The sequence below is a fragment of the uncultured Desulfobulbus sp. genome, assembly GCF_963662935.2.
Taxonomy (GTDB): domain Bacteria; phylum Desulfobacterota; class Desulfobulbia; order Desulfobulbales; family Desulfobulbaceae; genus Desulfobulbus.
The window spans coordinates 1-230,686 of sequence record NZ_CAXXTL010000003.1 but is presented as its reverse complement, the minus strand read 5'-3'; the positions used below and the strand labels follow the sequence as shown (position 1 = coordinate 230,686).

Annotated in this window: 201 protein-coding genes, 4 tRNA genes, 5 pseudogenes and 1 riboswitch (1 of these 211 cut by a window edge); of the genes and pseudogenes, 110 read left to right on the top strand and 100 right to left on the bottom strand. The window is 56.3% G+C overall.

The window, feature by feature from the left end:
- Both ACHZCX_RS19800 and ACHZCX_RS19795 read left to right on the top strand, forming a co-directional pair.
- Positions 1 to 82: the 3' end of a helix-hairpin-helix domain-containing protein gene (locus tag ACHZCX_RS19800; protein ID WP_319588935.1), read on the top strand. It extends 224 nt beyond the left edge of the window; the window shows 82 of its 306 coding nt (coding positions 225-306); the start codon falls outside the window, past its left edge; the stop codon is at positions 80 to 82.
- Positions 83 to 130: 48 nt separating this feature from the next.
- Positions 131 to 333: pseudogene (locus ACHZCX_RS19795) on the top strand (4-oxalocrotonate tautomerase family protein).
- Positions 334 to 357: 24 nt separating this feature from the next.
- Here the strand turns inward: ACHZCX_RS19795 and ACHZCX_RS19790 are convergent.
- Positions 358 to 732, bottom strand: coding sequence for a DUF202 domain-containing protein (locus ACHZCX_RS19790; RefSeq protein WP_319588933.1), 375 nt, complete (start codon positions 730 to 732; stop codon positions 358 to 360).
- Between the two features lie 223 nt (positions 733 to 955).
- Here ACHZCX_RS19790 and ACHZCX_RS19785 point away from each other — a divergent pair, with 223 nt between their 5' ends.
- Positions 956 to 1,240, top strand: coding sequence for a hypothetical protein (locus ACHZCX_RS19785; RefSeq protein WP_319588932.1), 285 nt, complete (start codon positions 956 to 958; stop codon positions 1,238 to 1,240).
- Positions 1,241 to 1,363: 123 nt separating this feature from the next.
- Positions 1,364 to 2,161 (top strand): EI24 domain-containing protein, encoded by a 798-nt coding sequence (locus ACHZCX_RS19780; RefSeq protein WP_319588931.1) that lies wholly within the window; start codon positions 1,364 to 1,366, stop codon positions 2,159 to 2,161.
- A 187-nt stretch (positions 2,162 to 2,348) separates the two neighbouring features.
- Here ACHZCX_RS19780 and ACHZCX_RS19775 read toward each other — a convergent pair whose 3' ends face one another.
- The 4 genes from ACHZCX_RS19775 to ACHZCX_RS19760 all read right to left on the bottom strand — a co-directional run bounded on the left by ACHZCX_RS19775 (position 2,349) and on the right by ACHZCX_RS19760 (position 6,234).
- Positions 2,349 to 2,909 carry a DUF2799 domain-containing protein gene (locus tag ACHZCX_RS19775; protein WP_319588930.1) on the bottom strand — a complete coding sequence of 187 codons (561 nt, stop codon included), beginning with the start codon at positions 2,907 to 2,909 and terminating at the stop codon, positions 2,349 to 2,351.
- 70 nt (positions 2,910 to 2,979) lie between these two features.
- Positions 2,980 to 3,864: an RluA family pseudouridine synthase gene (locus ACHZCX_RS19770; RefSeq protein ID WP_319588929.1), complete on the bottom strand. Its 885-nt coding sequence runs from the start codon at positions 3,862 to 3,864 to the stop codon at positions 2,980 to 2,982.
- 110 nt (positions 3,865 to 3,974) lie between these two features.
- Positions 3,975 to 5,885 carry an ATP-binding protein gene (locus ACHZCX_RS19765; protein ID WP_319588928.1) on the bottom strand — a complete coding sequence of 637 codons (1,911 nt, stop codon included), beginning with the start codon at positions 5,883 to 5,885 and terminating at the stop codon, positions 3,975 to 3,977.
- 187 nt (positions 5,886 to 6,072) lie between these two features.
- On the bottom strand, positions 6,073 to 6,234 hold the full coding sequence (locus ACHZCX_RS19760) for a hypothetical protein (protein WP_319588927.1): 162 nt from the start codon (positions 6,232 to 6,234) through the stop codon (positions 6,073 to 6,075).
- 24 nt (positions 6,235 to 6,258) lie between these two features.
- Here ACHZCX_RS19760 and ACHZCX_RS19755 point away from each other — a divergent pair, with 24 nt between their 5' ends.
- The 5 genes from ACHZCX_RS19755 to ACHZCX_RS19735 all read left to right on the top strand — a co-directional run bounded on the left by ACHZCX_RS19755 (position 6,259) and on the right by ACHZCX_RS19735 (position 11,069).
- Positions 6,259 to 7,503, top strand: a complete 1,245-nt coding sequence (locus ACHZCX_RS19755) for an MFS transporter (RefSeq protein WP_319588926.1) — start codon at positions 6,259 to 6,261, stop codon at positions 7,501 to 7,503.
- Positions 7,504 to 7,720: 217 nt separating this feature from the next.
- Positions 7,721 to 8,881 (top strand): MBL fold metallo-hydrolase, encoded by a 1,161-nt coding sequence (locus tag ACHZCX_RS19750; RefSeq protein WP_319588925.1) that lies wholly within the window; start codon positions 7,721 to 7,723, stop codon positions 8,879 to 8,881.
- Between the two features lie 92 nt (positions 8,882 to 8,973).
- A complete protein-coding gene (locus ACHZCX_RS19745) occupies positions 8,974 to 9,768 on the top strand; it encodes a murein L,D-transpeptidase family protein (RefSeq protein WP_319588924.1) in 795 nt (264 codons plus the stop codon).
- A 2-nt stretch (positions 9,769 to 9,770) separates the two neighbouring features.
- Positions 9,771 to 10,106, top strand: a complete 336-nt coding sequence (locus ACHZCX_RS19740) for a PilZ domain-containing protein (RefSeq protein WP_319588923.1) — start codon at positions 9,771 to 9,773, stop codon at positions 10,104 to 10,106.
- 135 nt (positions 10,107 to 10,241) lie between these two features.
- On the top strand, positions 10,242 to 11,069 hold the full coding sequence (locus ACHZCX_RS19735) for a competence/damage-inducible protein A (protein ID WP_319588922.1): 828 nt from the start codon (positions 10,242 to 10,244) through the stop codon (positions 11,067 to 11,069).
- Between the two features lie 38 nt (positions 11,070 to 11,107).
- Here ACHZCX_RS19735 and ACHZCX_RS19730 read toward each other — a convergent pair whose 3' ends face one another.
- The 12 genes from ACHZCX_RS19730 to cutA all read right to left on the bottom strand — a co-directional run bounded on the left by ACHZCX_RS19730 (position 11,108) and on the right by cutA (position 27,984).
- Positions 11,108 to 12,340, bottom strand: a complete 1,233-nt coding sequence (locus ACHZCX_RS19730) for an MFS transporter (RefSeq protein WP_319588921.1) — start codon at positions 12,338 to 12,340, stop codon at positions 11,108 to 11,110.
- Positions 12,341 to 12,569: 229 nt separating this feature from the next.
- On the bottom strand, positions 12,570 to 14,972 hold the full coding sequence (hdrA2, locus tag ACHZCX_RS19725; protein WP_319588920.1) for a CoB-CoM heterodisulfide reductase HdrA2: 2,403 nt from the start codon (positions 14,970 to 14,972) through the stop codon (positions 12,570 to 12,572).
- A gap of 134 nt (positions 14,973 to 15,106) precedes the next feature.
- Positions 15,107 to 16,714 (bottom strand): hydrogenase iron-sulfur subunit, encoded by a 1,608-nt coding sequence (locus ACHZCX_RS19720; RefSeq protein ID WP_319588919.1) that lies wholly within the window; start codon positions 16,712 to 16,714, stop codon positions 15,107 to 15,109.
- Positions 16,707 to 20,102, bottom strand: coding sequence for an FAD-dependent oxidoreductase (locus tag ACHZCX_RS19715; RefSeq protein WP_319588918.1), 3,396 nt, complete (start codon positions 20,100 to 20,102; stop codon positions 16,707 to 16,709). Before ACHZCX_RS19715 ends, ACHZCX_RS19720 begins: the two co-directional genes overlap by 8 nt.
- Complete coding sequence (locus ACHZCX_RS19710) at positions 20,099 to 20,701, bottom strand: 2-oxoacid:acceptor oxidoreductase family protein (protein WP_319588917.1); 603 nt, start codon at positions 20,699 to 20,701, stop codon at positions 20,099 to 20,101. The genes ACHZCX_RS19715 and ACHZCX_RS19710 overlap by 4 nt, the downstream gene beginning before the upstream one ends.
- Positions 20,702 to 20,740: 39 nt before the next feature.
- Positions 20,741 to 21,589 (bottom strand): 2-oxoacid:ferredoxin oxidoreductase subunit beta, encoded by an 849-nt coding sequence (locus tag ACHZCX_RS19705; RefSeq protein ID WP_319588916.1) that lies wholly within the window; start codon positions 21,587 to 21,589, stop codon positions 20,741 to 20,743.
- A gap of 4 nt (positions 21,590 to 21,593) precedes the next feature.
- On the bottom strand, positions 21,594 to 22,739 hold the full coding sequence (locus tag ACHZCX_RS19700; protein WP_319588915.1) for a 2-oxoacid:acceptor oxidoreductase subunit alpha: 1,146 nt from the start codon (positions 22,737 to 22,739) through the stop codon (positions 21,594 to 21,596).
- A 26-nt stretch (positions 22,740 to 22,765) separates the two neighbouring features.
- Positions 22,766 to 23,041: a ferredoxin family protein gene (locus ACHZCX_RS19695; RefSeq protein WP_319588914.1), complete on the bottom strand. Its 276-nt coding sequence runs from the start codon at positions 23,039 to 23,041 to the stop codon at positions 22,766 to 22,768.
- Between the two features lie 362 nt (positions 23,042 to 23,403).
- Entirely contained in the window at positions 23,404 to 25,410 is a 2,007-nt protein-coding gene (locus tag ACHZCX_RS19690; RefSeq protein WP_319588913.1) for a DNA topoisomerase IV subunit A, read from the bottom strand.
- Entirely contained in the window at positions 25,407 to 27,239 is a 1,833-nt protein-coding gene (locus tag ACHZCX_RS19685; RefSeq protein WP_319588912.1) for a DNA topoisomerase IV subunit B, read from the bottom strand. Before ACHZCX_RS19685 ends, ACHZCX_RS19690 begins: the two co-directional genes overlap by 4 nt.
- A 200-nt stretch (positions 27,240 to 27,439) precedes the next feature.
- Positions 27,440 to 27,649 (bottom strand): hypothetical protein, encoded by a 210-nt coding sequence (locus ACHZCX_RS19680; protein WP_319588911.1) that lies wholly within the window; start codon positions 27,647 to 27,649, stop codon positions 27,440 to 27,442.
- Complete coding sequence (gene cutA, locus ACHZCX_RS19675) at positions 27,649 to 27,984, bottom strand: divalent-cation tolerance protein CutA (protein ID WP_319588910.1); 336 nt, start codon at positions 27,982 to 27,984, stop codon at positions 27,649 to 27,651. The genes ACHZCX_RS19680 and cutA overlap by 1 nt, the downstream gene beginning before the upstream one ends.
- A 143-nt stretch (positions 27,985 to 28,127) precedes the next feature.
- On the opposite strand from cutA, the gene ACHZCX_RS19670 reads away from it, so the two are divergent.
- From ACHZCX_RS19670 to ACHZCX_RS19660, 3 genes are read left to right on the top strand one after another with little or no spacing between them, the layout of a single operon-like run.
- On the top strand, positions 28,128 to 28,928 hold the full coding sequence (locus ACHZCX_RS19670) for a type III pantothenate kinase (protein WP_319588909.1): 801 nt from the start codon (positions 28,128 to 28,130) through the stop codon (positions 28,926 to 28,928).
- The gene (locus ACHZCX_RS19665) at positions 28,921 to 29,856 is read left to right on the top strand and encodes an LD-carboxypeptidase (RefSeq protein WP_319588908.1); all 936 of its coding nucleotides are present in this window, start codon (positions 28,921 to 28,923) and stop codon (positions 29,854 to 29,856) included. The genes ACHZCX_RS19670 and ACHZCX_RS19665 overlap by 8 nt, the downstream gene beginning before the upstream one ends.
- A 4-nt stretch (positions 29,857 to 29,860) precedes the next feature.
- The gene (locus tag ACHZCX_RS19660; RefSeq protein ID WP_319588907.1) at positions 29,861 to 30,514 is read left to right on the top strand and encodes a hypothetical protein; all 654 of its coding nucleotides are present in this window, start codon (positions 29,861 to 29,863) and stop codon (positions 30,512 to 30,514) included.
- 365 nt (positions 30,515 to 30,879) lie between these two features.
- On the opposite strand, the gene ACHZCX_RS19655 is transcribed toward ACHZCX_RS19660, so the two are convergent.
- From ACHZCX_RS19655 to ACHZCX_RS19645, 3 genes are all read right to left on the bottom strand, one after another.
- Complete coding sequence (locus ACHZCX_RS19655; protein WP_319588906.1) at positions 30,880 to 31,461, bottom strand: DJ-1/PfpI family protein; 582 nt, start codon at positions 31,459 to 31,461, stop codon at positions 30,880 to 30,882.
- Positions 31,462 to 31,908: 447 nt separating this feature from the next.
- A complete protein-coding gene (locus tag ACHZCX_RS19650; RefSeq protein WP_319588905.1) occupies positions 31,909 to 32,451 on the bottom strand; it encodes a hypothetical protein in 543 nt (180 codons plus the stop codon).
- A 340-nt stretch (positions 32,452 to 32,791) separates the two neighbouring features.
- Positions 32,792 to 33,457, bottom strand: a complete 666-nt coding sequence (locus ACHZCX_RS19645; protein WP_319588904.1) for a Crp/Fnr family transcriptional regulator — start codon at positions 33,455 to 33,457, stop codon at positions 32,792 to 32,794.
- Between the two features lie 125 nt (positions 33,458 to 33,582).
- Here ACHZCX_RS19645 and hcp point away from each other — a divergent pair, with 125 nt between their 5' ends.
- From hcp to ACHZCX_RS19615, 6 genes are all read left to right on the top strand, one after another.
- Positions 33,583 to 35,214, top strand: a complete 1,632-nt coding sequence (gene hcp / locus ACHZCX_RS19640; RefSeq protein ID WP_319588903.1) for a hydroxylamine reductase — start codon at positions 33,583 to 33,585, stop codon at positions 35,212 to 35,214.
- Positions 35,215 to 35,289: 75 nt separating this feature from the next.
- Positions 35,290 to 35,922 (top strand): nitrite reductase, encoded by a 633-nt coding sequence (locus ACHZCX_RS19635; RefSeq protein ID WP_319588902.1) that lies wholly within the window; start codon positions 35,290 to 35,292, stop codon positions 35,920 to 35,922.
- 33 nt (positions 35,923 to 35,955) lie between these two features.
- On the top strand, positions 35,956 to 36,699 hold the full coding sequence (locus ACHZCX_RS19630; RefSeq protein ID WP_319588901.1) for a 4Fe-4S dicluster domain-containing protein: 744 nt from the start codon (positions 35,956 to 35,958) through the stop codon (positions 36,697 to 36,699).
- 215 nt (positions 36,700 to 36,914) lie between these two features.
- Entirely contained in the window at positions 36,915 to 37,427 is a 513-nt protein-coding gene (locus tag ACHZCX_RS19625) for a shikimate kinase (RefSeq protein WP_319588900.1), read from the top strand.
- A 209-nt stretch (positions 37,428 to 37,636) separates the two neighbouring features.
- Positions 37,637 to 39,634 carry a methyl-accepting chemotaxis protein gene (locus ACHZCX_RS19620; protein WP_319588899.1) on the top strand — a complete coding sequence of 666 codons (1,998 nt, stop codon included), beginning with the start codon at positions 37,637 to 37,639 and terminating at the stop codon, positions 39,632 to 39,634.
- A 143-nt stretch (positions 39,635 to 39,777) separates the two neighbouring features.
- Positions 39,778 to 41,820, top strand: coding sequence for a PAS domain S-box protein (locus ACHZCX_RS19615; RefSeq protein ID WP_319588898.1), 2,043 nt, complete (start codon positions 39,778 to 39,780; stop codon positions 41,818 to 41,820).
- Between the two features lie 144 nt (positions 41,821 to 41,964).
- Here ACHZCX_RS19615 and ACHZCX_RS19610 read toward each other — a convergent pair whose 3' ends face one another.
- Positions 41,965 to 43,971: a methyl-accepting chemotaxis protein gene (locus ACHZCX_RS19610; RefSeq protein ID WP_319588897.1), complete on the bottom strand. Its 2,007-nt coding sequence runs from the start codon at positions 43,969 to 43,971 to the stop codon at positions 41,965 to 41,967.
- A gap of 167 nt (positions 43,972 to 44,138) precedes the next feature.
- Positions 44,139 to 44,708, bottom strand: a complete 570-nt coding sequence (locus ACHZCX_RS19605; protein WP_319588896.1) for a cache domain-containing protein — start codon at positions 44,706 to 44,708, stop codon at positions 44,139 to 44,141.
- 458 nt (positions 44,709 to 45,166) lie between these two features.
- Between ACHZCX_RS19605 and ACHZCX_RS19600 the strand changes: the two genes are divergently transcribed.
- From ACHZCX_RS19600 to ndk, 3 genes and pseudogenes are all read left to right on the top strand, one after another.
- Entirely contained in the window at positions 45,167 to 46,327 is a 1,161-nt protein-coding gene (locus ACHZCX_RS19600; RefSeq protein WP_319588895.1) for an ABC transporter substrate-binding protein, read from the top strand.
- Positions 46,328 to 46,430: 103 nt separating this feature from the next.
- A pseudogene (locus ACHZCX_RS19595) lies at positions 46,431 to 46,496 on the top strand (PilI type IV pilus biogenesis protein); the annotation flags it as partial.
- A 96-nt stretch (positions 46,497 to 46,592) separates the two neighbouring features.
- Complete coding sequence (gene ndk, locus ACHZCX_RS19590) at positions 46,593 to 47,009, top strand: nucleoside-diphosphate kinase (protein ID WP_319588894.1); 417 nt, start codon at positions 46,593 to 46,595, stop codon at positions 47,007 to 47,009.
- 101 nt (positions 47,010 to 47,110) lie between these two features.
- Here ndk and ACHZCX_RS19585 read toward each other — a convergent pair whose 3' ends face one another.
- From ACHZCX_RS19585 to ACHZCX_RS19575, 3 genes are read right to left on the bottom strand one after another with little or no spacing between them, the layout of a single operon-like run.
- On the bottom strand, positions 47,111 to 50,197 hold the full coding sequence (locus tag ACHZCX_RS19585; protein WP_319588893.1) for an efflux RND transporter permease subunit: 3,087 nt from the start codon (positions 50,195 to 50,197) through the stop codon (positions 47,111 to 47,113).
- Positions 50,194 to 51,435, bottom strand: coding sequence for an efflux RND transporter periplasmic adaptor subunit (locus ACHZCX_RS19580; protein WP_319588892.1), 1,242 nt, complete (start codon positions 51,433 to 51,435; stop codon positions 50,194 to 50,196). The genes ACHZCX_RS19585 and ACHZCX_RS19580 overlap by 4 nt, the downstream gene beginning before the upstream one ends.
- The gene (locus tag ACHZCX_RS19575) at positions 51,432 to 52,913 is read right to left on the bottom strand and encodes an efflux transporter outer membrane subunit (protein WP_319588891.1); all 1,482 of its coding nucleotides are present in this window, start codon (positions 52,911 to 52,913) and stop codon (positions 51,432 to 51,434) included. The genes ACHZCX_RS19580 and ACHZCX_RS19575 overlap by 4 nt, the downstream gene beginning before the upstream one ends.
- A 536-nt stretch (positions 52,914 to 53,449) precedes the next feature.
- On the opposite strand from ACHZCX_RS19575, the gene ACHZCX_RS19570 reads away from it, so the two are divergent.
- Positions 53,450 to 54,094 carry a DUF47 family protein gene (locus tag ACHZCX_RS19570; protein WP_319588890.1) on the top strand — a complete coding sequence of 215 codons (645 nt, stop codon included), beginning with the start codon at positions 53,450 to 53,452 and terminating at the stop codon, positions 54,092 to 54,094.
- Positions 54,095 to 54,171: 77 nt separating this feature from the next.
- Positions 54,172 to 55,155, top strand: coding sequence for an inorganic phosphate transporter (locus ACHZCX_RS19565; protein WP_319588889.1), 984 nt, complete (start codon positions 54,172 to 54,174; stop codon positions 55,153 to 55,155).
- Positions 55,156 to 55,233: 78 nt separating this feature from the next.
- Here ACHZCX_RS19565 and ACHZCX_RS19560 read toward each other — a convergent pair whose 3' ends face one another.
- Positions 55,234 to 56,265: an HD domain-containing phosphohydrolase gene (locus ACHZCX_RS19560; protein ID WP_319588888.1), complete on the bottom strand. Its 1,032-nt coding sequence runs from the start codon at positions 56,263 to 56,265 to the stop codon at positions 55,234 to 55,236.
- Positions 56,266 to 56,547: 282 nt separating this feature from the next.
- Between ACHZCX_RS19560 and ACHZCX_RS19555 the strand changes: the two genes are divergently transcribed.
- Positions 56,548 to 57,591 (top strand): IS110 family transposase, encoded by a 1,044-nt coding sequence (locus tag ACHZCX_RS19555; RefSeq protein WP_319585255.1) that lies wholly within the window; start codon positions 56,548 to 56,550, stop codon positions 57,589 to 57,591.
- A 25-nt stretch (positions 57,592 to 57,616) separates the two neighbouring features.
- Here the strand turns inward: ACHZCX_RS19555 and ACHZCX_RS19550 are convergent, their stop codons facing one another.
- From ACHZCX_RS19550 to hrpA, 4 genes are all read right to left on the bottom strand, one after another.
- A complete protein-coding gene (locus tag ACHZCX_RS19550) occupies positions 57,617 to 57,811 on the bottom strand; it encodes a hypothetical protein (RefSeq protein ID WP_319585256.1) in 195 nt (64 codons plus the stop codon).
- A gap of 461 nt (positions 57,812 to 58,272) precedes the next feature.
- Entirely contained in the window at positions 58,273 to 59,214 is a 942-nt protein-coding gene (locus tag ACHZCX_RS19545; protein WP_319588887.1) for a DUF882 domain-containing protein, read from the bottom strand.
- Between the two features lie 55 nt (positions 59,215 to 59,269).
- Positions 59,270 to 59,566 (bottom strand): hypothetical protein, encoded by a 297-nt coding sequence (locus ACHZCX_RS19540; protein WP_319588886.1) that lies wholly within the window; start codon positions 59,564 to 59,566, stop codon positions 59,270 to 59,272.
- Positions 59,567 to 59,733: 167 nt separating this feature from the next.
- On the bottom strand, positions 59,734 to 63,474 hold the full coding sequence (gene hrpA, locus ACHZCX_RS19535; RefSeq protein ID WP_319588885.1) for an ATP-dependent RNA helicase HrpA: 3,741 nt from the start codon (positions 63,472 to 63,474) through the stop codon (positions 59,734 to 59,736).
- A gap of 132 nt (positions 63,475 to 63,606) precedes the next feature.
- Between hrpA and galU the strand changes: the two genes are divergently transcribed.
- Positions 63,607 to 64,488, top strand: a complete 882-nt coding sequence (galU, locus tag ACHZCX_RS19530; RefSeq protein ID WP_319588884.1) for a UTP--glucose-1-phosphate uridylyltransferase GalU — start codon at positions 63,607 to 63,609, stop codon at positions 64,486 to 64,488.
- A gap of 25 nt (positions 64,489 to 64,513) precedes the next feature.
- On the top strand, positions 64,514 to 66,817 hold the full coding sequence (priA, locus tag ACHZCX_RS19525) for a primosomal protein N' (protein ID WP_319588883.1): 2,304 nt from the start codon (positions 64,514 to 64,516) through the stop codon (positions 66,815 to 66,817).
- 112 nt (positions 66,818 to 66,929) lie between these two features.
- Here priA and ACHZCX_RS19520 read toward each other — a convergent pair whose 3' ends face one another.
- Complete coding sequence (locus ACHZCX_RS19520) at positions 66,930 to 67,391, bottom strand: periplasmic heavy metal sensor (protein WP_319588882.1); 462 nt, start codon at positions 67,389 to 67,391, stop codon at positions 66,930 to 66,932.
- A gap of 200 nt (positions 67,392 to 67,591) precedes the next feature.
- On the opposite strand from ACHZCX_RS19520, the gene ACHZCX_RS19515 reads away from it, so the two are divergent.
- A complete protein-coding gene (locus ACHZCX_RS19515; RefSeq protein WP_319588881.1) occupies positions 67,592 to 69,565 on the top strand; it encodes an ATP-binding protein in 1,974 nt (657 codons plus the stop codon).
- Between the two features lie 59 nt (positions 69,566 to 69,624).
- Here ACHZCX_RS19515 and ACHZCX_RS19510 read toward each other — a convergent pair whose 3' ends face one another.
- Positions 69,625 to 69,810, bottom strand: coding sequence for a hypothetical protein (locus ACHZCX_RS19510; RefSeq protein ID WP_319588880.1), 186 nt, complete (start codon positions 69,808 to 69,810; stop codon positions 69,625 to 69,627).
- A gap of 178 nt (positions 69,811 to 69,988) precedes the next feature.
- Here ACHZCX_RS19510 and ACHZCX_RS19505 point away from each other — a divergent pair, with 178 nt between their 5' ends.
- From ACHZCX_RS19505 to ACHZCX_RS19430, 16 genes are all read left to right on the top strand, one after another.
- A complete protein-coding gene (locus tag ACHZCX_RS19505) occupies positions 69,989 to 70,540 on the top strand; it encodes a YqgE/AlgH family protein (RefSeq protein ID WP_319588879.1) in 552 nt (183 codons plus the stop codon).
- Between the two features lie 70 nt (positions 70,541 to 70,610).
- On the top strand, positions 70,611 to 71,045 hold the full coding sequence (locus ACHZCX_RS19500) for a YkgJ family cysteine cluster protein (RefSeq protein ID WP_319588878.1): 435 nt from the start codon (positions 70,611 to 70,613) through the stop codon (positions 71,043 to 71,045).
- Positions 71,042 to 71,509 (top strand): 23S rRNA (pseudouridine(1915)-N(3))-methyltransferase RlmH, encoded by a 468-nt coding sequence (locus ACHZCX_RS19495; protein ID WP_319588877.1) that lies wholly within the window; start codon positions 71,042 to 71,044, stop codon positions 71,507 to 71,509. Before ACHZCX_RS19500 ends, ACHZCX_RS19495 begins: the two co-directional genes overlap by 4 nt.
- A 134-nt stretch (positions 71,510 to 71,643) precedes the next feature.
- Positions 71,644 to 72,189 (top strand): tRNA (adenosine(37)-N6)-threonylcarbamoyltransferase complex ATPase subunit type 1 TsaE, encoded by a 546-nt coding sequence (gene tsaE, locus ACHZCX_RS19490; RefSeq protein ID WP_319588876.1) that lies wholly within the window; start codon positions 71,644 to 71,646, stop codon positions 72,187 to 72,189.
- Entirely contained in the window at positions 72,189 to 72,827 is a 639-nt protein-coding gene (locus ACHZCX_RS19485) for an HNH endonuclease signature motif containing protein (protein ID WP_319588875.1), read from the top strand. Before tsaE ends, ACHZCX_RS19485 begins: the two co-directional genes overlap by 1 nt.
- A gap of 50 nt (positions 72,828 to 72,877) precedes the next feature.
- Positions 72,878 to 74,644 (top strand): YcaO-like family protein, encoded by a 1,767-nt coding sequence (locus ACHZCX_RS19480; protein ID WP_319588874.1) that lies wholly within the window; start codon positions 72,878 to 72,880, stop codon positions 74,642 to 74,644.
- Complete coding sequence (gene waaF / locus ACHZCX_RS19475) at positions 74,641 to 75,702, top strand: lipopolysaccharide heptosyltransferase II (RefSeq protein ID WP_319588873.1); 1,062 nt, start codon at positions 74,641 to 74,643, stop codon at positions 75,700 to 75,702. Before ACHZCX_RS19480 ends, waaF begins: the two co-directional genes overlap by 4 nt.
- Positions 75,702 to 76,355, top strand: a complete 654-nt coding sequence (gmhB, locus tag ACHZCX_RS19470) for a D-glycero-beta-D-manno-heptose 1,7-bisphosphate 7-phosphatase (RefSeq protein WP_319588872.1) — start codon at positions 75,702 to 75,704, stop codon at positions 76,353 to 76,355. The genes waaF and gmhB overlap by 1 nt, the downstream gene beginning before the upstream one ends.
- Positions 76,352 to 77,194: a glycerophosphodiester phosphodiesterase family protein gene (locus ACHZCX_RS19465; RefSeq protein ID WP_319588871.1), complete on the top strand. Its 843-nt coding sequence runs from the start codon at positions 76,352 to 76,354 to the stop codon at positions 77,192 to 77,194. The genes gmhB and ACHZCX_RS19465 overlap by 4 nt, the downstream gene beginning before the upstream one ends.
- Positions 77,195 to 77,625: 431 nt before the next feature.
- A complete protein-coding gene (locus tag ACHZCX_RS19460; protein ID WP_319588870.1) occupies positions 77,626 to 77,847 on the top strand; it encodes a Nif11-like leader peptide family natural product precursor in 222 nt (73 codons plus the stop codon).
- A gap of 258 nt (positions 77,848 to 78,105) precedes the next feature.
- Positions 78,106 to 79,536 (top strand): circularly permuted type 2 ATP-grasp protein, encoded by a 1,431-nt coding sequence (locus tag ACHZCX_RS19455; RefSeq protein ID WP_319588869.1) that lies wholly within the window; start codon positions 78,106 to 78,108, stop codon positions 79,534 to 79,536.
- A 22-nt stretch (positions 79,537 to 79,558) separates the two neighbouring features.
- Positions 79,559 to 80,533: an alpha-E domain-containing protein gene (locus tag ACHZCX_RS19450; RefSeq protein ID WP_319588868.1), complete on the top strand. Its 975-nt coding sequence runs from the start codon at positions 79,559 to 79,561 to the stop codon at positions 80,531 to 80,533.
- Between the two features lie 94 nt (positions 80,534 to 80,627).
- Positions 80,628 to 83,939: a transglutaminase family protein gene (locus tag ACHZCX_RS19445; RefSeq protein WP_319588867.1), complete on the top strand. Its 3,312-nt coding sequence runs from the start codon at positions 80,628 to 80,630 to the stop codon at positions 83,937 to 83,939.
- A gap of 62 nt (positions 83,940 to 84,001) precedes the next feature.
- The gene (locus tag ACHZCX_RS19440) at positions 84,002 to 86,524 is read left to right on the top strand and encodes a circularly permuted type 2 ATP-grasp protein (RefSeq protein WP_319588866.1); all 2,523 of its coding nucleotides are present in this window, start codon (positions 84,002 to 84,004) and stop codon (positions 86,522 to 86,524) included.
- Entirely contained in the window at positions 86,521 to 87,396 is an 876-nt protein-coding gene (locus ACHZCX_RS19435; protein ID WP_319588865.1) for a transglutaminase family protein, read from the top strand. The genes ACHZCX_RS19440 and ACHZCX_RS19435 overlap by 4 nt, the downstream gene beginning before the upstream one ends.
- A 171-nt stretch (positions 87,397 to 87,567) precedes the next feature.
- Entirely contained in the window at positions 87,568 to 89,100 is a 1,533-nt protein-coding gene (locus ACHZCX_RS19430) for a hypothetical protein (protein WP_319588864.1), read from the top strand.
- A 104-nt stretch (positions 89,101 to 89,204) separates the two neighbouring features.
- On the opposite strand, the gene ACHZCX_RS19425 is transcribed toward ACHZCX_RS19430, so the two are convergent.
- Together ACHZCX_RS19425 and ACHZCX_RS19420 are read right to left on the bottom strand one after the other, a co-directional pair.
- The gene (locus ACHZCX_RS19425) at positions 89,205 to 89,858 is read right to left on the bottom strand and encodes a hypothetical protein (RefSeq protein WP_319588863.1); all 654 of its coding nucleotides are present in this window, start codon (positions 89,856 to 89,858) and stop codon (positions 89,205 to 89,207) included.
- 166 nt (positions 89,859 to 90,024) lie between these two features.
- Entirely contained in the window at positions 90,025 to 92,973 is a 2,949-nt protein-coding gene (locus ACHZCX_RS19420) for a CHASE4 domain-containing protein (protein ID WP_319588862.1), read from the bottom strand.
- A gap of 301 nt (positions 92,974 to 93,274) precedes the next feature.
- Here ACHZCX_RS19420 and ACHZCX_RS19415 point away from each other — a divergent pair, with 301 nt between their 5' ends.
- On the top strand, positions 93,275 to 94,603 hold the full coding sequence (locus ACHZCX_RS19415; RefSeq protein ID WP_319588861.1) for an HD domain-containing phosphohydrolase: 1,329 nt from the start codon (positions 93,275 to 93,277) through the stop codon (positions 94,601 to 94,603).
- 37 nt (positions 94,604 to 94,640) lie between these two features.
- On the opposite strand, the pseudogene ACHZCX_RS19410 reads toward ACHZCX_RS19415, so the two are convergent.
- The 14 genes and pseudogenes from ACHZCX_RS19410 to ACHZCX_RS19345 form a co-directional block, all read right to left on the bottom strand.
- A pseudogene (locus ACHZCX_RS19410) lies at positions 94,641 to 95,262 on the bottom strand (DUF4126 domain-containing protein).
- Positions 95,263 to 95,320: 58 nt separating this feature from the next.
- Positions 95,321 to 96,364, bottom strand: coding sequence for a molybdopterin-binding protein (locus ACHZCX_RS19405; RefSeq protein WP_319588859.1), 1,044 nt, complete (start codon positions 96,362 to 96,364; stop codon positions 95,321 to 95,323).
- 20 nt (positions 96,365 to 96,384) lie between these two features.
- Positions 96,385 to 97,026, bottom strand: a complete 642-nt coding sequence (locus ACHZCX_RS19400) for a histidine phosphatase family protein (RefSeq protein ID WP_319588858.1) — start codon at positions 97,024 to 97,026, stop codon at positions 96,385 to 96,387.
- Positions 97,014 to 98,171, bottom strand: coding sequence for a DVU_1551 family NTP transferase (locus tag ACHZCX_RS19395; RefSeq protein ID WP_319588857.1), 1,158 nt, complete (start codon positions 98,169 to 98,171; stop codon positions 97,014 to 97,016). Before ACHZCX_RS19395 ends, ACHZCX_RS19400 begins: the two co-directional genes overlap by 13 nt.
- Positions 98,156 to 99,205: an XdhC family aldehyde oxidoreductase maturation factor gene (locus ACHZCX_RS19390; protein ID WP_319588856.1), complete on the bottom strand. Its 1,050-nt coding sequence runs from the start codon at positions 99,203 to 99,205 to the stop codon at positions 98,156 to 98,158. Before ACHZCX_RS19390 ends, ACHZCX_RS19395 begins: the two co-directional genes overlap by 16 nt.
- On the bottom strand, positions 99,202 to 100,512 hold the full coding sequence (locus ACHZCX_RS19385; protein WP_319588855.1) for a DVU_1553 family AMP-dependent CoA ligase: 1,311 nt from the start codon (positions 100,510 to 100,512) through the stop codon (positions 99,202 to 99,204). Before ACHZCX_RS19385 ends, ACHZCX_RS19390 begins: the two co-directional genes overlap by 4 nt.
- Positions 100,509 to 101,924, bottom strand: a complete 1,416-nt coding sequence (trsS, locus tag ACHZCX_RS19380) for a radical SAM (seleno)protein TrsS (RefSeq protein ID WP_319588854.1) — start codon at positions 101,922 to 101,924, stop codon at positions 100,509 to 100,511. The genes ACHZCX_RS19385 and trsS overlap by 4 nt, the downstream gene beginning before the upstream one ends.
- Positions 101,914 to 102,369, bottom strand: a complete 456-nt coding sequence (locus ACHZCX_RS19375) for a DVU_1555 family C-GCAxxG-C-C protein (protein ID WP_319588853.1) — start codon at positions 102,367 to 102,369, stop codon at positions 101,914 to 101,916. The genes trsS and ACHZCX_RS19375 overlap by 11 nt, the downstream gene beginning before the upstream one ends.
- Complete coding sequence (gene trsM, locus ACHZCX_RS19370) at positions 102,362 to 103,105, bottom strand: DVU_1556 family methyltransferase (RefSeq protein ID WP_319588852.1); 744 nt, start codon at positions 103,103 to 103,105, stop codon at positions 102,362 to 102,364. Before trsM ends, ACHZCX_RS19375 begins: the two co-directional genes overlap by 8 nt.
- A gap of 1 nt (position 103,106) precedes the next feature.
- On the bottom strand, positions 103,107 to 103,316 hold the full coding sequence (locus ACHZCX_RS19365; RefSeq protein ID WP_319588851.1) for a DVU_1557 family redox protein: 210 nt from the start codon (positions 103,314 to 103,316) through the stop codon (positions 103,107 to 103,109).
- Complete coding sequence (locus ACHZCX_RS19360; protein WP_319588850.1) at positions 103,313 to 105,625, bottom strand: pyridine nucleotide-disulfide oxidoreductase/dicluster-binding protein; 2,313 nt, start codon at positions 105,623 to 105,625, stop codon at positions 103,313 to 103,315. The genes ACHZCX_RS19365 and ACHZCX_RS19360 overlap by 4 nt, the downstream gene beginning before the upstream one ends.
- Positions 105,626 to 105,744: 119 nt before the next feature.
- Entirely contained in the window at positions 105,745 to 108,462 is a 2,718-nt protein-coding gene (locus tag ACHZCX_RS19355) for a molybdopterin-dependent aldehyde oxidoreductase (protein ID WP_319588849.1), read from the bottom strand.
- 461 nt (positions 108,463 to 108,923) lie between these two features.
- On the bottom strand, positions 108,924 to 110,105 hold the full coding sequence (locus tag ACHZCX_RS19350; RefSeq protein ID WP_319588848.1) for an iron-containing alcohol dehydrogenase: 1,182 nt from the start codon (positions 110,103 to 110,105) through the stop codon (positions 108,924 to 108,926).
- A 308-nt stretch (positions 110,106 to 110,413) separates the two neighbouring features.
- Positions 110,414 to 110,605: a hypothetical protein gene (locus ACHZCX_RS19345; protein ID WP_319588847.1), complete on the bottom strand. Its 192-nt coding sequence runs from the start codon at positions 110,603 to 110,605 to the stop codon at positions 110,414 to 110,416.
- 95 nt (positions 110,606 to 110,700) lie between these two features.
- On the opposite strand from ACHZCX_RS19345, the gene ACHZCX_RS19340 reads away from it, so the two are divergent.
- From ACHZCX_RS19340 to nikR, 3 genes are all read left to right on the top strand, one after another.
- Positions 110,701 to 111,297 carry a hypothetical protein gene (locus ACHZCX_RS19340; protein ID WP_319588846.1) on the top strand — a complete coding sequence of 199 codons (597 nt, stop codon included), beginning with the start codon at positions 110,701 to 110,703 and terminating at the stop codon, positions 111,295 to 111,297.
- Positions 111,298 to 111,758: 461 nt separating this feature from the next.
- Positions 111,759 to 113,180: a M48 family metalloprotease gene (locus tag ACHZCX_RS19335; RefSeq protein WP_319588845.1), complete on the top strand. Its 1,422-nt coding sequence runs from the start codon at positions 111,759 to 111,761 to the stop codon at positions 113,178 to 113,180.
- Positions 113,180 to 113,596: a nickel-responsive transcriptional regulator NikR gene (gene nikR / locus ACHZCX_RS19330; RefSeq protein WP_394708858.1), complete on the top strand. Its 417-nt coding sequence runs from the start codon at positions 113,180 to 113,182 to the stop codon at positions 113,594 to 113,596. Before ACHZCX_RS19335 ends, nikR begins: the two co-directional genes overlap by 1 nt.
- A gap of 12 nt (positions 113,597 to 113,608) precedes the next feature.
- Here the strand turns inward: nikR and ACHZCX_RS19325 are convergent, their stop codons facing one another.
- Positions 113,609 to 114,988 carry a sigma-54 dependent transcriptional regulator gene (locus ACHZCX_RS19325; protein ID WP_319588843.1) on the bottom strand — a complete coding sequence of 460 codons (1,380 nt, stop codon included), beginning with the start codon at positions 114,986 to 114,988 and terminating at the stop codon, positions 113,609 to 113,611.
- 115 nt (positions 114,989 to 115,103) lie between these two features.
- Between ACHZCX_RS19325 and tadA the strand changes: the two genes are divergently transcribed.
- Both tadA and ACHZCX_RS19315 read left to right on the top strand, forming a co-directional pair.
- On the top strand, positions 115,104 to 115,586 hold the full coding sequence (gene tadA / locus ACHZCX_RS19320) for a tRNA adenosine(34) deaminase TadA (protein WP_319588842.1): 483 nt from the start codon (positions 115,104 to 115,106) through the stop codon (positions 115,584 to 115,586).
- A gap of 92 nt (positions 115,587 to 115,678) precedes the next feature.
- Positions 115,679 to 115,764: transfer RNA gene (locus tag ACHZCX_RS19315), tRNA-Ser, on the top strand.
- A 122-nt stretch (positions 115,765 to 115,886) separates the two neighbouring features.
- Here the strand turns inward: ACHZCX_RS19315 and ACHZCX_RS19310 are convergent.
- The 4 genes from ACHZCX_RS19310 to queD form a co-directional block, all read right to left on the bottom strand.
- Positions 115,887 to 116,606, bottom strand: coding sequence for a thermonuclease family protein (locus ACHZCX_RS19310; RefSeq protein WP_319588841.1), 720 nt, complete (start codon positions 116,604 to 116,606; stop codon positions 115,887 to 115,889).
- 118 nt (positions 116,607 to 116,724) lie between these two features.
- Positions 116,725 to 118,002: a Vi polysaccharide biosynthesis UDP-N-acetylglucosamine C-6 dehydrogenase TviB gene (gene tviB / locus ACHZCX_RS19305; protein WP_319588840.1), complete on the bottom strand. Its 1,278-nt coding sequence runs from the start codon at positions 118,000 to 118,002 to the stop codon at positions 116,725 to 116,727.
- 106 nt (positions 118,003 to 118,108) lie between these two features.
- Positions 118,109 to 118,777: a radical SAM protein gene (locus tag ACHZCX_RS19300; RefSeq protein WP_319588839.1), complete on the bottom strand. Its 669-nt coding sequence runs from the start codon at positions 118,775 to 118,777 to the stop codon at positions 118,109 to 118,111.
- Entirely contained in the window at positions 118,770 to 119,138 is a 369-nt protein-coding gene (queD, locus tag ACHZCX_RS19295) for a 6-carboxytetrahydropterin synthase QueD (RefSeq protein ID WP_319588838.1), read from the bottom strand. Before queD ends, ACHZCX_RS19300 begins: the two co-directional genes overlap by 8 nt.
- A gap of 209 nt (positions 119,139 to 119,347) precedes the next feature.
- Here queD and ACHZCX_RS19290 point away from each other — a divergent pair, with 209 nt between their 5' ends.
- The 4 genes from ACHZCX_RS19290 to ACHZCX_RS19275 all read left to right on the top strand — a co-directional run bounded on the left by ACHZCX_RS19290 (position 119,348) and on the right by ACHZCX_RS19275 (position 125,069).
- Positions 119,348 to 120,115: a methyltransferase gene (locus ACHZCX_RS19290; protein ID WP_319588837.1), complete on the top strand. Its 768-nt coding sequence runs from the start codon at positions 119,348 to 119,350 to the stop codon at positions 120,113 to 120,115.
- Positions 120,100 to 121,629 carry a YifB family Mg chelatase-like AAA ATPase gene (locus tag ACHZCX_RS19285; RefSeq protein ID WP_319588836.1) on the top strand — a complete coding sequence of 510 codons (1,530 nt, stop codon included), beginning with the start codon at positions 120,100 to 120,102 and terminating at the stop codon, positions 121,627 to 121,629. The genes ACHZCX_RS19290 and ACHZCX_RS19285 overlap by 16 nt, the downstream gene beginning before the upstream one ends.
- Before the next feature lie 185 nt (positions 121,630 to 121,814).
- Positions 121,815 to 123,746 (top strand): response regulator, encoded by a 1,932-nt coding sequence (locus ACHZCX_RS19280; RefSeq protein ID WP_324292496.1) that lies wholly within the window; start codon positions 121,815 to 121,817, stop codon positions 123,744 to 123,746.
- Positions 123,747 to 123,965: 219 nt separating this feature from the next.
- Positions 123,966 to 125,069: a hypothetical protein gene (locus ACHZCX_RS19275; protein WP_319588834.1), complete on the top strand. Its 1,104-nt coding sequence runs from the start codon at positions 123,966 to 123,968 to the stop codon at positions 125,067 to 125,069.
- Positions 125,070 to 125,288: 219 nt separating this feature from the next.
- On the opposite strand, the gene ACHZCX_RS19270 is transcribed toward ACHZCX_RS19275, so the two are convergent.
- Positions 125,289 to 128,147, bottom strand: coding sequence for a PAS domain S-box protein (locus tag ACHZCX_RS19270; protein ID WP_319588833.1), 2,859 nt, complete (start codon positions 128,145 to 128,147; stop codon positions 125,289 to 125,291).
- 688 nt (positions 128,148 to 128,835) lie between these two features.
- On the opposite strand from ACHZCX_RS19270, the gene modA reads away from it, so the two are divergent.
- The 3 genes from modA to modC are packed head-to-tail and all read left to right on the top strand — an operon-like array spanning position 128,836 to position 131,366.
- Entirely contained in the window at positions 128,836 to 129,597 is a 762-nt protein-coding gene (gene modA, locus ACHZCX_RS19265; protein ID WP_319588832.1) for a molybdate ABC transporter substrate-binding protein, read from the top strand.
- A 30-nt stretch (positions 129,598 to 129,627) separates the two neighbouring features.
- Positions 129,628 to 130,308: a molybdate ABC transporter permease subunit gene (gene modB, locus ACHZCX_RS19260; protein WP_319588831.1), complete on the top strand. Its 681-nt coding sequence runs from the start codon at positions 129,628 to 129,630 to the stop codon at positions 130,306 to 130,308.
- A gap of 2 nt (positions 130,309 to 130,310) precedes the next feature.
- The gene (gene modC, locus ACHZCX_RS19255; RefSeq protein WP_319588830.1) at positions 130,311 to 131,366 is read left to right on the top strand and encodes a molybdenum ABC transporter ATP-binding protein; all 1,056 of its coding nucleotides are present in this window, start codon (positions 130,311 to 130,313) and stop codon (positions 131,364 to 131,366) included.
- 83 nt (positions 131,367 to 131,449) lie between these two features.
- Here the strand turns inward: modC and ACHZCX_RS19250 are convergent, their stop codons facing one another.
- The 5 genes from ACHZCX_RS19250 to ACHZCX_RS19230 form a co-directional block, all read right to left on the bottom strand.
- A complete protein-coding gene (locus tag ACHZCX_RS19250; protein WP_319588829.1) occupies positions 131,450 to 131,845 on the bottom strand; it encodes a cytochrome c3 family protein in 396 nt (131 codons plus the stop codon).
- Between the two features lie 84 nt (positions 131,846 to 131,929).
- The gene (locus ACHZCX_RS19245; protein WP_319588828.1) at positions 131,930 to 132,949 is read right to left on the bottom strand and encodes a TOBE domain-containing protein; all 1,020 of its coding nucleotides are present in this window, start codon (positions 132,947 to 132,949) and stop codon (positions 131,930 to 131,932) included.
- 227 nt (positions 132,950 to 133,176) lie between these two features.
- Positions 133,177 to 133,557 (bottom strand): LysR family transcriptional regulator, encoded by a 381-nt coding sequence (locus ACHZCX_RS19240; protein WP_319588827.1) that lies wholly within the window; start codon positions 133,555 to 133,557, stop codon positions 133,177 to 133,179.
- A 105-nt stretch (positions 133,558 to 133,662) separates the two neighbouring features.
- Complete coding sequence (locus ACHZCX_RS19235; protein WP_319588826.1) at positions 133,663 to 133,989, bottom strand: hypothetical protein; 327 nt, start codon at positions 133,987 to 133,989, stop codon at positions 133,663 to 133,665.
- Positions 133,979 to 135,067 carry a hypothetical protein gene (locus tag ACHZCX_RS19230; protein ID WP_319588825.1) on the bottom strand — a complete coding sequence of 363 codons (1,089 nt, stop codon included), beginning with the start codon at positions 135,065 to 135,067 and terminating at the stop codon, positions 133,979 to 133,981. The genes ACHZCX_RS19235 and ACHZCX_RS19230 overlap by 11 nt, the downstream gene beginning before the upstream one ends.
- A gap of 300 nt (positions 135,068 to 135,367) precedes the next feature.
- On the opposite strand from ACHZCX_RS19230, the gene ACHZCX_RS19225 reads away from it, so the two are divergent.
- Both ACHZCX_RS19225 and ACHZCX_RS19220 read left to right on the top strand, forming a co-directional pair.
- A complete protein-coding gene (locus ACHZCX_RS19225) occupies positions 135,368 to 137,170 on the top strand; it encodes a chorismate-binding protein (protein WP_319588824.1) in 1,803 nt (600 codons plus the stop codon).
- Between the two features lie 235 nt (positions 137,171 to 137,405).
- A complete protein-coding gene (locus ACHZCX_RS19220) occupies positions 137,406 to 139,037 on the top strand; it encodes an ATP-binding cassette domain-containing protein (RefSeq protein WP_319588823.1) in 1,632 nt (543 codons plus the stop codon).
- 20 nt (positions 139,038 to 139,057) lie between these two features.
- On the opposite strand, the gene ACHZCX_RS19215 is transcribed toward ACHZCX_RS19220, so the two are convergent.
- The 3 genes from ACHZCX_RS19215 to ACHZCX_RS19205 all read right to left on the bottom strand — a co-directional run bounded on the left by ACHZCX_RS19215 (position 139,058) and on the right by ACHZCX_RS19205 (position 140,365).
- Positions 139,058 to 139,300 (bottom strand): hypothetical protein, encoded by a 243-nt coding sequence (locus tag ACHZCX_RS19215; RefSeq protein WP_319588822.1) that lies wholly within the window; start codon positions 139,298 to 139,300, stop codon positions 139,058 to 139,060.
- A 10-nt stretch (positions 139,301 to 139,310) separates the two neighbouring features.
- Positions 139,311 to 139,937, bottom strand: coding sequence for a LysE family translocator (locus ACHZCX_RS19210; protein WP_319588821.1), 627 nt, complete (start codon positions 139,935 to 139,937; stop codon positions 139,311 to 139,313).
- 191 nt (positions 139,938 to 140,128) lie between these two features.
- The gene (locus ACHZCX_RS19205; RefSeq protein ID WP_319588820.1) at positions 140,129 to 140,365 is read right to left on the bottom strand and encodes a hypothetical protein; all 237 of its coding nucleotides are present in this window, start codon (positions 140,363 to 140,365) and stop codon (positions 140,129 to 140,131) included.
- A 467-nt stretch (positions 140,366 to 140,832) separates the two neighbouring features.
- Here ACHZCX_RS19205 and ACHZCX_RS19200 point away from each other — a divergent pair, with 467 nt between their 5' ends.
- The 11 genes and pseudogenes from ACHZCX_RS19200 (at position 140,833) to ACHZCX_RS19150 (ending at position 151,549) form a co-directional block, all read left to right on the top strand.
- Positions 140,833 to 141,546 carry a FadR/GntR family transcriptional regulator gene (locus ACHZCX_RS19200; RefSeq protein ID WP_319588819.1) on the top strand — a complete coding sequence of 238 codons (714 nt, stop codon included), beginning with the start codon at positions 140,833 to 140,835 and terminating at the stop codon, positions 141,544 to 141,546.
- Between the two features lie 69 nt (positions 141,547 to 141,615).
- Entirely contained in the window at positions 141,616 to 142,419 is an 804-nt protein-coding gene (locus tag ACHZCX_RS19195; RefSeq protein WP_319588818.1) for a sulfite exporter TauE/SafE family protein, read from the top strand.
- A 272-nt stretch (positions 142,420 to 142,691) separates the two neighbouring features.
- Positions 142,692 to 143,711, top strand: a complete 1,020-nt coding sequence (locus ACHZCX_RS19190; RefSeq protein ID WP_319588817.1) for an alpha-hydroxy-acid oxidizing protein — start codon at positions 142,692 to 142,694, stop codon at positions 143,709 to 143,711.
- A 288-nt stretch (positions 143,712 to 143,999) separates the two neighbouring features.
- Positions 144,000 to 145,081, top strand: a pseudogene (locus ACHZCX_RS19185) (transposase).
- A gap of 274 nt (positions 145,082 to 145,355) precedes the next feature.
- Positions 145,356 to 145,441 (top strand) — tRNA-Leu (locus ACHZCX_RS19180).
- Between the two features lie 113 nt (positions 145,442 to 145,554).
- Positions 145,555 to 146,880, top strand: a complete 1,326-nt coding sequence (gene tig / locus ACHZCX_RS19175; RefSeq protein ID WP_319588816.1) for a trigger factor — start codon at positions 145,555 to 145,557, stop codon at positions 146,878 to 146,880.
- 73 nt (positions 146,881 to 146,953) lie between these two features.
- On the top strand, positions 146,954 to 147,556 hold the full coding sequence (gene clpP / locus ACHZCX_RS19170; protein WP_319588815.1) for an ATP-dependent Clp endopeptidase proteolytic subunit ClpP: 603 nt from the start codon (positions 146,954 to 146,956) through the stop codon (positions 147,554 to 147,556).
- Positions 147,557 to 147,558: 2 nt separating this feature from the next.
- Positions 147,559 to 148,827 carry an ATP-dependent Clp protease ATP-binding subunit ClpX gene (gene clpX / locus ACHZCX_RS19165; RefSeq protein ID WP_319588814.1) on the top strand — a complete coding sequence of 423 codons (1,269 nt, stop codon included), beginning with the start codon at positions 147,559 to 147,561 and terminating at the stop codon, positions 148,825 to 148,827.
- A 24-nt stretch (positions 148,828 to 148,851) separates the two neighbouring features.
- Positions 148,852 to 151,269: an endopeptidase La gene (lon, locus tag ACHZCX_RS19160; protein WP_319588813.1), complete on the top strand. Its 2,418-nt coding sequence runs from the start codon at positions 148,852 to 148,854 to the stop codon at positions 151,267 to 151,269.
- Between the two features lie 118 nt (positions 151,270 to 151,387).
- Positions 151,388 to 151,463: transfer RNA gene (locus tag ACHZCX_RS19155), tRNA-Val, on the top strand.
- Positions 151,464 to 151,472: 9 nt separating this feature from the next.
- Positions 151,473 to 151,549 (top strand) — tRNA-Asp (locus tag ACHZCX_RS19150).
- A gap of 116 nt (positions 151,550 to 151,665) precedes the next feature.
- Here ACHZCX_RS19150 and ACHZCX_RS19145 read toward each other — a convergent pair.
- Positions 151,666 to 152,040 (bottom strand): annotated as a pseudogene (locus ACHZCX_RS19145) (tyrosine-type recombinase/integrase); the annotation flags it as partial.
- Between the two features lie 81 nt (positions 152,041 to 152,121).
- On the opposite strand from ACHZCX_RS19145, the gene ACHZCX_RS19140 reads away from it, so the two are divergent.
- Both ACHZCX_RS19140 and ACHZCX_RS19135 read left to right on the top strand, forming a co-directional pair.
- Entirely contained in the window at positions 152,122 to 152,448 is a 327-nt protein-coding gene (locus ACHZCX_RS19140; protein WP_319585208.1) for a transposase, read from the top strand.
- A gap of 74 nt (positions 152,449 to 152,522) precedes the next feature.
- Positions 152,523 to 153,464 carry an IS3 family transposase gene (locus tag ACHZCX_RS19135; RefSeq protein ID WP_319585350.1) on the top strand — a complete coding sequence of 314 codons (942 nt, stop codon included), beginning with the start codon at positions 152,523 to 152,525 and terminating at the stop codon, positions 153,462 to 153,464.
- Here the strand turns inward: ACHZCX_RS19135 and ACHZCX_RS19130 are convergent.
- Entirely contained in the window at positions 153,409 to 153,993 is a 585-nt protein-coding gene (locus ACHZCX_RS19130) for a hypothetical protein (protein ID WP_319588812.1), read from the bottom strand. The two genes, ACHZCX_RS19135 and ACHZCX_RS19130, sit on opposite strands and share 56 nt — an antisense overlap.
- Positions 153,994 to 154,599: 606 nt before the next feature.
- Here ACHZCX_RS19130 and ltrA point away from each other — a divergent pair.
- A complete protein-coding gene (ltrA, locus tag ACHZCX_RS19125) occupies positions 154,600 to 155,853 on the top strand; it encodes a group II intron reverse transcriptase/maturase (RefSeq protein WP_319588811.1) in 1,254 nt (417 codons plus the stop codon).
- Between the two features lie 291 nt (positions 155,854 to 156,144).
- Here ltrA and ACHZCX_RS19120 read toward each other — a convergent pair whose 3' ends face one another.
- The 9 genes from ACHZCX_RS19120 to ACHZCX_RS19080 form a co-directional block, all read right to left on the bottom strand.
- Positions 156,145 to 157,089, bottom strand: coding sequence for a transporter (locus ACHZCX_RS19120; RefSeq protein ID WP_319588810.1), 945 nt, complete (start codon positions 157,087 to 157,089; stop codon positions 156,145 to 156,147).
- 161 nt (positions 157,090 to 157,250) lie between these two features.
- Positions 157,251 to 157,976 (bottom strand): SDR family NAD(P)-dependent oxidoreductase, encoded by a 726-nt coding sequence (locus tag ACHZCX_RS19115; RefSeq protein WP_319588809.1) that lies wholly within the window; start codon positions 157,974 to 157,976, stop codon positions 157,251 to 157,253.
- A 56-nt stretch (positions 157,977 to 158,032) separates the two neighbouring features.
- Positions 158,033 to 158,671 carry a response regulator transcription factor gene (locus ACHZCX_RS19110; protein WP_319588808.1) on the bottom strand — a complete coding sequence of 213 codons (639 nt, stop codon included), beginning with the start codon at positions 158,669 to 158,671 and terminating at the stop codon, positions 158,033 to 158,035.
- Positions 158,643 to 160,523, bottom strand: coding sequence for an ATP-binding protein (locus ACHZCX_RS19105; protein ID WP_319588807.1), 1,881 nt, complete (start codon positions 160,521 to 160,523; stop codon positions 158,643 to 158,645). The genes ACHZCX_RS19110 and ACHZCX_RS19105 overlap by 29 nt, the downstream gene beginning before the upstream one ends.
- Positions 160,524 to 160,767: 244 nt before the next feature.
- Positions 160,768 to 162,147 (bottom strand): MFS transporter, encoded by a 1,380-nt coding sequence (locus ACHZCX_RS19100; protein ID WP_319588806.1) that lies wholly within the window; start codon positions 162,145 to 162,147, stop codon positions 160,768 to 160,770.
- A gap of 226 nt (positions 162,148 to 162,373) precedes the next feature.
- Positions 162,374 to 162,883 carry a YgjV family protein gene (locus tag ACHZCX_RS19095; protein ID WP_319588805.1) on the bottom strand — a complete coding sequence of 170 codons (510 nt, stop codon included), beginning with the start codon at positions 162,881 to 162,883 and terminating at the stop codon, positions 162,374 to 162,376.
- Between the two features lie 225 nt (positions 162,884 to 163,108).
- On the bottom strand, positions 163,109 to 164,992 hold the full coding sequence (locus ACHZCX_RS19090; protein WP_319588804.1) for an aryl-sulfate sulfotransferase: 1,884 nt from the start codon (positions 164,990 to 164,992) through the stop codon (positions 163,109 to 163,111).
- 15 nt (positions 164,993 to 165,007) lie between these two features.
- Positions 165,008 to 165,316: a thioredoxin family protein gene (locus ACHZCX_RS19085; protein ID WP_319588803.1), complete on the bottom strand. Its 309-nt coding sequence runs from the start codon at positions 165,314 to 165,316 to the stop codon at positions 165,008 to 165,010.
- Positions 165,317 to 165,332: 16 nt separating this feature from the next.
- Positions 165,333 to 166,259: an FAD-dependent oxidoreductase gene (locus tag ACHZCX_RS19080; protein WP_319588802.1), complete on the bottom strand. Its 927-nt coding sequence runs from the start codon at positions 166,257 to 166,259 to the stop codon at positions 165,333 to 165,335.
- Between the two features lie 316 nt (positions 166,260 to 166,575).
- Between ACHZCX_RS19080 and ACHZCX_RS19075 the strand changes: the two genes are divergently transcribed.
- From ACHZCX_RS19075 to ACHZCX_RS19060, 4 genes are all read left to right on the top strand, one after another.
- Positions 166,576 to 167,723, top strand: a protein-coding gene (locus ACHZCX_RS19075; RefSeq protein ID WP_319585211.1) for an IS3 family transposase whose coding sequence is annotated in 2 segments (ribosomal slippage) — positions 166,576 to 166,834 and positions 166,834 to 167,723 — 1,149 coding nt in all. Because the reading frame shifts where the segments join, the coding sequence is not laid out codon by codon here.
- A 379-nt stretch (positions 167,724 to 168,102) separates the two neighbouring features.
- Positions 168,103 to 168,399, top strand: a complete 297-nt coding sequence (locus tag ACHZCX_RS19070) for a hypothetical protein (protein WP_319588801.1) — start codon at positions 168,103 to 168,105, stop codon at positions 168,397 to 168,399.
- 94 nt (positions 168,400 to 168,493) lie between these two features.
- Positions 168,494 to 169,333, top strand: a complete 840-nt coding sequence (locus tag ACHZCX_RS19065) for a methyltransferase domain-containing protein (RefSeq protein WP_319588800.1) — start codon at positions 168,494 to 168,496, stop codon at positions 169,331 to 169,333.
- A 231-nt stretch (positions 169,334 to 169,564) separates the two neighbouring features.
- Entirely contained in the window at positions 169,565 to 170,164 is a 600-nt protein-coding gene (locus tag ACHZCX_RS19060; protein ID WP_319588799.1) for a nitroreductase family protein, read from the top strand.
- Here ACHZCX_RS19060 and ACHZCX_RS19055 read toward each other — a convergent pair.
- Together ACHZCX_RS19055 and ACHZCX_RS19050 are read right to left on the bottom strand one after the other, a co-directional pair.
- Entirely contained in the window at positions 170,147 to 171,088 is a 942-nt protein-coding gene (locus tag ACHZCX_RS19055) for an IS3 family transposase (RefSeq protein ID WP_319585209.1), read from the bottom strand. The genes ACHZCX_RS19060 and ACHZCX_RS19055 overlap by 18 nt on opposite strands.
- Positions 171,089 to 171,162: 74 nt before the next feature.
- The gene (locus tag ACHZCX_RS19050) at positions 171,163 to 171,489 is read right to left on the bottom strand and encodes a transposase (RefSeq protein ID WP_319585208.1); all 327 of its coding nucleotides are present in this window, start codon (positions 171,487 to 171,489) and stop codon (positions 171,163 to 171,165) included.
- 93 nt (positions 171,490 to 171,582) lie between these two features.
- Between ACHZCX_RS19050 and ACHZCX_RS19045 the strand changes: the two genes are divergently transcribed.
- Positions 171,583 to 173,292 (top strand): thiamine pyrophosphate-binding protein, encoded by a 1,710-nt coding sequence (locus ACHZCX_RS19045; RefSeq protein ID WP_319588798.1) that lies wholly within the window; start codon positions 171,583 to 171,585, stop codon positions 173,290 to 173,292.
- Positions 173,293 to 173,386: 94 nt separating this feature from the next.
- On the top strand, positions 173,387 to 173,641 hold the full coding sequence (locus ACHZCX_RS19040) for an HU family DNA-binding protein (RefSeq protein WP_319588797.1): 255 nt from the start codon (positions 173,387 to 173,389) through the stop codon (positions 173,639 to 173,641).
- 44 nt (positions 173,642 to 173,685) lie between these two features.
- Here ACHZCX_RS19040 and ACHZCX_RS19035 read toward each other — a convergent pair.
- A protein-coding gene (locus tag ACHZCX_RS19035; RefSeq protein ID WP_319585211.1) for an IS3 family transposase occupies positions 173,686 to 174,833 on the bottom strand; the annotation gives its coding sequence in 2 pieces (ribosomal slippage) (positions 173,686 to 174,575 and positions 174,575 to 174,833; 1,149 coding nt in all).
- Between the two features lie 459 nt (positions 174,834 to 175,292).
- Here ACHZCX_RS19035 and ACHZCX_RS19030 point away from each other — a divergent pair.
- Positions 175,293 to 175,952, top strand: coding sequence for an NAD(P)/FAD-dependent oxidoreductase (locus ACHZCX_RS19030; RefSeq protein WP_319588796.1), 660 nt, complete (start codon positions 175,293 to 175,295; stop codon positions 175,950 to 175,952).
- A 236-nt stretch (positions 175,953 to 176,188) separates the two neighbouring features.
- Here the strand turns inward: ACHZCX_RS19030 and ACHZCX_RS19025 are convergent, their stop codons facing one another.
- Positions 176,189 to 176,380, bottom strand: coding sequence for a tyrosine-type recombinase/integrase (locus tag ACHZCX_RS19025; RefSeq protein ID WP_394708857.1), 192 nt, complete (start codon positions 176,378 to 176,380; stop codon positions 176,189 to 176,191).
- 11 nt (positions 176,381 to 176,391) lie between these two features.
- A complete protein-coding gene (locus tag ACHZCX_RS19020) occupies positions 176,392 to 176,631 on the bottom strand; it encodes a tyrosine-type recombinase/integrase (protein ID WP_319588795.1) in 240 nt (79 codons plus the stop codon).
- A gap of 352 nt (positions 176,632 to 176,983) precedes the next feature.
- Between ACHZCX_RS19020 and ACHZCX_RS19015 the strand changes: the two genes are divergently transcribed.
- The 3 genes from ACHZCX_RS19015 to ACHZCX_RS19005 all read left to right on the top strand — a co-directional run bounded on the left by ACHZCX_RS19015 (position 176,984) and on the right by ACHZCX_RS19005 (position 181,327).
- Entirely contained in the window at positions 176,984 to 179,194 is a 2,211-nt protein-coding gene (locus ACHZCX_RS19015) for a hypothetical protein (protein WP_319588794.1), read from the top strand.
- A 204-nt stretch (positions 179,195 to 179,398) separates the two neighbouring features.
- Positions 179,399 to 180,220 (top strand): hypothetical protein, encoded by an 822-nt coding sequence (locus ACHZCX_RS19010; protein ID WP_319588793.1) that lies wholly within the window; start codon positions 179,399 to 179,401, stop codon positions 180,218 to 180,220.
- A 63-nt stretch (positions 180,221 to 180,283) separates the two neighbouring features.
- Positions 180,284 to 181,327, top strand: a complete 1,044-nt coding sequence (locus ACHZCX_RS19005) for an IS110 family transposase (protein WP_319585255.1) — start codon at positions 180,284 to 180,286, stop codon at positions 181,325 to 181,327.
- Between the two features lie 25 nt (positions 181,328 to 181,352).
- On the opposite strand, the gene ACHZCX_RS19000 is transcribed toward ACHZCX_RS19005, so the two are convergent.
- Complete coding sequence (locus tag ACHZCX_RS19000; RefSeq protein WP_319585256.1) at positions 181,353 to 181,547, bottom strand: hypothetical protein; 195 nt, start codon at positions 181,545 to 181,547, stop codon at positions 181,353 to 181,355.
- A gap of 413 nt (positions 181,548 to 181,960) precedes the next feature.
- Here ACHZCX_RS19000 and ACHZCX_RS18995 point away from each other — a divergent pair, with 413 nt between their 5' ends.
- The 4 genes from ACHZCX_RS18995 (at position 181,961) to ACHZCX_RS18980 (ending at position 184,792) form a co-directional block, all read left to right on the top strand.
- A complete protein-coding gene (locus tag ACHZCX_RS18995) occupies positions 181,961 to 182,836 on the top strand; it encodes a hypothetical protein (protein ID WP_319588792.1) in 876 nt (291 codons plus the stop codon).
- Between the two features lie 71 nt (positions 182,837 to 182,907).
- Positions 182,908 to 183,225 (top strand): hypothetical protein, encoded by a 318-nt coding sequence (locus ACHZCX_RS18990; RefSeq protein WP_319588791.1) that lies wholly within the window; start codon positions 182,908 to 182,910, stop codon positions 183,223 to 183,225.
- A 63-nt stretch (positions 183,226 to 183,288) separates the two neighbouring features.
- Entirely contained in the window at positions 183,289 to 183,933 is a 645-nt protein-coding gene (locus ACHZCX_RS18985) for a hypothetical protein (protein ID WP_319588790.1), read from the top strand.
- A gap of 112 nt (positions 183,934 to 184,045) precedes the next feature.
- On the top strand, positions 184,046 to 184,792 hold the full coding sequence (locus tag ACHZCX_RS18980; protein WP_319588789.1) for a hypothetical protein: 747 nt from the start codon (positions 184,046 to 184,048) through the stop codon (positions 184,790 to 184,792).
- A 37-nt stretch (positions 184,793 to 184,829) separates the two neighbouring features.
- Here ACHZCX_RS18980 and ACHZCX_RS18975 read toward each other — a convergent pair whose 3' ends face one another.
- Complete coding sequence (locus ACHZCX_RS18975) at positions 184,830 to 185,870, bottom strand: IS481 family transposase (protein ID WP_319585981.1); 1,041 nt, start codon at positions 185,868 to 185,870, stop codon at positions 184,830 to 184,832.
- A 341-nt stretch (positions 185,871 to 186,211) separates the two neighbouring features.
- A protein-coding gene (locus ACHZCX_RS18970; protein WP_319585211.1) for an IS3 family transposase occupies positions 186,212 to 187,359 on the bottom strand; the annotation gives its coding sequence in 2 pieces (ribosomal slippage) (positions 186,212 to 187,101 and positions 187,101 to 187,359; 1,149 coding nt in all).
- Between the two features lie 702 nt (positions 187,360 to 188,061).
- Between ACHZCX_RS18970 and ACHZCX_RS18965 the strand changes: the two genes are divergently transcribed.
- The 19 genes from ACHZCX_RS18965 (at position 188,062) to glk (ending at position 209,784) form a co-directional block, all read left to right on the top strand.
- Positions 188,062 to 189,984, top strand: a complete 1,923-nt coding sequence (locus ACHZCX_RS18965) for an autotransporter domain-containing protein (RefSeq protein ID WP_319588788.1) — start codon at positions 188,062 to 188,064, stop codon at positions 189,982 to 189,984.
- An 89-nt stretch (positions 189,985 to 190,073) separates the two neighbouring features.
- Entirely contained in the window at positions 190,074 to 190,547 is a 474-nt protein-coding gene (locus ACHZCX_RS18960; protein ID WP_319588787.1) for a TIGR03067 domain-containing protein, read from the top strand.
- Between the two features lie 186 nt (positions 190,548 to 190,733).
- Positions 190,734 to 191,693: a hypothetical protein gene (locus ACHZCX_RS18955; RefSeq protein ID WP_319588786.1), complete on the top strand. Its 960-nt coding sequence runs from the start codon at positions 190,734 to 190,736 to the stop codon at positions 191,691 to 191,693.
- 96 nt (positions 191,694 to 191,789) lie between these two features.
- Positions 191,790 to 192,937 (top strand): IS3 family transposase gene (locus tag ACHZCX_RS18950; protein ID WP_319585211.1). Its coding sequence is split into 2 segments (ribosomal slippage): positions 191,790 to 192,048 and positions 192,048 to 192,937, totalling 1,149 coding nucleotides; the frame shifts between segments, so codons are not numbered across the junction.
- Positions 192,938 to 193,277: 340 nt separating this feature from the next.
- Positions 193,278 to 193,604, top strand: coding sequence for a transposase (locus ACHZCX_RS18945; RefSeq protein WP_319585208.1), 327 nt, complete (start codon positions 193,278 to 193,280; stop codon positions 193,602 to 193,604).
- Positions 193,605 to 193,678: 74 nt separating this feature from the next.
- On the top strand, positions 193,679 to 194,620 hold the full coding sequence (locus tag ACHZCX_RS18940; RefSeq protein WP_319586764.1) for an IS3 family transposase: 942 nt from the start codon (positions 193,679 to 193,681) through the stop codon (positions 194,618 to 194,620).
- Between the two features lie 46 nt (positions 194,621 to 194,666).
- Positions 194,667 to 195,143 carry a tyrosine-protein phosphatase gene (locus ACHZCX_RS18935; protein ID WP_319588785.1) on the top strand — a complete coding sequence of 159 codons (477 nt, stop codon included), beginning with the start codon at positions 194,667 to 194,669 and terminating at the stop codon, positions 195,141 to 195,143.
- Positions 195,144 to 195,302: 159 nt separating this feature from the next.
- The gene (locus tag ACHZCX_RS18930) at positions 195,303 to 195,686 is read left to right on the top strand and encodes a gamma carbonic anhydrase family protein (RefSeq protein WP_319588784.1); all 384 of its coding nucleotides are present in this window, start codon (positions 195,303 to 195,305) and stop codon (positions 195,684 to 195,686) included.
- A 19-nt stretch (positions 195,687 to 195,705) separates the two neighbouring features.
- Positions 195,706 to 196,950, top strand: a complete 1,245-nt coding sequence (gene hisS, locus ACHZCX_RS18925) for a histidine--tRNA ligase (protein WP_319588783.1) — start codon at positions 195,706 to 195,708, stop codon at positions 196,948 to 196,950.
- A gap of 44 nt (positions 196,951 to 196,994) precedes the next feature.
- Positions 196,995 to 197,127, top strand: a riboswitch (cyclic di-AMP (ydaO/yuaA leader).
- 37 nt (positions 197,128 to 197,164) lie between these two features.
- Positions 197,165 to 199,396 (top strand): APC family permease, encoded by a 2,232-nt coding sequence (locus tag ACHZCX_RS18920; protein WP_319588782.1) that lies wholly within the window; start codon positions 197,165 to 197,167, stop codon positions 199,394 to 199,396.
- A gap of 92 nt (positions 199,397 to 199,488) precedes the next feature.
- Entirely contained in the window at positions 199,489 to 200,022 is a 534-nt protein-coding gene (locus ACHZCX_RS18915; RefSeq protein WP_319588781.1) for a type 1 glutamine amidotransferase domain-containing protein, read from the top strand.
- The gene (locus ACHZCX_RS18910; RefSeq protein ID WP_319588780.1) at positions 200,015 to 200,944 is read left to right on the top strand and encodes an ABC transporter ATP-binding protein; all 930 of its coding nucleotides are present in this window, start codon (positions 200,015 to 200,017) and stop codon (positions 200,942 to 200,944) included. The genes ACHZCX_RS18915 and ACHZCX_RS18910 overlap by 8 nt, the downstream gene beginning before the upstream one ends.
- Before the next feature lie 12 nt (positions 200,945 to 200,956).
- On the top strand, positions 200,957 to 202,711 hold the full coding sequence (locus ACHZCX_RS18905; protein ID WP_319588779.1) for an ABC transporter permease: 1,755 nt from the start codon (positions 200,957 to 200,959) through the stop codon (positions 202,709 to 202,711).
- A complete protein-coding gene (locus tag ACHZCX_RS18900; RefSeq protein ID WP_319588778.1) occupies positions 202,708 to 203,841 on the top strand; it encodes a hypothetical protein in 1,134 nt (377 codons plus the stop codon). The genes ACHZCX_RS18905 and ACHZCX_RS18900 overlap by 4 nt, the downstream gene beginning before the upstream one ends.
- Complete coding sequence (locus tag ACHZCX_RS18895) at positions 203,732 to 204,841, top strand: VCBS repeat-containing protein (RefSeq protein WP_319588777.1); 1,110 nt, start codon at positions 203,732 to 203,734, stop codon at positions 204,839 to 204,841. The genes ACHZCX_RS18900 and ACHZCX_RS18895 overlap by 110 nt, the downstream gene beginning before the upstream one ends.
- A gap of 171 nt (positions 204,842 to 205,012) precedes the next feature.
- Positions 205,013 to 205,639, top strand: a complete 627-nt coding sequence (locus ACHZCX_RS18890) for a DUF445 family protein (protein ID WP_319588776.1) — start codon at positions 205,013 to 205,015, stop codon at positions 205,637 to 205,639.
- Positions 205,640 to 205,707: 68 nt separating this feature from the next.
- Positions 205,708 to 206,979: a methyltransferase domain-containing protein gene (locus tag ACHZCX_RS18885; protein ID WP_319588775.1), complete on the top strand. Its 1,272-nt coding sequence runs from the start codon at positions 205,708 to 205,710 to the stop codon at positions 206,977 to 206,979.
- Between the two features lie 31 nt (positions 206,980 to 207,010).
- Entirely contained in the window at positions 207,011 to 208,561 is a 1,551-nt protein-coding gene (gene zwf, locus ACHZCX_RS18880; protein WP_319588774.1) for a glucose-6-phosphate dehydrogenase, read from the top strand.
- A gap of 221 nt (positions 208,562 to 208,782) precedes the next feature.
- Complete coding sequence (glk, locus tag ACHZCX_RS18875; RefSeq protein ID WP_319588773.1) at positions 208,783 to 209,784, top strand: glucokinase; 1,002 nt, start codon at positions 208,783 to 208,785, stop codon at positions 209,782 to 209,784.
- A gap of 77 nt (positions 209,785 to 209,861) precedes the next feature.
- On the opposite strand, the gene ACHZCX_RS18870 is transcribed toward glk, so the two are convergent.
- The 3 genes from ACHZCX_RS18870 to ACHZCX_RS18860 form a co-directional block, all read right to left on the bottom strand.
- On the bottom strand, positions 209,862 to 211,844 hold the full coding sequence (locus ACHZCX_RS18870; RefSeq protein WP_319588772.1) for an efflux RND transporter periplasmic adaptor subunit: 1,983 nt from the start codon (positions 211,842 to 211,844) through the stop codon (positions 209,862 to 209,864).
- A 172-nt stretch (positions 211,845 to 212,016) separates the two neighbouring features.
- Positions 212,017 to 212,973, bottom strand: a complete 957-nt coding sequence (locus ACHZCX_RS18865; protein ID WP_319588771.1) for an efflux RND transporter permease subunit — start codon at positions 212,971 to 212,973, stop codon at positions 212,017 to 212,019.
- Positions 212,966 to 213,646, bottom strand: a complete 681-nt coding sequence (locus tag ACHZCX_RS18860) for an efflux RND transporter permease subunit (RefSeq protein ID WP_319588770.1) — start codon at positions 213,644 to 213,646, stop codon at positions 212,966 to 212,968. Before ACHZCX_RS18860 ends, ACHZCX_RS18865 begins: the two co-directional genes overlap by 8 nt.
- A gap of 129 nt (positions 213,647 to 213,775) precedes the next feature.
- Between ACHZCX_RS18860 and ACHZCX_RS18855 the strand changes: the two genes are divergently transcribed.
- On the top strand, positions 213,776 to 213,982 hold the full coding sequence (locus ACHZCX_RS18855; protein WP_319588769.1) for a hypothetical protein: 207 nt from the start codon (positions 213,776 to 213,778) through the stop codon (positions 213,980 to 213,982).
- Here ACHZCX_RS18855 and ACHZCX_RS18850 read toward each other — a convergent pair.
- Positions 213,939 to 214,385: a hypothetical protein gene (locus ACHZCX_RS18850; RefSeq protein WP_319588768.1), complete on the bottom strand. Its 447-nt coding sequence runs from the start codon at positions 214,383 to 214,385 to the stop codon at positions 213,939 to 213,941. The genes ACHZCX_RS18855 and ACHZCX_RS18850 overlap by 44 nt on opposite strands.
- 202 nt (positions 214,386 to 214,587) lie before the next feature.
- On the opposite strand from ACHZCX_RS18850, the gene ACHZCX_RS18845 reads away from it, so the two are divergent.
- The gene (locus ACHZCX_RS18845; RefSeq protein ID WP_319588767.1) at positions 214,588 to 214,779 is read left to right on the top strand and encodes a hypothetical protein; all 192 of its coding nucleotides are present in this window, start codon (positions 214,588 to 214,590) and stop codon (positions 214,777 to 214,779) included.
- A gap of 5 nt (positions 214,780 to 214,784) precedes the next feature.
- Here the strand turns inward: ACHZCX_RS18845 and ACHZCX_RS18840 are convergent, their stop codons facing one another.
- The 5 genes from ACHZCX_RS18840 to metK form a co-directional block, all read right to left on the bottom strand.
- Positions 214,785 to 215,456 carry an efflux RND transporter permease subunit gene (locus ACHZCX_RS18840; protein WP_319589251.1) on the bottom strand — a complete coding sequence of 224 codons (672 nt, stop codon included), beginning with the start codon at positions 215,454 to 215,456 and terminating at the stop codon, positions 214,785 to 214,787.
- Between the two features lie 27 nt (positions 215,457 to 215,483).
- The gene (locus tag ACHZCX_RS18835; protein WP_319588766.1) at positions 215,484 to 216,002 is read right to left on the bottom strand and encodes an efflux RND transporter permease subunit; all 519 of its coding nucleotides are present in this window, start codon (positions 216,000 to 216,002) and stop codon (positions 215,484 to 215,486) included.
- Between the two features lie 48 nt (positions 216,003 to 216,050).
- A complete protein-coding gene (locus ACHZCX_RS18830; RefSeq protein WP_319588765.1) occupies positions 216,051 to 216,218 on the bottom strand; it encodes a hypothetical protein in 168 nt (55 codons plus the stop codon).
- On the bottom strand, positions 216,211 to 217,356 hold the full coding sequence (locus tag ACHZCX_RS18825; protein ID WP_319588764.1) for a TolC family protein: 1,146 nt from the start codon (positions 217,354 to 217,356) through the stop codon (positions 216,211 to 216,213). The genes ACHZCX_RS18830 and ACHZCX_RS18825 overlap by 8 nt, the downstream gene beginning before the upstream one ends.
- A gap of 431 nt (positions 217,357 to 217,787) precedes the next feature.
- On the bottom strand, positions 217,788 to 219,011 hold the full coding sequence (gene metK / locus ACHZCX_RS18820) for a methionine adenosyltransferase (protein WP_319589250.1): 1,224 nt from the start codon (positions 219,009 to 219,011) through the stop codon (positions 217,788 to 217,790).
- A gap of 433 nt (positions 219,012 to 219,444) precedes the next feature.
- Between metK and ACHZCX_RS18815 the strand changes: the two genes are divergently transcribed.
- The 3 genes from ACHZCX_RS18815 (at position 219,445) to ACHZCX_RS18805 (ending at position 222,112) form a co-directional block, all read left to right on the top strand.
- The gene (locus ACHZCX_RS18815; protein WP_319588763.1) at positions 219,445 to 219,951 is read left to right on the top strand and encodes a type II secretion system protein; all 507 of its coding nucleotides are present in this window, start codon (positions 219,445 to 219,447) and stop codon (positions 219,949 to 219,951) included.
- 20 nt (positions 219,952 to 219,971) lie between these two features.
- A complete protein-coding gene (locus tag ACHZCX_RS18810; RefSeq protein WP_319588762.1) occupies positions 219,972 to 220,559 on the top strand; it encodes a prepilin-type N-terminal cleavage/methylation domain-containing protein in 588 nt (195 codons plus the stop codon).
- Positions 220,560 to 220,669: 110 nt separating this feature from the next.
- Complete coding sequence (locus ACHZCX_RS18805) at positions 220,670 to 222,112, top strand: hypothetical protein (protein WP_319588761.1); 1,443 nt, start codon at positions 220,670 to 220,672, stop codon at positions 222,110 to 222,112.
- Between the two features lie 50 nt (positions 222,113 to 222,162).
- Here ACHZCX_RS18805 and ACHZCX_RS18800 read toward each other — a convergent pair whose 3' ends face one another.
- From ACHZCX_RS18800 to ACHZCX_RS18755, 10 genes are all read right to left on the bottom strand, one after another.
- Positions 222,163 to 222,603 (bottom strand): hypothetical protein, encoded by a 441-nt coding sequence (locus tag ACHZCX_RS18800; protein ID WP_319588760.1) that lies wholly within the window; start codon positions 222,601 to 222,603, stop codon positions 222,163 to 222,165.
- Positions 222,604 to 223,141: 538 nt separating this feature from the next.
- Positions 223,142 to 224,695 (bottom strand): NADH-quinone oxidoreductase subunit N, encoded by a 1,554-nt coding sequence (locus ACHZCX_RS18795; protein ID WP_319588759.1) that lies wholly within the window; start codon positions 224,693 to 224,695, stop codon positions 223,142 to 223,144.
- 11 nt (positions 224,696 to 224,706) lie between these two features.
- A complete protein-coding gene (locus tag ACHZCX_RS18790) occupies positions 224,707 to 226,242 on the bottom strand; it encodes an NADH-quinone oxidoreductase subunit M (RefSeq protein ID WP_319588758.1) in 1,536 nt (511 codons plus the stop codon).
- Positions 226,243 to 226,338: 96 nt separating this feature from the next.
- Entirely contained in the window at positions 226,339 to 228,444 is a 2,106-nt protein-coding gene (gene nuoL / locus ACHZCX_RS18785) for an NADH-quinone oxidoreductase subunit L (RefSeq protein ID WP_319588757.1), read from the bottom strand.
- An 82-nt stretch (positions 228,445 to 228,526) separates the two neighbouring features.
- Positions 228,527 to 228,757: a type II toxin-antitoxin system MqsA family antitoxin gene (locus ACHZCX_RS18780; RefSeq protein WP_319588756.1), complete on the bottom strand. Its 231-nt coding sequence runs from the start codon at positions 228,755 to 228,757 to the stop codon at positions 228,527 to 228,529.
- Positions 228,754 to 228,981, bottom strand: a complete 228-nt coding sequence (locus ACHZCX_RS18775; protein ID WP_319589249.1) for a DUF4258 domain-containing protein — start codon at positions 228,979 to 228,981, stop codon at positions 228,754 to 228,756. Before ACHZCX_RS18775 ends, ACHZCX_RS18780 begins: the two co-directional genes overlap by 4 nt.
- A gap of 66 nt (positions 228,982 to 229,047) precedes the next feature.
- Positions 229,048 to 229,416: an NADH-quinone oxidoreductase subunit NuoK gene (nuoK, locus tag ACHZCX_RS18770; RefSeq protein ID WP_319588755.1), complete on the bottom strand. Its 369-nt coding sequence runs from the start codon at positions 229,414 to 229,416 to the stop codon at positions 229,048 to 229,050.
- Positions 229,413 to 229,919, bottom strand: coding sequence for an NADH-quinone oxidoreductase subunit J (locus ACHZCX_RS18765; RefSeq protein WP_319589248.1), 507 nt, complete (start codon positions 229,917 to 229,919; stop codon positions 229,413 to 229,415). Before ACHZCX_RS18765 ends, nuoK begins: the two co-directional genes overlap by 4 nt.
- 63 nt (positions 229,920 to 229,982) lie before the next feature.
- Positions 229,983 to 230,135: a hypothetical protein gene (locus ACHZCX_RS18760; protein ID WP_319588754.1), complete on the bottom strand. Its 153-nt coding sequence runs from the start codon at positions 230,133 to 230,135 to the stop codon at positions 229,983 to 229,985.
- On the bottom strand, positions 230,107 to 230,686 hold a 580-nt coding region (locus ACHZCX_RS18755; protein WP_319588753.1), incomplete at its 5' end, for a 4Fe-4S binding protein. The genes ACHZCX_RS18760 and ACHZCX_RS18755, both read right to left, overlap by 29 nt.

Below are 230,686 nucleotides of genomic sequence, written 5' to 3'. Positions count from 1 at the left end.
GGAGGCACGTCCCTGGTGGTTGTTCACCGGGGAGCGCAAACGTCGCTACGACTCAGCCTTTTCCCGGCAGGACCCACTGTGAGAAACCAGTTAAAGAAAGACGAACAGAGGGTGCGGAAAGGAGCAGATCATGCCCTATGTCAACATTAAGATCACCAGGAAAGGGCGAGTGCCACGCAAAAGGCGGAGCTGATTAAAGGCGTGACCCGGTTGCTGCAGGATGTTCTTGGCAATAATCCAGCCACTACCGTGGAGGTGATCGATGAGGTCGAGACCGACAACTGGGGCATTGGTGGGGAGACGGTCACAGTCCGCAGAAAAAAGGGGCAATGAGTCTGTTGCCCAGTGGCTGGCCGCTTAAAGCAGGGACCCTCGAAACAGGTAGGCGCTCAGAGCCACGCCAAGGATGGCGACGATCAGATTGGCCCAGGAGCCGAGGTGGGTCAGGTAACTGACGGGGATTTCTTCGGGCCTGAGCGTTCGCAGAACCCTGCGATACTGCACCACCGCCGCTATTGAGGCAAACGCACCGAGGATGATAAACGAGAGACCGATCCAGAACGAGAGTCCCCGCTGCAGCGTTTCACTGTGTTGCGGCAACAGCATTTGGATAAACAGGCCGAACCGTTCGACCACAAAGCCAAAGGCCATAAGGGTCAGCGAAGTGCGGGTCCAGGCGAGTAAGGTCCGTTCCGCTGCGAAAAACACCCTGGGATCATTGAGTGCTGACATGGTGTCACCTCCTGTAAGGTTGTGATCGTCAGGTGCAAAATCAGCCTCGTTAAAAAAGAAGGCTGTCTTTAAAAATAGCATGGGAGAAGAGAGAGGGAAATCTCTATCTCCCTCTGGGTAACGATCTTGTAGACTGTGGCAGCCAACAAAGGCGAGATGGAGATCCCGACCTCTTTCCGTGGGTGGTTTGTCAAGGGAACAACATAACATTGAGGAGAGAATTATGGGGTTGCTGCCGATTATGGAAAAAGGAAAGCCGATTGCTTGCCATCTGGATTGGCCGCTGTTTTATATGAACGATTTTTCTCGTTTGGGACTGGTGGTCACCCGACTGGGAGAGGCCTTGTCTGTGCTGCAATCCCATGGGTATTCGGTCCATGAGGATGAGCGGGGCCCGCTGTTGGAAATCGACAACCGGGAACAATTACCGGCCGTTTTTAGCGTATTAGCAGCACATACGGTTGAATGCGAGATGTCTGATCTGGTCAGCTGCGTCTACCAGGGGTGATAGTCCCCGACAATCCGCCCGGCGGGCGGAAAAACGACTTTTTCTCGTGGGGTTGGTCAGGCGCTGGCGCCAGTTTTAATTGACCGCGCCCTCATTTTTCGTCACCTTTTATCGAAACAAGCCATGCATACACCAGCACGTAGCCCGAACAACTCCTCCGCGCCGCCACCCTGGGTGCCACTCGCTCATTCCTTCGCCTTTCTGTGCCGTTATCCCCGCTTGCTGGGATGGAGCCTTATCCTGGTCATCCTCACGGGGACGCTCACCTGGTTTGGCTATCTCCTCTCGGTTGACCTGATCAACCAGTTCACCGGTTCATTTTTTATCACGCCGCCTTCGGTTGAGCATTTCTGGCACTGGCCGCTCCTCTGGGGCTGGACAGCCTTGAAATGGATTTATCTGGTGCTCTCCCGGGTGGTTGCCTTTTATTTGGCCTTTGTCCTGGCCTACAGTCTGACCACGCCCGGCTATGTTTTTCTCAGCACCTGGGCCGGTAATCGTTACTGCGAACAGGCCGGGCAGGGAGAGGCAACTCTCACCCTGTCTGGGACGTTGGTTGATCTGAGGGAGGGAATCAAGATCGGCGCCATGGGACTGGTGGTCACCGTTGTGGCCCTGTTTGCCAACTTCATTCCGGTCATCGGACAGGCGGCGGTCTTTGTCCTCTATGCTTTTTATTCAGCCCTGATGTTTGTCGACTATCCTGCCTCCCGTTATCGTTGGACTCTGGGAGAGAAACTGCTCTGGCTACGGCAGCACCATCGTCAAGCCTTCCGGCTGGGGATCTTTCCGGCCATGATCAGCATGATCCCGCTGCTCAATGTTTTTTTGATGGCCCTGTTCTTCCCGCTTTTCACCATCCACACCACCCTTAATTTCCTCGTGATTGAAGGCAGGAAGGAGATTGTGTCCGCTTCTTGAAGATAGTCTCCCCGTCGGCGAACATGGTTCGTCGATTTGGCAGTCAATACTCTTGGTTCCGGCACCTTGCGGGAGGAGAAGGCGGCAGCCTGCAAAAAAATGAATTTTACGGCGTCCGTCGGCGAGGAAAGCAGGAGGTCGGAGATCCAACAGTCAGGCAGACGTTGGCTGAAGTCCAGAATCTGAATCAGGGGATGGGGTGCATCCTGACCTCATCCCTCAATTCGTCAAGATACCGCTCGCTGAAGTAGAGATCGCCGCGCAGTCGATCGTATTGCCGGTCCAGTTCGCGGAGGTCGCATCTGAGTTGGTGGCGGTAGTCGTCAGACAGATCCGTGCCGCGCAGCCTGAATTCCTGGCTGTCGATTTGATCCCCCAGGCGATCAAGTTCCCCTTTGATCCGGTAGACCTCGTAGGCGGCTCTGTTGCAGCGTTCGAAGAGGGCGTCGATGGCGGGCGAGCAGACGTGCTGGTACCGCTTGCCTCGTAAACCGCTCTCAAAAGCATTGTCAATCCGGCAGTAATCCTCCAGACCCCGGTCGTATCCGTCAAAATATTGCTGGTCGTTGATCTGGATACCGTATTCCGAGCAGGCGCGAACATGTTGGTCCTTCCGGCTAGCCGCTTCCCCTGCCTGACCGTCGGCCATGCCGATGCCGTACCAGTCGCCCCGCTGGCATTGCTCGCGGCTCAGGCTGGCGCATCCCGGCAGTAGTGCAACCATCAAGAAAACACCGACAATTTTCAAAGCAGGCGTCTCCTCTGGTTTGAGGCAGGGTCTTGGCGGCATGATGTGGCCACAGCGATAATCCCCCTTGTCAGGTTTTAGGCGGCTTTTTCCTGGCTAGCAGCGATTTGAATTTTCCCGGCGGATCGAGGGTGAATTCCATTGGCTCGCCGCTGATCGGGTGCGTGAAGGCAAGGAAATAGGACTGGAGGGCGAGGCGTTTAATGGGATCGGTTTTTGCCCCGTATTTCTTGTCGCCGGCTACTGGATGTCCTATGTCGGCGAGATGAACGCGAATTTGATTTTTGCGGCCGGTGATCAGGGTGATGTCAAGCAGGGCGTAGTCGTCATTGGACTGCACCACCTGATATCGGGTTTCGGCATATTTGCCCTCGCCATTGTCCGTTTTGACCGAATAGACCCGATGGATTTTTGATTCGCACAGGTAGCTGGTGATCGTACCGCTGTCTTTTTGCGGCCGGCCTTCGGTGATAGCCCAGTATCGTTTACGGGCATCCTGCCAGGACCCCTGAAGCGCATGTTTGGCGATTTCGTTCTTGGCAAATACCAGCAGGCCCGAGGTGCCCTGATCCAATCGGTGAATGATAAAAACCCGGGATTTGTCGTCAGATCGTTCGCGGAGGCAGGCGGTCAGTTGGTGGTAGGCGGTCTTCGTTTTTTCGGTTTCCGAGGCAATGGTCAGCAAACCCGGAGGTTTGTCAATGACCAGAATGTCGGCGTCTTCGTAGATGATATTCAGACCGGGACAGGGTGGATAGCCGGAACTGACCTCATTTGCCGAGGTGATGGTGAGCACATCTCCTGGAGCGAGGATCTGATCGAGCCGAGTTGCCGGCAGATCATTCACCATGACTGCCCGGTATTTGAGCAACTGCTTGCCCTTGGTGCGCGAATAGCCGCCCTGGAGGAGAGTGGCCAGCAGCGTGGACTCTTCCGTCACCTTGATTGTTTTCATACACATCCTCGCCGTAGCTGGTTGCAAGTGTCTGGAAGAGAACGTCGTTGCTCATTCTTCTCTTCCATCACATAACCCGAATCCACCGCTTTTGCCAGTGTTTACGGGAATCAGCCGTCGAGGACCGAGCGAACGCAGCGCGCAAGGTCGGACATGACCACCGGCTTATACAAAAACCCTTGGATGCCGATGGACTTCGAGTTGCGGCTGTCCAGTTGCTCGCTGAATCCGGTGCAGATGATGACCTTGATGTCGGGTCTGATTTTCCTGATTTCCCGATACAGCTGCAGACCGGTCATCTGCGGCATGGTCAGGTCGGCGATCAAAAGATCGATCCGGTCGGCCAGATTGCGGAAGGCTTCAAGGGCATCGTAGCTGCTGATGCGCACTGTTACCTTGTAACCGAGCCGTACCAGCATGCCGGTGGTAACGTCGGCAATCGATTTTTCATCGTCAACCAGGAGGATATGTTCCGTTCCCCGCGGCAGGGGATCTAGGTTGCCGTACTCGGTTGGCGTCTGGTCGGCGGCCAGTTCCACCACTGGAAAGTAGAGGGTGAAGAGGGTGCCCTTGCCGATCTCGCTTTGTACTCGGATCTCGCCGCCGTAGCCCCGCAAGATGCCGATAACCACTGCCAGCCCGAGCCCTGTCCCCTTGCCTCGTGGTTTAGTGGTGAAATAGGGGTCGAAAATTTTGGCGATGGTCGCCTGGTCCATGCCGTGGCCGCTGTCCTCAATGTGTAACTTTTGGTAGAGGCCAGGTGCTATGGAGAGGTCGTTGAATTCGCCAACTCCGAGAGTGACGGTCTCTAAGTGGAAACGCAAACAGCCGCCCTTGTCTTCCATGGCGTGAAAGGCGTTGGTCACCAGATTCATGATCACCTGGTGCAGTTGGGTGGAGTCGGCCATCACCCTGGGGCCACGGTCGGGCAGATTGCATTCGACCTCGATGGTGGCGGGCAGGGTGGGACGGATCAGCCCGACAACCTCTCGGACGATGTCAGCCAGCGAGACGGGTTTGATTTCCTGGTCAACCTGCCGGCTGAAGGTCAGAATCTGCTTGACCAGATCGCGGGCGCGCTTGGCGGCGTCGATGATGCCCCGGCAGTGCTCGCGCAGGGGCTCGTTGCCGGTGTTTTCAATGAGCATCAGTTCGGCCCGGCCCATGATTGGCGCCAGGATGTTGTTGAAATCGTGGGCAATACCGCCCGCCAAACTGCCGATGGCCTCGAGTTTCTGCGTCTGCTGCAGTTGTTTTTCAAAGGATTTGTTTTCGTTTCTTAGCCGCACCTGCTCCGTGATGTCGATCACGGTGACAAAGACCTTGCGCCAGGTTTGCTCAAAACCGGCAGCAATCACCGATCGCCGTTCAACTGTTAGGGCGGACCCGCTTAACGTCCTGTTCTCGAGAACAATTTCACTGCCGCCATCCTTAACGAGTCCCAACAGTTCGTTTTTGAAATGGAGATTCTGGTCGTCAGGCAGGACCAAGGTGAGCTGGCTCAAGGCGCCGGGATTTTCGGCCCCGTACATTTTGAGGGCGGCGCGGTTGGCGTCGATGATCCGTACCATGGCTGCGCAACGTGCCAGGCTTTCCGGGTTTTCGGCAAAGTAACGGTTGAGGTCAACAATGCCTTGGGTTTTCAATTGATCGAGGAAGGTTTTGACCGTACTCAGATCCTCTTCCATCAGGGGGACGGGCGAGTGCTCAAAGAGGAGGCGGTAGCGGGCCTCGGTTTCTTCGAGTGCTTTTGATGTATTGGAAATGATAGTTTTTTTCCGCTGGTTGAGAACGATCAGAGCCAGAAGCAGCAGAGCCACGGTCATCAGCCCGGCGGCCGTATAGATATCGGAAAAACTGATGTAAAAAAAGGAGGCGGTTTTGCCCAGGTCGGGGTTGAGGGCAGGTAACGCAACTGCAGCCGGTAGCCGCTGGCACAGTGCTGACCGCAGGTGAGAACCCCAGTGGCGTGGCGGCAAAAAAAGAAAAAATCGGTGGCGAAGAGTCTGAAGAAGGTGCATGAGTAGGGCGGTTGCGCCGTGGATCAAAGGTGGTACACGAAGAGATTTTTTGGCAACATGGTTTATTTTAGGTAGATTGATTCGGCGATGTCAAAGAGAAAACGATTTTTCGTTGTTAACACAAGGTGCGGGGGAGTCGATGCTTTTTGGAGTGTGTAACAGAAAGAGCGCATCCTACGGGGCGTTTTTAGTCAAGATAATCGACATCATTGGCGTAATCGATTGCCAGGATGGCCCGGACTATCACTGCATGAAAGAGCCCCGCAAGTACTGCAACCATTCGATGCCGGAGTAATGGCACATGGATGACTGCGATGATCTGCCGCTGGTTTCGCTCCACTTCGATCAAAAAAATCCGCCGAAGAGGTTACGGATGGCATCATCAATACCCCCAAAACTGCCTTTTCATTACGGCTGGCTGATTGTAGCCGCCGGCTCTTTAGGTATTTTCGCCTGCATCGGTCTGGCCCGTTTTGCCTTGGGTATGTTGCTGCCGGCCATGGGGCAGGACCTGCACCTCACCTACGCCCAGATGGGAACTATCTCCACAGCCAATTTTCTTGGCTATTTAGCGGGCATCCTTGCGACTTCGTCTCTGGTCCGGCTCTTTGGAGCTCGCGTACTGACCACCGCCGCCTTACTGCTCTCCGGTTTCTCCATGGTGGGGATCGGTTGTGCCGGTAATCTTTTGACCATTATCGGCCTCTATATTCTGACCGGGATCGGCAGCGCCATGGCAAACATCCCCATCATGGTCGTGCTTTCCTCCTGGTTTCCCAGCCGGCTGAGGGGCAAGGCCGCTGGTTTTGTGGTCAGCGGCAACGGGGCAGCCATCGTCTTTGCCGGCTTGGCCGTACCCTGGTTAAACGGTCTGACTCTGCATGGCTGGCGGCTCAGTTGGGTGGTGTTGGGGGCACTGGTCATTTTGATTGCTTGTGTCTGTCTACTTGTTCTGCGCAACCGCCCCCAGGACCTGGGGTTGCTGCCCGCCGGGCAGGAAGATCGCATATTCACCGGACAACCGCATCAACTGGCACCCGAGCGTTCCGTTCCTCTGCGTCTCATCCTTCATTGCGGCGCTATCTACTTTATCTTTGGATTCACTTTTGTCGCCTATGCCACTTTCATTGTGACCACTATGGTCCGGCAATACGGTTTCAGTCAGCAGGTTGCCGGTTCCTTCTGGTCCTGGGTTGGCTTTTTTAGCCTCTTTTCCGGCCCCTTGTTCGGTATGCTGGCCGATAGAATCAGCCGCCGTTTCAGCTTGATGGTGGTCTTCAGCGTCCAGACCCTGGCCTATCTGCTGGCTGGCCTCCAACTCTCTGAGCCTTTTCTCTATCTGTCCATCGGCTGCTTCGGCATCGTGGCTTGGTCCATACCTTCGATCATGGCTACCCTTGCCGCCGATTATGCCGGCCCGGACAAGGCCTTTGCCCTGTTCAGCGCTCTCACCTTCATATTCGCCACCGGGCAGGTAGCCGGGCCTTTCCTTGCTGGTCTGATCGCCGAACAGACCGGTGCTTTCTCTGCTAGTTATCTGCTGGCTGCTTGCTTGACGGCCGGAGCTGTACTGTTGGCAATGCTGCTGCCCAATCCGGTTGTCTCGCGTCGAGGTTGAGCCCTTTCTGGCAAGGTTTCCGCGGAAACCTGGAAAGAGAGTGGCGCCAGTGAATGTACTTGCCCCAAAGGAAGGGCACCAATTTCTAATACTGAGAGGCAATTATTAGGATTGTCACAGATAACCTCAGTATAATATTGACAATAATCGACAGGTTCGATAGCGTGATCCGAGCCGGTTTTGAGGGAAAGATTTGTCTCACTCTGAGAGGAGCACCATGGCATTATTCACATATGAGGCAAAGGATCTGTTTCAATGGCTTGTCGACAGTGCGGACATAGTGGTGGTCGACGTCAGAAACGCCAAAGATTTCGGCCGGTTTCACGTTGAAAGCCCCCGGCCGTTTACCCTGGTCAACATCTCCTACTACGATTTTATGGAGAACGAGGAGGAGTCGGTGGCGCGCGTGCCGAAAGGCAGCAGGGTCCGCATCGTCTGCGCCAAGGAAGGATCGGCTCGCTATGTGGCCGAGATATTTGAAAGACACGGTTATGATGTCGGGTATCTCGTCGGCGGCATCAAAACCTGGGGCAACCTGTTGGTTCCCCAATTGGTGGCCAAAGGCAACGATTACGAGCTGTTTCAGTTTATCCGGCCGGGTAAGGCCTCGTGCAGCTACGGCCTGATCAGCGGCAAGGAGATGATGCTCTTTGATCCTTCCCGCAATCTCGAATTTTACTTCGGATTTGCGGCGGAGAAGGGCTGCATCATCACCAAGACCTTTGAGACCCATCTTCAGGCCGACTACATCGCCGGCAGCCGGGACATCGCCAAGCGCGCCGGAGCAGTTTTTTATGCCAACGACGGCGATTTCAAGACCTCCAAAAATCCCTACACCCCATTGCTGGATGGCGAGATTCACAGTTTCAGTCTCGGCGGCCCCAAGGTCCGGGTGCTTTTCACCCCTGGCCACACCCCGGGTTCCACCTCCTATATTATCGATGAGCATTTTATTGTCTCCGGCGACATGATTTTCATCAACTCGGTGGGACGGCCCGATCTGGGGGGCAAAGCCGAGGAATGGGCCGGGATGCTGTTTGATTCCATTCAGATGGTCAAGCAGCTTGATCATGGGCTCCTGGTTTTACCCGGTCATTACATCGACTGGGAGGAGGCCAACAGTGAGCTGATATTTGCCCGCATCCTCGGTGAAGTTCTGGAACGGAACAAGAATATCTACGATATTGATGACCTGGCCGCCTTTGTTGAGTTCATAAAGGAAAATATGCGACCGCAGCCCGAGGAATATGCTGTTATCCGTTTGGTCAATGCCAACCTTCGCGAGGAGGAAATGGAGCGCCAGGAAGAACTGGATCTTGGCAAGAACGAATGCGCTGCCTCGGCTTACGCCAAAGCGCAGGAGGCTCGGGGCGCTTGAGTGTCCCTGCATGGTCCACCATGATTTTGAGGTTGTCGGCCGGCGTTATAAGCGTGGCCGATCTTTTTTGTTCCCCTTTTTATAGGAGGCTTATGAATCCTACACGTGTCTTTTCTCCCCTGTGGAAAGGTCTGCTTGTATTCTCGATGTTGACATTTGCCGGCGATTTGTCCGCTCAATCCGCGACCGGTGTTGCCCTACCCTCGACCCCAAAGTCGGAAAACCTGATGGCGCAAGCCAAGCCGAAAATCCAGCAGGAGCTGCAGGCCAAAGGTTTTGCCGTTGGTCAGCCGATTTTTGTCCGTATTTTTAAGATTCCGGGCACCCTTGAGCTGTGGATGAACAAAGGAAGGGGCTTCGAGCTGTTCAAGTCCTACCGAGTCTGCAACTACTCCGGCTTTCCCGGACCCAAGGTCAACGAGGGCGATTGGCAAGCTCCGGAAGGTTTCTACTCTGTTTCCGCCGAACAGATGAACCCCAAATCTTCCTACCATCTGGCTTTTGACATTGGGTATCCCAACGAACTCGATGTGGCCAAAAACCGCACCGGTGGGCTGATCATGGTGCATGGTGATTGCCAATCCGTTGGCTGTTTCGCCATGACCAACGGCCGCATCGAAGAGATCTACCTGCTGGCGCATGAGGCCTTGAAACAGGGACAGGAGCGTTTTGCCGTTCACGTCTTTCCTTTTGCGCTGACCCCGTTGAATATGAAAAAATACGCTGTCTCACCCTGGATTAAATTTTGGCAGAGTCTGGAGCCGGGCTATGCTGCCTTCGAGCAATCCAAGCAGGTACCCGAAGTAGCGGTGCAAAACGGCGAATACGTAGTCACATCGCGTGCCCCGAGACTGGCGATGAAGCACTCATTTGAGCAGGGCCGTTAAGCATGGATGCCTCCGAACAACGCCGGTCGCAACGGATTTGTTTCACCAGCAAGGCGATTCTCCGTTACGGGCACGACTTGTCCTTGGAGGCGAAAGTCGATACCCGTAACATCAGCCTCCATGGAATTTTTCTGGAGACTGACACCCGCATTGCACTCAACACCTCCTGCGACATCGAAATCCATCTGAGTGGTGCAACCAGTCTCATGGATTTCCATGCCCAGGGCGTGATTCAACGCCACGACCCCGCTGGCATGGCTGTAACCTTTACCCATCTCGACCCGGACAGTTATCTCCATATTCTCAATCTGGTCAAGCTCCACGAAGCAGGCAAGTAAGGACACGGTTTATCCTGTCCCTGCTTGCCTGCAGGTGCTTCGTCTTGAGAGTGAGAGTCTCCGACTTCATTTTCTGGTTTTGTTGTGCTCGTGGCCGCCGCCAGAGCACCTCGGCGTCCCCCATCAGGTAAATCCATGTCCAGTTCGATGACCGTTGAAATACTTGCCGTTGGCAACGAACTTCTCCGAGGTGAAATCCAGGATACCAACACCCACTGGATCTGCCGATTGATCAACAGCCGTGGCGGACGGGTGGCGCGGGCAACCCTGCTGCCGGACATCGAAGAGGAGATCGCCGAGGCTGTCCGTTCAGCGATAGCACGGGGCGTGGAAATGGTGTTTGTCTCCGGCGGCCTTGGGCCGACCGACGATGATCTGACCCTGGCCGCAGTGGCCAAGGGTGCGGGGGTGGAGCTTGCCTTGAATGGAACCGCACGGCAGATGGTCAGGGAACGGTATGACGATTTTCATGCCCGCGGCATACTGACCGAGGGTGGGCTCAATCCATTCCGGGAGAAGATGGCCTGGTTGCCGGTGGGCGCACAACCCCTTCACAATCCGGTGGGCACCGCTCCCGGCGTTCTGCTGTCTGTCGGCAAAACGACCCTCATCTGTCTGCCCGGGGTGCCACTTGAGTTGGAGGGCATCATCAGTCGCTCCCTTGCCGATTGTCTCAACCAGACCTTTGGCGTGGGTGGCTCGTTTGCCCGGACTCTCACCGTGCGCTGCAACGACGAATCGATCATGGTCCCCGCGCTCAGCCAGGTGGTTGCCCTTTATCCGCAGGTGTATATCAAGTCGCTGGCACGGGTTTTGGGAGAAATTCCCGAGTTGGATGTTCTTTTTACCAGCACCGGCAGCGAGGGTGCGGAACGGAAAACCTTGGTCGATAGCGCCTTTGAACAATTGCAGCAGGGTTTGGCAACCCTTGGCATTGCTCACTGGGAAAAGGATCGGGTCTGAGCGGCGCAAAGTCGCATCGATCTTCGAGGTTATCCCGGTCAAAGCTCTTCGGATTCCATCTGATGGCGTAAAAAACTGCGAGCAGCCAACGGCAGCAGCAGGGCAAAGGCGCAGGCGAGTGCAAGGAAAGCGGTCTGCAATCCCCGCGTGTCGCTCACCCAGCCAACCAGGGGACCACTGACCACATATCCCAGCCGGAAAAGCAGATTGTGCAGGCTCAGGATGCTTGCCCGCATGGACCGGGTCGAATGCTGCTGCAGAAAACTGCGCAGAATAGGTCCCTGGAGGCCGCGCATCGCGGTCAGTAGGAAGTAGAACAGAAAACTGCCCACCATTGAAGTCAGTCCCAAACCAGCATATCCCGCGACAATCAATACCAAAAAGAGCAGGCACATTCGCCGCAAGCCAAGAACAGCCAGAACCTTGTGGCTGTGGTAGGCGCAGAGGGCGACCATCAGATTGGCCCCGGCCCAGACCGGCCCGAACCAGGCGACCGGTACCCCGCACTGTTGCATGAACGGCTGCACCAGCCAGACCGGATAAAAGGACGCTAGTCCCAACAACATGCCCAAAAGCATGGTGGCGCGGAGCAGTTTTTTTTCCACCAGCCCGTAGCGGCTGATGCGCAGCGCCTCGCTCAGATGGGAGGTGATCTTCGGCCCTTTTTCCGCCTTGGGCTCATGGAGCGACAGGGACACCGCCAGGGCAATCCCCCAGACACCGATCTGCACCATAAAAGGAAGCAAGGGCGCGGTCACGTACATCAATCCAGCGCAGAGAGCACCACAAGCCTCGCCGATCTGGGCCCAACCGGCCATCCGTCCATCACAGCGGGTGTAGAGTTCGGTCCGTCCACCAGCCCGCAGGGTTTCGTAGAGCAGGGCATTGTCCGAGCCGCTGATAAAGGCGTAGCAGACGCCGAGCAGCAGTTCTGCCCCGATCACATGCCAAAAGGTATGGGCAAAGAGATAGGCCGTCCAGCCGCCGATGCCAAACAGGCAGGCAATGACCAGGGCGAGTCGATAGCCAAGCTGGTCGCTGACATAGCCGGAAGGATATTCCATCAGCAGGTTGGCAGCGGAAAAAAAGACGTTGACCAGAAGGATTTCTGAGAGCGACAGGCCGATCTGGTCCTTCCAGAACACAGTGATAATCGCCATGGGGAAGAGCATCATCTTCAAGGCGGCAAAGATATTGAGTTTGAGGATGTTGCTGGTCATGGGCAGGAAGGAATGGAGAGCGGCGCGGATACGAGAGGGCTGCCGGCTCATTGGTTAGTGGTACTCAGTCATGTCCGATTCAGTCTTTTGTACGAGGCAACGCACGGCATCTTTTACTTTTTGCAGTGGAAAAGATCGGTGAAATCTTCCCGCCACTCAGCATTCCGAATCGTCCCGAAAGAGAGGAATCGGATAGCACCCCCAAGCACAGGATATATTCCCATAAAAAAGCCGGGTCCATAGACCCGGCTTTTTTCATATCGACGATAGTGAGAGACAATCAGAGCTTGCTGAGGATATTCTGGGTGTCGGCAATCTCCTCGGCAGTGACACTCTGGCGGACCCGTTCCATCCGTTTCATGGTTTCGGCGAAGCGGATACCCTCAGCGGCGCTGATCCATTCCAACTGCAGCCGTTCCGGACGGAGGCCGATCTTCTCCATCTTCTTGTGGATGCGGGCTACGCGCTTCTCGGTCCAGTGGTTGGCGTCGATATAGTGGCAGTCGCCAATATGACAGCCGCTGACCAGAACAACCGGCGCACCCTGGCGGAAACCCTCCCAGATGAATTTCTCATCCACCCGTCCCGAACACATCACCCGGATCAGATGGACGTTGGCCGGGTACTGTAAGCGCGACACACCAGCGTAGTCGGCCCCGGCATAGGAGCACCAGTTGCAGGCAAAGGCGAGAATTTTCGCTTCTGGGGCGGTGTCGAGCATGCTGTCCACCTGGCCCATGATCTGGGCGTCGGTGAAGTGGTTCATGGTGATGGCATCGAACCGGCACTCGGCCGAGCAGGTGCCGCACCCTGCACAGGCCGCTGAATTGACCACCGCCGGTTTTTTGTTTTTCACATCCACGGTGATGGCGCCATACGGGCAGACCTCGGCGCACTTGCCGCAGGATTTGCACTTCTCGGCGATGATCACCGAGGTGATCGGCTCGGTGGTGATCTCACCCTTGTGCATTACCCGGATCGCCCGCATGGCCGCGGCCGAGGCCTGGGTGACGCTGTCCTTGATGTCCTTGGGCCCTTCGGCGCAACCTGCAAAGAAGATGCCGCGGGTGGCGGCGTCGACCGGCTGCAGTTTGGGATGAGCTTCCAGGTAGAAACCATCCGAGGTCAACTGCAAGCCCATGATCTCCTGCAGCCGCTGGGTCGAGGGCGCGGGTTTGATGCCCTGGGCCAGGACCAGCATGTCGAGGTCGTGGTACTCGAGCTTGCCGGTGGCCGCGTTCTCCACTGCCACCCGCAGGCTTTTTTGATCCGTCTCCTCCACTGAGCCGGGCAAGCCGCGGATGTACTGGGCGCCCATGCGGCGGCTGCGGGTATAGAGGTCCTCGAACCCTTTGCCAAAGGCGCGGATGTCGATGTAGAACACCTTGACCTCGACGTCGGGATAATGCTCCTTGATGATAAAGGTCGATTTGATGGTGTTCATGCAGCAGACATTGGAGCAGTAGCGGGCGCCTTTTTTCGCCGACCGCGAGCCCACGCACTGAATAAAGCCAACTGATTTCGGGTGCTCCCGATCCGAAGGCCGCACCAGCGAACCCTTAGTCGGACCGCTGGCGTTGACCATCCGTTCGAACTCCAAACTGGTCATCACGTTGTCGAACCGGGTGTAGCCGTACTCGTCCATCTCAGTCGGGTCGTAGGGCGTCAGCCCGGTGGCCACGATGATGGTGCCCACCTCCTCGATGATCTCCTCGTCCGACATGTGGAAATTGATGCACCCCTTGCTGCAGACTTCGACGCACTTCGAGCACACCGCTGGGTTGTGGCCCAGGCACTCCTTAGCATTAATCAGATAAGAAGAGGGTACCGCCTGGGGGAAGGGCGAGTAAATTGCCTTGCGCGAGCCCAGCCCCATGTTGAATTCATCGGGCCGCACCACTGGGCAGACCTTGGAGCATTCGCCGCAGGCGGTGCAACTAGTCTCATCGACATAGCGGGCCTTCTTTAATATTTTAACTTTAAAATTACCGACATACCCTTTTACATCGACAACTTCGCTCAACGTCAACAGCTTTATCCGTGGATGTCGACCGACATCCGTCATCTTAGGACCTAAGATTCAAATAGAGCAGTCCATGGTGGGGAAGGTTTTGTCGATCTGGGCCATGACCCCGCCCACCGAAGGACTTTTCTCCACCAGAGTGACGTCGTAGCCGCTGTCGGCCAGATCAAGCGCCGCCTGGATGCCGGCAATGCCGCCGCCGATGACCAGCGTTTTGGGGGTCAGGGGTAGGGTTTCTTCGGTCAGTGGCTGCAGGTGGCGCACCCGGGAAATCGACATGTTGACCAGAGTTTCCGCCTTGAGAGTGGCGCCGGCGCGGTCGTTCATGTGCACCCAGCTGCACTGCTCGCGCAGGTTGGCCATGTCGAGCATGTAGGGGTTGAGCCCTGCCGAGTCGATCATCTTCTTGAAGGTTGCCTCGTGCAGGCGCGGCGAGCAGGAGGCAATGACCACCCTGTCCAGGCCATTGTCGATAATATCTTGCTTGATCTGCTGCTGTCCAGGCTCGGAGCAGGCGTAGACGATGTCCTTGGAGATGACGACGCCGTCTTCGTTCTCCACGGTCTGGGCGACGCGGTGGCAGTCCACGGACTGGGCGATATTGAGGCCGCAGTGGCAGACGTAGACACCGATGCGGGGATCCTGGGTTGGTTTTGACATAATGGTTCTCCAATAACTCGCTGGTTAGCTTGTTAGTTGTTTAGTCTGTAGCTTTTTAGCTTTGTAGTCTGTAGCTCTTGAGTCTGGAGCGTTTTGCCTAACAGACTCAACCGCTCCAGGCGCTCAGCCTCATCTCATTCCCAGCGGATGGTCTGGGCGATAACGCTGGTCAGGTCCATGGTTTCAATACTGAGTTGTTCGCGGCGGAAGGGGTCTTCCATGGCGCATTTGAGGTGGATCTGGCATTTGGGGCAGGCGGTGACCAGGAGGTCGCTGCCGGTGGCGTGCGCCTGCTCGAGCCGCCTGACCTGCATGGCCTTGCTGTAGGAATCGCAGCCGGTCCAGGCGCAGTTGCCACAGCAGATAGCAGCCCCGCCCGATTCCTTCATTTCCACGAATTGGAGCGGTTTGAGCCGTTTGAGCAGTTTGCGCGGCAGGTCGGTCCGGTTCTCCAGACGGCCAAGGCGGCAGGAATCCTGGAAGGTGATCGAACGTTCCAGCGGTTTGAAGCCGACTGCACCCTTGTCGATCTGTTCTTCTAGAAAATCGTAGAGATGCACCACCTTGAAACGAGGCTCCAACCCCTGTTCGGCATAGGTGGTGTGGAGAGTCATGTAACATTCCGGGCAGGTGGTGATCACGGTTTCGATGCCGAGTTCGTGCAGCCGGTCCACATTGAGCCGGGCAAGCCGGGTGAAATTTTCCTTATCGCCGGACCATAAGAGGTCGTGACCGCAGCAACGCTCATCTGCCTGCAACCGGGGGGCAACATCAAAGAAGTTCAACAGCCGCAGACTGTCGATCAGGATCTTATTGGTCTGCACATCGCTGTGCTTGCCGAAGAAGATGTCATAATAGGGCGCACAGCCTCCGAAAAAGAGGGTGGTGCTCTCCGGATCGATACGGATTTCCTCGGGCAGGCCGGCCCAGCGTTGGGGGGTGATCGCCTTTGACGTCATCGAGCGCATCAACGAATGGAAGAAGCCGCCATGCACCTCCTGGCCGGGGAGTTCGGTCTGGCGGTAGAGGTGACGAAGATCCTTGATGAAAGCCGGAAAATTGACCGCCGAGGGGCAACGGTCGTAGCAGAGGCCACAGGTCAGGCAGGACCAGGCATTTTCCTGAACACCGGGAGCGTGGATGCCGCCGGTGATCACCGCCGAGGCAATGGCCCGGGGAGAGAAGGGTTTGCCGATCAAGGCCAGGGGGCAGGCAGAGGAACACTTGCCGCAATCCTGGCAGGCGTGGATGTCGTAGGTCTCGACCAACTGTTTGAGTTCCTGTTTACGCGCGATCGGATCCGGCACCGGGACCACGGGAGCTGCCTGAATACCGGCTGGCCCGAGGGTGCGGATATCAGCACTGAAGTCTTCGAGAAAAGTGAGCATCTCCTCCGATTGCTCCGGAAGAAAAGCGGCAAAGCGCAGCCGTTCGCTCCCTAATCCCATGATGTCGAGGATCTGCTGCACATCCTGGGTGTTGCGCTGGGAGGTGGCCGTGCCGCTGCCGTAGCGGCAGGTTCCCGGCTCGCAGCCGATCAGGGCGACGCCGTCGGCTCCCTTGGCAAAGGCCTTGAGCAGCATGGCCCGGTCGATGCGGCCGGCGCAGGGCGTCCGCACCATGCGGATCTCATTGGGAATGGGACGCCGCTGGTCCTGCAGGGTCAGGAAGGCGGCATGCGCCCCCCAATTGCAGAGAAAAAGGAGGATATTCACTTTGGTGTCGGTGGTTGGCTTATTCATGGACGCTGTCCCTGGAGAGAAGTTCCTCGAGGGCTTGCTCGAGATAGGCGCGGTTGCGGTAGGGGCTGTCGGCAGCGCCGGTCGGGCAGACCGAGAGGCAGTTGCCGCAGCCTTTGCAGAGGGCCTCGTCGACAAAGGCGTGCCAGCCCCCCACATCGTTAGGCTGCAGGGTGACCGCATGGTAGAGGCAGACATTGGCGCATCGGCCGCAGCCCCGGCAGAGTTTCCCGTCGATGGCCGCAGTAAATCCTTTGGACTGGCGCGGCCCGCGCGGCATGGCAGCAGCCACCATCATCGCCGCCGCCGTCCCTTTTTTGAGTTTGGAGACGTTAATATCCGGCGGTTCGGCCAGGTACAGACCAGGGACCGAGGTGGCGCAGGGGTAGGCGAAAGGGATGCCGTTGACGCCGCGTTCCTGGATCACGGCCTCGACGGTGGCGCTCGGCAAACCTTCCTGATGGGTGTAGGCGATGCGCCGCCGCGCCTTTTCACCGAGGATGACCGTACCGGCCCGGAGAATCTGGCTATGGTCCTCGGATTCGACCAGGATCTGAAAGTCGCCGATGGTGCCTTTGATCCCCTTGACGTGCCAGTTGGGGAAATTGTGGATATTGGCGTGGTCGACCAGGTCGCTGAGCGGCTGTTCGGTGGTGCCGAAGCGGAAGACCTCGTGATCGGAATCGGCAAGGGTCAGGGCGCTGGTGATGGTTGCCGGCGAATTGCCGATAACGGCGGCGGCAAAGTTGTAGTTGCGGTCCACGGCCAGCAGCGGTTTGAGGTGCCGAGTCCGCTGGATCGAGCGTTGCAACAGTCCCTGGAACCGTTCCAGGGCGAGTTCCGGGTTGGATTCGACCAGCCGCAGGATTTCGCCGCGCAGATTGCAGGTTTCGACCATGGACCGGCTGATACCCGTGCCCAGAAAAAGGTTGCTCTTCAGCCGGCTGCGCTGGTCGGTACAAGCACTGCAAACGAAGTTGAGCGGGCAGCAAACGCAGGAAGCGAGCACGAGGCGGGTGATGCCCTTTTCCCGGACCGCCCGGATTATGGCGGAAGTCCCTTCTTTGACGCAGGCCGAGGTTAGCATTTCGGTGTGGATGATGGCCGGATCCGTAGCGGGCAACTGGGCCAGATACTCGTCCATGCCGTCCAGCCAGCCGAGGGAGTCGTTGCAGCGGCAGGCAAAGACGCCGATGCGGATTTCCGGGGAGAGGCCGGCATCGGGTACGGAGACGGAGAGGCCGTGGCCTTTGGTTTTTTTGGAGGCCCCGCCCAGGAGCAGCATAGCCCGGGCAGCGGCGTCAAAGCCGCGGATAATCATGTCGTTGACGTCGGACCGGGCCGCCTTGGGCCCATAGGCGCGGATGATGTCGTCGCCCTTGATGTTGGGGGCGATAGCTGGATCGGCGACAATCACCGCGCCACATTGCTCAACGATCTCTTCCTTTTCCTGAAAGTGGTCGATGGCCTTGAGTGCGCCGCAAGCGGCCACGCACTGCAGGCATTCGGAGCAAACACCGCACTGCAGGCAACGGCTGGCCTCGGCGGCCATCTGCAGGGCATTAAATCCCAGGGCCACCTCGGAGAAATTGCTCTTGCGCTCGGCAGCCTGCCGCTCGGGCATCGATGTGCGCTGCTGTTGGGGCAGGTCTTCGGGGATGCAGCGGAAATCCTTGGATTCCGGCCGGGAAACAGGTCGTTCTTCTTGGATGCCGGTGAGATCGAAGTGGATCGTCCTCGCTGCTTTGCGGCCCGAGGCCATGGCCTTGACCACCGAGGAAGGGCCGGAGACGGTGTCGCCGGCGGCATAAACGTGCGGATGGGAGGTGTGCAGCTCCTGATCGGTCTCGATGAAGCCGCGCTCATTGACCGCAATCCGGCCACCGAACGTTTGCGCATTGAAGCCGCCTATCTGGCCGATGGCGACAAAGGCGCGGTCAAAGGCAAGGCTGAAAGGTTGCTGGCCTTCGGCAAAAACCGGCCAGACAATGCCGCGGGCATCGGGTGGGCCGGGGACGGTGCGCATGCACTCGATGTGGCTGAACCGGTTGTTTTCTCCCCGGAAGGCAACGACTTGAGTGGCATCAACAATAGTAATGCCTTCTTCGATTGCCTCGCGCACCTCGTCCGGGTCGGCCGGAATATGCTCGGCACCAAACCAGGAGATGATGCTCACGGTGGCGCCCATGCGGGCCAGGGTGCGGGCGAGATCAAAGGCGGAATTGCCGTCGCCGATTACCGCCACCCGTTCGGGCAGGCTGGTCAGATTGTCCCACTGCCGGCGGGCAAGGAAAGCAAGGCAACCCTCGACACCTTCCAGATCCTCACCGGCCACTCCCATCCTGCGGTCGTGCCAGGTGCCGGTGGAGAGGACCAACCCGTCATATTCCGTGGTCAGACGGTCGAAATCGCCCGCCAGATCAATGGCATGGCTGGTGACAAAGGTAACGCCCATCCGCTCGATCAGGGTAATCTCCCGATCCAGGATGGAGCGCGGCAGCCGGTGAGCACCGATGCCGTAGCGGAGCAGACCACCGATTTCTTTTTCTTTTTCAAAGACGGTGACTCCGTAGCCTTTGCGGGCCAGATCGGCGGCAGTGGCGATACCGGCCGGACCGGAACCGATCACCGCGATTTTTTCCGGCCGGGTCGGTTCTATTTGCGCAGCCGGTCCTTGAATGGTCGCGTCCTGCTGGGCTGTTTCGGCGCCCTCAAAGTCAGCAAGGAACCGTTTGATCGCGCGAATGGAGACGGGGTCGTCAACCCCGCCCCGCCTGCAGGCATCCTCGCAAGGGTGGGTGCAGATGCGGCCGCAGATACCGGGCAGGACGTTGTCCCGGCGGATCAAGGCCAGAGCCTCGTCATATTTGCCTTGAGCAGCCAAGGCAATATAACCCTGGGCATTAACGCCCAGCGGGCAATTCTCCTGGCAGAGCGGCTGTTTGCGCTTGTCGATGTAGGGGCGGCCGGGCAAACTGGTGCGAGCAGAGTAACGCAAGGCTTTGCCGTTTTCCGGATGCTCCACCGGACAGGCGGCGACGCATTTGCCGCAGAGCGCGCAGCGGTCAGGATCTATAAAGGTCTGCTCTTGATCGATGCGGACGCTGAATCCTTGGGGGGTGTGCTTGATCGAGGTGATCCGCGCCGGCAGCAGGGTGCGGATCGAGCTGTTGCGCATGATCCGGATCAATCCGGGCCGGTGGGCATAATTGAAGCTCAACCCCGAGGGAAACCGGTATTCCTCGGCCGCCAGTTTGCGGTCAAGATCGGGATCGGCGTCAATCAGAGTGACCGGGATGCCCAGTTCGCCCAGCTTGTTGGTGGCGGCGATGCCTTCCGGCGTGGCACCGGCGACAATCACCCGATAGAGGCGTTCTTTTTGTCGTTTCATTGCGCCAAGGCTCCTGTCTGGCCGGCGGCCCGTTTTATCCGGCCCTTGAGGGTGGAAAGACCGTAGTCGAATCCCTTGGTGTAGGCTTCGATGTTCCGTTCCACCGTTCCCTTGGGCACCGATTCGGCGATGGTCGCCTTGGCCGCCTCGCTGGAAACTGCCTCGGTGATCGCGGTGCAGAAACCGATCATGATAATGTTGGCCATCATTTTGTTGCCCAGATTCTCGGCCATCCGAGTTGCGGGGATGGCGAAGTGGTCGCAGGGAACCTGTTCCGGATGCACCAGATCCTGGTCGACCAGAAGAACCGAGTCTTTGACCAGGGTTGGGGCAAATTTATCGTACCCGGCTTGGGACATTGCCAGCAGGATCTGCGGGGTGTTGACGTAGGGATAGTGAATCGGCCGGTCCGAGATGATCACCTGGGCGTTGCAGGCACCGCCGCGCGACTCCGGGCCGTAGGCCTGCACCAGGGTGCTTTCTTTTTTATCGCCGAGCGAGGCCGACATGCCAAGGATGCGTCCGGCCAGGATGATGCCCTGGCCGCCGAAGCCGGTGACAATGATCTCGGTCTGGTTGGTGTGTGCGTGTGTACTCATGGGTGTGGTCGTTACCGAAGCAGGGGGGATGGATGAAAATCAGTCGTCACTGCAGGGACGGTGCATCTCGGTGTAGCGGTCATCGCAGGTGGAACGATCGATATCGATGAACTTGCCGATGATCACGCCTTTTTCAAAATCAATGTCCGCCCGGGCCGGATCAGCGCCGTTCTTGATAATGGTCCGGTCCTGGTAGAGCTTGAGGGTGTCGAGCGGTTTTTCCTTGTTGCGGCGGCCATAGTTGATCGGGCAGGGCGACAACACCTCGATGAACGAAAAACCTTTGCGGACAATGGCCTCATTGATGGCGGTGGTCAGGTCCCTGGTCTGGAGGATGGTCCAGCGGGCCACATATGAGGCTCCGGCGGCATAGGCGAGCAGCGGCAGGTTGAAAGGGGCGTCCGGGTTACCCAGCGGCGTGGTGGTTGATTTTGCCATGTTGGGGGTGGTGGCCGCACATTGCCCGCCGGTCATGCCGTAGGTCAGGTTGTTAACGCAGATCACGGTCAGATCCATGTTGCGGCGGGCTGCATGGATAAAATGGTTGCCGCCAATGGCAAAGAGGTCGCCGTCGCCCGAAAACACAATCACCTTCAACTCCGGATTGGCCATCTTAATGCCGCTGGCAAAGGGGATGGCCCGGCCGTGGGTGGTATGAAAGGAATCGAGCTTGATATAGCCGGCGCCGCGTGCCGAGCAGCCGATGCCCGAGACCATGGTGAATTTGTTATAGGGAATCTCGGTAGCCTTGATGGCGCTGAGGCAGGAGGAGAAGACCGTACCGATGCCGCAGCCCGGACACCAGATGTGGGGAATGCGTTCGGTGCGGATCAGGTCATCGAGTGGATGTTCCGGCTGTTTAGCCAGTTTTTTCGGATTGGTGGTCATAATCTTAAAACTCCTCCTGGATGCGGGCAATCACCTTGTCCGGGTGGATGATCTTGCCGCCGGCACTGCCCACAAGATAGGCTGGGGCTTTGCCGCCGGTGCAACGCTCGACCTCGTAATGGACCTGACCGAGGTTGATCTCGACGGTGATGAAGCCTTTGACGCGGGTGGCGATCTCGCGGATCATCGCCTCCGGAAAGGGCCAAACCGTCACTAGCCGCAAGAGTCCGGCCTTGTAGCCCAGGGCTCTGGCATGATCAACGGCGGCAAGGCCGGTGCGAACCGAAATGCCGTAGCTGACGATCACGATTTCGGCATCCTCCATGCGGTAGCTTTCGGTCTCGATGATGTCGTCGAGGTTGTTGCGGATCTTACCTTTGATCCGGGTCATCATCTGCTCCTGGGCCTCGACGGTCATGGCCGGGTAGCCGCGCTCATCGTGGGTCAGGCCGGTGACATGGATATTGTAGCCGTCACCTATGGCCGGCATGGGAGCCACCCCGTTGGGGCCGGGTTCGTAGAGCTTAAAACGGTCCTTGCGGCCGGTGGGTTTGGGCCGGTCGATCAAGTGGATGGTGCTTGCTTCGGGGATGGTCACCTTTTCGCTCATGTGGCCAACGATCTCATCGGACATGATCAGGACCGGGACCCGGTATTTCTCGCTGAGGTTGAAGGCGCGGATGGTCTGGTAAAAGCAATCCTGCGGCGAGGAGGGGGCCAGGGCGATCAATTCGTAATCGCCGTGCGAGCCCCAGCGGGCCTGCATCATGTCGCCTTGGCCGGTCTGGGTGGGCAGGCCGGTGGAGGGACCGGTCCGCTGGACATTGACAATCACGCAGGGGGTCTCGGTGCAGACGGCAAGGCCCAGGTTTTCCATCATCAGGCTGAATCCGGGGCCGGAAGTGGCGGTCATGGACTTGACGCCGGTCCAGGCGGCGCCGAGGATCGAGGCAATGGCTGCGATCTCGTCTTCCATCTGGATAAAGGTGCCGCCGATGTCGGGCAGCCTCTCGGCCATGTGCTCGGCCACCTCGGTGGCCGGGGTGATCGGATAGGCGCCGAAAAAACGGCAGCCTGCCGCAATCGCTCCCTCAGCGCAGGCCACATCGCCGGTGATATAGTGTTCGCCAGTGAGAACAGCTGGTTTCATAACAGGGGTCTTGCCTCGTTGGGGGATTATTTAGGAACGGCCGCAGAATCCATTTCCACCGAATAGATGGCGAATTCGGGACAGATGATCTCGCAGTAGTGGCAGTTGACGCACTCGTCGGGTTTGGTCACCACGGGGGGATGGTAGCCCTTGCGGTTGTACGTGTCGGAAAACTGGAGGATGTCTTTGGGGCAGAACTCGATGCAGTAGCCGCAGCCTTTGCACCGATCGTCGATGATCGTGACCAGGCCTCTGGTGACCTGTATTTCCTGCGCGTCAAGCGGGACTCGCCAAAATGCCATATTGCCTGCCTGTGATGGGATAAAGGTTGCCGTCGTGCAAACAGGGGAAAGAGAACAGCTGTTTGCACTGAAAAAGCAAAGGCCAGAACTGACCCCTGCCTTGCAAAAATTTGAATAAACTGGAAAAACAGACAGGTGTCAAGGGGCATCCAGGTTTTTGCTAGAAAAAATAAAGACACCGCCACTGTTTTTGTGACGGTGTCTTCAATTTTGTTGTTTGTTGTCTCTTTTGTTGCGGCAAGCTGGTGGCGGGCGGTGATGTGGGAAGCGTTCAGGTGGCTTTCTGTCGTTAGGAGCGGTGGGGCGATGGGTTCTCAAAAATGGGTGTTGGGTTGATCAGAGGCATGGGGTGACCAACCCCCTCACTCTTTTTCTCCACTCTCAAAGCCGGGCAGTTCCAGCGGACTGAGCACCTTTTTTTTGGGCGTGCCGCTGATATCGGTGATCCGGCGAACGGTGCGGTTGGAGATGCGCTTGCCCTTGGCGCTGGCCCCTTTGATAAGAAAATCGTCCAGATCGATTTCCACGGCATTATGCTTGGCCCTGGCTGAGGGTGCCAGGCTGGCCCGGACCCGCAATCCCTCTTTGCCGAGCAGAAGGAGGAGAATGGTGGAACGCTTGTCCGCGTCAAACAGCCGGTATTCCCGGTTGAGGATGAATTTCGGGGTGGCGAAGCGTTTGACATAGGCCAAGTTCTCCGGACCGTGACGGTAGATCAGGTTGAAGACCAGATCGTTTTTTACCACGCCCATCCAGTGGAGGTCCGGGCCGATAAAGAGTTTGTCCGGCACAGGGATCACCTTGTAGAGGCCGTCTTTAAAAATCAGCAGCAACCGGTCGTACTCGGAGCAGCAGAGTTCATGCTCGCCGCCTGCCTCCTCGGCCTTGATCTTGTGACCAATGAAGCCGGTCTCCCGGTGGTAGCCGACCGTGAGGTTGGAGAGGGCCGCGGCCCGCGCATCGATCTCGTCAAAGGCTTTGAGTTCGCTCCGCCGGGGAAACATCGGCCCGTATTTGGCCAAGAGATCCTCGATGTAGCCAATGGTGAAGCCGACCATGTCGGTCAGGTGCTGCTTGATCTGGGCAATGGCCTTTTCGATCTCCCGCAGTTCCTTTTCCTGGCGGTTGATGTCGTAGCGGGAGATGCGGCGAATCTTGATTTCCAGTAGCCGTTCCACATCCTCGGTGGTGATCTTGCGCTGCAGTTCTTCGGCATAGGGGATCAGCGACTGGCGGATGGTGCTGACCACCGCCTTGTAGTTGATCTTTTCCTCGATCTCCTTGTAGAGCCGATCCTCGATGAAGATCTGCTCCAGTTTGCGGGCATGCCATTTTTCCTCCAGCCGCCCCAGTTCAATGGTCAGCTCCGCTTGCAGATTGTGGAGCAGCCGGTCGGTGTTGCGCTTGAGGATCACCTCCACCTCCAACTGGCGGGGCATATTCTCCTCGATGGTCACCAGGCTGGGGGAAACGCTCAGCTCACAGTCGGTGAAGGCGTAGAGGGCGTCGATGGTCTCCTCGGCCAGGACACCGCGCGCTAGCTTGATTTCGACCTCGACCTTCTCGGCGGTATAGTCGTTTATCGAGGCGATTTTGAGTTTACCCGCCTTGGCCGCCTTTTCAATCGACTCGATCAGGGACTGGGTGGTGATGTTGTAGGGCAGTTCGGTGACGACAATAGTCTTGGCATCCGGCTGTTCCAGCTTCACCCGGCAGAGGAGGCGGCCGTTGCCGTGGTTGTAATCTGCGACATCAATGATCCCGCCCCGGAGAAAGTCGGGATAGAGAATAAATTCCTTGCCGCGCAGATAGTCGATCTGGGCCTGGAGCAGTTCGCCAAAATTGTGCGACATGATCTTGGTGGCCATGCCGACCGCAATACCTTCGGCGCCGAGCAGCAGCAAGAGTGGGATCTTGGCCGGCAGCCGTACCGGTTCCTGCATGCGGCCGTCGTAGGAATCGATGAACTCGGTCAGGTCTTTGTTGAACAGGGTCTCGAGCGCCAGCGGCGACAGGCGGCATTCAATGTACCGGGGAGCCGAGGCCTGATCGCCGGTGAAGATGTTGCCGAAGTTACCCTGGCGATCGACCAGGTACCCTTTGTTGGCCAGATTGACCAGGGCATCAAAAATCGACTGGTCGCCGTGCGGGTGCAGCTTCATGGTCTCACCGACCACATTGGCCACCTTGTGGAAGCGGCCGTCATCCATGTTGTGCAAGGTCTGCAAGAGCCGCCGCTGCACCGGCTTGAGGCCGTCGTCGACGTCGGGGATGGCCCGCTCGCGGATGACGTAGGAGGTGTAATCGAGGAAATTGGTGTCGAACAGCTGGTGCAGTTTGCCGCGTTGCGGCTCGGTGGTCTCGCTCATACCGGCCTCACGATCAAATGGTCCATGATGTACTGCTTGCGTTCCGGCGTATTCTTGCCCATGTAGAACCGCAGGACCCGGCTGACCTCACTGAGACTGTCGATCCGCACCTGTTTGATCCGCATGTCCGAGCCGATGAACTGCTTGAACTCGGGCGGCGAGATCTCGCCCAATCCCTTGAAGCGGGTGGTCTCAATGGAGCGGTCGGCCTTGCTCTTGGCCTTGAGGGCAATAATCGCCTCGGCCATATCCTGGTCGGAATAGCAGTAAAAGGTTTTTTCTTTATTGCGGACCCTGAAGATCGGCGTTTCCAAAATATAGACACGCTCATGCTTGACCAGCAGCTCGAAGTAGTGGAGGAAAAAGGTGAGCATGAGATTGCGGATATGGAGGCCGTCGACGTCGGCGTCGGTGGCAAGGATGACCTTGTCGAAACGGAGATCGTTAATCGATTCCTCGATATTGAGGGCCTGCATCAGCGAGTACATCTCCTCGTTTTTGTAGAGTACGTCGAGCCGCTGGCCAAGTACGTTCAACGGCTTGCCCTTGAGCGAGAAGACCGCCTGGGTCATGGGGTCGCGGGCCGTGACGATGGAGCCGGCGGCGGACTGGCCCTCGGTAATGAAGAGCATGTTCTCGCGGCCCGGCTTGGAAGGGTTGCCGCGGGCAGGGTGATATTTGCAGTCCTTGAGCTGGGGGATTTTGAAGGCGATTTTTTTGGCCTTGGCCTTGGCATCGCGGCGGACCGACTGCAACTCGCGTCGCACCCGTTCGTTGCGCTGCACCTTGTCGACTAAAACTTCGGCGGTCTCCGGATATTTATAGAGATGGGTCGCCACCGCATCCTTGACGGTGTTAACGATGCCGGTGCGGATGTCCGTATTGCCGAGCTTGTTTTTGGTCTGCGATTCAAACACCGGATCTTGGACCTTGACCGCCAGGATGCCGACGATACCGTCGCGGACGTCGAGGCCATTGAATTTCTTGCCGGTGAACTCGTTGACCCCCTTGAGAATGCCCTCGCGGAAAGCCGAAAGATGGGTGCCACCCTCGCTGGTATAGGTGCCGTTGACAAAGGAGAAATAGGATTCGCCGTAGTCGTCGGTGTGGGTGAAGGCGAATTCCAGGGCCTTGTCGGCAAAATGGATCGGCGGGAAGATCCGCTCGCTGCTGACCTCGCGATCCAACAGATCCAGGAGGCCGTTTTTGGAAAAAAAGAGGGCGCCGTCGAGATAGAGACTCAAGCCCGCATTGAGGTAGGCATAGCGCCAGAGCCGCTGTTCCACATATTGCGGGTCGTACTGGTAGGCCGGGAAAAGTTCGGGGTCCGGGAGAAACTCCACCAGGGTGCCGTTTTTTTCCTTGGCTTCGCCTTCCTCCTCGTGCTGAAGAATGCCTTGGGCAAAGGTGGCTGTCTTGAAGTGGCCGTCGCGGAAGGCGGTCACCACGAACCGGGTGGAGAGGGCATTGACTGCCTTGGTGCCGACGCCGTTGAGCCCTACGGAAAATTGGAAGACTTCGGTATTGTATTTGGCGCCGGTGTTGATCACCGAGACGCATTCCACCACCTTGCCGAGCGGAATGCCGCGGCCGTAATCGCGCACCCGGCAGCAGCCGTCTTCGGCTACGGCGATGTCGATCCGCTTGCCGCAGCCCATGATAAATTCATCAACCGCGTTATCCAGGATCTCTTTGAGCAGGATATAGATGCCGTCATCGGGATGCGAGCCGTCGCCGAGGCGGCCAATGTACATTCCCGGCCGTTTGCGGATATGCTCCAGCGAACTCAGCGTTTTGATCTTGGATTCGTCGTATTGGTGTTCAGCCATGCGTATCGAGGGAAGTAGATGGTTAGACTGGAGCCAAAAAAAGAGGAAACAATCAGGGCAGCGGGCGGGTTGATCACTCCTCATTGCTCTTAAAAAGGTAACTTTTTCAAGAAAGCAGCAGCGGCAAACGTGCAGCGGGCGCACTGTACTTATCTCGCCTCTGCAAGTCAAAGAAAAGCGTGCATCCGCTCTATTGCGTTTTACTCCATCATGTGGACGCGCTCGCAGTCTGGGCAGATCCAGGTGGGGCCGTTGCTCATGCCCCACTTGTTTTCCTCGAAACAGCTGGGGCAGATCTGGAAGCCGCAGCCGCAGTTCCAACAGAAGGGCTTTTCTTCTTTGCAGCAGTGGCAGCGGAATGCCTTTTTTCCCCGGCGGCCGCGCACCGGTTTTTTTTGCAGTTGATCCATCAGTCCATGTTCTCCTTGGGCGGTCGCAGTTCCTGGTTCAGCCAGTCGAGATAACTCTCGCCCCCGGCAACCACCGGCGAAGCCAGGATTTCCGGCACCTGGTAGGGGTGAAGGGCTCGAAGAGCCCGGCAGAGGTCGGGGAAGAGATCGCGGCGCGATTTGATGGTGCAGACCATCTCTTCGCTCTGTTCAATCGCCCCCTGCCAGCGGTACCAGGAGGTGCAGGGGCTGATCTGGACGCAGGCTGCAAGGCGTTGCTCCAGAAGCTGCGCGGCCAGTTGCTCCGCGCTCGTTTTATCGGCCAGGGTGGTGATCACCTGGATAAAAGGTGTCATAATGTTCTCCATCAAAAAAACAGTGACAAGCACCCGCGCTCCAGCTCGGGCTGGAATATTTTTGTAAAGTGGAATATCTTACCAGCGCTTTTGAAAAATTCAAACCACAGCTTTCTCTCTTTATCCTTCAAACAGGTGCTCTTATGCTCTTTGCCGTGGATGTCGGAAATTCCCATACCGTGAGCGGTATTTTCAAAAAAGGCCAACTGGTGGGCAACTGGCGGCTGCAGTCGCGCCAGGATCGCACCGCCGATGAGCTGGCCATCCGCTACCACGCCCTGTTTCAGATGGCCGGTATCAATCCGGACCAGATCACCGGGTTCATCATTGCCTCGGTGGTGCCGACCCTGGAATCCAGCTGGCTCCATTTTGCCCGCAGCTACCTGACCAAGTTGCGGCAGCCGCCTCTAGCCGTCACCAACACCATCAAGCTGGGAATGAAAGTGGCCACCGAGAACCCGGCCGAGGTAGGGGCCGACCGGATCGTCAACGCTGTGGCGGCCTGGGAGCGGTTCCATACGCCGTTGATCGTTATCGATTTCGGCACAGCCATCACCTTTGACTGCGTCAACGGGGAACCTGCCTATGTCGGCGGCACCATCCATCCAGGCATTGGCATCTCCCTCGACGCCCTGGCCACCCGGACCGCCAAGCTGCCCCGGCTCGACATCGATGTGACCCCCGATCATCCCATCGGCACCACCACGGTCAAGGCCATCCATTCCGGTGCCTTGTACGGCTTCGGCGGCCTGGTCGACCGGATGGTGGAGGTGCTGAGCAAACAACTGACCCCGGATCGGGAACGGGCTCAGACCATTGCCACCGGCGGCATGGCGGAATTGATCAAACCCTATACCAAGAGCATCGACGAGATCGATCCGCAACTGACCCTCAATGGCCTGGAGCTTATCTATCGGCTCAACTGTAAAGGCAAAGATGAGTGACCGGCCGATCCTGCCGCCCCGGCTGAAACGAGGAGACACCATCGGCCTGTTCTGCCCGGCCGGACCGGTCCGCGATGTCCAGCGGCTGCAGGCCGGGATCAAGCTGATCGAGGATGTGGGTTTTGCGGTCAAGGTACGGGGACCGGTCGAACAGGGGGAAGGCTATTTGTCCGACAGCGACGAGCGGCGGGCTGAGCACCTGCACGCCCTCTGGAGTGATGAGGAGGTCAAGGCCATTCTGGCAATCCGGGGCGGCTATGGCTGCCTGCGGATGGTCGAGCAGTTGGATTGGGAACTATTTCGGCGGCAGCCGAAGTTCCTGGTCGGCTTCAGCGATGTGACCGTGCTCTTGAATGGCTTGGTGGATCGTTCCGGACTGGTTGCGCTCCACGGACCCATGGTTTCGACCCTGGCGCGCAGCGGCGAGCAAGGGGTGGCCTCGCTCTTTTCCCTGCTGACCGGCGAGTTCAAGGAGCGGATCAAACCCAAGGGAGTGGAGATTCTGCGTGGCGGCACCGGCCGGGGACGGCTCGTCGGCGGCAACCTGACCACCTTGGTGCATCTGCTCGCCACCCCCTGGGAGCTTGCTTGGGATGATTGCATTCTGGTGTTGGAAGATACCGGCGAGCCTCTGTACCGGATCGACCGGATGCTGACTCAGTTGGCCCTGGGCGGACGCTTGCAGCGGCTGGCCGGCCTGGTGCTCGGCGATTTTGATACCGGCACCGACGAACTGGCAAATCTGCGGCTGCAGGAGGAGGTCTGGTCGCGGGTGCTGGAACTGGCAGCCCCCGGATATCCGATCTGGGCCCGGTTTCCTTTGGGCCACCGGGAGCGCAATCTGACTCTGCCCATCGGCATGGAAGCGGTGATTGACTCCAGCGCCGGCACGCTCCAACTCCACCCCGAATCTGTGACCTTGGCTTGAGGTTATGCTGAAGCGTTTCCTGCTCACTTGGCTGTTCCTTTGCATCCTGCCGCTGGCTGTCCTGCTCAGCGGCCTGCCGCTGTTCCTGCTTCGTTCCGAACTCGATGAATCGACCCTGCTTGTGGCCACCTGCCTGTGGGGATCGCTGGGCCTCCTGGCGCTGATTCCCTTGACCAATGGGGCGCTGCGAAGGGTCTGGCTGTTTCGGGGAAGCGGCGATCCGGTCTCGCTCGATCAGATGCGGCAAAGCCTGCTCACCGTGAACAGTATGGATTGCCCGGTCACGGCGATCGCCAAACGCAAAAAGATCGTCCTCACCTGGCGGTATCGAGAAACCCGTTGGTGCGAGCTGTTCAGCCACTTGGGAATCAACCGGCTGTATGAATTGCATTGCCGCTTCGACGCCGACACCCGGACCGTGTACCTGATGGACCGGCAGCGGACCGCCGATTTCCTCATCTGCCCGGACCGGGTCAAGACCGGCCGGCTGCGTATCCCCTTGCCCCTGCTGCGACTCCGCGCCAAACGGCTTGCCGCCATCGAGCAGTATGCGCTCCTGACCGAGGACGAGTACAACTTCCATCCCCGCGAGATCAAATCGCCCGTTCTGGGCACCATCCTGGCCAGCGGCTGGCATGTCCGCCTCAGCCTGTTCTGATGGAACCTGACCGGGAAAATGTTACCGGCAGGATGGATCACGCTGGATGGAGAGTGCGGGGAAATGTGGACGGGGCAAAAGGTATCATGAAATTGAACGGATGGGGCACAATGACCGGCGGGCTATGGTGGGTTGGCGCACTCTAATCTTGATGAACTCGTAAAAAAGGAAAACACTCGGTTGTGTCATTTCGAGCGTAGCGAGAAATCTCTATAATTATTATGAGATTTCTCCTCGCTGTGCTCGTCGAAATGACAGGAGTCGACTTTTTACGAAACCATCAATCTTGGACCGGCTGCAATAAAAAACCGCCGTCAGCGCAAGGCTGAAGGCGGTCGGGGTCCCCAGAAAATCTTTGGAAAAATTCAGATGCTGATCTTCGCGCCCAACTTGTCGACAAATTTGGCCAACCATGCGGGATGGGCCGGCCAGGCAGGCGCGGTCACCAGGTTGCCCTCGACATGGGCCGCGTCCATGGCCACGTCCACGTACTGGCCGCCAGCCAGGCGAATCTCCGGCGAGCAGGCCGGGTAGGCCGAACATTCCCGCCCCTTGAGCACCCCTGCTGCGCTCAGTAACTGGGCACCGTGGCAGATGGCGGCAATCGGTTTGTTGGCCGCGGCAAATTCCTTGACGATAGCCAGCACTTTTTCATTCAGGCGCAGGTATTCCGGGGCGCGGCCGCCGGGTATCACCAGGCCGATGTAGGCGTCCGTCTTGACTGCGGCGAAGTCGGCATTGAGGGTGAAGTTGTGACCCCGCTTCTCGCTGTAGGTTTGATCGCCCTCGAAATCGTGGATCGAGGTGCGGACAAATTCGCCAGCCTTCTTGTCCGGGCACACCGCATCCACCTGATAGCCAAGCATGGTCAGGGCCTGGAACGGCACCATCACCTCGTAATCCTCGACATAATCACCAACCAGCATCAAAATCTTCTTTACTGTCATCGTATGCCTCCTATCTATGGCTTGTTGTTGCATGGGTTGTGCATTCCGGCATTGAGATCGACCGCATCACATGAAGCGCGCCGGCCGCACGGTTGCCGGAAATTTTAACCACCCGTGCGGAGAAGGCAAGCCCTGTGCCCGGGAAAAGACCGGCCGCTTCTGGTCTCGCTTGCAGGTAAGTTCGGTTTTGATGAAGAACAAAGAGAAATTTGAAAATGGGGGGCTGTCTCCGATTTTATGGCTGTTGGGTCTCGCTCTTGGTAGTGAATACATCGCTGTAAAACGACTTTGTGCTCGCCGATTAACAAGGGGGCCGCAATCAGAGTCAGTTGGTTAGCTACAAGGGGTGGAACGTCTTTTCTTGTCCAAAGAAAAGATTAAACCGTAAATAGAACCGTCCCCTTTTTCCTTGATTTAGGGTTGCACTTTATCAATTCTTGTTGATGTTTATTTTTTTGTTCTACTGGAAATTGATAATAATAGGAATGAATTGCCAATTACTAAAATTACAGGACCTATAAATTGTAACGGTAAAAAGACGTAATTTCGCCAAAAAAGCCATCTTGACCCGTTAGTTCTGTCGGCGTTGAAAGATTTAACTTTGTCGTCAATTATCTTCCTTAATTCTATATTCAATTTTCTGTAATGGTCTTTAAAGAGTTTTACCATTTCTTCTTGGGAAATTTCCCCATCAATATATTTTTTTGCTATTATTTTTGAGTATGAATTCACATTGGGGTCAGGTAGCAATTCTTCAATTATTTCAAGTTTTTTATTCTCGACCAATAATAATGCGTATTTTTCTGAATATTGGCGATACAAAATAGCTTGCTGTTCCAATTCACTCAGTTTTAACCTTTGGTGCATCAAATTGTCTGTGAAATCATCTATTTTGTAATTAGCAATTTGTGAAAAAATTGTTGATAAAGATATGATTATTAATGAAAAAATCTGTATTTGGATCGAATATTTTTCTTCAATTAACCTCATTGAAACTCTCTAACTCTAGATTGAATTTTCAAGTCCTAACAGTGTTGTTAGGCCAATTTTTCGGGCGAATAACAGGCTGGGATGTGGTGTTGACGATACAAGGAAGCGTGATGCCTGGTCAATACAAGAGTCGCCCGTCTTTTCATTCTTTCAAGCTGTTATAGGTTTTTTTTGTGGTGGCGCGATAGGTTGAACAGGTGAAATAGGTCCTGCGTTCTTGTCTTCAAGTTGTATTATGGCAAAGTTAAAAGACAAACTGCGGTCACGAAGAAGCGGGTGGTCGTGATATCCGTGGGTGTTTGGAATTTCTGGCGGAGGAAGGCAAGGTGCCAGCCAACCCTCATCGCTCCTTCAGTCGCTCGCTATCAAGGATAAAGATCGTCTTGCCCTCCACCCGGATCAACCCCTCCTCGGTCATCTTGCTGAAAATGCGCGACAGGGTTTCTGAGCTCGTACCCAGCAGGCTGGCCAACTGGCCCTTGGGAATGTCGAGCACTACCTTGTCCTGGCGTTGTTGCTCCTCCATCAGGTAGTGGAGGTAGGAGGCGAGCCGTCCGGGGACTTCCTTGAGGGTGAGGTTTTCAATTTGGGTGGCGAAGCGGCGCAACCGCATGGCCAGCACGGCCAACATGTTGAGGGCCAGCGAGGGGTTGGCGGTGATCAGGCCCACGAATTCAGTGCGGGGGAAAAAAAGGACTTCAGACTCAGCCAGGGTTTCGGCGTTGGCCGGAAAGGGACTGCCGTGAAAGACCGGAACCTCGCCGAAGGGTTCTCCCGGCCCGAAGATGTGGAGGATCTGTTCCTTGCCGTCAAAGGACATCTTGAAGATCTTCACCTTGCCGCTCGCCACCATGTAAAAACCGATGCCCGGATCGCCTTCGAAAAAAATCGCCTCGCCTTTGGTGTAGCGTTTACTGACGCATATTTGAGCGATTTCCTGAAGTTGTTCTGCCGGAAGTCCGCTGAATAGGAGGCTGTGTGCCAGCAGTTCGTCTTTTTTTTGCATATTGATGAATAAAAGTTGAGTTTTTGATCTAAGTCAAAGAAAGTCGACAAAAAGGAAGTAGAGTGCAGGCATACTACTGAGGAACACTGTCGATCGCGACAAAAAAACAGAGAAGGAGACATGCCATGTTTTGTAACCAGTGTGAACAGACGGCCAAAGGAATCGGATGCAACATCGCTGGAGTGTGCGGCAAGAATGAGGAGGTCGCCGATCTCCAGGATCTGCTGATCCACGCCCTGCAGGGTCTTTCCCTCTTTGCCCAGGAGGGACGGAAGCTGGGTATTGTTGATGAGGCCGTTGATCTATTCACCTATGAGGCCATCTTTTCCACCCTGACCAATGTCGATTTCGATCCGGAGCGCTTTGTGGTTCTGATCAAGCGGACGGTCGAGTTGCGTGAGTCAATGAAGGCCATGGTTGCAGCCGCTGGCGGCAAGACCAATTTCACCGAGGCTCCGGCCACTCTGATTCCGGTTGGATCCGTGGCTGAGCTGGCCGCCCAGGGCAAGGCCCTCAATCTGATCGAAAATCTCGATAGCGATGTCAATATCCGCTCCCTCAAGCAGACCCTGCTGTACGGCCTCAAGGGCATTGCCGCCTATGCCGATCATGCCGCCATCCTTGGCCAGAAGGACCCGGCCATAGCCGCCTTCTGCTATGAGGCTTTGGCTGTGATGCTGGTTCCGGGACTAACCGTGGAGCAATGCGTACCCGTGGCCATGAAGGCCGGCCAGGTCAATCTGCGCGCCATGGAACTGCTCGATGCGGCCAACACCAGTACCTACGGCCATCCGGTGCCGACCTCCGTGCCGCTGGGGCATCGCAAGAACAAATGTGTGTTGATTACCGGCCATGACCTCCATGACCTGGAGCTGCTGCTCAAGCAGACCGAGGGCAAGGGGATCGACATTTATACCCACGGCGAGATGCTGCCCTGTCACGGGTATCCGGAGCTGAAAAAATACCCGCATTTCTATGGGCATTTCGGTACCGCCTGGCAGAATCAGCACAAGGAATTCCCTAATTTTCCGGGACCGATCCTTTTTACCACCAACTGCATCCAGAAGCCGCGGGACGAATATCAAGACCGGATCTTCACCAATGGTCTGGTCGGCTGGCCCGGCGTCAAACATATTGCCGACAAGGACTATTCGGCGGTAGTCGCCATGGCATTGGCCATGCCCGGCTTCACCGACGAGGTCGACAATGGTTCGGTGCTGGTCGGCTTTGCCCGCAACGCCGTGCTTGGCGTGGCCGATAAGGTGATCGAGGCAGTCAAATCCAAGGCGATTCGCCACTTTTTCCTGGTGGGCGGTTGTGACGGCGCCAAACCCGGCCGCGACTACTTCACCAAATTTGTTGAGCAGGTGCCCAATGACTGCATGGTGCTGACCCTGGCCTGCGGCAAGTTCCGTTTCTTTGACAAGAATCTGGGCGACATCGGCGGCATTCCGCGTCTGCTCGATGTCGGTCAGTGCAACGATGCCTACTCGGCCATCCAGATCGCTGTCGCTCTGTCCAAGGCCTTTGACTGCGGCGTCAACGACCTGCCGCTGTCCATGATCCTCTCCTGGTACGAGCAGAAAGCGGTGGCTATTCTCCTGACCCTGTTGTCCTTGGGAATCAAGGACATCCGCCTCGGGCCGTCGCTTCCGGCCTTTATTACTCCGGCGGTGCTTGAATTCCTGGTCAACACCTTCGACATCAAGCCGGTGGCTGAGACCCCCGAGGAAGATCTCAAAGCCATCCTCGGCTAACCCTTTTCTTTCTCTTGACCCCCAGCATCTCGGCCGGATCGACCGGTCCGGCCGAGGTGTGCCCGGAGTCGAACCATGAACGACAACCACAAGACCTATCTCGTGCTGCCCCATTACGATGCTGGCCTGCTCAGTCCCGATGAACTGGAGCAGTTGGCCGGGCTGGCGAGGAAATATGACATCCCGAAAACAAAGATCACCGGTGCACAACGTGTTGCCTTTCTCGGCATGGGCCCCGAGGCTCTGGAAGCCTTGAAGGCTGAGCTGCAGATTCCGGAAACGCCGCCCCATGCCCGCAGCCGGGTGCATTATGTCCAGGCCTGCCCAGGCAGCACCTGGTGCCGGTATGGGCACCAGGATGCCCTGGCGTTGGGCGAGCGAATCAAGGCCATCGAATTGGACGGCCCCTTGCCCGCCAAGGTCAAGGTGGGCATTTCCGGCTGCCGGTTTTGCTGCTGCGAATCCTGGATGCGCGATGTCGGCCTTGCCGGCGAAAGCAAGGGCTGGCGCTTTTCCTTTGGCGGCAATGCGGCCGGGCGGCCGCGCATCGGCGATCTGGTGGCCGAGGGATTGAGCGACGACGAAGCCGTGACCCTGGTGACCAAAACGTTGAACTATTACCTCCACACAGCCAGGTTCAAGTCACGGTCGGCTCGGTTTATGGAGCGTTTCGGCATTGAAGCCCTGAAAGATGCGGTCCTCGGTTGACTGGCGCCACAACACTTACCTAAAGAAACTATTATGAAAGTACTCCGAAAGATTATCAAGATAGATGAGGAACTCTGCAACGGCTGCGGCCAGTGTGTTCCGGACTGCGCCGAAGGTTCCCTGCAGATCATCGACGGCAAGGCCCGTCTGGTGGCCGATAAACTCTGTGACGGGCTCGGGGCCTGCCTCGGTTCCTGTCCAACCGGAGCGCTGCAGGTTATCGAGCGTGAAGCCGACGAATTCGATGAGGAGGCAGTGGAGCATTTTCTTGCCAGCCAGAAAAAAGAGCAGCCGAAGACACCGGTGCAACCCTCCGGCGGCTGCCCTTCGGCCCGGCTGCAAACCCTGCAACCGATGACCCCTTGTCAGATGGCCAATGTGCCTGGTCTCCAGACCGGTTCGGCCCTGGCGCACTGGCCGGTGCAGATCCGGCTCATTCCACCGACCGCGCCCTTTTTGGAAAACTGCGACCTGCTGGTGGCGGCCGACTGCACCGCTGTCGCCTATGCTGGCCTGCAAAAGGATTTTCTCGCCGGCCGGGTGGTGATGATGGGCTGTCCCAAGTTTGACGATCAGCAACTCTATATCGACCGGTTCACCGAAATCTTCCGCACCCGTACTTTGAAGTCGCTGACCATCCTGATCATGGAGGTGCCCTGTTGCCATTCCATGCTGCAGATTCTCAAAAAAGCCGTGGACGCAGCTAAGCCAGCATTCCCCATTCGCCATGTGGTGATTTCCACCCGGGGCGAAATCAAGGAAGAGACCGCCTGGTAAGACAGGCCTGATTCAAATATTTTCCCCCTCGTCCCGGACCGCCGAACTCCTTGCAGCGTCTCCGGGGCGAGTTTTTTTGTTCTTTCCTGCCTCACGGTTTTGTCCGCCTGCGATTCGATCCTTGCCCTCCTTGCTGCCGTGAGCTACGCTTTGCAGTATACATGCCCCTTGATCCTCCTGAGGGCTGCACCTCCTCCTCTCCCTGGAATTCCAGTATGAAAACCAATCTGACCCTGATCGGCATGCCGGGTGCGGGTAAAAGCACCATCGGCATCATTCTCGCCAAAAATTTGTCACTGGGCTTCATCGACACCGATGTCCTCATCCAGATCAACCGGCAGAAATCACTGCAGCAGATCCTGGACGAATCCGATCATCTGCACCTGCGGGCCATAGAGGAAGAAGAAATTCTCAAGCTCAACGTCAGCCGCCATGTCATTGCCACTGGCGGCAGTGCCGCCTACAGCGACAAGGCCATGCTCCACCTGCAGCGAATATCCACCATCATATTTTTAGAGGTCTCGTTTGGTGAGATTGAGCGCCGCATCCGCAACTTTGCAACTCGCGGCATTGCCAAGGCCAAGAATCAAACTTTTCGCGAACTCTTCGACGAACGGCAGGCCCTGTACAATCGATATGCGGAGTTGACCGTCCACTGCGACGGTTTGGACCAGGATGCGATCGCGCTCCACATTGCCCAATCGGTTTCGCATAGTTTGCACAGCTAAAGAGAAAGTTCTTTGATAACGGGCATTTTTTTCTAGGTATATTTACCTATCCTTTGACTTCCCTTTGAAATCTTCTACAATTCTTACAAGGAAGGATTGGGATAGACGATTGGTCGTGCCGCCAGGGGAATGGTGGCCGACCGGTCCATGGGTAGAAGGCTTCGGTGCTGCAGGAACCAAAGAAATTGTGATTATCTGGAGGGGTCTCTATGAAATTTTCATCAATTCGTTTCAAACTTATCGTCGGTGGTATTCTCATCGTCCTTATCCCCCTGGCGGTGAGCGGCTATGTGGCTAAAAACAATTCCGCCACGGCCGTCACTAAATACAGTAAAGCCAATGCGCAGTCGATTGCCGAGGGACTGGCCCTGCAGGTTGCCGCCACCCTGGATGGGGAAATTAAATTTGCTGCTGCCTTTGCCGGCCGGACCCAGGTGAAGATCGCCGCTGAAGCCGTCCAGTCCAAGGGGATTGAAGGCGCTGCCGAGGCCGTTGAAGTCATCCGCAAGGATCTGCGCAAACGTTTCGAGCAGCTTAAAACGAGCTACAACGCCATTGTCCTGACAGACGCCAACGGCAAAGTCTATGCCTCCGAAGCCGTCTCGGAAGAGGAGCTGAAAGCGCTGGACATCGCCGGGCACCCCCTGTTTCAGGAAGTCAAAAATTCCAAAAAGACGATGAGCGGCGAGATGGTTCGCTCTAAAGCAACCAATGAGCCGGTTCTTCTCCTTTGCGGGCCGATTTTAGGAGATAATGGCGCTTTTCTGGGTGTTTTTGGCGCGCTCCTCAAAGGTTCGGTTCTTGCTGATCTGGTCACCGCCAAGAAAATCGGGGAGACCGGATACTGTTTCATGGCCAACAAGGAGGGTATCATCAATGCCCATCCCGACGCCAAAAATGTCCTCCAGCTCGATCTTAAGACCCTGAAAGGGATGGAAGAAATTACCAAGGAGATGATGGCCGGCAAGGTCGGCGCAGAATCCTATGTTTATAAAGAAATCGACAAGGTTGCCGGCTATGCGCCGGTCAAGATTAAGGGCTGGAGTGTCGCCGCCACACAAAATGCCAGTGAATTTCTCGCCAGCGTTATTTCCTTACGAAACACCATTGCCTTGATCACCGCCGTCTCCATTGCCCTGGCCGCAATCATTATCTTTTTTGCCGCTAATTCCATTGTCGGGCCGATCAACAAGGCGGTCGCCGGTCTCAAAGATATCGCCCAGGGCGAGGGTGACCTCACCTTACGGTTAGCCGTTGCTTCCAAAGATGAAGTGGGCGACCTGGCCATGTGGTTCAATACCTTCATTGAAAAATTACAAAAAATGATCGGCAGGATCAGTGACAACACCAAGGAGGTCAATCTGTCGATCAAGGAACTGTCCAATATCGCCGCCGCTCTGTCAAAAAATGCCGAGGAAACCTCCGGCCGGGCCAATAACGTGGCCACCGCCGCTGAGGAGATGAGTGCCAACCTTAATGGTGTGGCCGCCGCCATGGAGCAGTCCACCACCAATACCACGATGGTTGCCAGCGCCGCTGAAGAGATGACGGCAACCATCAGCCAGATTGCCCAGAACGCGGAACAGGCCCATTCGATCTCGGAAAAGGCGGTAACCCAAGCTTTGAGCACTTCGGAAAAAATGGCTGAATTGGGTCAGGCTGCCCAGGCTATCAGCAAGGTCACCGAGGCGATTACGGAAATATCCGAGCAGACCAATTTGCTGGCCCTCAATGCCACCATCGAGGCGGCTCGGGCTGGTGAGGCGGGTAAAGGCTTTGCCGTCGTTGCCAACGAGATCAAGGAACTGGCCAAACAGACAGCCGCTGCGACCATGAACATCAAAAATCAGATTGCCGGCGTGCAGGGGACCACCAAATCGACGGTGGATGAGATTAACCAGATTTCCAAAATCATCAACAGCGTCAACGAGATCGTGGGTACCATTTCCAATGCCGTGTCCGAGCAATCGACCGCCACCGAGGAGATCGCCAATAACATCGCCCAGGCCTCGCAGGGTTTGGGAGAGGTCAATGAAAATGTCAGTCAGAGTTCGGCGGTTGCTGGAACCATTACCCAAGACATCGCTGGAGTGAACACTGCCTCCAACGAGATTTCCAAGAGCAGCCAGCAGGTTACCTCAAGTGCCGGTCGTCTGCAGGATCTGGCCAATGAGCTTCAGGGTATTGTCAACACCTTTAAAATATGAACCAGCAGAAAGGCGGGTGAAAATAAGAACAATGATGTTTTTTCCGGCCCCCACACGTAGGGTCTTTCATGTGCCCTTGATCCGTCCTGTTCCATTGCTGGCGAAGCGGTGGAGTCTTGGAAGACCGTAAGAGGGAGTATATCTTGGCACCATCCAAATCGTCTCAGGAACTTGTGCTCAATACGCTGCTGTTCGCCGAGGAAACCCGACCCAGCAGCCGTTTGAGCGCAACCCTGACTGAATTGATCGATGTCATGGACATCGCCATGTGGGAGTTGGATTGCGAGTACCGGGTGATCGGGTTCAATCGCAAGGCCAAGGAGATCTACGGCGAATCAGCCCTCGGAAAGTTTTGCTATCAGGCTGCGGCCGGCATCGATGGGATCTGTGAAGATTGTCCGGCCCAGCAGGTCTTTGCGGGTCAGCCAAACGGCCGTTCGGAACGCAGTCGCAGACGCGTTGATGGAGAGATCATCTACATCGACCACATCGCTACCCCCGTCAAGGACGCAAACGGCGACATTACCGGGGTGTTGGTGTTGATCATCGATATCACCCGTCATAAACTCCAGGAGCAGGAGCTGATCTTCCACCGCAACGATTTTGAGCGGAAGGTGATCGAGCGGACCCGGGAGTTGGAGGAAAGCCAGGAGCGGTACCGGCAGCTCTATGAGGAGTCGAAGAAAAGCGAGGCCTTGTACCTCAGCCTGCTCAATGCCGCCGCCGATGCCATTGCCATCACCTCCTTTGATGGACTTGTCCGATATGTGAATCCCAGCTTCACCCGGCTTTTCGGCTGGCCGCTCGAAGAGCTGGCGGAACGGCTGTTGCCGTTTAGCATGGGGTTTGAATCCGATCCAAATTCCCGGGAATTTGGACTGCTCATGGTGGAAGGGCAGCCGATCTTGCATCTGCTTACCAAACGCCCAACCCGTGAGGGGGCGCTCCTTGACGTTTCCCTCAGCGTCGCTCGTTATGAGGATCACCTGGGCAAGCCGGCGGGAGTCATCTTCAGTTACCGCGATTTGACCGAGTCCAAGGCCCTGGAGTTGCAGCTCTATCGCGCGCAGAAATTCGAAGCTCTGGGGACGATGGCCGGCGGCATCGCCCACGATTTCAACAACCTCCTCATGGGCATTCAAGGCAGTGCCTCGTTGATGCTCATGGACCTGCAGAAAGGAGGCCCTGCGTTCAACCCGGAGAAGTTGAACAACATCGAAAAATATGTCAAGCAGGGCGGAGATTTAACCCGGCAACTCCTAACCCTGGCTAAGGGCAACCGCAGCGAGGTCAAGGCGGTCGATCTCAACGTGTTGCTGACCCGTTGCGCTGCCCTCTTCGGTCAGAGCAGGAGAGATATTGTCATTGAGAACCGGCTCCAGAAAGCGATCTGGCCAGTTGAGGTGGATGCCGGTCAGATTGAACAGGTTTTGCTCAATCTCTTTGTCAACGCCGCTCATGCCATGCCCGGAGGAGGGGAACTCCTGCTGTGCACGGAGAATGTCCTTCTCGACCGGCAAGTCACCGCCTTGCACAAGCGTTCAGCCGGCCGCTACGTCAAAATGACGGTCACAGACAATGGTTGCGGCATCGACCCGCACATTCTCGAGCAAATTTTCGACCCCTTTTTCACCACCAAGGGGCAGGATCAGGGAACTGGCCTGGGGTTGGCCACTGCCTACAGCATCATCAACAATCATGGCGGGATCATCCAAGCCGGCAATGCTCCGGAGGGCGGGGCACGGTTCACCTTGTTGTTGCCCATCTTTGAAGGGCGGGTAGGCCGGGAGAGGGGAGTGGTAGAGGAGTTCCTCCAGGGAACAGAAACGATTTTGCTTGTTGATGACGATGCAATGATCCTGCATCTCACCCGGGAGATGCTCCAGCGTCTGGGCTATACCATTCTCAGTGCTCCTTCCGGCGAGGAGGCTTTGCATCTCTATGGGGAACATCAAGGTGGGATTGACCTGGTGATTCTCGATATGATTATGCCGAGGATGGGGGGCGCCGAGCTCTTGCGGCGACTGACGGCAATCGATGGCAGCCTCAAGGTGCTTTTGTGCTCCGGTTATAATTTTTCAGATGACGCGGTTGAGGGGCTCGATCAGGTCCGCCGCGATTTTATCCAGAAGCCTTTCACGCTTCAGCTTCTTTCAACGAAAATTCGTCAACTGCTGGACGCCTAGTTCGACCGATTCGGGGAAGTATAAAAATACTTTTCCTCCATTCTCCCTGTGCTCCGCTCCACAATAAAAAAGGAGGCCTTCTTGGTCAAGAAGGCCTCCTTTTCTGTTTCTACAGGGGGGGGATCGATTGCCGGTCAAGGCCGGTCAGACTTTGAAACGATTGACCATGGCATTGAGTTCACTGGCCAATCGGGAGAGGTCAGTCGCACTTTGGTCCACCTGGGTGCTGTTCTGGGACATCTGGCCGGCGGCATCTTTAACCTCGCTGATTTCCTGGGCTATCTGGGAAGAAACCACAGAACCTTGGGAGACATTCTGATTGACCTCATTGATGCCCATCGAGGCCTGGCTGATATTGCTGGCTATCTCTCTGGTGGCTTCCGACTGTTCTTCCACTGCTCCGGCAATGGCGACGACGATCTGATTGACTTCGTTCACCACCTTGGTGATGGCGGTAATTTCATCCACCGTCCCCTTGGTCGAATGCTGGATGCCTTCCACTCGTTGTTTGATCTCATTGGTCGCTGATGCTGTCTGCCGTGCCAGTTCCTTGATTTCATTGGCAACCACGGCAAAGCCCTTGCCCGCCTCGCCGGCCCGGGCCGCTTCGATGGTGGCGTTGAGGGCCAGCAGATTCACCTGCTCAGAGATATCTGTAATGGTCTCAATAACCTTACCGATATCCTTGGCCGATTCGCCCAATTCACTGATCTGTATTGAGGCCTTTTCCGTCTGAGCAACGGCCCCAGAGGTAATCTTACTCGCTTTGTCCGCATTGTCAGCAATCTGGGTAATGGTGGAAGTCATTTCTTCGACCGCTGCGGCCACCATGCTGACATTACCGGAGGCCTCGCCCATGGCGGAGGCCATGGCGCTCATGTTGCCGCTCATTTCATCGCCGGCGGCGGCAACGGTGTTGGCCTTGTTGGATGTTTGATCAGCCCCGGAAGACATCTGTTTGGCAATGTCCAGCAACTGCCGGGAGGAGGTGCGGAGAAGCCCGGCATTTTGGGAGACATCCCGGATCACCACCTGAATTTTTTCGATGAAGACATTGAACCATTTGGCGAGTTCGCCCATCTCATCGTGCGATCTGACATCCAGCCGGTGGGTCAGGTCCCCTTCACCTTCTGCAATATCCTTGAGGCCGGCTACGACCTGATGCAGCGGTTTAGTGATGGCATTGACCAGGAAATAGGAGAGAGCAAGGAAGGCGGCTATGCCGATGGCCACGACGATGGCAATGGTCATAACTGCCGATCTGGTCTGGTTGATGATAATAGCATTGGTCAGGCTGACCGTGGTTTCCACCGGTTCAATAGCCTTTTTGCCGGCGTTATCGAGTTGTTTGGTGGCTTCTCGTTCCTTGAGTCCGAGTGCCTGAGACTGCTCGACCAGCTTGAGGAAGGACTGGGCTGCTCCCTTGATTTCCTTGGTATGGTCGATAGTCTTTGCTTTCTGGAGTGATATGGCGGTTTCCTGCAGGGCTGGGACGCTACTGTTGACAATGTTGTCGGTGATGGTCTTGAAGGTGGCAATTAGGGCTGTGTCACCGGAGAGCAGAAACTGGAATTGCACACTCTGGAGTTGGAGAAATCCTATTTTACAGTCGCGGGTGATATTGAGCATCTCGTTTTCCGTAGCGCTGAGCTCGGCACCCTCCATTTGCAGCTCTGCCTGCCGGCTTTCCAAGTCCGCCTGAATGATCGCTAGAATCTCCAGGGCGCGGTGGAGAGGCTGCATCATGTCCTTCTTCAGTTGTTCCTGTTGTCCGTGAGTTTTGACGACCTCGGCAAACATCTGTTGATATTGACTGACCAGCCCCTTGGCGGATGTGAGCTGTTTGGCGATTTCCTGGTCGCTGCTCTTCAGAGCGACCGCATCAAGGGCTTTGTTGGTGTCAAGGACCAGCTGCTCAAACTGCCCTTTGACCTCCCTGGAAAAGAACTGAAGATAGGTTTTCTCGGCGACCCGAGCGTCTTGAAGGTTGCTGATGAGCCGATTGAAGTCGGATTTGGTGGTATTGGCCTCACTGATATTCCCGTAATAATGAATTCCGGTCGCTACCAGGGCGAGGATGATGACGATCGTAAAGAGAACCAGTCCATAGAGTCTGGTTTTTATACTTGGAGCAAGGAGTGAAAAGGCCATGGTATATCCTGTCCGAATCTGAGGCTGAGTGAAACCCATGGAATCGCTACCCTATGGGTTTACAGGAAAAAAAAGACCGTTTTTACCAGCGCGGCAAACAAGAGACAACAAAGACCCGGTGTCGACCGGACGGCCTGACACCGGGGCTCAACGCATCTTTTGTTGCGTTATTTGACTTCCAGCTTGGCCATGGCGGCCGGATCGCCGTTGTAAATGCCGCAGCCAATAACGACATCGACGTTATCGGGCATGGTACATTTCTTGACGTAGGAAACTTTGCGAACGATGTCTTTGGTACCGGGAACCGGCCAGTAGTATTCAACCCATCCTTGTCCAGTCTCGTTGGCAACATTGTTCATGGCAACAAAGAATCGTTTGCCTTTCTCGTCTTTCAGGCCGATCAGCTCATTCCCTTCCATTTTGAACTTGATCGGATGCACGAGCATTTTGGTTTCTTTCAAGCTATGGATCCAGATATAGGTTCCCTCAAACAGGAAAGGGCTCCCTTTTCCCTTGAACTTGGGAAAGGCTGCCGGACCTTCTTTTTTCAGGAGAGTACAGGCTTCGTCGACCTTGGCGACAATGGTTTCTGGAGCAGTGGGGGTTTCTTTGGCGGTTGTTTTTACATAAGCTTCTGATTCAGCAGCTAGTTGTTCGGGTGATGTTTCGGCAAAACCGGGGGCAGCGAGCAGAGCCAAAATAAATGTACAGACCAGGGTATTGACAATTTTTTTCACAACAACCTCCTTGAAAGATGGACAGGAAGGGGCTTTCCCGTGACTCCACAGGAGAAAAAGCGGTAGCCGTCTTTTTTCTCCCCTTGTCTTCTGCCCGACCCTCGCCAAACAGACGGAAAAGCGTGTTAGAACCACTCTAAAATTTATATCAAAGCGAAGTGCTTAGAGTCAAGGCGACCAGGCATTTTTTGTAACAAATTGAAAAATAATATAATTTTAGAAATATGCGTCCTGGTTGCGGTATTCTTTTGATGTTGCTAGGGGCGGGTTTGAATCGTGCTCAGGGCCAATAAACGAACGGATCTTCACCTCCCAAGAAAATGCGGCTGCCCCCCCGACCGCCACCGGATGAAAAGGGGGGAAATGGGCAGTATTCGTTGACTATCCGAGGACTATTTGTCATAACAACGCAATTATTTTTTAGGCAGAGGTCTTTTTCAATACTAGTGGAGGAGCGAATGAACAAGGGAATGTGTACGCTGCGGATGGTGCGTTCCGCGTGCCTGTGTGTTTTGAGTCTGATGCTGATGACATCCTTTGCCCAGGCAGCCGCGATCAAGGTCGGCGCCATTCTGGCCGAGACCGGTCCGGCGGCCTTTCTCGGCGGCCCAGAGGTTCGGTCCCTCAACATGCTGGTCGATGAAATCAACGCCAAGGGCGGCATAAATGGCAAGACCATCGAGTTGATCGTCAAGGATTCCGGCGGCAGCCCGGAGAAAGCGGTATCCTTTGCCAAGCAACTGATCGAGGAGGATAAGGTCTTTGCCATCATCGGGCCGTCCACCAGCGGTGAGAGCCTCAATATCAAGAAAATTGCCGAGGACGGTAAGACCATTCTGATCTCCTGCTCCGCCGCCGAGGCGATCGTCACTCCGGCGACCCCGTATGTGTTCAAGACCGCACCGAGTGACAGTTATGCGGCTCAGCAGATTTTTATGACCATGCAGAAGAAGGGCATCAAGAAAATTGCGGTGCTGGCGGGTAATGATGGTTTCGGTAAAGCCGGCAAGGAGCAGCTGGCCAAGAATGCCCCCAATTACGGGATCACTATCGTGGCCGAAGAGGTCTATGACAAGAGCGCCACCGATCTTTCAGCTATTGTCGCCAAGTTGAAGGCCAATACGGAGATCGAGGCGGTGGTCAACTGGTCGATTGTTCCGGCCCAATCCATCTTGGCTAAGAACATCCGCCAGGCAGGGTGGGATGTGCCGATCTACCAGAGCCACGGTTTTGCCAATATTAAATACGCCGAGGCTGCCGGTGCTGCCGCCGAGGGCATTATTTTTCCGGCCAGCCGTCTGCTGGTGGCCGATGCCTTGCCCGCCGGGCCGCAGAAGGATTTTTTGCTGAAGTACCAAAAATCCTATGAATCCAAGTTTAACGAGAAGGTTTCGACTTTCGGCGGTCACACCTACGACGCCATGACCATCCTGGCCAAGGCCATCGCGGTAGGCGGAGAGGATCGGGAAAAGGTACGCACTGCCATTGAGAATACCACGGGATTGATCGGCACGGCCGGCACCTTCAACTTCTCGGCCACCGATCATGGTGGTTTGGGTTTGGATGCCTTTGCCATGCTTACCGTCAAGAACGGGCAGTTTGTCCTGCTGGATAAATAATCGCCATAGTTGTCCGCTCGCCGCTCGTCGCTAGCGGCCTCAGTTCTGAGGGATGGATTCGGTCAAGTCGGGTCCATCCCTTTTTATTTTCAGGATCTAGACCCGGTTCGTTTTCCGGCAAAAAAGAACGCCCGGTGGCTCTTGCCGTTGGGCCGGGTTCATGGTATAGCTCCCGCAAATTCGCAATAACCGCTTTCGTATTTAACCCGCAAAGCGCCCCCCCCCCCCATCCGAACAATACGTTGAGTAAGGAGAACGTTGAGCCATGGAACGAACATTTGCCATCATTAAACCCAATGCCTTCATCGCCGGTAATGCCGGGAAAATTATCACCCGTATCTCTGCTGAAGGGTTCAAGATCGTCGGCATGAAAAAACTCTATCTCAGCAAACGGGAAGCTGAAGGGTTCTATTATGTCCATAAGGAACGCCCTTTTTTTGGTGAGTTGACCGATTTTATGTCCAGCGGCCCCTGCATTGTCATGGTCCTCGAAGCTGACGGGGCGATTAAAAAATGGCGAGATCTGATGGGCGCCACCAATCCGGCCAACGCCGCTGAAGGGACTCTTCGCCGCGAGTTCGGCGATTCCCTGGAGGCTAACGCCACCCACGGTTCCGATGCCCCGGAAACCGCTGCCTTTGAGATGGGTTACTTTTTCTCCGGTCTCGAACTGCTGGTCTGATCGTTTCAGCCTGCGCGTTTACTTTCGTTGTTATAAAAAAGGCGATCCCTAGGGATCGCTTTTTTTGTTCCACTTCCTGAATGCATGGGGATGTTGTTTGCCTACCCAACCTCCTCAGCGGTCAAGTTGGCTGTTTTCCTCCCTCTGAGCCATTGCTGTACCTTCTCCATATACAAATAAAACACCGGTGTGACGTATAGGGTCAGCGTCTGGGAAAAGAGCAGGCCGCCGACTACCGTTAAACCCAACGGTTGCCGTGATTCCGCGCCGGCTCCAAGACCGAGGGCAATCGGAATGCCGGCCATCAGGGCGGCCATGGTGGTCATCATGATCGGCCGGAAACGAATGACGCAGGCCTCGTGGATTGCGTCATGGGCAGTCTTGCCCTCAGCCTGGGCGGCGATAGCAAAGTCGATCATCATAATGCCATTTTTCTTCACCAGACCAATCAGCATGATAATACCGACAAAGGCGTAGATCGACAGTTCGACCTTGAACAGCATCAGGGTGATCAGGGCGCCGAAACCGGCAAAGGGCAGGGCGGTGAGGATGGTCAGCGGATGGATAAAACTTTCGTAGAGAATGCCGAGCACAATATAAATAACGATGATCGCTAACCCCAGGAGCCAGCCCATGCTCGCCTGCGAGGCCTGAAACTGCTGGGCGTTGCCCTGAAAGGAGGCGGTGACACCGGAGGTCAGGAGAGTGTCAGCCCGTTGTTGCAGGTCGGTCAGGACCTGACCGAGGGCAAAACCGGGTTTGATATTGAAGGAGAGGGTGACCGAAGGCAATTGGCCCGAATGGTTGATGGAGAGCGGGCCGAGACCTTCGCGTAAGGTTGCCACGGTAGACAGGGGCACCAACCGCCCCTGGTCGGATCGGACATGAAGCAGGTCCAGGGCCGAGGCATCGTTCTGGAAGCGTTTTTGGAATTCGACAATGACGCTGTATTGGTCGTTGGCACCGAAAATGGTGGAAACGTCGCGGTCGCCATAGGCACTGTACAAGGTGTTTTCGATGCGTTCCGGCGAGACACCGAGCAACAACGCCCGATTGCGATCGATTGCCACATTGAGTTCCGGATTGTCCATCTGCAAATCGCTGGAGACATCGACCAGGGCGGGCAGGTCGAGCATCACCCGCTCGAGTTGGCGCGACACTGCATAGAGTTGATCGGTGTCGATACCCTGCAGGGTGAACTGGTAGAGACTGCGGGACCGGCGGCCGCCGATGGTGATCGGCAGCGGGTTAACCAGCATGGCGCGGATGCCCGGGATCTTGTTGAGTTTGGGGCGCAGTTCTTGGATAACCTCATCGGCGCTCAGGTCGCGCTCCGCTCGGGGTTTGAGAATCAACATCATGAACCCTGTGGTGTTGGCGCTGATCATGAACCGGTCGATATTCGGATTCTGCTGGGCTATGCGACCGAGTTGCATCAGGTGCTCCACCAGGTTGGACCAGGAAATGCCCTGGTCGGTCTGGGTGGAAACCATAATAAAGCCACGGTCTTCCGAGGGAATAAAACCCTTGGGGACAGCAACGAAGAGGTAGCCGGTAGCTGCAAGAATGACCAGGGAGACCAGCATGGTTATCCGTTTATAGCGGAGCACGGCAAGCAGGCTGCGATCGTACAGATGCACCACCCACTGGTAGCCGGCCTCGGTCAGTTGGTACAATCGGCCATGCTCAAGGTGCCCTCCCTCGCGGAGAAATCGGCTGCAGAGCATGGGCACCAGGGTCAGGCTGACAACGCCGCTGACCAGGACCGCTACACCGATAGTCACCGAAAATTCGCGAAACAACCGCCCCATCAGCCCGCCGAGGAAGAGCAGCGGAATAAAAATTGCCACCAGGGACAAGGTCATGGAGATGATGGTGAAGCCCACCTCGCGGGCCCCGTCAATGGCGGCTCGCATCCGGTCCTTGCCCATTTCCAGATGCCGGACGATATTTTCAAGGACAACGATCGAATCATCGACCACAAAGCCCACCGCCAGGGTCAGGGCCATGAGTGACATGTTGTTGAGGCTATAGCCCAGCAGATACATGACGGCAAAGGTGCCGATCACTGACATTGGCAGCGACAGGCTGGGAATGACCGTGGCGCTGAGGTTGCGGATGAAGAGAAAAATCACGAGCACCACCAGGGCCAGGGTCAGCAGCAGGGTGAACTGAATGTCCTCAACCGATTCCTTGATGGCCTTGCTGCCGTCGCGCAGCAGGTTCAGATGGATTGAGGCAGGTAGCCCCTCTGCTAGCTTGGGCAGAAGATTCTTGACTGCATCGGCTACCTCAATGGTGTTCATGCCGGGCTGCTTTTCGATGGCGAGAAAGATGGATTGGGCCTTGGTCGTGGGAGTGAAGAACCAGGCGCCCGATTGGTCATTCTCGACGCTGTCGATCACCGAGGCGACTTCTGTCAGCCGAATAGGCCGGTTGTTGCGTACCGCCACGATAATGTTTTTGTACTGTTCCGCCACCTTGAGTTCGCCGTTGGCCTGTAAAGTCAGGTTACGGTAGGGACCGATCAACTGGCCCATCGGCAGGGTGGTATTCTGGGTGCTGATCGCCTTGGAGACCTCGTCGGCATCAAGGTCGAAACCCTTGAGCGCCCGCGGGTCGAGTTGGACGCGGACCGCATATTTTTGGGTGCCACGGAGGGTGACCTGGGCAACGCCGTTGATCATCGACAACCGTTGGCTCATGGTCTGGCCGTACTGATCAAGCAAGGAGAGCGGCAGGGTCGGACTGCTGAGCGAGACGAACAGGATCGGGTCGACAGCGGGATTGGTTTTGCGGAACGAAGGCGGCGAAGGCATGGAATCGGGCAGGTTACGGGCCGCCAGCGAAATTGCTGTTTGTACGTCCTGGGCCGCAGCGTCGATATTGCGCTCCAGGGAAAATTGGAGGGTGATTTGAGTGCCGCCGGTGGTGCTCACCGAACTCATCGAATCAATTCCCGGGATGGTGGCGAACTGTTTTTCCAGGACCGTGGCCACGGTTGAAGCCACGGTATCCGGGCTGGCGCCGGGCAGGTTGGCATTGACCAGGATGGTCGGGTAATCGACGTTGGGCAGGTCGCTGATTGCCAGTTGCCGGTAGGCGATCAGGCCGAACAGCAGAATGCTGACCATCACCAGCACGGTCATGACCGGCCGACGGATAAAGAGATCGGAGGCGCCGGTCATTGTTTTCCTCGCTCCCCGTTGGCACCGGGTTCAGCCTCTTTGTCCCTGCCTTCGGTTTTGCCCTGCGCTGGCTGCCGCTCGGCTATTTTGACGCCCTCAGCCAATTGCAGCTGGCCGTCGGTCACCACGCGCTCTCCTTCCTTCAGCCCTTCCTCAATCAGGGTTTCGCCCTTGAAGAGCATACCGGGGGTCACCGGCCGGTAGGCAACAGTCTGATCTTCCTTGACGACATAAATATAGGCGCCGGTCTGTCCCGCCAGGATCGCTTGGGAGGGCACGACAATGCAGCCGATTCTGTCGGTCAGGTGAAGGCGGATATCAACCAATTGTCCGGGCCAGAGGCGCTTTTGGCTGTCGGAAAAACTGGCCTTGAGCCGGATTACACCGGTGGTCGGGTCCACGGTGTTGTCGATGAAAGCAAGTTTGCCGATGAGCGGCTCCGTGTCGGAAAGGGTGTTGTTTGCCGTTACTTGCAAGGCGCCTGCGGCCATGTAGCGGAAAATATCCTGGAGGTGCTGGCCGGGGACGGTGAAGGCGGCCAGGACCGGTTGGGTCTGGTTGAGGGTGACCATGGGGCCGTCGGCATTGGCCTTGATTAGGTTGCCCTGGTCGCTTTGGATCTCCCCGGTGCGGCCGGCGAACGGCGCCCGGATCGAACAGTATTCCAATTCCAACCGGGCATTGTCAACCGCCGCCTGATCGGATTTTACCGTGGCCGAAAAGGTCACAACTCTGGTGGCTGCCTGATCAGACTGTTCCACTGAGACATAGCCTTTTTGCGCGGCAAGGGCATAGCGGTCCGCCTCGCGACGGGCATTCTCCAGTTCGGCCTTGTCTTTAGCAAGACCGGCTTCGGCCTTGGCCAGGTTGGCGGCAAAAGGACGGGGGTCGATGGTGAACAGCAGTTCGCCGGCCTTGACCTCGTCGCCTTCCATGAAGTGCACAGTCTTAAGGAGACCGGTTACCTGGGACCGGATCTCCACAGTAGCCGAGGCCTCGACATGGCCGGTGGCATTGATCTCAACCGGCAGATTTTTTTTGGTAGCGCTAGCCACGCTTACCGCGACAGCGGGTTTCTTTTTAGGATCGCCTTTTCCCTCTCCTGCTTTGTCGGGTGAACAACCCGCGGAACTCAGGAAAAGAAAGAAGCAAACCAGCAGTCCCAAAGCCTGGGAGGGAAAAAAACGAGAAAAAAGCCGGGAACAGGGCCAGGGGGATGCATGCAACGAGGAGATCATGGAACATTCCTTGCCGGGGTTCTATATTCCGGGCTGTTGGTGCCGGGCATGGCGGCTGGGGTAAGGGGCTGGTTCTGCCAGCCACCACCTAGCGCCTTGTACAGGGCGATCATATTGAGGGCCAGGCGTTGATCGCTTTGTGCGAGTTTATCCTGGGATTGATAGAGGGCATTTTCGCTTTGCAGGATATTGAGAAAGGTAGTGATTCCGGCCTTGTACTGGCCCCGGGCAATGACCACAGCCCGCTCACTAGCACGCACGGCCTCTCCAAGCATTTTTTGGGTTGCCCGTTCCCGGTCAAGGGAAACGAGTCCGTTTTCCGCTTCGGCCAGGGCGGAAAGGACCGTTTTTTCATAGGTCACCTGGGCGCGCTCGCGACGAGCCTCGCTGATTTCGAGAGTGGCCCTGGCCGTGCCGCCATCGAACAACGGCCACCGGACCGCTGGGCCAACTGACCAGAAGCGGCTGCCCTTGGTGATGAGCGTGTCAAGGGAGAGGCTCTGTGCGCCGATCAGGGCGGAAAGGGAAAAGCGGGGAAATAACTCGGCCGTAGCAACGCCCACAGTGGCAGTGGCAGCGGCCAACTGGCGCTCGGCGCTGCGGATGTCGGGCCGCTGCCGGAGGAGTTCCGAGGGCAGGACGGCCGGGAGTTGCGGTGGGACCGGCGGGGTTGGCGTTGGCGTTATCAGTTCCGCTTTCAAGGTGTGCGGTTGCTGGCCAAGGAGAAGGGCCAACTGATGCATCGCCTGGATGGCGCTGCTGTCGAGAGCCGGGATCTGAGCGGTTGTCTGGGCCAACAGGGTTTCGGCCTGGGCAACTTCCAGTTCGCCACCTAGCCCAATCTGGAATTTATTTCGGACCAGCTCCACGGTCTGTTCCTGGGTCCGGCTGTTTTCTCGAGCAATGGCCAACCGATGCTGGCTGGCTCGCAGTTCCAGGTAACTCCGTGCAACTTCGGCGGCAAGCGAGACAAAAACATCTCGCTTGTCTTCCACCGTGGCCGCGAGGTAGGCCTCGGCCGCCTCAACCTGCCGCCGGTTACCGCCAAAGACATCGATCTCCCAGCCGGCGTCAAAATTCGCCTGGAACAGATCCTGGGTTTGGCCACCGGAACTCACATGTTCGCTGCGGCGACTGTTGATGGCGCTGGCGCCGATATCAAGGGAGGGGAGCCCCCCCGCAACCGCAATGCCCCGTTGGGCCCTGGCTTCGCGGATGCGGGTCTCGGCTATCTTGATATCGGGGTTGGCGGTCACGGCTCTGGTGATCAGCGAATCCAAAACCGGGTCTTTGAACTGGGCCCACCATCGGTGGAGAGCCGTCTCGTTCTCTTCCCTGACTTGTTGGGAAGCTTCACTCCACCGGGCAGGCATCTCGGGTTTGGGTTCCTGGTAATCAGGACCGACCGGAGAACAGGCGGTAAGGAGCGTCAGTCCCCATGCCAGCACCATGAATGCCGGGCGGCATCTGTTATTCATAGCGGCTTTCATTGGACGTTCCCCGAATGGCAGGTGAAGGAGGAAGAAGGAGGAGGGCAGGACACGGCTTGGAGTTTGTCATGTGAAGAGAAAAATTCTTAGTGCTGTTGCAATATCTGGCCGCATAAGCCGCAACAATATAAAAAAGGCGATGGTTTCACAACAGAATCCTTGATGATGCTGCCAAGAACGACCGAAGCGTAACCGGTTTCCCCAATCCTTTGTCTCGGGAAAGATGGCAGGGCGTTTCGCTGAAATCGGCAAGGCTGGTTGAGGTCAATCTTTTGAATTTACATCGATAAAGACGGAATGGCAGTCTCCTTGAGAGGCTGTTGGAAAAATGTCAGGAAACTGTTTTTTTAATGTCATAATCGCGTGAGGAAGGTAAAGTCGTACGGCTTGTGACGTACCGCTTTGTGTTGTCTACCGGCAGTCGTCCCCAATCTTTGGCTGGGGAGGGTGCTTATCGATTTTGCTGCTGTCACGCTGCCGGGTCGCTTTCATTGCTTTGAATTCTGAGAGGAGAAAGAACGATTATGAGCCTTGGTTTTCTCGCTAAATTACTCCCTCCGCCGGAGAATAAATTCTATAAACATTTTGAGGATGGTGCTGAGGTTTGCGAATTGTCGTCCCAGCTGTTTTATCAGATCGTCCATTCGGATCTGAGGCAGCGGGAAGAGTATCTCATCCATGCCAAGACCTATAAACGGCGGGCAGTCGAAGCCCTGGAGGGCAGTCTGGCCCTGCTCAACGCCTCCTTCATCACCCCAATTGACCGGGAGGATATCCAGTTGATCTCCTCTAACCTCTACAAAAGCACCAAGGTCATTCTCAAAGCCTGCGTCAACCTGCGCATTTACAAGATCGATTCCTACAACGATATCGTCAAAAAGCAGGCGGAGATTCTGATCAAATCGGCGGAGGAGCTGCGGACGATCATCTCCATGCTGAAAAACAATGCCCCGCTCAAAGACATTACCGCCTGCAATTACCGGATCAAAGACATCGAGAATCGCGGCGACGAGATTCTGTTCACCGCCACGGAAGAGATCTTTTCCGGCAAATACGATGCCCTCTATGTGCTCAAGCTGCGCGATATCTACAAGGGCATCGAAAATGGCTTGGACATCTGTTCAGTCATTTCCGATCTGATTGTCAATATCGCCCTCAAGCACAGTTGATCTGCGGCAATCGTTTTGTCAATAGCGGGGGATACGCCCTGCCCATGATTGCGACCCGGAAAAAAGGAAGAGAATAAATGGTCCTGACCCTGCTTATTTTAGTTGTCGTCACCGCGATAATTTTTGAATACATCAACGGGTTTCACGATTCCGCCAACGCCATCGCCACCGTCGTTTCGACCAAGGTGCTGACCGCCCGCGCGGCCATCCTTTACGCCGGGGTGCTCAATATTGGCGGAGCCTTCATGGGGACCCATGTGGCCAGTACCATCGGCAAGGGCATTGTCGCCACCGACAGCGTCACCCAAGGGGTTATTCTCTGCGCCCTGCTTTCCGCCATTATCTGGAATCTGATCACCTGGTACTACGGCATTCCTTCCAGTTCCTCCCATGCGCTGATTGGCGGCTTACTGGGAGCGGCCATATCCAAAGCCGGGTATCACGTGGTGCAGTTTGAAGGGGTGACGAAAAAGGTATTGATCCCCATGATCACCTCACCACTGATCGGTTTCGTCATCGGGTTTCTCTGCATGGTGACGATTTTATGGGTGTGTGCTAAGGCGAACCCAAACACCGTCAATAAATATTTCAAGAAAATGCAGTTGGTCTCTGCCGGAGTTATGGCGCTGAGCCACGGCAGCAACGACGCCCAGAAGACTATGGGCATCATTACCCTGGCCCTCGTCAGTTATCACACCCTGCCCACCTTTGAGGTGCCTTACTGGGTTATTCTCGGCTGCGCCCTGACCATGGGCATGGGCACCATGGCCGGCGGCTGGCGGATCATCCGCACCATGGGCAGCAAGATGATCAAGCTCAAACCGGTGCATGGCTTTGCCGCTGAAACCTCTGCCGCCGCCGTTATTCTCACCGCCTCCCACTTCGGCATTCCGGTCAGCACTACCCACATTATCTCCACCTCGATCATGGGTGTGGGCAGCACCAGGGGCATTCATGCCCTTAAGTGGGGAATAGTCGGGAATATCGTCATGGCCTGGGTCCTGACCATTCCTGTCTGCATGGTGATCGCCGCCGTTCTCTACCAAATCCTGCCGGTCTGAGTGATTGGTGCAGCGTATCGTGGTGTTCTGGAAGAAAATTGAAGGAACCTGATAAGGCAAACGTATCTCTATCGGTTTTCACCACATTTCCGACTTGTCCCGCAGCTGTTCGTGAATTTCGGCGAAACGATCCTTTACCCTTCTGAAACTCTCCACCAGCATCGGCTCAAAGTGTTTACCGTTCTCGGCTATGATCACCTCCTCGCTATGTTCTGCCGGCATGGGGTCTTTGTATGGCCGGCGTGAGCGCAAGACGTTGTAGGTGTCGGCCAGCGCCATAATCCTTCCCGACAAGGGGATTTCCTCTCCTCGCAATCCCTGCGGATACCCGCTCCCGTCCCATCGCTCGTGGTGGTTTGCAGCCATTTCATGGGCTAAGAGCAGATAAGGCGATCCTGTTTCTTCATAGAGATCTTGTAGAATCTTGCCGCCGGCTGCGGCATGCTCCCGGACAAGTTGCATTTCTTTCACGCTCAACCGGCCGCGTTTGTTTAAGAGGCTGTCGGGAACATTCATAATGCCGATGTCATGGAGCACACTGGCATTGGCAATATCTTCCACTCTCTGTTTATTCAGGCCCAGTTGCGGTTGGTAGTGTTGCAGATCGTCCGCCAGATGAAAACAGTAGCGTTTCACCCGTTGCACATGTGCACTCTCCTCTCCGGCACGAACTGCGGCCAGCTCAGCCAAGGCTCCCACCAGTTTGTAGTGATCCTCAAGACGGAGGAGTCGGTCGGCACTCTGAAGGCGCAAGTTCAGTTCCTCGCGCAGAACGGGCTTGCCAACAAAATCGTCGGCCCCGGCGGCCAGGGCTCGCAACAGACACTCCTTGTCGTCGAGAATAGTCAAGACCATCAGGTAGGTATAGCGTTTTTCCTGGGCACGGACGGCTTTCACTACCTCGACGCCATCCATGTCGGGCATAGCCAGGTCGGTGATCACCATCCTGACGTCGGGTTGTGCCTCCCAGATAGCCAACCCTTGCCTGCCGTTCGCCGCAGAATACACTTGGTATCCCTGTGATTCTAGCTGATTGTGAAGAAGGTGGCGTTGAGTAGCCTCATCTTCAATGATGAGGATGGAAGGTTTGCAAGACACTGCATCGGACATGGGTTGCTCCTCATTACTGGGGATTGGGCTAAGGGGTGTAAAGTGGGTGGGAGAGGGAATCTGTTCGATCAACTTGCCTGAATTGTAGACAAGCTCTGGAGAGGGAGTCAATAGAAAATTCGCTGCTCTAGGCAAAGTGAGGAGGGAGTGAAGCCGGAGCAGATGTGCTCAATCGCCATGGCAATGCTCGATGGTTTGATACTAGAGAAGGCCCCCTGAGCACCCGGCGGACTATTCCGCTATAATGGGGGTATCAGCAACCCTTAGCAAGGAGGCCTTCTCATGCGATTGTACACCAAGCAACACAAGCATTACTGTGGAATCGACCTGCACACCAACAAAATGTACCTGTGCATCCTCAGCCAGGAAGGGGACATCCTGCTCCATCGCAACATCAAGACCGAGCCGGAAACCTTCCTCAAAACCATCGCCCCCTATCGGGATGATCTGGTGGTGTGCGCCGAGTGCATGTTCTCCTGGTACTGGCTGGCCGATCTCTGCGCCACGGAAAACATCCCCTTTATCCTCGGTCATGCGCTCTACATGCGAGCCATCCACGGCGGCAAAAGCAAGAACGACAAGATTGACTCCCAGAAGATCGCTGCCTTGCTCAGGGGCGGCCTCATTCCCATGGCCTACGTGTATCCCCAGCGGATGCGTGCCACTCGGGACCTGATGCGCCGGCGCAACCATCTCATGCGCAAGCGGGCCGAGCTCTTTGCCCACACCCAGAATACCGCCAGCCAGTACAACCTGCAGGTGCCTCTGGGCCGGATCGCCAAACCGCAAAACCGGGAAGGCTTGCTGGATCGGTTCGACGATCCCTCGGTGTGCATGTCCATGGCCGCCAATCTCGACATGATCGACGCCTATGACCGGGTGTTGGCCGTCCTCGAACAGGACATCATTGCCCACGCAAAGGAGCATGACCCGACTGCTTATGCCCTCTTGAAGAGCATCCCCGGCGTGGGCCGGATCAATGCCCTCAATCTGCTCTATGAGATCGAGGACATCAGCCGCTTTCCCAGGGTTCAGGATTTCGCCTCCTATTGCCGCCTGGTCACCTGCTCCAAGGAATCCAACGGCAAGAAATACGGCAGTGGCGGCAAGAAGATCGGCAACGCCCATCTCCGCTGGGCCTTTTCCTTGGCTGCGCAACTGTTCCTCAAAAGCAACGAACCGGGCCGGCAATTCCACGACAAGCTGGTGCGGAAACACGGCAAAGGCAAGGCGCTTTCCATCCTGGCGCACAAGCTCGGCCGAGCGGTCTATTTCATGCTGAAAAACCGGCAGGGGTTCAACATGCATACGTTCCTGGCCGTCTAATCGAGGGGACGGGCGAGCCCGACACCTAACTGGAGCTTTTTTCGAGCATATCCGCATGGCCCTCCGGAGCATATCCTCCGTCTGCCGTCAGCATTATGGGCCATGGTCTGCCGGTTGCACCGCAGCCAGAAGGCTTGATTGGCCGTCCGTCCCGCTCGTTGAACATCTGCTTGTTGATGTGGTTCTGCCCCTCACCCGAGCCCGGCTCTAACTCTGGCATGCCGCCGCATGACCAAGCCGTTTTGAATGGGACGGCACGAGGGTACGCGATTGTTTCTAGGACGCGACAACAAAATCCTTGCCGCAATCACCCGGCCTTCGTTCCCGGCGAGCCCGCGAATGGAACCCGGTCTCCGACGAGCAAGAGAGTGGCCCATTCTCGACCGGGTTCCATTCGCTCGTTGCTCTTGCCAGCATCGTCTTAACTGGCAAAGTGGTTGATCCTCGATAAGTGTTTGGCGCAGAGTCACTCTGTCGTCGAATATGAAACCCAAGTCAGGGCGCGCTTCATCGGGCAATTGGTCGGATTGTACCGACCACAGAGTGATAAGTTCATCGCTCCCGGATACCTTTATCCGTTGACAACCGGGGGCCTTCTAAGTGTTAATGGGATGTCTCCATTTAGGGCAACACCCTTTTCATCGGCCGGTTTGCTCCTCTTCGATGAGCTAAACTTTAAATCTAGGGCGTCATCTCGATAGGATTGGAAAAAGTCTCCGAGGGCATCTGCTCAAACGGTTTTTCACAGAATTCTATTCTGATCGTGTACTTCCCCGGAGGCAAATGTGTCGGCAGCGAGGTGGTCAGCAATCGAGCGTTTTTGCGCTCGCCGATCCGGATACAGTCGGTTTCACCCTTGCTGTCTATGCGGATGCCTGAGACCGGGGTTTGCAGATTGTCGACTCGAAACACCTGTGCCAACGGGTGGACACCAAAATCATAGCTGCTGAGGCTGGAAAAGGCTAACCGCACCCGATCGTTTGGTTTGTAACGGTCGAAGTCGGTAGCGAGGTAGAGGTGGCGGTTGAAATCCGGCTCCTTGGCTCGTGTTCCCGAGGTGGCCGCTTCCCAGAAACGCGGCTTGCCGGCGTCCAAATGCACGATCTTGCCGCCGTAATGGCCGATGCCGCAACAGTTTTTTGCCCGGATCGTCTTCCAGAGTTGTTTCCCGCTCACCCCTTGCAACCAGAAATCCAGGGCTAAGCCGTCTTGATGTGTACTGGTTTGAGCCGCATTGTTGCCTTGCTCTCGGATTTGATTGTTGTATTCCGGGCTGCGGTAAGCAGATTCGATGTTGATTGTCTTGCCAGGTGCCAGGCGGTCGGCAAAATAACTGAGCATGAACAACAGCCGGGGGGAAATATGCTCACCTTTCTCCTCAGCGGGGAAATCGAACACCCAGTCCACCTTGTTGAACGCCTCTTCGTTGAATGATCTATCCGGATTAAGCAGAGTAACCTTGGCGTCACGATTGTTGCGCAGGTTTTTAAGATGCATCGTGCCGCTGCCCATGAGAAAAAAACGGCTTGGCGGTTGTTCGGCAGCACCCGTTTGAAAGGACGAAGTGAGCGACAGGACAACAGAGAAAAAGGAGAGGCTGAGAAATCGAATATAGGATGGCATTGTGTCAATTGGTTGGTGTTGCACCGCTGCCGGTCAGTTGGCAGGGCGGTGTTGATTATTCCGGCAGGTTTTCCACCAGAATGCCTTTGTTTTGGATAGTCTTGACCAGATCGTCGCGGGTGTGCTGCTTGCTTTTGATCTGCAATTGCAGCCAGGAACGCCACTCCTCTCGTGCGTCCGCTTTTGGCGAACCTGGTTCCAGGGGCGGACTGCTCTCCAACTGAATCCTGACCTGCTGGATTTCATGGGTTAACCGATCGTACTGCTCCTGAAAAAAAGCGAGATCCCGGATAGCTTCATAGCCGATGGTGATGGCGGTAGGAAGAGCCGTTGGTTTGGGTGCATTGTCCATGGTTGTCGTTTCGCTATGGTTTGTTGTCCGTAGGACGTTCATCCTGTGCAGAGGAAATGATGGAATGCATACACTTGGCAAACTGTAGGATATGGAAAGAAAAAACGCAACCAAGGATAGAGCTTTCGGGTTAAGCGGGAAGCAGATTGTTCCTCTTTGCCACCGTTTTACTCAACCCGGCGGCAGATGCCTTCGACCTCCTGCCATTTCTGCAGTAACCGTTGTTCTGAGACCGGTTGAGCCGTACCCAGCTCCGGGGCAAAGATCGAAACCCGGAATTCCTCTAGCAGTTCAAGGTATTCTTGCTGGCAGATCAGGCAGGGCTGGGTGGGGGTGTTGAAATGGGTCATCTGCTGCAAGCGGGCCACCGAGGTGCGCAGGCGTTCCGCCTTTTTTTCATCCTTGAGCGGCGAGTGTTCGGCCCGTTCGATCCGCAGGGCAAGCGCCTGGAGAAAGCGGGGTTTGTGCCCCAGTTGCCCGGCATGCAGAGAATGGAGAAAGTTCTCCGGCAGGATTTGCTCAAGGGCCTTGAGATATTCGCGGTGACGCGATTCCTGGTAATTTTTATTCGCCTTTGCCCGGGCGGCCCATTCCGTTATCTTGTTTTTCACCATCCTTCGTTGCCGCAAGGTTTCGATGATTTTCTCGAGTAGCGATGTGGCGGTGCGCAGCACACCCTGTTCTCCTGCCCGGATGGCCGTTTCCCGGAATTGGGCCAGGGAAGGGAGTGCGCCCTCGGTGGTGGCAAAAACTTCGTCCAGGAGAAAGGCTTGGAGGCTGGCTCGCAATTCGGCGGCCGATGCCTTGGCCCCCAGGATGAGCCAGGAGGCGGAGTGGCTGGTGAGCGAGGCCTTGCACAGTTTGCGGATGGCGGTCATCTCCTTGGCAAAGTGCTGACCGTAGAGAAAATGGAGGCCGAGCCTGTTCTGTCGCCGGCTCTGGGCTTCGTCGTCAATGTAGTGCAACTGTAGAGTGTTCTGCGGTTCATCGACTTTGAAGGCCGGAAAAAACAGCCCGATCACTCGGCCGCTGGGATCGGTCAAAGGCAGTCTCTTTTCAATGGCGTCCAAGTCGTCGGCGGTGATTTCCCGAATCGGCGGCAGGGCCATTGGGCCCCCCATAACCTTCCGGCTGCCGACGGTTTGTTCGTATTCGAGGAGTTCGGTAAAGGAGCGGCTGGCGGCAAGGGCTGCTCCCTGTTCGCCCACCAGGAGAAAACGCATCCGCAGGTGGGGCGGGAGGGTGTCAACTTGCCAGTCGCCGCGCTGCACCGTTACCTGGTAGACGCGGAGGATGGCGCGTTCCAGTTCCTGATAGAGGGAGCCCTTGGAGAGGACGAGGCTGTCCATAATACGGTCGACTGCATCGGGCAAGGGGACCATCCGGCGGCGCAAGGGCTTGGGTAGCCGTTTGCAGAGCAGAAGCAGTTTGTCCGGCAGCAGGCCGGGAACCAACCATTCAAAGGTTTGCGGATTGAGATAGGCAAGCAGATTGCGGGGAATGCGGACAGTGACCCCATCGGCCTCGTCGCCGGGAGCAAAGAGGTAGGTGAGTTCCAGCTCGAACTCACCCGCGCGGAGGGTAGCGGGAAAACGGTACAGCTCCTCGGCATCTGGAACGGCGAGGCAGATATCCTCCTCGGTCATGCGAAGAAAGGTGTCATTTTTCTTGCGCCGCAGCTGCCGGTTGAGGGTGAAGCGATCATAAACCTGGCCCAGACGGGCGTCGTAAAATTTGTAGAGCACCTCCTCGTCGACCACGATATTGCGGCGGCGGAAGCGTTCCTCCATCTCCTGAAATCTTGCCACCAGGGCGGTGTTGTATTCAAGGAAAGGATACTGGCCGCCCAGTTGGTTTTCGATTAGGGCCGAGCGGATAAAAATATCGCGGGCCTCTGCCAGGGTTTTTTCGTTAATCCGCCCGTATTCGACCTTGCGGCCGGCGACGATGGTCAGGCCAAAGAGGCTGACCCGCTCCAGGGCCAGAACCTTGCCGCTCTTCTTTTCCCAGTGTGGGCCGGACCAGGAACGCTTGCAGAGATCACCGCCCAACCGTTCCAGCCAGTCAACCTCGATGGTGGCGACAGTGCGGGCGAACATCTGGGTGGTCTCGACAAATTCGGCGGCCACCGCCCACTGTGGTCCCTTGTTGTAGAGACCGGAGCCGGGAAAGAGGACCACCTCTTTGTTGCCGGCGGAAAGGTAGGTGTTTTTTTCTTTTTTCAGGCAGATGTTGCGCAAAAAACCGCTGGTCAGGGCTATGTGGATGGCCTCAAAGCCGGCGGGCGCATCCCCTCCGCCAGTGCCCTTGTGCTCCCGAAGCAGGCGGCTGATCTGCTCGTGCACATCCATCCATTCACGCATCCGCTGCCAGGAGAGAAAATGGGCCTTGCAGAAGCGGGAAAGTCGCGATTTTGACGGAGCCTCCTCGCCGGGAACAAAAAAAGCATTCCAGATGTTGAGCAGGGTCAGAAAATCTGATTTTTTGTCGACAAACTGGCGGTGAACCTCGTCGGCCTTGTATTCTTTATCCGGCGGCCGCACTCGCGGATCCTGGATGGAAAGGGCGGCGGCGAGGATGGTGATCTCGCGGCTCGAACCCAGCGCCATGCTTTCGATGATGATGCGGGAAATGCGCGGATCAAGCGGCAACCGGGCCATCAAGCGGCCGTTGGCGGTGAGGTGGTGGTCGCCGACAATGGCCCCCAGTTCCTTGAGGATGCGGTAGCCTTCGCGGATGGCGGTGGACGGCGGGGCATCGATGAAGGGGAACCGGGCAGGATCGCCCAGTTTGAGGTTGATCATCTGCAAGATGACCTCGGCCAGGTTAGAACGCTGGATTTCCGGCAGGGTAAAGGCTTCGCGGGAGAGAAAATCCTCCTCGCTGTACAGGCGGATGCAGGTGCCGGGTCCGGTCCGGCCGCAACGGCCCCGGCGCTGCTCACAAGAGGCTTGGGAAATGCGGCTCACTTTGAGACTGGTGGTGCCGGTGCGCGGGTTGTACCGGGCAATCCGGGCCAGTCCGGTATCGACCACAAAACGGATGCCAGGCACGGTGAGCGAGGTTTCGGCGACATTGGTGGCCACAATGATCTTGCGGCGGTGCGAGGGCCGGAAGATTTTGCGTTGATCGGCGGCCGGCAGACGGCCGAAGAGCGGCAGCAAGAGGTGGCTGTCGGCGAAACGCTGTAACCCGTCCAGGGTGTCGCTGATGTCGCGCTCGCTTGGCATGAACACGAGGATGTCGCCGCCCTGGGGGAGGGTGGCCAGGTCCTCGATGGCGGCAATGGCCTGGTCAACATAGGAAATCTCGGCTTCATCCTCATCAACCGCCTCACGGTACAAGGTGGTGATCGGGTAGGTGCGGCCGGAAACCGAAATCACCGGGGCACCGTCGAAATGGGTGCTGAATTTCTCGGCGTCGATGGTGGCGGAGGAGATAATCAGATTGAGATCCGGCCGGGCAGGCAGCAGATTCTTCAGGTAGCCAAGCAAGAAGTCGATATTGAGGCTGCGTTCGTGGGCCTCGTCGACAATGAGGGTGTCGTAGTGTCTCAGTTGCTGGTCCTGACGGGTCTCAGCCAAGAGGACGCCGTCGGTCATGAACTTGATCAGGGTATCCTTGGAGGTCTGGTCGTGGAAGCGGATTTTGTAGCCGACCTTTTCTGGAGCCTTCAGTTCCTCGGCCACCCGGTCGGCCACCGAGAGAGCGGCGATCCGCCGCGGCTGAGTACAGCCGATCATGCCCGCAGTTCCCCGTCCCGCCTCAAGGCACATCTTCGGCAGTTGGGTGGTCTTGCCGCTGCCGGTGTCACCAACGATGATCAAGACCTGGTGCTCGCGGATGGCGGTGACGATGGATTCCCGCCGTTCACTGACCGGTAGTTCGGGTGGATAAGAAAGATGCATGAAATTATGGAATTTTTCTTGAGGATGGCGGTCCGTTCGGGGTACAATCAAAACACTTGTCGCTTGTTCAGGCCTCTATACCTGAATTTTTAGGCCATCACATCTGAAATATCATCGCACAGCGAGGGCAGAATGAAAGCTATCAGAAAGGCCGTCATCCCGGTGGCGGGACTGGGGACGCGATTTTTACCGGCAACCAAGGCGATTCCCAAGGAAATGCTCACCATTGTCGATCGCCCCACCATCCAATATATCGTGGAAGAGGCGGTGGCCTCCGGCATCGAGGAGATCATCCTGATTACCAGCGCCGGCAAATCGGCCATCGAGAATCACTTTGATTACGACTTCCAACTGGATACCGTGCTGCGCGACCGGAACAAGATCCAGATGCGGGAGGAACTCAACAATATCTCCAATCTTATCGATATCATTTCGGTCCGCCAGAAGGAGCCGTTGGGGTTGGGGCATGCCATCTGGATGGCGCGGAATGTGGTCGGCGACGAACCGTTTATGGTTTTGCTCGGCGATGACCTGGTGATGAGCAAGGTGCCCTGCTGCAAGCAGATGATTCAACTCTATGAAGAGGTGGGCGAATCGATTGTTGCCATCCAGCATGTGCCCATGGACCAGACCCATCAGTATGGTATTGTTGAGGGAACACCGACCGATCATGAGCGCACCTATAAGGTTGATCGCATGGTGGAAAAACCGGCGCCCGGCACCTGTAATTCCGACATGGCGATCATCGGCCGCTATCTGCTGATGCCTGATATTTTCGAGTATCTGGAGAAAACCACTCCTGGCCACGGCGGCGAGATCCAGTTGACCGACGCCTTGCTCGCCCTGTCCAACAACCGGGGCATGTATGCCTATGAGTTCAACGGCAAGCGGTACGATGCCGGCGATAAGCTCGGCTATCTGAAGGCGATTGTTGATTTTGCCATGAGCCACAACGCACTGGGTAAACCTTTCCGCGAGTATTTACGTAAAGTTTGCGCCGAAATGGGTCAATAGTACGTCTTTTTAATCTGGAGCGCAGGTGGATGTTTTGTACGAAGTTGCCGTTGACGCGCCACTTGCCGCCACCTTGACCTATAGCCAACCCGCCGGGAGACTTGAAGAAATTCCGGCGGGTTGTTGCGTTCGTGTGCCCCTGGGGAACCGCCGGGCCATTGGGTATATCCTGGGACCGGCCCCACCACAGGCTGAAGGTGCGCCGTCTTTTGTCATTAAGCCTATCGCCGAGGTGCTCACTGAGGCGCCGTTTTTCCCGGAAAGTCTCATCCCCTTTTATCGCTGGATCGGCCGCTACTACCACCACCCTCTCGGCGAGGTGTTGCGCACAGCCCTGCCCTTGGCGCCCACTTCAAGGAGCAGTCGTCAGGTCAAGGCCAAGATGCGGGAAACGTTGGCTCCTGGCGTATGCTTGCAGCCCCTGGTCTGGGCGAAAGGCCAGAGGGATGTACCCGCGATCCTGGCCAGTGTTCAGGAAAAAAATAATGGTTCCCTGAAGAAATCCGAACTCAAGGCGTTGACGCTTTTTCTTGAGCTTTTTCATCAGGGCAATGGCCAGCCGGTGCCGCGAACCCTGCTCAGCCAGCGCTATCCCGGCGCGGGACCCCGATTGAACCGTTTGCTCGAGTTGGGGATTCTCGCCACGGCCAATGAACGGGTCTACCGGGATCCTTTCGGTGAGCCACCGGCCTTCCATCCCGTTCCTGAGCAACTCACCACCGAGCAGCATCAGGTGCTGGCCACCCTGATTCCGGCAATTTCAACCGCAAACTTTGCCCCCTTTCTCCTCTTCGGGGTGACCGGTTGCGGCAAGACCGAGGTCTATCTCCAGGCTGTGCAACATGCCATCAATGCCGGCAAAACCGCCTTGGTGCTGGTGCCGGAAATCGCCCTGGCCTCCCAGTTGGAGGCCCATTTTTATTCCCGATTTGGGTCGCAGTTAGCGGTCCTGCACAGCGGCCTGAGTGATGGCGAACGGTTCGACCAGTGGCAGACCGTTCTTTCTTCCACCGCCAAGGTGGTGCTGGGGGCGCGGTCGGCGGTCTTTGCACCGCTGGAGCATCTTGGCATCGTCATTGTCGACGAGGAACACGAACCAGCCTACAAGCAGGAAGACGGCTTGCGCTACAATGGCCGCGACCTGGCGGTGCTGCGAGCGCAGATGGCCGGATGTCCGGTCCTGCTCGGTTCGGCCACGCCTTCGGTGATCAGTTACCAGCACTGCATCCAGGGAAAATACACGCTGCTGACCATGCGCAAGCGGGTGGCGGAACAGCCCCTGCCGACAGTCGAGATTGTCGATTTGGCGACCGTCAAACGCTCCCGGGCCGATCTGGTCTTTTCCGACCAATTGATCAATGCTTTGGGCGAAACCCTGGAGCAGGGCAAACAGAGCTTGCTGTTCGTCAACCGTCGCGGTTTTTCCTCGTTCATGCTTTGCCGGGATTGCGGCGCCGTCCTCCAGTGCAAGCATTGTCAGGTTTCCCTCACCTTACACCGCCACCAGCGGATATTGCTCTGCCACTACTGCGGGTACAGTCAGCATCCCGATACGCTGTGCCCGTCCTGCGGCTCGGCTCGGATGGCCGGGCTCGGAATCGGTTCGGAACGGATCGAGGAGGAGGTGCAACAGCTCTTTCCAGAGGCCAGGGTGGCGCGTCTCGACAGTGACACCACCACCAATCGCAAACACTATCTTGCCGTCCTCAAGGCGGTGCGGTCGCGGCAAGTCGATATTCTGATCGGTACCCAGATGATCGCCAAGGGGTTGCATTTTCCCCATATTACTTTGGTGGGCGTGGTTTGGGCCGATTCCGGGCTGGGCATGCCCGATTACAAGGCTGCAGAACGCACCTTTTCCCTACTCGCCCAGGTAACCGGACGGGCGGGGCGGGGAGATGATCCCGGCCGGGTTATTATCCAGACGTATCAGCCGCATCACTACAGCGTTCACTTGGCCCAGCATCATGATTATACAGCATTTTTCGACCGAGAAATTGCCGTGCGCCAGCCCTTGCGCTATCCACCCTTTTCCCGCCTGGTCAATATCCGTTTCAGCGGATTGAAGGAAGAGCGGGTGGAACAGGCTGCTGGTTTGGTGGCCGATTTTCTCCGGCGTCGGCAATGGACAAATCAGGTGGATATCCTGGGGCCGTCGCCTGCGCCTCTGGTTAAAATCAAAGACCGCACCCGCTGGCAGCTTTTACTCAAGAGCCGTTATCCGGCAGTGCTGCACGAAATATGCGAGACGCTTCTGGCCGAGAAAAGCAGGTTATGCCCGCGTGCCGTTACTATGAATTTTGATGTTGATCCGGAAAATATGATGTGATCGCCGGGTAGCGATCAATGGGGGCAAGGAAAACGCCCCGACGGAAAGGAGGGAGGAACCGCCGGGGCGCAGGAGGGCTTGGGGGTGGGGGTAGGTAGTATTGGAAAATCTCTTACATCATCATGTTATGATGCTTGCCACGCATGCCGTCGCCACGCATGTTGTCGCAGGGCATGCCGTCGGTGCCGCCTTGGCCCATCATCAGCATGGGCATGGGCAGGCCGGTTTCTTTAGCCTTGGCGCGAAGTTTTTCGCGCAGTTCAAAGAGTTCGCCGGCCAGTTGTGAGGCCTTAACCGTATCCGGGGTTCCAGCGTTGAGCAGAGCCCGCAGCGCCGCATTTTTTTCCGCCATCTCTTTTCTAATGGCCACGGTGTCGTTGAGAAATTTGTCATGTACTTTCTGCATTTCCGTGTTCATCTGATACTGGCAAGGGGAACTACCAGGCTTATTTTGGGGAGCCGCTTGCACCGGTTGGTTCGATTCTGCCAAGGCAGCTTGGCTGATAGCCAGGGTTAAACCGCTGGTAAGGATAGCCGCCAACATGATTTTCTTCTTGGGGTTTGTCATTTTCATGGCTTCATGCTCCTAAGATACACGGGGTTAAATGTGAGCTTGTTGTTGTCTGTGTCATAGCGATAACCGTGCCAGAAATTCATTTTGCTGTTAACTATTTGTATTGGTAGTGAAAATTATTTTTTTGAACAGGGATCTGGTTTTTCATTGGGGAAAGAATAAAGGAACTGTTCCTTTCCTACCCAAGCGAGGGGACGCAAATGAGTAAAAAGTATCCAGGCGACAATCCGCAAGATGAATTGCCGCCGGGTGATTCCCGCGATAGTCAGCGCTCATCTGGTTTGTCTCCCCTTGGTTTGATCCTTGCAGACAAAACCGGTATGAAGCCACGATTCCTCAAAGGATTCAATCAACCTGCCTATATGTTTTCCTCCCCCTGGCTGCTGGCTGCTGCTGCGGGACTGCTGATCATGATTGTGGTCACTTTCGCCTTCCACAATCTCAGGCTGGAAGAGCGGTTGATGACCAATGCCATGCTGCAGAAAGCCGCCACCCTGATGCGGGTGCTCCACTCCGGCTCACGGGCCTCCTATCTCAACGACCTGCGCAAGGATTACCGGAATAACGAAGCCTGGAATATCCATGTCCAACGGGTGATTGATCATCTTGGCGAAGATCCGGAGCTCAGTTTTATTTCGTTGGTCGACGCCACCGGCAAGGTGATTGCCCATAGCAACAATGCCAGGATCGGCTCGGTCGAACCTTTGCCGGCAAGCTCTGACCAAAAAAGCGAGGCCGAGGATCAGTCTCAGATTGCATACAGCATTCAGGTGACCAAGGATTTTGGTCGCGTCTTCGAGACGGTTCGGCATTTTTCAGCGGCCTTTCCCACCATTGCACCAATGCCCATGCGGCCAATGCGAGAGGGGCAGAAAGGGCCGTTTTTCCATGAACCGGATGAGCGGCGTCCGATGCCCCATTTTTATCCTGAGGGTACTCCCAAGGGCGAACAGTATTTTGTCATCGTCGCTCTGGATATGAAAGAATTTGACCGGACCCTGGGCCGGCTGCGGATGCAGATTTTTATGCTTTCCCTGGCCATGCTGCTGGTCGGTCTCGGTGGCTGGTTTTCCCTGTCAGCGGTTCAGGGGTATCGCATCTCCCAAAAAACCCTGGATGATATCCAAGCCTATACCTCCCTCCTGATTGCCAAGTTGCCGGTCGGTGTTATTGCTACCGATACAACGGGCAGGATCACTACCTGGAATCGAGCCATCACTCAACTGACCGGTATCGAAAAAAATGCGGCAACCGGCAAAAGACCGGGCGACGTGTTGCCCGGACAACTGGCCGGTTTTTTTCAATTCGAAGACCAAACCAGTCTCGGGAAGACCGTGGCGGCAACTGAAAGAGGAGTGCGCCTCACCTTCGGCTCCCGCCGGTGCGAATTGTTGTGCCATCCCCTGACTATCACCGACAGTGAGCAGCAGTATATGGGCAAGGTCTTGCTGATTTCAGATGTCACCGAAATCAAATCGCTTGAACAGCGAATGCGGGAAAACGAACGGCTGGCGGCAGTGGGCCGGATGGCGGGCGGTGTCGCCCATGAGGTTCGTAACCCCTTGAGTTCGATCAAAGGGTTGGCCTTGCTGTTGAAAAACAAATTTCCGGCGGGCAGTAAGGAACAAGATACAGCAGAGCTGCTGATTCAGGAAACCGAGCGGATGAACCGGACCATCACCGAAATGCTCAGCTTCACTCGGCCCGCCACCCTGCACTTGGGCCGGGTCGATCTTGTCGAGTTGCTGGGACGCGGCCTGGAGTTGATCAAGGCAGAAGCTGCGGAAAATCGTATTGATACAGTGCTGGAGGCGCAAAAAGATCTGTTGCCGGTCCTGGGCGATGTCGATCGGTTAATGCAGGTGATAATGAATATTCTGCTCAACGCCATGCAGGCCATGGAGCAGGGTGGAAAACTGTTGGTCACTCTCGGTAACAGGGATGATCACCAAGGGGTGGAAGTGCGAATCAGCGACACCGGCGACGGCATTGCTGCCGAACTGCTCCCCCAGGTTTTTTACCCTTATTTCACCACTAAGCCGGGGGGGACGGGCATCGGCCTGGCGATCTCACAGAAGATTATCGCTGATCACGGTGGCTCCATCGAGTTGGAAAGCGAGATTGGCAAGGGCACGACCGTCATTCTTCAGCTTCCGGTCTACCATCCACTGTAAACCTGCGATGAAGCGGGTTTGGGGAATTGAAAGCGCGATGTTTCGGATGGTCTCGCGGCTCAGGTGGTGCTGAAATGCTTGTCGAGAAAATCGCACTCCATTGGGGTGAGATCAAAGCGCAACTCTGCCTCCTGCAGGACCACTTGCCGCTTCTTTTCCGGCTGATTCCGCAGGGTTTCCGACATCCAGGTCAGCGCTTTTTTGAGTTTGGTCGATTTGGTGTGCACCGGTGATTGCTCGCTCATACGTTTCCCTGATTTTCCTTGATAGCGGTTGATTGTTCCCGGGGATGCGATTAAAGTCTACCCCAGAGGGGACAAAGCGGCAACCTTGATCAGTGTGTGTTCACCAGGGAAACCATCTTGACCGCTGGCGAATACAGATGATAGGATGCATAGAACGGAGGATATAACAAGATTGGCCATGGAGAGCTTGACAGGACATTTTCTCATTTCAACGCCGCAGATGCCTGATCCACGATTTCAGGAGCAGGTCATATACCTGTGTGCGCACAATGAAGAGGGGGCCATGGGGCTGGTTATCAACAATCCCAACCCCGAAATCACCTTGCTCGATGTCCTTCATGGTTCCAACCTGGCCATTCCGGAAGGGCCGTTGCCGCCGGTGTATATGGGCGGTCCGGTTGAGCTCGACGCCGGTTTCATCCTCCACTCCACCGAAGCACCTGATCGATATTCCCTTGAAGTTAAACCCGGCGTTTATTTAAGCCGCGATTCCCGGTTGCTCGAAGATATCTCCCTGGGTCAAGGCCCAAAGTCTTTTCTTTTCATGCTGGGCTACGCCGGATGGGGTGCCGGCCAGCTGGAGGGCGAACTGGTAGATAACAGTTGGCTGACCGTTCCGGCCGACCTTGAGGTTCTTTTCCATACTCCGGATGAACAGAAATGGAAAAAAGCAGCGCAAAAATTCGGTGTTGATATTTCGATATTCGGTGATATCATCGGCTACGCTTAATAACCTATGGTTGTTGCCTTTCTTTTTCTTTGACAACTCCGGCCCCTGTGGACCGGCGTTTTTTTTTGCCATGAACGATAATACGACACAATCCTGCCAGGTCTCCGACATTTTTGAGTGCGCCCGTTGCGGTTTTTGCTGCCACGGGGAAACCACCGTTTCCCTCGACGAACGGGATCAGGAACGGATGATTAAAGCTCTGGGGTTGAGTCGCGAGCAAACTCAAGAACGATTCTGGCGGGTTACCGGTTCAGTGGTGCAGATGCAGACCCGTGATGGCCACTGTATCTTTTATGATGCGGAAACGGGGTGCACAGTTCATGAGGGGCGGCCTTGGCGGTGTCGGCAATGGCCGCTGCATCCGAGTATGCTCGCCGACGAAAATAACTTTCAGACCATCACTGAGTCCTGCCCAGGGTTAAAGAGAGAGTTGGGGCACGAGCAGTTTTGCCGTATTTTTCAAGCACTGCTCGACCGGGGCAATACCGGAAAATTTTCTGGATGAAATTTCTCATCCCCTTTGTCGGTAAAACCAAGGAATCCTACCTCGATGCCGGTATCCGCGATTATGCTGGTCGGCTGGGCCGGTTTGCTGAGGTGGATTTGCCTGTACTCAGGGAGCGGCACGGCCGCAAGGACGCAGATGAGGTGGTCAAGGCCGCAGAGGCCGCATTGCTGCTGGAGCAGGCCGCCTCTGCCGGTTTCCGTGTTGCCCTTGATCCTGGGGGGAAGTCTTCTGATTCTGAGGAATTGGCAGGCTTGTTGACCCAATGGGAACGTCAGGGGATCGGAACCGTCTGTTTTCTGATCGGCGGTCATCTCGGCCTGCACCGTTCGGTGCTGGATCGCGCTGAACTGGCGCTCTCCCTTTCCCGGCTGACCTTCACCCACGAGATGACCCGGCTGATTCTTCTGGAACAGTTATACCGGGCCTGCACCATCAAGGCCGGGCATAAATATCACAAATAGCCGCAGGCCTTCCAACGCTCCACCGACCCCGCCTTGTAGCTCCATTCCCCCTGCACTTCCGGCTTCATAATTTACACATCCTGTGTTATTGATGGGGTAGCGAGGAAGAGAGGGTGCAACCAACGAGGCAACGGATGACAGCACAAACAAATCGGCTGACTGCTGTGCAGAGGGAGGACGGCGCACTCGTCGTGACTTGCCGCACTCCGGAGGATTTGCCGCCTCTGGCCGATGCCCTTGCCGCAGTGCTTGAGCCCGGCGACACTCTTCTGCTCCAAGGGGAACTGGGGGCGGGCAAAACCACCCTGACCCAACTACTTGCTCATGCCCTGGGTGTCGGCGTGGAGCAGTATGTGGCCAGCCCGTCGTTTGCCCTTTTGCACGAGTATATTGGGCGCCTGCCGGTCTTTCACATGGATCTGTACCGGCTGAGCGATGAAGACGATGTCGAGGCGGCTGGTTTGCTCGAGTATTTCGAGCAACAGGGAGTGTGTGTAGTCGAATGGCCGGACCGGCTCGGTTCGTTGACGCCCGATAGCCGATTGGATATTCATATCGAGCAGGAACAGCTTGAGGCACGGCGGTTTATCCTTACTCCGCGTGGGGACGCCTGGCAGCAAAGGATGGCCCGGATAGCGGAACATTGCTCCAGATCAAGACTTTGTTGGGAGCAGAGATAATGAATTCGAAGGAAACGCTAATTCAATTTGTCGATCTCCTCATGCCTGAGCTCACACCGCATGAAACATCGATGTACATTTTTCTACTAAGGCATTCGCACCTTGAAAACGATAGTGGTGATGTTCGTATAGGTCAGAGAACAATCGCGCAGAAATATGGCCGCGGTCCAAAAATGGCTATTCCAAGCCGCGCGCATATTTTAAGGCAGTTGAAGTCACTTGAGAGGAAAGGATGCATTCATACTGGCGATACAAATCGTGATGGAACTCTTTACCATGTGGTATTGCCTCAAAACGTGCCGTTGGTAGTTGAAAAACTTGTCTCTTCAAGCCAGTCGGCAGAGGAAGATGACTACTTCACAGATTTGGATAAGAGGAAGTTAATTTATGAAAGGGATAAGTGGGTTTGTCAATACTGTGGAGAAATGGTTGATGAGTCAAATGTGACCTTGGACCACTTTGTACCCAGGTGCAAGGATGGCAAAAATAACAAAGAAAACCTTCGAACTGCTTGCCTTCTCTGTAACAGCGTAAAATCAGGTAAGCCTTATGAAGAGGCAGCCATGCTGCTTCTAAAGAGTATTCAAGAGCGAAAACAAAGAGAAAACAGAAATTCCAACAAACCCATTGCACACTGATGGAATTCCGTTCCGTCCCAATATACACCTCACTAACCACCCAAGAGTTCATGAACAAAAAAATCATCAACCTGCAGTCGTGCAGGAAACAGTACACCTACGACCAGGACAAAGCCTGTACACCCGAGGAAACCGTGGCCCGGTTCCAGGAGCGCCTGCGCACCACCAACCTCGATGTGCTTAGGGAGATTCGCCGCATCGACAACGGCCGCCTCGATATTCCCGTCTATTTCAGCGTCTGCGGTGAAGACGCCAGGCGGATCATCGGCAACAAAAAACAGATGGGCAAGGGGTCAACGCCTGCGCAATCGCAGGCCAGTGCCTGCATGGAGTTGGGCGAGCGGTTCAGCTTTTTCAGTTTTCTGCGCGATGCCGACAATTTTCTCACCGGCGATTATGCTGCCATGGAAACCCTGGGGTATCCGGTACTGCCGATCGAGGCCCTGCTGCAGTCGGTGCACGACGCCGAATGCTCCCCCGGGCGGCTGCGCGAGTTGTTAGCTGGCCTGCCCCTGCAATGGACCTGGGCCCTGCGGCTTTCCGATAACACACCGCTGCTCGTGCCCTTTTCCTGGTTTTACGCGATCAACGAGTTCAACGGTCCCTCGGCGGGCAATACCTATGAAGAGGCGGTGCTCCAGGGGATCAGCGAGGTGATCGAGCGCCATGTCTGCGCCCTCATCACCCGAGATCACATCCCCACACCCACGATTGCCCATGAGTCAATCACCGATCCTGTGGCCGTGGAGTTGCTGGCCAAGTTCAACAAGAATGGCATCAAGATTTTTCTCAACGATTTCTCGCTCGATACCGGCATTCCCACCATCGGCGCTCTGGCCTGGGACCCGGCCACCTTCCCCGAGTCAAGTGAGATCGTCTATACCGCCGGCACCACGCCCGACGCCAATAAAGCCTTGATTCGCGCCCTGACCGAGGTGGCCCAGTTGGCCGGCGATTTCAATAGCGGCTCCAACTATGTGGCCAGCGGCCTGCCCAAACCGCTGAGCCTGGCAGAGGTTAGCCACGTCGTCGATAGCGGCCGGGTGATCGGCCTAGATGCAATGGCCGATCTCCAAGATGAGGACATTTTACAAGAGATCAGCAATTGTGTGGCTGCTCTCGAGCGTATCGGTATGGAGGTGCTGGTGGTGGACACCATCCATCCGGAGTTGCGGATTCCAGCGACCTACACCATCATTCCCGGTGCCCATTTCCGGGAGCGGGCCATGGGCGGTAACGCGCCCCTGTTCGCCGCTAAATTGGCGGCGGGCTTGCTGGAAGGCGAACAGCTTGACGCTAAACTCTCGGCAATGCAGGCATTGCTTCCTGAGGCCTACTCGCTCCATTTTTATCGGGGGCGCAATCTTTTTGATCAAGGGGCGACCATCGAAGCCCTTGAATGTTTCGAGCAGGCGCTCCGGTTGCAGCCGCACCGGGAAGATCTGCCCTACCTCTTCTCCTATAAAGGTTCCTGCCTGCGCGATCTTGAACGCTATGATGAGGCGATCGTCGCTCTCAAGCAGGGGTTGCATTATGATGAGGAGCGGCCGGATATCTACAACACGCTGGGTGTCTGCTGCTACAAGACCGGTAGGTACGCCGAGGCGGTTGATCATTTCCGGCGGGCGGTTGCCCTGAATCCGGCCTCGGCCATTGACTACGCCAACCTGGCCCTGAACTTGGAGAGATTGGGCGAGCGGGAGGAGGCTATCGTCAACTACGAGATCGCCTTGTCCCAGGATGCGACCATTGCTTTTGCCGTCGAGCGTCTGGCCGGTTTGCTGGCAGCGGTCGAGACTGGAAGGAAGATGCCGTGAAGCCCTGGCCGCACAACCCGAAAAAGATCCTCGTTCGATCCACCAACTGGATCGGCGATGCGGTGATGACGACTCCGGCAGTTCGCACCATCCGCGAGAATTTTCCAGAGAGTGAGATCACCATGCTGGTGCATCCCTGGGTCAGCGATGTGTTTCGTTACAGTCCCCGGGTGGATCGGCTGTTGATCTATGATAAAAAAGGGCGGCACAAGGGGTTGCAAGGGATGCTGCAGCTGGCGGGCGAACTGCGGCAGGAACAGTTTGACTGCGCCATTTTGCTGCAAAATGCCTTTGAGGCGGCCTTGATCACCCTGGTTGCCGGTATCCCGGTGCGAGGCGGTTATACCACTGACGGTCGCGGACTTCTCTTGACCCATGGTGTGGAGAAGATCAACGAATTAAATAAAAAACATGAGGTGAATTACTACCAACGGATTTTGCTCGGTCTTGGGTTGAAACCCGCTGTCAATGCGTTGGAACTGTTCATCCCCGGCGATCAGATTGATGCGGCCAAACAAAAGGTCAAGGAACTGACTGGAGTGCGGCCCGGGAGTGTGCCTGTGGTCGGATTCAATCCCGGTGCGGCCTTTGGTCCGGCCAAACGCTGGCCGGCGAAAAAATTCGCTGAGCTGGCCGGGATGCTCCTCCGCCGGACCAAAGCCCGCATCCTGCTTTTCGGCAGTGCCGCCGACCGGGAGACCGCTGCCGAGATCAAGGCCCTTGCCGGGCCCGATGCATCCCGGATGATCGATCTCACCGGCGCCACCAGTCTGATCGAGGCCATGGCTCTGATCGGCGAGTGCGACGTCTTTGTCACTAACGATTCCGGCCTGATGCATGTAGCCGCTGCCCTGCGCACGCCTCTGGTGGCGATCTTCGGCTCCACCGACCACATCGCCACCGGCCCCTTCTCCGATAACGCCGTGGTTATCCGCAAACCTCTGCCCTGCAGCCCCTGCAAGAAAACCCATTGCCCGGAAAAACATTTCCGCTGCATGAAACTGATCGAGAGCGATGAGGTCTGCACAGCGGTCATCCGCATCCTCGAGGAGTCCTGATGATTGAACGGCAGATTGGGCTGCAAGAGGGGCGGGCCCTGAAACCGGCGGTCTTTCTCGACCGCGACGGTACCATCAATGAGCAGATGGGTTACATTAACCACCTGACTCGCTTTCATCTGCTGCCGGGTGTGGGGCGGGCAATTCGCAGCCTCAACAAATCCGGCCTGCCGGTGGTGGTGGTCACCAATCAATCCGGCCTGGCGCGCGGCTATTTTCCCGAATCCCTGTTGACGGCGGTGCATGACGAGATGCATCGCCTGCTGGCCTTGGAAGGAGCCCGCATCGACGGTCTCTACATCTGCCCCCATCATCCCGAGGCCAAGGAAGAACGGTTCCGGCTGGTCTGCAACTGCCGCAAACCGAAAACCGGCCTGCTCGAACAGGCAGCGTCCGAATTGGGGCTTGATCTGCAGCACTCCTATGTGGTTGGTGACCGCTGGTCGGACCTGCGCTGCGGGGCGGCGGTCGGCGCGACGACCATTTTGGTGCTGACCGGGTACGGCCGGGGAGATGCCTGTTATATCGGGCCTGGCCAAGCGGTGCAGCCCGATTATGTGGCTGAGGGCCTGGAGGCAGCGGTGGGCTGGATTCTTGCCCATCAGACTGCTTGCGAGGATCATTCTCATGCAACGGGGAAGGCGAAGCCGTGACCGGCGGCGAATCCTGTTCGTTTTTTAACCGATTTGGAGGTCAACCCCTGATCATCGCCCATCGGGGTTACCGGGCCTGCTACCCGGAAAACACCCTGTGCGCCTTTGAACAGAGCCTGGGCCGCTGCCAAATGATCGAGCTTGATGTGCAGCCCTGCGCTGATGGGGTGGCTGTGGTCTTTCATGACGACACTCTGACCCGCACCAGCGATGCCGCTGCTGTGGCAGCTAATTTTGGTCAGGCCAGTCTTGCGCTCCGCGACTGGCCGCTCGCAGCACTCCGCCGCTTGGACATCGGAACCTGGTTTTTGGCAGCCGATCCCTTTGGCACTATCCGCCGCGGAATAGTGGAACCTGCCGAGCTTCGTGCCTGCATGCCGCAACGGGTGTTAACCCTGCGGGAGGTGTTGGTCTGGGCAACAGCGAACCGTCTGCCGCTCAACGTTGAAATCAAGGACAGCGGCCGGCACAGAAAGGACCATCCGATCGTACCCGTGGTAGTTAACGAGATCCGGGAGGCCGGAGCCACCGGCCTGGTTCTCGTTTCCTCCTTTCATCATCAATTCCTCCGTACCTGCCGTCTACTTGCCCCGGAGATTGCCCTGGCCGCCCTGCAGGAAGGCGGGCATCCTCCCGATTTACTCCATTACCTGCATTGCCTCGGTGTCTGTGCCTATCACCCGGAAAATGGCATCACCGATGCAACCCTCGTCAACACCCTGCGTTCTGCAGGTTTGCACGTCAATGTCTTTACCGTCAACGAACCGGCCCGTCAGCAGCAGCTTTTCACCTTCGGGGTCACTGGCATTTTCACCGATTTTCCTCGGGTTGTTTCGTAACTAATCAACTTTTCCTCAAAACATCACGATCCTTCCTGTTGTCTTCATGCGGCCTCAGTGAGCGGGTCCCGTGACAACGGACTGGCGGATTGATCAAGAGGGTCTTTCCCACTGTTCCAGGATATGCTTGGCCCAAGCTGTCGGTTGAATTCCTGAATAACGTGAGCGTCACCGGTTCAGCCTGTGAAGAATATTCGACAAAATTGTTCAGGTTGTGACAGTCGACTGCCATTTTTGTCAACATTTTCCATAAAAAGAAAGGTCGTGCGTTTTAATTAAAAATTAAAATACCGATTTTTCGTTATTTTGTTAACTTCAGCAAGTTGGCCTGCTTGTTGCTTTGAATGGACAGTAACGACTCCTGAAGATCTATCTCCTTACAATCGATTAAAAAAACATATGCATGGCACCATGCATCAACGGAGGGCAATATGTCCAAAAAAAATGTGGAAGAACTTTTGATTGCCGGCGGCGCTGATGAAAAATTACGAAACAAGTATAACGAATTAAAAACAAAGGAAGAATTCGTAACCCTTGCAAAGGCTGACGGGTATGAGTTTTCAATCCAGGATCTCGACAGTGTATTGCGGGAATCGGGGGACGATTTTGACTCTTTCGGCAATCCGCCAAAACGAATGATCTGGTGGCACTGATGGGGAGAACCTTCGGATTTGCTTGATCCTTCGGTAAAGAACTGCAGGCAATCTGTGAACCGTACCGATCTCTGAGGGTTAGGATGTCATCCTCTCGTGTTTCAGGTTCCTTAACGATGGAACCGAAGAGAACGGTAGGAGGGCAATGAAAACGGCAGAAGTGATTGAATCGATCCTTGTTCGTTGCGTCATGACCTGCTTTTCGTGGCTTCTGGTGTCGATTCGTTATACTGTGCATCCTTAGGGAGGGCAGCGCCTATGGAAACTTTTAACACCTATGATCCAGGCGATTTTTTTGATGAGCTGATCAATGCTGATGGGACTCCGCGGCCCGGAGCCCAGATTTTGATCGACAAAATCGAATCGCTTCCACCCGGCGACTTAGCCCTCCGTCAGAAAGCGGCCGAGACCCTGCTGTTGAAGATGGGCATCACCTTCAACGTCTACGGCCGCGATGAGGGCACCGAAAAAATCTTTCCCTTTGATGTCATTCCCCGCATCGTTCCCGCCAGCGATTGGCAACAGATCGAAAACGGTCTCAAACAACGGATCTTTGCCCTCAACGAGTTCCTTCAGGACATTTACAACGACAAAAAGATCCTCAAGGATAAAGTCGTGCCCGAAGATCTGGTCCTCAGCAGCCGTACCTACCGCAAGGAGTGTGAGGGGTTCACTCCGCCGCGACGCATCTGGTGCCACGTCACCGGCACAGATCTGGTGCGTGACCGCGACGGCCGCTTCTATGTGCTTGAGGACAATCTCCGTTGCCCATCCGGCGTTTCCTATGTTCTTGAAAACAGGCAAGTCCTCAAACGGACTTTCCCCCAGGTCTTTGAGGCCTCGCGGGTCCGGCCGGTGGACGATTACCCCAATAAATTATTGGAGATGTTGGAGTATCTTGCTCCGGATCATGCCAAGAAGCCGACCATTGGGGTGCTCACCCCCGGCATTTACAACAGCGCCTATTTCGAGCACTCCTTCCTTTCCCAGCAGATGGGCGTCGAATTGGTCGAGGGGCAGGACCTGGTGGTGGCGGACGGCTTTGTGCATATGCTGACCACCAAAGGGTTGAAGCGGGTGGATGTATTGTACCGCCGTATCGACGATGATTTCATCGATCCTGAGGTTTTCCGCCCCGATTCATTGCTGGGCGTCAAGGGGTTGATCGGCGTTTACAAGAAGGGCCATATCGCCATGGCCAATGCACCGGGTACCGGCATTGCCGATGACAAGGTCATCTACGCCTATGTTTCTAAAATTATAAAATACTATACCGGCGAAGAACCGATTCTGCCCAACGTGCCCACCTATATCTGCAGCGATGCGGCGGACCGGTCCTATGTGCTGGACAACCTTGATCAACTGGTGGTGAAGGCGGCTAACGAGTCCGGCGGGTATGGCATGCTGATCGGACCCCATGCCAGCCAGAGCGAGCGTAACGCCTTTGCCCAAAAGATCAAGGCCGAACCCCGCAACTACATGGCCCAGCCCACCCTGTCGCTCTCCCGTGTGCCCACCATTGCCGGCGACCGGATCGAAGGGCGGCATGTCGATCTGCGGCCCTACGTGCTCTTCGGCAAAGATATTTATGTCCTGCCCGGCGGGCTGACCCGAGTGGCCTTGACCAAGGGGTCGCTGGTGGTCAACTCCTCCCAGGGCGGCGGCAGCAAAGACACCTGGGTTCTGTAAGAGAAACGAGAAGGAGGAAACAATGCTCAGCCGTGTGGCCAATTCTATTTACTGGATGTGCCGATATATCGAACGGGCGGAGAATGTGGCCCGCTTCATCAGTGTCAATCTCAATCTCCTGCTCGACATGCCCTCGGAGCGAGGTAAGCACTGGGAACCGCTGGTCATGATCACCGGTGACCAGGAGCTGTTTGAGGAGCATTATAGCGACCCGACCCAGGAGGCGGTGGTCAATTTTCTCACCTTTGACCGCCAGTACCCCAATTCCATCCTTTCCTGCCTGGCATCTGCCCGGGAGAATGCCCGCTCCATCCGTGAGATCATTTCCTCGGAGATGTGGGAACATCTCAACACCTTTTACCTGGAGATGGCTGACCCCAGGTTTCAACCCATGGCCCTGCAGGATCCGCACAAATTCTTCAAGATCATCCAGATGCGCAGCCACCTGTTCACTGGTTTGATGGACTCGACCATGAGCCACGGCGAGGCCTGGAACTTCGCCCGCATCGGTATGATGATGGAGCGCGCCGACAAGACCTCGCGGATCCTCGACGTCAAGTACTTCATGCTCCTGCCCGAGGCTGATCTGGTCAATACCCCCATCGACAACATCCAGTGGACGGCGGTGCTCAAATCCGCCAGCGCCTTTGAAATGTACCGCAAAGAGCACCACCTGATCACGCCGCGCATGGTGGCCAGTTTCCTCATTTTCGATGAGCAGTTCCCGCGCTCCATCCGTCACTGCATCACCAAGGCCCAGATATGTTTGCACCGCATCTCCGGTTCGCCTAACGGATCGAATAATAATGCGGCGGAAAAATTGCTCGGTCGTCTCAAGGCCGATCTGGAGTATACTGATATCGACGAGGTGGTGAATCAGGGGATGCACGAATACCTGGATAACCTGCAGACCCGGCTCAACCAGGTGGACGCAGCCATCGGCGCTACCTTTTTCAACATCAAACCCATGGTGGAGACGGCGACCAGCGAGCAGTAACCAGCGTCTTCACCCGAACCACTCTCACCAATCAATGGACATGGTTGCCGGATGTCTCTGGGGATCATGTCCATGCTGCTTCCAAGGACCGCCCGTGGGAATCCATGTCGCCCTGAACCACCGAACCTCGTACCGCTACGACCGCCCCATTACCCTGGCGCCGCAGATCGTCCGTCTGCGTCCGGCCCCCCATTGCCGGACGCCGATTTTGAGCTATTCCCTGACCATCACCCCGAAAGACCATTTCATCAACTGGCAGCAGGACGCCTTCAGCAACTACCTCGGGCGACTCGTTTTCCCGGAGAAGACGGCTGAGTTTCAGGTAGAGGTCGATCTGGTGGCGGAAATGATCGTCATCAACCCCTTTGATTTTTTTCTTGAACCCGATGCCGAGACCTTTCCCTTTGTCTATGAACCAGGGCTGAAAATCGATCTTGGCGCGTATCTGGCCCGTGTACCGGCCGGGGAACAGCTGAGCGCCTTTCTGCAGCAGGTCGATCGCAGTCCCAAGCAAACCATCGATTTCCTCGTTGCCCTGAACCTGCAGTTGAGCCGGCACATCCGTTATCTCATTCGCATGGAACCCAATGTTCAGAGTTGCGAGCAGACGCTGCAATTGGGCAGCGGCTCCTGCCGCGACTCGGCCTGGCTGCTGGTCAATATCCTGCGCCATCTGGGACTGGCGGCCCGTTTTGTCTCCGGCTACCTGATCCAGCTCAAAGCCGACGTCCTGTCCCTGGACGGTCCGTCCGGGCCGGAACAGGATTTCACCGACCTGCATGCCTGGACCGAGGTCTATCTCCCCGGTGCCGGCTGGGTGGGCATGGATCCCACCTCCGGCCTCTTTGCCGGCGAGGGCCATATTCCGCTGGCCTGTTCGCCGGAACCGCAGAGCGCGGCGCCCATCACCGGTGTCCTTGAAATGTGCGAGGTGGCCTTTGATCACCAGATGAGTGTGCAGCGGGTCCGGGAAGAACCGCGCTCCACCCGGCCCTATCCGGAATCGGTGTGGGAAGCCATCGTCGATCTGGGCGACCGGGTCGACCGGCAACTGGAAGCCGCCGATGTCCGCCTGACCATGGGAGGCGAGCCCACCTTTGTCGGCATCGATAACATGGATGATCCCCAGTGGAACACCGAAGCCCTTGGGTCGGAAAAGCTGCAACTTTCGACCAGCCTGATCCAGGAGCTTCGCCAGCAATGGGCCCCCGGCGGGCTGCTACATTGCGGCCAGGGCAAATGGTATCCGGGTGAATCTCTGCCCCGCTGGGCACTGGGCTGCTATTGGCGCCGGGACGGGGTGCCGGTGTGGACGGACGACCAGTGGTTGGCCGATCTGGCTAAGGATTACGGTTTTGGGAGTGTCGAGGCCAAGCTGTTCATCGAGACCCTGGCTGGTCATCTGGGGGTCAGCCAGTCCTACATCCGTGAGAGTTTTGAGGATATTTTCTACTACCTCTACAAGGAGCAACGGTTGCCGGTCAATATCGACCCCACCGATCCCCGGCTCGACGATGTTGAGGCCCGGACGCGCATGGCTCAGGCCTTTGAGCGTGGGCTGGGCGCAGTGGTGGGCTATGTTTTGCCCCTGCAGCACGGCTCCTGGAAAAGCGGCCCCTGGCCTCTGCGAAGCGAGCACCTTTTTCTGCTGCCCGGCGATTCCCCGGCCGGATTGCGCCTGCCTCTGGAGTCGCTGCCTTGGGTTTCCCCGGAAGATTTTCCGGTTGCATATCCCCTTGATCCCATGGTCGAACGGGGACCGTTGCCGGATGTGCACAGCAGCCAACACTTCGTGCAGGGGCAACCGGAGGAAGCGCCAGGGGAGGGACTTCGTACCCAGCCCGCACCCTATGCCGATCCGCAACCCGTGGCCGGTGAATCGGCAGCCTGGCTGGTGCGCACCGCGCTTTGTGTGCAAGCCCGTGAAGGTCGGCTCTATATATTCATGCCTCCCATCGTCAAGTTGGAAGGCTATCTCGAACTGGTTGCCGCCATCGAGCAGACCGCCAAGGAGACTCAATTACCAGTGGTGATCGAGGGGTACACTCCACCCTTTGACCCGCGTCTGGAATGTCTGCAGATCACCCCGGACCCCGGCGTTATCGAGGTTAACATCCAGCCCATGCGTAGCTGGCAACAGATGGTGAATTGCACCACCGCGCTCTATGAAACCGCCCGAAAGTCGCGCCTGGCCACCGAGAAATTCATGGTCGACGGCCGGCAGACCGGTACCGGCGGCGGCAACCATATCGTCATTGGCGGCGCTACACCCGCGGACAGCCCTTTTCTCCGGCGGCCCGATCTGCTCCGCAGTTTCCTCACCTTCTGGAACAATCATCCTTCCTTGTCGTTTCTGTTCTCCGGCCTTTTTATCGGCCCCACCAGTCAGCAGCCGCGCATCGACGAGGCCCGGCACGATAGCCTCTACGAACTGGAAATTGCCTTTGCCGAACTGGACCGGCAAACCAGTGCGGACCGTCCCTGCCCGCCGTGGCTGGTCGACCGGCTTTTCCGCCACCTGCTGGTGGATGTCAGCGGTAATACCCACCGGGCGGAATTCTGCATCGACAAGCTCTACTCGCCGGACAGTGCCGCCGGTCGCCTCGGCCTGCTCGAGTTCCGCGCCTTTGAGATGCCGCCGCATGCCCGCATGAGCCTGGCCCAGCAACTGCTCCTACGGATTTTTGTCGCCTGGTTCTGGCAGACACCGTATCGCCAACCCTTGGTTCGTTGGGGTACCCGCCTCCATGATCGCTTCATGCTGCCCCAGCCGGTGCAGGACGATTTTGCCGATGTCCTGGAGATTCTCAACGAGGCCGGTTTCCCGGTCGCCATGGATTTTTTCCACCCCCATTTCGAGTTTCGTTTCCCCATCCATGGGCGGCTCAATTGCCAGGGGATGGAGATCGAACTGCGTCAGGCCCTGGAGCCCTGGCATGTGCTGGGCGAGGAACCCGGTGGCGGCGGTACGGCACGGTATGTCGACAGCTCGGTGGAACGGGTGCAGGTCAAGGTCTCGGGTATGACCGGCGAGCGCTACCTCCTCACCTGCAACGGCCGCCGTGTGCCCCTGCAAGCAACCGCCACGGCCGGTGTCTACATCGGCGGGGTTCGCTACCGGGCCTGGCAACCACCCTCATGCCTGCATCCGACCATCGGCGTCCATGCGCCCCTGACCATCGATCTTTTCGATACCTGGACTGGCAGGGCAGTGGGGGGCTGCATCTACCATGTTGGCCATCCGGGGGGACGCCATCACGAGATCCTGCCGGTCAACGCCAATGAGGCCGAGGGGCGGCGGCATGCGCGCTTCATCCCCCATGGGCACACTCCGGGGGAGCCGCGACCGGTTCCAACCTTGGAAAACAACCCCTGCTTTCCTTACACCCTTGATTTACGTCGGTGAACGCAGTACATCGGTCCAGACGCCACCAAAGCGGCTGCCCTCAATGACGAGACGATGGAAGCATGAGCACATTCACTGACCCCCACAGACCCAGGACCGCACCCGGCACCCTGTTTAATGCCACCGGTTGTCCTGCGGGCGCCTATTGCGAAGCATTTACCGTCTCGGGTCAACCGCGGCAGCAGTGGCAATCCATTATTGCCGCTCTGGAGGCGACATCCCCCCAACTGCTCGGGCAGCGCCAGGAGCGGGTCGAGCGGATGCGTCACGAGGACGGCGCCACCTACAATCCCTTTGATACGCCGGACGGTAAGGGCACCCCCTGGGCCCTGGAGATGATCCCGCTGCCCATCACAGCCGCTGAGTGGGCGGGCTTGGAGGCCGGGCTCATCCAGCGGGCCGGGCTGCTCGAACAGATTCTCGCTGACAGCTACGGCCCCCAGGACCTGTTGAAAAGCGGGCACCTGCCCTCGCAACTCATCTTTGCCAACCCGCATTTTCTCCACACCTGCCACGGCATCCAGCCCTCCGGCAACCGTTTCCTCAATTATTACGCAGCCGACCTCTATCGCGGCCCGGACGGTCGTTTTCGGGTACTGCGGGATTACACCGCTAATCCGGTCGGCCTTGGTTACGCCCTGGAAAATCGGATCATTATCTCCCGCATGTTCCCCGAGTTGTACCACAGCACCCAGATCCGGCGGCTGGCACCCTTCTTCCTGGCCTTCCATAACAGCCTGGTGCAGGGTGCCTCCCTGCGCCGGGAAGACCCCAACATCGTCCTGCTTTCGCCTGGCCCGGACAGCCCGATCTACTTTGAACAAGCCCTGCTCTCCCGCTATCTGGGCTACCCGTTGGTCGAGGGGCAGGATTTGACCGTGCGTAACGGCCGCGTCTTCCTTAAAAAGCTGGCTGGGCTGGAGCCGGTGGATACCATTTTTCGGCACATCCCAGACCAGAGCAGCGATCCCTTTGCCCTGCGGCGGGAGACAGCCTCCGGCGTCGCCGGCCTGATCCAGGTGGCTCGCGAACAGAATATCGACCTCGTTAACCCCATCGGCAGCGGTTTCCTGGAGACGCCGGTGCTGCCGGTTTTCCTGCCCGAACTCTGCCGAAGGCTGCTGGGCCAGGACTTGATTTTGGAGAATCATCCGGCCTGGTGGTGCGGCACCCCGGAAGGGCAAAATCAGGTGCTGGCCAATCTGAACCAGCTGACTGTGCATCATGCCCTTGATCGTTCGGCCATGGTGGGGCATCCCGCTGATTTTGCCAGCATCATCCAGGCCTCCCCCTTCTCCTGTATGGCTAAGGAAGCGGTCCACCCCGCCGCGGTTCCCACTTGGGAGGGGCAGGGGATCAGCTCTCGTTGCACCCTGTTACGGATTTTTGCCTGCGCCACCGCTGAGGGCTTTGCGGTCATGCCCGGTGGTCTGGCTATCACCGCTAAGGAAACCGATACCCTTTTGGGCGAGATTCCGGAGCGGCAGCAGAGCAAGGATATCTGGGTGTTGTCCGACCAGCCGGTGCAACCCTTTAGTCTGATGAGCGGACTGCATGCAATCACCGAGTTTCAGCGCGGCAGCGATCTGCCCAGCCGGGTAGCGGACCACCTGCTGTGGCTGGGGCGCTATCTGGAGCGGACCGAGGGGTTGATCCGGTTGCTGCGGTCGGTCTTTCGTCGCCTCTCCAGCGAAGCGCGGCCGGAAGATATTCCGGAATTGCACTTTCTCCTCAACCTGCTGCTGGCCGGCAACACCATTGCTCCTGTCCCGGAGGGCGAGGGCGATAAATACCTTCCGCAGAACTTGGCGGCCCAGTTGCACGATGCCCTCTACCGGCAGGATCGTCCCGAGAGCGTGGTCGCTCTGCTTAAACGAGTGCAGGAGACGGCTCGTAATGTCCGCGACCGACTTTCCCCAGACTCCTGGCGGGTGATTAACCGATTGGCGGATTTCGGCGACATCCCAGCCGCTGACCCGCTGGAACTGCTCGATAATACCTTGTTTACGCTCAGCGCTTTCAGCGGTCTGGCTATGGAGTCGATGACCCGAGGTCTGGGCTGGCGGTTTATGGATATGGGGCGCCGCGTCGAGCGGGCCCAGCATCAGATTGGTCTGATCCGCCTGGGCATGCCGCAGATCTGTGTGGCCTCGCACCCGGCGCTGGAGGCGCTGCTCGAGGTTTCCGACAGCATCATGACCTATCGCGCCCGCTACCGGACCGCTTTTCAGCTGGCCCCGGTGCTCGATCTCCTGCTCATGGACGAGACCAACCCGAAATCGCTGGCCTTCCAGTTCAGCCAGCTGTCGACCCATGTCGAACAGTTGCCCCGGCCTAACGAGCGCCGATTTACCAGCCTTGAGGAGCGCATAGCCCTGGAAATGCTCACCGCTACCCGCCTGCTCGATCTCACCGGGCTGAGCTGCAGCCAGGGTGATGCCGCAAACGATGCCCTCCTGACCCACTATCTCGAAGCCATGGAGATCCGCCTCCAGGAGTTTGCCCAGCAGATCAGCGCCCACTACCTGAGCCGGGTGACGGCCACGCCTCATTTTACGATGCTGCTTGATGAGCGTGTTCCATGAAGTACCGCATTACCCATACCACCGCCTATCACTACTCAGAGCCTGCTTCCCTCTCCCAGAACGAACTGTTTCTCACGCCGCGCACCACCAACCACCAACAGGTTATAAACAGCCGCCTGACCTTCGAGCCCGAGCCCCAGTACCTGCATCGCCGCATCGATTACTTCGGCAACATCGCCCATGTCTTCATGGTGCAGCAGCCCCATGGTGAACTCGCCCTGACCGCCACCAACACTGTTCAGACCAACCCGTCCTTTATTCAGAATTCGGCGGCAACCCTGCCCTGGGAGAACGTCGTTCAAAGGTTGGTCACCCATAGGCAGCCGGAAGAACTGGAGGCCTCGCAGTTTGTTTTTGCCAGCCCGCTGATCGCCATCAATCCCGCCGTCCTCGCCTATGCCCGGCCTTCTTTTCCCTCCGGAACGCCGGTGCTTGCGGGCGCCGTTGATCTGATGCGGCGTATTTTTACCGAGTTCACCTACGACAAATCGGCGAGCACGGTGGACACCTCGGTTGCGCAGGTGCTGGCCAGCCGTAAGGGGGTGTGCCAAGACTTCTCCCATCTCGCCATTGCCTGCCTGCGCTCCCTGGGACTGGCGGCTCGGTACGTCAGCGGTTACCTTGAAACCCAGCCGCCTCCGGGTACACCCAAGATGGTGGGCGCCGATGCCTCCCATGCCTGGGTGTCAGTGTTCGTGCCCGAGGTTGGTTGGATCGATTTCGATCCGACCAACAATATGTTCGTCGGCGAGTCTCACATAACACTCGCCTGGGGACGGGATTACAGTGATGTTGCTCCAGTCAAGGGCGTGGTCATGGGCGGCGGAGTGCACACCCTCTCGGTGGTGGTGGATGTAGCGAGATTGGGATAGAAAAGGTAGGTTGGCGGAACTATCCGGTTTGGTATGATTGAGCCCGCGGAAGGAGCATTGCGAAAGAGGCTGAGCACCTTTTCGTTTTTTGAGATCGTTCCACCAAAGCGAACACCAGCTGAAATATGCTCAAACCGAATTATCCGGAACCTGAAAGAGAGGAAACAAAGCATGAAAAAGCTGTTCATACTGCTCACACTCTTTATTACCCCAACGGCTTCGGCAGGCATACCGGCCACGCCTGTCATGACCCTGTATCGATTTAACAGTGCACTCGATGTTCCCTATTACGACGTTGCCTCTTTTCGGAAAACAGGCCCCTCTGTCCCGGCCGGCACTCTCGCCCAGGGTACATCGCTTGTCCCCTGTTTAGTCGTCAGCGGCGGGCAGCCGCTCACCGACAGCCAGGGCATTCCGTATGTGGGCTTTCAGGTGGTGGTGGATTCGCGCACCGCCACACCCGCGGCGACGGAACGATTTAAAAATGCCCTCAAGGAACGTCAATCGCTGACGGTTGCCAACCACCATTGCGACGCCAGCGTTCAGTATGTGATTGATGTTCGCAACCTGTACGCCATGGGGAAAGCGCCTTCTTTTGATCCGCCGCTCCCGGCCAAAGTCAGGTCCGCCGTCAATCATCCCAGTGGCGAATTGGATCAGATCGTTCGCGCCTTCCACAATTCAACCCAGTGCGACAGCGCCAACCAGCGCCTGCTGGAGCGTCGCACCGCCTTGCAGGAGGCCTGGAATCGCTTCATTCGGGACCAGCAAAGCCGCTGGTCAAATGACTCGCTGCAGCGCGCCAAACATCTGGATTACACCATGCGCACTGCTATTTTCGAAGGGCATTTGGAGCGCGGTTGTAACGCCTATGGTGCCTGTGAACGCAATATCATTGCGCTCTCGATTCGCAACCGTGGCCGCGAGGCCTGTTCCAAGCGCCAGGGGTGCGGGGCGCCGGGGGATTTTCAGGGTGTATCGAGCGCAGTCTCGCAATACAATATCTGGGATGAATACCTGACCCAGATTTCAGGGCTGACCTCCTGTTTCCTGCGAGACGATCTGGCCGGCGAGGGCAGCGCCAGCTCCCAAAATTACAGCAAGCTGCAAAGTATGTATGCCCAGAATCTGGCGGATGTGCAAAGGATCCTGTTTGGCTCCGATCAAGACCTCATGGCGATTTTCCCCAACAGCTCGTTGCCGGATCTAAAAAAAATGAAACACTATTATCATGCCCCGGCGATGGGTAAGTGCTTTCCCCAGCATGACCGGGTCGAGTTCATCTCGGGGGCGGTAGCCAGCAAGGGCAACGACTTCGCGCTCATTGCCAATACCCGGATTCAGGTGGATCAACAGAAGGGAAGCGGATATTTCTTTCGCAATTTCGTGGTGAAGGAAGATCCGGCCAGGGATGTCATCACCATCGTTGACAATTACCCTGGATTTGTCGTGGATGGGAGACGGATTTCCCTGAAAGAAACGACTTCCAGGTGTGTTCCCTATGGCGTTCCGAGTGGTTGCCGATTCGACCAAATCGGTCGCTATCGCAAAACGCCCTCCTGGATCAATTCCGGCAAACCACTGGAGTTGCTCTGTCGCGTTGCAGACCGGGGAGAACAGTGCCAGGGAGGGGATGTACTGAAAACAACGAAAGTGGGCGGTGTTTGTGATACCGAAATGCGGCCGGTTACAGGTGCTGAGTAAGGGTGTAGGTTGGCCTTTAAATCGCTTGAATTATAGACTGGATTGGGGCGTGCTGCCCCCGCTCAACGAGTGGTTGAATGGGTACGCATCCAACCACGCCGTATTCAAGGTTTTGAGCGGAACGGCTCCCTGAGTAATCTTTCAGCAAGTTTCTTCCCCTGTTCCCTGGCCTCAATCCGCTGGGCCTCGTTGTGGCCGTATCTCGGATAGTGTTGTCGAAACCAGGAAAAGCGGCGTTGCGCGATTTTCCCTAGCAGCTTCAGAAGAAGGCCTAAAGACCGCCACGGTTCTTTGACCGGGTGGTTGAAGACGATCGGATTTTCGACCACAGAGCCGTATTGATTGAGGCGCCTTTTCATCGTCCAAAAATGCAGTCGCCAATAGGCTCGGCAGGAGATAAACGGCACCACCCGTTTGCCGCCACAGACATCTCTGCCATACCGGTCAAGAAAATCGAGCATGGGCCCGCTCGGATTATACGACCACGTCGGCCCAGCGAGAACGATACAGTCCCAGAAGTCGATACAACGTGCAGCAACCGGTGCAATGGTCATGCGCTTTTGAAAGGAGGTCACGACCATTGCGGTGGCCAGGCGGATAAAGGTTTTGAACGGAAACTCATAGGGTACGATCGGGGTAAGCCGTTCCTGCACAACCTCAATACCCGCACCTTCCAAGCCGGCGATGAAGTGCCGCAATTGCACCTTGGTCTGATGAGTGTAGGTGTAATACACGATAAGTACTCGTTTTTTATCCAAATTAAATCCTCAGTTTCGGTTTATTCCGCCTTTTCTGTACTTTTTTGATTATTCCTGGCAAACAGCCTCCACTTCTGATTTCTCCTCCCTGTGCAAAAGGGGCAAACGGCTTCATTGAGACGCCCCTGTTGGTCGCGGGTAGAATCCGGGAAAGGAATCAGAACGATCAGGGCTTTGTCTGCACTTCGTCGAGCACTTCGCGAACCTTGCTGGCGAGGACTTGCGGGGTGATCGGTTTGAGGAGGATTCTGCGGATGTTCAGACGATCGAGATTTTCTCCGGAAAGATCCTCCTTGTATCCGGTGTAGATGATCATCGGCGTCCGGGCTCCGATATCGTGGAGGCTACGGGCCAGGGCAATTCCAGTCAAACCGGGCATGGTCATATCGCTGATCACCAAATCAACCTCGGGGTGATGCGTGTTCAGGAAGGCCAAGGCCTGGAGGCTATCGGTGAATTCCGTTACCCGGTAGCCCAAATCCAGGAGAATTTCTCTGCCGATCTCCACCAGAAAAGGATCATCATCAACATAGACGATGTGCTCTTCGCCCGATGTCGGTGCTTCGACATCAGCAAGCAGCACCTCATCGGCGGCATTTAAGCTCCGGTGCAGGTAGATATCGAACTTGGTCCCCTGGCCTGGAGTCGACTCCAGGGAAATCAGCCCATTCAAGTTCTGGACGATGCCATGCACCACAGAAAGACCAAGGCCAGTGCCCTCATCTTTGCTTTTGGTGGTGAAGAAGGGGTCAAAAATACGGTCGTGGAGAGCCACGGGAATGCCGTGGCCGGTGTCGCTGATCCGAATGCGCACATAGTCGCCCAGGGGCAGCGTTGGATGCAGGGCAACGAACGCCTGGTCCAGGGTAACATCCTCCAGGGCGACCGACAGCGTGCCGCCGCGCTCCCGCATGGCATGGCCAGCATTGGTGCAGAGATTGAGCACTATCTGGTGAATCTGCACCGGGTCAGCCAGCACTGTGGCCTTTGAATTGAGCTGGTCCTCCATGGTGATGGTCGAGGGCAGGGTAGCCCGCAGCAGCTGCATCACTTCTCGGACAACCGGCTCCAATTGTACCGGCTGCAGGGTGGTTTCGGTCTTCCGGCTGAAGGCAAGGATCTGGTAGATAAGTTCCCGCGCCTTTTCGCCGGCAGCAAGGATCTTCCGCAGATATTCCCGCACCCTACTGTCCGCAGATTCTTTGATCAGGATGATTTCTGCATAGCCGATGATCCCCGCGAGGATATTGTTGAAATCATGGGCGATACCACCTGCCAGCGTGCCGATGGCCTCCATTTTCTGGTTTTGGCGGATATCTCGCTCCAGCAGGACCCGCTTGGTGTCGTCGAAGAGGTAGCCGCGGATGCGAACCAGTTCTCCCTGCTCGTCAAATTCACCGATCTCATTGCCGATACAATAGAGCGGCCGGCCATCCCGCCGCCGGAGTTCCGATTCATATCGTACCAGCTTGCCCTCCCGGCGAATCCTGTCGAGAAAGATCTCCCGATCCGCCCCGGAGGCATACTGGGTGACCACATTAGTCCGCTTGATTTCGTCGATGGTCTCGTAGCCAAACATGCGGGCATAGGCGAGGTTGCAGTCAATGATCTCGCCGGCGGCCGAAACGATGAAATCCCCCGTGAGGTCTTCGTCGAAAAACTGCCGGTAACGAGCTTCGCTCAGCCGTAGTTCGGCTTCCGCTTGCTTCAGCGGACTGATGTCAACAAAACTCTCAATTAGATATCTTTTTCCGCCATTTTCGATGCTGGCAACACTCTTTAAGACCGGCAACTCGCTGTGATCAGCGTGTATGAGCAGCCGCTCACTCAGATCAATCCGTTCGTTGTGGTCAAGGACAGGGCAATCATTATGGTCTCTGGGACAAACAAAAGTGTGACAGATTTGGCCGATTATATCATCAGGATGATGGCCGAGGAGAGCCGCTCCCGCCTTGTTGATTGTCACGATTTGACGGTCCTCAGCGTCCACAACCATGACGCCGCAATTGATGGTGTCCAGCACTCTCCGGAGATAGTGTTCTTTTTCTTCCTGGCTTTGACTGAGCCGCTGCAAGGTTTCGAGCATGGAGTTGATTTTTTCGGCAAGATAGGCAATCTCATCTTGCCCTTGCACCGTGACGCTCTGCCCCGGATCACCCTTTTCCTTGATCCGGTCAATCTCCCCGATCATCCTCACGAGTCGCTGGAGAACAATTCTGTTCAAAAGGAGGACGAGGACAACCACAAAGAAAAAACCGAGAAGAGCTGCGGAAACGGCATGCTGCTTCCACATCGCATATCCTTGCCGGAAAATGGTACGTGGCAGAGTGACCTGCACCGATGCATTCGGCTGGCCAAAGATATCGACAAGGACGGTGGACGCAAGCAGGGTGTTGTCATTCACGGTTTCAGTCAAGAAGTGTCCGGTTCCCCGTTGCCCCGTAATGGAGCTAGGGGGAGGCAAGGGGATAACGGCCAGATTCAATTGCGTCAGGGTGCTGATCCGATCTATCTCGTCTCTATTGAGATATCGACCGATGAGAAACCTCCCGCGGCTCGGTTGATTTCTGAGGCTTGGTATAACCGGGGAAGAAATCAGAAGCAGTGGCGCTGTCGGCGTGAGGATGACCCCGGTGTAAACCTCTAAGGAGCTATGGTCGTTGTGAACAAGCTGCGGCAAGGCCTGGATCGTCGCAACAGTTGAGATGTCCGGCTCCGCCGGCTTGGCGTTGATAAGATTAAAAAATTGTTGATGAACCAGTTGGCCTTGGGCGTTGAAAAACATCATGAAGTTGAGACGCTGGTCAATAAACGTCTCGTTCATGAGATTATTCTCGATAAATTCGGGGTTATGATCAACTACGAATTGAAAGGTGTCATCCCAGTATCCCCAATCCGTCCCAAAGGTTTGCAGTTTATCAAGGGTCGATCTGATTTCATTGACCACCCGCTGGACCTGTACTTTCGCGTCCTCCTCTTCAAGCGAGGCAAATCGTTTGAGCACCAGTTCCCGTGAGGTCAAAATCAAGGCAAGAATAAGAACACAGACGACCCCGAAAATCAGAGTGACCGTTTTGGTGACTATACTGCGATTGATGGTGCGAAAAGGGTGCATGCAGGCATCATCCTTGATGGGGATTCGAGAGGGAAGAGGAACCGAACCGTGGAAGTTTCGGATCTCATTATCCAAGAGCAGTATATACCGGTCCCTGGTCTCGATAAAGAAGTATTTCCATTTGGCTGGTGGTAAGGGGGCGTGGGCTAGCGCCTTATTTTGAGGGGAAAACTGAATCTGTCATCTGGAGTGCAGACTGCCGTTGTTGCCTAAAAATAACGATCAGGGTAGATATCGACCAGGATAGTCCTGCAAACGCTTAACTCCCCGGCATACAAGATGAAAAGCACTGGAGCGTACTGTGGCTAAACACCGATCCCTTTCCCTGCAAACCTTTGTCTACCGCACCCTCACGATCCGTCTGGCCCTCATGGGCAGTGTTATCGGGTTGCTGACCGCCGGTGTTGCGTACACGGTGGAGCGGCAGAACCTCAGTGCCCTGGTGGTTGAGGAGACCCGCACTGAAATCCAGTTGCTGATCTCGAGAACGGACGGGATTATTAAGGAGTCGGGGGCTGAGAAGCGGTTCGCCTTTCGTCAGGCCCTGGATGAACGCATTGACGTCCGGTTAGAGAGGGCAAGCGGCACCTATGTTTATATATGCTTTTATACTCCGGGCAATCCGGATATCGAGGAGCGCAGAGACGCTGGATACGACCTGGCTGACGAGGTGGCGCGGTTTGTCGGTTCGCAGCCCCGTTCCACCCAGGATATTGGTGAGACGGCCGAGATTGTCACCCTTGGCAACAGGATGCATGTGTATGTGGTCATGCCGCTGCTGGACCAGCGGCAGCAAAAAATCGGCTACGCCCAGGCGATTTTTGCCCCCTCGGATGCTGCCCGGACCGGTATGCAGAATAAACTGCGTCATACCGTTCTCCTCACGGTGCTGATTGTCCTCGCCACCAGCGGCCTGCTGTATCCGGTCATCCTCCATCTGGTGGGCAAGTTGGCGCTCTTTTCCCGGAACCTGTTGGATGCCAACCTCGAAACCCTTTCGCTCCTGGCCAGTGCCATTGCCAAACGCGACAGCGACACCGATGTCCATAACTTCCGGGTCACACTCTATGCCGTGCGCCTGGCAGAGGCCATGCACCTGGCAAACGACGAAATCCAGTCCTTGATCAAGGGCGCCTTTCTCCACGATGTCGGCAAGATCGGCATCCGCGATAATATTCTGCTTAAGGCCGGCGGCTTGGACGAGGAAGAGTTCAGCCTGATGAAGGAGCATGTGCGCCACGGCATGGACATTATCCGGGATTCGGCTTGGCTCAGCGACGGGGCCCTGGTTGTCGAAGGGCACCACGAAAAATTTGATGGCAGCGGCTATCCGCGAGGACTGGCCGGCGAGGCGATCCCGCTGCTGGCCCGGATCTTTGCCGTGGGCGATGTCTTTGACGCCCTGACCTCGCGAAGGCCTTATAAGGAGCCGCTCTCCTACGAGGCGGCGATGTCGATTCTGCACCAGGGGCGCGGGACCCATTTTGACCCGAAGATTGTCGATGCCTTTGCGTTCATCGCCCCGGAACTCTACCGCTCCTGCGCAGGCCGCGACGATCAGGGGTTGCGCGACGAACTTAAGACGGTAATTGCCCATTATTTCAGCAAGGGGGAGATTCTGTTGTACTGAAGGGATCGGCCTGCCGGTTGCCTCAGGGACACGGAAATCAGGAATCGATTTTTGGGGAGTTTTCAGCCGGGTTCGTCAGGCGGCGGAAGACAAATTGAATGCCCCGCCAGAGACGGGGAATCATCCAGATGGCCACCAGGAGAAAGAGGCCGAGGAAGACCAGAAAGAACCATGGGTGTTGGACAGCCGCCCAAATCCCGCCGATCACCACCAGATCCTCGCTGATCGACAGAACCCAATTGCTGAAGGGTTCGGGCGAGGTGTTCACCATCACCCTGGTGCCGGCCTTGACTGCATGGGTGCCAGCGGAAAGGGTGCCGCCCAGAATTCCGGCGGCTACGGTCACGGCTGGATCCACCTGCCCTACGGCACCAGCCGCCAGGATCGCGCCGGCCGGGATGCGAATAAAGGTGTGTAGGGTATCCCAGGCTGTATCGACCCCCGGCACTTTATCTGCAAAAAATTCGATCAGATACATCAGGCCAGCCGCGCCCATCACCCAGGGATGGGCCAGCACCTGCAGATCCGGGGGTAAATGAATCGCCCCGTTGACGGCCATCAGGCAACATCAGCATGGCTGCGTACAGGTTGATGCCGCTGGCCCAGGCGACCCCCAGGGTGAGGCTGATGATGTTGGCGATCTGGCCGGGACTGTCCATTTTTAACCCTTGTTGCTGCTCAGCTCTGGCGAAGGCTGTTGATGACACTGCCGTATTTTCATGTTTTTCCGAAGCTGCAGACTGGATATTGGCAGTGGGTGCAGTTCCGGCACAGCCCGCCATGGCCCATGGCGGCGAGTTCTTCCCGGCCGATGGATTCCCCTGTCAATATGCGCGGCAGCACAAGGTCGAGCACGGTGATTTTGTGAAACATGCCGCAGGCGGGCACCCCCAATACCGGCACGGTCCCTATCCGGCCGACCAGAAACATGGCTCCCGGTAAAACCGGCGTGCCGTAGACCATGGCCTCTGCTCCGGCTTCTTTGATGCCCAGACGGGTGACATCGTCCGGATCCACCGACATGCCGCCGGAGGTGACGATCAATTGGGCGCCATGCTCCAGGCAGGTGCGAATCTCTGCTGCAATCAGCGCAGGATCATCGGGGGCAAAACCCACAGAGGTCACCGTCGACCCTAACCTGGCCAGTTTTTCGCGCAGGACCTGCTCGAACCGGTCCTGAATACGGCCGTAAAAAACCTCGCTGCCGGTAATCACCAGGCCCGCCCGCACCTTGGCGAGCGGCAGCACCTGGATGACCGGCATCCCCGATGTAGCTCGAGCCACCGCTTCTGTCACCATCTGCCGTTGTGCCATCAGGGGAATCAATCGGGTCGCGGCCACCTGCTCACCTTTACTGACCGGGGTGTTGTCCTGCAGGGTGGCGCACATGACTTCGCCCAGCAGATTGAACTGCAACAAGGCCTCCCGGTTGATTTTCAGCAGACCGTCCACGGTTGCGGTGATGGTTGCCTTGCCCTCGATGATTTCCGGTGAATACTCGACGCCCGTTCCGGTGAGTGCCTCGGCCATCCTGAGGGCTGCCTCGTTTTCGTGGATATCGTCGGGCCCCAGTTGGAGAACATAGATATGCTCCTTGCCAAGACGCCGAAGGTGATCGATATCTTCCAGCCTGATGATGTGTCCTTTTTTGAACGCCCGTCCTTTAAAGCTATCTTTGACGATTTCGGTTATGTCGTGGGGCAGGACCATGCCCACAGCTTGCTCCACCGGTATGGTTATCTGAAGGGTTGCCTGTGTCATAATGGTCTGTTCTATCCTTCTCATTCATTCTTTTGGTTATCATGGAGCTGGAGCAGGTCGCTGCAAGGCGCGCCGAGGTTGACCGCGTTCACCTGCAAGTGTCCGCCAACGTGCAAGAGGATGTTCACCCCGCAATAGTCTTGGGGAATTTCCAGCAACCGTTGCAGCGGCTGATGCAGCAATCGGGAGAGCACAACCCGGTTGACGCCTGCATGGGCGACGATGAGCAAGGGGCCGCAATGGTTTTCCGCCAGCGTCAGCAGGGCAGGAAAGCAACGGGCGGCCAGATCGCCAAAGCTCTCTCCTCCCGTTGGTCGATATTTTTCGAGATCCAGGCCGCGTTGTTCATACGCGCCGGGAAAGCGGGCGCGGACCTCTTCCACCGTTAATCCTTCCCAAGCGCCCAGGTTGATTTCCGTGAGTGCTGCAAGGGGCGTAATCGATTCGGCATTTTTCCCGCTGACTAGGGCTGCGGTTTGGACAGCCCGTTGCAGAGGTGAGGAGAAAACGTGGGTGAATGCGATCGATGCGAGGTGTTCGCCCAGAATCATGGCCTGACGGATGCCTTTGTTGTTGAGCGGCAGGTCGGTCTGGCCTAGGAAGCGGCGGGGAACGGGCTTGTCGATTTCGCCATGGCGAAGAAGATAGATCAGGGTTTGCATCCGGCAACTGCCATCTCGGTGATGACCTCCAGGGGTTGGCCCGCCTCGGTCTCCACGGCGGCGGCTATCCGCAGAGCCTGGTCATAGCGGCCGCGAATGGCGTGGACTGCCTCAGGATCGTTTTGGTAGAGAGTCAATTTTTCCTCGAATCGTTCGCCGATGCAGACAATCCGGCTGCCCCGAACCAGTTTGTCAGCGAGATGGACAATCTCCCGTTCGCTGATCGCCATGGCGGGTGTCCAATCCACATCCCTATGGGCGGCAATGATGTCAGCGGCCCGATCAAAGCCAAGCGCACGCAACCAGCGCGCCCCTTCCTCCTCATGCCGGGGATGACCTTTAGCGATATCATGCAGCCAACCGCAGACTCGGCACAACTCCGGATCCAGTTCACGACCACTCTGGCGGATGGTCGCTTCACAGAGGGCCACCGCCACCTCGGCCACCATGCGGCCGTGCGCCCGACCCTTTTCAGGCATGGGATGGAGATGCTCAAGGATGACCTCGCATTCCGCCATGGTTGGAATATCGCATCGGTTCAATCGCAGGCATCCACTTATGTAATCCTCGCGGGTGTCCATGTCAAAGTGGATGTTGCTGTCGGCCACCTGAATTTCGCGCACCTGTTCCGGCTGTTCAGCCTCGATCTGGGCCAGCAGGGTGCGGAGACCGCCTTCGGGCTGGTGTCTGCCGTTGATGATGGGGATCAGGTTTGTTGCCAGAAGCGGCGGGTGGCCACGGCGATCGGCAAAAGCCGGGTAGAGGATGTGGGCCTTTCCTTCGGTAAAGGATTGGTGCAGAAGCCGAATCGTCCCGCGCCGAACCAGAGGGATGTCCACAGGTAGCAGGAAAAAACCGTTGCTTCCCTCGGCTATCCGGCGGACGCCTGCCCGGATGGAGCTGTACATGCCGGAGGCAAAGTCCGGGTTAGGGGCAACGCGCGCTCCGGCCTGCTCGGCGATGGCTCCGACTTCGTCAGCCCGGTGACCGGTGACCACCACCAGATCCTCAATGCCGCAATCCTGGAACAGGGCAAGGCAATGCTCAAGCACTGTCCGCTGACCCAGGGGGAGCAGGGCCTTGAGTTCGCCCATCCGCGAGGAGAATCCAGCGGCGAGGATGAGGGCGCTCAGGCGAGGTGCCATGCCTTTCTGCCGGTGGCCCGTTGATAGATCAGTTCGCCGACAATGGAAACAGCAATTTCCTCCGGGGTGTCGGCTTCAATGGCCATACCAATGGGGCAGCGTACCTGTTCCAATTGCGCCTCTTTGATCCCTTGGTCCATCAGTTTGACATAAATGCTGTTGCGTTTTTTCCGGCTGCCGATCATGCCGATATAGCCGGCCTGTGTGCACAGGGCTTGGCGCAATACTTCCAGGTCGTGCATATGCCCACGGGTGACGATCACCAGGTAGGCGTCAGCATCGATCTCATATCCCTGGAAACAGTCGGCAAAGGAAGGCAGGACCTTGATCTCGTCGGCCAGTGGAAAGCGTTCCCGGTTGGCAAATTCGCGGCGGTCATCCATGACCACCACCCGGAAACCAACCCGGGCTGCGGCTTCGGCGGTACAGGCGGCGACATGACCGGCGCCAATCAGGAAGAGGTTACCGCCGACCGCAAAGGAGGAAACCAAATACTGCTGATCCTGATGGTCAATGAGGGTGGCGGCCGAGGTGGAGGGCCGAAGTTCTTTGATGGCTGAGAGAAGGGATTCCGGTGCATCGGTCGAGTTCGTTCGACCCTTGTGATCCATGACAAAGTGCTGGACGCCGCTGCCTGCATCAAGCGGACTGACCAGCACGGCCCGGCGGCCCGATTCCATCGCGGTGAGCAGGGTCCGGAACAGGGCACGGTTGTCCTCGTCAGCCCGGATGTATTCGAGGAAGAGCTCCATGTGGCCGCCGCAGATCATGTCGGAAACCGCGGCGTCGCCGTTGGAGAGATCAAAGGTGCGGTGATGCGAAAGCCCTGTCTTGAAGCAGTTTTCTGCCTCCTGCATGGCTTGGGCTTCGACCAGACCGCCGCCGATGGTGCCGCCAATGCGACCATTTTTGCGGATGATCATTTTAGCGCCGGCCAGCCGGGGCGTTGAACCGGATTGACTGGAGACGGTGACGAGAACGAGATCCTCCCCGTCATCGAGGGTGGTGCATATCTGTTGGATCAATTTTTTCATGGTTGAGTGTCCTTGCGGTTGTCGGCGAGCGTGCGTTTACCGGGGTGAATCGTGGTTCCGGGTTCAAGGGCGAGTTTGACGTTCAGGCCTTGGAGGAGTGGCTGATGGGCCAGGGCTTCGGTTGCCAACTGTCGCACCTGTTCGCCGCTTTCCGGCAGGGTGGTCAGGTGGAGCTGGAGGGTTTCCCGGCCGTTGACGTTGATCAGGCCGGCCTTGAAATCAAGCAGGCCAGGGAGGGCAAAGAGCAGTTCATCAAGATGGTGCAGGGCGAGCTGGACGCCATTTTGAAGAGTGCGGATGTGATTGATCCGTCCCAGAACCCGGTCTAGCCGCTGGATGGTACTGCCGCAGGGGCAAGGGCCGGGGAGGAGACGGCCCCAGTCACCGGTGCGGTAGCGGAGCAGCGGCATGCCGGTGCGGGTGAGGGTAGTGAAGACGATTTCGCCCCATTCGCCAGCAGACAGGGGAGTTGTTGTTTGCGGGTCGATGATTTCAAAGAGGAGATCCGCCTCGCGCAGATGGGTCCCGCAATGGGCCGCGCAGTCGACGCCGCCGCCCAGGCCGGTCTCGACCGTACCGTAGTGGGTGAAGATTTCGCAGCCGAGCAACCGCTGCAGCTCCCTATGCAGGCTTTCCGGGATGGTGTCCGAGCAGAGGAGCACAGAGCGAATCGTTCCCAGCGGTATGCCCATGGATGCCGCGACTCTCGCGACAGCCAGCAGCTGCACCGGAAAACCCACCAGAACGTCGGCCTGAAGTGAGGCCAGGGTTCGGACTGCCTGCTCGGGATCGACAACCAAACCAACGATATGGCTGACCACCTGCATCCGCTCCAGAGCCCGAGCCAGCAGGTGGCCGGTGGAATCCGGCGTGGTGCCCGGCAGCAGGATCGCCACCGTTTGTCCAGGTTGGGTCAAATGGTGCATGCCGATATGGAAAAACTCCAGGGTGCGCTCCAGATCCTCCTCGGTGAAACAAATTCGCTTGGGCGCGCCGGTGGTGCCGGAACTGGGAAGGGTGATAATCCGGGCCACCGCATCCTGGCTGACGCAGAGCATCGAAGGGCCATGCTCGCGTAACTCGGTCTCGCTGGTCAGGGGCAGGGTGGTTAAGTCAGCCAAACCGCGAATTGTTGGAACGCCCGCAGCGGCCAGTTTGTGCCGGTAAAAGGGTGAGTGTTGACGGCAATAGGTAACCAGGGAATACAGCCGCTCCCCCTGCCAGGCCTCGATGGCCGCCCGGGTGAGCGGTTGGGCAGTCGAACCGATGGTCCGGCCGATCAAGGTTTCGAGAGTGGTGGGGTTCATGGCCGCTTCAAGCCCCGGTAGAGTGGTTTTCCGAGATTTGATGTCATGTTATAGGCGCAAAAGGGAATCAGCTTACCCTCCGGCGACACCACATGGATGCAGCAGCCGTGCAACCGCTCCAGGTCCAGGTTCCATGCGTCCTGGAAGGCCATGGCTGAGATGGAAAAGGTGTGGGTGCGGGCACGGGCGAGGAAACGATCGAAATCGTCCAGTGGTTTTTGAAGTTCATGTTCACAGACGCAGGGCGCGGCGGCTAAAGCGAGCGGCAGCGGCGGCGCTGACCATTGCCGGGCGGTGAAATCGACGCTTTTCTCTCTGCCTTCCAGGGCTGTGGGAATAATGGCCTTGGGCTCGCCGGTGGAGCAGCAGGCCGACTGGCGATTGCCCAGCGGTGTCAGGCGACCGTCTTCCTCCACCAGAAAGTTGCCGTGGAAGGAGCAGAGCGCATGTTCACAGGAGGGCGGGGCAAAGTGCTCGGCTCGGATCGCGCCGCCGCATTGCGCCTGGAGCAATTCGATCACCTCGGGCAGGGTGAGCCGATCGTCGTCGGCCGGTCCTTGCGGATAGCGGCCAAAATAACTGATCGGCTGAAAATGGACCCCGCGCACCGTGGGGGCGCGGCGGATGGCGTAGTCGATGACTGCCCCTATCTCACTGGTGTTGACGCCTGGAATCAGGGTCGGCACCAGGACCACGCCCAAACCGGCGGATGCGCAGTGGGCAATGGCCTGTTCCTTGATCTCGCGCAGGTCGCGGCCGCGCAGGGCGATGTGCACACCGCTGCTCAGGCCGTCGAACTGGAGGAAGACCGAGGCTAGTCCGGCCGCTTTCAGCGAAAAGGCGTATTCCGGATCAGCGGCCAGATGCAGGCCGTTGCTGTTGAGTTGGATAAACCCGAATCCCTTGCTCCGTCCAAGCTCGACGATGGCGGCCAGATCGTCGCGCATGGTCGGCTCGCCACCGGACAGCTGGATGTTGCACAGACCGGAGGCCGCTAAGATGCGATCATACAGAAAGCCGATCTGATCCAGTGTTGGCTCGGCAGCCGCAGCCTCCCCTCCGGCATCGGCAAAACAGACCGGGCAGCGGAGGTTGCAGCGGCTGGTGATCTCGATCAGGGCGGTGCAGGTGTGTTGGCCGTGTTCCGGGCAGAGGCCGCAGTCAAAGGGACAGCCGTTTTCGCCGGCGGTAAAGGTTTGACGCGGTGCAGAGGGTTTCTTGGGCCGCAGCCAGGAGGCAAATGGAATCGAGCCCCGCCAGATAGGAGTGCGGAAGGTACCGTGTTCGGGGCAGTGCTTGACCTGGTAGACGGTATTGCCTTGCTGCTCGCGGATGGCGGCAACCCGCTGCAGACAAACTGGGCAGAGGCTCTCGGTGGACGAGAGCAGTTGGATGGGACGATCAGCGAGCACCGGCCTGTTCCTTGGGGAGACTGGGGTCGATGTTGTGCTCGGCCAGGATGCCGAGGAGGGTCTCGCGGGCCCGCACCATGATGTTGCCGCAGACCTCGGGCTTGCGACCGCCATTGAACGCAATAATGTCGTCGCAGCGGATGCCGCCCCAAGAGGTAGCGCTCCCTTTAAACCAGTCCATGAACTGGGCCAGCAACAGGGGGGCGCAGTCCAAAGCCTGTTCCTCGGCGCTGCCCTTGGCTGAGTACAGGGCCAGGACGCAGGCGGCCCCGCTGGCCACACCGCAGAGGTCGCCGGTGCCCGAACCTTCGCACAATCCGGCCATGGCCCGGACCAAGGAAATGTTTTCCTCGCCCATGTCGTCCAGGCTCAGCTTGATCATGATCTGGCTGCAGCAGAAGCCCTGGGCTGCCAACTGCATGATACGCAGTGCGGTTTCATCCATGGCACACACCTTTTTCGGCGACCAAGGCGTAGTACCCCAGCGGCGCTGCGGCCAGGGCGCAAAAGGTGCGGCGGGCCTCGTCCTCCCCCATGAATAGTTGCCAGAATTTTTCCAGACTGCCATGGGAAAAGATGATCTGGCCGGCCAGTTGCTTGAGCAGATCGCTGCGCTCACGGAGCGTAACCAGGGTGAAACCGGCCTGCGTCAATCCCTCGGTGACCACGTCCAGGGGCAGGGCGCGGCTGGCGCAGCTCTGCAGATCGGGCAGATCGGGCTGCAATTCCGGCCGTTTGCAGTAGATGTCGGTGAGAATCAGGACGCCGCCGGGCCGCAGTACCCGGTGCATTTCCCGCAGGCTGGCGGTGATGTCACCGGTCAACGAGAGGACGCATTCGCAGACGATGCCGTCAAAGCTCTGATATTCGCAGGGGATGGCGGTTGCCGATCCCTGAATCAGTTCGGCGGCCGGTGCCTGTTGCGCCGCTTTTTCCAGCATGGTTTCGGAGGGGTCGAGGCCGGTGGGGAGCAGGCCAAAGCGGGATGCCATCAGATTGAGGGTATGGCCGGGGCCACAGCCGATGTCAAGCATGGCGGAACCAGGTTCCAGGTTGCAGAACCGCAGCAATTCGCTGGTCAGCGCAAGGCCGCCGGGTCTGAGTGTGCCGCCGGTCAGCTCAAACAGCTCGTCCTGTTCGTAAAGGGTGACCACAGGAGGGGGCAGGCAGGTTGCGTTCATTTTACTTATCTTCCAGCAGTTGTTCCACATCCAGCATCTTGCCCACGGCCAGACTCTCCGGGACCAGGATAAAGCCGCATTGTGTACAGGCCATGAGCTCGACGTTGAACGATCCGCCCAGGTAGGTCACCATCACTTTGGCGGGTTGCAGGGGCTGGCGGCATTGGTTGCACTGCCAGGCGGTGGCTTCAAGAAAGGCATAGGTGCTCATTGGTGGTCCTGCGGCAGCTGCATGCGGTGGCTGTAGCCGGTATGGATTAGGAACCCCTGGTCCGTGGGTTCGTACTCGACCCAATAGGTCACCCGCACCGGCTTGAAGGCGGCCAAACGGTGCTTGTTGTCCGGGTTGATCAGATATTTACCCGATACTTCGGCCTGGTGGATAACCTTTTGCAGATCGTCTTCAAGGACGCGGCGGCTGTTGAGCAGATCCAAGACCTCTTGATTGAGGATCAGGCGGATTTTTTTATATTCGGAAACCTGATCGGTTGCCTCCGGCCAGAGGGTGGTCAGCAGGTCGCGCTTGAGCCGGGCCCGGTTCTCGTGGCGTTGGGAAAAACCAGGGTTGGGACGGGTCAGCGGGCTGCCGCCCTCGGCTGCCGGGAAGAGGTAATCGAGGAGATGGGCGACCGGCTTGCCCGTGGCCGCCAGGTTGTCCCGGCACATGGCGCAGTAGGCCAGGCCGTCGTGTGTGCTCCGCTCCGCCTTGACAACCGCGGCCTTGCGTCCCAGGGGCTGATTGGCCATCTGCATCAGGCCGCCGTAGCCACAACAGTCGGCGAGTTCACCGTTGAAGGCATGTTCGACAACGTTCAGCCCCAGTTTAGTGCAGAGGCTGCGGATGCTGGTCTGCATCCCTTGCTGATGGCGGGCGGTGCAGGGATCGTGCAGGGTCAGCGGCGTGGCGTGCTGTTGTTTGTTCTGGGAACTGGCCGGTAACTCCAAACCATCGAGCACTTCCCAGAGTGAGGTCGTTTCGAGCTCACCGGCGAATTCCTTGAAAATGGAGAGGCAGGAAGAACAGGCGGTGATCACCATCGGGTTGCCCAACCGTTTGATCTCCATCTTGAAATCCTGCACGATCTGCTGGAACAGTTCCTTTTGCCCTGCCCAGTGGGCCTGGATACCGCAGCAGCCGAGCATCAGGCCGACACCGCCTTGCAGCTGATCGACAAGAAAACCATAGGTGCGCTTGACAGCCTCCGGTGCCGAACCGGCCAGCTGGCAGCCGGGATAGAAGAGGAAGCGGCTGCTTGCGGTCCCCGGCTGGTGGCGACTGAGGCTGCAGAGCTCGCCCAGGCTGAAGTGCATGTCCTCCAGGGCGAAATCGTGGGGCGAGGGCGGCATGTGCTGGTTGTCCACCATGTTCTCGCGGGTGGTGCGGACAACCTCGGCTACCGGGAAATCGTTGGGGCAGATCACCGTGCATTGGCCGCAGAGGCTGCAGGCGTTGATCATTTTATTGGCGTTGCGCGTACCCTGGACAATGGCCTGATTGTTGTAAATCTTGCGGATCAGGGTTTTGGGATATTCCTTGTATTCGCGCAGGTAGACGCACTGTTTGACGCATTCCATGCACTCGCATTGAATGCAGCGGCTGGCCTCAGCCTGGGCCTCGGTTGCGGTATAGCCGCTGGCCGGGTCCGCCGGGAGGATTTCTGCGGCCGGGGCATAGTGTTTGGTGACGGTGACCATTCGGGTGGCGCAACTACCTTCTTTGTCCCGCTGGGCGGTGAGGGAGACCTTTTGAAGAAAGCGCTCAATCGACAGGGCCACCCTGCGGCCGTCATCGACCTGTTTGATCACCGAATAAACTTGGCCATGATGCGTGCCTCCGCCGCCAAAGCACCCTTCCCGGTCGAGGGCCAGGGTGAGCGGGTCGAGTTTGCTTGAACCGAAGGGCAGGAGCGAAGCATCGATTTCGTCCCAATCGAAATAGGCGGCATCGTGGGTTGTGATCAAGGTGTCAATGGCTGCCTGATCAAGGTGGGCGGAGGTCTGCAACGTCACGCCATACCCTTCGAGAAGGGCAACAGACTGGCTCAGGGCGGACTGGGGCAGGGCGGTTTCCGGGTAGTTGCGCAGGCTGCCGCCAAGGCTGGAGCTGCTGGTGATTAGAGTGGTCGGCCGACCTTTGCGGGCCAGGTCCAGCGCGGCGGTCATGCCGGAGAGACCGGCGCCGATCACCACCACCTTGCCGCCCTTGGCCGGTAGTCTGGGGAGTTTTAAAACGGTCTGGGTGTTGACGACGCAGAACTGCTCGAGCCGGCCGACGGCCAGCGGGTCGCCGATCTCGCCGCGTTTGCAGAAGGGGCGGCAGGGCTGGTCGCAGAGACGGCCGATAATGTCGGGGAAAGGCATGGTCCGGTCGAGGATTCGCCTCGCCTCTCGTAAATCCCCTTTAGCCATGTTGCCCATAAAGGCACGAACATCGACATGGATGGGGCAGGCTGCGGTGCAGAATGGAAGTTCTTCCTGAATGCAGCGGGCCTCGAGCTCTCTGAGTTGCGGTTGATCCATGGTCAGGTGAAAAGTCCGTAGGGAAACAGTCTGAAAGGGGGGGGGCAGGACCTGAACATCCTCCTCCCCCCATTTGCCTTAACAACTCAATAGCTCAATAGCTATTGAGTTAATCACCCTTACTTCGGCATAGCAGCCAGCACCTTCTCCGGCAGGGCCGGCAGATGACGGATGCGAGCACCGCAGGCATTGTAGATGGCGTTGATGACCGCGGCGTGCGGGCTGGTCAACGGCATCTCGCCGACGCCGGATGCGCCGAACGGGCCGTCCGGACGCGGGCTCTCGACATAGATGATCTCCATGTTGTCCGGAATCTGCTTGATGTAGGGGAAACCGGCTCCGGCCAGGGTCGAGTGCTTCTTGATGTCCTCGAAGTCCTCGGTCAGCGCCAAGCCGATGGCCTGGGCCAAGCCGCCGTAGATCTGGCCGTCAACCACCAGACGGTTGACCACCTTGCCGACGTCGGCAACGCAGATCATGGATTCCACCGTGGTCTTGCCGGTGGCGACCTCAACGGCCACTTCGGACATGAACAGCCCGTACATATAGCAGCAGAAGGGGCTGCCTTGGCCGTTGGCGTCACAATCCTTGGCCGGGGCGCTCCACTTGCCGTTGACCTTGGTGGGGATTTTTTCCGCCACCATCTCCTCGTAGCTGCGGAAGGAACCATCCGCTTTTTTCATCGATTTGATCAGTTCCTCGCAACCAACGCGGATCGACTGACCAACCACGACCTGACTGCGGCTGCCGCCGGCCGGGCCGGAGTTGGGGCACTTGCTGGTGTCGTTCATCACCAGACGAATCTGGTCGGCGCTCAGTCCGAGCGGCAGCAGTGCCTCGTGGGCTGTTGCCAAGGTCCCCATGTCCGCGCCCTGGCCGTGATCTTCCCAGGTGTTGAAGATGGTGACCGTGCCGTCGGCATTGAGTTCGACATTGCTTTCGGCGGTATCGGGGCCGTCCAGACCGGAACCATAGACACCGATGGCCACGCCCACGCCGCGCTTGATTGCGGCGGTGGAGTTGGCGGCAACCCGTTTTTTGGCTGCCTCATATTTGGGACGCAGAGTGTCGATCATTTGCGGCAGGGAGAAAACCTCCGGTGTTTGTCCGGTGGGGGTGGTAGCGCCTGGGCGGTAGACATTTTTGTACCGCAGATCCAGGGGGTCCATGCCCAGTTTTTCTGCCAGCTCGTCCATTGCGACTTCCGACGGAAACTCGCTCTCGGTCGAACCGTAGCCACGGAAGGCGGAACCCCAGGCGTGATTGGTGCACACGGTGCGGCCTTCGCCGCGAATGTTTTTGATGTCGTAACCGGCGCCGATGAACTGGGCACCGCGCAGGGTCAAGAGATCACCGAACTCGGAATACGGTCCATGGTCAACCGACCAATCGCTCTCCATGCCTAGCAGTTGGCCGTCTTTGCTGGCAGCATAACGCACCGTGGTCCAGAAGGGTGAACGTTTGCCGGTGTAGGTCTGCTGCTGGAAGTAATCGTAGCACAAGAAGACCGGACGATTGGTGGCGATGGCGGCCGCGCCGACCAGGGCTTCCATGGTCGGGCTGAACTTGTAGCCGAAGGTGCCGCCGGCGTTGTTCTGGATCAAGACCAGATTTTCCGGCTCCACGCCCAGACCAGGGGCGATCATATACAGATGCAGATGGATGCCGATGGACTTGGAGTGGATCACCAGTTTACCGTTGTCGTCGTGGTAGGCGTATCCGACATCCGGTTCAATGGGCATATGCGGCTGGCGGCCAACATAATAGTTGCCCTCAACCACAACATCGGCCTTGTCGAAAATCGGTTGGGTTTCCTCGCCCTTGGCGATTTTCTGGACATAGTAAATGTTCGGGGTGCCGGGATGAATCTCGATCGCGTCCGGTTCCATGGCCGCCGGAGCGGACATGTAGGCGGGCAGCTCTTCGAGCTCGACTTTGACCTTTTTGGCTGCGGCCTTGGCGTTTTTCTCGGTGTCGGCGCAGACAATGGCCATGGCGTCGCCAAACTGGAAGACCTTGGTATCGCACAGGATCGGACGATCCCAGCCATCGCCCAGGTTGGACGGGAAGGTGATCAGGCCGGTGATGCGGTTTTTGCCCTTGATGTCCTTGGCAGTGACCACCTTGAAGACACCGGGCATTTTTTCGGCCTCGGAGGTGTCGATGGAAAGAATGTTAGCGTGCGACACCTCGGCCTGGACCAGAGCCATTTGCAGGGTGCCTTCCGGAAGCTGCAGGCCGCTGTCGGCGCCGAAATCCCAGGTGCCGGCCACTTTGGCGGCGGCGCTGGGGCGCGGCATATTGGTGCCGAACACCTTGCCGTCTTTGGGAATCTTATAGGCCAGATCCTGCATGGTAATCTCGCCTTTAAGTACCTTTACCGCATCCATAACTGCATCGACCAGCATTTTGTAGCCGGTGCAGCGGCAGGCATTTTTGTATTTCTGGAACCAGTCGCGAACGTCTTCGCGGGTAGGATCGGGGTTGGCGTCGATCAGGGCCTTGGCGGATACAATGAAGCCAGGGGTGCAGAAGCCGCACTGGGCGCCGCCGTGCACCATCCAGGCCATCTGCAGGGCATGCAGATCTTGGGGGGTGCCGATGCCCTCAATGGTGGTGATGGCGGCACCGTCGGCAACCCGTTCCATTTTGGTGATGCAGGAGCGGATCAATTTGCCGTCCATGATCACGTTGCAAGCGCCGCATTGTCCCTTGCCGCACCCCACTTTGGTACCAGTGAGTCGCAGGCTTTTGCGGATAACGTCGGACAGTAAATCAGCGTTCTCGCTCACAACCGAACGCTCAATACCATTGACGTACAATTTTTTTCTCTGCATGAGTTACTCCCATAAAAAATATTAGTGAACTATACGAGGTGCCGTATTTTTTAAAGAAATTTTTTTTTAAAACTGATTCCAGCCTATCTTATGGATGTCATTTTTAACAGTACGGGTGTTCTGGAAAATGCGCGGATACTGATGCAAGCAAACGGATAGCATGCCAGAGGTGAACATCCGTTGCACATTCGTGTGTCGAGCGGGCAGTGTCCCCTGTTGGTTGTTCCAGCCGCCAAGAGATTGGTTGTTTTCAGGATCGGAGGAGCAGGGTCACAAGGAGTGAAAGACCCTGCCTCTCCTTTCCAGGGGGAACGTGAAATGCGGGACGCAGCCTCGCGTCCCGCAACGCCAACCACAGCGTAACTGGTTCCAGTGAAGAGTGTGCAAAACCGGTGCAGCCCGCACAGGCCAAGTCAGGGAAAACAGGGGCAGGCTGCACCGGGGTATTCAACGTCCTTCCATCACAGAGCGGCAGTGTAGATGGCTTTGACATCCACATCCTTGGGACAGCGCGGATTGGTCAGGCCGCAGGCGTCCTTCTGAGCATTGGCGACCATGGTATCGATGTCGGATGCCTTGACATCCTTGCCATACCGCTTGCCCAACTCGATCAAACCACCGGGGATACCGATATCGGCGGACAGCTTCTTGATCGCCACCAGGGCCAGCTCAGCGGCATCGCGGGGGGCCAGGCCGGTGGTGACCTCACCCATCAACTGGGCGATCTTGATAAAGCGGTCCATCTTGGCGATCAGGTTGAACTTCTCGACATGCGGCAAGAGGATGGCATTACACTCACCGTGCGGCAGATCATAAAAGCCGCCCAGCTGATGGGCCATGGCGTGCACATGTCCGAGGCTGGCGTTGTTGAAGGCCATGCCGGCCAGGTACTGAGCAAAACACATGCCTTCGCGGGCCTCAATGTCCTGGCCGTTGGCCACGGCCGGGCGCAGGTACTTGGCAATCAATTCAATGGCTTTCTCGGCGGCGGAGTCGGTCATCGGGTTGGCGATGGTCGACACGTAGGCCTCAACGGCGTGGGTGAGGGCGTCCATACCGGTGGCGGCGGTCAGTGCCGGCGGCATGCCCATCATCAGGATCGGATCGTCCACGGCAATGCCCGGAGTGACGCGCCAGTCAACAATGGCCATCTTCACGTGCCGGGAGGTGTCGGTGATGATGCAGAAACGGGTCATCTCGGAAGCGGTACCCGCAGTGGTGTTGACCGCCAAGTAAGGCGGCATGGGCTTGGAGGATTTGTCGACGCCTTCATAGTCGTGGATCTTGCCGCCGTTGGCAATCACCAGACCAACGCCCTTACCGCAGTCGTGGGAGGAACCGCCGCCCAGGGTGATGAGGGAGTCGCATTTCTCTTTCTTGTAAACGTCGACGCCAGCGTGGACGTTCTTGTCGGTGGGGTTAGGGATTGTTTCATCATAGACCACATATTTCATCTTGGCGGCGTCAAGCAGATCGGTGATCTGCTTGGTGATGCCCGCGCCGGTGATGCCCTTGTCGGTGACGATCAGCGGTTTGGAGCCGCCCAGGGCCTTGATTTTGTCCGGGATCTGCTTGGAAGCACCAATTCCGATGAGGGTAACGCTGGGAATGAAATAACCGTAGACTTGTTCACGAACTGCCATAATGACACCATCCTTTTCTAAATTTGGGGGGGAGTTCTTTTTTGTCCTGCAAAAGTTCCTGCCTCTCTTTGGATCCAAATATGCGCTACCTTGGTTTAGCAAGCGGTGTGCCATGAATAAATCGCATATTTTCATGATGTTACTGCTGGTTTCGTCGGGACGATACTTCCTTAAATCGACAGAAAACGACCATAGGAAGACTGAGCAGGTCAGAATGTCCTCGGAAATCGTGCGATGGGGCAAAAGAGTCCTGGAGATGGAGCCGAGAGAAGAGAAGCATGCATCGCGACGCCTTGAGTCAATGTGTCTCAAGATGCGGTGAAAGGAACCTTGAGCGTGGGAGAATGGCGGAGATTGGAAAAAATATCCCTGTAAAAGAGAAGGTTATAACGAGATGGGTCAAAAGGACACGGATAAGGGCTGGGCTGGGTCATACTGTCCGGCATGTCGACGAAGAAAAACAGGTCGATTTTTTGCTGCGTGTTTTTCACTGCTCCCATGAGAAACGCTCCCTATTCGGTTCCCCTGCGCATCCTCTTGTGGTAGGAATGTGAGAATAAGAAACTGATTACTTCTCACGAACTATCACCTCCCCATGAAGACTGAACCACCTCCCCAACTGACCCTGGCGCTGCCTGAAGAGGCGGTGGCTGGTTTTGCTTCCCTGCTTCAACATGGCATTCTTTATGCCGTTGACCAGCCGGTCGCCATCCTGCCGTTCCTGCTCGCCCTTCCCGGTTTTACCTCGGAGTACATCGAGAAGACTGTGCAGACGATTTTTATCGATGGGATTGCTGCCGATAGTCTGGACCGATCCTTGGCCGCCGGCTCCACCCTGGCCCTTTCCGCCGCCATGCCGGGGCTTGCTGGGGCGATATTCCGGCGTCAGGGACTGCATGGTTCCCTGCGGAGTCAGCCCGCCGCCAAGGTGGCAACCAATCCGTCCGCTTCCGGCTTTATCACGCTGAAACTGTTCAACAGTATTGCCGCCGACCGGGTCCGGGACCTCCTGATCCAAGGAATTTGCATTTCCGGCAAGGCCTTGCACGACTTCGCCGCCAGGCGGGAACATCTCTTTCAGCCGCCGGTGGTATTGTCGTTTGCCGGTCAGGCCCTGGACTCTGCCGATTTGTTGGGAGTCGTTGCTGGGATTCCGGTTTTAATGGTGAAGGCGAGGTTGATGCCGGAATGATTGCGAGCGCATGGGCCATTGTCTGATGGGCGTTGAACCTGAAAAGGTTCTGGCAGAGGCGGATGTGCTCTGGGACGGCGATGTTTGGTTCCGGAATACGTTGCGTTGCATTCCGGCGAAAGACTTTTCCCCTCCAAGCGGCATTTCGATGCATTTTTCCGCACTTTTCAGGCGGAATAATCTTTCCTGAATTAGGCGAGGATGAGAAAGTCATTCAGTCTCCTAATATCTGTTCTGATGGTTAGTCTGCTGTCTGTGGCTGGTCTGTCCACTGTCTTCCGCTCTCTAATTTCTCCTCACCTTTCCCTGCTCGCTGGTTATTGACCGCATGAACCAGAGTTTGAACCGGCAGCGGTAAGAAAAAAGACCCCCTCAGAGTTGCAGCAACCCAAGGAACGCGTTACTTTGATGAGAACTGTCCGAAATCCGGCAGTTCCACACCAATAACCCGATGCCGCCCTATGAAAAACAGGAAAAAAAATATCCTTCGCCTCATCGCTCTTTTCACCCTTTTTGTTTATGTAACTCTGCCGCTGCAGGCGTTCGCTTTGAGCATCGGTGAGGAACGGAAGATCGGTGATCAGTTGCTCTTTTCGATCCGCAAGGAGCTTCCTGTTCTTGAGGACCCTGATATCAGTCAGTATATCAACACCTTGGGAAGGAAAGTTCTGGGAACCATTGGGCCACAATATTTTGAATACCGTTTTTTTGTGGTCAAGAGCAATCAGTTCAACGCCTTTGCCGCCCCAGCCGGCCTGGTTTTTTTCTTCAGTGGTCTGATCGAGACTATGAATACCGAGGATCAGCTGCTTAGCGTCCTTGCCCATGAGATCGGCCATGTGGTCAGCCGTCACATTGCTCAGCGGCTTGAGAAGAGCGCCAAGGTCAGCGCCCTCTCCCTACTGCTCGGCGTTGCTGGTCTGGCTCTGGGGGTCCCCGGACTCTCCCAGGGTTTATTGACCGGATCGATGGCCGCCGGTCAGACCATCAATCTGCAATACAGCCGCGAAGACGAAGAGCAGGCGGACCGTCTTTCTTATGGCTGGATGCAGCAGATGCAGCGCGATCCTGAGGCCATGGAGGCGATGCTCCGAACCATGCGGCGCATCACCCGGTACCGCATGGGCAGTGAAGTGCCCCAATATCTGTTGACCCATCCCAATCCCGAGGCCCGGTTGGGCTATGTCCAGTCGCTGCTGGAACTGGAAAAGCAAAAAGCCGGAAAAACATATGTGAAGACCGATAATTTTGATTTTCTCCGCTTCAAATACCGGGTGCTGCTGCAGGCCTCTGACCTCGACAAGCTGCGAACCCACTGTGCCAATACCCTGGCCTCGGCCACGGAGGTCGAACAGCGGATCCTGGCCCATTACGGTCTGGCGCTGGTCGAGGCTGAGGATCGCAACTATGACCAGGCATTCCGGCACTTGGCCACTGTAAGGGAGCAGTATCCGCGCAAGGATATTCTCGAGATTGACCGAGCTGTTCTGCTGGTGCAGGGAGGACGTTACGAGGAGGCTCGGCCAATTCTGGAACAGGCAGTCAAACGCGACCCGAACGATATGTATGGCGTGTATCAATTGGCCAAGATGGAATTGATGCGCGGCAACAATCCAAGGGCGGAGCAATTGCTGCAGCGGGTGGCGACGGTCATGCCCGAGTATCCGCAGCTCTACTTTGATCTGGGTCAAATCGAATCGAACCGGGGCAGGGAAGGGGTCAGTGTCTTTTATTTGGGTAAGTTCAACCTCTACCAGGGGAAAATCAAGATCGCCCAGCAGTATCTCAACCGGGCCTCAAAGGATACCAGTGTCCCGGAAAAATTGCGGGCCGAGGCACGCGCCCTGGTCGAAAAACTCAAGGATTTGGAAAAAGGAATCTGATCGCCATGCTTATACGATTTTCCGTTTCAATGGACGAAAAGCTTCTCACCCAGTTTGACGATTATATCGGACACCGGGGCTATTCCAACCGCTCCGAGGCGGTTCGCGACCTGATCAGGAAGGTGTTGGTGAATGAGGAGTGGGAACAGGACAGCGAGGTGGTGGGGGTGGTGACCCTGGTGTACAATCATCATCAGCCACAGCTTCAGGAGAAGATCACCGAGTTGCAGCACGAGTACCACCACCAGATCACTTCAACTACCCATGTGCACATGGATCATCATAACTGCCTGGAAGTGACGATTGTCAAGGGCAGGGCCTTCCAGGTGCGCGAGTTGGCTGAAAAGTTGATTGCCCTGCGCGGAGTCAAGAACGGCAACCTGACCATGTCGAGCACCGGCGGTCACCTGCATTGAACCGTGAGGTGTCTACTCTTTCTTGTGCTTCCGCCAGTTCTGGTGGGTGATGCCGAATTTTTTGATTTTGTAATTCAAGGCGCGGGGACTAATGCCCAGACATTGGGCCGCATCCTTTTGCACCCAGAGATTTTCAGACAGGGCTTTGAGGATCAGTTCCCGCTCATGGACCTCCAGGTGTTCAGTGACCTGGATCAGCGGCGCCATGGTTCGCCCCAGTTCCGGGATATGCATCGAAGCCAGGCCAATCCGATCTTCTTCCTCAAGAATGACCGCTCGCTCGATGGTGTTGCCGAGTTGCCTGATATTGCCGGGCCAGTCATATCCCTGGATCATAGCCAAAACTTCAGGGGTGAAGCCGGTGATGTTGCCTTTGTTTAACGAAGCGGTCGATTTTTCCAGGAGTTTCATCGCCATGGGTGCCAGGCAGCGGGCGCGGTCCTTGAGCGCTGGCAGGTGGACCGGCAGGACACTAATCCGGTAAAAGAGATCCTCGCGGAATTTGCCGGCGGCGATTAGTTCAGGCAGATCTTTGTTGGTGGCGGCAATGAGCCGCACATCCACCTTGATGGTTTTGTTGCCTCCTACCCGTTCGAAGGATTTGTCTTCCAGCACCCGCAGGAGCTTGGATTGGATTTCCAGCGGAATTTCACCGATTTCGTCGAGAAAGATGGTGCCGCCGTCGGCCTGTTCGAAGCGACCGATCCGTTGTTTGTCGGCGCCGGTGAACGATCCTTTTTCATGGCCGAAGAGTTCGGATTCCAGCAGGGTCTCCGGGATGTTGGCGCAGTTGATCTTGATGAAGGGCCGGTCGTGGCGGGGTGAATTGTGATGGACCGTTCCGGAGAGGAAACTCTTGCCCGTGCCGGTGTTGCCGGTGATCAGGATGGTGGCGTCGGTGGAAGCGAATTTTTTTAAACTTTTAATGACGGCCTTGAAACTCTCACTTTCGGCAATGATCCGGTCAAAGCTGTAGACGATATCCTGGGTGCGGCGGAGATAGGCCAGTTCATTCTCCTGTTGCCGCTTGTAAAGGGCCTGACGCACCGTTCGTTTGACCCGACCTGGGGAGAGGGGCAGGTTGAGGATATCGTAGATGATTGGTTCCAGCTTCTTGTCGAAGTGGACGCAATCTTCCGATTCGCAGGTGATAATGACGGGAGTAAACGGCGACTGTTCCTGAATTTTTTCCAGAAGCTTGAATTTTTTGCCATTTTCGGGCTGGAAATTCATGAAGATAATGTCGTAGGGCTTTTTGCTGACCTCGGTTTGGAAGGAGAGAGGGTCATTTTGAAAGGTGAGATCGAAATTCGCCTCCAAAGCCGTTTCGATACTCAGCCTGCTTTCCGGGGGACATTTATACGCGAGAACTGCGGCTTTTTTCTCATTCATGGCCCATGTACCTGTTGCTGGTTTCGATTTTGTTTTTTCAATGTCTTTTTCGTAATTATAAACCTCCTCCCCGGAAAAGCAATCGGAACTTTTGTCGCTTATGCAGAGAGAAATCATGAAGCTAACATCTGAGGACTGTGGACAACCGGCAACGGATTGCCGGATGATGGAACGAGCTCTTGTCCAGGCTAGGCTGGCCGCCGCTATGGGTGAGGTGCCGGTGGGGGCGGTGGTGGTCGATGTCGATGGGACGGTCCTGGCCGAGGCGGGCAATAATTGTATCAATGCTTCCGACCCCGCCGGCCATGCTGAAATGAGGGCCTTGCGCCAGGCGGCCCGCACTGTTGAAAACTATCGGCTGCCAGGTGTCACCGTCTACGTGACCTTGGAACCTTGCCCCATGTGCGCAACTCTGCTGGTTCACGCCCGGATAGGGAAATTGGTCTTTGGTGCCGTCGACCCAAAAGGCGGAGCTGTTGTCTCGAAATACCGGATCGGTAGTGATGGCCAGCTCAACCACAGTTTTGCAGTCACTGGCGGGATTTGTGCCGAGGAATGCAGCCGACTCTTGCGGGACTTTTTTCGGAACCGGCGTTAGTTTTCTGTTGTAAAAAAGGTGGACTCAGGATAGAAAAGGCATCCACGTCGGATGCGAGAGCAAACGATCAGTACCGTGAACAAATGCATCACGGAGAGGTGACCGAGTGGTTTAAGGTGCACGCCTGGAACGCGTGTGTACGAGAGTACCGTGAGTTCGAATCTCACCTTCTCCGCCATTTTTTATGAACAGAATCGGGTGGTTGCCGTTGAGGCGGCTACCCTTTTTTTGTTCCCGGCTTTTTTCCAAAAAACCTTGAGAGCGGATTAATCTTGAATCAACTTGGCGGCATTCATCCGTCTATTTTGTTATGCATTCGCGATGTGGCCTATAACCAGCGTCAAGAGCTTCCGATATTGATCGGAAATTGACCTTACAGGTAGGGCAATTAAAATCCTTACAGGCGGCACTATGGAAAACACGGTCTTTTGTGTTTCCATGATACGCAACTGGCCCATTGGGTACGATTTTGACACTGGCTGATGGAATAGCCACCAATTTAAGGTCATTGCCTTCACCACCACTCCGCTGATTTTTTCGATATTCCCATGGTGGGGTTGGATTTGCATCTGCCCACAATCCTTTCTGTGAAGCTTTTGCATTTGATTCAAGTTTCAACCAGTCGGCACAAAAACTCTCCTTACAGTATTGACGATATACCCATCCAAAACCTTGGCTCACTATTTGTTCGTTCAAGTTGACCCCATTCACAAAAACTAGAGCCACGGTTTTGCCATACTGATCTTTAGTTATTGGTTCTACACGAAGCTCTCCTTTGGAAGCCATTGCCCCAGTAAAATTCTTAGCACTTTGACCAAAAGTTTGCGTTTTTTCAGGGGTATCGATGCCAAATAAGCGGATTTCAACTTCTTTACCCTTGCTTATGATGGTGATTGAATCACCTTCGATTACGGAATCGATGGTTCCCGTAATCGCTTCTGCATTCGCTGGATTATTGGTAACTAAAAGAAATAATAATGAAATTGACAAGAAAAGCGTTCTTAATGGTTTCAATGTCATTTCCTTCTGCGATTTGCAATTTGTAAAAGTATCCACCGCCAGGAGTTGGTAGCCGATGTCCTCGCAGTGGATTTCAAGGATGAAACTTTATGCGATGGTGGAGCGCGACTAGGCACGTTTAGAGGCAGCCGTCGACCGCCTCCGGGGGCAGGATGTTTTTGACATCATAGATCACGGCGGCGGGTTTGCACATTCTGTGCAGATCCTCGACTGTCAGCTCGGTAAATTCCCGGTGGGCCACGGCCAGGATGACAGCGTCATAGCGGTTTTTCGGCAATTGATCGACCATGGTGACGCCGTAGAGGCGGTGGGCCTCTTTCTGGTCGATCCAAGGATCGTACACCTCGACTTTGGCGCCGAAGGTGTTGAGTTCCGCGATAATATCGATCACCCGGGTGTTGCGCAGGTCCGGACAGTTTTCCTTGAAGGTGAGGCCGAGGATGAGGATATGGGCATCGGCCACATGGATGCGTCGTTTCAGCATCAGTTTGACCGTTTCCGAGGCGATGTAGCGGCCCATGTCGTCGTTGAGGCGGCGCCCAGCAAGGATCATCTCTGGATGGTAGCCGACCTCTTGGGCTTTGTGGGTCAGGTAATAGGGGTCAACACCGATGCAGTGGCCACCGACTAGGCCGGGGCGAAAGGGCAAGAAATTCCACTTGGTGCCGGCTGCTTTCAGCACCTCCAGGGTATTGATTCCCAATCGGTTGAAAATCAGGGCCAGTTCGTTGATCAGGGCAATGTTGACGTCGCGTTGAGTGTTTTCAATCACCTTGGCCGCCTCGGCCACCCGGATCGAACTGGCTTTGAAGGTGCCGGCAGTGATCACCAAGCCGTAGAGAGCATCGACAAAATCAGCGATCTCCGGAGTTGAACCGGAGGTCACCTTCATGATGGTCGGCAACCGGTGCTCATGGTCGCCGGGATTGATCCGCTCTGGGCTATAGCCGGCGAAAAAATCACGGTTGAAGGTCAAGCCTGAGTCGCGTTCCAGGATCGGCACACAGACTTCCTCGGTGGCACCGGGATAGACCGTGGACTCATAAATCACCACATCGTCTTTTTTCAGCACCTTGGCCACGGTTTCCGAAGCCCTGATCAGCGGGATGAAGTCCGGCCGTTTGTTGGTATCAATAGGGGTCGGGACGGCAATAATATAGACAGTGCAGGGACGCAACTCTTCGATGTCGGACGTGAAATGCAGATTGCCCGCCTGGCACAGTTCCTCGGTGGTGACCTCGCGGGTGACATCGATATGCCTACGGAGTTCCTCGATCCGGCCCGCCTTGAGATCAAAGCCGACGGTCGGTTTCTTTTTGCTGAATTCTACGGCCAACGGTAAGCCGACATAACCAAGGCCGATGATTCCTATGCGGGTGGCGTCCAAAGAGGGCATACAGGCATCCTTTCGGGGTGTGAGAAGAGAAAAGAGTTTTTAAAATGGTATGGTTCAGGGACTATAGGACGAAGCAGGCCGGGCTGAAAGTCTTTTTTTGAAAAATTTAGACTCCCCTGGTCCGGTCCGGCCAGAGCAGGGTGTGGAGCTGGAGTTGCAGGCGGACCTGCAACCGGTGGTCCAGCAGCAGCTGCGCCAGGACGGCGGGGGCGAGTCGAGGGTGGACTGGCGAAAACAGGATTGGAACCGAACTGGTGAGTTGTTCCCGTTCCACCATTTCCCGCGCCCAGTGAAAATCCGCCTCGGAACTGAGGACGAATTTGATCTCATCCCGGCAGCCCCGTCGACTCCGTTCTCTCAGCAGGACGCAATTGTCCGGGAGATTGTGGGCGGCCATGCCTGAATCCGGGCATTTGATGTCCATGATAATGCCGACGCCCTCCGGCACACCACAAAGCGGCAGACTGCCGTTGGTTTCCAGCAGCACCGGCCGGCCAGCATCGATCAGGGCCTGTATCAACGGGAAGAGGCCGGCCTGCGTCAGAGGCTCCCCCCCCGTGATCTCGACCATGACTTCTGGATACTCGTCGACCCAGGCAAGGATCTCGGCCGCTTCCATCGGGGTACCCGTTTCCTCCCAGGTGTAGCGGGCGTCGCAGTAGGTGCAGCGCAGATTGCAGCCTGCCAGCCGGATGAACAGACAGGGCAGGCCGGCCCGGGTCGATTCGCCCTGGATCGAGTAAAAGAGTTCCGAGACCCGCAGCGGCTCAGTCACCGAAATAGACCACGCCGCTGGAATCGGTTTCCCGTACTTCGACGCTGTACAGGCTGTACCGCTCAGTGTGCAGCGGCTCTTTCAAGCTGCGAAAGAGGAACATAGCGATGTGTTCGGACGAGGGGTTGATGGTGTGAAAAGCCGGATGTTCGTTGAGGTCGTGGTGATCGAGTTCGTCGATCACGGCATTCACGGTTGTTTTCAGTTGTTTGAAATCAATGCCCATGCCGAGATGATCGAGTTGCACCGCCCGCACGGTCACCTTGACCTTCCAGTTATGGCCGTGGGGATTCTCGCAGTTGCCGGGATAAGCGCGGAGATGGTGGCCGCCGGAAAAATGGGTTCGAATGAAAATATCCATCGTTACTCCTTGTTGGTGAGTCGGGTGTCGCCCCGAAGGCGTCGGGGTGCGGTCCGGCGAAAAGCGGCTTGCGCACCGTTATGCTAAAATGGTAAACAGATTCATCACGTTGTCCAGCTCCTTGCCGAATGCGGACAACAGTAGCAGGAAAGCTGCCGCTTTGCCAGCTCATCGCATCTTCCCTCTCTTCTTTAAGGCGGAGCCACTCTTTGCCGGAACTACAGCAACCCATTGTAGATCTGACCGACGACACCCTGTTTTCTGGGGAGCTGATCTGCCGGCAACACCGGGATGGCTACCGTTTTTCGGTGGATGCAGTGCTGGCAGCTCACTTCGCCGTTCCCAAGCCAGGGCAGCGGGTGCTGGATCTCGGCTGCGGCTGCGGGGTGATCGGCCTTATTCTGGCCCACCGTCAACCGCGGGTTGTGGTCAGCAGCCTGGAGATGCAGGAAGATTTGGCTGCTTTGGCCGAGGAAAACGGCAGACTCAATGGCTTTGCCGATCGTTTTCAGGTCATTCGCGGCGATGTTCGGGCCATCGCCAGGCTGCTGGCCCCGGAATCCTTTGATTTGGTGATCTGCAATCCGCCCTACCGTAAAAAGGACAGCGGACGGATCAACCAAGGCGATCAGGCGGCCCTTGCCCGTCATGAACTGAGTGGTGAAATCGTAGATTTTGTCCGCGCCGCCGCCTTTGCCGTTAAAAATCGGGGCAAGGTGGTTTTCGTCTATCCAGCCCGACGCAGCAACACCCTGCTTGCCGCCCTGCACGAACAGCGATTGACCCCAAAAAGACTGCAACCGGTTTATTCCTACCCCTGTGCCGAGAGTGCCCGTCTGGTGCTGGTCGAGGCCGTGAAAAACGGCGGTGAGCAGATCGAGATTCTGGCTCCCCTGTACATCTACGAACGCAAAAACGGCGACTATGCGCCGACCATGCAGGCCTTGTATGAGGAGGAGCAATGCTGGCCAAAGTGATCAGCTGCTCGGTGTCCGGGGTCGATGGGCTTCCCGTTCAGGTGGAGGTAGATCTGGCTCAAGGGCTGCCCTCATTCTCAACCGTGGGGTTAGCCGAAGGAGCGGTGCGCGAGGCCAAGGACCGGGTCCGGGCCGCCATCAAGAATTCAGGATATGAATTTCCGCAGCGGAGGATCACGGTCAATCTGGCGCCGGCGGCGGTGAAGAAAGAGGGGACTGGCTACGACCTGCCCATTGCCCTGGGTATTTTGGCGGCGGCTGGTATCCTCCAAAGCAACCAACTCGAACAAACCGCCATTACCGGCGAGCTCTCGCTCGATGGCTCGGTGCGGCCAGTGCCCGGTGTGCTACCCATGGCTCTGGCTGCCCGGCAGGAAGGGATCAGCCGTTTTCTCGTTCCAGTGGCCAATGCGGCCGAGGCTGCCATTGTCCAGGGGCTTTCGGTGTACGGGATCGAGCGGCTCGATCAGGCGGTGGAGTTTCTCGCCGGCAGGATCGAGCTCATCCCCTTGGCCATTGATCCGGCCGAGCTGTTTGCCCGGCACGACCACTATCCGGTTGATTTTGCCGACGTCAAGGGCCAGGAATATGCCAAACGGGCCATGGAGATTGCCGCCGCCGGTGGGCATAATTTACTGCTCAGCGGCATTCCAGGCACCGGTAAAACGATGATGGCCCGGCGTTTGCCGACTATTCTCCCTGATTTGACCCTGGAAGAGGCCATCGAGACCACCAAGGTCTTTTCCACCGCCGGACTCCTGCCGGAAAAGACGCCGCTCCTGGTGACCCGTCCCTTCCGCTCGCCCCATCATACAGTCTCAGATGCTGGACTGATAGGTGGCGGCCAGATGCCGCGTCCCGGCGAGGTGTCGCTGGCCCATAATGGGGTGCTCTTCCTTGATGAGCTGCCGGAATTCAAAAAACACGTCTTGGAGGTCCTGCGTCAACCCCTGGAGGACGGCACGGTGACCATCGCCAGAGCTGCGAGCAGCCTCAACTTCCCGGCCCGTTTTATGCTGGTGGCCGCCATGAATCCATGTCCTTGCGGGTTTTTGGGTGACCGCATCCGCCCCTGCACCTGCAGCCCGCTTCAGGTGCAGCGCTATCGCAGCCGTCTCTCCGGACCCCTGCTCGACCGCATCGATATGCATATTGAGGTGCCGGCGGTGCAGGTCAAAGAACTGATCGGCCAGCCCTCCGGTGAGACCTCCGCCGCCATCCGTGAGCGGGTCAACCGGGCACGTGCTCGCCAGCGGCAGCGGTTTTCAGGTGCTGCCAAGCTCTACTGCAATACCCAGATGAGCGCCAAGGAGGTGAAGAAATTCTGCCGTCTCGATTCCGCCTCGGCCGATCTGCTTAACCAATCCATCACCCGCCTGGGGCTGTCGGCGCGGGCGTACCACCGCATCCTCAAAATCGCCCTCACCATCGCCGACCTTGCTGGATCCGACTTGCCAAACATCACCCATGTGGCCGAGGCAATCCAGTACCGGCGCATCCAATACGAACTCTAGCGTCCATCAAAGGGGTTTGGTCATGCTACTTCATCCTGATCGTGTCCGAAACCCATTGCAGAGGTCAGCAGTACCATGACCGGCCACGCTACCTTACTGCTGTGTGTTTTTTCCGGTCATGCTTTCCGCTCCTGCCTGCTGACCTTACAACCATGCATAACCATTGGGCGATAGGTTGATTGAACATGCAAGGACCTGGCTGGGAAATATTTAAGATGCTGACGCGTTCGTCTCTCAACACGAGAATTCTCGAAAGTGAGAAGAGTGAAACCTTAAGAAAAATTATTGTATTAAATATTTTTCTTGTTCTTGGTTTTTCACTGCTCTTGCTTATGGGAGGCATTGCCCTCGCTCAAAAGGCCCTGCTTCTCGGGAGTGCTGATTTTGTCATGGCCCTCCTTTTTTTTGCCCTCTTTATATATCTTTACCGGACCGGGAATGAACCTCTTGTTTCCCTTTGCGGTGTCGTCATTTTACTCATTTTTTTCTGTTACCTTTTTTTTATTGGCGGCGTCCATGCCACTGCATTCATGTGGCTCTACACCTTTCCTCTATTTTCTCTTTATCTGCTTGGAGTGCGGCAAGGCATAAGGACAACCTGCTTTCTTTTCTGCTTTTGTGCCGGGTTTCTAGTCATTGATGTATCGTCAGAGAGCATAAATGTGTACAGCCGAGATTTTGCGCTTCGGTTTATTCCTTCCTACCTGGTTGTGTGTATTTTGGCTTTTCTGGTGGAAAAAAGCCGCTCCGAATCCCGGGATGCCTTACTGGACAGACAGCAACTCTTGGCTGGAACCATAGAGAAATTGCAGAAGAAAGAGGCGGAACTGGAAGAGGCCAGGAGCCAGCTTGAGCTGAGGGTTACGCTCAGGACTGAGGAATTGGAGGCAGCCAACAAGCAGTTGAGGGTTGAAATTGAAGAACGGGAATGGGCGCAACAAGAACGTTTGCGGTTAGAATCAGAACTGCTGCGGGCCGAAAAAATGGAATTGCTCGGCCGGTTAGCCGGTGGCGTGGCGCATGACCTCAACAATGTGCTGTCCGGTATAGTCAGTTATCCCGACCTGCTTCTTCTCACCTTACCCCCTGAAAGCGAGATGCGTGGCCCGCTCCAAAACATACGCCGTGCCGGAAAACGGGCCGCGGTCATAGTCCAGGATCTGTTGACCTTAGCGCGCCGGGAGATCCTTATCCGGGAGAGGGTGCAGCTCAATGATATTGTCGGGGATCATCTCCAGAGTCCTGAGTTTATAACGCTGCAGAAAAATTATCCCAATGTAGTGGTGGAAGTCCGTCTTGCTCCTGATCTGCTCAGCCTGTCGGGATCGCCGGTGCATCTGGAAAAGGCGCTCATGAACCTCCTGGTCAATAGCTTTGAGGCGATAGAGCAAGCGGGGACGGTTTTGGTGAAAACTGAAAACAGGTATGTCGATACGGCCATCAAGGGGTATGAGACCACCGTTCCTGGAAAGTATGTGGTCCTGACCATCAGCGATAATGGGGTGGGGATTCCCCAGGAAAAACTGAATATGATTTTTGAACCGTTTTACTCGAGCAAGGTGATGGGGCGCAGCGGGACTGGGCTTGGGATGACGGTGGTCTGGGGTACGGTCAAGGATCATGGCGGATATCTGGATGTGAAAAGTTATCCCGGAAACGGGACGACCATTTCCGTCTTTCTTCCTGCCCTCCAGGAGAATGGCGACCAATCGTCCCCAGTCAAGTTCTGGCCGCAAACTATCAAGCCGGGCAATGGGGAGGCCGTGCTGCTCGTCGATGATGATTCGGAACAGCGATTGCTGGGCAACACCATTCTGACTACCCTGGGATACAAAGTAGAGACCGTTGCCAGTGGTGAAAAAGCCATAGACCTGCTGCGAAGTAAATCTTTTGATCTCGTCCTTCTCGATATGATCATGGAGCCGGGAATGGATGGTTTGGATACCTATCAGGGTATTGCTGCTATCCGGCCTGACCAGAAGGTTCTGATCGTCAGCGGCTATTCGGAAACCGAGAGGATGGAAAAAGCGCTTGAGATGGGGGTGCGCGGGTATATCAAAAAACCGTATACCCTGGAAGAGATGGCCACGACACTCCATAGGGAGCTAACCGGTTAGAGTACATGATTTTTTTTCTCTCTTGAGGCCGTGTTGTCGAATGACAGCACGGCCTTTTTTTTGGCCTATCAGCCTTTTCACAAGGCAAAGAAAGACAGCAAACTCCTCCAAGCATCTATTCATTCCCTCTCGAATTGCCGATAAAAAAAGAGCTCATTGGCAGTTTCATCCCACCCGCCCAACACATTCATTCCCGTCAAAAACGTGAAAAAGGAGAAAATGATGAACAAGTGTCTGCGACAGCTTATTTTTCTGGTGTGCGCTTTTTTCCTTCGATGGCCGATCTGGCTGCTGATCTGGATTGCCGGCCGGAGCGGCATGTTTAAGACCTTGTTTCTCCTCTATCCCACAGACAGTTCCGAATGCCTTGATTTTTGCCCTGACATTCAATGGTTGCGAAATTTCTTGTCTGGTCGCCCTACCCCTGCCGGCCTGATCATGGATGGATGGCGGCCCATAGGCATATATCTGGTGATTCCCAACCAAGCTTTGGAGTTGATGCGCAGGAAAGAGCGGGCTACGGTTGAGTGTATTCTCCGGCGCATGCTCTGGATTCAGAAGCTCTCAGGAGCCGGGGCAATAGGGTTGGCCGGGCAACTCGGGTCGATCTTTGAGAAACGTCACGGTATCCCCATGGAGCCGCCCTTTTACAGCAGTACCTTTGGGAACATTTTCAGTATCCAGAAGGCGGTCAATCATCTGGTCGTGCATGCAAAGAAGCCACCCTGGCAGGTTTCAGTAGCTATTCTCGGTGGCGGTGAATTGGGAGAACAGTTGGAACAGTATCTTCGTGGTGATGGCTACCGGATGTCGATGGTTGATGTGCGCTATACCAGGGCCGGGGATGTCAAACTGACGAATGCAATGGCAGCAGGTGTGCAGCTTAAAGAAGTGGATTTGGTCATTAACCTCCTACCCAGAGGGAAGGACTTCATTGATTGCAACCTGCATCAACTCATTTCGGAAACAGCGACCATCATCGACTTTTCGCGTCCGCAGATTTGCGCGGCAACCATTGCCCAGAATGTGGTCATGGGGAACAGGGTCCGCCGTGGCGGCCTTCATTTTTTCATGACCCTTCCCGGCGGCTGGCAGCGGCATGATTTGCCGGCCTGTTCAATGCCGTCTCTGGTGGCATCGCTGAGTCCCTTGCCACTTCGGAATATAGAAGAATTTCGGCTGGCGGCTAGCCAACTCCAGTTCTGTACCGCGCTGTCCCATGTCCCCGCTCGGCCGCAGGCAATATTGGGGGAGAAGTCGCGTGCTCTGACCAGTTCCTTTCCTCTCTTCTCTCGTTTTATGCTGTATATGAGGAGCCGGTAGACGTTTATTTGATGAGCTGTTGGTCAGCGGCCAAGATGCCCCCGCCCCCTTTTCAGGGTGGAATGTGGCCATCGTGCCAGCGTGATGAGGAAGATTGTTTCTCTTGCAAACCTTGCTCCCCAGCGGAGTAAGGGATGTGCAAGAGAAACAATCTGTGGACTCGGGGGGGCAAATTGGGCGATCTTTAACGGGAGGCCAAAGCCGCCGCAGGGGACTTGCTCACCCTTCCAGAACCATCCTGATCGTGTCCGACAAGCCTTTAATGGAAAAGGGTTTCTGCAGAAAATTGACGCCTTCGTCCAGCACGCCGTGATGGGCGATCACATCGGCGGTATACCCCGACATGTAGAGGATATTCAATCCAGGCTGCAGGGTAGCCAGCCGATCGGCCAATTCCTTGCCGTTCATCCCCGGCATGATCACGTCGGTGATGAGGAGATCAATCCGGCCGGCGAGTTGTTCGACCTGGAGGAGAGCCTCCTCGGGGGAAGAGGCCGTCAGCGTACGGTAGCCCAGATTTTCCAGCATGACCTGGCCAAGGTGCAGAATTCCCGGATCGTCCTCGACCAGGAGAATGGTCTCCCCCTTTCCAGGCTGGGGCGGTTCGAAGTGTTCTTCCCGGCGCCAGAGTGCAGCAAGTGCGGGAACCGGCAGGGAGATTATAAAGGTCGTGCCCTTGCCTGGCTCGCTCTCAGCCTCGAGATAGCCATCGTTTTGTTTGACAATGCCGTAGACGGTGGACAGCCCGAGTCCGGTGCCCAGTATCCCCTTGGTGGTGAAAAAAGGCTCAAAGATGTTTTCGAGCACCTCCGCATCCATGCCGCAACCGTTGTCGGCGACCGAAAGAACGACATACTCTCCGGGATTGATTCCAGGGTTTTCCGTGCAAAAGGGCGCATCCAGGAGGGCGCGGCCGGTTTTGATGGTGATCGTGCCGGAGCCTTTGATGGCATCGCGGGCATTGACGCAGAGGTTGGCCAGGATCTGGTCGATCTGGGCCGGATCCATCTTGATCGGCGGCAGATCGGGACCGGGTGACCAGATCAGGGCGACATCCTCGCCGATCAGCCGTTGCAGCATCTTCAGCATTCCCGCAACCATCTGGTTCAGGTCGATGATTTTGGGAGCAATGGTTTGCTTACGGGAAAAGGCGAGCAGTTGCCGGATGATGTCGGCGGAACGCAGGGCGGCTTCGTGGATTTTTTCCAGGTCGGCATGCACCTTTTGGCCGGGAGCCGTCTTTTCCAGAGCCATCTCGGCATAACCGATGATGACGGCCAAAATGTTGTTGAAATCGTGCGCCACCCCGCCGGTCAGGCGGCCGACCGATTCCATTTTTTGGGCTTGCAGGTACTGGGCCTCCAGTTTGAGCTGGGCGGTGATGTCCCGTTTGATGGCGACAAAATTGACAATGGCGCCCTGGTCGTCAAAAACCGGTGAGATGGTAGCCTCCTCGGTATAGAGAGTGCCGTCTTTTTTCTTGTTCACCACGCGACCGGCCCAGGTTCGGCCGCTGGTTATGGTCTCCCACAATTCTTCGTAGAAGGCCTCGTCGTGCTCGCCGCTTTTGAGGAAGCGCGGGTTCTGGTTGAAGACTTCCTTGATGGTATAACCGGTCACTCGGGTGAAGGCCGGGTTGGCGTACTGGATGTTGCCCAGGGCATCGGTGATGACAATGACCTCGCCGGCATGTTCGATGGCCACCTTGAGCCGTTCCAGGTCGGCCTCCGCCTGTTTACGCTGGGTGATATCGCGCGTGATCGAAATGAGGTGGGGGACATTGTCTAGCAGAAGCGACCGCGCCGACAACAGGCCCGTTCCAAGGCTGCCGTCCTTGCGGCGGAATACGGCCTCGAGATTTTCGCAGTAGCCGCGCAGCTGCAGGGCCTCGACCATTCGCTGCCTGTCGGCGGGATTGTGCCAGAGGTTAAGTTCAAGCGTGGTTTTTCCGGCGACATCCTCGCGGGTAAAGCCGGTCAGATCGGTAAAGCCCTTGTTGATCTCCACATACATGCCATCTTCAAGGCGATTGATGTTAACGGCGTCCGGGCTTGCGGTAAAGGCCAGGGTAAATTTTTCTTCGCTTTCCCGCAGGGCCTGTTCCGTTCGTTTGCGTACGGTGATGTCCCGATAAATCGACTGGTACGAACCGTCGGGCATCATTTTGGTGCGGATCTCAAAGGCGATCTCTGAGCCGTCCGGACGTCGCAGTGCCCGCTCGCTGATGACAATTTTTCCCTGTTGCAGCAGGTCAAAACGAAAAGGGGCCGCAGCCATGCTTTCTCGGGTAAAGGGCAGCTCGCTGATGTGCTTGCCAGTAAAATCGCTGCGTTCCATGCCGAGCATGGCGCACATGGAGCTATTCCCTTCGGTGATGATTCCTTCATGGGTGCCTAGGAGGATGCCGTCGACCGCCAGTTCGATCAGGGCACGATATCGTTCCTCGTTTTGCCGCACTGCAATCTCTGCCTGATTCGCTGCGGTCATGTCAAAGGCCGTGAAAGTGACGCCTGCGGCTAGGTCCTCGGAATAGATAGGGGTGGAGCAGAGGAGGACATGGAGAATGTTGCCGTCTTTGTGTTGCCAGCGCGTTTCAACCGCGCCCGTTCCTTGCGTGCTGATCTGGTGGTATTTCTCGGTCCCGACGGTCTCGTAGTCAGTGTCGCTGGGATAGAGCAAGCGGGCATCGCGGCCAATGAGCTCCTCTCGAGCGTATCCGGTCATGGTGCAAAGGCGGTCGTTGACCGTCAGGAGGATGCGGTTGCTGACCACCCCGATCCCGACAGGCGCGGCCCGGAAAATGCTGCCGAGGTAGTGCTCATTTGCCTGCAGGGTCGCCTGGGCTCGCTCAAAACGTGCCATTTCCCGGCGGAACAGGAGAAAGAGAAACAGTGAGGTCACTGTAACAAAAAACCATCCCTTGAAGGTTTGGGCAAGGGTGGCAGTTTGGGCATCTTCGAAGAGCACGAGGATGGTTTGGTCTGAAAACCAGATCCATAAAAGAGAGAGGCTCAGGTACAGCAGGGTTGTCTTAACGGCAGTTTTACTAGGGTGCGACAGGAGCAAAGAGGTGTTCATCCGAGGTTGTCTGGGAAAGGGTATGTAAGTGGGGAACGATCGCGCTGGCGCCGAAGTTTCTTCGGGCAGCATCCTACCCTAAGAGAATCTAAAAGTATAGGCTTTCCAAGCCTGGTAGGCGTTCTCGTATACCACTGCGTGGCCGGATTCATGCGGCCTGGAGCGAAGAAAGGTGTCTCCGGGACATTTTTTCTTGCAAAACGTTATTTTTTTTTTAGTATAACGGAGTGGTCGGCTGAAGGTCATGGGGCAGGTTCATCAACTGGAGTACCTGATGACAGGTGGTTGTTCAAAGAGACAGTTTTCGAGACATTGTCACAAAAATGAAGACTTCGTGACACAAATGAACAACAAGGGGAGGCCGGTTAGCTCGGGGCTTTGGGGCAGGAAGAAGTGTCGTTCATTTTAAAAGTTGCATTATATAAATGAGTTACGTGGTTATTTGCTGTAATTGTTGAGGATTGTTTTCCATTAGGTGCACGATATGCAATCATGAACACCAAGTACCCTTTTAAACAAAAAAAGGTTCTCGAGGTTGAACCTGGAGAGGGCTCACGACCATGTTCACGGTCACTGAAGTTCTGCCGCCATAGGATAGAAGGGTTGGGAGACAATCCTACCGTCAAAAATCAGCACCCCCGGATGCAGATTTCCCGAGTGTTTTGTGTCAATTCACAGGAGCAACCAAATGAAAACAATCAGAACTTTTCTTGTACTTATCGCCGCCAGTCTGCTGCTGGCTCTTTCCTCTACCCAGGCTGCGGAGGTAATCAGAATCTCGGTCCCGGCCAGCATGACCGACGCCATGAAGGAATTGGCCGCTCAGTTCGGGGCCTCGGGGCAACATGCCCCGATCGTCGCCAATTACGGGCCATCCGGAACCCTGGCCAAACAGATTGTCGAGGGTGCCCCCGCTGATCTGTTCATCTCCGCCAATCAGAAATGGATGGACTATCTCCGCGACGAAAAACAGATTGATCCAGCTACGGAAAAAATTCTTGCCGCCAATACCCTGGTGTTTGTCGGCATGAAAAATCCAGCGGTGACCCAACTGGTGGATATCACCGGTCTTAAGCAGGTCGCCATCGGCAGCCCCAAGAGCGTGCCGGCAGGTGAGTATGCGGTCCAGGCCATGGAAAAGGCTGGCATCTACCAACAGTTGGATGAAGGAAAGAAACTGGTCATGGCCAAGGATGTACGCCAGGCGCTGACCTATGCCGATCGGGGTGAAACCGACGGCGCCTTTGTCTATAAATCCGACGCGCTAATGGCCACCCAGGCGGTCATTCTCTTTGAGGTGGACCAAGAGCTGTATACCCCGGTCACCTATCCCATCGTCCTGACCGTCGCCGGTGCTCAAAATAGTGAAGCGAAAGCCTTTTATGACTTTCTCGTTGGGCCGGAGGGTCGAAAGGTCTTTGGCAAATTCGGTTTCAGCGCCGCGAAATGATACGGTAATAAGCCCCCCACAGGCGACGCCATGTTTTTCCTGCAACCCTCGGATCTCGATGCGATTTTTCTTTCCTTCAAGGTGGCCTGTGTCGCCACCTTGCTGGCTACTCCCTTGGGTATTGGCGTCGCCTATCTGCTGGTCTACTCCCGCCTTCCCGGCAAGGCCATTATTGAGGGTTTTGTCAATCTGCCCCTGGTCCTGCCGCCGGTGGTCATCGGCTATCTGCTGCTGGTACTTTTCGGCCGCCACGGCTGGATCGGTGCCTGGTTGATCCGTTTTGACATCCAAATCATCTTTACCCTCACTGGGGCGATCATCGCCTCGGCGGTGGTTGGCTTTCCTCTTCTGGTGCGTTCGGTCCGGCTGGGCATGGAATCGATTGACACCTCCTCCTCTAAGGCGGCCCGGACACTGGGGGCCAGCGCCTGGGACGCCTTTTTCACCATAACGCTGCCCTTGTCGAGCCGGGCAGTCTTGGCCGGCATGACCCTGATGTTTGCCCGCAGCCTGGGCGAATTCGGCGCTACCATCATCCTGGCCGGCAACATTCCCGGCGTCACCCAAACTATCCCCCTGGCCATTTACGAATACACCAGCTCGCCGGGCGGCGACCGGATGGCGCTTTCACTCTGCCTGGTGTCGATCCTGCTCTCCTTTGTCGTGCTGCTAGCCAGCGGTGCCGCTAGCAAAAGCCTGGAGAGGAAATAGTCATGCAACTCGACGTTTCAGTACGGAAAAAACAGGGATATTTTCAGTTTGCCGCCGAATTCAGCCTCACCGGTCAACGTGTCGGACTGTTTGGCCCCTCGGGCAGCGGCAAGTCGACCTTGATGCATCTGCTGTCGGGGTTACTCAAGCCAGACAGCGGCCACATTCGCCTGGACGAAGCCGTGCTTTATGACAGTGCGGCCGGGGTCAATCTGCCGCCGGAGAAGCGCAGGGTAGGCGTGGTCTTCCAGCATGCGCACCTCTTTCCCCACCTGAGTGTACGGCGTAACCTGCTCTATGGCTGGCGGCGCACGCCGGAACAGGAGCGTCATATTCAGCCGGAAGCGATTATCGAGGTGCTCAACCTCGCCCACCTGCTTGACCGGGGAGTGAATCTGCTTTCCGGCGGTGAACGTCAGCGGGTCGCCCTAGCCCGCACGGTTTTGACCTGCCCCCGGTTGATTCTCATGGATGAACCGCTCACTGGTTTGGACGAGGAGCTCAAATTTCAGATTATCCCCTACCTCAACAAGGTGTTTGCCGGGTTTGATATTCCCCTGCTGTTTATCAGTCATTCGCTCTTGGAGATGCGGCTGATGACCGAGCAGGTTCTGGTGGTCGAGGAGGGGAGGGTGCTGCGGGAAATGGGGACCGAGGAACTGGCCCAATCGACCTGGGCCGCTTCCAGGCAGGGTTACGTCAATCTCCTGCGCTTGGGACGGCCTGTGCCCCAGGGCGATCTTTGGTCCTATCAATGGGGGAGTGTCCGGCTGGTGCTCACCGATGAGGGCGAGAATGAGGAAAATATTGTCGAGTTGGATGCGCGGGAAATACTTCTGTTCAAGCGGCACCCTGAGGCCACAAGCGCCAGAAACCTGCTGCCTTGCACGGTCCGGAAAATTTTCACCGCCGGCAACCGGGTGCGGGTCGAACTGCAATGCGGTTCGCGGCAGTTGATCGCCCAGATCGTGCCCGAAGCGATGCGGGAGCTGGAATTGATCGAGGGCGGAGAGGTGGTGGCAGCCATTAAAGCCTCGGCCTTCCGGCGGCTGGGGTAGCAGGGAGCCGAGCTGCAAAAAATCGGCGGGGTGTCCGATTAAAGACAACCCGCCGACATCGGAAAAACAGGGTCCGCTAGCGTTTATTTTTTATGACAGACGGTGCATTTGGCCAGTTCCGGCTTGTTCTTGGTGTGACACTCTTTACACAAGGCATGGGCTGCATTCTTGAAGGTGTTGACCTTCTCGGGCATGCCGGCCTTGCTGTTGTGACAGGTCTCGCATTTTTCGATTTTCTGCCCTTCGGTATAGGCGACTTGCTTGCCGTCTGCGCCCTTACCATGGTGGCAGGTGCCGCACTCCAAGCGTCCCTGGTGGGCGGCATGCGGAAACTGAGCGGGCTTGGGCGTGCTGGCGGGATCAACAGTCGCCTGCAGGGTCATTTCCGCCGGACCCTTGTCGGCAGCAGTTGCAAAACCGACATACCCGGCAGTGCAGCAACACAGCAGTAACGCGCCGCACATCAACATTTTTTTCATTGTACTCCTCCTTTTGTTTTTTTTGGACAACCACAAGCCACGGCTGCAAGGCGAGAGCCAGGGCCGCAGCGACACAACCATCGATCAATCATCGGCATGCAGGATAACCGCAAAGCCGCTGAAGAGCACCCAAACCATGTCACCTATCTTGAGTGCAAGCTCTGTACCGTTGCTGGTGGACATAAGGGCGCACAGTTCGGTGCCGTCATCAATGCGGACGACATATTCCGAATTCACCTTGCCCTTGTTGATCCGGATGATGTGCCCCTGAAAATGATTGTCGGCACTGCACGCGGAGAGCGTTTCTCCACGCTGCAGAATAATCCACGGCGCCTTGACTTCTGCTGTGACGAGCCGCCCCAGCTGCAGCCCCAACCGTTCCAGGCTTTCACTGGTGATGATCGAGGAAACCCGGTGGCCGCTGAGATTGATCAGGGTGATCCGGGCCTGGACGTCACCGCGTTCTATGGCCACGATCTTGCCGAAAAATGCATTTCTGGCGCTCGTTTTCCGGGAGGATTCCCGCTCGAGATACAGCTTGGTCGCCCGTTGCAGGTCGTCGTCGGAAAACGAAACATGGGCCGTGGTCAGGTTGGGGGTTGAGTGACCGAGCAGCTTTTGCACCGCCTGCAGGGGCATGTTGCCGCGCACCAGCTCCACCGCCCGCGCGCGGCGGATCAATTCCGGACCACCGAGGTGCTTGGGCAGACCGCAGGCCTCGGCGCGCTCATAGAATTTGCGGCGGACAAAGGCAGGGTCGACGGAGAAGCCATTGGTCAACGATGCACGGAAATCCGGATCTGCCAGGGTCTTCCGGATCTCCTGGCTCAGCGATGCGGCGATGGTAATTCTTCGCGCACAGGATGCCTCAGAATCAACAACCCGGATACAGACCGTCTGTTCATCGATATCGGTGAACGGGTCGAGGCTGAGGATCTCGTTGAGTTTAGCCCCGGTGTAGCGAATGAGGAGGAAAACCAGCAGGATGCGGCGCCGGGAAAGGCGGACGTCGCGCCGGGGGGTGGCATCGATCCAGTGGCGGAAGGACTGCTCCAATTGGGCCAGTTGGACGGTGTCCAGGCAGGGGTTATCCTCTGAAAACATGCCAACCTCGCCCTGAGAAGGGGAAGAGTCATCCGTTGCTTGCACTGGCTTGTTCCTTTTTGAAATGTCCTGGCTCATTGATATACAACGGTATTGAGGGGGGAGGCGATGACCGGCAGAGTACCATACTTGCGGTCAATTGCGAAGTCCCTCGTTACTCCCGTGCATGAATGATGAAGGGTGTTCATACAGGGAAGAGACAAAAAAGGCGTAAGTGAGGAAATGGGCTAGAAGGTCTCCTGATCGACCCAACCTTGGAATCGGCCCACCAGTATCCAGAAATCGGCGATGGTCTGTTTGCCGGCCTCGGTCAGCCAGGCGCCGCCGCCTTTGCGGCCGCCGGCCTGTTTTTCCACGAGTGGTTGGGGCGCCATGGTGTTCATATTTTCAACCAAATGCCAGGCATGGCTAAAGCTCATCTGCATGGATTTGGCGGCGGCGGACACCGACCCGTATTCGCCGATACGTTCCAGCAGAACAATCCGGCCCCAGGAGAGGTAGGTTGCCCCTTCGTTTTCAATCCACAAACGTCCTTTTATCTGCAAGCCGCCGCTGATCCGGCCCGTCACCATCGCATTCTGTTCGCTGGTTTTTCGTGTTTTCGGCATGAATATTTATCCAGTAAAAGGTGGTGCCGGTGACTCCCTGCAACCGGAAGCGGGAATCCTGACTGCGCCTTAAGTTGGGGGGAGTGAAGGTACGTCGTACCTCGCTTAAATGACCGCCAGCAGGTGTTTCAACGCCGTGGTCTTCGTCTTCAGGTCCACCGGGATCCCATCTTCGGCAAAACAGCGGACCTCGGCCACGGCCTCCAGGCTGCCCAGCACCCGGCAGAGGGCGTGGCAGCGCTCGGTAAAGGCGTGGAAGGTGAGCATGATCCGGCCCTGGGACCGGCCGCTGGTCTGGGGATTGGAGCCAAAGCCGATGAAGCTGTCGATCTGGATGCCCCGGCCAGAAAAGACCGAGGCAATGGCCGCCGTATCGCCCGGATAATCCCTGGTGGTCAGGACCACCAGCCACAGTTGCATCTCAGTTGCCATTAGGCCACCAATGGTTGATTTTTTCCCGGATACCCTGGGCGGAGCATTCGATCAGGGTGCGTTCGGCGGGCGTCATTTCATCGCGGTCCGGCATCACCTGCAGCACTGACCCGGCGAGCAGCAGGCGGCCACCGCAGGGACCGTGAAGACCGTTTTCCCCTTGGTGCATGTATTGGGCCGAGATCTCGACCCGCCGTCCTTCAAGCACTGCCTTGACCAGTTCCACCGTGGCTGCGGCAGTGGCGGTCTGGGTTTTGGCGTCGGTGTAATGGATGGCAAAGGGTTTGAGGGGGACACGCAGGTCAGGGGGCAGGTCGCGGACATATCGGAGTGCGTGGATCGCGCCGTTGACGGGGTCGGAGCCAATCATTGTAATCAGGTTCCGTTGATGCTCGAGCAGGGCGGCCGGGTAGTCTTCGGTGCGCAGGCCCTGGCGCAGTTTCGGCTCGACCAGCCGCCATTCGTTCTCGGCCATGCCTTGGACCCGGACCGAACTCCAGACTGGTACCATGCCATTGCCGTGCTCGCCGAGCATGAAGCCGCGGACCCGTTGCCTCCGGATACCCAGATCCGAGGCGATCTCCCAGCGAAATCGGGCTGAATCGGAATAGGCCCCCATGCCGATCACATGGGTACGGGGCAGGTGTTTGGCAAAAATGGCCACCCCTAGTTCGACCGGATTGGTGACGATGATCACCACCGGCGGGTCTTCACTCCGGGTGCTGGCCAGCGACCGGGCGAACCGTTCAAACACCTCGACATTGGCCATGGCGAGGATGTCACGCGAGGCGGCACCGATCTCCGAGGGGGCGGTGGAAAAGGTCTGGCCGCCGGTGATGACCACCACGTCGCCGATGATTTTTTCAGGATCATCGGTGACGTTGAGCTCTGGAATGATCTCGGCGTAGGCATCTTGGAGGTCGGCGCGAAAACCATGCAGCAGGTGTGGCCGCTTGGAACGGGGGTTGCTGCCTACCAGTTGGAGGATTTCCCGGCTCTCCAGCAACCGCTGCTGCACGATCTGGGTGACGATTTCGCGGCCGCAGCCCCCGCTGGCGCCGACGATGGTGACGTCCATGATATCTGATCTCCGTGGGGAGGGTGTTTGTCTCCGGCGCACCGCAGGAGTAGTCGTTGTTGCGACAAACTACAAAAAAACATTCTACCTGACCCGGACGGTCTGCCAAGAAATTTTTCTCCCAGTTTTGCTGAAGGTCTCACTCGGAACGATCATTGTGCTCGGGTCGTGTAGAATGTGTAAGGTGAGAACGAACAGCTCCTTATTGCGCCCAACGGGTGCTTCCAGGTATAGAAGGCTGATTTATACGGCTGAGGTGGAGGAGTCGAAAAAGTTGCGGGACCGCGATGGAGTGGGGAATTGGTTGGACAAAAAAGAACAAAAATAGATGCAGGGCAGACATCCCCTGCGGGGGCAAGCGAGGCGGAGAGTGTCTGTCTCCATGACGCGCAGACGGGCCAGTGGCTCGATTTTTCCCGGCCGTACCGGGTGATCACCACCAGTAAAGCAGAGGAGGTAGTGGCCTGTCTGCGCGAGGTCGAACGACTTGTGGCAAGCCATGGCTGGGCCGCAGCCGGTTTCCTTGCCTACGAGGCGGCTCCGGCCTTTGATGCCGCACTCCAGGTCAGGGCGGAGAGTTGTTTCCCATTGCTCCGGTTCGGTCTTTATCCGCCGCCTCGGCCCGTGGACCTGCCGGAACCCACGCTGGAGCCGCCCGATCTAGTCTGGTGCCCGACGGTCGATCAAGCAGAATACCGGGCCGCTGTTGAGCGCGTGCAGCGCTTCATCGCTGCCGGTGAAACCTATCAGGTCAACTATACCTACCGCCTACGTGCTCCTTTCAGTAGTGATGCCTGGTCCCTGTTTGTCGGTCTAGCCGCTACCCATGGTCCTCAATACGGCGGATTTATCCAAACCCCTGATTGGGCGATTCTCTCCCTGTCCCCGGAACTTCTTTTCCAACGCAGCGGTGAAAACATTGTATCCATCCCGATGAAAGGGACCATCGGCCGGGCCTTGTCCGCCGTGGACGATCTCCGTCAGGGAGAACGGTTGCGCAACAGCAGCAAGGATCGGGCTGAGAATGTGATGATTGTCGATATGGTCCGCAACGATCTGGCCCGTATCGCCTGGCCGGGAACGGTGCGAGTCGAAAATCTGTTTGCGGTGCAGCGGTATCCGACCCTCTGGCAGATGGTTTCCACGGTGTCCGCCCGCACCGGGGCCTCATTGGCCGACACCTTTGCCGCCCTGTTTCCGGCAGCCTCGATCACCGGCGCACCCAAGGCCCGCACCATGGCCATCATCCGGGAACTGGAAAGCGAACCCCGGCGCATCTATACCGGCACGATCGGCTTTGTGCTGCCCGACCGCCGGGCTCAATTCAATGTCGCTATCCGCACCCTGCTGATTGACCGGCAGAACAAGACAGCCGAATACGGAGTTGGAGGGGGCATCACCGCCGATTCCACCGCAAGCGCCGAGTGGGAGGAAACCCGGCTTAAAAGCCTGCTCTGCCGGACCCGGCAACCGGACTTTTCCTTGCTTGAAACCCTGCTTTGGACGCCGGAAGAAGGGTATGCCTATCTTGCGGAGCATCTGCACCGCTTAAGCGGATCGGCCGATTATTTTTCCTACCCCTGCACGGTGGAGAATATCCGGGCCCAATTGTCCGCAGTCGTAGCCGGATACCAGGGCGTCTCGCAGCGGGTGCGGCTGCTGCTCGATTGCAAGGGAGCGGTGCGGATCGAGAATGTTCCCTATGAGCCGCTCGCCAGATCGCGGCCGGTCCGGGTAGCGCTCGCCCCGCATCCCATTGATGATCAGGATGTTTTTCTCTATCATAAAACCACCTGCCGGGAGCTGTATACCCTGATGCGGGCCGGTTTGGGAGAAGATGTGGATGATGTCCTGCTTTATAACCGGCGGGGTGAAATCACCGAAACCACCATTGCCAATGTCGTGGTCTCGATCGATGGCCGGGAATACACGCCGCCGGTGCGCTGCGGTCTGCTGGCCGGCACCTGCCGTCAGTATCTGTTGGCGAGCGGCCAGGTATTCGAGCGGGTGATTTTGCTTGATTGGTTCCGCTCGCAGAGCGTCTTCACCCTGATTAATTCGGTCCGGGGTCCCTATCCGGCGGTCCTTGTCTCCATCGATTGACCCTGCCGAGGTTGCGACCTTGGTTGCCCTCGCTTCAGCCATCCGTTGTTCGGCCCGTCGATCAATAAAATCGGCAAAACCGCATTTTCCGCTTCATTTATTGAGTGTTTCAGAGTAAATTTCTTCCTCTTTTTTTTGCACCGTCCCTTTTCGGGCGGACATCCCCGGCGTATTCCGAAACAAGTCACGTTTTTTGTCTTCGTGACCGTCTCTTTTTTACAGGAAATGAACCACTATGCTCCAGGCAACCAACATTGCGCTTTCCTACGGCAAACGCATCATCTTCAAAGACGTCAACATCAAGTTCACCCACGGCAACTGTTACGGCCTGATCGGGGCCAACGGTGCCGGCAAAACAACCTTTCTTAAAATCCTTGCTGGCCAGAAGGACCCGGATAAGGGCGAGGTCTCCATCGATCCCAAGGAACGGATCGCCGTGCTCCAGCAGGACCAGTTTGTCTATGACGAGGAAACCGTGCTCGATACGGTGATTAGAGGCCACAAGCGGCTCTACGATGTCAAGGTGGAACGCGAGGCCCTCTATGCCAAACCCGAACTCTCCGAGGCCGACGGCATGCGCTGCGGTGACCTGGAGGTCGAGTTTGGCGAGATGAACGGGTATGAGGCCGAATCCGAAGCCTCTGTCCTGCTTAGTGGCTTAGGCGTTTCCGAGGAGATGGGCAGTCTCAGGATGAAGGAACTGGACGGCGGTGATAAGGTGCGAGTGCTGCTGGCCCAGGCCCTGTTCGGCAACCCGGACATTCTTTTACTGGATGAGCCGACCAACAACCTGGATGTCAAATCCATCGCCTGGCTGGAGGAGTTTCTCATCCGGTTTACCAATACGGTCATCATCGTCTCCCATGACCGCCATTTTCTCAACCAGGTCTGCACCCATATGGCGGATATTGATTTTGGGCAGATCCGGGTCTATGTGGGCAATTATGATTTCTGGTATCAGGCCAGCCAGTTGACCCTGCAGCAGAAACAGAACGAGAATAAAAAGACTTCGGCAAAAGTTGCGGAACTCAAAGAGTTTATTCAGCGTTTCTCTTCCAACGCCTCAAAGGCCAAACAGGCCACCTCACGCAAGAAATTGCTCGATAAAATCAACATCGAGGATATGCCGGTCTCTTCGCGCAAATACCCCTGGATTGCTTTTAAGCCGGAGCGGCCCTGCGGCAACGTCATTCTCGAGGTCGATAACCTCAGCAAGACCATCGAGGGCGTCGAGGTGCTGAAAAATCTCAGTTTTTCGGTCAATAAAGGGGAGAAGGTCGCCTTTGCCGGTACCTACAGTCTGGCCAAGACCACCTTGTTTCAGATCCTGATGGGCGAGATGGAACCGGATGCGGGCAGCTTCCGCTGGGGCCAGACCATCACTACCTCGTATTTTCCCAAGGAAAACAGTGCGTTTTTCAGCGGCAACCAGACACTGGTCGAGTGGTTCAGCCAGTTTATCCCGCCCACCGAGGGCGAGAGTTATTCCCGGGGTTTTCTCGGGCGGATGTTGTTTTCCGGCGAAGAGGCTCTGAAGAAAACCAAGGTTCTTTCCGGCGGGGAAAAGGTACGCTGCATGCTGGCGCGGATGATGCTGATCGGGGCCAACGTCCTCATTCTTGATGAGCCAACCAACCATCTGGACCTCGAATCGATTACCTCGCTCAACAATGGCCTGATCGCCTTTCCTGAGGTGATCCTCTTGGCCTCCCATGACCACGAATGCGTGGCCACGGTGGCCAACCGGATTATCGAGATCGGTCATAAGGGTTGGATCGATAAGATGATCAACTTTGACGATTACCTGGTCGACGAGGCGATTGCTGCCCAACGCGAACAGATCTATCACCAGGATAAACGGCGGTAGGCGAGCTTTTTTGTTGCCGGTCAGTGACTGGGGCTCTTGTTCTTTTGCTTGAATCCGAGAAAAGCGCAGGCCAAGAAAAAGCAGGACATCAGCCAGCTTAAACCGGCCATGAGCCAATGATGCCCTGGGAAATAACGGCGATTGGGCGAATCAGGAATCCAGCCGCTGACAAAGGCAATGCCGATAAGAATCAGCAGCACTGCCAGGACTGTGCTGCTCTTCGGATGGGCAACAAAGGGTTTTGTGGAATGACGCAGATCCACGGTCTGTCCTCTACCGGCTGGCCGTGGCCAGTTTCAGGGCCAGCCCGGCAAAGATAACCCCGCTAACTTTGTTGAGGATTGTTTGCGCTCGTCCGGAACGGCGGAGCCACTGGCCCAACACACCGGCCAGCAGGCTGATCGCGCCAAAGACCAGCAGGGTGGACAGGATGAAGATGCCGCCAAGTGCAACGAGCTGCAACGGCAGGCTGCTGTTTTCCGGGTTGGTGAATTGCGGCAGGAAGGCGAGAAAGAAGATCGACACCTTGGGATTGGTCACGTTCATAATGATGCCGCGCAGGTAGAACCGCGACAAGCTCACCTCCCGAGAGGTGTCGTTGTCCAGGGTGCTCGCTCCCGCCCGGAAGGCGCCCCAGGCAAGGTAGAGCAGATAAACCGCCCCAGCGAATTTCAGCAGGTTAAAGGCCAGAGCCGAGGCCTGGAAAATGGCGGCAATTCCCAGGGCCACGGCGCTGGTGTGGACAACCAGACCGGTGCACAACCCGAGTGTCACCACAATCCCCACCAGTTTACCCTTGAGGGCCGACTGGGTGAGCACAAAAATGTTGTCCGGCCCCGGTGTCAGAGCCAAGAGGATGGAAGCCGTGGTAAAAAGGAGCAGGGTGCTGGTATCGAACATGGTGTTCCTTAATGGGGAGAAAAGGGGGGGATTACCGCGTTGGGTGCATGGGAGAGCATCCCCTGCCTGCCCACCACCTGATCGAATCGGAAAATCAAGTAGGGAGAGGTCCTTACATATCTTGGCCGCGCATCTGGGTGACCACACCTCTGCAGGCAAATGTATTGACCATGAGGGGTCAATCAGGGCGCCTACCCCGTAGGCAGATCAGTGAGACTGTACCGATTGAGTCGAGTAACATCCAGTCCCCTTCCCCCCGAGAACACAGGCGTCTTGTTTTTTACTTCATGTTTCGGCTTACGAACGGCGTCGGCCGGGTTTGTCGAAAGTATCTGGCCGATGACAATCAGTGTTTTCGCATCTGGAGCAAAGAGCGTCGGTAGGGCCACTCCACTCTGTTCCCCGATGACCATCAACGCCTCTGCCATACCCCCCTTCCTTTGGTTGCCCTCTTTCAGGTAGAATAACCGCCGTAATGAGTCGTCAAATCAGCGTTGTCCGGTAAGGACATTGCACGAAATAATGGCGGTTGCCGGCAAACCGACACGATGCCGATGTACGAAAAAGAGCTGGAGCATCGAGACATTTCTGAATTGTATATCACAGTGTGCCACTGCCACTCCAGACCTTTGTGCAATAAACTGACAACAAGCTGAATTCATTGCTGATCAGGAAAATGAGTTCCCCAACATGCACGATGATCATCGCGTTCTGTTGTTCTTTGTTGCCACTTCGAGACGGAGGGAAAGGGGTTGGTAGAGGCTGGTTAAAGGTGTGTTGCCTCTATGTGGTTGACCAATTATAATTCTGTCTTTCTCTCATTATGCACACAATACCGTTGACATTGTCAGTCCTTCAAGCTATTGGTAGAACCAATTCGAAAAAGAGGGAGGTCATGATGTCGCCGGTTGAATCCAGGGAAGAAAAGAAATACGCCTATACGGCGATCATTGATCGGATTCGCGAGATGATCAGTAACGGCGAGCTGGCGCCGGGCGATCGGTTGCCACCGGAGCGCAGACTGGCCGAGAGCTTCGGGGTTTCACGCAACAGTCTCCGCCAGGCATTTCAGGCATTGGCCGAGCGACGGATACTCGAAAGCAGGCAGGGGGATGGGACGTATCTCCTGGCCACCATCGACGCCACTTTTTCAGGCGATGCCATCATAGATGCTCTCAATGCGCAGAGCGGCTTTCTCCACGATATTATCGAATTTCGTGGGATGATAGAGCCGCAGACTGCCGCCCTGGCAGCGCAACGGATCAAGCCGAAGAGCATTGATCGCCTGAAGATTCTGGTCTGCGATCAACAGCGCGCCCTGATGGCTGGCCGGGAAGATGATAGCTTTGATGCCGAATTTCACCGTTTGCTCGCAGCCGGCGCCGGAAATCGGGTGATTGACCAGGTGATGACCACCATCCAGTCAATCGTCAACGAAAGCCGTTCAGTCTGGCTGCAGAGCAGCGAGCGTCGTCATGCCTCGGTGGAAGGGCACCTGCGCATCATTGATGCCCTTGAGGCAAGGGATGCGGAGGCGGCGTGCCTGGCTATGAAGAATCATATTGCCGAGATTGAAGATCATATCTTCGGCGAACAACAGAAACACTAACTAACCATTGCCTCGGTGCGGCACGCTCGCCGGTACAAGGCGGGGCACAAGGGCAAAGCGGAGAATGTCATGTCAGTGGAAATTGTGTTGATGTATCTGGCCGTGGGGTTGATCGCCGGGGTTCTTGCCGGCCTCCTGGGCGTGGGTGGCGGAGTGGTGATTGTGCCGATGCTGATTTTCTGTTTTGTCAAGCAGGGCATCCAGCCCGATCTGATCATGCACCTGGCCCTGGGAACCTCGCTGGCTAGCATTATTTTCACCTCGATTTCCAGCTTTATGTCCCATCATAAGCGCGGCGCGGTCGACTGGAATATCGTCAGACGGATTGTACCCGGCATTCTGATTGGCACCTTCCTCGGCACCTTTGTGGCTTCGAGGTTGTCCTCCGGTTTTCTCAAGGGATTTTTCTGTGTCTTTCTCTATACCGTCGCCACCCAGATGCTGCTCAACAAGAAACCCAAGGCCTCGCGTGATCTCCCAGGAACCGCAGGCATGTTCGGGGTGGGTTCGACCATCGGCGTGGCCTCTGCCCTGGTCGGCATCGGCGGCGGTTCCCTTTCCGTGCCCTTCATGGTTTGGTGCAATGTCGCGGCCCATCGGGCTGTCGGCACCTCGGCTGCTATCGGTTTTCCCATCGCCATTGCCGGAGCGCTAGGCTACATCGTCAACAATCTGCACGGCATCGACCTGCCGGCCTACAGTCTTGGCTATGTTTACCTGCCGGCCTTGGTCGGTATCGTCTGCTCAAGCGTTTTTACCGCTCCGCTTGGCGCCAAATTGGCCCATGCCCTGCCGGTCGATACACTCAAGCGGATTTTTGCCCTTTTTCTCTATGCGGTTGCCACCAAGATGGTTTGGAGTCTGCTGCAGTGAAGAAAACGGGAGTATTCCCTACCGGGGCTTGATGTGGCGGTCTTTTGGCTCGTGCAGTGTTCGAGTCAGGGCTCACGGAGATAGAGCATAGATAGTTCCCATTTGCATTGCCAAGATGCGTGTGCACTGGATGAGACTCGCTGCCAGTGCGCTCTGGTGTCTTGGAAATACGGCCTTGATGATCTTTTGGCCAAAAAAATTAACAGCTTCAGCGTCACAATCAGCTACCTATGGTGCGCCAGGTGCTTGAAGCGAACGAGGAGGAAACTCAAATGGATATGAAGACAGTTCGGGAACAAGCCCGTGAACAACTCAAAGGTTTTTGCCGGGTCTGCCCGGTGTGCGACGGTCGCGCTTGCGCCGGAGAAGTGCCGGGCATGGGCGGTGTGGGAACCGGCAGCGCCTTCAAGGCCAACATGGAGGCCCTGGCCAGGGTTCGGTTGAATATGCGGACCATTCACGATGTTAAGGAACCGGACCTGACCTGGACGCTGTGGGGCAAAAAACTCTCCATGCCGATCCTGGTTGCACCCATCACCGGCTCCTCCTACAACATGGGCGGAAAAATGACCGAAGAGGAGTTCATTGCCGAGATGGTGGCCGGTGCGATCAACGCCGGAACGCTGTGCATGACCGGCGATGGCGCCGACCCTCGGATGTTCGACAGCGGGCTCAAGGCCGGGGCCGAGCACAAGGGCGGTACCATTGCAATCATTAAGCCGCGGGCCCAGGATGTTGTGGCCAGCCATCTCCGCGCTGCGGAAAAGGCGGGAGTCTTGGCCACGGGCATGGATATTGACGGAGCCGGGCTGGTAACCATGGCGATGAAAGGGCAGCCAGTGGGTCCCAAAACTTTTTCCGAGATGCAGGCGGTGATCTCTACAACCAAACTGCCGTTTATCGTAAAAGGCGTGATGACGGCCGACGAGGCCGATGAGGCGGTACGGGCCGGAGCCGGGGCGATTGTGGTGTCCAACCATGGCGGCCGGGTCCTTGACTTCACCCCCGGAGCGGCCGATGTGCTGCCTGCCGTCGTCGAGCGTGTCAAAGGCAAGGCAATTATCTTTGTCGATGGTGGTGTGCGTAGCGGTGCCGATGTGCTTAAGCTGCTTGCTTTGGGTGCGGACGCCGTACTCGTCGGTCGACCTCTGGTAATTGGAGCTTTCGGAGGCGGTCGGGAGGGCGTCGCTCTCTGCCTCAATCAGCTCAAGGGTGAACTGCTCCAGGCTATGCTGCTGACAGGTACCGCTGATGTCAAGAATGTACCGTCAAGCATTCTCTATGGCCGATAACGACATGGCCTGCTAGGCCATTGGCAGTGAAAAATGGTCCGGTTATCCTACGCCTCGGTGGGGTAACCGGATTTTTAAAGAAGTATTGCAATGCCTGGATAAGGATGGAATTATCCGATTCCATCCTTATCTCCTTTCTATTTTTCCCCAGCAATGTCCAGTTAAGATTTTGCAAGGAGGCGCCGGGTAAAAAAAGTTACATAACAAGCTGAATTTTTTTGACAAATCAACGGGGCGCCGTCGCGGCCTGTTTTCATAGACATCCTTTCATTGCAGGGAGTTATGAAAATGGCGCCACGCCCGTTCAAGTCAGGAAAGTTAACCGCTCACAGCTACGAACGCTCCTGCTCTCCATTACATTTGGCCCTGGAACGTATTCCAAAACTCAAATCCCGGAGTAACAGACCGCTGCAAATGGAATTTGAAGACCAGCTCCATGCGCTCATCTATTTTCACCTGCAGGAGCATACCTCCGGCAGGCATCTGCTCCAATCCCTGGAAGAAGATGCCTTTGCCCGTGAGCATATTGCCCCGAAGAAAGGTATTGCCAGGAGTTCGTTCTTCGAAGCCATGAACGAACGTGGCCTCGAGCAATTCCTACTGGTCTTTGAAGCATTGCAACAGCAGGCTAGCAAGGTTCTGCCCGACAAATACCCCGAATTGGGTCAGTTGGTCGCCGTCGACGGTTCATTGATCGACGCTGTCCTTTCCATGGACTGGGCCGACTACCGCAAAGGCGCCAAAAAGGCCAAGACCCATATCGGCTTTGACCTCAATCGAGGTATTCCCCGCACCATCTTCCTCACCAACGGCAAAGGCGGAGAGCGTCCTTTTGTCAATCGGATCGTCCAGCCTGGGGAAACCGGGGTGAGCGACCGGGGATACCAAAGCCATCACGACTTCGATCAGCTCCAGGCAGCGGGCAAGCACTGGTTCTCCTTGGCCGGGAAGGAATCAATCAGACGCAAACCCCGCTGCGCCTGGTCGGCTACACGGTCGGAGGCAAGACCTACTGGGTTGCCACCGATCGCTTTGATCTCACCGCCGAACAAATCGCCCTGATCTACAAGCTGCGTTGGGACATAGAAACGTTCTTTGCCTGGTGGAAGCGGCACCTCAAGGTCTACCACCTCATTTCGAGAAGCCGCCATGGCCTGATGATCCAGATGCTTGCTGGCCTGATCACTTATCTCCTGCTCGCGATTTATTGCCATGAACAGCATGGCGAACCGGTCAACATCCACAGAGTCCGTCAGTTGCGCAACCAGATCCTCAATGAATCTCGATTGGAGCACCCCCCTCAACGACTCTGCAGGGGGAAGGGATACTGGATACCATGTATGCAAGTTCTTAACCGGACATCACACTGAGTTCAAGTGGTACAAACCTTTGCTGTCTGATTGTTATCTCTTCGACATTTGGTATATCTTGCGTAAATTGCCATAGATCTCCTGTGGAAACTATGGTGACTTGAGAGTGGATAGAGAGCGAATAGGAAGTGATCCCTTTCGTTTTTCAGGGGGAAATAAGGAAGAAGGGGAGGTCCGTTTAATGCCCTAAATTTGTTGATAATCCAACTTTTTCACCCTAGGGATGACTTGACGGGATACGTTATTCTGGTTATTAGTTGCAGTTTAACGCGTTGCGAGAGTGGTGAAATTGGTAGACGCACTGGACTTAGGATCCAGCGGGCCTGGCCCTTGGGGGTTCGAGTCCCCCCTCTCGCACCAACTTTTTCTGAGTCATCAAGCACAGCGCGCCAGTAGGTAGAGAAGCGGGCTGACAATACACAACGCCGCCGGGGTAAGAGCCGCGGAAAACCGAACAAGAGGAACCGCAGTCCATGGAAATCGTCGTCGAAAATCTCTCTGACTTGACAAGAAAATTGACCATTACCCTTCCCAAGGAAACCGTAGGTCCCGCCCTCGAAAAGGCTTATGCCAAGATCAACAAAGAGGTCAAGCTGAAGGGATTCCGTCGTGGTAAAATTCCCCAGAGCGTACTTGGAAATAACTTCAAGGCGCAGGTTCAGGACGAAGTCGGCGAGAAATTGGTGCAGGATAGCTATTTCGACGCTGTCGAGAAAGAGAAGCTCGATCCCGTGGTGCATCCCGAAATCGTCGAGCACAAATTTACCGAGGATGGCGCTTTTGTCTATGTGGCCATGGTTGACATCAAACCCGAGTTTGACCTTAAAGAGTACAAGGGGCTCGAGGTGGAAAAGCCGACCGTAGAGGTCAGTCAAGAAGAAGTAGACAAGGAGATCACGTTGCTGCAACGGCACCAGGCGGTACTGCAGACCGCTGAAGAAGGACACCTGATTGCCATAGACGATGTGGCAATTGTTGACTTCCAGGGCTTTGACAACGGCAAGGCCATGAATGAAGTGCGCAATGATAATTTTAGTGTCGATATGGGCATGCATCGTCTGGGTAAGGATTTTGAGGAGAAATTGTTCGGTCTGAAAAAGGGCGACAAGACTCTCTACGAAATCACCTTCCCCGGTGATTACCCCAATCCGACCCTTGCCGGAAAAAACGTGGAATTCAAGGTCGATATCAAAGACGTCAAGGTGCGGATCAAGCCGGAACTCGACGACGAGTTTGCCAAGGATATTAAGCCTGAGCTCAATACTCTGGCCGATCTCAAAGAGGACATCCGCCAGCGCTTGCAGAAGACCAAAGACGATGCCCTTCAGGGAGATTTAGACGATAAGATCATGCACAAGCTGATCGAACTCAATCCTTTTGAAGTGCCGCAGCGGTTGGTGAATTTTGAGATTCAGGAAATGCTCAAACAGACCGAGGAGAATCTCAAGAGGAGCGGTTTGTCGTTTGAGTCTGCTGGCATTAATCTGGAGGAACTGGTGGAGAAAAATAGGGAGGTCGCGGTCAAGCGAGTCAAAGGCGATTTTCTGTTGAAAAAAATAGCCGAAGTCGAGGAGATCAAGATCGCCGACGAGGACATCCAGCGCGGTTACCAGCGCATTGCCGACCAGTATCGGATGACCCTTGATGAAGTGAAAAAATATTTCAAGCGGCGCGAAGAAATCCTGCCGTTTATGAATGAGCTGCACAACGAGAAGGTGTTGACCTTTCTACGCGAGCAGGCCAAATACACCGAAGCAGCCGCACCCGCGGAACCCACAGCGGAGCAAACCGAGGCCTAATCGGGGCAGCCGACAGTATATTCCGATGGCGGACCACTGGTCCGCCATCCAGAAGTTTTATCCGGAGAAAAGCATGAATTTGGTCCCCATGGTTGTTGAACAGAGTCCGCGCGGCGAACGGGCTTACGATATTTATTCCCGGCTGCTGAAAGAACGGATCATTTTTCTTGGCAGCCAAGTCAACGATGACGTTGCCAGTGTGGTCGTTGCCCAGTTGCTCTTCCTCGAGGCCGAGGATCCGGACAAGGATATCACCTTTTATATCAATTCCCCTGGTGGTTCGGTGACTGCCGGCATGGCTATTTACGATACCATGCAGTACATCCGCTGCGATGTGGCCACTCTCTGCATGGGCCAGGCCGCTTCCATGGGGGCTTTGCTTTTGGCCAGTGGCGCCGCCGGCAAGCGGTTTGCCCTGCCCAATTCACGGATTATGATCCATCAGCCCATGGGGGGCTATCAGGGGCAGGCCACGGATATCGACATCCATGCCCGCGAGATTTTGCGGATGCGCCACGACCTCAATACCATTTTGTCCAAACACACGGGCAAGTCGATCAAAAAAGTTCAGGCCGATACCGAGCGCGACAATTTTATGAGTGCTGCTGAGGCCTGCCAATACGGCATTATCGATAAAGTCTTGGCCAGCCGCGAGGAGTTGGGTGGGGAGAAGTAATAGTGAATAACGATTTTCATGACGATCCCGGTATTTCCTGCGTTTGTTCGTTCTGCGGCAAGAGCCAGGAAGAGGTCGGCAAGCTGATTGCCGGACCCAATGTTTACATCTGTGACGAATGCATCGAGTTGTGCAATGAGATTATGACGGATTCCTCGGAGGAAGGCGACGCCTTGGCCGAATTTGGCACCCAGCTGCTCAAACCCAAGGAGATTAAAGCGTATCTCGATCAATACGTCATTGGTCAGGATCATGCCAAGCGGATCCTTTCGGTGGCGGTGCACAATCACTACAAGCGGATCAACGCCCCGCCTGTCGGCAGTGACGAGGTTGAGCTGCAGAAGTCGAACATCATCCTCATCGGCCCGACTGGCAGCGGCAAGACCCTGGTGGCCCAAACCCTGGCCCGGCTGCTCAAGGTGCCCTTCACCATCGCCGACGCCACCACGCTCACCGAGGCGGGGTATGTTGGTGAAGATGTGGAAAACATTTTGGTCAGTCTCCTCCAGGCGGCTGAGTATGATATCGAGAAGGCCCAGCGCGGGATCATCTATATCGACGAGATCGACAAGATCGCCCGCAAATCCGATTCCGCGTCGTTGACTCGCGATGTATCGGGAGAGGGCGTCCAGCAGGCCCTGCTCAAGATCATTGAGGGCACCATGGCCTCGGTGCCGCCTAAGGGAGGGCGTAAGCATCCCCAACAGGAATTGGTGCGCATCGACACCACCAATATTCTCTTTATCGTTGGCGGGGCTTTTGTTGGTCTGGACGGTGTGATCAAACGGCGGACCGGCACCCAGGCCATGGGCTTTGGCGCTAAGGTGGTCAGTCAGAAAGAACGCACCATTGGGGAGATCCTGGCTTCGATTCAACCTCAAGATTTGCTTAAGTTCGGTCTCATTCCAGAACTGGTCGGTCGTCTGCCGGTGATAGCCACCATGGAGGAATTGGTGGAGGAAGATCTGATCCGCATCCTCAAAGAACCGAAAAACGCACTGAGCAAGCAGTTCCAGAAATTGTTCGAATACGAGGGAATTACCCTGCGTTTCACCGAGGGCGCTTTCAAGGCCATCGCCCAGAAGGCGCTTGCCCGCAAATCAGGAGCCCGCGGACTGCGCTCGGTTATGGAAGAGTGCATGCTCGACGTCATGTACGAACTGCCCTCGGACGAGCATGCCACCGAATGCGTCATTAACGAACAGGTCATTACCCAAGGGGAGTATCCGGTCATCCTCTACGATAACGCCGAAACAAAAAAACTCGCCTGATAGCTTGATAACCTGATAGTTTCTATGAGTGAACTGACTGCCGAAACCTACCCTCTGATGCCGCTCCGGGACATTGTCCTTTTTCCCGGTATGGTTGCGCCCCTTGTAGTAGGGCGAAAGAAATCAATCATGGCGCTAGAGGCTGCCATGGAGAATCGCTCGCTTATTTTTCTGGTGACCCAGAAAGATGCCCGGGTGGACGATCCCGAACAGCGGCACCTCTATTCTCTAGGGACCCTGGCTTCGGTTATGCAACTCCTGCGCCTGCCCGATGGCACGATCAAGGCCCTGGTGGAGGGGAAGCGTCGGGGGATTATTGTCGGCGCCTTTGAGGGTGGTGATCGTGAGGATTCGTTTTATTCGGTTAGACTGGTCGAGGCTCCGGATGTCGATATTGAGCGGGAAGATTTGCCGGCTTACCTCCGCGAGTTGCGTAAGACCTTTGATCAGTACACCCTGACCAATAAGAAGCTGCCGCGCGAGGTGCTGAAGTCGATCACCGCCTTAGAGGAACCTTCGCGGATGGTGGATCTCATTTCCTCCCACATCCAGTTGAAGACAGAGGAAAAACAGTCGATCCTTGAGTTGGTCAGTCTGCCGCAACGCATTGCCAAGGTGTTGGAAATTCTCTACCGGGAAATGGAACTCTCCGAGATGGAGAAGGATATCCATGCCAAGGTAAAGAAGAAGATGAATGCCACCCAGCGCAGCTACTATCTTTCCGAGAAGATGCGCGCCATTCAGGATGAGATGGGGCAGGGGGAGGGCGGTGACGATCTGACCGAGTTGCAGCAGGCTATCGATAAAAAGAGCCTGCCTAAGGCGGTTAAGGAAAAGGTGGGCAAAGAATTTAAAAAACTTCGTCAGATGCCGCCGATGTCCGCCGAAACAACGGTGGTGCGCAACTACATCGATGCGATTATCAGCCTGCCGTGGAAAAAGAAAACGCGCGCCAAAATTGATATCGAACGAGCGGAGGCGGTGCTCAACGAAGACCATTATGGCCTCGAAAAGCCCAAAGAGCGCATCCTTGAGTACCTGGCGGTCCAGACCCAGGTGAAAAAGATTCGCGGGCCGATTCTCTGCCTGGTCGGGCCTCCGGGTGTGGGCAAAACCTCGGTCTGCCGCTCCATAGCCCGAGCCATGGGTCGTGAGTTTGTTCGTTTGTCGCTGGGCGGGGTACGCGATGAGGCCGAGATACGCGGCCACCGGCGGACCTACATTGGCGCTATGCCTGGTAAAATCATCCTTTCGATGCAAAAGGCCGGGGTGATCAATCCGGTGTTCTGTTTGGACGAGGTCGACAAGATGAGCGTCGATTTCCGCGGTGATCCTTCCTCAGCCTTGCTAGAAGTTCTTGATCCAGAGCAGAATTATGCATTCAATGATCATTACCTGGATGTCGATTACGATTTGTCCGAGGTTTTTTTCATCACCACGGCCAATCATCTGCACGGTATTCCGGCACCTTTGCAGGACCGCATGGAGATCATTCAGCTCAACGGATATACCGAAGAGGAAAAACTCAACATTGCCAGCGATTTCCTCCTGCCCAAACAACTCGAGGCTAATGGATTTAAGCCCGACGAGATAGCCCTCAATGAAAAGGCCATCCTGGATATTATTCGTCGCTACACCCGTGAGGCCGGCGTGCGCAGCCTGGAGCGAACCCTCGCCAGTGTTTGCCGCAAGGTGGCGCGTGAACGGCTGAAGAATAAAGAACCGAAGAAGAAATACCGGATCTCGCCTCAGGCTGTCGAGCGCTTCCTGGGCGTGGCAAAATACCGTTTCGGCCTTGCCGAGGAACACGATGAGATTGGTTTGTCCACCGGCATGGCCTGGACTGAGGTGGGGGGCGAGCTGCTGCAGATCGAGGCCACCATCATGCCCGGTACCGGTAAACTGACCATCACTGGCAAGCTCGGCGATGTCATGCAGGAATCGGCTCGGGCAGCCCTGACCTACGTGCGCTCCCGGGCGATGCGGCTGGGATTGGACACCGATTTTTATCAAAAAATCGACATCCATGTACATGTACCCGAAGGGGCTATCCCCAAGGACGGGCCATCGGCTGGCATCACCATGGCTACTTCCATAGTGTCCGCCATCCTCAAGTTGCCTGTGGATCGGAAGTTGGCTATGACCGGTGAGATCACTTTGCGCGGCCGGGTGCTGCCCATTGGGGGCTTAACCGAAAAGCTGCTGGCGGCCAAGAGGGGAAATATTACCCATGTGTTGATTCCAAGGGAAAACGAACGTAATCTTCGCGATGTACCGCAGAAGATTCGTAACAGTCTCACCATTGATCTGGTGGATGATGTTGATGAGGTGCTGCAACGGGCGCTGATCTTGAAAGAAGGGGAAACCCTGTTCAAGGATGCGCCGTTGAATACTATTTTCAGCGACTTCACAATTTCTTCGCACAACACTCCTGCGCAGTAATAAGCAGAAGCGTCTTTGTGACCCGAAAGTTCCGGGGAAAATGGCTAATACTCTATAGAGTCTCTGTTTTTTGCTTGACGGACAAGGGTTCTCCTGATAAATACACCGTCACCTTTTAGGGCGAATAGCTCAGCTGGGAGAGCATCGGCCTTACAAGCCGAGGGTCACAGGTTCGAGCCCTGTTTCGCCCACCACACAATGCTGGAGTCGTAGTTCAGTTGGTTAGAACGCCGGCCTGTCACGCCGGAGGTCGCGAGTTCGAGTCTCGTCGGCTCCGCCAGTATAAACGGGTAATTGGAGAAATCCAGTTACCCGTTTTTTTTTTGCCTGGGGGCTTTCTTGGGGGCTTTCTGGTAAAAACGACAAGGACGCGCGGCAAGATGTCAGCTGATGAATGTAGCGCTCAGTGGTTGTTATCTTCTTGTGTCGCAAAATTGTTTTTATATCGATCAGAGGTGCATTGTTCTCTGAAAGAATGCTCGCCGTTAGGTGGCGGATGGAATGCAAACCGAAAGGCTCCACCTCTGCGATCTTGCATAACCGGCGCATCCACTTTCCCCGCTCAAAATATGGCAACCCCGTTGCTGGATTTGGAAATACCCACAGCTTTGATTCCAGGCTTTCAAGATAGGCCCGGAGAGTCGGTAAAAGCTGATCCGCTATCGGTATCCAATCGAATTCAAGAGCACCATCTTTCCTTTTTCTGGTGTAAAGACGAATTTTTTTTCTCACCAAATCGATATCATCGATCTTTAAATTGAAAACTTCGTGTCGCCTGGCGGCTAGGTAAAGATAGCAAAGTGTCTTGGTTCAACGGGAATAGGACTTTTGAGCTGTTCATGATAAACCATTATGAACGGAGGAAAGTCCATGCGAAAGAAACGTCACAACTACAGCCCTGAAGAGAAGGTAATCATCCTCAAGCGCCACCTGGTTGGCCGGGAAACGGTATCGGATCTCTGCGATGAATACCAACTGCAGCCGAATACATTCTACGGTTGGCAAAAGCAGTTTTTCGAAAAGGGAGCTGCTGCTTTTGCCCTAGAAAACAAAGACTCCAAGAAGGTACAAGAACAACGAATCCATCAGCTTGAAGATAAATTGCGTCGGAAACATGAAGTTCTTTCCGAGTTGCTGGAGGAGCATATCCAGTTAAAAAAAGAACTTGGGGAGCTCTGAATGGTAGCTGGGTTCCTCATGATACACGTGATACCGTTGTTGATTTCAGCAAGCATTGGAGCAAGAAAGCTGAAGTGGCCCTGCAAGAGATCATCGCTTGGCTGGCCGTTTCCAGGAGCAAGTTTTATGCATGGATCAAGCGGTACGGCAAGGCCAACGAACATAATGGGCTGATCCCCCGGGATTTCTGGCTTGAACCTTGGGAACGGGCAGCGATCGTCAATTTTGCTGTCAACAATCCCCTTGAGGGGTATCGGCGGTTGACGTTTATGCTACTGGATCAGGACATCGTTGCCGTCAGCCCCAGCAGCACCTGGCGAGTTCTAGGCCAGGCAGGGTTGCTGCAGAAATGGAACCGGAAGAAAAGCCTCAAGGGCACCGGCTTTGTGCAACCGCTCAGGCCCCATGACCATTGGCATGTGGACATTTCTTATATCAACATCTGCGGCACATTTTATTATTTGTGCAGCATTCTCGATGGATGCAGTCGTTTCATTGTCCACTGGGAGATCAGGGAACAGATGACGGAAATGGATGTGGAGATCATCCTGCAACGCGCCAAGGAGCACTTTCCCGAAGCCCGGCCAAGGATCATTTCAGATAACGGGCCACAATTTATTGCCAAGGATTTCAAAGAATTCATCCGTATCTCGGGAATGACGCATGTGCGGACATCGCCATATTATCCGCAGTCCAACGGCAAATTGGAACGGTTCCACGCAACCATCAAGGGGGAATGTATTCGTCCCGGTGTCCCGCTTTCCCTTGACGATGCCCGAAGAATGGTTGAAGGGTTTATCCATCACTACAACAACGTCAGGTTGCACAGCGCCATCGGATATATCGCGCCGATGGACAAATTGAACGGCAGAGAACAGGAAATATTCAAAGAGCGAGACAAAAAACTGGAAAAAGCCCGGGAACTGAGAAAGAAAAAACGACTTCGTGCCTACGGGCCAATCACCCCAAGGGGAGATAATACGGCTCCCCATAACCCCTTAATGCAAACAGCTTGAATGTCCATTTCCAACTGAGGCGGAACAGCAGAATCTTCCGTTCAACCAGGAAGATAAGAAACGTATACACACTTCTTAAATTGCATATAACTGAGTTTGCCTTCAACCCACGATCTTGCCCATGCTCGACGAAGGCACAGATATCTTGACGGGTAACGCTGAAAATATTGGCACCTGATTTGTTCAAGAATTGCAGGAAGGATAAGACCACATAGGCGGCCTGTTTTATGGTGAAAATAGAGTTATTTTTACGATATTTTTCTCGAAGATAGGTCACAGCAAGGTCAGCTTCGGTCAGACCAGTACCTGTGATCCGAGAACAAAGCTGATCGACTTCTTGATGTTTTTTGCTGGTGCATCCGTCAGGTGGTGACCAGTCTGATTGAGATGGAGAGCTTGGTGGGGATCTTAGGAATCTTGCTTCATCTGGAGCGTCTAAGGGAAAATTGACGGAGTTGTATTTTACCTGCAGAACAGCAGCCCATTCGCTGGAGTGATAACTGTCAGGTGTCCAATGTTGTTCGGCCATGATAACCTCCTTTTTCTTTTATAGAAAAAACAGGCTGTTGATGACCGAATTATACCATATATTCGGCTTCTATTTTGTTACGTATAAATTGGAAATAGTGTGCCACGAGGCTGCACGAAAGATGAGGGTAGGTCCCTCGGGGTCGGCTTACAGGAGCGGGCTTCAAACCACCTTAAGCTGCTGTGGTTAAGAGCCATGGTGGTGAGCGTTAAGGGAAAAGGCTCGGCAAGACTGGGTCAGGTATGGATCATGGAGACGAATAACACTGAACCACTGATGAGGTGTCGAAAATTTAAGTTGCTGTCAAAACTGGGACCTATTTCCATCCCAGGATAAGTTCGGGGGAAGCCTGTTTATTGCCCGAACGGTGGCCGGCATAAAGGTGGCGTGAACATGATCTTGGCTTTCGTGTGGAACGTGGGAACCTGTCGCTCCGATGACAAGGGAGAAATCCAAATGGAGACCCCGTAAGGATGAGAGTACCGATGCGGAGCACAGGGGCGGAGTAGCCTGTAGTAGTGACGAAGTCCCTGTAATGGGGATGGAGCGAAGGGGCTACATTGTTCAGCTTTTGCCATGAAGACAACCAGAAATGGGAGGATCTTTTTGAACGAAGCAAAGCCATTCCAAATTTCCAAGAATCAGGTTTGGGAGGCATTCAAGAGAGTAAAGGCAAATCGCGGAGCTGCTGGAGTGGACGGGCAGTCGATAACCGACTTCGAAGAGGATTTGAAAAATAACCTCTACAAGTTATGGAATCGTATGTCTTCAGGAAGTTATTTTCCTCCTCCAGTGCGTCGAGTTGAGATACCGAAAGGCGATGGCAAGATGCGACCGTTGGGAATACCGACAGTGGCAGATCGAATCGCTCAGATGGTAGTCAAGCAATTCCTGGAACCCCTTTTGGATCCGTATTTTCATGGAGACTCATACGGCTATCGTCCGGGCAAGTCGGCCATAGAGGCGGTTGGGGTAGCTCGTCAACGATGTTGGCGGTATCCGTGGGTGCTGGATCTCGACATCAAAGGTTTCTTTGATAATATCGACCATGAGCTCATGATGAAGGCGGTGCGGCAGCATACAAACTGCCGGTGGGTCCTGATGTATGTTGAACGGTGGTTGAAGTGTCCGGTTCAGCACCCTGACGGATCAGTTGTAACGAGGGACAAGGGAACTCCCCAGGGTGGCGTTGTAAGTCCCTTGTTGGCGAACTTGTTCTTGCACTATGCCTTTGACAAGTGGATGGGACGTGCTTTTCCGGCAATTCCGTTCGAGCGGTATGCTGACGATGTGGTTTGTCACTGCAGTAGTGAGTCGCAAGCGAAAACGCTATGGGTTGCAATTGAATGGCGACTTATGGAGTGTCGGCTGGAGTTACACCCCGAGAAAACCAAGATTGTCTATTGTAAGGAAGACAATAGGCAAAGGGATTACCCAAATCACACGTTTGACTTCCTGGGCTATACATTCAGGCCACGGGTAGCGAAGAGTAAAACGGGTAATTTCTTTGTTGGGTTCCTGCCTGCCATGAGTAACAAAGCTGCCAAGTCAATACGCGACGAAATGCGAAGCTGGCGGATTCATAATCGTACTGACAAATCCCTGAAGGATTTCTCGCGAATGTTCAATCCCAAGCTGCGAGGATGGATCAATTATTATGCGAATTTTTACAAGTCCGAAATGTTTAAGGTGTTTCACATCCTGAATCGCATGATAACGAAGTGGGTCATGAGAAAATTTAAGGATATGAGAGGGCGCCAACGGAGAGCAACTCACTGGTTAGGACGTTTAGCTCTTCGTCAGCCTCAGTTGTTTGCCCATTGGCAGCTGCTGGGGATGCGTCCTCCGGTTGGACAATAGGAGCCGGATGAGTCGAGAGGCTCACGTCCGGATCTGTGAGGGCCTGGGGGTGTGACTCCCCCGGGCTACTCGACCGTTGACCGCCAACAGCAAGAATTCATTGTTGACTAGCTACCTATGATCAAGGAGTCCTGAAATTGTCCAACGTACTGAGAACAAAAGAAGTAGGTCGCAAGAGAACCTGCTCAGGCGTTCACCTGAGCAGGAAAAAGAGGAAGGTTACTTAAAAGAAAAATCAGATAAGCCACAACTCTCAAAGCGGCTTATCATACTTTTGTTACCTAACGGAGATCACCAACTCCAGATCTTGCCGAGCTTGATTTCCAGGCGGAAATCATCCGAGGCTGTTGCGATGTCATAGTCTCGGACCACCGGGACAAAGGCGCCAATACCCAGCCACATGTTCCACTGCGGCATGCAGAAGTTCATGGTCGGTCCGACATACATTTCCGTATACTCATTGCGCATATCAATGCCGTTGCGTTCCCAGTCCTTGCTGTTCTCCAGGGTAAACTCCAGGCCGACATCAAAGTTGGGAGTGAAAACATAGTGATAACTGCCGGTCATGGCCACGACCGTGTCCTTGCGGACTCCCTGGTTGCCGGTTTCTGTCGGCTGAACAAAGCCAAGATCCCAGTCGACGCGGTGGTTCGGATGCCAAACCTTGGTGACCCCAACTTTGGCGTTATAGGACCAAACATCGCCACCCGGAAGATGCTCCGGACCCTCTTGACCGGTGGGCATGTTGACGCCCAGGGTGAGGCCGAGACTGAGTGGGTCACCCAGACGTTGTGAGAACGGGGTATAGGTACCACCCAAGGCAAAATCGGTCGGTCCTTCAAGGTGATCCGCCCTGGCTCTCCCGTAGGCATCCCGGTGATTGCTGATATAACCAGGGACGAAGGCAAGCTCGAACCGGTCCGCCATACCGTAGCGCAGTTTCAGCAGGTACAGTTCCTGCTCCGAGGTTCTAGCTCCTGCGCCGGCATTGTCCACAATGTCATCCTTGTCCCGGTAGGAAAAATTCAAAGCGCTGAGCAGTAGCCCTTTGGGAACAATCGCCCCGCCGCTGATCGCCGAGTTAACCGGCGTGCCGCTGAGCGGAGACATTTTTTCCATTTTTGCCGGCTGGGGCGCTGCCGAGGCTTTTTCATCCTCGGCAAAGACTTGACCGGCCATCATATTGGTGGCGATCACGCCGCAGATCACCCATTTTTGCATTCCTGCAACCATCATTCATCCCTCCTTAAAATTCTGAAAAGTCGTTTCACAATCAACGGATAACACGCTATCCATTGGCTGTTTAAACCAGAGAGGGTGCCTTCTGAAAACTCGGAGATTTACGAGGATTGCAAGATAAATATACCAGTTGGCCAACGACTGATGATGCGGCGCGATCACCAGGGGAGGGCTTGGTCAAGATGGAAAAAGCCGCCGGAAGGGCCATCGGCGGGCAGCATCGCCAGCCGGACTGCGGTCCGCGCTCCTTCAACCGCGCTGATGAGGCCGGTAGGATTGAGATCGGTGACCACATTTCCCGGATGGGCGGCATTCACCTTGATTGTTGTCTCTTTGAGGGCATGGGCGAGATGGACGGTGAAGGCATTGACCGCGGTTTTGCTGGCATTATAGGCCAGCGGCTTGAAGTCTTCGAGGCCGGAACCAGGTGTGGAATGAAGGGTGAGTGAAGCCAGCGCGCTGGATTGATTGACAATACGTCCGGCCCGACTGGTGCGGAGGAGTAGCAGGAGCTGTTGGGTCAAGGCAACGAGGTTGAAAAAGTTCACCTCAAAGGTTTCCCGCAAGAGGGCAACCGGCACCTCGGCGGCGGTGTATGCCCAATCACTGCCCATGCCAGCGTTGTTGACCAGGATGTCGAGCCGGCCATAGGTAGCGGCAATCCAATCGTGCAGTGGGCCAAACGAGGCGGGATCATGCATGTCGACCTGCACCGGAATGACCTCCAACCCTTCCGTTTGCAACTGCTGCGCTGCCTTGTTGCCGCGATCGGTGTCACGGGCACCCAGCAGCACGGTACAGCCAAGACTGGCCAGTTGCCGGCAGATTTCAAATCCGATGCCTTTGTTGGCACCGGTCACCAAAGCGATTTTTTGCGGACTCATGGGGGGCTCCTTATTGGGTGGAGAGAAGGGGTTTGAGCGGAAAGGCGAAAAGGCTGCTACTTGATGCCGTGTTCGACGGCAAAGCGCATCAGTTCCGCTGAACTTTTCAGCCCCAGGGCTTCCATCATGCTGTATTTATGAAACTCGACGGTTCTGGCTGATATGCCGAGCACGGCGGCTGCCTCCTTGACCGAAAGCCCCTCGGCTATCAGCTGTAACACCTCGCGCTGGCGGGCGGTCAAACGAGCCAGACCATCCTCCTGTTCACCTTTGGGGCGGTTGCGCTGGTAATTGAGCAGTTCACCTGCCAGCATGGGGGTGATGTAGGTTCGCCCTTTGAGGGCGCAGCTGATAGCGGTCAGCAGTTCGGAAGGGGCCGAATGCTTGAGCACGTAGCCGGAGGCCCCAGCCTCGAAGGCGCTGGCCGCGTAGGCGACATCGAGGTGCATGGTGAGAAAAACGACAATGAGTTCGGGATTTTTTTTCTTGAGCTGCCGGACCGCCTCGATCCCATTCAACAGTGGCATCGAAATATCCGCCACCACCACATTAGGCATCAGCTTGTCCGCCGCTTCGAGCAGGGCCCGTCCGTCCTCGACGATGCCCACCAGCTGGTAGTCCGGTTCGAGCAGGCCGCGCAAACCCTCGGCCACCATGCGATGATCATCAGCCAGCAGTATTCGCGGTTTTCTCATGCTCCCTCCTGGGCAACGGCACCGAGAGATCGACCGCTGTCCCCTGGCCCGGTGCGGATTGAATGGTGAATTCGCCCTGCACATACTGCACCCGCTCGCGCATGCTCGCCAAGCCAATGCCCGGGGTATGACGGGCGCACTTGGGCTCGAACCCGGCCCCGTCGTCCTCGATGGTGGCCAGCAGGTGATGGCCTGAGCGCTTGAGGAAAATATCGACGTGTCGGGCGTGGGCGTGCTTGGCGATGTTGCGCAAGCCTTCCTGGATTACCCGATAGACGCACAACGCTGTGTCCAAAGGAATATCATCGGGGAGTTCGTTCATATGGCAGGTAACTGGGAGAGACTCCCGGTCGGAGAAGTTGAGGCACAGCGAGCGGACTGCCCGTTCCAGTCCCAGGTCTTTGAGAATAGCCGGGTGCAGTTCCCTGGAAAGGGCGTGAACATCGTCGGAAAGATTGATCAGCTGCTCCTTGATATGGCCTATCCGTTCCCGCACCGGAGCCTCGATCCCGGTAGCCTGCAGTTCCAGGGTACCGGTTTCTATGGCCACCGCTGCCAGTCGTTGGGCATAATCGTCGTGAAATTCGCGCGACAGTCGGCTCAGCTCTTCTTCCTGGGAGGAAATCAGACGCCCGGCCAGGGTTTGCAGCTCCCGCTGGCTGTCGCTTAGCGCGGCCTGAGCCTTTTTACGCTGCTGGAGATTGAACACCAGCCCGATGATTAGCATTGACTGCAGGGCGAGGAGCAGCGCTACGCCGATAATGTAGTGCTTGTACAGATCCCAAATGGTGGCCTCGCGAAAAAGCACCGTGCTTGCGGGAGGCAGGAGGCTTTCATCGATGGCATGGCTCTGCAACTGCCGCCAGTCGTAGAGGCTGAGGTAGGTGTCGGTGCCGGCCGGAGGTGCATCTTGGGGTGTTTGCCCCTGAAGAAGTCGCAGGGCAACTTCGGCGGCCTTTTTGCCTTGCAGCCGCAAAGAAATCAAGGGGCCACCGACGATGCCGCTGCCCATGTACATTTCGTAGGGGCCAAAAATGGGGGCCTCGGCGTGGGCGGCCAGCGATTGCAGCACTGATCTGGGCACAAAACTGCGGCCGTTGGCATCGACAAAGAGGGTGGAGAAGAAAATCACCGTGTCCGGCGGCAGTCGTTCACACCGCTCCAGGATCTCTCCCAGCGACAGGCCGGTGAAATCGAGCAGTTCCACCTTGTCCTGCATGGCTTCAAGTGTCTGCCGCAGGGCCGCTGTCCGGACCTGATCGTATTCGTAGGAGCCGGAGATCAGCACGGCGTGGGTGGTTTTAGGCTTGAAGCGTAAGGCGGATTCGACCAGCCCTCGGGTCACGGACGACGGTTCGATAATGGTGGTAACCCTGCCGCGCAGCGATGAAGCAAGGACGCGTTCCTGGAGTGTCTCGGGAATCGAGCAAAGGAGCACCGGCAGGTTGGGGAAAAGGGTTTCGTTTTCCATCAGGAAGGTGGCCGCCGGCACATCGACACCGATGACGAGATCAATCTGTGCATCGCCATACCGCTGCCGCAGCAGGTCGGCCAGGGCCTTGCGCTGCTGGCGGTCGCGAAAGCGGGAGAGGTCGAGGTACTCGGAAAACACCTGCACGGCAAGTCGCTTCTCGTTCGCAAATCCTTCGGTCAACCCTTTCTCCACATCCTCGGTGGCTGGAAAATCACGGGTCACGGAATAGAGAACCACTATCCGCTTCTCGTTGTCGCCGCGCAGGAGGGGCTCGGCTGCCTGGACAGAAGAAGCCATGCCCGTAAAGAGCAGGACGGCGAGACACAGAGAAAACGTGATCAGGCTGAAGGAGCAGAAGTTGAGAATATTCCGGTGCATTGCCCTCATGGCTTTTTTCTCTGTTGCGTGAAAAGAGATGACACTCAATGGTACTGTATCCTACGGGATATGGACGCGAAACGGAAAAATGGTCCGGGACAAGGAGACTGCGGTTCAAAAGGACATTTTTCAAGGAGCTTCGCTGGCATGGTGTGGCCTGTATCCTTGCTCCGAACACAACAGCCAAGGAAATCAGGATTCATCCGAATTCTCTGGCTGTTGTGAGCTCACGGCAGGTTTCCTATTATTCGATCTCTTCTAAACTCTTGCCGCCGGTGCGCTTGCCCCAGAGCAGTAGCGGAATGACCGGCAAGAAGAATAGGATGGCCACCGAGGTGAAGATGCCGGCAAATCCATAGGAGGCATGAATCATGGGAATAAAGAACTGTGATCCGGACACCGACAGCCGGGCCAGGCCGTTGTGGAAACCGGTGGCGGTGTTACGCATGCGGGTCGGGTAGCTCTCCGCCGTGTAGGAGAAGAGCAGGAAGCTCAGCGCCATGTTGAAAACCGTGACTATGAAGCCGGCTATGGTCAGCATGGTCAGGGTCTTCATGCCGCCGAAGAGGAAGGCGGTGACGGCGGCGCACACGGCCAGGATGGCGAGCGGCATTTTCCGTCCGCCTTTGTCGGCTACGAGCGAGTTGAGGAAGCAGCCCAGCGGCACACCGATACTGATGATGGTCATGGCGGTGAGGGTTTCCTTGACCGAGAAGCCGAGCATCTTGAGCAGCTGCGGGGTCCAGTTAGCCACCAGGAAGCCGGCGGGAACGGTGGTGACGAAGAGGAAGATGAGCAGCAGGGTGCGGCCGATATACTTCTTGGTGAACATACCGGTCAGTACTTCCATGACCGAAATTTTGGGTTGTACGGTTTTCGCGGCCTCGGAAAGGTCGATGTTCTTGCCGGTCAGGTAGTTGATCACTTCCTCGGCCTCCTTGATGCGGCCGTGGGTGACCAGCCAGCGGGGCGATTCTTTGAGATATTTCAGGCCGAGCAGGAAAGGGATGATCCCGAGTCCGCCAGCATAGAAAATATACCGCCAGGCCTCCTCAGCCATGGGGATGATCATCCGGCAGGCAAGGGCGACAAACGGCACGGCGCAGAAGCCGACCGCGGCCACCCGGCCCTGCCACATGCCGCGGGTCTCGCAGGGCGCCATCTCGGCGATGTAGGCTTGGGAGGTGACCATCATGCAGAACACGCCGAACCCAGTGAGGGCGCGGAACAGGGTGAAGATTGCAAAATTGTCGGTAAAGCCGGTTATCACCGAACTCACCGAGAAGATGACGATGGCGACGAGGAAGGTCTTGCGCCGGCCGATGAAGTCGGAGATGACGCCGCCAAGAAAGCCGCCCGAGGTCATGCCGATGAAGTACCAGAACATGATAGTGGCGATGTCGGTGGGTTTCAGGCCCCAGGACTGGGACAGGGCCGGAGCGATGAAGCCGAAGTTCCAGTTGTCGAACTGTTCGAAGAAATAGGCGGCCATGATGATGAAAAAGAGGCCCGCATGAATGCCGCGCACCGGCAGTCCGTCAAAATAGTTATTGGCAAACCGCCCAGTCATGGCCGACTTGTCGCCCAGACCGCATGCAGTGGTATCATTGAGTTCGTATTCCATAATATTCCTCTCTCCTTATTGGTTTTTATAGTTCACAGATGCCGGAACAACCTTGTTCGCGGAGCTAGGTCCGTTTACTGATGGTTGCTTCCTTCGGCGACAGGCGAGCACTTCCACGCTCATGATGCCAATAAAGAAAAAAAAGGTCGTTGCAACAACTCGCAAACTTACGAGGTTTTGGTCTTTCTCTTACGAGGAGCTCTCCCTGGGGCATGGGGATCAAACTTCAAGGCAGAAGCCGGTGTTTTTTCCTGATATGGAACCGATAATATCCCACCAGACTGCTGCCGAGAAAAAGCACGTCATTGCACACCGCCGCAGGCGAGCCAGCAAGTGAATTATGACTAATCCACAGGCATGCGGAAACCATGAGCGCCACCCGCAACTGCTTGTCTTCTTTGCAGAACGAACCGACCGTGCTGGCGAGGACAGCCAGACAGCTCAGAACGCTCAACCATCCGTTGAAGGTTATGGCAGTGACCGCGACCGTAGCAACTGCAAACAAGGCCATCATCTTTTTGGACACAGTGTAGAGACTGAACGCAAAACGCACTGTGGACAGGAGCATCAAACTTGCGGCAGTCCAATAACCAAGGAGCAGGAAGTGAACCGCGACAAGGAAACATGAGAAGAGTAAACAAAGGATGATCCGCTGCCTGCTCTTGAATTGAAAAGAAAGGATAATAAGCAAGAGGGCAATGCCGGCGAGGGCCTGAGAAACGAGAAAGGCTGTCATAGGCTTGTATTTACCTGTGCAAATATGACTGAGCGTGTGGAGGAATCGCAGGCCATTGAACGGCATCCAGGCCTCTTCTTTCTGGGATCGGTCGCTGCCAACAAATAACCCTGTTTACCGGTTAGTTGTGGAGGACGACGAGATTTTCGTCATCCTCCACAACTAACCGGTAAACAGGGTGTCAGGTTCTTGCCCAGAGGCAGTTATGAAAAGATTACTTCACGATTACGGGCAGCAGATCGATACCCCGGTCTGGTACTTTTTGTCGTTGATGATCAGCTTGATTTTGAATACCCCTTGCAGGCCCAGTTTGCTGATATGCATTTTGATGTCACGATCATCCTTCTCAAGGAAAGCACCGGAGCACATTGCCAGGTGGACCACGGCGGCGGTGTTGATGAAGTAGTTGTGGCTCTCGCCCTCCTTCTCCAGGCAGAGCATCGCCAGGGTGCCTTTCTCGAACTTACCGAAGAAGACGAAGCGGTCCTCGTCCTCCTCGATGAAGATGTTGTGGAAGGACGGTGGCAGCTCGAACACTTCGTCCGCATCGGGCACGGTGTCGAACTCCTCGGTCACTTCCAGGCTGCCGACGAGTTTGCCCTCGCCGAGGGCCAGGTTGTCGCCGCCGTGGTAGAGCGGCAGCTTCTCGGCTCGGTAGAAATTACCCTCGGTCTCCAGCTGGTAAAGCACAATGCCGTCTTTCTCCTCAACGGTGATTGAGCGCAGTTCGTTTTTCGGATCGGCCATGTCGAGGAAGGCGCCGAGCGATTTGGAGGCGTAACCGTCCTCGCGGCCGATACCGCCGGAGTGGATCATGTAGTGGCCTTCAGCGTAATACTCGACGTTGCAGATGTAGGCGGAGAAGAATTCTTGGCCGCGCTCCTTGCCGTACTGCCAGACCTGCTCGATCTCCATCTTGTCGGTGTCGATGCGGTAGCGGACCCCACGGGAGAAGTTGTCTTTGTTGTCGATATATTTTTCCTTGACCTTGGCGCGGTACTGGCCGTTGTCAAAACACATGACATCGCCGTCGGGGCAGACCACGCAGGCGTGCTGCTCATACTGCCAATCGAACTTGGACAGATCGCCCACCGGCTTGAAGAAATATTTGTCGACCATGTCCTGCGGCCAGCCTTCCGGATCGCCGATGATCCAGTTGAGGTCGCCGGTCTCGTAGTCGAGATTAATCATCGCGTCCTGATGCCGGCCTGAAAAGGTGAGGCTGTGGGTCCGTTTGTCGTACCAGACAGCATTGTTATGGAACCAGTCATGGGCGTCCTGCGAGCCGGAGCCACCGACATCCATGGGCAGTACCCGGCGGTAGTCCCAGGTTTTGAGGATGGCGCCGGTATTGCGGTCGAGCAGCACGCACATATCCTCGACCGTTTCCCGGGTAAAATCCTGGGTCAGGGCCAGAATGTTGCCGTTTTCCATTTCGAAGTGATCGTGATGGTAGTTGCCCGGCATGCGGAATTCCTTGTAGATCTTGCCCAGGAGATTGAGCTCGATCAGGCCGGTGCAATTGTATGGCATGTGGCAGAAGCGGCTGGATCCGGTGACGATGTTGCCGTTTCGCATCCGCTTGATGTCGAACATGGTGTTCTCGGTCAGTAACCAACGGATGTCGCCCTTGTAGTCGTAGGCGGTGGGCAGATTCTTGCCAGCCGGAGTGAGAAACATGATGTTGTCGCCCAGGTAATCGAGCGTGGCCTGTACGTTCAGGCAGCGGCAGACATCAGTCGGCAGTTTGTCGGTCTGGATGGTCAGGGTGGTAGTGCGGCCGTCCGGCAGGGAGACTGTCACCTTGTTGGCAAAATTCTCGTAGAGGCCAAGCACCGGCAGGATGTGTTCGGTGGTGGCGGCAGACGTGTGGCTGATGTTCTCCCGCTCATACCGTTTGCCATGCACGGTCAGGGTCGGCGCCATCGCCTTTTCAGTGCGGAATAGTACCAGGGCGCAGAGGGGGTTGATCAGGTAAGGGTTCATCACCACTTGAGGTTGGTCAATGGTGGGGTTGCCAGCGGCAAAGGCGGCGAGGAATTCTTGTTCTGCCCGGTTCTGACGGGTGATGAGGTGGTCCTGGCTGATGTAACGGATCTTGTTGCTCATGGTGTGCTCCTTGTATTAAGCGAGTGCCTCGATGGCTTTAATGATGGCGGGTTTCTGTTTGAGTCCTTCCATGCGGCTGACCTCCTTGCCATCCTTGAAGAACAGCATGGTGGGAAAGCCCTTGACGCCGAGACGTTCTTTCAGATCCCGGTTTTCGTCGAAATCGATGATGTAGATGGGGAACTCCGGCTTCTGCTTGGCAATGTCCTTGAGGACAAAGGACAGCATCTTGCACGGCCCGCAGGTCTTGGAATAGAACTCGATCAGCTTGGGGGCGGCCTGATCCAGGGATGGGTAGTCGTTTTCAGTGATTTCGGTGATCATTGCGGTATTCTCCTAGTTACTTGAGTGATTCGACATAGGCGGCAGCGCTGTTGGCCGCCACCGCACCATCCGAACAGGCGGTGACAATCTGCCTGAGATGTTTGACGGTGATGTCGCCGGCACCGAAGATGCCGGGGAGCGAGGTGGTCATGCGGGTATCGGCCTGGATGCAGCCGGTGCGGTCGACGATGCCGAGATTGGCAAAGGCCTGGGACGAGGCTGAAAAGCCGATGTATTCGAAGACGCCGTCGCAGGGTGCATACCGCTCGGTGGCGTCTTCCTTAGTCGATTTGAAGCGCACCCCGGTGATCCGTTCGGTGCCGGTGAACTCCAGCACCTCCTGATAGGGGTAGATGGTGACGTTGGGCATCTTGCGCAGCAGGTCGCAGGCCTTGGGATCGGCGGTGAGGTCGAACATGGTGACGATGGTCAGCTTGGTGCAGATCCCTGCCAGATAAATGGACTCTTCCACCGCCGAGTTGCCGCCGCCGATGACCACTACCTCTTTGTCGCGATACTGGGCGCCATCGCAGATCGCACACCAGCTTATACCGTTGGCTGCCCAATCGTCCTCGCCGGGTACGCCGAGACGTCGGGGCACGGTGCCGGTGGCGAGAATGACCGCCCGCGCCTTATAGACGGTGTCGTCCTCTTCGCAGGTAATGGTTTTCAGGGGACCACCGTTCTTGATGTCGATGACTGTCTTGTAGTCGAATTCCACCCCCAGTTCCTGGGTGTGTTCGAACATCTTGATGGCCAGCTCGGCACCGCTCAATTTGCCGGCGCCGGTGTAATTTTCGATTTCGTTGGTGTTGATCATTTGCCCGCCGGGGGCCAGCCGGTCGAGCATCAACACCTTCATGTTGGCGCGAATGGCATAGATGGCTGCGGTCATGCCGGCCGGACCGGCTCCGACGATAACGATGTCATAAATGTTTTCCATGAGGTGTCTCCTTGGTTGCACCAGGTGATTGCGAGTGATGGAACAGTTTAAAAATTGGAAACTCTGCGTGAGCGGTATTGCTCCGGATACCATTGAAAACGGATGAGGCCTGTGGTGGAGGAGCGTTTTGTGCCGGTCATCCCGGGCAGGCGTCGATGCCGTGATCGATGGGTCCACTAAAGAAAAAAAAGGCCGCGCCAACAACTCGCAAAATTACGAGGTTTCGTGCTTTATTTTTCTAGTTGTTTGAAGAGGTGCCGATTATTGAGACAGGTGTATAAGCAATGAACCAACCTATTTTGCAAGGAGAAGTTCAATGTCAAACCCACCTCATCGTCCACGTCACAGCGCAGAATTTAAGGCCACAGTAGCCCTGGCCGCACTGTCGGAGTCCAAGACTCTGGCTGAACTGGCTACTGAGTACCGGGTTCACCCGACCCAGATCACCCGCTGGAAGCAGGATCTGACCAAGAACGCTTCTGAGCTTTTTGGCAAGGGCAAGAAGAAAGAAGTCAACCATGAGGCCGAAGTGGCCGAGCTCCACCGTCAGATCGGCAAGCTCAAGGTTGAGAACGATTTTTTAGCCAATCTGCCCGGTCTGAACTTGGCCGGGCGCAGAAACAACAGGTGATCGCTATGGGACATCCTGAAGTTTCTGTTCAGCGTTGCTGCCAGCTTTTCGGACTGCCTCGTTCCAACTATTACCGCGGCCTTGGCTTCGGTCTACGTGTTGGTGATTTGGAACTGATGGCCCGGATAGACAAACTCTATATTGAGCACCCCTGGATGGGGAGCCGTTCCTTTGCTGATCACCTCACAACTCCCGAACTCGTGGTGGGAAGAGGTCGTGTCCGTCGCTTAATGCGGGTCATGGGCATCGAGTCTTTAGCTCCCAAGCCGGGCACCAGCAGGCGACAGCCGAAGCATCCGGTCTATCCCTATCTGCTCCGGGGAGTGACCATTGACAGGCCCGATCAGGTGTGGGCGACTGACATCACCTACATCCCTATGGCTCGGGGTTTCATGTACCTGATCGCGATCATGGATTGGGCCACCAGAAAGGTTCTCGCCTGGCGACTATCCAACACTCTGGACACCAGATTTTGCGTTGAGGCTTTGAAAGAGGCTCTCTTTAAATATGGCGCTCCTGAGATATTCAATACTGATCAGGGGTGCCAATTCACCAGCGAAGCGTTCACCTCAGTCCTCAAGGCCTGGAACGTCAAAATCAGCATGGACGGCAAAGGACGATTCAAGGACAATATCTTTATCGAGCGACTTTGGCGCACCCTGAAATACGAAAGGATCTACCTGAAGTCATACGAAACGGGAACTGAGCTTGTCAAGGATCTGACTTCCTGGTTCGGCTGGTATAATGAGAAAAGAAAACATTCGTCACTTGACAAGCAGACTCCAAATGAGGCTTATTCAAAACGAATCGAACAATTGAGCAAGGCAGCCTGAGGCCTGTAACTGTATAATAAAAGCAACATTGCTTATTTCACACCTCAGGATGTCTCACAAACCCCGACCACCTCAGTTTAAAATGTGATGAAAAAAACGATTTGTTGAGCAAAACGCCTATTGTGCAAGACAGGACAAATTGAGGTACCCAAACAACGGTTGTAATTTGTAAGGGTATGGGTAATGCTGGGTTAGATTCCCCGCATCATGTCGGAAAATCTGCTCGAGATAATATGCCGTGCAGCTCGTTAATGGGGGGCTTGAATCGATTTTTTAAGATGAGGAAAAAACGGGGAGCTACGCAGGTATCATCACGACACTTGATTCCTTTTACGTGTAGTTTAAAAGTTTAATCAATTTGCTTTCGTGATGAAAAAGTATGAAATTGGGAAACGGTTCCGCATTGATCAGTAGCGGACTGGATTTTTGGTTCACACCAGCGGAAGCGAAGGCCAAAGTTCCCATGCGATGGAAGCAATATCTGGTCACTTGGTCAGCCATATTTCCGCTCGCCTTCGTCGTCCCCCTAGTGGTTACACCTCTTTTGCAATACATTGGCATGCCGAATAATCGCCTTGTCGGCACATTCACAATGACTGGAATTGTCGTTTTTCTCATGGTGTATGTGGTGATGCCGCGCTATACCCGGCTCCTTGAACGATGGTTGTTCAGCTGAAACTTATTGAGAAGTCTCAACTTCATTGGAAGTAAGCCCCCAACGCTACCGGTGTATAGTGCGGTCTGAATTTATAACTAAATAGACGAACGATATGCCCAGCTACTACCTTCACACAGGAAATGCCATACAGGCGCTGGAGGCTATCGCCAATGGGCTTTCCTGCGTCCGACTTTCCACTGACCTGAATCTTTCGGAACGAGACTTTTCCTTAAGTGACCAGTGCCTAGTGCTCGACGAAGACAATCGACTCTCCATCGACGAACTCAAAAGAATCGTCAAGAAGACACAGAGGATTTACCTCTGTCGCGATGGAGATATAGATCCGTTGGAAGACCGCAGCTCTGGCTACTACAAGCTCGTTCCCACTACTGGAGCTCCGCTGCTAGAAATTAGCGGCGTCAAGATGCATATCTCCAAAGACACCGACCCTTTTGCTAGTGCCTCCGAGATGGCTCAACAGGCGGTGCGCAAGGGTGACAAAGTGCTGGACTGCTGCAGCGGATTGGGATATGCGGCCATCGCTGCCCACCGACTAGGTGCAAGCGAGGTGCTCAGCATCGAACTGAGCCGGGAGGTGATGGGGCTGCGAGCGCAGAACCCTTGGTCAAACGATTTGGGCCAGAAGGGGATTATGCAATGTCAGGGCAATAGCTATGAGCTGATAGGCACAATGCCTTCGACATCTTTTGATTCAGTCATTCACGATCCACCGCGTTTTTCCATCGCCGAGGAGCTCTACAGCGAAGAGTTCTACCGGGAGATCTTCCGGGTGTTGCGCCGGAACGGACGGCTTTTTCATTACACCGGAAATCCACATATAATAAAAAAGGGAAGCAGCTTTGTCGAAGGCGTCATTTGCCGGCTAAAGGCGGCCGGCTTCAGATACGTAGGAAAGGTCGAGCACCTGATGGGAGTCAGTGCGCAGAAATAATAGAAAGGTCGGCTGGTTATTTCTCCGTTCAAAGTCAACATGTCTCCGATCGTAAATCTGGTGCCACTATCGCCGGTGTCCTTCCTGCCTCCTTGAGCGGCTTGTTTTCGTCGAGATGCTGGTTGCTCATCGAGTATTTTATGGATAAACATCAGTACGAGTAAGGAAACATTGCCGAGCAATCGCCTTGTTAGACAGAGAAGAGGAAATCTCACATAAGTAGGAGGAATAATGGAACTGCAGGAAGCCATAGTGCAACGTCGGAGCATTCGCCGATTCACGGAAGATAAAGTGACTGATCAAGAGCTGCAGGAGATTTTTGAAGCGGTCCGCTTGTCTCCTTCTTGGGCCAACACCCAAGTGTGGGAGTTCGTGGTGCTGCGGGACAAGGAACTGATCAGCAAGGTGACTGGGATCTACCAGTCAGGTAAGGGAACCAATCCGGCCACCAAATGTTCGCTTGCCGCTTCTGCACTCATTGTCGTATGCGCCAAGACAGGAGTCTCCGGCTGCTACGACGGCAAGGAGTCTACTAAGTTCACCAATTGGTTCATGTTCGATCTGGGCATCGCCACCCAGACCCTTTGTCTGAAGGCCCACGAGATCGGTCTGGGCACAGTGGTGGTCGGCCTCCTCGATCATGATGCCTGCAAGCAGTTGATTTCCCTGCCCGACGGGTATGAGGCGGTGGCGGTCATTCCTATCGGCCGTTCGGCGGTTGAACCAAAAGCCGGGCCGCCTCGGAAATCAGTGGTCGACATGGTCCATCTCGACACATTTGGCCAGTGTTCCGCCTCAGTTGGAAATGGACATTCAAGCTGTTTGCATTAAGGGGTTATGGGGAGCCGTATTATCTCCCCTTGGGGTGATTGGCCCGTAGGCACGAAGTCGTTTTTTCTTTCTCAGTTCCCGGGCTTTTTCCAGTTTTTTGTCTCGCTCTTTGAATATTTCCTGTTCTCTGCCGTTCAATTTGTCCATCGGCGCGATATATCCGATGGCGCTGTGCAACCTGACGTTGTTGTAGTGATGGATAAACCCTTCAACCATTCTTCGGGCATCGTCAAGGGAAAGCGGGACACCGGGACGAATACATTCCCCCTTGATGGTTGCGTGGAACCGTTCCAATTTGCCGTTGGACTGCGGATAATATGGCGATGTCCGCACATGCGTCATTCCCGAGATACGGATGAATTCTTTGAAATCCTTGGCAATAAATTGTGGCCCGTTATCTGAAATGATCCTTGGCCGGGCTTCGGGAAAGTGCTCCTTGGCGCGTTGCAGGATGATCTCCACATCCATTTCCGTCATCTGTTCCCTGATCTCCCAGTGGACAATGAAACGACTGCATCCATCGAGAATGCTGCACAAATAATAAAATGTGCCGCAGATGTTGATATAAGAAATGTCCACATGCCAATGGTCATGGGGCCTGAGCGGTTGCACAAAGCCGGTGCCCTTGAGGCTTTTCTTCCGGTTCCATTTCTGCAGCAACCCTGCCTGGCCTAGAACTCGCCAGGTGCTGCTGGGGCTGACGGCAACGATGTCCTGATCCAGTAGCATAAACGTCAACCGCCGATACCCCTCAAGGGAATTGTTGACAGCAAAATTGACGATCGCTGCCCGTTCCCAAGGTTCAAGCCAGAAATCCCGGGGGATCAGCCCATTATGTTCGTTGGCCTTGCCGTACCGCTTGATCCATGCATAAAACTTGCTCCTGGAAACGGCCAGCCAAGCGATGATCTCTTGCAGGGCCACTTCAGCTTTCTTGCTCCAATGCTTGCTGAAATCAACAACGGTATCACGTGTATCATGAGGAACCCAGCTACCATTCAGAGCTCCCCAAGTTCTTTTTTTAACTGGATATGCTCCTCCAGTAACTCGGAAAGAACCTCGTGTTTCCGACGTAATTTATCTTCAAGCTGATGGATTCGTTGTTCTTGTACCTTCTTGGAGTCTTTGTTTTCTAGGGCAAAAGCAGCAGCTCCCTTTTCGAAAAACTGCTTTTGCCAACCGTAGAATGTATTCGGCTGCAGTTGGTATTCATCGCAGAGATCCGATACCGTTTCCCGGCCAACCAGGTGGCGCTTGAGGATGATTACCTTCTCTTCAGGGCTGTAGTTGTGACGTTTCTTTCGCATGGACTTTCCTCCGTTCATAATGGTTTATCATGAACAGCTCAAAAGTCCTATTCCCGTTGAACCAAGACACCAGAAGATGTTTGGACCCGGCAAGTGAAACTCGGAATTATCATGAATAATGCAGAAATATTGGCCAAAAGCCTCATTAACCTAGGCGTGCAAAGAGTTTTCGGATTTTCAGGTGTAACTATAATGCCCGTTATTCATGCTCTCGATGCATGCGGGATAGAGATAGTGGTTTGCTCGAATGAGCAGTCATGTGCATTTGCTGCCGGAGGATACTCTCGATCCAGTGACAGTATTGGTATTGCAGTGGTCACGTCGGGTCCGGCTATTACAAATACCCTGACTGCAGTTGCTGATGCGAATGCTGATTCGATACCTTTGTTGGTCTTTGCCGGACAAGTTACCCGAATGAAGATGGGTACCGATGAGTTTCAGCACATAAATGTTGAAAAAATTTTTTCAGGAGCCGCAAAAAAAGTAATTTTAGTCAATGAACTCCATAATATAGAAGAAATCGTCAAAGACGCCTACTTCTTCGCCAAGTCGGGTAAGCCTGGTCCGGTGGTCATTGATTTTCCATTTGATATTCAAAACCGTGAAGGGGTCTACCAGGCCATTGATGTTGAACGATTTCGCTATAAATATGACGAAGAACGACACTTAGGGGAAAATCAGTGCAGTCAGTTTTTTCAGCTTCTTCAAAATGCGAAACGTCCCCTTCTGTACATTGGAGGTGGGCTGAATTCGAAGGCAGGAAGTGAACGGATCAGAACGTTCAACCAACGCTACAAGGTGCCGTCGATTTGGAGTTTGATGGGCAAAGGCATCCTCAATGAAGAAGATGACTTCGCACTCGGTATGCTTGGCATGTTTGGTGTTCCTGCCGCGAACATGGCCATTCAGAAAACTGATCTTTTTGTTGCCTTCGGTGTCCGCTGGGATGATCGTGTTTCCCAGAAGGTAGGAGAACTCGGTCTTGAAGCCGATATTGCCTATTTTGATGTCAATCCCGAGAAGGTTCAGGAGGTTCGGTTTTCGCGAAAGCCAAAGTTTACTTTCATTGGCCGGGCTGAAACAGCTCTTGATGATCTGCTCAATTATGCAGAAAACCAAGCCATTGAGTTGAATATTGGTGAGTGGCAGGAATGTGGACGTCAGTTAAAAAAGAAATTTCCGCTGAATTTCAACAGACATGCCCAGGCAATTCAGCAAGCCGAAGTGATGGAACTCCTCTCGACCCATATCACGGAAAACATGAAAATAACCACCGGGGTTGGAAATCATCAGATGCTTGCTGCCCAGTATCTGGAGACGAAATCTCCAAAATCCTTCATCACTTCCGGTGGCTTTGGTACCATGGGCTTTGCCTTGCCGAACGCGATTGGCACGCATTATGCCAATCCCAGCGCTATGATTCTGGCCATCGACGGCGATGGCAGCCTGTTAATGAATCTGGGGGAGTTGTTTACCATCGGCCGGTACGGTTTACCCATAAAGGTGCTTTTGCTCAATAATCATGGCGAATGCATGGTCAGGAACTATCAAAAATTTGTTTATGGGGGCAATTATGTAGCGACCAAGAAGGTCAATGCTGTCAACTTTGCTACGCTTGCCAAGGACCTGAGTTTTGTCTTCTCCAAACGCATAGATGACAGACGCGACCTTGAAGATGGATTGAAAGCATTTTTGCATACAGATGGACCTTGTTTTCTGGAAGTTATCTGCGATGAAGAGGAAATGTTGTATCCACGGATACCGGCTGGGCAGGGATACTCCAAAATGATTCTCGGACCTTATATGGAAGGCAATGCATAATGGCTTTTATCAGGTGACATCAAGCCCTACAACTCATTCAGGGGTGTCAAGTCAACATTGCTCCAGTTGATCGTGACTAACCATTATATTGAAAATGAAGAAAAATAACGTAACACGAAAAGAATTGGCCATATCGATCACTGAAAAGCTGGGTGTTTCCCAACGGAACGCAGCAGAAATTGTCTACACCGTTTTTGCAACACTGAAGAACACCTTGATTAATGGAAAATCGATCAAATTGGTCCAATTTGGCAGTTTGAATGTCCGAGATAAATCGCCGCGCCGGGGACGCAATCCTAAAACCGGCGAGTCTATGACTGAGGTGGTCGGGGTTTGTGAGACATCCTGAGGTGTGAAATAAGCAATGTTGCTTTTATTATACAGTTACAGGCCTCAGGCTGCCTTGCTCAATTGTTCGATTCGTTTTGAATAAGCCTCATTTGGAGTCTGCTTGTCAAGTGACGAATGTTTTCTTTTCTCATTATACCAGCCGAACCAGGAAGTCAGATCCTTGACAAGCTCAGTTCCCGTTTCGTATGACTTCAGGTAGATCCTTTCGTATTTCAGGGTGCGCCAAAGTCGCTCGATAAAGATATTGTCCTTGAATCGTCCTTTGCCGTCCATGCTGATTTTGACGTTCCAGGCCTTGAGGACTGAGGTGAACGCTTCGCTGGTGAATTGGCACCCCTGATCAGTATTGAATATCTCAGGAGCGCCATATTTAAAGAGAGCCTCTTTCAAAGCCTCAACGCAAAATCTGGTGTCCAGAGTGTTGGATAGTCGCCAGGCGAGAACCTTTCTGGTGGCCCAATCCATGATCGCGATCAGGTACATGAAACCCCGAGCCATAGGGATGTAGGTGATGTCAGTCGCCCACACCTGATCGGGCCTGTCAATGGTCACTCCCCGGAGCAGATAGGGATAGACCGGATGCTTCGGCTGTCGCCTGCTGGTGCCCGGCTTGGGAGCTAAAGACTCGATGCCCATGACCCGCATTAAGCGACGGACACGACCTCTTCCCACCACGAGTTCGGGAGTTGTGAGGTGATCAGCAAAGGAACGGCTCCCCATCCAGGGGTGCTCAATATAGAGTTTGTCTATCCGGGCCATCAGTTCCAAATCACCAACACGTAGACCGAAGCCAAGGCCGCGGTAATAGTTGGAACGAGGCAGTCCGAAAAGCTGGCAGCAACGCTGAACAGAAACTTCAGGATGTCCCATAGCGATCACCTGTTGTTTCTGCGCCCGGCCAAGTTCAGACCGGGCAGATTGGCTAAAAAATCGTTCTCAACCTTGAGCTTGCCGATCTGACGGTGGAGCTCGGCCACTTCGGCCTCATGGTTGACTTCTTTCTTCTTGCCCTTGCCAAAAAGCTCAGAAGCGTTCTTGGTCAGATCCTGCTTCCAGCGGGTGATCTGGGTCGGGTGAACCCGGTACTCAGTAGCCAGTTCAGCCAGAGTCTTGGACTCCGACAGTGCGGCCAGGGCTACTGTGGCCTTAAATTCTGCGCTGTGACGTGGACGATGAGGTGGGTTTGACATTGAACTTCTCCTTGCAAAATAGGTTGGTTCATTGCTTATACACCTGTCTCAATAATCGGCACCTCTTCAGACCATCACCAAGCGGCAGATGATCTCTTTCCGTCCGAGCAAACAATTACGCGAAAGGTTTAATGAACCAAAATAGCGAGGACAAATAATGAAAACCATAGCTGGAATAGAAGCAAGCATGGCAGCGTATGAAAAATGGAGCAAAGATATTTCTGGTAACATCAAAAAGTCGGATGTGAATTGGTCAAAATTTAACAGTGGAATTTGACCACTGATACCCCGCAGGGCAGGACATGTATTTCAATCCAATCTTTCTTTTTTAAATTGCCAAGTTAGACTCACCCATTTTATAGTCTTCCGGTAAAGTTACTCCGACACTCCTTTCGAAAGGAATATGATCCTCAACCATATCTGCAGTTAAATCTCGAATTAGTATCCAGGAGGAAAGTCATGACAAAAGCAGACGGACCCAAGGGAGCCATACTCCAGCGCGACAAGAAAACCTATGCCATCGTGCCACGGATTCCTGCGGGCGTGATCAGCCGCGATCACCTGAGGGCACTCACCGAGGTAGTGGAGAAATATGATATTCCCATAGTCAAGATCACTTCCGGCCAACGGATCGCCTTGGTCGGCATGCCGGAAGAGCAGATCCTGCCGATCTACGAAGATCTCGGCATGAACGAAGGAAAGGCAGTCGAACTCTGTCTTCATTACGTCCAGGCCTGCCCTGGAACCGAGGTCTGCAAGTTTGGCGTCCAGGACTCGCTCGGCTTCGGCATCCGCCTCGAGGAAATCTTTTCCAGCATTGAAATGCCGGCAAAATTCAAGGTCGGAGTTTCCGGCTGTCCATTTCTCTGCGCGGAAAGTCTGGTACGGGATCTCGGACTGATCGGCAAGAAGAGCGGCTGGACCCTGGTTTTCGGCGGCAACTCCGGACGCAGGGTGCGTCAGGCTGACGTTTTGGCCGAGGACATGGACGAGAAGCAGACCATCGCCTTGGCCAGAAAATGCATCGAGTATTATGTCGCCAATGCCAAACCCCGTGAACGTACCGGCGCCTTTGTCGACCGCATCGGCATCGAGGATTTGAAAAAAGGTGTCCTTTAGACGTTCGCCGATTCCAGTAAGTGACCCCTTCAACAAAGAAGCTCCAGTGGGCGTCACTGGTGCAGTAAGAGGATTATTGTCTCACGGAAATTTTTGCATCGGGATAGCCAATAAGCCCTTGAAAGTAACAGTGGGCATGATGCAACACATACATCAGAGCCCAACACGTTCAATCCAGCTGATCGCTACGCTCCGGCTGATTTTTTCGTTTATATTCAAGGTTTCTCCAGTCCACCTTAGCCATGCAGATTCTCGATCCACCTGATTGCTTCAAGGTCGGAAACTTTTCCAAGATAGCGTTGGGTCGTTGACAGGTCAGCATGTCGAAGTATCACTTTGCTGACAATCTCAATCGGTATCCCCGATCTCGATGCATAAGTAGCAGCATGTCGCCTTAGATCATGGGGGCGCAGATTAACGCCCACCATTTTACCGACTTTCACAACCATCTTCCTCGCTCCGGCATAAGTGATCGGGAAAATTCGTTGGTGCGAAAGGATCTTTTTTCTCTAACGTAATCTTGAAGTCGGCGGCTGATTTTTTTGGGTATGAATACAACTTCTAACTCCCGTCCACTTTTTGTGTCGTGCAGGAACAATTTCTGATCATCAATGTCGGCAGGCTTGAGGTTGAGCACTTCGCTCACTCGCATCCCTCCTCTTGCCATAAGTTCAAGCATGATATCACTCGTATCGTTAAATATGCGCTCGCTCTTTACTTTCTTGGTTATCTGACCCTAGTTATCGCTTCCTAATAATTGTTGTGCCACAAGCCTTTTCGGTTTCTTTAGATATTTAGTCTATCCATTATATATCTTCTTTTGCTTTATTGTCTTTTGATATGCACGGTTTAGGATCAAATATAAAGACTATGGCTGCTGATTGATATTATTTCTTTGAAATTTTGCATAATTATTTTGTGCAGAGACATTGATAACAATTCTCCGTTAATAATTTTATTTATACGATAATGTTAACTAACCTCGAATAATTAAAAATTTCACAGAATCTGCATGATAGGAGGTAATATCTATGGATTTTTTCAAAGGTGAAAAAAATGAAAAGAAGGAAAAATCACGATTAGCAAAAAATGTACAGGTAACAAGAAATAAACTGACAAAAATTCCAGATCGTATGACGGGAATAGATACTTATCCAAAGGTTTTAAAAAAAGGAACTCTTCCCCTTACTAAGGACAATGTCGAGGCAACCTTCAAGAAGTTCCTTACGGAACACAAGAAAATTTTTGAAGTTGAATCAAAAAATCTAAAACTGATTTCAGCTAAAAATATCAATAAGAGGTGGCACGTTAAATACGGGCAGTATTATAAAGGCATTCCCGTCTACGACACTATCGTAAGTTTGGAATCATCCGAAACCGGCCAAGTAAGCTCATACGCTGCAAACTACCAACCTGACATCAATGTACCGACTGAGCCGAAGGTGAGCCTGGAAGAAGCCGTTGATACAGCAAAAAAAACCTACCCTGATCAGGATTCAAAGAGGCTGGAAAAGAGAGAGAGCATCCTGGTGATTTACCCGGAAAACGCAGAAGGCAGGATCATTCATCATCTTGCCTGGAAGTTTTTGCTGGCCGGAGAACAAGCCGAACCGGAGATCGAAAAATATTTTATCATCGATGCCATAGATGGAGAGATTATCCGATCATATACCGCAAGATTTCCCGGCGCACAGGTAGCGGGCACTGTCCGGGGTGAGATATATCCCACAAACCCGACAGACGCGATTAGCACGATGCCTATCAGGCACGGATTGGTAGAAATTGATTACGCAGGTTCAACAACCACGAATCACTCCGGCTCCTATGCCAAACATGTACCGTGGTGGTGGGAGTTGATAATCTTCAAACATACAACGTTCAAACTCGAAGGGCCGTACGCACGGGTACAGAACCACGACGGAACAGATTATTCAGTAACCAGAGATTGTGACACGAACAGCCCATGCGACCTGACCTGGACCGCCACGGACCGGGACCATGTCAACCTCTTCTACCACATGAACCTGTTCCACGACTGGCTGGAAAGCGAACTCGGATACTCGTGGGTCAATCTGGATGGGACAAGTCGGTTCAACGCCCAGGTCAATCATAACTTCTCCAATGCCTATGCAGGCAATCCAATGACATTTGGGATCGATAACTTTGCCAGAAGCAGTGATGTTATCTACCACGAATGCACTCACAACATCTTATACCATGAGTATGGCAATTATATTGGCTGGCCAGATGCTACTACCGAAGCCTACGCCATGGACGAAGGCTTTGCAGACTATTTTGCCAGTAGCTTTACCAACGAGTCCCGACACGGCGAAGGTTACACCTCAAACCCCAGAAACCTTCAGAACACCCGGCAATACCCCGGAAAAAGTAGTTATAACATCGAAGGACATACCGGGGGTATGATCATTGCCGGTGCAGCCTGGGACTTCAGGCAACGACTCATCAACAACCATGGCGCACCGGGGGCAAGAATCGCGGACGAACTAATCTTGGAAGCTCACCAGATACTCTCAGCATACCCGAGAAAATACTATTTCTCCGACCCCCATGAAAGTAACCTGCTCTCAGCGCTTTACAAGGCAGTCGACATTGACAACAACTTGCTCAACGGATTCCCGTACTTTAATGATATCCAGCAGGCCTTCCACGCCCACGCACTCCTCCAAGCCATTCTCGATGACGAAGATAGCTTTGACTTCTCAACCAACACCGTGGGCAATGTTACCGGAGGTGATCTCTACTATTACCAGGGTAAATTTTGGGCAAACAACCTACACCAGAAAGGAGTTGTCGACCTCGGCAACATTGGAAGTGCTGACTTAGCTACAGTGAATATCCCAACCTCAGGATTTACCCGTTTTGGAGTAACCGCAGTCGCAGACCACACCTATGTATCAATAGCCCAGGAAGGAGAAACAGCAAGCTACATTATATTCCGGGTTACAGGGATCAGTGCCGACAAATCAACGGTAACTCTCAGATACCTCTACCGGTTCAACCCAGATTGGCATGTCGCCAATCTCAATTCCAAAGAGATCCACAAACTCGACTGCCACTGGGTATCTCTGATGGCTGCCAGTAATAAATCATTCTGCAAGGATCTGGGAGAGGTAGCCAAGCTGATAAAAGAGAGTGGGTACAACGGGTGTCATTACTGTCTTCCCAGGTACGATACAGACACACTGAGCGTCAATCAGGTCATCCATAATCTGATGATTTAGCTAAATCACTCTGCCTAAGAGAGTGGGTACAACGGGTGTCATTACTGTCTTCCCAGGTACGATACAGACACACTGAGCGTCAATCAGGTCATCCATAATCTGGACGATGATTTAGCTACGTAATCATCGTCAGGAAATAATTGTTTTTAATCACTCTGCCCTCCGGCAGGCAGGGTGATATTTGTTTGGATGTTTGGAGGTAAAATGGCGACACAAACAATGCAAACGGAAACAGTGGACACTGAAAAGAAAGACCATGTTGCTGTCGTTTACGTGCACGGGATGGGGAGCCAGCGGCGACATGAAGAGGTCAGCCGACTGATCGACTCCATCGACATCTACCTGTCCAATTCCTATCGGGAACGTGGTGAAGTAAATGGCTTCCTGACGAAAATAAGCCCACGGCTGGAACCTTCACGAAATGATCCGGAACGTACGGAGACCTATATACGGGCCATTCACCGGTACGCCGACGATCACGACTGGTCGCATGCAACGAATGCGCGCTTTTTTCTGGCAAAGTGGCGGGAACGTCAGCGGCTGCGTCGATCAATTCTTGTCGATCTTTTTGAGCGCCCGGAAGAATGGCCAACTGGTGTTGAGCGAAATGATATTGCGGAACTTGTCGCACTCTATAATAATTTTGAGAAACCTCCAGCGCTCAGTGCGTTTCACAACGGTACCTTTGAAGACTTTCTTGAGTTTCAAAAAATGGAGCTTGAAAAGCGTCCGAACAAGTTGCAACGATGTCTATCCCTTTCCAGACTCTGGCGTTCCAAATACCGTGTTCGTGAGGCCAAAAACGCATTCCTACTCATCACGCTGGCGTTACTCCTGCTACTTTTGCTTGGTATCGCTACAGGCTTGATCCTGTTCGTGCTGCAACAACTTTCCGGATGGCAAGCGCTCCTGCCGTATCTGAGCGTGCTACCAGAAAGCGTGGCCTCTAAGCTTCAACCAAACTGGGCAACGGCATTTGGACTAGCCGTCTCGCTGGGTGGCTTGATACTAGAGAAGGCCCCCTGAGCACCCGGCGGACTATTCCGCTATAATGGGGGTATCAGCAACCCTTAGCAAGGAGGCCTTCTCATGCGATTGTACACCAAGCAACACAAGCATTACTGTGGAATCGACCTGCACACCAACAAAATGTACCTGTGCATCCTCAGCCAGGAAGGGGACATCCTGCTCCATCGCAACATCAAGACCGAGCCGGAAACCTTCCTCAAAACCATCGCCCCCTATCGGGATGATCTGGTGGTGTGCGCCGAGTGCATGTTCTCCTGGTACTGGCTGGCCGATCTCTGCGCCACGGAAAACATCCCCTTTATCCTCGGTCATGCGCTCTACATGCGAGCCATCCACGGCGGCAAAAGCAAGAACGACAAGATTGACTCCCAGAAGATCGCTGCCTTGCTCAGGGGCGGCCTCATTCCCATGGCCTACGTGTATCCCCAGCGGATGCGTGCCACTCGGGACCTGATGCGCCGGCGCAACCATCTCATGCGCAAGCGGGCCGAGCTCTTTGCCCACACCCAGAATACCGCCAGCCAGTACAACCTGCAGGTGCCTCTGGGCCGGATCGCCAAACCGCAAAACCGGGAAGGCTTGCTGGATCGGTTCGACGATCCCTCGGTGTGCATGTCCATGGCCGCCAATCTCGACATGATCGACGCCTATGACCGGGTGTTGGCCGTCCTCGAACAGGACATCATTGCCCACGCAAAGGAGCATGACCCGACTGCTTATGCCCTCTTGAAGAGCATCCCCGGCGTGGGCCGGATCAATGCCCTCAATCTGCTCTATGAGATCGAGGACATCAGCCGCTTTCCCAGGGTTCAGGATTTCGCCTCCTATTGCCGCCTGGTCACCTGCTCCAAGGAATCCAACGGCAAGAAATACGGCAGTGGCGGCAAGAAGATCGGCAACGCCCATCTCCGCTGGGCCTTTTCCTTGGCTGCGCAACTGTTCCTCAAAAGCAACGAACCGGGCCGGCAATTCCACGACAAGCTGGTGCGGAAACACGGCAAAGGCAAGGCGCTTTCCATCCTGGCGCACAAGCTCGGCCGAGCGGTCTATTTCATGCTGAAAAACCGGCAGGGGTTCAACATGCATACGTTCCTGGCCGTCTAATCGAGGGGACGGGCGAGCCCGACACCTAACTGGAGCTTTTTTCGAGCATATCCGCATGGCCCTCCGGAGCATATCCTCCGTCTGCCGTCAGCATTATGGGCCATGGTCTGCCGGTTGCACCGCAGCCAGAAGGCTTGATTGGCCGTCCGTCCCGCTCGTTGAACATCTGCTTGTTGATGTGGTTCTGCCCCTCACCCGAGCCCGGCTCTAACTCTGGCATGCCGCCGCATGACCAAGCCGTTTTGAATGGGACGGCACGAGGGTACGCGATTGTTTCTAGGACGCGACAACAAAATCCTTGCCGCAATCACCCGGCCTTCGTTCCCGGCGAGCCCGCGAATGGAACCCGGTCTCCGACGAGCAAGAGAGTGGCCCATTCTCGACCGGGTTCCATTCGCTCGTTGCTCTTGCCAGCATCGTCTTAACTGGCAAAGTGGTTGATCCTCGATAAGTGTTTGGCGCAGAGTCACTCTGTCGTCGAATATGAAACCCAAGTCAGGGCGCGCTTCATCGGGCAATTGGTCGGATTGTACCGACCACAGAGTGATAAGTTCATCGCTCCCGGATACCTTTATCCGTTGACAACCGGGGGCCTTCTAAGTGTTAGGTATCGGGAGCTTTCTCAAATCCTATATGGGCGACGTCGAGTCGTGGGCGACCTATGAGGAGACCGACGCCAAGCACGAGCGGCGCAAGAAGGTGATTGAACGTGGCGTCGATTTGATTTCCCACGTCCTGAAGGATCCGGATTGCAGGCGAGCCGTCATTGTCAGCCATAGCCTTGGGACTGCCGTGGCGCATGACACGCTGCTGGAGGCGGTACGGCATAATCGAGCCCATAATGCTGCTGATCCCATTACAGGACCGATCCCACTCGACAAGATCAAGCATTTCGTGACGCTCGGGAGCCCAATCGACAAGATTCATTACTTCTTCGAGAGCTACAAGAGCAGTTGTCACAGGTACAAGCGAGTTGTGGAAGAGTTGCGCGGCGATATCGGAAACGCCCCATTTTCACGAAACAGGAAACCCTATATCCATTGGATCAACTATTGGGACGAAGGTGACATTATCAGCGGAGCCTTACACTCCCCAGCAAACCGAACGGAGTTAAAGCACCGGGTCGACAACGTCCATGTCTCGAACCTGCATTTTCCTGATCCTGCCGGGTCGCACCTGGCCTACTTTGATAACCGTCGCGTTATTAGTGATTTGTTCAAAATTATCTACAAAGGAGCATATGACTTCGCTGACGCACCGCTTGTTCCAACCATCGGTTATGACTACGAAAGCGTCTTTCTAGACACAGAGGACAAACCTGGACGAGTGAAGTTTTATGCCATTTCAGCGGTCTTAATTCCCTGGCTGCTGTTGCTAGGACTGATTTTCCGATTCCTTGATATCAATATCGGTGCGATGGTTTTTTGGTCGCTAGCGGCATTTTCTTCGGCATTCGTTTTAATCGGCTTTCTATTCGGAACAATGCGCGGACACCGGCTACCGCTTTGAGGCCTATCCTTGTACGGAGAGCCCAGTTAGCAACAAGTGGTGGGCTACAACGAGATTACATTGGAAAATATATGATACGTATTGTGATCTTATCCATTTGTTTCGTTTTTGCTTTTATTAGTAGTGGGCCAGCAATAGCACAAAAAGGATCTAGTATCAGAATGGCTTCGGCCTCTCTAACTGAGCAATCCGCCGACATCAACTTACAAAACAGAGTCAAACATGCTGAACTTTTGAGGATAGATGCAGAACGAACTAAATTCGAACTTGAGGCCAAAGAAATTGAACGACGGCTAAGCACAAAATGGTGGCAGCAATCTACTCTTGCTCAATACCTTGTTGCTATTTTGATCACTGCGGCACTTCTTTTTGGCTGGGCTCGGACCTAACTGGAGCCGATTCTGCACCGAGAGTCGGAATTGAATGCACTAACAGAACGACGTAACGAGACATTGAACGCTCTTCTTGAAGCTGAAAATAAAAAGCTACTAGCCGAACGCACTTTGCTTGAGGAAGGTAGAGAAGAACTGAAAACGGATAGGGATAGATTGAGTGATGACAGTAAGCACTTAACGAAAGAACTAGATACGCTATTGGTACAGCAGAAACTGCTAAAGAGAGTAGTGTCTGGATTAAATATAGCCGTTGATCAAGCAGCGAAAGGAGGAAGCTCTTTCTTTTCGATCCTAAACAATGGTGATCCTATCAATAAGCTCCAGGATTCCTACGGATGGAAAATGTGGAGCGATAACTATTTTGGTTGGTTGGGTTACTATATCGTTATGCAGCATCCAGACGTGATCCAAGGTGGAAGAGTATTCGTAGGGCGTGTTATGGAAATGGAAGCCCTTAAACGAGACCGGCCTGACACGTGGCGCAAGGAAGTCGCCAGAATGAATGAACAAGGGCCAATTATCATTCTTGATTATACTTACTTTGCTCTACTCGTTGACGATCAGGCTCTTGTAGGCGGCGAGGTCTATAAGAATGAAGGAGACATTGTTGAGTTCCACGCACCATTGAGCGACTGGGCCAAGGAGCTGGATAGTCTACTTAGTGCATACAGCGGAACCCTTGACAAGGAAAAAACATCATGAATTACCCAACCAATCCAGCGGACGTCTTAAAGGAGCCGCTGATTTTACAGTTTGACCCGATCAAAATAAAACCATCAAATCCAACGTAATGAACACACAACTAGGAGTAATTATGGAAAAAATTTTAGTTATTCTGTTAATTATTCTTTCATCTTCGATTGTTCACGCTGAATCCATAGAAACAAAACCCTTCACGAAGGCTGTTGCAAGCGAAGTCGCCATCTATTCAATGATGGCATCGAATGCGTACGCAAATGACAAAGAAAAAACCCGTTTCCCGATAGAAATGCTTGGTTGGAGAAAAGTCGACCTCAAAGGAAAAACGGTGCAGGATACCAGAAATTCTTACACATCAAAGACATTTGCAGGGAGTATCTTTTCCAATCTGCAATTTGATATATGGGAGGATTCTAATTCAAACAAGACCATCATTGCCTTCAAGGGAACCAAAGAAAAAATTGATTGGGTAAACGGGAATTTGGCGATTGGAATTTCTATTCCTTATAAGTCCGCAAAAAAACATGTACGAGAATACATCGACTCACACCCAGACAGAAAAGTTAGCGTTACAGGGCATTCACTTGGTGGCGGGGTCGCTCTGTCGGTATCCTTCTGGGAGGGGGTTGATGCAATAGTCTTCAATACATCGCCAAGAATCTTCGATGGCTTAAATAATGCCAACGAGTCGGCATATCGGCTAACCGTATTTCAACAGAACGAGATTTTGCAAAAAATTAGAAAATGGTATCCGAAGTTCCTGAAAAAAATTAATCCAGACCAGATTGTTGAGACAAACTTCAATTACCCCGGGGGAACTTCGCACAGGAGCGACTTCTTAGCTGTAGTAGTTAGGACTTAATCTGACAGTTGCCAGTTTTTTATTGGTGTCTGTCAGGTCAAATTTGATTCAATTTTTTATCCTGCCAAAATTTTATTCCATCCTCAAGTGTTTCCAGTGGAGTCCGCCCACAGCACATTTTCCCCTGATGGGTTCTTTGGGTGTTGTAGCGGCCCAGCCATTCATCGAGATCTTTTTGAAGTTCCTCTATTGTAGCATAGAGTTTTTTGCGAAAAGTCACCTGGTAGAATTCATTGAGGATGGTTTTATGGAACCGCTCGCAGATTCCGTTGGTTTGCGGTGACCGGGCCTTGGTCTTTGTGTGCTCGATATCGTTCACGGCCAGATAGAGCTGATAATCGTGCGTCTCCACCTTGCCGCAGTATTCCGTTCCCCGATCCGTCATGATCCGCAACATTGGTAGCTGATGTTCTTCAAAGAATGGCAGCACCCTGTCGTTGAGCAGATCAGCGGCGGTAATCGGTGTTTTGGTGGTATAGAGCTTGGCGAACGCCACCTTGGAATAGGTATCGACAAAGGTCTGCTGGTAAATTCGACCCACACCTTTGAGCGTGCCGACATAAAAGGTGTCCTGGGAGCCCAGATAGCCGGGATGTGCAGTTTCAATTTCGCCAGAGGCAAGGTCATCATCCTTTTTCTTCTCAAGCGCCTGCACCTGTGCCTCGGTGAGGATCAAACCCTCCTTCGCCACCTTGCTCTCCAGTGCTCGCAAGCGATCCTTGAACCGCCCCAGTTGATGACGCAGCCAGACACAACGCACCCCGCTTGGAGAGATGAATATACCCTGCTTGCGCAGTTCATTGCTGGCCCGCACCTGGCCATAAGCAGGTTGTTCGACTGCATAGGCAATCACAGCCGCTTCCGTCATCTCCTCGACACGGTTTTTGATGTTGGGCTTGCGACGGCTTTTATCGATCAGCGCTTCGATGCCACCGTTACCAACAGCCGCCTTGTAACGGTAGAAGGTATCTCGGGAAAGACCCATGATCTTGCAGGCCCTCGAGACATTAGAGAGTTCTTCCGCCAGATTGAGCAATCCAATCTTGTGTTTTACGATTCGTTCGTTACCATGCAGCATGAGGGTTGCCTCCATTTGTTTTGATGGTTGGTTCGCACCATTATCAAAACTGGTAACCCTCATTTTTTCAAGTGAGGTGTCAGGTCAAGTCGAAACTATTTCATCTTAGCTGAGGGTTTACTTGCATGCAGTACGGAACCTGAGTTGCAAAAAGTCACTAAGGGAATGCACTTATCAATTTCGTGTTACCTTGAATAATAATTTCACAAGGAGGTCAACCAGACGGCAGGGAGCCGTGTTATGTTGAGCGCGTCCAGTCCCGTGACTGAGGTGGTCGGGGTTTGTGAGACATCCTGAGGTGTGAAATAAGCAATGTTGCTTTTATTATACAGTTACAGGCCTCAGGCTGCCTTGCTCAATTGTTCGATTCGTTTTGAATAAGCCTCATTTGGAGTCTGCTTGTCAAGTGACGAATGTTTTCTTTTCTCATTATACCAGCCGAACCAGGAAGTCAGATCCTTGACAAGCTCAGTTCCCGTTTCGTATGACTTCAGGTAGATCCTTTCGTATTTCAGGGTGCGCCAAAGTCGCTCGATAAAGATATTGTCCTTGAATCGTCCTTTGCCGTCCATGCTGATTTTGACGTTCCAGGCCTTGAGGACTGAGGTGAACGCTTCGCTGGTGAATTGGCACCCCTGATCAGTATTGAATATCTCAGGAGCGCCATATTTAAAGAGAGCCTCTTTCAAAGCCTCAACGCAAAATCTGGTGTCCAGAGTGTTGGATAGTCGCCAGGCGAGAACCTTTCTGGTGGCCCAATCCATGATCGCGATCAGGTACATGAAACCCCGAGCCATAGGGATGTAGGTGATGTCAGTCGCCCACACCTGATCGGGCCTGTCAATGGTCACTCCCCGGAGCAGATAGGGATAGACCGGATGCTTCGGCTGTCGCCTGCTGGTGCCCGGCTTGGGAGCTAAAGACTCGATGCCCATGACCCGCATTAAGCGACGGACACGACCTCTTCCCACCACGAGTTCGGGAGTTGTGAGGTGATCAGCAAAGGAACGGCTCCCCATCCAGGGGTGCTCAATATAGAGTTTGTCTATCCGGGCCATCAGTTCCAAATCACCAACACGTAGACCGAAGCCAAGGCCGCGGTAATAGTTGGAACGAGGCAGTCCGAAAAGCTGGCAGCAACGCTGAACAGAAACTTCAGGATGTCCCATAGCGATCACCTGTTGTTTCTGCGCCCGGCCAAGTTCAGACCGGGCAGATTGGCTAAAAAATCGTTCTCAACCTTGAGCTTGCCGATCTGACGGTGGAGCTCGGCCACTTCGGCCTCATGGTTGACTTCTTTCTTCTTGCCCTTGCCAAAAAGCTCAGAAGCGTTCTTGGTCAGATCCTGCTTCCAGCGGGTGATCTGGGTCGGGTGAACCCGGTACTCAGTAGCCAGTTCAGCCAGAGTCTTGGACTCCGACAGTGCGGCCAGGGCTACTGTGGCCTTAAATTCTGCGCTGTGACGTGGACGATGAGGTGGGTTTGACATTGAACTTCTCCTTGCAAAATAGGTTGGTTCATTGCTTATACACCTGTCTCAATAATCGGCACCTCTTCAGACCGCTACTGGTTGCCTTTGACGTTGAGTAAAGATTTCTCTGAATATGTTCACCGAAGATAAACCTCTTGCAGTAATTTGGCTCTGACCTCTTATTCCTCTTTTTGGAAGAACTGAAATCGGTCCCCAGGTTGCTTGGTTTTCGATTTGGTTTTCAAAACCCGAATTGTAAATATGTATGATTCTAAATAAGCTTCGGGAAATTGCCTAGCTTATCTTCCAACTACTCTCCGCGCTCTCACCTATGCTTTTTTATTCGGATAAGAAAGGCATTATGTGTTCGATTTTTGAATTTTTCCACTTTTGTGTACAGCAGATTCCACTTTTATGTACAGCATGGCATGGTATCGATTTTGAGGTAAAGGCTTCGGGAGATGAGAATTTGTTTAGAAACAAAGGCAAAACAGCAATAAAGGATAACGTGATGCTGATTGTGTAATATGGCGCAGTTATTGTAAATAAATCTTGAAGTGTCTAAGTATAATCGGCCGTTAATCACCAAACACGGGAGAATCTTCGTTTAGATGCTGGTTGAAACTTCAACTTTTTCGGGGTGCTTTAATAATAGAATTCTTACCTGAAAGTTCGGTCATTAAACGCCATCTTTAAGAAAAATTTATCAGGACCGTCATTATGCAAAGAACAAAAAAAATCTTTCAAATAACTGCGCTGGCCGCAGTCACGTCGGTTAGCACACTCACTGCGGCCAGCGCCTCTGGTTACAATCAATTCATTGGCTTTGGGGATAGTACAATGGACAGTGGCTATTTCCGTTATAGCCCGACTGGTGGATCTCCACTCTTACCTCCCGGCGCCTCAATCGATGTACTTATTGCTGCGACGGTAGCTGCTGGCGGCAGTGGTGCTTTCATGGGACCCGGAGTTGTGGATACAATCCAGATTGCTCAGAAATTTGGTCTTGCCGCAAATCCAGTTACTATGCCTGGTGGAGGAACAAATTACGCAAATGGCTCTGCACAGACGTACTCGACAACACAAGACAACGGATTTGCAAATGGTTTGTATAACAATGTGCCAGTTACCGCTCAGGTCACAAATTATTTAGCGTCTGTCAACGGTCATGCCAACCCGAATGCGTTGTATATGTTCAGCATTGGCGGCAACGATCTCGCGTGGCTTGATGCGCAGGTTGCTATCGATCATGCGGCGTATATTCGTTCGTTATCAAATGCGCTTTCTTCAAGCATTATTTCGTTACATGCTGCCGGTGCCCAGCACATAATGGTCCTGAGTCCCTATTCATATGCTCGGACTGTGGAAGAGAATGGTTACGTCTCTCCAGCGAATCAGACGAATATTGAAGAGTCGTCGGCTTATGCATCACAAGTTCGGACAGCCCTTCAAGCCGCTGGTGTAAACTTCATCCCTGTAGATATTGAAGGTGTGCTGAAATATGTCTCGCAGCATCCAACACAGTTTGGTTTTACGCCGGAAAGTGTTCTTGCGAAGAATCAAGCTTGCGGTCCAGCTTCGGCGTTAATCTGCTCTCCAGCTCAACTTGTGTCTCCGGATGCAGAACAGACGCATCTTTGGTCAGACTCACATCATTTGACTACTGCTGGACAGACGATTGAAACTGATTTTATGTACAGCTTGCTGACAGCTCCAACTAATATTTCATTGATTGCTGAAGCTCCAATTCAGAGCGGTCTCTCCAGAAACGCAACTATTCAGCGACAAGTTGAGCTTTCCGGAATGGGCCGTGGCCAGATTGGCATCAACGCTTGGGCTTCGGCTGGTTATGGATATACGAAAACCGAGACCGAGTCGTATTTTCCAAGTGACTCTGGCAATCCGTTTCAAGGGACGATTGGCGCCGATTATCAAACAGTTTCTGGAATCGTCCTTGGCGGAGCTCTTACGGCCGGTTATCAGTCTCAGGACTTTTCCACTGGTGGCGGTTTCGATCAGGATGAGCAGACCATGAGTTTTTATTCAGCCTATCAACATGAGCAGTACTGGGGCAATGTCATTGCATCCTATGGTTTCCTGCAGAACGACATCAACCGCTCGGTAAAACTCGGCATCTTCACTGACCAAAATGACGGTGAGGCAGATGGACACTCGATTTCCCTGGCATTACGCGGCGGCAGCGATTTCAAGATCGGTCAGTTCACTACGGGACCGGTCGTGGGAGTTCTTTTTCAAGAGACACACATTGACGGTTTTACTGAAACCGGGACGACAGGCGTAACCGCTTTGTCGTTCAACAGCCAAACAAGGGAATCGCAAGTGACACAATTGGGCTGGAGAGGATCGATTGAACTCGGTAAATGGAAACCGTTTGCCGAAGCTACGTGGAATCACGAATGGAACGACGATGATCGAACGGTGACAACGACACTCACTTCGGTATTGGCTCCTTCGTACACCACACTGGTCACTCCCGTTGCTTCTGACTGGGGAAATGCGACGGTTGGCGTCTCGTACAAGATCAGCCCGAAAATTCTGCTCTGGGGTGCCTTTTCAGAAGTCTTCGGATCCTCTGAGAATACCAACTATGGCGGAGAGCTAGGGCTGAGCGTGAGTTTCTAATTTGTTTCCGAGTACTTACTTGGATCAGATCGTTTCTGATCATTAGGGGTGCAATCTGCGCTATACAAAATCAACAAAGGAGAAGGGTTATGCGTTCGAAGATTTTCGTATTTGCAACCGTTATGACATTCTTATGGTCAGCATCGACGTTTGCTGTCGCACAAACACAAGAAAAAAGTACTGAAGCAGAGCTTCAAAAATTTCAAGGTACTTGGGTAATGATCTCAGCTGAGATGGACGGGAAAAAGGTGCCTGAAGAACATGTCAAACAGAATAAAATCACCTTCGTCGGGAACAAGGTCGAACTCTTCAGTCCTCATCAACATAAAGAAGTGATCGTTGCCTCTATAACGAAACTGGATGTGACCAAAAATCCCAAGGAAATGCATTGGGTCCGCCTCAATGGCCCTCATGCAGGGAAGACTGTGATTTCAATCTATGAATTTGAGGGCCCAGATCAATACAAGGTTAGCTTCGATCCTGCTGCACTGACTGTGCCCAAAAAGTTTGGCACAGAAACGGGATCGGGACATATTTGGCACAATTGGAAGCGGTTAAAATAATAACCACGAACGCCGGCTTTTGAGCGGAATCTGTCTAGTTCTGGTGCGAGCGAAGCTCGTGACCAGAGGGCTAGGCAAATTTCCGCTCGAACGCCCTTGATAGGCGGAGCGTGAGCGGAGCCTGTCAACGACAACCAAGCGGAAAGTGTGATCGGCCCTTATGCCGCTCTCACAAGGAGTCAAACCATGAATGCTCGCGACTTTAAAATTCGTGGCCAGAATTTTTCTTTCGTTACACTCGCACTGTGTGCAGCGATACTTACTGGTTGCGCGACGACTAACTTTGCTAATCCTCCAGGCGTCGTTCGAGCATCAACATTGCCTGATCTTAGCGGCCTGGCTTGGGTTAAGGATGACCTCTTTATCAGCGTCCATGATGCCAAACGCAATTCGGAGAAAAAACACTGGCCCCGGGTCAGCCTTGTGCGTCTTCCTAAATCGGAGCTCGAGGGAGTCACCTGGCAGTCTCTGGATTTAGAGTTTCCTGGACCTGATGGGCCCAGCAGCGATTTGGAAAGCGTTAGCCGTATCCCGGGCGGTAGGGGATTTTTGTTTGCTGAAAGCGGCCAGGAAGGCGAAGGGGCTCGACGGATTTTCTTTGCTGTGTACGGTAATGATACGCTGAAGATAGAGTCTCAGATTCCTTGGCCTGTGCCCATCGAGAACGTAGAAGCCACCGAGGTTTGCCAAATTGGCCAGCAATTGGTGTATCTGTACGCGGAACGTGCGGAGGGCCTTGCAGCAACGAAAATCAAATGGGCCACGCTTTCATTGCATCCGCTGGAATTCGGACCATTCAAGGAAGTTACTTATGAAGGAATCGATCCTGTCGGGAAGGGGGCTCGGCCCATTGTAGCTTTGGCGGTTGACAACGATGGTTTTATATACAGCGCATCTGCCTATGATCCGGGAAACGATGACGGTCCGTTCCGAAGCGTAGCTTGGCGGATTGGAAAAGTGATTGCTGATAAAAATGGCAATCCACTGGTTCAACTGGGTGAGAGTAAGAGGCTGGCGACCTTGGATGGATTGAAAGTTGAGAGCATCACTGTGCGCGAATCAGAGGCGAGTGGCAAGCAAGTATTCGTAGGAACAGACGATGAGCACTATGGTGGAATAATTCGTCAGCTTCCAAGTGTGCCTTGAAGCAGCAAGACCTTGATGGACGCCCCCTGAAGAGGTGCCGATTATTGAGACAGGTGTATAAGCAATGAACCAACCTATTTTGCAAGGAGAAGTTCAATGTCAAACCCACCTCATCGTCCACGTCACAGCGCAGAATTTAAGGCCACAGTAGCCCTGGCCGCACTGTCGGAGTCCAAGACTCTGGCTGAACTGGCTACTGAGTACCGGGTTCACCCGACCCAGATCACCCGCTGGAAGCAGGATCTGACCAAGAACGCTTCTGAGCTTTTTGGCAAGGGCAAGAAGAAAGAAGTCAACCATGAGGCCGAAGTGGCCGAGCTCCACCGTCAGATCGGCAAGCTCAAGGTTGAGAACGATTTTTTAGCCAATCTGCCCGGTCTGAACTTGGCCGGGCGCAGAAACAACAGGTGATCGCTATGGGACATCCTGAAGTTTCTGTTCAGCGTTGCTGCCAGCTTTTCGGACTGCCTCGTTCCAACTATTACCGCGGCCTTGGCTTCGGTCTACGTGTTGGTGATTTGGAACTGATGGCCCGGATAGACAAACTCTATATTGAGCACCCCTGGATGGGGAGCCGTTCCTTTGCTGATCACCTCACAACTCCCGAACTCGTGGTGGGAAGAGGTCGTGTCCGTCGCTTAATGCGGGTCATGGGCATCGAGTCTTTAGCTCCCAAGCCGGGCACCAGCAGGCGACAGCCGAAGCATCCGGTCTATCCCTATCTGCTCCGGGGAGTGACCATTGACAGGCCCGATCAGGTGTGGGCGACTGACATCACCTACATCCCTATGGCTCGGGGTTTCATGTACCTGATCGCGATCATGGATTGGGCCACCAGAAAGGTTCTCGCCTGGCGACTATCCAACACTCTGGACACCAGATTTTGCGTTGAGGCTTTGAAAGAGGCTCTCTTTAAATATGGCGCTCCTGAGATATTCAATACTGATCAGGGGTGCCAATTCACCAGCGAAGCGTTCACCTCAGTCCTCAAGGCCTGGAACGTCAAAATCAGCATGGACGGCAAAGGACGATTCAAGGACAATATCTTTATCGAGCGACTTTGGCGCACCCTGAAATACGAAAGGATCTACCTGAAGTCATACGAAACGGGAACTGAGCTTGTCAAGGATCTGACTTCCTGGTTCGGCTGGTATAATGAGAAAAGAAAACATTCGTCACTTGACAAGCAGACTCCAAATGAGGCTTATTCAAAACGAATCGAACAATTGAGCAAGGCAGCCTGAGGCCTGTAACTGTATAATAAAAGCAACATTGCTTATTTCACACCTCAGGATGTCTCACAAACCCCGACCACCTCACCCTAACTCTACTCCCAATCGACAATACATGTAATGTTGGTAAAAGATTCACCGGATAAGAAGCTTCTCTGCTGGCGTAACGTATTATCTGCATTTACTTTTTAGTTATTAAAGCCACCGATTCCACTAAGCCCATCAAGTAATTTAAAGGCTACGCCTGTGTGGTTTTCCCCACAACCAATACAGAGTAATAACTATAAAGAATCAAACAAAGTGTCTTGGTTCAACGGGAATAGGACTTTTGAGCTGTTCATGATAAACCATTATGAACGGAGGAAAGTCCATGCGAAAGAAACGTCACAACTACAGCCCTGAAGAGAAGGTAATCATCCTCAAGCGCCACCTGGTTGGCCGGGAAACGGTATCGGATCTCTGCGATGAATACCAACTGCAGCCGAATACATTCTACGGTTGGCAAAAGCAGTTTTTCGAAAAGGGAGCTGCTGCTTTTGCCCTAGAAAACAAAGACTCCAAGAAGGTACAAGAACAACGAATCCATCAGCTTGAAGATAAATTACGTCGGAAACACGAGGTTCTTTCCGAGTTACTGGAGGAGCATATCCAGTTAAAAAAAGAACTTGGGGAGCTCTGAATGGTAGCTGGGTTCCTCATGATACACGTGATACCGTTGTTGATTTCAGCAAGCATTGGAGCAAGAAAGCTGAAGTGGCCCTGCAAGAGATCATCGCTTGGCTGGCCGTTTCCAGGAGCAAGTTTTATGCATGGATCAAGCGGTACGGCAAGGCCAACGAACATAATGGGCTGATCCCCCGGGATTTCTGGCTTGAACCTTGGGAACGGGCAGCGATCGTCAATTTTGCTGTCAACAATTCCCTTGAGGGGTATCGGCGGTTGACGTTTATGCTACTGGATCAGGACATCGTTGCCGTCAGCCCCAGCAGCACCTGGCGAGTTCTAGGCCAGGCAGGGTTGCTGCAGAAATGGAACCGGAAGAAAAGCCTCAAGGGCACCGGCTTTGTGCAACCGCTCAGGCCCCATGACCATTGGCATGTGGACATTTCTTATATCAACATCTGCGGCACATTTTATTATTTGTGCAGCATTCTCGATGGATGCAGTCGTTTCATTGTCCACTGGGAGATCAGGGAACAGATGACGGAAATGGATGTGGAGATCATCCTGCAACGCGCCAAGGAGCACTTTCCCGAAGCCCGGCCAAGGATCATTTCAGATAACGGGCCACAATTTATTGCCAAGGATTTCAAAGAATTCATCCGTATCTCGGGAATGACGCATGTGCGGACATCGCCATATTATCCGCAGTCCAACGGCAAATTGGAACGGTTCCACGCAACCATCAAGGGGGAATGTATTCGTCCCGGTGTCCCGCTTTCCCTTGACGATGCCCGAAGAATGGTTGAAGGGTTTATCCATCACTACAACAACGTCAGGTTGCACAGCGCCATCGGATATATCGCGCCGATGGACAAATTGAACGGCAGAGACCAGGAAATATTCAAAGAGCGAGACCGGAAACTGGAAAAGGCCAGGGAACTGAGAAAGAAAAAACGACTTCGTGCCTACGGCCCAATCAGCCCAAGGGGAGATAACACGAACACCCATACCCCCTTAATGCAAACAGCTTGAATGTCCATTTCCAACTGAGGCGGAACAAAAGGATCTCTGAGATATTTTGAAGAACGTATACTCTCTGGTTGCCACAATATTACTCATATCTCTGTACCATTCGCCAGCATGGGCACAAAATGAAATTTCGACGCCATATTTAACTTCAGCTAAAAACTTCCGCGATATTGCCGGGATTTCCATAACCTATGGTGGAACCGGATTTGCCAATGATACCAGCCATAACGGGATTATGCGAACGGGAGTCTTTTATCGTTCCTCAGAACTCGGAGGACTCAATTCTAACGATCTCGTAACTCTCTCGAATCTTGGAATCTCCCGGGTAATGGATCTCAGGACTCCTTCTGAGATTTTGGCTTCGCCTGAGGTACACTTGAACGGAGCCAGCGAAGTAAATTTCAATATATTTGGCACCTATAAGTCAGTGACCACCGGCAAAGCCGGTGGCTTGAAAGATTGTGAACCGCTCAAAGCGGTATATTCAACAGATTCTCTGACCACCATTCGGTGGTCGACTATCTGAATAGTTGCAGTTGCTCGACGCGATGGTCTTCTTGTTCTTGCTGGCATCTTCCCGAAGGTTGCCTCCTCTGCATATATTGACCAGGCAGCCACCGTCATCGGCGACGTCACCCTCGGTGAGCGCTCTTCGGTCTGGCCCGGCGCGGTTCTGCGCGGCGACGTGAACCGCATCGAGCTTGGCGACGACACCAACATCCAGGACGGCTCGGTGCTGCACGGCGAGCTGGACCGCTACCCTGTTATCCTGGGCAGCCGCGTGACGGTGGGGCACATGGCGTGCCTGCACGGCTGCGTGATTGAAGACGACGTGCTCATCGGCATCGGCTCGATCGTGCTCAACGGCGCCACGGTGGGCCACGGGTCGATCATCGCCGCTGGAGCGCTGGTGCCGGAAGGGATGCAGATTCCGCCCGGTTCGATGGTGATGGGCGTGCCGGCGAAGGTGCGCCGCCAGGTGAGCGAAGACGAGCGCGCACGCTTCGGCGAGAACGCCCAGCGCTACATCCGCTACCGCCAGCAGTATCGCGACGAAGCGGCGCACTAGGCCCGCAAGGTACCAAAACATGATCAAAGCAGTTCGAGGCACGCGCGACATCCTGCCGCCGGCGTCCGCGCTCTGGAACCACGTCGAGGCCGCCACGCGCGAGGTCTTCCGCACGTTCCATTACCACGAGATCCGCACGCCGATCTTCGAAGAGACGACGCTGTTCGCGCGCGGGGTGGGCGAGGAAACCGACATCGTCTCCAAGGAGATGTACACCTGGGAGGACCGCGACGGCAGCTCGCTGACGCTGCGCCCGGAGAACACGGCCTCGGTGATCCGCGCCTACATCGAGCACCGCCTGGACCAGGTGCCCGGGCTGAAGAAGCTCTACTACATCGGCCCGATGTTCCGCCGCGAGCGCCCGCAGAAGGGGCGCTACCGGCAGTTTTCGCAGATCGGCGCCGAGGCGATCGGATCAGAATCGCCCGCTGTCGACGCCGAGGTAATCGAACTGGCGCTGGAGATTCTGGTGCGCTGCGGCGTGCAGCGCCCCAAGCTGCTCATCAATTCCGTGGGCTGCCCGAAGTGCCGGCCGGTGTTTGTCGAAGCTCTGCGCGAGCAACTCCAGAGCGTGAAGCAGACGATGTGCCAGGACTGCCAGCGCAGGGCCGACACGAACGCCCTGCGCGTGCTCGACTGCAAGGTGCCGGAAGACCAGAACACGATCGACTCGCTGCCCTCGATCCTCGACCACCTCTGCGCGGGCTGCGCCGGGCATTTCGAAACGGTGAAGGCGCTGCTCGACGCACGCTCGATCGACTACGAGATCCGCTCGCGCCTGGTGCGCGGGCTCGACTACTACACGCGCACGACCTTCGAGGTGGTGCACGGCGCCCTGGGCGCGCAGAACTCCGTACTCGGCGGCGGCCGTTACGACGGGCTGGCCGAATCGCTCGGCTCCCGCGTGGCCGCGCCCGGCATCGGTTTTTCGATCGGAGAAGATCGCCTGATCATGGCGGTCGAGGAGCACACTCCGGCCGGCACTTTTGCGAAGCTCGACGTATTCCTGATTGCCATGGGCGACGCCGCGCTCGGCCACGCCGCCCTGCTGGCGCGCGATCTGCGCCGCTCGGGCGTGGTGGTCGAGGTCAGTTCAGACCACAAGGTGAAGCGAGCCATGGAGACGGCGAACAAGCTCAGCGCCCGCTACGCGCTCATCCTGGGCGACAACGAGATTGCCGCCGGCACCTACGCGCTGAAGACCATGGCCTCGGGCGAGCAGCGCGCGCTCACTCGGGACGAGTTGTTCGCGGCGCTGCGCTAGCGGCGTGCCCAAACCGCTATCTTGCGATCTCTCCCTCGGGTGCTACCCTGGAAGTGCCGAACGCCAGATGTGGCGGCGGGGGACCCAATCTCGGGGCGCAGCGCGGTGCCGCACCGCGCGGGGTACTTTTCAGCCCTAGCCCGACAGCTAACCTCGCAGGCGAATTGAAGAGCCGCGGCCCGGGTGTGCACGGGCGCGCGAAAGGAGCCCGACCGTGAACCCAGGTTCACCGACGGCGGTGACACCACAACGCGTGGTGGTCGCCTCCACCGTCATGCTGTCCTTCATCAGTTTCTGGAGGGCGGCGGCCATCGTCCTCTCCGACCTCGCTTCGTCAGCCTACTACGCCGGCGGCATTGCCGAACAGGCCATCGGCAAGGCCGCGCCGTGGTTCATCCTCGGCATCATGCTGTTCAGCTACGCCGTGCGCGCGGTCTATATCGAGAGCTGCAGCATGTTTGTGCGCGGCGGCGTCTACCGCGTAGTCCACCAGGCGATGGGCGGGACCATGGCCAAGTTCTCGGTTTCGGCGTTGATGTTCGACTACATCCTCACCGGTCCCATCAGCGCCGTCTCGGCGGGGCTCTACCTGGCCGGACTCATCAACGAAACCTCGGCCCATTTCTACCACCGGCCCGAACTCGTGAATCCGAGCCTGTTCGCCGTGGTGTTCGGCATCGCGGTGACCATCTATTTCTGGCGCCAGAACACCATCGGCATCCACGAATCGAGCCAGAAGGCGCTGCGCATCATGCAGATCACCACCGTGATGGTGGTCACCCTGATCGCCTGGTGCCTCTACACCGTCCTCGCCAAGGGCTTCCAGCCTGTCCCCCTGCCCTCAATCGCCAACCTGCGACTGAACCACGAGAGCCTGGGCTGGCTGCCGGGGTCGTGGGCCACCATGTTCCCCGCCATCGCCATCATGGTCGGGCTGGGCCACTCGCTGCTGGCCATGTCCGGCGAGGAGTCTCTCGCCCAGGTGAATCGCGAGATTGCGCACCCCAAGCTGAAGAACCTCGAACGCGCGGGGTTCATCATCTTCATCTACTCGCTGCTGTTCACGTCGCTCGTCAGCTTCTTCGCCGTGATGCTGATTCCCGACGCCGAACGCCAGCACGCGCTCGACAACCTGATCGGCGCCCTCTCCATGAACCTGGCCGGCCCGCTGCCGCTGCGCATGCTGTTTCACGGCTTCGTCGTGTTTGTCGGTGCGCTGATCCTTTCCGGCGCCGTCAACACGGCCATCATCGGCTCCAACGGCGTGCTGAACCGCGTGGCCGAGGATGGCGTGCTGCCGGGCTGGCTGCGGGTGCCGCACCACAAGTTCGGCACCACCTATCGCGTCATCAACCTGATCGTGATCCTGCAGTTGTTCACCATCGTTGTCTCGCGCGGCGACATCATGGTGCTCGGCGAGGCCTATGCCTTCGGCGTGGTGTGGAGTTTCTCGATGAACGCGCTCTCGGTGCTGGTGCTGCGCTACAAACAGCCCGGCGGGCGCGAGTGGAAGGTGCCGCTGAACTTCACCGTGCGAGGGCGCGAGATTCCAGTGGGCCTGGGACTGGTGACGCTGGCGCTGTTCTCGCTGGCCATCGTGAATGTGGTGACGAAGAAGGTGGCCACGATCTCGGGCATCTCCTTCACGCTCGCCTTCTTCCTGGTGTTTGAGGTCACCGACATCCTGAACAAGCGGCGCATGAAGGCGCAACACGAGGATGCATCGCACGAGCGGTTCCGCCTCGACGTCAACGAGGACGTGACCTCCGGCACCCTGGACGTGCGCCCCGGCAACGTGCTGGTGGCCGTGCGCAATCCCCATCGCCTGACGCACCTGAAACGCGTGCTGGAGAAGACCGACACGGCCAAAGTCGATATTGTCGTGGTCTCGGTGCGCCGGGTCACCGGCGACGACCTGTGGACCACCAACGAGCTGTTCGCCGAGCGCGAAACCGAGGTCTTCACCCACGTGGTGAGCGTAGCCGAGAAGGCCGGCCGCCCGGTGAAACTGCTGGTGGTGCCCGGCAAAGACGCGGTAGAGGCGCTCGTGCAGACTGCGGCGCGGCTGGGCTCGGCGCGCATCGTCGTCGGCACATCACCGCGCCAGACCATTGCCGAGCAGGGCCTGGAGGTGGGCCGGCAGTGGGAGAAGCTGCCCGCGCCGCGTCCGGCGCTGGCCCTGGAGGTGGTGCCCGACAGCGACGCCAAGTCGTCCTTCGTCAACCTGGGTCCGCACCCGCCGCGGCTGTGGCCGGAAGACATCGAACTGGTGCACGAGCTCTGGCTCGATTTCGGCAGTGCGCTGCCGCATCGCAAACTGCATCACCGTGACGTGGTCGGCTATGCCTTGCGACGCCTGAAACAGGAATCGCAGACTGAGCAGCGGGACGTGATTCTGAAAGAGATTCGCGGCGAGTCCGACTCCGACGCAGGCCGCGCGGCGTAGATCGCGGGCGACCGGCTGGCGCAGCCTGGCGTGGGGAGAAAGGGCGGAACTTCCGCGTCTCGGCACTCGTCTTCCCAGCTACACTGAGTTCTATGATCCTCCAGGGTAAGAAAGTCGCGATCTTCGTTGACCAGCTCTACCAGGAAATGGAAGTCTGGTACCCGTATTACCGCCTTGTCGAGGCGGGCGCAGTTGTCGATCTGGTTGCCGCCGAGGCCGGCAAGTCGTATCCATCCAAGCTGGGCTACCCGTGCGTCTCGCACAAGTCCTACGACCAGGTGAGCGCCGCCGACTATGACGGTGTGGTGGCTCCGGGCGGTTTCGCGCCCGATTTCATCCGCCGCCACCCGAAAGCCAACCAGTTCATCAGCGACATGGACGGCCAGGGCAAGCTCGTGGCCGCCATTTGCCACGGCTTGTGGTGCTGCTGTTCGGCCAACGTGCTGCGCGGCAAACACTGCACATCGTTTTTCGCAATTAAAGACGACGTCGTGAACGCCGGCGGCATCTGGGAAGACAGCGAGGTTGTCGTGGATGGCAACCTGGTGAGCGCGCGCAAGCCCGACGACCTGCCCGCGTTCATGCGGGCTGCCATGCATGTTCTGACTCGCAGATCCAATGCCTGAACCATCCGCTATCTCCGTTCGTGGACTGAAGAAGAGCTACGGCAGCTTTGAAGCCGTGCGCGGCATCGAGTTCGAAGTCGCGCAGGGCGAAGTGTTCGGCCTGCTGGGGCCCAACGGGGCCGGCAAGACCACCACCGTCGAGATTCTCGAAGGCCTGCGCCAACGCAGCGGCGGCGACGTCAGTGTGCTCGGCTACGATCCGGCCGCCGAAACCATGGCCGTCAAGGACCGCATCGGCGTCTCGCTGCAGGCCACGAACCTGCCCGAGAAGATGCAGGTGCAGGAGGCGACCGAGCTATTCGCCGCCTTCTACTCGCGCTCCACCGACATCGCGGCGCTGCTCAAGCGGCTGCAGTTGTGGGAGAAGCGCGCGGCGCACTACTCCACGCTCTCGGGCGGGCAGAAGCAGCGCCTGGCGCTGGCTCTCGCCATGGTGAACGAGCCGCAGATCGTCTTCCTCGACGAGCCCACCACGGGCCTCGATCCGCAGGTGCGCCTGGAGATCCACTCCCTGATCGAGGAGCTGCGCAACCAGCAGCGCACCATCCTGCTCACTACGCACTACATCGAGGAGGCCGAGCGGCTCTGCCATCGTGTGGCCATCATGGACGAAGGCCGCATCATCGCCATCGGCACGCCGCGCGAGCTGCAGCAGAGGGTGCTCGGCCACGCCCGGGTGGAGGTGGCTACGGTGGCCCCCATGCCCGACGAACCGCCGGCTGACTGGCCCGCTGAGTTTCCGCTGCACTTTTCCGCCGACCGGCGCAAGGCCACGGTCTCCGCCCCCAAGCCGGCGCGCACCGTGGTCGACCTCGTCAAGTGGCTCGAGGCCGCCGGCGCCGAGCTGGACGACCTGCACATCAAGCGGCCCACGCTCGAAGACGTCTTCATCGAGCTGACCGGCAAAACCCTGCGCGACTGAGTCGAGAAACCCATGCGAGCCTACCTGGCCTACCTCAAGATCACTCTGCGGCTGACCATGCGCGACCGCCTGGTGCTGTTCTTCAATTACCTGTTCCCGCTCGTCTTCTTCATTGGTTTCGGCGAGGGCTTCGGCGCTCGCTCGAGTGGCGGCGCGGCCAGCCAGGTGCTCAGCATGGTGCTGATGTTCGGCGTGCTCGGCACTGGCTTTTTCGGCGCCGGCATGAGGGCCACCATCGAGCGCGAGACCGGCATCCTGCGCCGCTTCAAGGTGGCGCCCATCACGCCGGGGCCGATCCTGGCCGCGGGCATCATCACCGGCTGGCTGCTGTTCCTGCCCGCGGTGTTTCTGTTCCTCGCCCTCGGCCACTGGCGCTACGGCATGCCGTGGCCGACGAACCTGCTGTCGCTGCTCATCATCATCAGCGCAGGCGTGATCTCGTTCCGCAGCATTGGCATGATTATCGCTGCGACGGTCAATTCCATGGCCGAAAGCCAGATCATCATCCAACTGCTCTACCTGCCCATGCTGATGCTCTCCGGCGCCACGGTGCCGCTGAGCGTGATGCCGGAGTGGCTCCAGACGGTGGCGCAGTTCCTGCCCTCGACGCATCTCTACCTGGGCATGCAGGGTGTGCTCGTACGCGGCGAAACGGTGGCCCAGAACCTGGAGAGCCTGGGCGGGCTGCTGCTGGCCACCGTGGTCGGCTGCCTGCTCTCGATGAAGCTCTTCCGCTGGGAGAAGGAAGAGAAGCTGAAGCCGAGCGCAAAGCTCTGGGTGCTGGCGGCGCTGGCGCCGTTTCTGCTGATCGGCGCCTGGCAGATCCACAGCCGCACGAATCTGAATAAGACCAAGCAGCTGGCGCGGCAGATGCGCCGCAGCCAGTCGTGGCTCATCCGTGACGCGCGCATCTTCACCGGCACTGGTAAGGTGATCGAATCCGGCGCCATCCTGATCAAGGGCGGGCGCATCGCGCAGATCTTCGAAGGCGCGTCGCCAGACGCCAGGAGCCTCAATGCCGAGCCCATCGAGGCCAACGGCAAGACGGTGATCCCTGGCCTCATCGACGCTTCCGTCACGCTCATGCTGCCCGGCACCGGCGCGCCCGACATGCAGGGCGACCGGCTCACCAAGGCCATGGAGCGCGCCTTGGCGGCGTATCTGTATTGCGGCATCACAGCGGTCGCCTCCGCGCCCGATCCGCAAGCGATCGCCGGCGGGCTCGAGCCGCGCCTCGCCAGCGGCGAACTGCTGGGCGCGGATCTGCTGCTGAGGCCGCAACCGCTGCCCACTCTGTCGCTTGTGGCCGCCGAGATCGAAGCCGGCAACCCGGCCATCGTCAAGGACAACCTGTTGCAGCAGGTACTCACACCGGCGCAGATGGCGCAGGTGCGGGCGCTCGCCGCGCGCTTCACGCCCCGCACCGCGGCGCATCCTCTGCCCACCCCGGACTCCATCCCCGCCAGCCGCTCCGGCCTGCCGCTGCTCGCACATGGCCCGGTGCTGCACCACGAACTGCAACTGTGGGTGGAAGCGGGCATGGCGCCGCGCGACGTTTTGCTGGCGGCGACGTCCAAAGCGGCAGCGGCCCTGGGCATCGCCGATCGCACGGGCAGCCTGACGCCGGGCCGCGAGGCAACGCTCGTGATTGTCGAAGGCAACCCGCTCGAAGATATCGCGGCCACCGAGCGCATCTGGTTCGTGCTCTTCAAGGGCGAGCACGTGCAGCGTGAGGAATTGCTGAAGGTGGAGAAGGATTCGAAATGATTTCCCCGTACAAGTCTTGCCTGGTGCTGGCCCTGGCTCTGCCTCTGCCGGCAGCGCTGCTCGCGCCGGGCCCCTGGACTCCTGTCGGCGGCACGACGGCCGTTTCCGACAGCAAGGTCACCCGCGGCGGCCGCTCGTCCACGCGCATCGAGCCTTCGTCCACGTTTGGCCAGGGCACCCTGCGCTCGGCGCGTGTCAAGCTGAGCGTCGGCAAACACTACGAGATTTCGGGCTGGCTGCGCACCGAAGGCGTCACCATCGAGGACGCCAACCGCACCGCCGTGGCCACCGGCGCGTCGCTCTCCATGTCTTCCCTGCCCTGGGATGTGCATTCGGAGTCGCTCGCCGGCAACCGCGAATGGACTCGGCTGTCGCTGCGCTTCCGTGCGACGCGTTCTGAAGACGCCATTGAGGTTCGCGTGGGCGCCGGCGGCGGCTTCCATGGCAAAGCCTGGGTGGAGGGCGTTTCGCTCGACGAGGCCGCGCCGGGAGAGGCGTGGCCGACGAGGCTCGCAGTGCAGTCGTTCGGGCCCGCCTACCGTTTTCCCAAGGCCGGCTGGATCCAGCTCCACATCGAGGGGCAGCCCTACGAGCGCGGCTTCCAGCACGGCTACCTGATGCCGGATGAGATCGAGGGCTACATCGATCGCTGCGCCGCCCAGATCTATCCGAAAGACCGCGCACTCGGCTGGCAGCAGGCCCGCGCCATCGCCGACGCCGTCTTCCTGCGCGGATTCGATGCGGAGATCCTCGCCGAGATGAAGGGCATCGCCGACGGCGCCGCGGCCGCCGGGGGTAAGTATCAGGGCCGCAAGATCGACCTGGTGGATATCGTGGCGGCCAACACCATCACCGAGATCGACCTGCTGGCACCGGCCGCGCACGCCGCTCCCACCGGCCTCGAGGGCCTCGGGCTCACGCCTCCGGCCTATTTTGACGCCAACAAACCGGTTCCGCCCGGAGAGCGCTGCTCGGCTTTCGCTGCCACCGGCAAGGCCACGCGCAACGGGCGCATGGTCATTGCGCACACCACCTTCTGGCCGCTCACCCTCGCCGAGCAGACCAACATCATGCTCGACATCAAGTGGCGATGGGCGCGCGGACATTCTTTCGGCCTCGTTCCTCGATGATCAGGTCGCCTGGTTCCGCAACGAGGGAGGATTCGCGCCGACCTTCACCCGCAAACCCATTTCGCTCGCCAGCGGCGTAAGCCAGGGGTTTGCCGATGGCGCGCTGGGCGTCCATGCGGCGGATCTGGACCACAACGGCACGGTCGATGTGCTCTCCGCCTCGCGCAATGACCGCAAGATCGCCTGGTATGAAAGCAGCGGCGGACCGGACCCGCAATTCACGCCCCACACGATCACCACCACGGCTGATGGCGCCATTTTCGTCACGGCCGCCGATTTGAATCAGGACGGCTACAAGGATGTCATCGCGGCCTCCCAATTCGACGGCATGATCACTTGGTACCCCAACACGTTGGGCATTCTGTCGGGCTCGCTTCACGTCACCTCGCCCAACGGTGGAGAATCCCTCCAGGGCGGGTCCGAGATCGAGATTGCCTGGCAGGCCCGAGTCGGACAGACCGGTCCCGAGGTTCGGTTGGAGCTTTGGAACAGCCAGGGGCGGGTCTCGGATCTGGGCTACGGTTGGGCCGCGGATGGCAACGGAACCATGAAGCTATATCTGCCCTTGGTGCCCGGAGGCGACGACTACCGGCTACGCGCAACCAGCACCAAGGACTCCACGATTTGGGATCAGAGCGACATGCCGTTTAGCGTGACCGGCGGGCCGCTGCGTATCGAATCGCCCAACGGCGGCCAGACCTGGCCCGCGGGCTCTTACCAGTGGATCGCCTGGCGCAGCAATGTCACGATTGCAGGCACAGGCGTGCGGTTCGAACTTTGGCGTGACGGCGCCTGGTTCTGCGACCTGGGCTTCGGCTGGGACCCGCAGGGCGTCGGAAACAGCCGGATCTTTGTCCCCAAATCGGTCTGGGCCGGGAAAAAATATAAGCTTCGGGTGATCAGCACCTGGAACCCCGCCTGGTTCGATGAGAGCGATGCCTTCATCACCATCCAAAATCACAATGCGGCCAACCCCGAGGCATGGGTGCATTACCGCTAGGCCAAACGTCTATATCCCAACCTCTCCTGCCTGATTCCGGTGACCCTGGGAACAGAATGGATCACTTCGCGCAACGAAACCTCTTGACGCGCATGGGGGACATTTCATCTAGTGGAAGGTTGAGGGGCGCCGCGCAAACCCGCCCACAGACGAAGCGAGGTAAAAGAGCTTATGCATTTTCCAACAGCGGACGCACTCGGCCTGCTCCGGATCGTGTCGATCCCGCTGATCAGCGCCTTTATCGGCTGGTTCACCAATGCGCTGGCGGTCAAAATGATTTTCCGGCCGCGCCGCGCCGTCAGGATCCTGGGGATTACGATCCAGGGGCTTGTCCCCAAACGTCAGGCCGAACTGGCGCGCAGCATCGGACATACGGTTCAGGATCACCTGCTCTCCCACGCCGACGTGCTTGAGATCCTGAACCGCCAGGATATGCAGGAGCGGCTGGACGAACTGATTCGCGAGCGGATCCGGGACTTCATGCAGAACCGGCTCAAGCTGTCCAACCCGATGCTGGGGGCGCTCATCTCCGGCTCGGTACGCACCAAGGTTGAATCGCTGCTGTTCGAGGAAGTGCGGCGGCTCGTGCCCGAGCTCTCCGAACAGATGATGAGCAAACTGGAGCAGGAGCTGGATTTTCAGGCCATCGTCGAGGACAAGGTCCTCAAGTTCGAGCTCGATCACCTGGAGCGGATCATCTTCGAGATTGCCGCGCGTGAGCTGTGGGCCATCGAGATCCTGGGCGGCGTGCTCGGCTTCCTGATCGGCCTGATTCAGGTGGCGTTTCTGTATATTTAAGCTAAAGTTAAGAGAATATGGTGAATCATCAATCATTCTTGAGATCCATTCGGTGAGGCACAAGATCCATGGCTAAGAAAAAAAAAGAATGCGCCAAGAGCGGCGCGAAGAAAATAGAATCCAGCGCAAACGCCACGGAACGGAAGGTTAAAGCAACCCCCAAGTCCGCAAAGAAAGCAGCCCCGCGCGCGAAAATCGATCTGATCAGCCGGGCGCAATATGACCCCAAGTATCTGAACAGCCTGCCGCGCGCGCTTTTGGACAAGGATTGCGGCTGCGGCGATCCCACGCCCTGGGTGGAAGAGGGCCAGACCGTGCTGCACCTGGGCTCGGGCTCGGGCAAAGTCAGCTACCTGCTGGCCCAAAAGGTCGGGGCGGAGGGCTGCGTGATCGGGGTTGAGGCGAGTGACGCCAAGCTGGCCCTGGCGCGCCAATACCAGACGGAGATGGGCGAGAAACTCGGCTATCGCAACTTCCTCTTCGCCAAGGGGTATCCCCACGACCTCGCGCTGGACCTGGAACGCGCGCAGGAGTGGCTCGATGCCCACCCGATCCGGTCGATGGAGGACATCGCCGTCTTCGAGGACGAATGCGAGCGCATGCGCCTGGAGCGCCCGTTGATCGCCGACGCCAGCGTGGACGTGGTGATCACCGATTGCGCCTTCGATCGAGTGCGGCCTGATGAGCTGCATCATCTTTTTGAAGAGCTGGACCGCGTGCTCAAGAACGGCGGGCGAGTCATTCTATCCGAGATCGTCTGCGATGAGGAGCCCCCGCTGGAAATGCTGCTTTCGAACCCCGAACTGATGCTTGGCTGCACCGCCGGGACTTTGCGGGAGGACACGATCCTGGAAATGCTGGAGCACGCCGGATTCCATGGCCTCCAGATCCTCGCGCGCCCGGCCGAACCCTGGCGGGTGGTCGAGGGGATCGAATTTCGCCCGATTACGGTCCGGGCCTTCAAGGCCGAGATTGATGAGGATCTGGACCTCAACCAGGCAATCATTTACAAGGGGCCCTGGCAGCGCGTGATCGACGACGCCGACCATGTTCTTTTGCGTGGCCAGCGCGTCGCCGTCAGCGATCAGACTTTCCAGGTCCTGACCGACCCGGCCGGGCCTTATCACGAACAGGTCATTCCTGTGCCGCCGCTTGAGGCGGTGGATCCGGAAGCAGCGATGCCGTTCGAAAGCGAGAAGGCCCGTCTGCGCCACCCCCGGGAAACCAAGGGGATGATGGATCGCTGCGGTTGCAATCATGGCGGGGATTGCGATTGCGACGACGATTGCGATTGCGATCACGATGGCGGGCATCACGGCGGTGGCCATCACTGCTGCTGAGACCCATTCCGCAAGGGGGAGGTTTTGATTCATGGCCCAACTTAAGCCGTTTACGCAGATCCGGGGTGAATTTTGCATCGAGGTTCGACCGCAGCCTTGCGGCATGATCATTTTCGGCGCCTCGGGGGATCTGGCCAACCGCAAATTGCTCCCCTCGCTTTACAGCCTTTACCGCCGCAAGCTGCTTTCCAAAAATTTTTACGTCATCGGCTGCGCGCGCACCCCACTCGATGACCTTTCGTTCCGGGAGAAAGTCCGCGGCGCCCTGGCCGAGAGCGGCCAGGATGCCTCCGCGCCCCAGATGGGCGAGTTTTTGGAGCTTTGCCATTACGCGTCGGGCAATTATTCCGATCCCGCCTTTTTCAAGGCGCTCACCGGCCGGTTGGCCGAGTTGGACGCCCAGCACAAGACCGGCTGTCTTCACCTCTATTACCTGGCCACGCCGCCCAATCTTTATGCCTCCGTCGCCGAGTGCCTGAGCCAGGCCGGCCTGATCGCGCCGGAGGGTGCGACGTGCTGGACGCGCGTGGTGATTGAGAAACCCTATGGCTGGGACTTGGAAAGCGCCATGGCGCTCAGCCGGAGCCTGCACCGCTTCCTTCGCGAAGACCAGATCTACCGCATCGACCACTACCTGGGCAAGGAGACGGTGCAGAACATCCTGATGTTCCGCTTCGCCAACGCCGTTTTCGAGCCGATCTGGAACCGCCGCTACATCGATCACGTGCAGATCACGGTGGCCGAAACGGTGGGAGTGGAGCATCGCGCCGGTTACTTTGAACAGGCCGGAATCCTGCGCGACATGTTCCAGAATCACATGTTGCAGATGCTTTCGATGGTGGCCATGGAACCGCCGGCCTCCTTCGACGCCGACCGGGTGCGCGATGAGAAGGCCAAGCTGTTGCGCTCGATCCGCCCGTTTCCGCCAGAAAATCTTGATCAATGGATCGTGCGTGGTCAATATGGTCCGGGCTTGCGGGATGGCGTCCCGGCGGCCGGCTACCGCGAGGAACCGGGGGTGGATCCGCAGTCGCGGGTGGAGACCTACTCCGCCGCCAAGGTGATGGTGGACAACTGGCGCTGGCAGGGGGTGCCGTTCTATCTCCGGGCCGGCAAGCGCCTGCCCAGGCGGGTCAGCGAGATCGCCATTGCCTTCAAGTCGGTGCCGCATTCGATGTTCAGCCCGATTTCCACCGAGGACCTGGCCGCGAACGTGCTGGTGCTCAACGTGCAGCCCGAGGAGGGCGTCTGCCTGCAGGTCCAGGCCAAGCACCCCGGCCCCCGGCTCTGCATGAGCTCGCTGAGCATGGACTTCCGTTACCGCGAAGTCTTTGACGAGGATCCGCCGGAGGCCTACGAACGGCTGCTGCTGGACTGCATGCACGGAGACCAGACCCTTTTCGTCCGCGAAGACTCGATGGAAGTCTCCTGGGCGCTGATCGCGCCGATGCTGGAAGCCTGGAAAGCCGGGCCGACCGGGGAACAGGCGGGGAAACTACATGATTACCCTGCGGGCAGTTGGGGCCCGGCGGCGGCTGACGAACTGATCCAGCGCGACGGCCGGCAGTGGCGAAAACCATAAAATCCAGAATCGCCGCAAAAAGGCGCAAAAGGCTCAAAATAATCGTGAATGAATTTGTGTCGTCCCTTTGGGACTCTGGCACCTTTTCCCATGGCTCACCCCACCTTGAAAGGTGGGGCTGACAGGGTGCCGTCCCTGCCGGGACTGCACAAGCTGGAAATTGTAGGATCATTTTAATGGGGACTCTTTGAAAACGTCTTGAAGAAGGAGTGCGTGATCTGATGGAACCCTTGATTCTGGCCGGCGATGTCGGCGGCACGAAAATCGTTCTGGCTTGTTTTTCACCCGAGCAGGGGCCGCTGAACCCGGTCCTGGAAAAGATTTACCCCACCACCGAGCACACAAACTTCGAGACGATCGTGAGCGAGTTTCTGGGTGATCGCGCCGGCCAGATCGGGGCGGCCTGCTTCGGGGTCGCCGGGCCGGTCAAAGGGGGCGAGGTCGAGATGATCAACGTCCCCTGGCGCGTGATCAGCGAAACGAGCCTGCGCCAGCACCTCAAGATCGAGAAGGTTGAGATCATCAACGACATGATCGCCATGGCTTATGGCGCCCTGGCTTTGCCCGAGGACCGCTTCATGGTCCTGAACCCCGGCAGCGGGGACGCCCGCGGCAACGCCGCCCTGGTCGCCGCCGGAACGGGGCTGGGCGAGGCGATGCTCTACTGGGACGGCCGGCGCTGGCTGCCCTCACCCTCGGAAGGGGGACACGTCGATTTCGGGCCGACGTGCGAGCTGGAAGACAAACTGCTGCGCTATATGCGCAAGATTTTCGGCCGGATCAGCGTCGAGCGGATCTGCTCGGGTCCCGGCATCCATTTCATTTACAAATTCCTGCGCGACACGGGACGCGGCGAGGAACCCGCCTGGCTGACCGAGCGGATGGCCAGGGAGGATCCCAGCGCCGTAATTTCGGAGCTGGCGCTGGCCGGCCAGTCGCCGCTCTGCGAGCGAACCATCGAACTGTTTGTGCAGATCTACGGCACCGAGGCCGGCAACATGGCGCTCAAGGTGCTGGCCACCGGTGGCGTCTTTATCGGCGGGGGCATCGCGCCCAAGATCCTGCCCAAGATGCAGAGCGGCCTGTTCATGGAAGGCTTCAAGAACAAGGGCCGTTTTGACGAGATCATGGAGAAGATCCCGGTCCGGGTGATCCTGGACGCCAAGGCGCCACTCTACGGCGCGGCCTATCACGCAATGCAGATGCTGCGGGGGGAGCTGTAGAATTCATAAAAAGACCATGATCCGCGAATAACGCGAATGAATCTCAATATGGATCGCGATGACGGTCGAGATCATTATCACCCGCCATGCGGGTGGCCGGCATGTTCGGCGGGTTTGTTTTCGCCTCCAGTGCTTCCTGCACCTTCGGTTCCCACTCCCGCCGTGGCGGGGTTGAGGCGGGCTTCGGCGTCAATCAGGAACGAGCCGCGCGCGACGATTTTGTCGCCCAGCTTCAGCCCGGAGAGGACCGGGTAGAAAGCTCCGGCGCGCGCGCCGAGCTTGACTTCGCGCGCGTCGTAGACGCCGGGCTGGGACTCGACGTAGACAATCTGGCGCGTGCCGGTGTCGACCACGGCGCTCTCGGGGATCGAAGGGACGCGTTCAATGCGCATCTTTTTAAGTTTCATCCCGCAGCCGCAGATTGAGCAGACGCCCGGCTTGTCGCTCAGTTCGTCGGGGTGCATCTCGCAGGAATAGCCCTCGGCCCATTGCTCGGTGGAAGGCTGATCCGCACGCGCGGCCACCAATTGACCGACTGGCGGTCCGGCGGCTGGCCGACCTTGCCCCTGACCCGCAGGACCTTCATGCCCCTGAGGCTCCGGCTTGCGCTCCTTGTTCGCTTTGGCCAGGTGCATGCCGCACTTGGGGCAATCGCCGGGCTTGTCCGAGACAACCTCGGGATCCATCGTGCAGTGATAATATTCGGCGCCGGGGGCGAGCCTGGCCAAGAAGGCGTCGGCATCGGCCTGGGTTTCGGTAGGAAGCTTGACGGGCTTTGACGGCTGCTTGGATAAATCCGGCGCGGATGAATCCATTTTCATGGCCGCATGGGCATTAGTTTTCTCGCCCGCGCCCATCTCCGCCATCTTGGCTTCCGTGATCGGCAGATCCTTTTTTGTATCCTTTGCCACCTTGTCCGCATCGCCATAGCGCCCGACAGGCGAGCGCATCACCGCCATGACATACATCCCCGGCTTGAGCTTGCCGGCGGGATTGGCGACGACGACGCGGACCTTGACCGAGCGGTTCTGGAGATCGACCGTGGGATAGATGAAATCCACCGTGCCGTAAAATATCTCGCCCGGCCAGGAGACGCTCGTGACCTCGACGGGCATGCCCACGTTCACCGCCGAGAGGTCGGATTCGATCGTGAGCGCCTGGACCCAGACGGTCGAAAGATCCGCGATGGTGTAAAGGGTCGAGCCCTCCTCGACCATCTGGCCGGGCAGGGCGTTTTTCTCGAGCACGGTACCGGCCAACGGCGAGTTGAGCGTCACCGACTCGCTCACTTTGCCTTGTTCACGAATTCCGTTTAATTGCTCCGTGGTGAATCCCGCGAGCAGCAAGCGCTGGCGGGCAAATTCAGCAAGCTGCCCCGCGCGGCGTTTGTCATCCGCGCTGGCCTGCGAGTCCATGTTGGCCTGGCGCTCAGCCTTGACCGCCTGGAGGTATTCCTGCGTGGCGGCCAGGAACTTGGGACTGTAGATCCGCGCCAGCGGCTCGCCCTTTTTGACCACCAGGCCGACGGAGTTGACCATCAGTTCATCGATCCGGCCCGGGAAACGGGCGACGATCTTCGCCACGCGCGTCTCATCGGTCTCGATGACGCCATAGGTGCGCACCGCGCGCATGAGGAGACGATAGGCGACGGGCTCGATCTGGACGCCCGCCTGCATGATGCGCTCGGGAGAGACCTGGACGCGCGCCAGGGTGCCCTCGGGAAGCTGAACCTGCGCGCCCTTCTTGCGCTTGATCAGGTCCATGCCGCAGATGGGGCATTTGCCGGGGTGATCACGCACAACGAAGGGGTGCATGGCGCAGGTGTATTCGAATTCGCTCTGGATTTGCGCCGCCGTCTCACCCTCATGCGCGTGCCCCGCCGGGGTCGCGCGATTGCGCTGCCAGCGTTCATAATAGTTCTGGATATTATCCCAGTAGCCGACGACCAGCGCCGTAATCAGCAGGATCAGGACAAAGCGCAGGCGGATCTCGAGAAACTTGAGGAAGAAGAGAATCTTCCGGGCGATGCCGTGGTTATGGTCATTTTCTGTTTTCATCATTTGACCTCAAGTAAACAAAGACCAGAACCGCGTAGCGGTTCGGTATCCAAGCCGTGGGTTGCCGAGTCCGTATTCGGGCGAGGCAACCCACGGTCCGATCGGAAAAACCGGAGAACCGATTGATCGGTTCGATAATCAATCCAGATAATACTGCTCATCGAATTGCTCTCCATTATGCATCGCTTGGCGTCGGAGGCGACGGTAGCAGGCCACCGTTCTTCTTCGCCTGAAGCTTTCGCCAGCGGCTAGCCTCGACCTGGTAGAAAAGCACCGGCAGGAAGATGTCGATCACCTCGTCGGCAATGAGCAGGCCGCCCAGGACCGGCGCGGCCATTGGCGCGATGACCTCGGCGCCGACGCCCTTGGCCCAGAGCATGGGGGCCAGGCCGACGATGGCCGTCCCCTCGGTGAGAAGCTTGGGACGCAGGCGATGAATCGCGCCTGCCATCACCGCTTCTTCCAACTCCTCAAGACTTGCGATTTTCGCCAGCCCCCCGCGCTCGGCGATCGCGTCGCGCAGGTAGACGAGCATGATGATGCCGGTCTCGGTGGCCATGCCGAAACAGGCGATATATCCCACCCAGACGGCCACACTGAAATTGTAACCGAAGAGCCGCTGGAAGAGCACGCCGCCGGCCAGCGCGCCCGGCACGGCCATCATCATCAGTGCCGCGTGCGTCAGGTCGTGGTAGGTGATATAGAGAATCAGAAAAATCAGGATCAGCACCGCCGGGAAAACGATGCGCAGCGTCTTCTTGGCCCGCACCTGGTGCTCGAACTGGCCCGTCCACTCCAGGTAGGCCCCCTCGGGCAGCTTGACCTTGGCGGCGATCACACGCTGGGCTTCCTCGACAAATCCGACGATATCGCGGTCGCGCACGTTGAGCTGGACGTAGGAGCGCAAGAGGCCATTCTCGCTCTTGATCATCACCGGCCCCTCGACGACTTTGATGTTGGCGACGTCGCCCAGATGGACGAAGGATTGCTGGGATGTGTTGGCTGCGGGTGAAGCGGCATTGGCCGCGCCGGACGCGCCCATGCCGCCCGAAGCGCCCGCGCCACTGGCGTCTTGCGGAGTGCTCATCCCCCCCGAGGAGACCAGGATGCGCTTGATCGAGTCCTCATCCACGCGGTACATCGCGGGCATAGCGCAGGCGGACGGGGTAGCGCTCGCGCCCCTCGACGGTGGTGGTAATCGGTTTGCCGCCGAGGGCCACCTCGATCACGTCCTGGACGTCGCCGACGCTGACGCCGTAGCGGGCGGCGCGCTCGCGGTCGACCCTCGATTTCGACATAGCCCTTGCCAATGCTCTGGTCGGCAACGACATCGACCGCGCCGGGGATGGCGCGCAGGGCCTCCGCCACCTGGTTCGAGATCTCCTGGATCTGCTCCCTGCGAGCGCCCGTAAAACCTTGGTGGCGAGTTGGGTGCGGACGCCGGTGGCGAGCATGTCGACGCGGTTGATGATCGGCTGGGTCCAGATGTTGGCCCAGCCCACCTGGCGCACCGACTCGTCCAGCTCGCGCACGACGTCGGCCTTGGTCTTGGGCCAGAGGAAAGCGTGTTGGCCAAAATCGCGGGCCAGGTCGGCGGCCAGGAGGGGAGTCTTGCCGGGCTGGGCGGTCCAGAGGCCCTGCATCCCGGCGGCCGATTCGATCTCGGCCAGCAGGGATTCTTCGAATGTCACCATCGCCGGATCAAAGAGCGCCTGGTTGGTCTGGCGCGTCCACTCGTGAGTTTTCTTGAAGCGATAATCCTCGAGTGCGCTGGTGGTCTGGCGGACAAAGTCGGGGCGGCTCAAAGCCGAGGGTCTCCTTGATCGGCCCAGCGAGCGAGTTCCAGCGCGAGGGGACGGGGGCCAGCAATTCGCCAGCCTGGGCTTTGAGCCGCCCTTCACGCGTGAGCTGGCTCAAGCCGGCTTGAACCACTAATGCTCCACGTCCAACTCCTGGGGATGGCGGAGGAAATGGGCGCGGTGGTCGGCAACCAGTTTATCGAGGAATGCCTGACGCTGATCCGCCGTGAAGGGCTTGGACCAGCCTTGGTGGCCGTCGATTTGGGCCAGCAACTTCTGGCCGACAAAGCGCACGGAATCATCGGTGAGGGTTTACTTCAAAGGAGAGCCAGCGGCGCATGACATCGAGGCGCATGGCGCTGTCGAAGCGAGTGAGGGCGCCGTTGGCGGCGCTGTTTTCAAAATCCTTGCGCGCCTGGGCGGATTTAAAAGGCTTGAGCACTCCCCTGCCCTCGAGCAGGCCGGTCACGCGGCCGGCTTCCGTGACGGCATCCTCCAGCCTCAGCTTGCGCTTGAGCCAGTGCTCCCTGGGGCGCAGGGTAATCACCGTCTCGACCAATGTCCCAGCGGCGAAGGGTCGGTGGGCGTGTCGGCCCGGCCGCCCTTGCCGACCCACCATCTCGACCTCGGGAAGAGCGCGCACCATCGCGTCGCGAGCCTTGAGGTCGTCGGCCACCTCGGTCACCGAAGCGCGCGGCACGGTGACCGGCATATCCAGGATGCTGCCTTCGTCCAGCGGCGGCATGAACTCGCGCCCCAGGTTGCGCGCGGCCGCGAAACCCGAAGGCCAAGAGCAGAACGAAAAGCCAGATCACCGTCTTGGGCCGCTTGATCAACCATCCCAGGACGGGGCGATACATGTCCATGACGCTGCGGATGATCCAGTTGTCCCCGCTCGTGCGAGAGCCGGCCGCGGATGAGCAGCGGGATGATGGCCGGCACCAGCCGTGATCGAGATGATCGCCGTGCCGAATGAGGGCGAAAGTCTTGGTGAAGGCCAGCGGGTGAAAGAACTTGCCTTCCTGGCCGGTAAGGGCGAAGACCGGCAGGAAGGAGATGACCATGATCACGACGGAAAGAAAATTGGCCTTCCCACCTGGCTGCAGGCCTGGGCCACGATCTCGTCGTGTCGCCGGTGATCTTCTCATGGCCGAACTGCTGCGTCAGGCGATGCGTGGCGTTCTCCAGGCATCACGATCGCCTGGTCGACCAGGATGCCGATCGAGATGGCGATGCCCGAAAGCGACATGATGTTGGAGGAGATGCCGAAGATCCGCATCATGATGAACGCGAACAGGATCGACAGCGGCAGGGTGATGACAATGACAAAGACACTGCGCACGTGAACAAGGATGAGCATGATGGCGATCGCCGCGATCAGCATCTCGTGCTCCAGGATCTTTTTGACCGTGTGAATGGCGCTCTCGATCAGGCGCGTGCGGTCGTAGAAGGGCACGATGCGCACCCCCTTCGGGGAGGCCCTTTTGGCAGCTCGCGGATCTTGTCCTTGATCCGCCGGGTCACCTCGAGCGGGTTCTCGCCGTAGCGCAATCATCACCACGCCGCCGGTGACCTCCCGGCCGTCTTTCTCCAGCACGCTGCGCCGGAACTCGCTGCCCATCTGGACCGTGGCGACGTCGCCCACGAGAATCGGCACGCCGCCGCGCTCGGCGACGACCGTTTTGCGGATGTCCTCCATATTGCGGATCCAGCCAACGCCGCGGATCAGATACTCGGCGTTGCCCTTTTGCACCACGCGCCCGCCGACGGCGCTGTTGCTGCGGCCGATCGCGTTATAGAGCTGGCCGAGCGTAATGTTATAGGCACGCCAGTTTCTCCGGCGTCACGTCGACCTGGTATTCGCGCGGGAAGCCGCCCACGCTGCCGACCTGGGCCACGCCGGGGACCGAATTGAGCTGGTAGCGCACATACCAGTCCTGGATGCCGCGCAGGGTGCCCCAGGTCCTGGTTGTCGCCCTCGACCGTGTACCAGAAGATCTGACCCAGCGCGGTCGCGTCGGGGGCGAGATAAGGGACCACGCCCCGACGGCAGGAAGGTATTGGCCAGGGCCAGCCGCTCCAGCACGCGCGTGCGGGCGAAATAGAAGTCGACCGAGTCGTCGAAGATGATGTTGATCATCGAGAAATTGAATTCGGAGGAGGAGCGCACGGCCTTGACCCCGGCCAGGCCCTGCAGGTTCACCGAGAGCGGGTAAGTGATCTGGTCCTCGATCTCCTTGGGGCTGCGGCCCATCCAGTCGGTAAAGACGATGACCTGGTTCTCGGAAAGATCCGGGATGGCATCGACGGGGGTGCGGTTCATCACCCAGATGCCGACGGCCGTCAGCGCCAGGAAGGCCACAATGACCTAGCAGCTTGTTGCGGCAGGAATATTCAATGAGGCTTTCGATCATGGGCGGGCGTCCTTAAAATTTGGTTCGGACGGAATGAATTTGAACAGATCCTCGCCGACGATCTCCTCAAGTTCGGCCGCGGCGCGCACGCGGTCGGACTCGGCGCGCAGGACGAGCTTGCGATAGTCGATGAGCAACCGCTCGGTGTCGAGGATTTCAAGCACCTCCCCGCCGCCGCTGCCGTAAGTGGCAAGCTGCGTGTCCAGCAGCTCGCGGGTCTTGGGGAGGATGTCTCCGCGATAGTCCCCGGGTCACGCGCTCGGCGTCGCGCAGGATGGCGAGGGCCATGACCAGGCGCGCCTGGGTGTCGAACTCCGCCGAGCGCAACCGGGCCTCGGCGGCCTGGCGGTTTTGCAGCATCTCGGCAATGCCGGCGCGGATGCGCTCATGATTGATCGGCAGCGTCATGCTCAGCGTCACGATGGGCATGAGGGGATTATCCAACCCGCCGCCAATCGTATAATCGGGGCGTTTCTCGAGCCCGGCGAGCACCTGCGCGGCGCCGCGCGCCTCAATCTCCCGGCGCAGCGAAGCCAGCTCCGGATTGCCGCGCACGGCCCGGGCGAAGAGCTCGGCGTCGGGCGTTGGGGGAGCTTCCACGCGGGGCAGGCCGAGCTGGCCCACGGGGGCGTCGGGCTTGCGGTTCAGGATGCCATTGAGCGCGGCGACCAGGCTGGACTGTTGAATCTGGAGCGCGCGCTGGTCGCTTTCGGCCGTCTGGATCTCGACCTCAAACTTGCGCAGGTCGGCCAGAACCGTGTCGCCTCCTTCGTGATAGCGATGGAGGGCCACTTCGTGGGATTGGCCGAGCAGGCGCAGGGTATCGGAGGTCTGGTTGACCAGCGCCCGGTTGAGCGCCAGATCGGCGTAGGCCTGCACGACGCGCTTTTGCAGGGCGAATCGGGCCGCGCGAAATTTCTCGCCAGCCGCCTGGGCCTCGGCCAGCGCCTGGCTCGCCTTGGCTTCGCGCTTGCCCTTGGCGGGCAGTTCCTGGCTGGCCATGATCCGGACCGAATTAAGGATGCCGGTAAAAGAACCCAGGTTGGCGGCGTCAAAAAGGAAACTGAAGTCGAGCTTGGGATCGGCCAGCGCGCCGGCCTGGGGAATGCGTTCGAGGGCGGCGCGCCACTCGCGGTAGGACGCCTCGATCTCGCCGCTTGCATTAAAGGCGTATTCCAGCGCGCGCGGGAGGGTTGCGCTGGTCGCCAGGTCTGGCAGCGGCCGCTTATTCACGGGGATGGCGAAGACCCCTTCGGCCCGGGCGGCTTTGGCCCGCTCGGCCGGCTCGCCCCGGGGGATCACGATCCGGCTGCACGCGGAGGCCAACAGGAGCAGGAGGAGGCTAGAGGCTAGAGGCCAGAGGCGAGAGGTTAGGCGCCGCGATTTTAATAATCCGGGGTAAGCGGGCGCTGGCGTGGTGGGTGAATGGGCCATCGGGACTGGGACCTCCTTGGGCATCGCCTCGTTTTCTTAAGCTGAACGCAAAAGAGAAACCAGTTGAATGATTTTCTTAATTTTTTACAATTAACTGATTCTAAAAAGGATACGATACCGCTCGTCGGTGATGTCACCGATCTATTGCCCATTGTGATCCCCGCACTGATGGATATCCATCAAATATGTGGGATAATCAACAGCATAAAAGCAGAAGGGGCGGCCGAACGATTCAGCCGCCCCTCATTTTCTTTTCTTTACTATTTCAATGTCTTGGCGCCTGGTCCGCTCAAGCTATTTCACGCGCCCGCCAGCGCGGGTTGTTTCTTGCCCGCCAATAGCGCGAAGACGTTCTTGTGGGGAGTCTCTTCCCACGTGAAGCCCTCGTCCTCGCGGCCGAAATGACCATAGCCGGCCGTCTTCTGATAGATCGGGCGCTTGAGCTTGAGGCTGCTCACGATGCCGCGGGGGGTCATGTCAAAGGTGGCGCGGATGGCTTCGATCAGCGCCTCGTCGCTCACCTTGCCCGTGCCGAAGGTGTTGACGTTGATCGACAGCGGCTGGGCGACGCCAATGGCATAGCTGAGTTGAACTTCGCAGCGGTCGGCCGCGCCGCCGGCGACGATGTTCTTGGCGATCCAGCGGCACATGTAGGCTGCCGAACGGTCCACCTTGGAGGGGTCCTTGCCGCTGAAGGCGCCGCCGCCGTGGCGACCCATGCCGCCGTAAGTATCGACGATGATCTTGCGCCCGGTCAGGCCGGTGTCGCCATGAGGGCCGCCGACGACGAACCTGCCGGTCGGATTCACGTGAACGATAAGTTTGTCGTCGACCATCTCGGCCGGGAGAACCGGCATAATGATGTGCTCCAGGACTTCCTTGCAGATCTGCTCATGCTCGCGCCGTAAATCCTCTTTGGTCGGGTTCATGCCGCCAAAGAGTGGGTCGTGCTGGGTGGAGAGGACCACGGTGTGGATCCGGGAAACCTTGGAATTCTCGTCATACTCGACCGTGACCTGGCTCTTGGCATCGGGGCGCAGCCACTTGATCGGTCCAGCGCGGCGCACTTCGCTCTGGCGCTTGACCAGCCGGTGGGCCAGCAGGATCGGCATTGGCATCAGTTCGGGAGTCTCGTTGCAGGCATAACCGAACATCATTCCCTGGTCGCCCGCGCCCTGCTCCTTATCGCTATTCTCATCGACGCCCATGGCGATGTCGGGCGACTGGCTGTGAATGGACTGAAAGTACTTGGCGCCGCGCGCGCTGAATCCCATTTCCTCGCTGTTGTAACCGATCTGCTCGATTGCGCCGCGGACGACCTCCTGGTAATCGATCACCGCCTTGCTGGTGATCTCACCCGAAACAACGATCAAATCGGTGGTCACAAGCGATTCACAAGCCACGCGCGAATCCGGGTCCTGGGCCAGCAGGGCATCCAGAATGGCGTCGGAGATATGATCGCAAACCTTATCGGGATGCCCCTCGGAAACCGATTCGGAGGTGAAAAGTCGTGTGCGAGGCACCATAAGAGAGTCTTCCTTTTGAAAGGATTATCGTTGGATCTAAATGTCGATCGCTCCGTGTGCCAAAATAAGCCACTCGGATTTTTGCCATAATAGATGTTTGTCCGTTCAATTGCACGCAAAAAAGGGAACGGGATCGCCGGCAGGGTCTTGAGAATGAGCCTTCCCTTACGGTGAATTTTCCGTTCCAGGCGTTTGGGCATCAAGTGTTATCTCAGTGTGATGCCCCCTCCCGTCTCAACTCTTTACGAGCCAAACAGCGGTGCCCGAGATGGGGCCAGGAGGGATAAATAGTATGACACTCGGAATATGAGTGTAATGAAAGTGCTCAACCCTGCCGAAGAATGACGGATAGAGGGCAAGCGTACGCCCTGACGAACCCAGCATGGGTCCCTCATCTCTTTTGGATGACTCGGATTGTCGCGATTCAAGTATGAATAACAAATCACACCACGATCCCGCCGCTCCCCGATTGCAGATAAGGCCAAGGCGGATGCCGTTTGGACTTCTCCGACACAACGGCGCCGCATTTACGCTGGTGGAGGTCTTATTCTCGGTGGCGATTCTTGCGATCAGTATGCTCGCCACGCTTTCCATGCTGATGTTCATTCGTGTGGAGAACAGCCTGGAGCAGGAGAGAGCCCGCGCCTCGCAGATCGTCTGCAAGACCATTGAGGACGTCCAAACCAACCTGGCGAGCCTGGCCAATTCCAGTTCGGTCACCATCGTCTGGGATAATGGAACACCCGATAACCCGGCCGACGACACCCAGGGAACGCTGGAAGTGACCGTGCGCGATCTCAATGGCGTCCAGTTGAGCAATCCGCAGACCGCCAAGTTGGTGATCATCGAGGTAACCCTTTCCTGGACGCCGCGCGGTCGGTTATCCGGCAAAACCATGCGGGAATCCGCCATGACTTACGTCTCGCCCGGCGCCTAGGCGCGGGAAGGAGTGGTAAATTGCGACAATGGCCCCGGACCTTTTCGATTCTGCTCAACCCCCGACCCGGTCGTGGGCGTGGGGGATTTACTCTTACCGAAATGGTGATTAGCGTGGGGATCTCCTCACTAATTTTGATCGCTGTCTCCAGTCTGCAACTAATCAGCGCGAAGACCATCAGCGAAGTCTATGGCACCACCCGTACGCGCAGTTCCCGCATGGCCGCGCTGGACCAGATCCGTTACAAACTCGCCAGCGCCCAGATCGGCTCGTGCGTCATCAACGACAGCAATCGGACCATCACCTTCCGGGACCCAAACCTCACCGGCAGCAGCAGGTATTACTTTGTCACGTCCCAGAAAACGCTCTATTACGACCAACTGACCACCGATGGGGTGGCGGCCAGGGCCATCGTTAAAGGTCCGATCGATCTGACCTTTAAATTAATGAGTGTGGATAATACCGGCACCGAAGTGGAGGTGCTGCCGGGTGAGAACACGAGCGCGGTCAAGATCGTTCAACTCCTGGTGAAGAGTTCGTCCAACATGACCTATGGCGACGTGGATATCCAGGACGGGATCACCAGCGTTTATTTGCGCAATCGATGATTTTTTCCAAAAGGTCCGGTCCGCCGGCCCGGACCTTCTTAAACATCACCGCTTCAACATCGCTTCTCAACCCGCTTCCGGCGAAAGCGGCCTACAAGGGAGGAACGGCCATGCTTAACAGGCGAAATCTTCTGCCTCAAATAAGGGATTCTCGCGGCTCGACCCTGGCCGTGACCCTCTTCCTGATCATGCTGGCCGCGTTGTCCGCCATCATGATGTCGCGCACCGTGCTGGATCAGGCGCGCCTGAACAAACGCCGCCGTGATCTCGCCCGGGCCTATTACGCCGCCCAGTGCGGCCCCCAGTTAATCAAATACTGGGGACTTGACGACGACACCGCCGCGCAGTATACCCCGAATCCGGCCATGTTTCTCAAAGGGACCGGCGCCACGACCTTTCCCACACTGCGGGCCTCGCTGAACGCCGGGGGATTCAACATCACGGCCGACACGTTTGCAAGCATGCAGACCACGGGCCTGTTAAGATCCGATCATAATTTTGACGTCAGCCAACTTTACACACTCCAGGTCCGGCCGCTCAGTGCGGCCGATACGGCGGCCTCGCCGATGCGGTTCAGGGTGATTGCCACGGGCCAGTGCGCCAACACCACGATCCGGCGCCATGTCGTCGCGACCTTCCAGGAAAACCCCTCCATCTCCGGCACGGCGTCCATCGTACTCGATGCGGCGCTCCTCAGTCACGGCTCGGCCGGGATGACAGGCAACGCCAGGATCCACTGGGGCGAGGCCTGGTCCAAACAGACATTTTCCGTCGATAATAAAAGCCAGTATGGCTATCTCTCCAGCGATCCTTGGGCAAAGTATCGAACCGAGGGAACAATCTCCTTCCCAAGCACCTGGAAGTTGGGTGTCGGTAAGGACCTGGATGATTTGACCCGTGTTCAGCCCGGCCTGGCCCCGGCCAGCGGCACTTACGCCAATGTCTTTTACCAGCACCAGACGCTTACATGGCCGGTGTTCGATTATCAGACCTTCAAAAATCAGGCAATCAAGTTGGGGCGCTATTACGGCACGGATGCCTCCGGCAACATCTATAAAGGGGGGATCAAGGATGCCGCGCACATGGTGAATCTCCTGACCGAGTTTGGCGTGGCGAACCGCGACGCCGCCCCCTATAACCTGGCCTTTATCGACACGGTCAATGGCCAGCCCCCGGCTGCCGACGGTTCGAATCTGGCCACGATCAGCGCCGCGGGCACCGGCCTGGGCCTGAAAGGAGTCTTTTGGATCGGGGCCAACCTGGACGCCAATGGATGTGGCAGCCCACCCTCGGTGACGGGCAAGGATCCCGACGGCGCAACCAGTGCACTGGACAAGATTTTCGCCGAGGGAGTTCTTTATGTGGCGGGCACGGCCTCCCTGGGTGGCAATGCCGGAGTCTATGGCAGTATCGTCGTCGAGCGGGGTTACACCGGCGGAGGCACGCCCGACATCTGGTATAATTACGAATTGAAAAATGGCCTCAACTACAGCACTGGCCCCGTCTCCGTCGTCGGCGGGAATTTTACCATGACCATGCAGTCGAATTATTAGTAGGCCGCTTCCGCCGGAAGCGGCGCCGCGGATGACAGGAAGATAGATGCCTACTTGGCCAACGCGCGCAACCGCTCCAGGCGGCCCCGTGTCGCCGCGCACAACGCCTCCAGGGTTTGGCTGGCCAGCGGCACCGACTGGACCTGCGGGAGGCTGGCCTCATACTGCGCCAGTTGATCCTCCAGTGAGCGGATCAGGACGCCCAGCAGGTATTCCAGGGACAGATAATTCAGATTGGCCACATCGGGGTTGAAGAGCCCGACCTGCGGGATCCCTTCCAACCGCTCAATCACATCCGCCAAGTGGTCGGCCAAAGCCTTGTCCTCGGCCGCAATCAACTCAATCTCCCGCATCCCCGCGCCATCCTCCGGCCGGACGTAAGGCCCGGCCTCCAGGATGTATTGCGCCATCGAGTGATACTTGTGGGAAAAGGCCACGTTCAGCGCGTCATAAACATTCCGGGGGACCGGATCTTGTTTGTTGTCTCTCATGAAGCCATTATCCTCGGTAAGACCGTCTCTTTGTAGTTTTGTCCAACTGACGGGTTTGCTCGGGCTAAGAATGCCTGACAAAATGCCGCTCTGCGTTTTCTCTGCCTGCTCTGCGTCCACTGCGTTTCAATTTTACCGCGGAGAACGCGGAGCGGACGCAGAGTAAGAAAGAGAATCTGAGACCTGAGATCATTTGGATTTCATTTCGTTCGGGATTCTAACACTACTTTGGCATCTTTTGGCGGAGGCCTGATTACTGGCCTTTTTTAGCCCGCTTCAGCGGGCTCCTCCTTGCCCCCGGCTTCAGCCGGTGGGGGGATGTGTCGAAAAACCCCAAAAAGCCGGCTTTCAGCCGGGCTTCTCGACCTGGCTTTAGCCATCTTCTCGCACTTCTGCCAAAGTAGTGCTAAGGTTCCCGCCCGCAGCGCCAATCCCCAACGGGGTTTAATTTGAATAGCCCCGGGTGAAGCGAAGCGTAACCCGGGGGAACCGTCCCAAAACATCTCGGCCCCGAAGGGGTCGAACAACAGTTGTCCTCCTATATCCCTTCCAGCAGTTTGAGCACCGGCGCGAAGTAGAGCAGGGCCACCGTCGGCACGGCGAACAGCAGCGCATAAACCCCGTCCAGCAGCTCGACCTTGAGCGGCACCTCGTCGGTCGGCACCTCGAAGGCCATCACCCGCGCGATTTTCATGTAATAAGCCAGCGAGACGGCACTGTTCAGCACGCCGATCAGCGCCAGCGCCAGGTAGCCCCAGGAGGTCGCCGTAAGCGCCCCCCCCTGCATGGCCGTGATGCCCGCGCCGATCACCACCTTGAAGATCATCAGCTTGGCCACGAAGCCCGCCGTCGGCGGCAGGCCGGTCAGCGAGATCAGGAAGATGAACATGACCCAGAAGAGGAACGGGGCCTTGTAGCGCGCCCCGCGGAAGCGATCGATCTCCGCCCCGCCCAGCCGGTTGATCAGCACGATCACCACCCAGAAGGCCCCCAGGTTCATGAACAGGTAGATGAAGAAGTAAAAGAGCATCGCCTGGAGTGACTCGCGTCCGAAGACGCTCATGCCCATCAGGATATAGCCGGCGTGCGCAATCGAAGAGTAGGCCAGCAGGCGCTTGACGTCGGTCTGGCGCAGGGCCACCAGGTTGCCGAAGGTCATCGTCACCGCCGCCAGCACTCCGAACAGCAGCGGCAGGTGGGCCTCCGCCGAGAAGGCCGCGAAGTTAAACCCGGCCAGCGGCGAAATAGTGAAAAACGGCAGCATCAGCCGCAATAGCGCCGAGAAGCCGGCGGCCTTGGAGACCACCGACAGGAAAGCCGTCACCGGCGTCGGCGAGCCCTGGTAAACGTCCGGGCACCAGAAATGGAAGGGCACCATCGCCATCTTGAAACCTAGCCCCGCCAGCACCAGCAGCAGCGCCAGGACGAAGGCGGCGCGGGCCGCCGGGACCGCCGGCAACGCCAGCGCGCGCATGCAGCCCTCGATGTTCACCGTCCCGCTCATCCCGTAAAGGTAACTGATGCCGAAGAGCATGACGCCCGAAAAGACCGCGCCATAGAGCATGTACTTGAGTCCGGCCTCGGCCGAATGGCGCTGGTTCTTGAGAAACCCCGCCAGCACATACGAGCACATCGAGAGGGTCTCCAGCGACAGGACCATCATGATGAAGTTGTTCGAGCCGGCCAGGAAACAGGCCCCCAGGACCGCACCCAGGAGCAGGGCGAAGTATTCCCCCTGGCGATAGCCCGCCGTCTCGACGCTGCGCAACGAGAAGAGAAACGTGGCCGCCGCCCCGAGCAGGAAGATAAGCTTGAAGAATGAGGCCAGCCCGTCGCGCACGATCATCCCATAGAACAAAGGCGTGGTCCCCCCGGTCGCCGCCGGGCCTTGTTCGACGGCTGACCAGCCGAAGCCCGTCAGCAGAACCGCCAGCGCCCAGAAGGTTCCCAGCAGCGCCAGCGAACCGCAAACCTGGCGGCTGCGCGAAAGGGGCGTGAACATGTCCACCAGGATCACCACGCAAATCGTCAGCGCGAGGATCAGCTCGGGAAGGATGCCTAGACAATGGCGCAATAGCTCGTGATGGGTCATGGGTCCGCCGCTTAGCTCAGGTTTTGGAAAAGTTTCATGAAGACCTCGGTGGAGGTGCTGAAAATTTTAAGGGCAATCGACGGCAGCACGCCGAACAGGATCGCGGCCGCCGCCATCGGCACCAGCGAGATCATCTCCCATGGGCCACAGTCGCTGAATTTATCATGTTGGGGCTTGGCCGGGCCCAGGTAGACCCGCTGCATCGTCCAGAGAATGTAAGCCGCCGTCAGCAGCATGCCGAGTGTGGCAAAGGCGGTAATCCAGGGGTTGTAGGCAAAGGCGCCGAGGAAGACCATCACTTCGCCGATAAAGCCGATCATCGTCGGCAACCCGAGCGAGGCGAAGAAGCCGATCACCGCCAGGCTGAAATAGACCGGCATCTGGACGGCGATGCCGCCGAAACGCGCGATCTCGCGATGGTGCGCCCGCTCGTAGAGCACGCCGACCAGGGTGAACATCATCGCCGAGGAAATGCCGTGGGCGAACATCTGGAAGATGGCGCCGTTGACCGCCTCGGACTTGAGCACGGCGATGCCGAGCAGGACGTAGCCCATGTGGCTGACCGAGGAGTAGGCCACCATGCGTTTAAAATCGGTCTGGCCCAGCGCGCAAAACGCGCCATAAATGATATTGACCACGCCCAGCAGCGCCAGGAAATACATCACCGCCGGCGCCGCGCCGACCTCGGGCAGGAGCGGGTAATTGAAGCGCAGGATGCCGTAACCGCCCATCTTCAGCAGTACGCCGGCCAGGATGACCGAGATCGCCGTCGGGGCCTCCACGTGCGCGTCAGGCAGCCAGGTATGGAAGGGGAAGATCGGAACCTTGATCGCAAAGCCGATGAACAGGCCCCAGAACAAAAGGTGCTGGAAGGTCGTCGCGCCGCCCGGCACATGGAACGGACGTCGCGCGACGAGCTCGGGAATGTTGAAGGCATACTCACCCAGCCCCAGCGAGGTCATCTTGAAGTAATAGGCCAGCATGACAAGCAGGATCAGGACCGAACCCAACAAGGTATAAATGAAGAACTTGATTGCCGCGTATTCCTTGCGCGGCCCGCCCCAGATGCCAATCAGGAAATACATCGGCAGCAGCATGACTTCCCAGAACACGTAAAAGAGAAAGAAGTCCAGCGCCATGAAGACGCCCATCATGCCCGTGACCAGCAGCATGTAGAGCACGAAGAAGCCCTTGACCTGCTTCTTGATCGGGAAAGCGACGAAGGTGGCCAGGAATGAAAGAAAACCGGTCATCACGATGAGCAGTGTCGAGAGGCCATCCACACCCAGCCGGAAGTAGATATGGTAAGGCTGGATCCAGGCGATTTCGGTCCAGGTGCGCACGTCATAGCCCGCGTTGCCCGCCCCCGACTTGATCGCCGCGGGATCAAAGATCCACCACAGGTAAAGGGTCAGGCCAAAGACAACGCCGGTCGAGAGGACCGCGAGCGTGCGGATCAGCCGCTGTTGGCTCGAAGGCGTCATCAGCATCAGAGCCGCCCCAACCAGGGGGATAAAAGTGATGAGGGTCAGCAAAATCTTGTCCATCGCTCAGGCCTTCTCGTAATTTTTCGTGCTCGTGCTCGTCATCGTCATCGTAATCGAAACCGTCAGCCGCTCCATGAAACCATTCCCAATCAGTCACTAAAATACATAAATACAAACCACTGCAACCACCACCAATCCCACGACCGTAAAAAGCAGGTACTGGCGCACTCGGCCGGTCTCGGTGCGCGAGAGCTGTTCACCGGCCAGCGAGGCCCCGCGCGCCGAGCCCATCACGAACCAGTCATCCACGATCAGCCGGTCGGCCATGTCGGTCACGAACGCCGCAACCTTGCCGAACAGGCCGACGAAATTGACCACGCTGTCGATGACCAGCCGGTCAAAAGCCGCCATGAAACGCCCCAACGCGCAGGTGGACATGACGAACAGCAGGTTGTAGAACTCGTCGAAATAATACTTGTTCCAGAGCAGCGTGTGGATCGGTTTGAACGTCGTGGCGACTTTCGCGGCGGAAATGCGCGTGGAGCCGTCCTTGCGCTCGAAATACATCAACCAGCCGAGCAGGATCCCCGAAAGGGCCACCACGATCGATAGGCTCATCGCCGTGGAGTGCGCCTTGAGCACGACCGGATTCTCGTGTTCACCCTCGCCCTCGCCGGCAGGCTCATGCGCGGCCGGTTCGGCGCCGAGTGCCTGGTGTATTAAGGGGTCGTTATATCCAAGCTCGGAGAACTGCCTGACCTGCTCGATGCCACTGCGCTGCGGGTTGATCGTCTTGAACCAGTCGAAGTGGCTGCCGAAGCCGCCCCCGACCACCGACAGGGCGCCCAGGATGGCCAGCGGCACGAGCATCTGCCAGGGGCCGTCGTGCGCGTGTTCGTATGCGTGGTGGTCGCGCGGCTTGCCGGTGAAGGTCAGGAAGTATTGCCGGAACATGTAGAAGGCGGTCATGAAGGCGGTCGCGAACCCGGCGACGGGCAGGAACCAGTGGCCCTTGTGGATCAACGAGAAGGCCAGCGTGTCGCCCAGGATTTTGTCCTTGCTCCAGAAGCCCGCAAACGGCGGCACGCCGCACAGCGCCAGCGTCGCCAGCAGATAAAAGAACGCCGTCTTGGGCATCTTCTTCCACAAGCCGCCGTATTTGCTCATCGACTGCTCGTGGTGCATGGCGTGGATCACCGCGCCCGAACCCAGGAACAGCCCGGCCTTGAAGAAAGCGTGGGTGGTCAGGTGGAACAGACCCGAAACGTACCCGCCCACCCCCAGGGCCATGATCATGTATCCCAACTGGCTGACGGTGGAGTAGGCCAGCACTTTTTTGATGTCGTCCTGCACCAGCGCAATCGTCGCGGCGAACAGGGCCGTGATGCCACCCGTGTAGGCGATGAAGAGCAGGGTGCGCTCGTCGAACATGGGCAGCAGGCGGCCGGTCAGGTAAACGCCGGCGGCGACCATCGTGGCCGCATGGATCAGGGCGCTGACGGGGGTGGGGCCTTCCATGGCGTCGGGCAGCCAGACGTGCAACGGGAACTGCGCGCTCTTGCCCATCGCGCCCAGGAAAATCCCCAGCCCGGCGATGGTCTGCCAGTTGCCCGCCAACAGGCCGGTCTTGACCGCCGCGAACAGGTCGGCATACTGCAGCGAGCCGACCTTGAAGTAGCAGATCATGATGCCGATGAACATGCCGACGTCGCCCACACGCGTGGTGATGAAGGCCTTGATCGCCGCGTTCGAGGCCGACTTCTTCTCATACCAGTGACCAATCAGCAGGTAGGACGAGAGGCCCACCATCTCCCAGGCCATGTAAAGGTAGAGCAGGTTGTTGGCCAACACCAGCGCAAGCATCGAGGCCGTGAAGAGCAGCAGGCCGCAGTAATAGCGCCCGTAACGGATATCCTCCGCCATGTATTTTGAGGAAAACAGGTGGACCAGGAAGCTGACCAGCGTGACGACGACCAGCATGACGGCCGTCAAGCGATCGACCATGAAGCCGCCCTGGAGGCCCAGTCCCGCCTTCATCGGCAGCCAGTCGAAGACCTGATTCACCACCAGCGTAGCCGGGGAACCGCCGAAAGCCGCGCGCCAGATCGAGGCGAAGATCGCCAGCGAGGCCAGCAGGCTCAGGCCGATGGCGCCGGTGGCCAGCCAATCGCCGTGGCGCGGCAGGCGTTTGTGCAGCAGCGCCATGACCACAAAAGCGGCCAGGGGAACGAGGAAGATGAGGATTGCCAGCTGAGAGATCATGATGTTGACTTATATTGTCGCGCCTGCTTGAAATATTCGGGTTTCCGTTAATCTTTCGTACGGGTCTCCGTTATCGGTTCGTTCACACTGCCTCGGCAAAATAGCGAATCTCGGTTTGTACGCCCGATTGACAGGCCGCTCCCGCCAAGGAGAGGATCCGGTCGGTAACCTCTTCCGAGACATAAGCCTCCCCACAGTTTTCACAAATCTGGGCCGGCACCGATTTGAAAATGATCGTGGATTCACCGCGCTCAAGCATGACATGGGTAAAGCCCGGTCGAGTTTCACCCTGTTTGCAGATGACGCATTTCATGCTTTCTTTCTCCTCTCAAAACCAGGCTCCCACAAGTTAGGATCTGGCTTATAGGCCGTAATGACCACAGTCGTATTATCCTCATCAATGTCGGCCGAGACGACATGAATCGGGCGCTCGCCCACAAATCCTAAAATCAAACGGCTTGGATAAGGCCGATCATCGGGATAGTCCACAATGATCTTTCCTGTTTCCAGAATAAGTCGAATATCACCTTTCGCAATGTTTCACTCAAACATCCGTTGGACGGCGTGGAGTCTAAAGACGAGCGTGCGTTCACCCAATCTTGATCACCTCTTCATCTGCCGGATCGAGTCGACTTCCACCGTGCCAAAGTTAAAGTAAAGGCTGAGCAGGATGGCCAGGGCCACGGCGGCCTCGCAGGCGGCCAGGATAATGACAAAAATCCCAAAGAACGGCCCGGCAAAAGCGCCCTCGCCCGTCACCGGGCTGCCGCCGAAGCGCCAGAAAACCATGAAATTCAGAATCGCCGCATTCAGGATCAGTTCGATCCCGATCAGGATGCCGATGGCGTTGCGCCGCGCCATGCAGGCGATCAGGCCAAAGACAAAGAGCAGCGCCGAGACCAGCAGGTAGACCTGCAGGCCCACGGGCGAACCGCCCGAAAAAGTAAGGTTGTCAAACATCGCCAGGTTCATCTCTCCCTCCGCCGCACCAGGTAGGCCGCGCCGATCAGGCAGAGCAGCAGCGTCAGACCGGCCAGTTCAAACGGTAGTAAATATTGGGTCATGAGCTTGATACCGAGCGGCCTCAGGTTCGACTGCGGCTCCGCCAGCGGACCGGCAGCCATCTTCCACGGGGTGGTCATGATGATCTGGAAGAGCACGAGAACGAGCAGCCCCGCGCCGGCCAGGCCGCCGGCCAGGTAAAGCTTCAGCGTCCCCTTCTGCGCCCGCTCAAGCGGCCGGTTGGTCAGCAGCACGCCGAACATCAGCAGCACCAGGATGCCGCCGACATAAATGATCACCTGCGTGATGGCCAGAAAATCGGAGCCCAGCAGGACGTAATAGCCGGCCATGCCGATGAGGGTAAAGAAAAGCGAATAGGCCGCCTGCACGATGTTGCGCGCGAAGGCCGCGACAAAACCCGAAACAAGCACCATCACCGTGATGAGCCAGAAACAAAGCTGGGCGCCCTGCATGGTTTCCAATACGATCCTCTTTAAATTAACCTGTTGGCATGCTGAAGCGGTCTGCGTTCAGTCTTATCCATCATAGTCGCTCTCGTCATCATCGTCCTTGTCATCATCGCCATCATTGTCATAAACCGCCCCGTCGCCCGACCCGTCCTGATTCTCATCCAGGTCGTAGATGTCATAGGGGTCGTCATCAGCGTCCTCTGCGTGGAGGCTGATCATCCTGGCCGGGGACCTCCAGGTATCCACCACGTTGGCCTTTAGCACGGGCCAGCAGGCGGCAACCGTAAAAAAGAGCAGGATCAAACTGGAGCGGTGAAAGAAATGCATCCATCCACCCATCACTTGACCTCCTCGGGTTCAACGGTCCCGGCGCCGGTTTCTGTTCCGTCGTCTCCGGCTTGGGCTCTTTTTTCGCGGCTTCCAGCTTGGCTTTTTTCTCGGCCTCTTTGCGCGCCAGCAGCGCCTTGTGGGCTTCAATCTCATCGCCGCTCTTCGTCCGCGCGAAATGAAGGACGCACGCCTCGCGTGAGGTGCTTGCCAGATCGTATTTCTGGGTCATCCAGATGCAATTCGTCGGGCAGGCGGCCACGCACAACGCGCAGAAGAGGCACTTGCTATAGTCGATGTCGAAGCGCGTGACCAGCGAATCCTTGCCCTTGCCGACCGACTCAATGTTGAAGCAATCCACCGGGCAAGCCGCCGCGCAGCTTTTGCAGAGCAGGCAGGTCGACTCGTTGTAACCGTGCAGCCCGCGATACCCCTCGGGAATC

Bases quoted from the DNA above. Each gene is read 5' to 3' on its own strand.
- ACHZCX_RS19790 (WP_319588933.1), bottom strand. From the start codon at position 732: ATGTCAGCACTCAATGATCCCAGGGTGTTTTTCGCAGCGGAACGGACC.
- ACHZCX_RS19785 (WP_319588932.1), top strand. From the start codon at position 956: ATGGGGTTGCTGCCGATTATGGAAAAAGGAAAGCCGATTGCTTGCCAT.
- ACHZCX_RS19780 (WP_319588931.1), top strand. From the start codon at position 1,364: ATGCATACACCAGCACGTAGCCCGAACAACTCCTCCGCGCCGCCACCC.
- ACHZCX_RS19770 (WP_319588929.1), bottom strand. From the start codon at position 3,864: ATGAAAACAATCAAGGTGACGGAAGAGTCCACGCTGCTGGCCACTCTC.
- ACHZCX_RS19765 (WP_319588928.1), bottom strand. From the start codon at position 5,885: ATGCACCTTCTTCAGACTCTTCGCCACCGATTTTTTCTTTTTTTGCCG.
- ACHZCX_RS19755 (WP_319588926.1), top strand. From the start codon at position 6,259: ATGGCATCATCAATACCCCCAAAACTGCCTTTTCATTACGGCTGGCTG.
- ACHZCX_RS19750 (WP_319588925.1), top strand. From the start codon at position 7,721: ATGGCATTATTCACATATGAGGCAAAGGATCTGTTTCAATGGCTTGTC.
- ACHZCX_RS19745 (WP_319588924.1), top strand. From the start codon at position 8,974: ATGAATCCTACACGTGTCTTTTCTCCCCTGTGGAAAGGTCTGCTTGTA.
- ACHZCX_RS19740 (WP_319588923.1), top strand. From the start codon at position 9,771: ATGGATGCCTCCGAACAACGCCGGTCGCAACGGATTTGTTTCACCAGC.
- ACHZCX_RS19735 (WP_319588922.1), top strand. From the start codon at position 10,242: ATGTCCAGTTCGATGACCGTTGAAATACTTGCCGTTGGCAACGAACTT.
- ACHZCX_RS19730 (WP_319588921.1), bottom strand. From the start codon at position 12,340: ATGAGCCGGCAGCCCTCTCGTATCCGCGCCGCTCTCCATTCCTTCCTG.
- ACHZCX_RS19720 (WP_319588919.1), bottom strand. From the start codon at position 16,714: ATGAATAAGCCAACCACCGACACCAAAGTGAATATCCTCCTTTTTCTC.
- ACHZCX_RS19715 (WP_319588918.1), bottom strand. From the start codon at position 20,102: ATGAAACGACAAAAAGAACGCCTCTATCGGGTGATTGTCGCCGGTGCC.
- ACHZCX_RS19710 (WP_319588917.1), bottom strand. From the start codon at position 20,701: ATGAGTACACACGCACACACCAACCAGACCGAGATCATTGTCACCGGC.
- ACHZCX_RS19705 (WP_319588916.1), bottom strand. From the start codon at position 21,589: ATGACCACCAATCCGAAAAAACTGGCTAAACAGCCGGAACATCCACTC.
- ACHZCX_RS19700 (WP_319588915.1), bottom strand. From the start codon at position 22,739: ATGAAACCAGCTGTTCTCACTGGCGAACACTATATCACCGGCGATGTG.
- ACHZCX_RS19695 (WP_319588914.1), bottom strand. From the start codon at position 23,041: ATGGCATTTTGGCGAGTCCCGCTTGACGCGCAGGAAATACAGGTCACC.
- ACHZCX_RS19690 (WP_319588913.1), bottom strand. From the start codon at position 25,410: ATGAGCGAGACCACCGAGCCGCAACGCGGCAAACTGCACCAGCTGTTC.
- ACHZCX_RS19685 (WP_319588912.1), bottom strand. From the start codon at position 27,239: ATGGCTGAACACCAATACGACGAATCCAAGATCAAAACGCTGAGTTCG.
- ACHZCX_RS19680 (WP_319588911.1), bottom strand. From the start codon at position 27,649: ATGGATCAACTGCAAAAAAAACCGGTGCGCGGCCGCCGGGGAAAAAAG.
- cutA (WP_319588910.1), bottom strand. From the start codon at position 27,984: ATGACACCTTTTATCCAGGTGATCACCACCCTGGCCGATAAAACGAGC.
- ACHZCX_RS19670 (WP_319588909.1), top strand. From the start codon at position 28,128: ATGCTCTTTGCCGTGGATGTCGGAAATTCCCATACCGTGAGCGGTATT.
- ACHZCX_RS19665 (WP_319588908.1), top strand. From the start codon at position 28,921: ATGAGTGACCGGCCGATCCTGCCGCCCCGGCTGAAACGAGGAGACACC.
- ACHZCX_RS19660 (WP_319588907.1), top strand. From the start codon at position 29,861: ATGCTGAAGCGTTTCCTGCTCACTTGGCTGTTCCTTTGCATCCTGCCG.
- ACHZCX_RS19655 (WP_319588906.1), bottom strand. From the start codon at position 31,461: ATGACAGTAAAGAAGATTTTGATGCTGGTTGGTGATTATGTCGAGGAT.
- ACHZCX_RS19650 (WP_319588905.1), bottom strand. From the start codon at position 32,451: ATGAGGTTAATTGAAGAAAAATATTCGATCCAAATACAGATTTTTTCA.
- ACHZCX_RS19645 (WP_319588904.1), bottom strand. From the start codon at position 33,457: ATGCAAAAAAAAGACGAACTGCTGGCACACAGCCTCCTATTCAGCGGA.
- hcp (WP_319588903.1), top strand. From the start codon at position 33,583: ATGTTTTGTAACCAGTGTGAACAGACGGCCAAAGGAATCGGATGCAAC.
- ACHZCX_RS19635 (WP_319588902.1), top strand. From the start codon at position 35,290: ATGAACGACAACCACAAGACCTATCTCGTGCTGCCCCATTACGATGCT.
- ACHZCX_RS19630 (WP_319588901.1), top strand. From the start codon at position 35,956: ATGAAAGTACTCCGAAAGATTATCAAGATAGATGAGGAACTCTGCAAC.
- ACHZCX_RS19625 (WP_319588900.1), top strand. From the start codon at position 36,915: ATGAAAACCAATCTGACCCTGATCGGCATGCCGGGTGCGGGTAAAAGC.
- ACHZCX_RS19620 (WP_319588899.1), top strand. From the start codon at position 37,637: ATGAAATTTTCATCAATTCGTTTCAAACTTATCGTCGGTGGTATTCTC.
- ACHZCX_RS19610 (WP_319588897.1), bottom strand. From the start codon at position 43,971: ATGGCCTTTTCACTCCTTGCTCCAAGTATAAAAACCAGACTCTATGGA.
- ACHZCX_RS19600 (WP_319588895.1), top strand. From the start codon at position 45,167: ATGAACAAGGGAATGTGTACGCTGCGGATGGTGCGTTCCGCGTGCCTG.
- ndk (WP_319588894.1), top strand. From the start codon at position 46,593: ATGGAACGAACATTTGCCATCATTAAACCCAATGCCTTCATCGCCGGT.
- ACHZCX_RS19585 (WP_319588893.1), bottom strand. From the start codon at position 50,197: ATGACCGGCGCCTCCGATCTCTTTATCCGTCGGCCGGTCATGACCGTG.
- ACHZCX_RS19580 (WP_319588892.1), bottom strand. From the start codon at position 51,435: ATGATCTCCTCGTTGCATGCATCCCCCTGGCCCTGTTCCCGGCTTTTT.
- ACHZCX_RS19575 (WP_319588891.1), bottom strand. From the start codon at position 52,913: ATGAATAACAGATGCCGCCCGGCATTCATGGTGCTGGCATGGGGACTG.
- ACHZCX_RS19570 (WP_319588890.1), top strand. From the start codon at position 53,450: ATGAGCCTTGGTTTTCTCGCTAAATTACTCCCTCCGCCGGAGAATAAA.
- ACHZCX_RS19565 (WP_319588889.1), top strand. From the start codon at position 54,172: ATGGTCCTGACCCTGCTTATTTTAGTTGTCGTCACCGCGATAATTTTT.
- ACHZCX_RS19560 (WP_319588888.1), bottom strand. From the start codon at position 56,265: ATGTCCGATGCAGTGTCTTGCAAACCTTCCATCCTCATCATTGAAGAT.
- ACHZCX_RS19555 (WP_319585255.1), top strand. From the start codon at position 56,548: ATGCGATTGTACACCAAGCAACACAAGCATTACTGTGGAATCGACCTG.
- ACHZCX_RS19550 (WP_319585256.1), bottom strand. From the start codon at position 57,811: ATGCCAGAGTTAGAGCCGGGCTCGGGTGAGGGGCAGAACCACATCAAC.
- ACHZCX_RS19545 (WP_319588887.1), bottom strand. From the start codon at position 59,214: ATGCCATCCTATATTCGATTTCTCAGCCTCTCCTTTTTCTCTGTTGTC.
- ACHZCX_RS19540 (WP_319588886.1), bottom strand. From the start codon at position 59,566: ATGGACAATGCACCCAAACCAACGGCTCTTCCTACCGCCATCACCATC.
- hrpA (WP_319588885.1), bottom strand. From the start codon at position 63,474: ATGCATCTTTCTTATCCACCCGAACTACCGGTCAGTGAACGGCGGGAA.
- galU (WP_319588884.1), top strand. From the start codon at position 63,607: ATGAAAGCTATCAGAAAGGCCGTCATCCCGGTGGCGGGACTGGGGACG.
- ACHZCX_RS19520 (WP_319588882.1), bottom strand. From the start codon at position 67,391: ATGAAAATGACAAACCCCAAGAAGAAAATCATGTTGGCGGCTATCCTT.
- ACHZCX_RS19515 (WP_319588881.1), top strand. From the start codon at position 67,592: ATGAGTAAAAAGTATCCAGGCGACAATCCGCAAGATGAATTGCCGCCG.
- ACHZCX_RS19510 (WP_319588880.1), bottom strand. From the start codon at position 69,810: ATGAGCGAGCAATCACCGGTGCACACCAAATCGACCAAACTCAAAAAA.
- ACHZCX_RS19505 (WP_319588879.1), top strand. From the start codon at position 69,989: ATGGAGAGCTTGACAGGACATTTTCTCATTTCAACGCCGCAGATGCCT.
- ACHZCX_RS19500 (WP_319588878.1), top strand. From the start codon at position 70,611: ATGAACGATAATACGACACAATCCTGCCAGGTCTCCGACATTTTTGAG.
- ACHZCX_RS19495 (WP_319588877.1), top strand. From the start codon at position 71,042: ATGAAATTTCTCATCCCCTTTGTCGGTAAAACCAAGGAATCCTACCTC.
- tsaE (WP_319588876.1), top strand. From the start codon at position 71,644: ATGACAGCACAAACAAATCGGCTGACTGCTGTGCAGAGGGAGGACGGC.
- ACHZCX_RS19485 (WP_319588875.1), top strand. From the start codon at position 72,189: ATGAATTCGAAGGAAACGCTAATTCAATTTGTCGATCTCCTCATGCCT.
- ACHZCX_RS19480 (WP_319588874.1), top strand. From the start codon at position 72,878: ATGAACAAAAAAATCATCAACCTGCAGTCGTGCAGGAAACAGTACACC.
- gmhB (WP_319588872.1), top strand. From the start codon at position 75,702: ATGATTGAACGGCAGATTGGGCTGCAAGAGGGGCGGGCCCTGAAACCG.
- ACHZCX_RS19460 (WP_319588870.1), top strand. From the start codon at position 77,626: ATGTCCAAAAAAAATGTGGAAGAACTTTTGATTGCCGGCGGCGCTGAT.
- ACHZCX_RS19455 (WP_319588869.1), top strand. From the start codon at position 78,106: ATGGAAACTTTTAACACCTATGATCCAGGCGATTTTTTTGATGAGCTG.
- ACHZCX_RS19450 (WP_319588868.1), top strand. From the start codon at position 79,559: ATGCTCAGCCGTGTGGCCAATTCTATTTACTGGATGTGCCGATATATC.
- ACHZCX_RS19440 (WP_319588866.1), top strand. From the start codon at position 84,002: ATGAGCACATTCACTGACCCCCACAGACCCAGGACCGCACCCGGCACC.
- ACHZCX_RS19435 (WP_319588865.1), top strand. From the start codon at position 86,521: ATGAAGTACCGCATTACCCATACCACCGCCTATCACTACTCAGAGCCT.
- ACHZCX_RS19430 (WP_319588864.1), top strand. From the start codon at position 87,568: ATGAAAAAGCTGTTCATACTGCTCACACTCTTTATTACCCCAACGGCT.
- ACHZCX_RS19420 (WP_319588862.1), bottom strand. From the start codon at position 92,973: ATGCACCCTTTTCGCACCATCAATCGCAGTATAGTCACCAAAACGGTC.
- ACHZCX_RS19405 (WP_319588859.1), bottom strand. From the start codon at position 96,364: ATGACACAGGCAACCCTTCAGATAACCATACCGGTGGAGCAAGCTGTG.
- ACHZCX_RS19400 (WP_319588858.1), bottom strand. From the start codon at position 97,026: ATGCAAACCCTGATCTATCTTCTTCGCCATGGCGAAATCGACAAGCCC.
- ACHZCX_RS19395 (WP_319588857.1), bottom strand. From the start codon at position 98,171: ATGGCACCTCGCCTGAGCGCCCTCATCCTCGCCGCTGGATTCTCCTCG.
- ACHZCX_RS19390 (WP_319588856.1), bottom strand. From the start codon at position 99,205: ATGAAAAAATTGATCCAACAGATATGCACCACCCTCGATGACGGGGAG.
- ACHZCX_RS19385 (WP_319588855.1), bottom strand. From the start codon at position 100,512: ATGAACCCCACCACTCTCGAAACCTTGATCGGCCGGACCATCGGTTCG.
- ACHZCX_RS19375 (WP_319588853.1), bottom strand. From the start codon at position 102,369: ATGGATGAAACCGCACTGCGTATCATGCAGTTGGCAGCCCAGGGCTTC.
- trsM (WP_319588852.1), bottom strand. From the start codon at position 103,105: ATGAACGCAACCTGCCTGCCCCCTCCTGTGGTCACCCTTTACGAACAG.
- ACHZCX_RS19365 (WP_319588851.1), bottom strand. From the start codon at position 103,316: ATGAGCACCTATGCCTTTCTTGAAGCCACCGCCTGGCAGTGCAACCAA.
- ACHZCX_RS19360 (WP_319588850.1), bottom strand. From the start codon at position 105,625: ATGGATCAACCGCAACTCAGAGAGCTCGAGGCCCGCTGCATTCAGGAA.
- ACHZCX_RS19355 (WP_319588849.1), bottom strand. From the start codon at position 108,462: ATGCAGAGAAAAAAATTGTACGTCAATGGTATTGAGCGTTCGGTTGTG.
- ACHZCX_RS19350 (WP_319588848.1), bottom strand. From the start codon at position 110,105: ATGGCAGTTCGTGAACAAGTCTACGGTTATTTCATTCCCAGCGTTACC.
- ACHZCX_RS19345 (WP_319588847.1), bottom strand. From the start codon at position 110,605: ATGGGAGCAGTGAAAAACACGCAGCAAAAAATCGACCTGTTTTTCTTC.
- ACHZCX_RS19340 (WP_319588846.1), top strand. From the start codon at position 110,701: ATGAAGACTGAACCACCTCCCCAACTGACCCTGGCGCTGCCTGAAGAG.
- ACHZCX_RS19335 (WP_319588845.1), top strand. From the start codon at position 111,759: ATGAAAAACAGGAAAAAAAATATCCTTCGCCTCATCGCTCTTTTCACC.
- ACHZCX_RS19325 (WP_319588843.1), bottom strand. From the start codon at position 114,988: ATGAATGAGAAAAAAGCCGCAGTTCTCGCGTATAAATGTCCCCCGGAA.
- tadA (WP_319588842.1), top strand. From the start codon at position 115,104: ATGAAGCTAACATCTGAGGACTGTGGACAACCGGCAACGGATTGCCGG.
- ACHZCX_RS19310 (WP_319588841.1), bottom strand. From the start codon at position 116,606: ATGACATTGAAACCATTAAGAACGCTTTTCTTGTCAATTTCATTATTA.
- tviB (WP_319588840.1), bottom strand. From the start codon at position 118,002: ATGCCCTCTTTGGACGCCACCCGCATAGGAATCATCGGCCTTGGTTAT.
- queD (WP_319588838.1), bottom strand. From the start codon at position 119,138: ATGGATATTTTCATTCGAACCCATTTTTCCGGCGGCCACCATCTCCGC.
- ACHZCX_RS19285 (WP_319588836.1), top strand. From the start codon at position 120,100: ATGCTGGCCAAAGTGATCAGCTGCTCGGTGTCCGGGGTCGATGGGCTT.
- ACHZCX_RS19280 (WP_324292496.1), top strand. From the start codon at position 121,815: ATGCAAGGACCTGGCTGGGAAATATTTAAGATGCTGACGCGTTCGTCT.
- ACHZCX_RS19275 (WP_319588834.1), top strand. From the start codon at position 123,966: ATGATGAACAAGTGTCTGCGACAGCTTATTTTTCTGGTGTGCGCTTTT.
- ACHZCX_RS19270 (WP_319588833.1), bottom strand. From the start codon at position 128,147: ATGAACACCTCTTTGCTCCTGTCGCACCCTAGTAAAACTGCCGTTAAG.
- modA (WP_319588832.1), top strand. From the start codon at position 128,836: ATGAAAACAATCAGAACTTTTCTTGTACTTATCGCCGCCAGTCTGCTG.
- modB (WP_319588831.1), top strand. From the start codon at position 129,628: ATGTTTTTCCTGCAACCCTCGGATCTCGATGCGATTTTTCTTTCCTTC.
- modC (WP_319588830.1), top strand. From the start codon at position 130,311: ATGCAACTCGACGTTTCAGTACGGAAAAAACAGGGATATTTTCAGTTT.
- ACHZCX_RS19250 (WP_319588829.1), bottom strand. From the start codon at position 131,845: ATGAAAAAAATGTTGATGTGCGGCGCGTTACTGCTGTGTTGCTGCACT.
- ACHZCX_RS19245 (WP_319588828.1), bottom strand. From the start codon at position 132,949: ATGTTTTCAGAGGATAACCCCTGCCTGGACACCGTCCAACTGGCCCAA.
- ACHZCX_RS19240 (WP_319588827.1), bottom strand. From the start codon at position 133,557: ATGCCGAAAACACGAAAAACCAGCGAACAGAATGCGATGGTGACGGGC.
- ACHZCX_RS19235 (WP_319588826.1), bottom strand. From the start codon at position 133,989: ATGGCAACTGAGATGCAACTGTGGCTGGTGGTCCTGACCACCAGGGAT.
- ACHZCX_RS19230 (WP_319588825.1), bottom strand. From the start codon at position 135,067: ATGGACGTCACCATCGTCGGCGCCAGCGGGGGCTGCGGCCGCGAAATC.
- ACHZCX_RS19220 (WP_319588823.1), top strand. From the start codon at position 137,406: ATGCTCCAGGCAACCAACATTGCGCTTTCCTACGGCAAACGCATCATC.
- ACHZCX_RS19210 (WP_319588821.1), bottom strand. From the start codon at position 139,937: ATGTTCGATACCAGCACCCTGCTCCTTTTTACCACGGCTTCCATCCTC.
- ACHZCX_RS19205 (WP_319588820.1), bottom strand. From the start codon at position 140,365: ATGGCAGAGGCGTTGATGGTCATCGGGGAACAGAGTGGAGTGGCCCTA.
- ACHZCX_RS19200 (WP_319588819.1), top strand. From the start codon at position 140,833: ATGATGTCGCCGGTTGAATCCAGGGAAGAAAAGAAATACGCCTATACG.
- ACHZCX_RS19195 (WP_319588818.1), top strand. From the start codon at position 141,616: ATGTCAGTGGAAATTGTGTTGATGTATCTGGCCGTGGGGTTGATCGCC.
- ACHZCX_RS19190 (WP_319588817.1), top strand. From the start codon at position 142,692: ATGGATATGAAGACAGTTCGGGAACAAGCCCGTGAACAACTCAAAGGT.
- tig (WP_319588816.1), top strand. From the start codon at position 145,555: ATGGAAATCGTCGTCGAAAATCTCTCTGACTTGACAAGAAAATTGACC.
- clpP (WP_319588815.1), top strand. From the start codon at position 146,954: ATGAATTTGGTCCCCATGGTTGTTGAACAGAGTCCGCGCGGCGAACGG.
- lon (WP_319588813.1), top strand. From the start codon at position 148,852: ATGAGTGAACTGACTGCCGAAACCTACCCTCTGATGCCGCTCCGGGAC.
- ACHZCX_RS19140 (WP_319585208.1), top strand. From the start codon at position 152,122: ATGAACGGAGGAAAGTCCATGCGAAAGAAACGTCACAACTACAGCCCT.
- ACHZCX_RS19130 (WP_319588812.1), bottom strand. From the start codon at position 153,993: ATGGCCGAACAACATTGGACACCTGACAGTTATCACTCCAGCGAATGG.
- ACHZCX_RS19120 (WP_319588810.1), bottom strand. From the start codon at position 157,089: ATGATGGTTGCAGGAATGCAAAAATGGGTGATCTGCGGCGTGATCGCC.
- ACHZCX_RS19115 (WP_319588809.1), bottom strand. From the start codon at position 157,976: ATGAGTCCGCAAAAAATCGCTTTGGTGACCGGTGCCAACAAAGGCATC.
- ACHZCX_RS19110 (WP_319588808.1), bottom strand. From the start codon at position 158,671: ATGAGAAAACCGCGAATACTGCTGGCTGATGATCATCGCATGGTGGCC.
- ACHZCX_RS19105 (WP_319588807.1), bottom strand. From the start codon at position 160,523: ATGCACCGGAATATTCTCAACTTCTGCTCCTTCAGCCTGATCACGTTT.
- ACHZCX_RS19100 (WP_319588806.1), bottom strand. From the start codon at position 162,147: ATGGAATACGAACTCAATGATACCACTGCATGCGGTCTGGGCGACAAG.
- ACHZCX_RS19095 (WP_319588805.1), bottom strand. From the start codon at position 162,883: ATGACAGCCTTTCTCGTTTCTCAGGCCCTCGCCGGCATTGCCCTCTTG.
- ACHZCX_RS19090 (WP_319588804.1), bottom strand. From the start codon at position 164,992: ATGAGCAACAAGATCCGTTACATCAGCCAGGACCACCTCATCACCCGT.
- ACHZCX_RS19085 (WP_319588803.1), bottom strand. From the start codon at position 165,316: ATGATCACCGAAATCACTGAAAACGACTACCCATCCCTGGATCAGGCC.
- ACHZCX_RS19080 (WP_319588802.1), bottom strand. From the start codon at position 166,259: ATGGAAAACATTTATGACATCGTTATCGTCGGAGCCGGTCCGGCCGGC.
- ACHZCX_RS19070 (WP_319588801.1), top strand. From the start codon at position 168,103: ATGAAATTGGGAAACGGTTCCGCATTGATCAGTAGCGGACTGGATTTT.
- ACHZCX_RS19065 (WP_319588800.1), top strand. From the start codon at position 168,494: ATGCCCAGCTACTACCTTCACACAGGAAATGCCATACAGGCGCTGGAG.
- ACHZCX_RS19060 (WP_319588799.1), top strand. From the start codon at position 169,565: ATGGAACTGCAGGAAGCCATAGTGCAACGTCGGAGCATTCGCCGATTC.
- ACHZCX_RS19050 (WP_319585208.1), bottom strand. From the start codon at position 171,489: ATGAACGGAGGAAAGTCCATGCGAAAGAAACGTCACAACTACAGCCCT.
- ACHZCX_RS19045 (WP_319588798.1), top strand. From the start codon at position 171,583: ATGAATAATGCAGAAATATTGGCCAAAAGCCTCATTAACCTAGGCGTG.
- ACHZCX_RS19040 (WP_319588797.1), top strand. From the start codon at position 173,387: ATGAAGAAAAATAACGTAACACGAAAAGAATTGGCCATATCGATCACT.
- ACHZCX_RS19030 (WP_319588796.1), top strand. From the start codon at position 175,293: ATGACAAAAGCAGACGGACCCAAGGGAGCCATACTCCAGCGCGACAAG.
- ACHZCX_RS19025 (WP_394708857.1), bottom strand. From the start codon at position 176,380: ATGGTGGGCGTTAATCTGCGCCCCCATGATCTAAGGCGACATGCTGCT.
- ACHZCX_RS19020 (WP_319588795.1), bottom strand. From the start codon at position 176,631: ATGCTTGAACTTATGGCAAGAGGAGGGATGCGAGTGAGCGAAGTGCTC.
- ACHZCX_RS19015 (WP_319588794.1), top strand. From the start codon at position 176,984: ATGGATTTTTTCAAAGGTGAAAAAAATGAAAAGAAGGAAAAATCACGA.
- ACHZCX_RS19010 (WP_319588793.1), top strand. From the start codon at position 179,399: ATGGCGACACAAACAATGCAAACGGAAACAGTGGACACTGAAAAGAAA.
- ACHZCX_RS19005 (WP_319585255.1), top strand. From the start codon at position 180,284: ATGCGATTGTACACCAAGCAACACAAGCATTACTGTGGAATCGACCTG.
- ACHZCX_RS19000 (WP_319585256.1), bottom strand. From the start codon at position 181,547: ATGCCAGAGTTAGAGCCGGGCTCGGGTGAGGGGCAGAACCACATCAAC.
- ACHZCX_RS18995 (WP_319588792.1), top strand. From the start codon at position 181,961: ATGGGCGACGTCGAGTCGTGGGCGACCTATGAGGAGACCGACGCCAAG.
- ACHZCX_RS18990 (WP_319588791.1), top strand. From the start codon at position 182,908: ATGATACGTATTGTGATCTTATCCATTTGTTTCGTTTTTGCTTTTATT.
- ACHZCX_RS18980 (WP_319588789.1), top strand. From the start codon at position 184,046: ATGGAAAAAATTTTAGTTATTCTGTTAATTATTCTTTCATCTTCGATT.
- ACHZCX_RS18975 (WP_319585981.1), bottom strand. From the start codon at position 185,870: ATGCTGCATGGTAACGAACGAATCGTAAAACACAAGATTGGATTGCTC.
- ACHZCX_RS18965 (WP_319588788.1), top strand. From the start codon at position 188,062: ATGCAAAGAACAAAAAAAATCTTTCAAATAACTGCGCTGGCCGCAGTC.
- ACHZCX_RS18960 (WP_319588787.1), top strand. From the start codon at position 190,074: ATGCGTTCGAAGATTTTCGTATTTGCAACCGTTATGACATTCTTATGG.
- ACHZCX_RS18955 (WP_319588786.1), top strand. From the start codon at position 190,734: ATGAATGCTCGCGACTTTAAAATTCGTGGCCAGAATTTTTCTTTCGTT.
- ACHZCX_RS18945 (WP_319585208.1), top strand. From the start codon at position 193,278: ATGAACGGAGGAAAGTCCATGCGAAAGAAACGTCACAACTACAGCCCT.
- hisS (WP_319588783.1), top strand. From the start codon at position 195,706: ATGATCAAAGCAGTTCGAGGCACGCGCGACATCCTGCCGCCGGCGTCC.
- ACHZCX_RS18915 (WP_319588781.1), top strand. From the start codon at position 199,489: ATGATCCTCCAGGGTAAGAAAGTCGCGATCTTCGTTGACCAGCTCTAC.
- ACHZCX_RS18910 (WP_319588780.1), top strand. From the start codon at position 200,015: ATGCCTGAACCATCCGCTATCTCCGTTCGTGGACTGAAGAAGAGCTAC.
- ACHZCX_RS18905 (WP_319588779.1), top strand. From the start codon at position 200,957: ATGCGAGCCTACCTGGCCTACCTCAAGATCACTCTGCGGCTGACCATG.
- ACHZCX_RS18900 (WP_319588778.1), top strand. From the start codon at position 202,708: ATGATTTCCCCGTACAAGTCTTGCCTGGTGCTGGCCCTGGCTCTGCCT.
- ACHZCX_RS18890 (WP_319588776.1), top strand. From the start codon at position 205,013: ATGCATTTTCCAACAGCGGACGCACTCGGCCTGCTCCGGATCGTGTCG.
- ACHZCX_RS18885 (WP_319588775.1), top strand. From the start codon at position 205,708: ATGGCTAAGAAAAAAAAAGAATGCGCCAAGAGCGGCGCGAAGAAAATA.
- zwf (WP_319588774.1), top strand. From the start codon at position 207,011: ATGGCCCAACTTAAGCCGTTTACGCAGATCCGGGGTGAATTTTGCATC.
- glk (WP_319588773.1), top strand. From the start codon at position 208,783: ATGGAACCCTTGATTCTGGCCGGCGATGTCGGCGGCACGAAAATCGTT.
- ACHZCX_RS18870 (WP_319588772.1), bottom strand. From the start codon at position 211,844: ATGATGAAAACAGAAAATGACCATAACCACGGCATCGCCCGGAAGATT.
- ACHZCX_RS18855 (WP_319588769.1), top strand. From the start codon at position 213,776: ATGCTCCACGTCCAACTCCTGGGGATGGCGGAGGAAATGGGCGCGGTG.
- ACHZCX_RS18850 (WP_319588768.1), bottom strand. From the start codon at position 214,385: ATGCCGCCGCTGGACGAAGGCAGCATCCTGGATATGCCGGTCACCGTG.
- ACHZCX_RS18815 (WP_319588763.1), top strand. From the start codon at position 219,445: ATGAATAACAAATCACACCACGATCCCGCCGCTCCCCGATTGCAGATA.
- ACHZCX_RS18805 (WP_319588761.1), top strand. From the start codon at position 220,670: ATGCTTAACAGGCGAAATCTTCTGCCTCAAATAAGGGATTCTCGCGGC.
- ACHZCX_RS18800 (WP_319588760.1), bottom strand. From the start codon at position 222,603: ATGAGAGACAACAAACAAGATCCGGTCCCCCGGAATGTTTATGACGCG.
- ACHZCX_RS18795 (WP_319588759.1), bottom strand. From the start codon at position 224,695: ATGACCCATCACGAGCTATTGCGCCATTGTCTAGGCATCCTTCCCGAG.
- ACHZCX_RS18790 (WP_319588758.1), bottom strand. From the start codon at position 226,242: ATGGACAAGATTTTGCTGACCCTCATCACTTTTATCCCCCTGGTTGGG.
- nuoL (WP_319588757.1), bottom strand. From the start codon at position 228,444: ATGATCTCTCAGCTGGCAATCCTCATCTTCCTCGTTCCCCTGGCCGCT.
- ACHZCX_RS18780 (WP_319588756.1), bottom strand. From the start codon at position 228,757: ATGAAATGCGTCATCTGCAAACAGGGTGAAACTCGACCGGGCTTTACC.
- nuoK (WP_319588755.1), bottom strand. From the start codon at position 229,416: ATGAACCTGGCGATGTTTGACAACCTTACTTTTTCGGGCGGTTCGCCC.
- ACHZCX_RS18765 (WP_319589248.1), bottom strand. From the start codon at position 229,919: ATGCAGGGCGCCCAGCTTTGTTTCTGGCTCATCACGGTGATGGTGCTT.
- ACHZCX_RS18760 (WP_319588754.1), bottom strand. From the start codon at position 230,135: ATGATCAGCCTCCACGCAGAGGACGCTGATGACGACCCCTATGACATC.